Annotated in this window: 217 protein-coding genes, 4 tRNA genes, 1 other RNA gene and 5 pseudogenes (2 of these 227 only partly in view); 102 read left to right on the top strand and 125 right to left on the bottom strand. The window is 58.2% G+C overall.

Going from position 1 to position 224,072, the window contains the following annotated elements:
* Together ACTG2J_RS19695 and ACTG2J_RS19690 are read right to left on the bottom strand one after the other, a co-directional pair.
* Positions 1-267, bottom strand: the 5' portion of a protein-coding gene (locus ACTG2J_RS19695; RefSeq protein ID WP_439997816.1) for a phage major capsid protein, P2 family. The gene continues 759 nt to the left of window position 1, outside the view; 267 of the gene's 1,026 nt are visible here — the first part of the coding sequence; it begins with the start codon at positions 265-267; its stop codon lies beyond the left edge, outside the window.
* A 12-nt stretch (positions 268-279) separates the two neighbouring features.
* On the bottom strand, positions 280-1,122 hold the full coding sequence (locus ACTG2J_RS19690) for a GPO family capsid scaffolding protein (protein ID WP_439997815.1): 843 nt from the start codon (positions 1,120-1,122) through the stop codon (positions 280-282).
* Between the two features lie 147 nt (positions 1,123-1,269).
* Between ACTG2J_RS19690 and ACTG2J_RS19685 the strand changes: the two genes are divergently transcribed.
* Together ACTG2J_RS19685 and ACTG2J_RS19680 are read left to right on the top strand one after the other, a co-directional pair.
* A complete protein-coding gene (locus ACTG2J_RS19685; RefSeq protein ID WP_439997814.1) occupies positions 1,270-3,033 on the top strand; it encodes a terminase ATPase subunit family protein in 1,764 nt (587 codons plus the stop codon).
* Positions 3,033-4,094, top strand: a complete 1,062-nt coding sequence (locus ACTG2J_RS19680) for a phage portal protein (RefSeq protein WP_330124715.1) — start codon at positions 3,033-3,035, stop codon at positions 4,092-4,094. The genes ACTG2J_RS19685 and ACTG2J_RS19680 overlap by 1 nt, the downstream gene beginning before the upstream one ends.
* Before the next feature lie 448 nt (positions 4,095-4,542).
* Here ACTG2J_RS19680 and ACTG2J_RS19675 read toward each other — a convergent pair whose 3' ends face one another.
* The 18 genes from ACTG2J_RS19675 to ACTG2J_RS19590 all read right to left on the bottom strand — a co-directional run bounded on the left by ACTG2J_RS19675 (position 4,543) and on the right by ACTG2J_RS19590 (position 13,456).
* On the bottom strand, positions 4,543-4,875 hold the full coding sequence (locus ACTG2J_RS19675) for a hypothetical protein (RefSeq protein WP_439997813.1): 333 nt from the start codon (positions 4,873-4,875) through the stop codon (positions 4,543-4,545).
* Between the two features lie 117 nt (positions 4,876-4,992).
* Positions 4,993-5,211, bottom strand: a complete 219-nt coding sequence (locus ACTG2J_RS19670; RefSeq protein ID WP_439997812.1) for a hypothetical protein — start codon at positions 5,209-5,211, stop codon at positions 4,993-4,995.
* On the bottom strand, positions 5,208-5,819 hold the full coding sequence (locus tag ACTG2J_RS19665) for a 3'-5' exonuclease (RefSeq protein WP_439997811.1): 612 nt from the start codon (positions 5,817-5,819) through the stop codon (positions 5,208-5,210). Before ACTG2J_RS19665 ends, ACTG2J_RS19670 begins: the two co-directional genes overlap by 4 nt.
* 11 nt (positions 5,820-5,830) lie before the next feature.
* Positions 5,831-8,281, bottom strand: coding sequence for a replication endonuclease (locus ACTG2J_RS19660; RefSeq protein WP_439997810.1), 2,451 nt, complete (start codon positions 8,279-8,281; stop codon positions 5,831-5,833).
* Complete coding sequence (locus ACTG2J_RS19655; RefSeq protein WP_439997809.1) at positions 8,281-8,889, bottom strand: hypothetical protein; 609 nt, start codon at positions 8,887-8,889, stop codon at positions 8,281-8,283. Before ACTG2J_RS19655 ends, ACTG2J_RS19660 begins: the two co-directional genes overlap by 1 nt.
* Positions 8,889-9,110, bottom strand: coding sequence for a hypothetical protein (locus ACTG2J_RS19650; protein ID WP_439997808.1), 222 nt, complete (start codon positions 9,108-9,110; stop codon positions 8,889-8,891). The genes ACTG2J_RS19655 and ACTG2J_RS19650 overlap by 1 nt, the downstream gene beginning before the upstream one ends.
* Complete coding sequence (locus ACTG2J_RS19645; protein WP_167573866.1) at positions 9,107-9,442, bottom strand: hypothetical protein; 336 nt, start codon at positions 9,440-9,442, stop codon at positions 9,107-9,109. The genes ACTG2J_RS19650 and ACTG2J_RS19645 overlap by 4 nt, the downstream gene beginning before the upstream one ends.
* Positions 9,439-9,975, bottom strand: a complete 537-nt coding sequence (locus ACTG2J_RS19640; protein ID WP_439997807.1) for a DNA methyltransferase — start codon at positions 9,973-9,975, stop codon at positions 9,439-9,441. Before ACTG2J_RS19640 ends, ACTG2J_RS19645 begins: the two co-directional genes overlap by 4 nt.
* The gene (locus tag ACTG2J_RS19635; protein ID WP_164536553.1) at positions 9,972-10,148 is read right to left on the bottom strand and encodes a hypothetical protein; all 177 of its coding nucleotides are present in this window, start codon (positions 10,146-10,148) and stop codon (positions 9,972-9,974) included. The genes ACTG2J_RS19640 and ACTG2J_RS19635 overlap by 4 nt, the downstream gene beginning before the upstream one ends.
* Entirely contained in the window at positions 10,145-10,651 is a 507-nt protein-coding gene (locus ACTG2J_RS19630; RefSeq protein WP_439997806.1) for a hypothetical protein, read from the bottom strand. The genes ACTG2J_RS19635 and ACTG2J_RS19630 overlap by 4 nt, the downstream gene beginning before the upstream one ends.
* Positions 10,652-10,792: 141 nt before the next feature.
* On the bottom strand, positions 10,793-10,954 hold the full coding sequence (locus ACTG2J_RS19625) for a DUF3927 family protein (protein WP_139731330.1): 162 nt from the start codon (positions 10,952-10,954) through the stop codon (positions 10,793-10,795).
* Positions 10,947-11,381 carry a tellurite resistance TerB family protein gene (locus tag ACTG2J_RS19620; RefSeq protein WP_164536556.1) on the bottom strand — a complete coding sequence of 145 codons (435 nt, stop codon included), beginning with the start codon at positions 11,379-11,381 and terminating at the stop codon, positions 10,947-10,949. Before ACTG2J_RS19620 ends, ACTG2J_RS19625 begins: the two co-directional genes overlap by 8 nt.
* A gap of 36 nt (positions 11,382-11,417) precedes the next feature.
* The gene (locus tag ACTG2J_RS19615) at positions 11,418-11,864 is read right to left on the bottom strand and encodes a hypothetical protein (protein WP_439997805.1); all 447 of its coding nucleotides are present in this window, start codon (positions 11,862-11,864) and stop codon (positions 11,418-11,420) included.
* Positions 11,865-11,879: 15 nt separating this feature from the next.
* Positions 11,880-12,107: a hypothetical protein gene (locus ACTG2J_RS19610; RefSeq protein WP_201931966.1), complete on the bottom strand. Its 228-nt coding sequence runs from the start codon at positions 12,105-12,107 to the stop codon at positions 11,880-11,882.
* Complete coding sequence (locus tag ACTG2J_RS19605) at positions 12,104-12,328, bottom strand: ogr/Delta-like zinc finger family protein (protein ID WP_201931965.1); 225 nt, start codon at positions 12,326-12,328, stop codon at positions 12,104-12,106. The genes ACTG2J_RS19610 and ACTG2J_RS19605 overlap by 4 nt, the downstream gene beginning before the upstream one ends.
* A gap of 9 nt (positions 12,329-12,337) precedes the next feature.
* On the bottom strand, positions 12,338-12,856 hold the full coding sequence (locus tag ACTG2J_RS19600; protein ID WP_338710898.1) for a phage regulatory CII family protein: 519 nt from the start codon (positions 12,854-12,856) through the stop codon (positions 12,338-12,340).
* A 28-nt stretch (positions 12,857-12,884) separates the two neighbouring features.
* The gene (locus ACTG2J_RS19595) at positions 12,885-13,172 is read right to left on the bottom strand and encodes a hypothetical protein (RefSeq protein WP_194495631.1); all 288 of its coding nucleotides are present in this window, start codon (positions 13,170-13,172) and stop codon (positions 12,885-12,887) included.
* 11 nt (positions 13,173-13,183) lie between these two features.
* The gene (locus tag ACTG2J_RS19590) at positions 13,184-13,456 is read right to left on the bottom strand and encodes a Cro/CI family transcriptional regulator (protein ID WP_439997804.1); all 273 of its coding nucleotides are present in this window, start codon (positions 13,454-13,456) and stop codon (positions 13,184-13,186) included.
* Positions 13,457-13,555: 99 nt separating this feature from the next.
* On the opposite strand from ACTG2J_RS19590, the gene ACTG2J_RS19585 reads away from it, so the two are divergent.
* Both ACTG2J_RS19585 and ACTG2J_RS19580 read left to right on the top strand, forming a co-directional pair.
* The gene (locus ACTG2J_RS19585) at positions 13,556-14,233 is read left to right on the top strand and encodes a LexA family protein (RefSeq protein ID WP_439997803.1); all 678 of its coding nucleotides are present in this window, start codon (positions 13,556-13,558) and stop codon (positions 14,231-14,233) included.
* Positions 14,234-14,307: 74 nt separating this feature from the next.
* The gene (locus ACTG2J_RS19580) at positions 14,308-14,928 is read left to right on the top strand and encodes a BRCT domain-containing protein (protein ID WP_439997802.1); all 621 of its coding nucleotides are present in this window, start codon (positions 14,308-14,310) and stop codon (positions 14,926-14,928) included.
* Positions 14,929-14,933: 5 nt separating this feature from the next.
* Here the strand turns inward: ACTG2J_RS19580 and ACTG2J_RS19575 are convergent, their stop codons facing one another.
* Positions 14,934-15,152, bottom strand: a complete 219-nt coding sequence (locus ACTG2J_RS19575) for a hypothetical protein (RefSeq protein WP_159144480.1) — start codon at positions 15,150-15,152, stop codon at positions 14,934-14,936.
* Between the two features lie 24 nt (positions 15,153-15,176).
* On the opposite strand from ACTG2J_RS19575, the gene ACTG2J_RS19570 reads away from it, so the two are divergent.
* From ACTG2J_RS19570 to ACTG2J_RS19540, 7 genes are all read left to right on the top strand, one after another.
* On the top strand, positions 15,177-15,617 hold the full coding sequence (locus ACTG2J_RS19570) for a hypothetical protein (RefSeq protein WP_159144479.1): 441 nt from the start codon (positions 15,177-15,179) through the stop codon (positions 15,615-15,617).
* Entirely contained in the window at positions 15,614-16,666 is a 1,053-nt protein-coding gene (locus ACTG2J_RS19565) for a site-specific integrase (RefSeq protein ID WP_439997801.1), read from the top strand. Before ACTG2J_RS19570 ends, ACTG2J_RS19565 begins: the two co-directional genes overlap by 4 nt.
* A gap of 387 nt (positions 16,667-17,053) precedes the next feature.
* A complete protein-coding gene (locus ACTG2J_RS19560) occupies positions 17,054-18,268 on the top strand; it encodes a tyrosine-type recombinase/integrase (RefSeq protein WP_439997800.1) in 1,215 nt (404 codons plus the stop codon).
* 20 nt (positions 18,269-18,288) lie between these two features.
* Positions 18,289-19,173 (top strand): hypothetical protein, encoded by an 885-nt coding sequence (locus ACTG2J_RS19555; protein ID WP_439989200.1) that lies wholly within the window; start codon positions 18,289-18,291, stop codon positions 19,171-19,173.
* A gap of 251 nt (positions 19,174-19,424) precedes the next feature.
* On the top strand, positions 19,425-19,649 hold the full coding sequence (locus ACTG2J_RS19550; RefSeq protein ID WP_174531735.1) for a helix-turn-helix transcriptional regulator: 225 nt from the start codon (positions 19,425-19,427) through the stop codon (positions 19,647-19,649).
* A 121-nt stretch (positions 19,650-19,770) separates the two neighbouring features.
* Positions 19,771-19,971 carry a helix-turn-helix transcriptional regulator gene (locus ACTG2J_RS19545; RefSeq protein ID WP_082182200.1) on the top strand — a complete coding sequence of 67 codons (201 nt, stop codon included), beginning with the start codon at positions 19,771-19,773 and terminating at the stop codon, positions 19,969-19,971.
* A gap of 202 nt (positions 19,972-20,173) precedes the next feature.
* On the top strand, positions 20,174-20,701 hold the full coding sequence (locus tag ACTG2J_RS19540; protein WP_439989201.1) for a hypothetical protein: 528 nt from the start codon (positions 20,174-20,176) through the stop codon (positions 20,699-20,701).
* A gap of 212 nt (positions 20,702-20,913) precedes the next feature.
* Here ACTG2J_RS19540 and ACTG2J_RS19535 read toward each other — a convergent pair whose 3' ends face one another.
* The 9 genes from ACTG2J_RS19535 to ACTG2J_RS19495 form a co-directional block, all read right to left on the bottom strand.
* Complete coding sequence (locus ACTG2J_RS19535; protein WP_439997799.1) at positions 20,914-22,269, bottom strand: competence protein CoiA family protein; 1,356 nt, start codon at positions 22,267-22,269, stop codon at positions 20,914-20,916.
* 469 nt (positions 22,270-22,738) lie between these two features.
* The gene (locus ACTG2J_RS19530; protein ID WP_439989605.1) at positions 22,739-23,404 is read right to left on the bottom strand and encodes a PepSY-associated TM helix domain-containing protein; all 666 of its coding nucleotides are present in this window, start codon (positions 23,402-23,404) and stop codon (positions 22,739-22,741) included.
* Between the two features lie 21 nt (positions 23,405-23,425).
* Positions 23,426-25,468 (bottom strand): TonB-dependent receptor, encoded by a 2,043-nt coding sequence (locus ACTG2J_RS19525; RefSeq protein WP_111899793.1) that lies wholly within the window; start codon positions 25,466-25,468, stop codon positions 23,426-23,428.
* A gap of 291 nt (positions 25,469-25,759) precedes the next feature.
* Complete coding sequence (locus ACTG2J_RS19520; RefSeq protein ID WP_439997798.1) at positions 25,760-26,797, bottom strand: acyltransferase; 1,038 nt, start codon at positions 26,795-26,797, stop codon at positions 25,760-25,762.
* A 223-nt stretch (positions 26,798-27,020) separates the two neighbouring features.
* Positions 27,021-27,932 (bottom strand): D-alanyl-D-alanine endopeptidase, encoded by a 912-nt coding sequence (gene pbpG, locus ACTG2J_RS19515; protein ID WP_005336410.1) that lies wholly within the window; start codon positions 27,930-27,932, stop codon positions 27,021-27,023.
* A gap of 259 nt (positions 27,933-28,191) precedes the next feature.
* Positions 28,192-29,658: a glutamate/gamma-aminobutyrate family transporter YjeM gene (gene yjeM / locus ACTG2J_RS19510; protein ID WP_439989206.1), complete on the bottom strand. Its 1,467-nt coding sequence runs from the start codon at positions 29,656-29,658 to the stop codon at positions 28,192-28,194.
* A 435-nt stretch (positions 29,659-30,093) separates the two neighbouring features.
* Entirely contained in the window at positions 30,094-30,972 is an 879-nt protein-coding gene (locus tag ACTG2J_RS19505; RefSeq protein WP_439989207.1) for an EamA family transporter, read from the bottom strand.
* Between the two features lie 33 nt (positions 30,973-31,005).
* The gene (locus ACTG2J_RS19500) at positions 31,006-31,926 is read right to left on the bottom strand and encodes an ABC transporter substrate-binding protein (RefSeq protein WP_201990623.1); all 921 of its coding nucleotides are present in this window, start codon (positions 31,924-31,926) and stop codon (positions 31,006-31,008) included.
* A 120-nt stretch (positions 31,927-32,046) separates the two neighbouring features.
* Positions 32,047-33,135 carry a porin gene (locus tag ACTG2J_RS19495; protein ID WP_113740242.1) on the bottom strand — a complete coding sequence of 363 codons (1,089 nt, stop codon included), beginning with the start codon at positions 33,133-33,135 and terminating at the stop codon, positions 32,047-32,049.
* Between the two features lie 221 nt (positions 33,136-33,356).
* On the opposite strand from ACTG2J_RS19495, the gene glpX reads away from it, so the two are divergent.
* A complete protein-coding gene (gene glpX / locus ACTG2J_RS19490) occupies positions 33,357-34,367 on the top strand; it encodes a class II fructose-bisphosphatase (protein ID WP_005336386.1) in 1,011 nt (336 codons plus the stop codon).
* A 134-nt stretch (positions 34,368-34,501) separates the two neighbouring features.
* Complete coding sequence (locus ACTG2J_RS19485; RefSeq protein WP_182938413.1) at positions 34,502-34,753, top strand: YkgJ family cysteine cluster protein; 252 nt, start codon at positions 34,502-34,504, stop codon at positions 34,751-34,753.
* 70 nt (positions 34,754-34,823) lie between these two features.
* Here the strand turns inward: ACTG2J_RS19485 and ACTG2J_RS19480 are convergent, their stop codons facing one another.
* The 4 genes from ACTG2J_RS19480 to hemC are packed head-to-tail and all read right to left on the bottom strand — an operon-like array spanning position 34,824 to position 38,704.
* Positions 34,824-35,987: a heme biosynthesis HemY N-terminal domain-containing protein gene (locus ACTG2J_RS19480; protein ID WP_113740243.1), complete on the bottom strand. Its 1,164-nt coding sequence runs from the start codon at positions 35,985-35,987 to the stop codon at positions 34,824-34,826.
* 10 nt (positions 35,988-35,997) lie between these two features.
* Positions 35,998-37,047 carry a uroporphyrinogen-III C-methyltransferase gene (locus ACTG2J_RS19475; protein WP_439997797.1) on the bottom strand — a complete coding sequence of 350 codons (1,050 nt, stop codon included), beginning with the start codon at positions 37,045-37,047 and terminating at the stop codon, positions 35,998-36,000.
* Complete coding sequence (locus ACTG2J_RS19470; RefSeq protein WP_439997796.1) at positions 37,044-37,778, bottom strand: uroporphyrinogen-III synthase; 735 nt, start codon at positions 37,776-37,778, stop codon at positions 37,044-37,046. The genes ACTG2J_RS19475 and ACTG2J_RS19470 overlap by 4 nt, the downstream gene beginning before the upstream one ends.
* The gene (gene hemC / locus ACTG2J_RS19465; RefSeq protein ID WP_139740585.1) at positions 37,775-38,704 is read right to left on the bottom strand and encodes a hydroxymethylbilane synthase; all 930 of its coding nucleotides are present in this window, start codon (positions 38,702-38,704) and stop codon (positions 37,775-37,777) included. Before hemC ends, ACTG2J_RS19470 begins: the two co-directional genes overlap by 4 nt.
* 323 nt (positions 38,705-39,027) lie before the next feature.
* Here hemC and ACTG2J_RS19460 point away from each other — a divergent pair, with 323 nt between their 5' ends.
* Positions 39,028-41,547 carry a class I adenylate cyclase gene (locus ACTG2J_RS19460; RefSeq protein WP_439997795.1) on the top strand — a complete coding sequence of 840 codons (2,520 nt, stop codon included), beginning with the start codon at positions 39,028-39,030 and terminating at the stop codon, positions 41,545-41,547.
* 64 nt (positions 41,548-41,611) lie between these two features.
* Here ACTG2J_RS19460 and ACTG2J_RS19455 read toward each other — a convergent pair whose 3' ends face one another.
* Positions 41,612-42,265: an alpha/beta hydrolase gene (locus ACTG2J_RS19455; RefSeq protein ID WP_439989209.1), complete on the bottom strand. Its 654-nt coding sequence runs from the start codon at positions 42,263-42,265 to the stop codon at positions 41,612-41,614.
* Positions 42,262-42,576, bottom strand: coding sequence for an iron donor protein CyaY (gene cyaY / locus ACTG2J_RS19450; RefSeq protein ID WP_069554181.1), 315 nt, complete (start codon positions 42,574-42,576; stop codon positions 42,262-42,264). Before cyaY ends, ACTG2J_RS19455 begins: the two co-directional genes overlap by 4 nt.
* Positions 42,577-42,649: 73 nt before the next feature.
* On the opposite strand from cyaY, the gene lptM reads away from it, so the two are divergent.
* From lptM to ACTG2J_RS19420, 6 genes are all read left to right on the top strand, one after another.
* Entirely contained in the window at positions 42,650-42,826 is a 177-nt protein-coding gene (gene lptM, locus ACTG2J_RS19445) for an LPS translocon maturation chaperone LptM (protein WP_019444858.1), read from the top strand.
* Positions 42,827-42,858: 32 nt separating this feature from the next.
* The gene (gene lysA / locus ACTG2J_RS19440; protein ID WP_064335261.1) at positions 42,859-44,109 is read left to right on the top strand and encodes a diaminopimelate decarboxylase; all 1,251 of its coding nucleotides are present in this window, start codon (positions 42,859-42,861) and stop codon (positions 44,107-44,109) included.
* A 262-nt stretch (positions 44,110-44,371) separates the two neighbouring features.
* A complete protein-coding gene (gene dapF / locus ACTG2J_RS19435; protein ID WP_005336371.1) occupies positions 44,372-45,202 on the top strand; it encodes a diaminopimelate epimerase in 831 nt (276 codons plus the stop codon).
* A gap of 91 nt (positions 45,203-45,293) precedes the next feature.
* The gene (locus ACTG2J_RS19430) at positions 45,294-45,974 is read left to right on the top strand and encodes a DUF484 family protein (protein ID WP_005336370.1); all 681 of its coding nucleotides are present in this window, start codon (positions 45,294-45,296) and stop codon (positions 45,972-45,974) included.
* Entirely contained in the window at positions 45,967-46,944 is a 978-nt protein-coding gene (gene xerC, locus ACTG2J_RS19425) for a tyrosine recombinase XerC (protein WP_439997794.1), read from the top strand. The genes ACTG2J_RS19430 and xerC overlap by 8 nt, the downstream gene beginning before the upstream one ends.
* Before the next feature lie 32 nt (positions 46,945-46,976).
* Positions 46,977-47,687 carry an HAD-IA family hydrolase gene (locus ACTG2J_RS19420; RefSeq protein ID WP_439997793.1) on the top strand — a complete coding sequence of 237 codons (711 nt, stop codon included), beginning with the start codon at positions 46,977-46,979 and terminating at the stop codon, positions 47,685-47,687.
* Positions 47,688-47,763: 76 nt separating this feature from the next.
* Here the strand turns inward: ACTG2J_RS19420 and ACTG2J_RS19415 are convergent, their stop codons facing one another.
* The gene (locus tag ACTG2J_RS19415) at positions 47,764-48,162 is read right to left on the bottom strand and encodes an STY0301 family protein (RefSeq protein WP_439997792.1); all 399 of its coding nucleotides are present in this window, start codon (positions 48,160-48,162) and stop codon (positions 47,764-47,766) included.
* A gap of 45 nt (positions 48,163-48,207) precedes the next feature.
* Complete coding sequence (locus ACTG2J_RS19410; RefSeq protein WP_151286515.1) at positions 48,208-49,734, bottom strand: mechanosensitive ion channel domain-containing protein; 1,527 nt, start codon at positions 49,732-49,734, stop codon at positions 48,208-48,210.
* Positions 49,735-49,879: 145 nt separating this feature from the next.
* Here ACTG2J_RS19410 and ACTG2J_RS19405 point away from each other — a divergent pair, with 145 nt between their 5' ends.
* Positions 49,880-50,263: a hypothetical protein gene (locus ACTG2J_RS19405; RefSeq protein WP_088868371.1), complete on the top strand. Its 384-nt coding sequence runs from the start codon at positions 49,880-49,882 to the stop codon at positions 50,261-50,263.
* A gap of 12 nt (positions 50,264-50,275) precedes the next feature.
* Here ACTG2J_RS19405 and ACTG2J_RS19400 read toward each other — a convergent pair whose 3' ends face one another.
* A complete protein-coding gene (locus tag ACTG2J_RS19400) occupies positions 50,276-51,058 on the bottom strand; it encodes a gamma-glutamyl-gamma-aminobutyrate hydrolase family protein (protein ID WP_021231832.1) in 783 nt (260 codons plus the stop codon).
* 396 nt (positions 51,059-51,454) lie between these two features.
* Positions 51,455-51,979, bottom strand: coding sequence for a ribosome biogenesis factor YjgA (yjgA, locus tag ACTG2J_RS19395; protein ID WP_005336359.1), 525 nt, complete (start codon positions 51,977-51,979; stop codon positions 51,455-51,457).
* Positions 51,980-52,093: 114 nt separating this feature from the next.
* Here yjgA and pmbA point away from each other — a divergent pair, with 114 nt between their 5' ends.
* On the top strand, positions 52,094-53,437 hold the full coding sequence (pmbA, locus tag ACTG2J_RS19390; RefSeq protein WP_058057516.1) for a metalloprotease PmbA: 1,344 nt from the start codon (positions 52,094-52,096) through the stop codon (positions 53,435-53,437).
* A gap of 87 nt (positions 53,438-53,524) precedes the next feature.
* Here pmbA and murA read toward each other — a convergent pair whose 3' ends face one another.
* Genes murA through mlaF form a run of 7 tightly spaced genes read right to left on the bottom strand, consistent with a single transcriptional unit; the run spans position 53,525 to position 58,045 of the window.
* Positions 53,525-54,781 (bottom strand): UDP-N-acetylglucosamine 1-carboxyvinyltransferase, encoded by a 1,257-nt coding sequence (gene murA, locus ACTG2J_RS19385; RefSeq protein WP_439997791.1) that lies wholly within the window; start codon positions 54,779-54,781, stop codon positions 53,525-53,527.
* Between the two features lie 18 nt (positions 54,782-54,799).
* Positions 54,800-55,057 carry a BolA family iron metabolism protein IbaG gene (gene ibaG / locus ACTG2J_RS19380; protein WP_005306001.1) on the bottom strand — a complete coding sequence of 86 codons (258 nt, stop codon included), beginning with the start codon at positions 55,055-55,057 and terminating at the stop codon, positions 54,800-54,802.
* Positions 55,057-55,329 carry an STAS domain-containing protein gene (locus tag ACTG2J_RS19375; RefSeq protein ID WP_005336352.1) on the bottom strand — a complete coding sequence of 91 codons (273 nt, stop codon included), beginning with the start codon at positions 55,327-55,329 and terminating at the stop codon, positions 55,057-55,059. The genes ibaG and ACTG2J_RS19375 overlap by 1 nt, the downstream gene beginning before the upstream one ends.
* On the bottom strand, positions 55,326-55,958 hold the full coding sequence (locus ACTG2J_RS19370) for an MlaC/ttg2D family ABC transporter substrate-binding protein (RefSeq protein ID WP_005336350.1): 633 nt from the start codon (positions 55,956-55,958) through the stop codon (positions 55,326-55,328). Before ACTG2J_RS19370 ends, ACTG2J_RS19375 begins: the two co-directional genes overlap by 4 nt.
* 2 nt (positions 55,959-55,960) lie before the next feature.
* Positions 55,961-56,458 (bottom strand): outer membrane lipid asymmetry maintenance protein MlaD, encoded by a 498-nt coding sequence (gene mlaD / locus ACTG2J_RS19365; protein WP_005336348.1) that lies wholly within the window; start codon positions 56,456-56,458, stop codon positions 55,961-55,963.
* Positions 56,459-56,465: 7 nt separating this feature from the next.
* The gene (gene mlaE / locus ACTG2J_RS19360; protein WP_005336345.1) at positions 56,466-57,245 is read right to left on the bottom strand and encodes a lipid asymmetry maintenance ABC transporter permease subunit MlaE; all 780 of its coding nucleotides are present in this window, start codon (positions 57,243-57,245) and stop codon (positions 56,466-56,468) included.
* The gene (gene mlaF / locus ACTG2J_RS19355) at positions 57,245-58,045 is read right to left on the bottom strand and encodes a phospholipid ABC transporter ATP-binding protein MlaF (RefSeq protein WP_005336343.1); all 801 of its coding nucleotides are present in this window, start codon (positions 58,043-58,045) and stop codon (positions 57,245-57,247) included. Before mlaF ends, mlaE begins: the two co-directional genes overlap by 1 nt.
* A 207-nt stretch (positions 58,046-58,252) precedes the next feature.
* On the opposite strand from mlaF, the gene ACTG2J_RS19350 reads away from it, so the two are divergent.
* From ACTG2J_RS19350 to npr, 10 genes and pseudogenes are all read left to right on the top strand, one after another.
* Positions 58,253-59,248 (top strand): KpsF/GutQ family sugar-phosphate isomerase, encoded by a 996-nt coding sequence (locus ACTG2J_RS19350; protein ID WP_113740249.1) that lies wholly within the window; start codon positions 58,253-58,255, stop codon positions 59,246-59,248.
* Positions 59,248-59,802: a 3-deoxy-manno-octulosonate-8-phosphatase KdsC gene (gene kdsC, locus ACTG2J_RS19345; protein ID WP_113740250.1), complete on the top strand. Its 555-nt coding sequence runs from the start codon at positions 59,248-59,250 to the stop codon at positions 59,800-59,802. Before ACTG2J_RS19350 ends, kdsC begins: the two co-directional genes overlap by 1 nt.
* A complete protein-coding gene (gene lptC / locus ACTG2J_RS19340; protein WP_439997790.1) occupies positions 59,799-60,359 on the top strand; it encodes an LPS export ABC transporter periplasmic protein LptC in 561 nt (186 codons plus the stop codon). Before kdsC ends, lptC begins: the two co-directional genes overlap by 4 nt.
* Positions 60,346-60,873, top strand: coding sequence for a lipopolysaccharide transport periplasmic protein LptA (gene lptA, locus ACTG2J_RS19335; RefSeq protein WP_040068817.1), 528 nt, complete (start codon positions 60,346-60,348; stop codon positions 60,871-60,873). The genes lptC and lptA overlap by 14 nt, the downstream gene beginning before the upstream one ends.
* 3 nt (positions 60,874-60,876) lie before the next feature.
* Positions 60,877-61,602 (top strand): LPS export ABC transporter ATP-binding protein, encoded by a 726-nt coding sequence (lptB, locus tag ACTG2J_RS19330; protein WP_005336333.1) that lies wholly within the window; start codon positions 60,877-60,879, stop codon positions 61,600-61,602.
* Between the two features lie 65 nt (positions 61,603-61,667).
* A pseudogene (locus ACTG2J_RS19325) lies at positions 61,668-63,106 on the top strand (RNA polymerase factor sigma-54).
* 21 nt (positions 63,107-63,127) lie between these two features.
* Positions 63,128-63,415 carry a ribosome hibernation promoting factor gene (hpf, locus tag ACTG2J_RS19320; protein WP_042024526.1) on the top strand — a complete coding sequence of 96 codons (288 nt, stop codon included), beginning with the start codon at positions 63,128-63,130 and terminating at the stop codon, positions 63,413-63,415.
* A 2-nt stretch (positions 63,416-63,417) separates the two neighbouring features.
* On the top strand, positions 63,418-63,864 hold the full coding sequence (gene ptsN / locus ACTG2J_RS19315) for a PTS IIA-like nitrogen regulatory protein PtsN (protein ID WP_005336322.1): 447 nt from the start codon (positions 63,418-63,420) through the stop codon (positions 63,862-63,864).
* A 45-nt stretch (positions 63,865-63,909) separates the two neighbouring features.
* Positions 63,910-64,776, top strand: coding sequence for an RNase adapter RapZ (rapZ, locus tag ACTG2J_RS19310; RefSeq protein WP_236768683.1), 867 nt, complete (start codon positions 63,910-63,912; stop codon positions 64,774-64,776).
* Between the two features lie 20 nt (positions 64,777-64,796).
* Positions 64,797-65,069 carry a PTS phosphocarrier protein NPr gene (npr, locus tag ACTG2J_RS19305; RefSeq protein WP_005336318.1) on the top strand — a complete coding sequence of 91 codons (273 nt, stop codon included), beginning with the start codon at positions 64,797-64,799 and terminating at the stop codon, positions 65,067-65,069.
* A 17-nt stretch (positions 65,070-65,086) separates the two neighbouring features.
* On the opposite strand, the gene ACTG2J_RS19300 is transcribed toward npr, so the two are convergent.
* From ACTG2J_RS19300 to ACTG2J_RS19245, 12 genes are all read right to left on the bottom strand, one after another.
* The gene (locus ACTG2J_RS19300; protein ID WP_113740252.1) at positions 65,087-66,991 is read right to left on the bottom strand and encodes a BglG family transcription antiterminator; all 1,905 of its coding nucleotides are present in this window, start codon (positions 66,989-66,991) and stop codon (positions 65,087-65,089) included.
* Between the two features lie 107 nt (positions 66,992-67,098).
* A complete protein-coding gene (gene dagF, locus ACTG2J_RS19295) occupies positions 67,099-67,839 on the bottom strand; it encodes a 2-dehydro-3-deoxy-phosphogluconate aldolase (protein WP_113740253.1) in 741 nt (246 codons plus the stop codon).
* Positions 67,839-68,954, bottom strand: coding sequence for a DgaE family pyridoxal phosphate-dependent ammonia lyase (locus ACTG2J_RS19290; protein ID WP_113740254.1), 1,116 nt, complete (start codon positions 68,952-68,954; stop codon positions 67,839-67,841). The genes dagF and ACTG2J_RS19290 overlap by 1 nt, the downstream gene beginning before the upstream one ends.
* Complete coding sequence (locus ACTG2J_RS19285; RefSeq protein WP_201990601.1) at positions 68,938-70,077, bottom strand: amidohydrolase/deacetylase family metallohydrolase; 1,140 nt, start codon at positions 70,075-70,077, stop codon at positions 68,938-68,940. Before ACTG2J_RS19285 ends, ACTG2J_RS19290 begins: the two co-directional genes overlap by 17 nt.
* Before the next feature lie 42 nt (positions 70,078-70,119).
* Positions 70,120-70,770 carry a DUF4310 family protein gene (locus tag ACTG2J_RS19280; protein ID WP_005355144.1) on the bottom strand — a complete coding sequence of 217 codons (651 nt, stop codon included), beginning with the start codon at positions 70,768-70,770 and terminating at the stop codon, positions 70,120-70,122.
* A gap of 11 nt (positions 70,771-70,781) precedes the next feature.
* Positions 70,782-71,558 carry a DUF4311 domain-containing protein gene (locus ACTG2J_RS19275; RefSeq protein ID WP_005355143.1) on the bottom strand — a complete coding sequence of 259 codons (777 nt, stop codon included), beginning with the start codon at positions 71,556-71,558 and terminating at the stop codon, positions 70,782-70,784.
* A gap of 39 nt (positions 71,559-71,597) precedes the next feature.
* Complete coding sequence (locus tag ACTG2J_RS19270) at positions 71,598-71,894, bottom strand: DUF4312 family protein (RefSeq protein WP_019444839.1); 297 nt, start codon at positions 71,892-71,894, stop codon at positions 71,598-71,600.
* Positions 71,894-72,259, bottom strand: coding sequence for an SFCGS family glycine-rich protein (locus ACTG2J_RS19265; protein ID WP_005355141.1), 366 nt, complete (start codon positions 72,257-72,259; stop codon positions 71,894-71,896). The genes ACTG2J_RS19270 and ACTG2J_RS19265 overlap by 1 nt, the downstream gene beginning before the upstream one ends.
* 17 nt (positions 72,260-72,276) lie before the next feature.
* Positions 72,277-72,636: a transcriptional regulator gene (locus tag ACTG2J_RS19260; RefSeq protein ID WP_005355140.1), complete on the bottom strand. Its 360-nt coding sequence runs from the start codon at positions 72,634-72,636 to the stop codon at positions 72,277-72,279.
* Between the two features lie 316 nt (positions 72,637-72,952).
* Positions 72,953-74,077, bottom strand: coding sequence for an outer membrane-stress sensor serine endopeptidase DegS (gene degS, locus ACTG2J_RS19255; RefSeq protein ID WP_005336297.1), 1,125 nt, complete (start codon positions 74,075-74,077; stop codon positions 72,953-72,955).
* Positions 74,078-74,186: 109 nt separating this feature from the next.
* Positions 74,187-75,548: a Do family serine endopeptidase gene (locus ACTG2J_RS19250; RefSeq protein WP_113740257.1), complete on the bottom strand. Its 1,362-nt coding sequence runs from the start codon at positions 75,546-75,548 to the stop codon at positions 74,187-74,189.
* 81 nt (positions 75,549-75,629) lie between these two features.
* Positions 75,630-76,010: a YhcB family protein gene (locus ACTG2J_RS19245; protein WP_005356646.1), complete on the bottom strand. Its 381-nt coding sequence runs from the start codon at positions 76,008-76,010 to the stop codon at positions 75,630-75,632.
* A gap of 140 nt (positions 76,011-76,150) precedes the next feature.
* On the opposite strand from ACTG2J_RS19245, the gene zapE reads away from it, so the two are divergent.
* The 8 genes and pseudogenes from zapE (at position 76,151) to ACTG2J_RS19205 (ending at position 82,331) form a co-directional block, all read left to right on the top strand.
* A complete protein-coding gene (zapE, locus tag ACTG2J_RS19240) occupies positions 76,151-77,245 on the top strand; it encodes a cell division protein ZapE (RefSeq protein WP_113740258.1) in 1,095 nt (364 codons plus the stop codon).
* Between the two features lie 266 nt (positions 77,246-77,511).
* Positions 77,512-77,940 (top strand): 50S ribosomal protein L13, encoded by a 429-nt coding sequence (gene rplM / locus ACTG2J_RS19235; protein WP_005336289.1) that lies wholly within the window; start codon positions 77,512-77,514, stop codon positions 77,938-77,940.
* Positions 77,941-77,955: 15 nt separating this feature from the next.
* Positions 77,956-78,348 (top strand): 30S ribosomal protein S9, encoded by a 393-nt coding sequence (gene rpsI / locus ACTG2J_RS19230; RefSeq protein WP_005336286.1) that lies wholly within the window; start codon positions 77,956-77,958, stop codon positions 78,346-78,348.
* A gap of 299 nt (positions 78,349-78,647) precedes the next feature.
* Positions 78,648-79,235 (top strand): annotated as a pseudogene (petA, locus tag ACTG2J_RS19225) (ubiquinol-cytochrome c reductase iron-sulfur subunit); the annotation flags it as partial.
* A 2-nt stretch (positions 79,236-79,237) separates the two neighbouring features.
* Entirely contained in the window at positions 79,238-80,455 is a 1,218-nt protein-coding gene (locus ACTG2J_RS19220) for a cytochrome b (RefSeq protein ID WP_040068842.1), read from the top strand.
* Positions 80,452-81,186 (top strand): cytochrome c1, encoded by a 735-nt coding sequence (locus ACTG2J_RS19215; RefSeq protein ID WP_113740260.1) that lies wholly within the window; start codon positions 80,452-80,454, stop codon positions 81,184-81,186. The genes ACTG2J_RS19220 and ACTG2J_RS19215 overlap by 4 nt, the downstream gene beginning before the upstream one ends.
* A gap of 87 nt (positions 81,187-81,273) precedes the next feature.
* Positions 81,274-81,903, top strand: a complete 630-nt coding sequence (gene sspA, locus ACTG2J_RS19210; RefSeq protein ID WP_005336279.1) for a stringent starvation protein SspA — start codon at positions 81,274-81,276, stop codon at positions 81,901-81,903.
* Positions 81,900-82,331, top strand: coding sequence for a ClpXP protease specificity-enhancing factor (locus tag ACTG2J_RS19205; RefSeq protein ID WP_162628448.1), 432 nt, complete (start codon positions 81,900-81,902; stop codon positions 82,329-82,331). Before sspA ends, ACTG2J_RS19205 begins: the two co-directional genes overlap by 4 nt.
* 48 nt (positions 82,332-82,379) lie before the next feature.
* Here the strand turns inward: ACTG2J_RS19205 and dolP are convergent, their stop codons facing one another.
* The 4 genes from dolP to ACTG2J_RS19185 are packed head-to-tail and all read right to left on the bottom strand — an operon-like array spanning position 82,380 to position 85,663.
* Positions 82,380-82,958, bottom strand: a complete 579-nt coding sequence (gene dolP, locus ACTG2J_RS19200; protein WP_005336277.1) for a division/outer membrane stress-associated lipid-binding lipoprotein — start codon at positions 82,956-82,958, stop codon at positions 82,380-82,382.
* Positions 82,959-82,962: 4 nt separating this feature from the next.
* Complete coding sequence (locus tag ACTG2J_RS19195; RefSeq protein ID WP_005336275.1) at positions 82,963-83,553, bottom strand: D-sedoheptulose-7-phosphate isomerase; 591 nt, start codon at positions 83,551-83,553, stop codon at positions 82,963-82,965.
* 9 nt (positions 83,554-83,562) lie between these two features.
* Positions 83,563-83,934: a YraN family protein gene (locus ACTG2J_RS19190; protein WP_005355127.1), complete on the bottom strand. Its 372-nt coding sequence runs from the start codon at positions 83,932-83,934 to the stop codon at positions 83,563-83,565.
* Entirely contained in the window at positions 83,876-85,663 is a 1,788-nt protein-coding gene (locus ACTG2J_RS19185) for a penicillin-binding protein activator (RefSeq protein ID WP_236382346.1), read from the bottom strand. Before ACTG2J_RS19185 ends, ACTG2J_RS19190 begins: the two co-directional genes overlap by 59 nt.
* Before the next feature lie 199 nt (positions 85,664-85,862).
* On the opposite strand from ACTG2J_RS19185, the gene rsmI reads away from it, so the two are divergent.
* The 20 genes from rsmI (at position 85,863) to mutT (ending at position 108,753) form a co-directional block, all read left to right on the top strand.
* Positions 85,863-86,696 carry a 16S rRNA (cytidine(1402)-2'-O)-methyltransferase gene (gene rsmI, locus ACTG2J_RS19180; protein WP_047438714.1) on the top strand — a complete coding sequence of 278 codons (834 nt, stop codon included), beginning with the start codon at positions 85,863-85,865 and terminating at the stop codon, positions 86,694-86,696.
* A gap of 157 nt (positions 86,697-86,853) precedes the next feature.
* Positions 86,854-87,240: RNase P RNA component class A (gene rnpB / locus ACTG2J_RS19175), an RNA gene on the top strand.
* Between the two features lie 441 nt (positions 87,241-87,681).
* Positions 87,682-88,140, top strand: coding sequence for a division/cell wall cluster transcriptional repressor MraZ (mraZ, locus tag ACTG2J_RS19170; RefSeq protein WP_013723406.1), 459 nt, complete (start codon positions 87,682-87,684; stop codon positions 88,138-88,140).
* Positions 88,141-89,079, top strand: a complete 939-nt coding sequence (rsmH, locus tag ACTG2J_RS19165; protein ID WP_005336168.1) for a 16S rRNA (cytosine(1402)-N(4))-methyltransferase RsmH — start codon at positions 88,141-88,143, stop codon at positions 89,077-89,079.
* Between the two features lie 3 nt (positions 89,080-89,082).
* Complete coding sequence (gene ftsL / locus ACTG2J_RS19160; RefSeq protein ID WP_005336166.1) at positions 89,083-89,397, top strand: cell division protein FtsL; 315 nt, start codon at positions 89,083-89,085, stop codon at positions 89,395-89,397.
* The gene (locus ACTG2J_RS19155) at positions 89,394-91,148 is read left to right on the top strand and encodes a peptidoglycan glycosyltransferase FtsI (RefSeq protein ID WP_005336163.1); all 1,755 of its coding nucleotides are present in this window, start codon (positions 89,394-89,396) and stop codon (positions 91,146-91,148) included. Before ftsL ends, ACTG2J_RS19155 begins: the two co-directional genes overlap by 4 nt.
* Positions 91,081-92,613, top strand: coding sequence for a UDP-N-acetylmuramoyl-L-alanyl-D-glutamate--2,6-diaminopimelate ligase (gene murE, locus ACTG2J_RS19150; RefSeq protein WP_439997789.1), 1,533 nt, complete (start codon positions 91,081-91,083; stop codon positions 92,611-92,613). Before ACTG2J_RS19155 ends, murE begins: the two co-directional genes overlap by 68 nt.
* Entirely contained in the window at positions 92,610-93,965 is a 1,356-nt protein-coding gene (locus ACTG2J_RS19145; RefSeq protein ID WP_439997788.1) for a UDP-N-acetylmuramoyl-tripeptide--D-alanyl-D-alanine ligase, read from the top strand. The genes murE and ACTG2J_RS19145 overlap by 4 nt, the downstream gene beginning before the upstream one ends.
* Positions 93,959-95,041: a phospho-N-acetylmuramoyl-pentapeptide-transferase gene (mraY, locus tag ACTG2J_RS19140; RefSeq protein WP_279464199.1), complete on the top strand. Its 1,083-nt coding sequence runs from the start codon at positions 93,959-93,961 to the stop codon at positions 95,039-95,041. Before ACTG2J_RS19145 ends, mraY begins: the two co-directional genes overlap by 7 nt.
* Before the next feature lie 4 nt (positions 95,042-95,045).
* Positions 95,046-96,329 (top strand): UDP-N-acetylmuramoyl-L-alanine--D-glutamate ligase, encoded by a 1,284-nt coding sequence (gene murD / locus ACTG2J_RS19135; RefSeq protein ID WP_227272922.1) that lies wholly within the window; start codon positions 95,046-95,048, stop codon positions 96,327-96,329.
* Positions 96,326-97,507, top strand: coding sequence for a cell division protein FtsW (gene ftsW / locus ACTG2J_RS19130; RefSeq protein WP_439997787.1), 1,182 nt, complete (start codon positions 96,326-96,328; stop codon positions 97,505-97,507). The genes murD and ftsW overlap by 4 nt, the downstream gene beginning before the upstream one ends.
* The gene (murG, locus tag ACTG2J_RS19125; protein WP_439997786.1) at positions 97,507-98,589 is read left to right on the top strand and encodes an undecaprenyldiphospho-muramoylpentapeptide beta-N-acetylglucosaminyltransferase; all 1,083 of its coding nucleotides are present in this window, start codon (positions 97,507-97,509) and stop codon (positions 98,587-98,589) included. Before ftsW ends, murG begins: the two co-directional genes overlap by 1 nt.
* 100 nt (positions 98,590-98,689) lie before the next feature.
* Positions 98,690-100,144 carry a UDP-N-acetylmuramate--L-alanine ligase gene (gene murC, locus ACTG2J_RS19120; protein WP_439989216.1) on the top strand — a complete coding sequence of 485 codons (1,455 nt, stop codon included), beginning with the start codon at positions 98,690-98,692 and terminating at the stop codon, positions 100,142-100,144.
* 97 nt (positions 100,145-100,241) lie between these two features.
* Positions 100,242-100,994, top strand: a complete 753-nt coding sequence (locus tag ACTG2J_RS19115) for a cell division protein FtsQ/DivIB (protein WP_005336149.1) — start codon at positions 100,242-100,244, stop codon at positions 100,992-100,994.
* Complete coding sequence (gene ftsA / locus ACTG2J_RS19110) at positions 100,975-102,234, top strand: cell division protein FtsA (RefSeq protein ID WP_005336148.1); 1,260 nt, start codon at positions 100,975-100,977, stop codon at positions 102,232-102,234. The genes ACTG2J_RS19115 and ftsA overlap by 20 nt, the downstream gene beginning before the upstream one ends.
* 39 nt (positions 102,235-102,273) lie before the next feature.
* Positions 102,274-103,425: a cell division protein FtsZ gene (gene ftsZ / locus ACTG2J_RS19105; RefSeq protein WP_005336147.1), complete on the top strand. Its 1,152-nt coding sequence runs from the start codon at positions 102,274-102,276 to the stop codon at positions 103,423-103,425.
* A 99-nt stretch (positions 103,426-103,524) separates the two neighbouring features.
* Positions 103,525-104,448, top strand: coding sequence for a UDP-3-O-acyl-N-acetylglucosamine deacetylase (gene lpxC, locus ACTG2J_RS19100; protein WP_040096346.1), 924 nt, complete (start codon positions 103,525-103,527; stop codon positions 104,446-104,448).
* A 140-nt stretch (positions 104,449-104,588) separates the two neighbouring features.
* Complete coding sequence (locus ACTG2J_RS19095; RefSeq protein WP_005355107.1) at positions 104,589-105,494, top strand: M23 family metallopeptidase; 906 nt, start codon at positions 104,589-104,591, stop codon at positions 105,492-105,494.
* 59 nt (positions 105,495-105,553) lie between these two features.
* Positions 105,554-108,274 (top strand): preprotein translocase subunit SecA, encoded by a 2,721-nt coding sequence (secA, locus tag ACTG2J_RS19090; RefSeq protein WP_113740269.1) that lies wholly within the window; start codon positions 105,554-105,556, stop codon positions 108,272-108,274.
* A 74-nt stretch (positions 108,275-108,348) separates the two neighbouring features.
* On the top strand, positions 108,349-108,753 hold the full coding sequence (gene mutT, locus ACTG2J_RS19085; protein WP_201990583.1) for an 8-oxo-dGTP diphosphatase MutT: 405 nt from the start codon (positions 108,349-108,351) through the stop codon (positions 108,751-108,753).
* A 77-nt stretch (positions 108,754-108,830) separates the two neighbouring features.
* Here the strand turns inward: mutT and yacG are convergent, their stop codons facing one another.
* From yacG to ACTG2J_RS19040, 9 genes are all read right to left on the bottom strand, one after another.
* Positions 108,831-109,025 carry a DNA gyrase inhibitor YacG gene (gene yacG, locus ACTG2J_RS19080; protein WP_021231282.1) on the bottom strand — a complete coding sequence of 65 codons (195 nt, stop codon included), beginning with the start codon at positions 109,023-109,025 and terminating at the stop codon, positions 108,831-108,833.
* A 9-nt stretch (positions 109,026-109,034) separates the two neighbouring features.
* On the bottom strand, positions 109,035-109,757 hold the full coding sequence (gene zapD / locus ACTG2J_RS19075) for a cell division protein ZapD (protein ID WP_005336141.1): 723 nt from the start codon (positions 109,755-109,757) through the stop codon (positions 109,035-109,037).
* Positions 109,758-109,794: 37 nt separating this feature from the next.
* Positions 109,795-110,409: a dephospho-CoA kinase gene (gene coaE, locus ACTG2J_RS19070; protein ID WP_439997785.1), complete on the bottom strand. Its 615-nt coding sequence runs from the start codon at positions 110,407-110,409 to the stop codon at positions 109,795-109,797.
* A gap of 13 nt (positions 110,410-110,422) precedes the next feature.
* Positions 110,423-111,295 (bottom strand): prepilin peptidase, encoded by an 873-nt coding sequence (locus tag ACTG2J_RS19065; RefSeq protein ID WP_274160613.1) that lies wholly within the window; start codon positions 111,293-111,295, stop codon positions 110,423-110,425.
* 61 nt (positions 111,296-111,356) lie between these two features.
* Positions 111,357-112,598 (bottom strand): type II secretion system F family protein, encoded by a 1,242-nt coding sequence (locus ACTG2J_RS19060; RefSeq protein ID WP_005336136.1) that lies wholly within the window; start codon positions 112,596-112,598, stop codon positions 111,357-111,359.
* A 239-nt stretch (positions 112,599-112,837) separates the two neighbouring features.
* Complete coding sequence (gene tapB, locus ACTG2J_RS19055) at positions 112,838-114,544, bottom strand: PilB family type IVa pilus assembly ATPase TapB (protein WP_005356616.1); 1,707 nt, start codon at positions 114,542-114,544, stop codon at positions 112,838-112,840.
* A gap of 3 nt (positions 114,545-114,547) precedes the next feature.
* Positions 114,548-115,006 (bottom strand): pilin, encoded by a 459-nt coding sequence (locus tag ACTG2J_RS19050; RefSeq protein ID WP_201995335.1) that lies wholly within the window; start codon positions 115,004-115,006, stop codon positions 114,548-114,550.
* Between the two features lie 315 nt (positions 115,007-115,321).
* Entirely contained in the window at positions 115,322-116,197 is an 876-nt protein-coding gene (nadC, locus tag ACTG2J_RS19045; protein WP_439997784.1) for a carboxylating nicotinate-nucleotide diphosphorylase, read from the bottom strand.
* 3 nt (positions 116,198-116,200) lie between these two features.
* Positions 116,201-116,671, bottom strand: coding sequence for a retropepsin-like aspartic protease family protein (locus ACTG2J_RS19040; protein ID WP_040068932.1), 471 nt, complete (start codon positions 116,669-116,671; stop codon positions 116,201-116,203).
* 127 nt (positions 116,672-116,798) lie between these two features.
* Here ACTG2J_RS19040 and ampD point away from each other — a divergent pair, with 127 nt between their 5' ends.
* The 6 genes from ampD to ACTG2J_RS19010 all read left to right on the top strand — a co-directional run bounded on the left by ampD (position 116,799) and on the right by ACTG2J_RS19010 (position 125,829).
* On the top strand, positions 116,799-117,374 hold the full coding sequence (ampD, locus tag ACTG2J_RS19035; RefSeq protein WP_439997783.1) for a 1,6-anhydro-N-acetylmuramyl-L-alanine amidase AmpD: 576 nt from the start codon (positions 116,799-116,801) through the stop codon (positions 117,372-117,374).
* 278 nt (positions 117,375-117,652) lie between these two features.
* Positions 117,653-118,417, top strand: coding sequence for a pyruvate dehydrogenase complex transcriptional repressor PdhR (gene pdhR, locus ACTG2J_RS19030; protein WP_005336127.1), 765 nt, complete (start codon positions 117,653-117,655; stop codon positions 118,415-118,417).
* A 79-nt stretch (positions 118,418-118,496) separates the two neighbouring features.
* Positions 118,497-121,157, top strand: a complete 2,661-nt coding sequence (aceE, locus tag ACTG2J_RS19025; RefSeq protein ID WP_100652552.1) for a pyruvate dehydrogenase (acetyl-transferring), homodimeric type — start codon at positions 118,497-118,499, stop codon at positions 121,155-121,157.
* A gap of 119 nt (positions 121,158-121,276) precedes the next feature.
* A complete protein-coding gene (gene aceF / locus ACTG2J_RS19020) occupies positions 121,277-123,166 on the top strand; it encodes a pyruvate dehydrogenase complex dihydrolipoyllysine-residue acetyltransferase (protein WP_439997782.1) in 1,890 nt (629 codons plus the stop codon).
* Positions 123,167-123,314: 148 nt separating this feature from the next.
* On the top strand, positions 123,315-124,742 hold the full coding sequence (gene lpdA, locus ACTG2J_RS19015) for a dihydrolipoyl dehydrogenase (protein ID WP_005341659.1): 1,428 nt from the start codon (positions 123,315-123,317) through the stop codon (positions 124,740-124,742).
* A 124-nt stretch (positions 124,743-124,866) separates the two neighbouring features.
* The gene (locus ACTG2J_RS19010; protein ID WP_201990567.1) at positions 124,867-125,829 is read left to right on the top strand and encodes a sensor domain-containing diguanylate cyclase; all 963 of its coding nucleotides are present in this window, start codon (positions 124,867-124,869) and stop codon (positions 125,827-125,829) included.
* An 84-nt stretch (positions 125,830-125,913) separates the two neighbouring features.
* Here the strand turns inward: ACTG2J_RS19010 and ACTG2J_RS19005 are convergent, their stop codons facing one another.
* Positions 125,914-127,824: a methyl-accepting chemotaxis protein gene (locus tag ACTG2J_RS19005; protein ID WP_439997781.1), complete on the bottom strand. Its 1,911-nt coding sequence runs from the start codon at positions 127,822-127,824 to the stop codon at positions 125,914-125,916.
* Positions 127,825-128,058: 234 nt separating this feature from the next.
* Between ACTG2J_RS19005 and ACTG2J_RS19000 the strand changes: the two genes are divergently transcribed.
* The 5 genes from ACTG2J_RS19000 to ACTG2J_RS18980 all read left to right on the top strand — a co-directional run bounded on the left by ACTG2J_RS19000 (position 128,059) and on the right by ACTG2J_RS18980 (position 137,707).
* Entirely contained in the window at positions 128,059-130,320 is a 2,262-nt protein-coding gene (locus ACTG2J_RS19000; RefSeq protein ID WP_263718066.1) for a patatin-like phospholipase family protein, read from the top strand.
* A 229-nt stretch (positions 130,321-130,549) separates the two neighbouring features.
* Positions 130,550-133,147: a bifunctional aconitate hydratase 2/2-methylisocitrate dehydratase gene (gene acnB, locus ACTG2J_RS18995; RefSeq protein ID WP_323936091.1), complete on the top strand. Its 2,598-nt coding sequence runs from the start codon at positions 130,550-130,552 to the stop codon at positions 133,145-133,147.
* Between the two features lie 280 nt (positions 133,148-133,427).
* Entirely contained in the window at positions 133,428-135,014 is a 1,587-nt protein-coding gene (locus tag ACTG2J_RS18990) for an EAL domain-containing protein (RefSeq protein WP_439997780.1), read from the top strand.
* 161 nt (positions 135,015-135,175) lie between these two features.
* On the top strand, positions 135,176-136,570 hold the full coding sequence (locus tag ACTG2J_RS18985; protein WP_201990558.1) for a D-arabinono-1,4-lactone oxidase: 1,395 nt from the start codon (positions 135,176-135,178) through the stop codon (positions 136,568-136,570).
* A 9-nt stretch (positions 136,571-136,579) separates the two neighbouring features.
* Positions 136,580-137,707, top strand: a complete 1,128-nt coding sequence (locus ACTG2J_RS18980; protein ID WP_005355076.1) for a CobW family GTP-binding protein — start codon at positions 136,580-136,582, stop codon at positions 137,705-137,707.
* On the opposite strand, the gene ACTG2J_RS18975 is transcribed toward ACTG2J_RS18980, so the two are convergent.
* Together ACTG2J_RS18975 and ACTG2J_RS18970 are read right to left on the bottom strand one after the other, a co-directional pair.
* Complete coding sequence (locus tag ACTG2J_RS18975; protein ID WP_439989227.1) at positions 137,692-140,799, bottom strand: efflux RND transporter permease subunit; 3,108 nt, start codon at positions 140,797-140,799, stop codon at positions 137,692-137,694. The two genes, ACTG2J_RS18980 and ACTG2J_RS18975, sit on opposite strands and share 16 nt — an antisense overlap.
* A complete protein-coding gene (locus ACTG2J_RS18970) occupies positions 140,796-141,896 on the bottom strand; it encodes an efflux RND transporter periplasmic adaptor subunit (protein WP_113740284.1) in 1,101 nt (366 codons plus the stop codon). The genes ACTG2J_RS18975 and ACTG2J_RS18970 overlap by 4 nt, the downstream gene beginning before the upstream one ends.
* 90 nt (positions 141,897-141,986) lie before the next feature.
* Between ACTG2J_RS18970 and ACTG2J_RS18965 the strand changes: the two genes are divergently transcribed.
* Both ACTG2J_RS18965 and mdtD read left to right on the top strand, forming a co-directional pair.
* The gene (locus ACTG2J_RS18965; RefSeq protein WP_005355070.1) at positions 141,987-142,595 is read left to right on the top strand and encodes a TetR/AcrR family transcriptional regulator; all 609 of its coding nucleotides are present in this window, start codon (positions 141,987-141,989) and stop codon (positions 142,593-142,595) included.
* Positions 142,596-142,606: 11 nt separating this feature from the next.
* A complete protein-coding gene (gene mdtD, locus ACTG2J_RS18960) occupies positions 142,607-144,010 on the top strand; it encodes a multidrug transporter subunit MdtD (protein ID WP_113740285.1) in 1,404 nt (467 codons plus the stop codon).
* On the opposite strand, the gene ACTG2J_RS18955 is transcribed toward mdtD, so the two are convergent.
* The 3 genes from ACTG2J_RS18955 to folB all read right to left on the bottom strand — a co-directional run bounded on the left by ACTG2J_RS18955 (position 143,982) and on the right by folB (position 145,477).
* The gene (locus tag ACTG2J_RS18955; protein WP_113740286.1) at positions 143,982-144,470 is read right to left on the bottom strand and encodes a YbaK/EbsC family protein; all 489 of its coding nucleotides are present in this window, start codon (positions 144,468-144,470) and stop codon (positions 143,982-143,984) included. The genes mdtD and ACTG2J_RS18955 overlap by 29 nt on opposite strands.
* 126 nt (positions 144,471-144,596) lie before the next feature.
* On the bottom strand, positions 144,597-145,106 hold the full coding sequence (folK, locus tag ACTG2J_RS18950; protein ID WP_107684303.1) for a 2-amino-4-hydroxy-6-hydroxymethyldihydropteridine diphosphokinase: 510 nt from the start codon (positions 145,104-145,106) through the stop codon (positions 144,597-144,599).
* The gene (gene folB / locus ACTG2J_RS18945) at positions 145,106-145,477 is read right to left on the bottom strand and encodes a dihydroneopterin aldolase (RefSeq protein WP_005355064.1); all 372 of its coding nucleotides are present in this window, start codon (positions 145,475-145,477) and stop codon (positions 145,106-145,108) included. Before folB ends, folK begins: the two co-directional genes overlap by 1 nt.
* A gap of 157 nt (positions 145,478-145,634) precedes the next feature.
* On the opposite strand from folB, the gene plsY reads away from it, so the two are divergent.
* The 6 genes from plsY (at position 145,635) to ACTG2J_RS18915 (ending at position 147,989) form a co-directional block, all read left to right on the top strand.
* Positions 145,635-146,297, top strand: coding sequence for a glycerol-3-phosphate 1-O-acyltransferase PlsY (plsY, locus tag ACTG2J_RS18940; protein WP_031227839.1), 663 nt, complete (start codon positions 145,635-145,637; stop codon positions 146,295-146,297).
* Positions 146,298-146,344: 47 nt separating this feature from the next.
* A tRNA-Phe gene (locus ACTG2J_RS18935) sits at positions 146,345-146,420 on the top strand.
* Between the two features lie 52 nt (positions 146,421-146,472).
* Positions 146,473-146,548: transfer RNA gene (locus tag ACTG2J_RS18930), tRNA-Thr, on the top strand.
* Between the two features lie 3 nt (positions 146,549-146,551).
* A tRNA-Phe gene (locus ACTG2J_RS18925) sits at positions 146,552-146,627 on the top strand.
* An 8-nt stretch (positions 146,628-146,635) separates the two neighbouring features.
* Positions 146,636-146,711, top strand: a tRNA-Asn gene (locus ACTG2J_RS18920).
* 105 nt (positions 146,712-146,816) lie between these two features.
* A complete protein-coding gene (locus tag ACTG2J_RS18915; RefSeq protein ID WP_113740569.1) occupies positions 146,817-147,989 on the top strand; it encodes a CD0519/CD1768 family membrane protein in 1,173 nt (390 codons plus the stop codon).
* Between the two features lie 76 nt (positions 147,990-148,065).
* Here the strand turns inward: ACTG2J_RS18915 and ACTG2J_RS18910 are convergent, their stop codons facing one another.
* Complete coding sequence (locus ACTG2J_RS18910) at positions 148,066-148,758, bottom strand: B3/B4 domain-containing protein (RefSeq protein ID WP_107684302.1); 693 nt, start codon at positions 148,756-148,758, stop codon at positions 148,066-148,068.
* A gap of 445 nt (positions 148,759-149,203) precedes the next feature.
* Here ACTG2J_RS18910 and ACTG2J_RS18905 point away from each other — a divergent pair, with 445 nt between their 5' ends.
* Entirely contained in the window at positions 149,204-149,659 is a 456-nt protein-coding gene (locus ACTG2J_RS18905; protein ID WP_113740570.1) for a hypothetical protein, read from the top strand.
* A gap of 74 nt (positions 149,660-149,733) precedes the next feature.
* Here ACTG2J_RS18905 and argH read toward each other — a convergent pair whose 3' ends face one another.
* The 5 genes from argH to argC form a co-directional block, all read right to left on the bottom strand.
* Positions 149,734-151,119 (bottom strand): argininosuccinate lyase, encoded by a 1,386-nt coding sequence (gene argH / locus ACTG2J_RS18900; protein ID WP_113740571.1) that lies wholly within the window; start codon positions 151,117-151,119, stop codon positions 149,734-149,736.
* Between the two features lie 210 nt (positions 151,120-151,329).
* Positions 151,330-152,565 carry an argininosuccinate synthase gene (locus ACTG2J_RS18895; protein WP_033115910.1) on the bottom strand — a complete coding sequence of 412 codons (1,236 nt, stop codon included), beginning with the start codon at positions 152,563-152,565 and terminating at the stop codon, positions 151,330-151,332.
* 68 nt (positions 152,566-152,633) lie between these two features.
* Complete coding sequence (locus ACTG2J_RS18890; RefSeq protein WP_162628465.1) at positions 152,634-153,545, bottom strand: ornithine carbamoyltransferase; 912 nt, start codon at positions 153,543-153,545, stop codon at positions 152,634-152,636.
* A 25-nt stretch (positions 153,546-153,570) separates the two neighbouring features.
* Entirely contained in the window at positions 153,571-154,350 is a 780-nt protein-coding gene (argB, locus tag ACTG2J_RS18885; RefSeq protein WP_101348150.1) for an acetylglutamate kinase, read from the bottom strand.
* 22 nt (positions 154,351-154,372) lie between these two features.
* Complete coding sequence (argC, locus tag ACTG2J_RS18880; RefSeq protein WP_113740573.1) at positions 154,373-155,380, bottom strand: N-acetyl-gamma-glutamyl-phosphate reductase; 1,008 nt, start codon at positions 155,378-155,380, stop codon at positions 154,373-154,375.
* Between the two features lie 271 nt (positions 155,381-155,651).
* Here argC and argE point away from each other — a divergent pair, with 271 nt between their 5' ends.
* Both argE and ppc read left to right on the top strand, forming a co-directional pair.
* Positions 155,652-156,797 (top strand): acetylornithine deacetylase, encoded by a 1,146-nt coding sequence (gene argE, locus ACTG2J_RS18875; protein ID WP_113740574.1) that lies wholly within the window; start codon positions 155,652-155,654, stop codon positions 156,795-156,797.
* A 230-nt stretch (positions 156,798-157,027) separates the two neighbouring features.
* A complete protein-coding gene (gene ppc, locus ACTG2J_RS18870; protein ID WP_439997779.1) occupies positions 157,028-159,661 on the top strand; it encodes a phosphoenolpyruvate carboxylase in 2,634 nt (877 codons plus the stop codon).
* Positions 159,662-160,032: 371 nt separating this feature from the next.
* Here the strand turns inward: ppc and ACTG2J_RS18865 are convergent, their stop codons facing one another.
* A complete protein-coding gene (locus tag ACTG2J_RS18865) occupies positions 160,033-160,608 on the bottom strand; it encodes a hypothetical protein (RefSeq protein ID WP_113740576.1) in 576 nt (191 codons plus the stop codon).
* A 225-nt stretch (positions 160,609-160,833) separates the two neighbouring features.
* Positions 160,834-161,151 (bottom strand): DUF6968 family protein, encoded by a 318-nt coding sequence (locus tag ACTG2J_RS18860; protein WP_113740577.1) that lies wholly within the window; start codon positions 161,149-161,151, stop codon positions 160,834-160,836.
* Between the two features lie 348 nt (positions 161,152-161,499).
* Here ACTG2J_RS18860 and ACTG2J_RS18855 point away from each other — a divergent pair, with 348 nt between their 5' ends.
* Entirely contained in the window at positions 161,500-162,390 is an 891-nt protein-coding gene (locus tag ACTG2J_RS18855; protein WP_113740578.1) for a sensor domain-containing diguanylate cyclase, read from the top strand.
* 471 nt (positions 162,391-162,861) lie between these two features.
* Positions 162,862-164,136: an amino acid permease gene (locus ACTG2J_RS18850; RefSeq protein WP_113740579.1), complete on the top strand. Its 1,275-nt coding sequence runs from the start codon at positions 162,862-162,864 to the stop codon at positions 164,134-164,136.
* Between the two features lie 66 nt (positions 164,137-164,202).
* On the opposite strand, the gene ACTG2J_RS18845 is transcribed toward ACTG2J_RS18850, so the two are convergent.
* Complete coding sequence (locus tag ACTG2J_RS18845) at positions 164,203-164,841, bottom strand: exopolysaccharide biosynthesis protein (protein WP_058056332.1); 639 nt, start codon at positions 164,839-164,841, stop codon at positions 164,203-164,205.
* Positions 164,842-165,091: 250 nt separating this feature from the next.
* On the opposite strand from ACTG2J_RS18845, the gene ACTG2J_RS18840 reads away from it, so the two are divergent.
* Positions 165,092-165,715 carry an outer membrane beta-barrel protein gene (locus ACTG2J_RS18840; RefSeq protein ID WP_113740596.1) on the top strand — a complete coding sequence of 208 codons (624 nt, stop codon included), beginning with the start codon at positions 165,092-165,094 and terminating at the stop codon, positions 165,713-165,715.
* Positions 165,716-165,805: 90 nt separating this feature from the next.
* On the opposite strand, the gene ACTG2J_RS18835 is transcribed toward ACTG2J_RS18840, so the two are convergent.
* Positions 165,806-166,729, bottom strand: coding sequence for a GGDEF domain-containing protein (locus ACTG2J_RS18835; RefSeq protein ID WP_113740580.1), 924 nt, complete (start codon positions 166,727-166,729; stop codon positions 165,806-165,808).
* Between the two features lie 505 nt (positions 166,730-167,234).
* Here ACTG2J_RS18835 and amt point away from each other — a divergent pair.
* Entirely contained in the window at positions 167,235-168,662 is a 1,428-nt protein-coding gene (amt, locus tag ACTG2J_RS18830) for an ammonium transporter (protein ID WP_113740581.1), read from the top strand.
* An 82-nt stretch (positions 168,663-168,744) separates the two neighbouring features.
* Here the strand turns inward: amt and ACTG2J_RS18825 are convergent, their stop codons facing one another.
* From ACTG2J_RS18825 to ACTG2J_RS18785, 9 genes are all read right to left on the bottom strand, one after another.
* Positions 168,745-169,212, bottom strand: coding sequence for a glycine zipper 2TM domain-containing protein (locus ACTG2J_RS18825; protein ID WP_005340126.1), 468 nt, complete (start codon positions 169,210-169,212; stop codon positions 168,745-168,747).
* A 97-nt stretch (positions 169,213-169,309) separates the two neighbouring features.
* Positions 169,310-169,807, bottom strand: coding sequence for a GNAT family N-acetyltransferase (locus ACTG2J_RS18820; RefSeq protein ID WP_005340127.1), 498 nt, complete (start codon positions 169,805-169,807; stop codon positions 169,310-169,312).
* A gap of 112 nt (positions 169,808-169,919) precedes the next feature.
* Entirely contained in the window at positions 169,920-170,324 is a 405-nt protein-coding gene (locus ACTG2J_RS18815) for a nitrous oxide-stimulated promoter family protein (protein ID WP_005356534.1), read from the bottom strand.
* Positions 170,325-170,411: 87 nt separating this feature from the next.
* Positions 170,412-172,214: an aminopeptidase P family protein gene (locus tag ACTG2J_RS18810; protein WP_100652597.1), complete on the bottom strand. Its 1,803-nt coding sequence runs from the start codon at positions 172,212-172,214 to the stop codon at positions 170,412-170,414.
* Between the two features lie 33 nt (positions 172,215-172,247).
* Positions 172,248-172,913, bottom strand: coding sequence for a GntR family transcriptional regulator (locus tag ACTG2J_RS18805; RefSeq protein ID WP_005340138.1), 666 nt, complete (start codon positions 172,911-172,913; stop codon positions 172,248-172,250).
* Between the two features lie 193 nt (positions 172,914-173,106).
* Entirely contained in the window at positions 173,107-174,732 is a 1,626-nt protein-coding gene (gene pckA / locus ACTG2J_RS18800) for a phosphoenolpyruvate carboxykinase (ATP) (RefSeq protein WP_005340139.1), read from the bottom strand.
* Positions 174,733-174,881: 149 nt separating this feature from the next.
* Positions 174,882-175,766, bottom strand: coding sequence for an Hsp33 family molecular chaperone HslO (gene hslO, locus ACTG2J_RS18795; protein ID WP_005340140.1), 885 nt, complete (start codon positions 175,764-175,766; stop codon positions 174,882-174,884).
* A gap of 77 nt (positions 175,767-175,843) precedes the next feature.
* Positions 175,844-176,242, bottom strand: coding sequence for a ribosome-associated heat shock protein Hsp15 (hslR, locus tag ACTG2J_RS18790; protein WP_005340141.1), 399 nt, complete (start codon positions 176,240-176,242; stop codon positions 175,844-175,846).
* A 256-nt stretch (positions 176,243-176,498) separates the two neighbouring features.
* On the bottom strand, positions 176,499-176,879 hold the full coding sequence (locus ACTG2J_RS18785) for a hypothetical protein (RefSeq protein ID WP_005340143.1): 381 nt from the start codon (positions 176,877-176,879) through the stop codon (positions 176,499-176,501).
* Between the two features lie 185 nt (positions 176,880-177,064).
* On the opposite strand from ACTG2J_RS18785, the gene ACTG2J_RS18780 reads away from it, so the two are divergent.
* Together ACTG2J_RS18780 and ydiK are read left to right on the top strand one after the other, a co-directional pair.
* Positions 177,065-178,453: a phosphatase PAP2 family protein gene (locus ACTG2J_RS18780; protein ID WP_439989230.1), complete on the top strand. Its 1,389-nt coding sequence runs from the start codon at positions 177,065-177,067 to the stop codon at positions 178,451-178,453.
* Positions 178,450-179,535: an AI-2E family transporter YdiK gene (gene ydiK / locus ACTG2J_RS18775; RefSeq protein WP_058059023.1), complete on the top strand. Its 1,086-nt coding sequence runs from the start codon at positions 178,450-178,452 to the stop codon at positions 179,533-179,535. The genes ACTG2J_RS18780 and ydiK overlap by 4 nt, the downstream gene beginning before the upstream one ends.
* 359 nt (positions 179,536-179,894) lie before the next feature.
* On the opposite strand, the gene ACTG2J_RS18770 is transcribed toward ydiK, so the two are convergent.
* The 3 genes from ACTG2J_RS18770 to ACTG2J_RS18760 all read right to left on the bottom strand — a co-directional run bounded on the left by ACTG2J_RS18770 (position 179,895) and on the right by ACTG2J_RS18760 (position 181,659).
* Positions 179,895-180,416: a hypothetical protein gene (locus ACTG2J_RS18770; RefSeq protein ID WP_201931944.1), complete on the bottom strand. Its 522-nt coding sequence runs from the start codon at positions 180,414-180,416 to the stop codon at positions 179,895-179,897.
* Complete coding sequence (locus ACTG2J_RS18765; protein WP_064339296.1) at positions 180,417-180,824, bottom strand: nucleotidyltransferase domain-containing protein; 408 nt, start codon at positions 180,822-180,824, stop codon at positions 180,417-180,419.
* Between the two features lie 151 nt (positions 180,825-180,975).
* Entirely contained in the window at positions 180,976-181,659 is a 684-nt protein-coding gene (locus ACTG2J_RS18760; protein WP_064339297.1) for a hypothetical protein, read from the bottom strand.
* 472 nt (positions 181,660-182,131) lie between these two features.
* On the opposite strand from ACTG2J_RS18760, the gene dhaR reads away from it, so the two are divergent.
* Positions 182,132-184,033, top strand: coding sequence for a dihydroxyacetone kinase operon transcriptional regulator DhaR (gene dhaR, locus ACTG2J_RS18755; protein ID WP_113740597.1), 1,902 nt, complete (start codon positions 182,132-182,134; stop codon positions 184,031-184,033).
* Between the two features lie 90 nt (positions 184,034-184,123).
* Here the strand turns inward: dhaR and ACTG2J_RS18750 are convergent, their stop codons facing one another.
* The 9 genes from ACTG2J_RS18750 to ACTG2J_RS18710 all read right to left on the bottom strand — a co-directional run bounded on the left by ACTG2J_RS18750 (position 184,124) and on the right by ACTG2J_RS18710 (position 193,076).
* Entirely contained in the window at positions 184,124-185,206 is a 1,083-nt protein-coding gene (locus tag ACTG2J_RS18750) for a glycerol dehydrogenase (RefSeq protein ID WP_439989232.1), read from the bottom strand.
* Between the two features lie 156 nt (positions 185,207-185,362).
* Complete coding sequence (gene dhaM, locus ACTG2J_RS18745; protein ID WP_113740585.1) at positions 185,363-186,079, bottom strand: dihydroxyacetone kinase phosphoryl donor subunit DhaM; 717 nt, start codon at positions 186,077-186,079, stop codon at positions 185,363-185,365.
* Between the two features lies 1 nt (position 186,080).
* On the bottom strand, positions 186,081-186,710 hold the full coding sequence (gene dhaL, locus ACTG2J_RS18740) for a dihydroxyacetone kinase subunit DhaL (RefSeq protein WP_005341571.1): 630 nt from the start codon (positions 186,708-186,710) through the stop codon (positions 186,081-186,083).
* A gap of 15 nt (positions 186,711-186,725) precedes the next feature.
* Entirely contained in the window at positions 186,726-187,796 is a 1,071-nt protein-coding gene (gene dhaK / locus ACTG2J_RS18735; RefSeq protein WP_040067692.1) for a dihydroxyacetone kinase subunit DhaK, read from the bottom strand.
* A gap of 238 nt (positions 187,797-188,034) precedes the next feature.
* The gene (locus ACTG2J_RS18730; RefSeq protein ID WP_162628466.1) at positions 188,035-189,393 is read right to left on the bottom strand and encodes an NCS2 family permease; all 1,359 of its coding nucleotides are present in this window, start codon (positions 189,391-189,393) and stop codon (positions 188,035-188,037) included.
* Positions 189,394-189,695: 302 nt separating this feature from the next.
* Positions 189,696-189,908 carry a transcription antiterminator/RNA stability regulator CspE gene (gene cspE / locus ACTG2J_RS18725; RefSeq protein WP_005316548.1) on the bottom strand — a complete coding sequence of 71 codons (213 nt, stop codon included), beginning with the start codon at positions 189,906-189,908 and terminating at the stop codon, positions 189,696-189,698.
* Positions 189,909-190,503: 595 nt separating this feature from the next.
* On the bottom strand, positions 190,504-190,788 hold the full coding sequence (gene yjbD, locus ACTG2J_RS18720) for a DUF3811 domain-containing protein (protein ID WP_005340165.1): 285 nt from the start codon (positions 190,786-190,788) through the stop codon (positions 190,504-190,506).
* A gap of 146 nt (positions 190,789-190,934) precedes the next feature.
* Complete coding sequence (locus ACTG2J_RS18715) at positions 190,935-191,837, bottom strand: cation diffusion facilitator family transporter (protein ID WP_043822581.1); 903 nt, start codon at positions 191,835-191,837, stop codon at positions 190,935-190,937.
* A 207-nt stretch (positions 191,838-192,044) separates the two neighbouring features.
* Positions 192,045-193,076: an IS630 family transposase gene (locus ACTG2J_RS18710; RefSeq protein WP_439997233.1), complete on the bottom strand. Its 1,032-nt coding sequence runs from the start codon at positions 193,074-193,076 to the stop codon at positions 192,045-192,047.
* Between the two features lie 382 nt (positions 193,077-193,458).
* Between ACTG2J_RS18710 and ACTG2J_RS18705 the strand changes: the two genes are divergently transcribed.
* A complete protein-coding gene (locus tag ACTG2J_RS18705) occupies positions 193,459-193,584 on the top strand; it encodes a hypothetical protein (protein WP_019445191.1) in 126 nt (41 codons plus the stop codon).
* A 72-nt stretch (positions 193,585-193,656) separates the two neighbouring features.
* Here the strand turns inward: ACTG2J_RS18705 and ACTG2J_RS18700 are convergent, their stop codons facing one another.
* Entirely contained in the window at positions 193,657-194,400 is a 744-nt protein-coding gene (locus ACTG2J_RS18700; protein ID WP_113740587.1) for a substrate-binding periplasmic protein, read from the bottom strand.
* Between the two features lie 461 nt (positions 194,401-194,861).
* Between ACTG2J_RS18700 and ACTG2J_RS18695 the strand changes: the two are divergent.
* Positions 194,862-194,984 (top strand): annotated as a pseudogene (locus tag ACTG2J_RS18695) (Y-family DNA polymerase); the annotation flags it as partial.
* Between the two features lie 84 nt (positions 194,985-195,068).
* A complete protein-coding gene (locus ACTG2J_RS18690) occupies positions 195,069-195,815 on the top strand; it encodes a DinB/UmuC family translesion DNA polymerase (protein WP_113725460.1) in 747 nt (248 codons plus the stop codon).
* A 108-nt stretch (positions 195,816-195,923) separates the two neighbouring features.
* On the opposite strand, the gene ACTG2J_RS18685 is transcribed toward ACTG2J_RS18690, so the two are convergent.
* Positions 195,924-196,232: a helix-turn-helix domain-containing protein gene (locus ACTG2J_RS18685; protein WP_047440196.1), complete on the bottom strand. Its 309-nt coding sequence runs from the start codon at positions 196,230-196,232 to the stop codon at positions 195,924-195,926.
* Between the two features lie 98 nt (positions 196,233-196,330).
* Between ACTG2J_RS18685 and ACTG2J_RS18680 the strand changes: the two genes are divergently transcribed.
* Together ACTG2J_RS18680 and ACTG2J_RS18675 are read left to right on the top strand one after the other, a co-directional pair.
* On the top strand, positions 196,331-196,801 hold the full coding sequence (locus tag ACTG2J_RS18680; protein WP_017780886.1) for a hypothetical protein: 471 nt from the start codon (positions 196,331-196,333) through the stop codon (positions 196,799-196,801).
* Between the two features lie 209 nt (positions 196,802-197,010).
* Complete coding sequence (locus ACTG2J_RS18675; RefSeq protein WP_017780887.1) at positions 197,011-197,202, top strand: hypothetical protein; 192 nt, start codon at positions 197,011-197,013, stop codon at positions 197,200-197,202.
* 331 nt (positions 197,203-197,533) lie between these two features.
* Here ACTG2J_RS18675 and tetR read toward each other — a convergent pair whose 3' ends face one another.
* Positions 197,534-198,169 carry a tetracycline resistance transcriptional repressor TetR gene (tetR, locus tag ACTG2J_RS18670; RefSeq protein WP_017780888.1) on the bottom strand — a complete coding sequence of 212 codons (636 nt, stop codon included), beginning with the start codon at positions 198,167-198,169 and terminating at the stop codon, positions 197,534-197,536.
* An 80-nt stretch (positions 198,170-198,249) separates the two neighbouring features.
* Between tetR and tet(E) the strand changes: the two genes are divergently transcribed.
* The gene (gene tet(E) / locus ACTG2J_RS18665) at positions 198,250-199,467 is read left to right on the top strand and encodes a tetracycline efflux MFS transporter Tet(E) (protein ID WP_017780889.1); all 1,218 of its coding nucleotides are present in this window, start codon (positions 198,250-198,252) and stop codon (positions 199,465-199,467) included.
* A gap of 87 nt (positions 199,468-199,554) precedes the next feature.
* Here the strand turns inward: tet(E) and ACTG2J_RS18660 are convergent, their stop codons facing one another.
* The 9 genes and pseudogenes from ACTG2J_RS18660 to ACTG2J_RS18620 form a co-directional block, all read right to left on the bottom strand.
* Positions 199,555-200,223, bottom strand: a complete 669-nt coding sequence (locus ACTG2J_RS18660) for a hypothetical protein (RefSeq protein ID WP_017780890.1) — start codon at positions 200,221-200,223, stop codon at positions 199,555-199,557.
* Positions 200,224-200,381: 158 nt separating this feature from the next.
* Positions 200,382-200,543: pseudogene (locus ACTG2J_RS18655) on the bottom strand (IS5/IS1182 family transposase); the annotation flags it as partial.
* Positions 200,544-200,760: 217 nt separating this feature from the next.
* Complete coding sequence (locus tag ACTG2J_RS18650) at positions 200,761-202,923, bottom strand: AAA family ATPase (RefSeq protein ID WP_429044419.1); 2,163 nt, start codon at positions 202,921-202,923, stop codon at positions 200,761-200,763.
* A complete protein-coding gene (locus ACTG2J_RS18645) occupies positions 202,920-203,357 on the bottom strand; it encodes a VPA1267 family protein (RefSeq protein WP_025202555.1) in 438 nt (145 codons plus the stop codon). The genes ACTG2J_RS18650 and ACTG2J_RS18645 overlap by 4 nt, the downstream gene beginning before the upstream one ends.
* The gene (locus ACTG2J_RS18640) at positions 203,357-203,836 is read right to left on the bottom strand and encodes a hypothetical protein (protein WP_049866848.1); all 480 of its coding nucleotides are present in this window, start codon (positions 203,834-203,836) and stop codon (positions 203,357-203,359) included. Before ACTG2J_RS18640 ends, ACTG2J_RS18645 begins: the two co-directional genes overlap by 1 nt.
* Positions 203,824-205,701, bottom strand: a complete 1,878-nt coding sequence (locus ACTG2J_RS18635; RefSeq protein ID WP_041207315.1) for an integrase — start codon at positions 205,699-205,701, stop codon at positions 203,824-203,826. Before ACTG2J_RS18635 ends, ACTG2J_RS18640 begins: the two co-directional genes overlap by 13 nt.
* Before the next feature lie 9 nt (positions 205,702-205,710).
* Positions 205,711-207,279: a site-specific integrase gene (locus ACTG2J_RS18630; protein ID WP_171269322.1), complete on the bottom strand. Its 1,569-nt coding sequence runs from the start codon at positions 207,277-207,279 to the stop codon at positions 205,711-205,713.
* 290 nt (positions 207,280-207,569) lie between these two features.
* Complete coding sequence (locus ACTG2J_RS18625; RefSeq protein ID WP_439997778.1) at positions 207,570-208,598, bottom strand: hypothetical protein; 1,029 nt, start codon at positions 208,596-208,598, stop codon at positions 207,570-207,572.
* Positions 208,599-208,762: 164 nt separating this feature from the next.
* Positions 208,763-209,350, bottom strand: a complete 588-nt coding sequence (locus tag ACTG2J_RS18620) for a single-stranded DNA-binding protein (protein WP_005340181.1) — start codon at positions 209,348-209,350, stop codon at positions 208,763-208,765.
* 359 nt (positions 209,351-209,709) lie between these two features.
* On the opposite strand from ACTG2J_RS18620, the gene uvrA reads away from it, so the two are divergent.
* Positions 209,710-212,538: an excinuclease ABC subunit UvrA gene (uvrA, locus tag ACTG2J_RS18615; RefSeq protein WP_439997777.1), complete on the top strand. Its 2,829-nt coding sequence runs from the start codon at positions 209,710-209,712 to the stop codon at positions 212,536-212,538.
* Positions 212,539-212,662: 124 nt separating this feature from the next.
* On the top strand, positions 212,663-214,336 hold the full coding sequence (locus ACTG2J_RS18610; protein WP_439989241.1) for a sensor domain-containing diguanylate cyclase: 1,674 nt from the start codon (positions 212,663-212,665) through the stop codon (positions 214,334-214,336).
* Here the strand turns inward: ACTG2J_RS18610 and ACTG2J_RS18605 are convergent.
* Positions 214,333-214,464 carry a hypothetical protein gene (locus tag ACTG2J_RS18605; RefSeq protein WP_019445201.1) on the bottom strand — a complete coding sequence of 44 codons (132 nt, stop codon included), beginning with the start codon at positions 214,462-214,464 and terminating at the stop codon, positions 214,333-214,335. The genes ACTG2J_RS18610 and ACTG2J_RS18605 overlap by 4 nt on opposite strands.
* 330 nt (positions 214,465-214,794) lie before the next feature.
* Here ACTG2J_RS18605 and ompW point away from each other — a divergent pair, with 330 nt between their 5' ends.
* From ompW to ACTG2J_RS18590, 3 genes are all read left to right on the top strand, one after another.
* A complete protein-coding gene (gene ompW / locus ACTG2J_RS18600; protein ID WP_005354990.1) occupies positions 214,795-215,409 on the top strand; it encodes an outer membrane protein OmpW in 615 nt (204 codons plus the stop codon).
* A gap of 222 nt (positions 215,410-215,631) precedes the next feature.
* Complete coding sequence (locus ACTG2J_RS18595; RefSeq protein ID WP_439989242.1) at positions 215,632-217,611, top strand: HAMP domain-containing methyl-accepting chemotaxis protein; 1,980 nt, start codon at positions 215,632-215,634, stop codon at positions 217,609-217,611.
* A gap of 8 nt (positions 217,612-217,619) precedes the next feature.
* On the top strand, positions 217,620-219,113 hold the full coding sequence (locus ACTG2J_RS18590; protein WP_439997776.1) for an extracellular solute-binding protein: 1,494 nt from the start codon (positions 217,620-217,622) through the stop codon (positions 219,111-219,113).
* Positions 219,114-219,186: 73 nt separating this feature from the next.
* On the opposite strand, the gene ACTG2J_RS18585 is transcribed toward ACTG2J_RS18590, so the two are convergent.
* Complete coding sequence (locus ACTG2J_RS18585) at positions 219,187-219,987, bottom strand: GNAT family N-acetyltransferase (RefSeq protein WP_047440169.1); 801 nt, start codon at positions 219,985-219,987, stop codon at positions 219,187-219,189.
* 329 nt (positions 219,988-220,316) lie between these two features.
* Here ACTG2J_RS18585 and metF point away from each other — a divergent pair, with 329 nt between their 5' ends.
* Positions 220,317-221,207, top strand: coding sequence for a methylenetetrahydrofolate reductase (gene metF, locus ACTG2J_RS18580; protein WP_047440167.1), 891 nt, complete (start codon positions 220,317-220,319; stop codon positions 221,205-221,207).
* A gap of 69 nt (positions 221,208-221,276) precedes the next feature.
* Here the strand turns inward: metF and ACTG2J_RS18575 are convergent, their stop codons facing one another.
* Entirely contained in the window at positions 221,277-222,341 is a 1,065-nt protein-coding gene (locus tag ACTG2J_RS18575) for a DUF3103 family protein (RefSeq protein ID WP_103251915.1), read from the bottom strand.
* Between the two features lie 122 nt (positions 222,342-222,463).
* Positions 222,464-223,639 (bottom strand): benzoate/H(+) symporter BenE family transporter, encoded by a 1,176-nt coding sequence (locus ACTG2J_RS18570; RefSeq protein WP_113740595.1) that lies wholly within the window; start codon positions 223,637-223,639, stop codon positions 222,464-222,466.
* 119 nt (positions 223,640-223,758) lie between these two features.
* Between ACTG2J_RS18570 and ACTG2J_RS18565 the strand changes: the two are divergent.
* Positions 223,759-224,072, top strand: a pseudogene (locus ACTG2J_RS18565) (helix-turn-helix domain-containing protein) (it continues 255 nt past the right edge of the window).

Below are 224,072 nucleotides of genomic sequence, written 5' to 3'. Positions count from 1 at the left end.
ATCGTTGGGCTGGCGGTCTTTGGTGGTGGTGTCGGTGCGACCGGCGATGGTGCTGCTGATTCCCACGCCCACCTTTTCACCTTTCATGTCGTTGACCGGGATGACGTTAATCATCTGCAGGAATTCGACCGACTCCTGCATTTTGGTTTCCAGCGTCTGCTGGACGCTCGGCTGCACGTTGAATTGCACCATGGCGCTGGTGATGGCGTTGAGCTTGGCCAGCTGACCGGTGTATTCGTTGAACTTCACGCGGGTTTCGTTACGCATTGATGATGCTCCTTAGCAATCGGTGGTTACGGTGGTGGTGCCATCGCCACCGGTGGCGGGATCGCGCTTGTGGCTGAAATCTTCCTGGCGTTCCAGCGAGGCTTTCAGCTCGTTAAAGGCTTTTTCCAGCTCGCTGTTTTTGGCGACGGCGCTTTTCAGCTCGTTGACGGTGTTGGCCAGCTCGTTGAACTTCCCTTTGGTCTTTTCTTCGAGGTTGGTCACTTCGGTGGCCACGGCTTCGACGGCTTGGTGCACGTCAGCGAATTGCTCGCCGCTGGCCTGATCGCGGCGGGTGAACATGCCTTTGACCTTTTCGAGCAGGGACGGGCCTTTGTCGCCCTCTTCGGTGAACTCGATTTCGGCTTCGATGGCGCTGGAAAAGAGGTTTGTTTGCTTCTGCTTGCGGGCAGCCAGCGGGCTGTTGGCGCCAGCGCCTGCGCAGAATTGCAGGTATTCGGTGCCAAGGCTGGCCGGACTGTCGGTGACGGCGAGGCCGACCAGATAGGCTTCGCCAGTTCCGGCAAAGTCGAGGTCCAGCTCGATGGAGGTGTAGACCTTCTGACGGGCCTTGTTCAGTTTGATCAGGTCTTCGGTTGGGTCGATATCTGCGAATAGGGCCATTTTCTTTTCGCCGTCGATATCGACTTCTTCGGCATAGACGGAGAGCACGTCGCCATAGGCGCGAAATGCGCTGTCAGGGTAGAGGCTGCGCAGGTGTTCGAGATTTACGCGGGCTCCGTACTTTTCGCGGTTGTAGTTTTTGGAGGCCTGGGTGAGCCATTCCGGCGCGATGGTGCGGCCGTCGGTGGTCTGGCCCGCTACCGCCACCCGCTTGAATTTCGCTTTCTTTGCCATGAGCTTGGATCCCTTTGTGAATTGGGTTTCTGGTCGGGCTCATGGTCTGTCTGGTGCGCTAGATCCTTCAATCGGTTGCGGGTGTGTGGCGCGCCTACACACCCGCACGGCCATCCTTTCGGCATTGACGGGCGGTAGGCTGTCGCCATGACTACAGCACCCTTACTTTTCCCCCATATCGAACCCAGACGGCAGGCCATGCACCTGTTCTTTCAGGGCTACCCGCTCCGCGCCATTGCTGAATTGCTGCAGACGCCGGAGGGGACTGTTTCGACCTGGAAGAAGCGCGACGGCTGGGATGACATCAAACCGATTGACCGGGTCGATTGCGCGCTGGAGGCGCGGTTGTGCCAGCTGATCGCCAAGGAGCAGAAGAGCGGCGGCGATTTCAAGGAGATTGACTTGCTTGGCCGCCAGTTGGAGCGGGTCGCCCGGGTCAACAGGTATAGCAACGGCGGCAATGAGGCCGATCTCAACCCGAAGGTGGCGAACCGCAATAAGGGGCCGAAGAAGGCACCCGAGCGGAATGTGGTGGAGCCCGAGCAGCAAGAGCGGCTGATCGAGCGGTTCGAGTCGACGATGTTCGATTATCAGCGGGTTTGGTATCAGGCTGGCCTTGAGTACCGGATCCGCGACCTGCTCAAGTCGCGCCAGATCGGGGCAACCTACTTTTTCGCCTTCGAGGCGTTTATCGACGCGCTGGTGACTGGCCGAAATCAGATTTTCTTGTCTGCCAGCAAGGCGCAGGCCCATGTGTTCAAGCAGTACATCATCCAGTTTGCCAAGGAGGAGGGGGTCGAGCTGAAAGGTGACCCCATGGTGCTGCCGAACGGGGCGCACCTGTATTTTCTCGGCACCAACGCCCGCACGGCGCAGAGTTACCATGGAAACATCTACATGGATGAGTATTTTTGGATCCATGGCTTTCTGGAGTTCCGCAAGGTTGCCTCCGGCATGGCGATGCACAAGAAGTGGCGCCAGACCTACATTTCTACCCCTTCCAGCCTGTCACACCCCGCGTATTCGTTCTGGTCTGGTGCCAACTTCAACCGAGGCAAGGCGAAGGCCGATCGGGTCGAGATTGACCTTAGCCACGCCAATCTGGCCAGCGGCAAGCTGTGCCCGGATGGTCAGTGGCGGCAGATTGTGACGGTTGAGGATGCGGTGCGCGGTGGTTGTGACCTGTTCGACCTGGACCAGCTGCGCAGCGAGTATTCCGATGATGAATACCTCAACCTGCTGATGTGCGAGTTTATGGATGACACATCCAGCGTGTTCCCGCTCGCCATGCTGCAACGGTGCATGGTTGACAGCTGGGAGGTGTGGGAGGACTACAAACACTTTGCCATGCGGCCAATGGGTAACCGGCCGGTGTGGATCGGTTATGACCCGGCGAAGGGCGGGCAGGGTGACAGCGCAGGCTGTGCCGTGCTGGCGCCGCCCGCAGTGCCCGGCGGCAAGTTTCGGGTGCTGGAGCGCCACCAGTGGAAAGGGATGGATTTTGCGGCGCAGGCTGAGGCCATCCGCCAGATGACGATTCGCTATAACGTGGCCTATATCGGCATCGACACGACGGGGATCGGTGAGGGGGTCTATCAGAATGTGAAGGTGTTCTATCCGGCGGTTACTGCCATCCAGTACAACCCGAGCTTGAAGATCCGCATGGTCATGAAGGCGCTCGACGTGATGAACAAGGGGCGACTTGAGTTTGATAGCGGGTGGAATGATTTGGCTGCCGCGTTTATGAGCATTCGCCGTGGGGTAACCGCCGGCAAGATGCCGACCTTTGAGTCGAGCCGTTCCGAAGAGGTCAGCCACGGCGATATTGCTTGGGCGACGATGCAAGCCCTGTTACATGAGCCGCTGGCAGGCGCCAACGGTACAAATACCAGCATGATGGAGTTCTACTGATGAAAAAGCGCCGCAATCCGCGCAAGACCCCGCCGGTGACGGCGACCCAAGCGCCCGCCGCTGATGCGATCGAGGCGTTTTCCTTTGGCGAGCCGGTGCCGGTGCTGAGTCAGCGGGAGGTGTTCGATTACCTGGAGGCGATGCACAACGGCCGCTGGTATGAGCCGCCGCTGAGTTTGCAGGGGCTGGCGCGGGTTTATCGTGCCGGGGTGCATCATGCCTCGGCCATTCAGGTGAAGCGCAACATCTTGCGCTCTTGCTTTGTGCCCCATCCCAAACTGAGCCTGACTGCGTTCACCGGGCTGGTGAATGACTATCTGATCTTCGGCAATTGCTACCCCCACGCGGTGCAGAACCGGCTGGGCGGGGTGCTGCGCTATGACCATCTGCGGGCCAAGTACGTGAGGCGCGGGCTGGATCTCGATGCCTATTGGTGGATTGCGCAGCCCGGGAAGGAGCAGCAGATGCCGATCGGGTCGGTTGGTCATGTGATGGAGAGCGACATCAACCAGGAGATTTACGGGATCCCAGACTATGTTGGCGGCCTTAATTCGACGCTGCTGAATGAGTCGGCCACGCTGTTCCGCCGCAAGTATTACGAGAACGGCAGCCATGCCGGGTTCATCATGCATATCACCGACGCGGTGCAGAACGAGGACGACATCAAGAAGCTGAAAGAGGCGTTGCGCCAGAGCAAGGGCCCCGGCAACTTCCGCAACCTGTTGCTCTACACCCCGAACGGCAGCAAGGACGGGGTAAAGCTGATCCCGGTGGCCGAGGTGGCGGCCAAGGATGATTTTCTCTCCATCAAGAACGTGAGCCGCGACGACCAGCTGGCGACCCATCGGGTACCGCCCCAGCTGATGGGGGTGATGCCGAACAATACTGGCGGGTTCGGCGATGTGACCAAGGCCGCCCAGGTGTTCGATGTGAACGAGGTGGACAGCCTCAAGGCCAGCCTGCTGCAGATCAACGACTGGGCTGGGGAGGAGGTGATCCGGTTCAACCCCTACAAGCTGGCGGTCGGTGAGACGGCCAGCCATAGCGACCGGCTGATCTGACCCAGCCCCATAGCAAGCAACCCCGCCAGATGGCGGGGTTTTTCTTTTGCCCGGATACCACGCCACCAGAGCGCCTGTGCGGCCCGCTGTTGAGGCGGCGGCGCTTGGCGTCCGCTTACCCTCGCAGATCCTTTCACGCCCACCCTGAGCGGCTGGCGCAGCCTGCCGCCCCCCGCCAGCACCGCTGGCGCGCAATCGGAACCCCGCCCCGCCTGCCCGCTTTATGTGTCGATTTCCATGCAGGTGAACGACGGGTGTCGGCTATCTGCTCCCCGCGCCAGCACTGGCCGCGCGCAGCTTTCCAGATCCTTTTTGCGATCCTTCACTTCCCGTCAGATCCTTTCACTTTTGCGATCCCCGGACTCTGGGAGCGCAAAACACAGATTTAACCAGTTGTGTCCGGTCACGTTTGCTGTTTCGTGACCGGACACAATTCGCGTTTTGGCTCTTATAGCGCGATCGCTTTGTCGCCCTGGGTGTGCCAGCACTCGGCATCGCCTTTGAATACCCCGCTGCATCCCTGCGGCAAGATGCCCTCGCAGTTCGGGCAGGTCTGCTGTTTTAGCTCGGCCTCTTGCTCAAGCCAGCGTTCCCAGTCACGGCGGATCAGGGTGCTGATGTACTCGTCGGCGGAGTATGGCTCCCCACAGCCCGCACGGGCTAAGCGCAGGTGCTCCAGCTGCTGGCGCTCCCGCTCGGAGAGCGCCACTTCGACACGCTTGATACCGAGAGCCGCCCGTCTGGCCCGCTGGGCCTGCTTGCGCTTGGTGGCATCATTCATCCCTTGCCCCCTTCTGTCTTCCCCATCCGCAACGGCGCCACAAGTCCGGAATGACGAGCAGATAAAACAGCACGTGGCCGATCAGCCATATGATGCCTAGCGGGTCGATATGGTCGCTCATTGCCACACCGCCCTTACCACCATGGCATCCTGCTTGGCCCATGCCCGCCAGCTGGCGATGGTGACCTCTCTCTTTGGCAGGTCAAACTCCGGATGGCGATGCTCCACATGGGTGAGGGTGCCGCGCCTGTTCATCTTGGTGGCTGTCACAAGCCTGGTGACACCGAAGCGGGTGATAATATCACCCGCTACCGGATATTTGCGTGGGTCTCTCATGCCGCACCCCCAACCATGCCGCAGCCGTTGATCGCTGCCTGCAACCGCTGATAGATGGCGCTGACGTAGCGGGCCTGATGCTTGGCATCATCCAGCGCTCGATGGGCTACGCCCTCGAATGGCATGTCTTTTTTCGGGTCAAAGCCCAGCAGGTCACGCCCCATATCAACAACGGTGCGCACGTCCCGATCCTTAAATCCGTTCCAGTAGCCAACAAAGTGCCTTTTGTTCACGGCTGTATAGGCGTTGGCCATGATGGTGCAGTCAAATCCCGCGCCATTACCCCACACATAAGGGCGCTTGTCCCCTTGCCCGTTGGCCAGCAGCCATGCCTGAAACTTTTGCAGCGCCTGAATCAGCGCCATCCGTTTTTCGCCGTCCACGTTATAGGCAATGGCCTTGCGTGCCTCATCACTCTGCCCCAACCACCACAGCACTGTGTCTGGGTCGATCTCCCCGAACTGGGCGCTGTCGCGCAGGTCGATATGCGCCTCGAACTCGGCGCCCAGTTCACCGGTCATCGGGTCAAAGAACACGGCCCCGATGGTGACGATGGCCGCGCGGTGGCCTTTTCCCATGGTTTCCAGATCCAGCATTACGTGTTTCATCTTCATTCTCCTTACTCAACGCCCAGGCGCGCCCGCGCCTTGGCAATCTCTGCGCCGTGGCGCTGGTTGTCGGCTTGCAAGCTCGCGACGCGGGCCTGCTCCTGTTCTGTTGGCTGATAGCGCCCGCGATCCTCTTCGTCATCCACCAAGCGGGTGAGGGTGGCGATCGCCTCATCGGCCTGTTGCAGCGGCAGGCTGGCCAGCCAGTCGGTCACGCTGCCGCCGTTGTGCATCAGCTCGCGGGCCTGCTGTTTCAGCTCGCTGCTGCTGGCGGCGCGGTTGCGGGCCAGCTCGGCCTCGACCTCTGCGGCCAGCTGGTCGGCCACCGCATCGCCTGCCCCTGGCCAGTTGCGAGTCACAATCAGCCGATCGCCGACCAGTCGCACATATTGGCCGTCGGCGTTGATGATGCAGCCCCGCAACAGCAGGTCTTCGTTACTTACATCCAGACCCATGCGAATCAGCTCTTTAGCCAGAGCGGATCCTTTAACCCCTGATTTAGATCCTTCCGTACAGTTATTGACAGAACTCCGAGGGGCGCGGCTGCCGCCGCTTGAGTGCAACTCGCTGCGCTCGCCAAATACAACCCCTGCACCGCTGCTCTGGTTGGCCTTGGTGCCCTTCTTCACAATCTCCCACCCCTCAAAGCGGGTTTGTGCCAGCTTGTTGAGTTGCTGCGACATAACCCCCATCAGGCGCAGGCGGTCTTCCCCGTAGCGGGTGGCCTCACTCTCCAGTCGCTTTGATAGCTGGATCAGGTGTTCAGCGCGCGGCAGCATGATGCCGCCCATAGCCTTGATGAAGTCGCCCCAGCGGCTGCCGTTGACGGCTGCCCTGGCTGTTTCAAGAATCTCGTCCCACTCGACCACCTGATCGCGCAGGCGGCGCAGCTCGCGCCAGACGGTGACAGATGGCCCGCCGACTTGCTGGAACTGGCGGATGCGGTGACGGCTGGCCCATGCGGCCACGCCAGTGGTGGAGGTTTCGACGGCTTCCTCGGCTTCTTCGTCCCAGCCGACCCGGTGACCGTCGATGTTCTTGGCCACATATTTGGCGATGTAGCCAGTGGCCGAGCCCTTGCTCTCGTCGATGATCTCCCAAGCCACCCGCGGCTTGATGGCCTTGATGGTTGCTCTGTCATTGATGTTGATCAGCGCCAGCGCCTTGGCCGCCTTGTTGCGGATGCGGTTATGGTTCAGAAAGTCGAGGGTTTCGGTGTTCGGCATACCCAGCTCATGGCGATCGCGCTGGGTAAAGTAGAAGGTGAGCAGCGTCAGAAAATCCTGCTGTTGCTCTGGCTCAACAAAAAACAGCGCGTGCCAGTGCGGGGTCGCGTCGTGGTGCGGCTCGGCGATGCGGAACCCGTAAGTGCGCAGGCCCCGGCGAGCAATCGCCGCGCGGAACTGGGCCCACTGGGAGCAGAGCATTTTCTGGGTCTGGGTCGGTGTGCTGCCGTTGTATTTGTCGTTCTGGAAGGTTTTGCCGGTCTTCTGGTTCTGCTTCCATGCGTGGTATTGGCTCGGTGCCGTCAGGGTCACAAAGAGGCCGACGTGCCCCTGTTCCTTGGCCAACTCCTCAAAGCCGCGCATCCGCACCATCAGCTCGCAGCGGCGCACCATCGGGTTTGATACCGAGGCCATCATCGCTTCGAGCAGATCGCACTCCTGCCCCAGCTCCTCATTGACCACCTTGCGGCTCTCTGCCCAGTGGTACTGGGCAGTTTTGCGGGCCAGATGCTCACGGCGGGCGTGATGGCTGGCGTAGGGGCTAACCCCCTTGCGTACCTGCCCTGTGAATATTGCGATCAGCTCGCAATAGACATCCCACGCCCTGTTGATGCGGCGGCGCCACCACCCCTCATCGAGCAGGCGAACCATGATGCTGGCAGCGCGTTGCTCAAACAGGTCAACCGCTGGATCAGCAGCAAGGCCATTTGACGCCTCAAACGCACGAGACATTTCTTCCCGCTTCTCTTCTGCAACGCCAGCCAGCAGCGCCTGCTGCCGTTCTTCGACATCTTTTTTAAAGGCTTTCTTGTCGAACTCTTTTGGCAGAGGCGGGCAGAAGTGCCATGCCTTTGCCTGGCCAGCCAACGCCGTCAGCAGTTCGGCAGACGGCACATCACCGTTTGCCGTCATATCGACCAGAATGGCCCGGCAGCGGCCCGCCCATTCGGCGGCAATCATGTCCCGGCGCAGTTCGTTGCGCAGCTCATGCGGCGGCACTGGGAAGCGCGCGGCAGCCTGCTGGCAAGCCGCGCTCATATTGCGCAGCCATATAGCGGCACTACGCGGCTTTTTGGCATAGCGATCCAGATAGGTCTTCGCCAGCGGCTTGGCAACGTGCTGCTCAACGAGGCTCAGGCGGTGATCTGCCCACGCCATATGCTGCTGATGCTCTGCAGCAAGCAAATTTTTCGGCAGGGCGACCCCGCCCAGGTGACGAATCATCGGCGCGGTCATCACCAGCACCCCCCGCAGACACCGCGCTCATATTGGTGCGGGCGCAATCTGTCTTTGCAGAAGATGCAGTGCGGCACGTCGCGCATGGTGCGCAGTGCAGGCGAACTACACATGGCGCAGTAGTTGAGCTTGGTCAGACCGGTGGCCAAGCGCACAGGGCGAACAATGGTGAACTCCCCGCAGCAGTCGCACACGGCGCGGTTATTGGTGGTTTGCTGCGAGCCATTGAAGGCCGCAGGCCAGCATTTCTCTACGCAATACGGATAGGTGCGGATGCCCTGGCGTCCCATCACCGGCAGGCAAACTTCCATCTGGCCGCAATGGGTGCAGGGCTCCAGCGTGACCTGACCTGTGGTGTCGATGCGGAATGCTGGGCGCACGACGCCCAAATCTTTGGCTGGCTCGGCAGGTTTCTGGTTAGCCATTGGAAGGCGCACCTTGACGTCCTGCAGCCGGTTTACCCACTCGTCGGCCATCCATTCCAGTTCCTCAAGGCTCTGCTGGTCCAGATTTGCCAAGTCGTAGGCCTGTTGCGATGAGGCTTTGCTGTGTGCAGGGCGCACGACGCCCAAAGCCGGGGCATGCCCGGCTGTTTTTTGGTGAGTCATTAGATGGCGCCTCCGGTGTGGAGTGAGCGGACTTTGCTGGATGCCGCCTTAACCGAACTGCGCGCCAGACGGCACAGGGTCAGGTGGGTTTTTGCCGGAGTGCGCTGGCCGTGGGGGCCGTCTTTGCGCATGTCTAGCAAGTCACGTTGCAGGTCGCGCAGCTCGTTGCTGGCGTTCAGCATCCGGTTTACCCACACGTCGATCAGCTGTTGATGGCTCATTGGATGATCTCCTCCAGCGTGCGGACTGGGCTGCCAGCTCTAATCCGATATATTTCCTCAATGAGTTTCTCGTCTTGTTCGATTTGATTGATCGCAAAATCAATCCATTGCCGTTCATTACGGCAGGCAAACAGCAGGGCTGATATGGCAAAGCTATTGGTGGTCGGCTTTCGCGACTGGCGCAGGGAGACCAGTTGTTTTTGAAGCTGGTGAATAGCTCCTTGTCTTACCTGGATGATGGCCTTACTTGCATCCATGGACGCGATCAACGCCATTTCACTGGTGCTGCCTTCTTGTTCCAGCTTGCCCATATCGATCATTTGATGGCTCATGCTGCATCCTCCGCAATCAAATGGCTCAGGCCGTTCGGCAGGTTCACACGGCCGCCGTTATCCCAGACAAACCAGCTGTATTCGCAGGAGTCAGACCCGCCATTCACAAAGCGCGGGCGCGGTACCAGGATCGGGGTTTTGTTCGGAAATCCGACCTCTGCCCAGAACGGGACCCGCTTCTTGCTGCCCAGGAAGTTCACCCGCTGCAAATAAATCAGGGTTCCATCAGGCGCGAGTTCAGACAGGCTCTTTCTCAAAAACTCCTCGGTCAGCGAAAACGGCGGGTTGGTGATGATGACGTCGAACTGGCGACCAAAATCCCACGCCAAGTAGTCACGACCATGGCGGATCTCGGCCCACTCTTTCTGTTCGGCAGGTAGCGGCACAGGGTCAAAGATGTTCCCTTCTGCGCGGCACGGCTCCATAAAGTGATCGCCAGCGCGAAAGCTGATGCAGTTCAGCAGCGCAGCAACGGCGCTTGGCGGGGTAGGGTAGAGCTCGCGCTCGATGACATTGCCGGTTGTACTGCTCATGCTGCTACTCCTTCCAGAACCCGAGCGCGGCCAGACGGCAGCAGCTCGATGCGGGCGGCTTGACGCTGGCCACGCAGCCAGCTGTTTTTCACGTTGATGTAGCCGTGGCGCACCAGATAGGCGACGGCAGCGGCCGGTGATGGGGCGGTGTGCTTGGCGGTGATGGCGATCATTGGGCACCGCCTTGCTGTGCATACGCATCAGCCTCTGCCTGTTCTTCTTCCAATAAGTCCATTTTTACCAGCGACATCGTCCCGTATAGGCACAGGATCAGATTTGCGGCACCGGTCAATAAGTCGGCATTTGCGCGCGAGTTTGAGTGCTTACCCCATATTCCCTCGGCCCATGCCTCACTCAGCAATTGCGCTGCCAGTAAGCCGCTGTCACTGAACACATTCAGGCGATTATTTAGGTGCTCAACGGTAAAACCGTCCATTTCATCCAAATCGTCGAGCATCCCTTCTAAATGCGGGGTAACCTCGTAGAGCAAATTTGTCAGCCGTGATGATGCAAAACCATCATTGGCAAACATGAGTTCCTTCAACTGATCAACGATGCCACAGCCATACTCATACAACCCGGTACTAAACAAGCCATTGCGCAACGCCTCTCGTGTGCTGACTTCGATATGGTTGGTTTCTTTGTCGATCTCTTTTTTTCCTGTACTATTGTTCATGAGTTAACCCTCAGTTTTGTTTGTGAAACCCCGCGGTGTTGCAGCACCTTTGCGGGGTTTTTTATTGCCTGCTTTTGGCATCCCTTAACCGCCACGCGTAGCGGCTAAGGGATGGGGCCGATTCCCTTCGGCCCGTTGTCATCAGTCCTTTGCTTTCTTCTGTTTCAGCAGTGGCCATGCGATGGCGATTGCTACCCCTACCAACAGCCCATCCGCAGCCATCGAGAGAATGCGGGAGCTGAAATCGACTCCCACCGACAGCAGCAGGAAGGCGCCTACCAGCAGCCAGCGCGGGTTAGGCATAGTCGGCAATCCGCAGGCCCAGACGGTCGGCGACGGTGGTCAGCTCTTTCTGCTCCGCCTCTTCAATCTCGCCATCGGCCTCGGCGATGGTCAGCATGGTGACCAGCACGTCTTCCGCTTCTTGGCGGTTGCCCTTCACTTCTTCGATTTCCCGCAGGATCTCGACACGGGCCACGCGGTAACCGGCTTTCAGGCGCTCGGTGAAGCGGTTGACGGTGTCGGTCAGCTCATGGCCGAATCCTTCGAGCGCCTTGTTGGTGCGCAGCAGGGACTCGATGGTCTTGAGCTCGGCGTCTTCACACTCGCCATCTGCGAAGGCAACCAGCAGGCAACCGCCGACGGTGGCTTCCATCAGGTCGCGGTTTTCGAACTTCTTGATCTCGGCCTTTGCGGTAGCTGCTTTCTTGCCAAACAGTTTTTTAAACATGGTGATTCCTCAGTTTTGATTGCCCGAAGGCGTTGGTTATTGGCCGTTTCCGGCCACCTTTCTCAATGCCGCCAAGCGGCTTTCCAATGTGCCAGCCTGAGCGTTCAGCTCTGCCCGGCGCTTATTCTCAAGCTCTGCCTGTTCCAGCTCGCTGCGGGTCGGCCCATCAATGTGGCGGGCGGTGCGGTGCCACTCGCGGCGGTGCAGCACCGAGCCATCAAACTCCCGCAGGGTGGCGAGCAGGTCGCTCAGTGCGAGCCGGATTGCTTCTTGTTGGTCAAACTCGAACTGGCCCAGCTCCTGCGCTGCTGCCGACGGCGAGATCCCCGCGGCATAACAGATGACGGCGCGGGCCCGAGTCGGCAGGCGTGACCAGCGGCTGGCCGCCCCATTGCGGCCGAAGCGGGCGCGCATTTCAGCCAGTGCCGCCTCTGCGGCGCTTGGCTGTTGAACGAGCGGAATTACCTTTGCTGTTGCGTTCATGGGGTGGCCCTCCGGTTATGCCTGCAACAGCTGGGTCAGCCAGTGCTGGCGCGGTGTTTTGCCTGGGTGGCGCGGCGCAAAGCGCAGGGTGCCGCGACGGCCTTGATGGTCTTCCAGATAGCTGCCATCAAAGCGGGTGGTGTTGCGCATCACCGGTTCGTCGCTATCGGTGACGACCGTGGCGCGGTTGAACAGCAAGAACGGCAGTGGGATCAGCCCCGGCTGCTCGGCGCGTAGTCTCATTGGGCAGTCTCCTTTGCCTTGCGTTGAAACTGGGGCAGCACCACTGACGGGTTAGGCATGGCGCTGGGTGAAAGGGTCTCGGTGATCTCAAACAACACCTTGAAGGTGTGGCCGCACTCGACATTGCTGCACTGATAGCGGGCCGAGCCGCTCAGTGACCCCATATCCCGGCTGGTACGGATGTTGGCGCGGGCGTTGCAGTGGGGGCATTTCAGTCTCATGATGTTCTCCTATGCTCCCAGGCTGGCGCGCGCGATATCGGCGGCACAGGCGAGGGTGGGGACGGAATTGAATTTCTGTTCGATTTCGGTGGCGAGCAGCACCATGTGCTCGATGCCCGCCATTAATCCGGTCATCACGGCATTGCGATGGTGTTTGGTGACGCGGCCACTGTTCAGCACTTGGGTGGCCTGCGCAGTCACCCCTAGGATGTTGGCGCCAGCGTTGAGCGCCTGCTGGGCGCGGGCCTCTGGCGGGAGCGCCGCATCTGACGCAGGCAAGCGATAGGCGGTGAGGCCGCAATCAAGCAGCAGGCCATCAAACAAAATGTCGTCACCGGTGGCGTGGTAGAGGGCGATCAGATCGAGGGCGGTGATCTTGTGCTTTTCATTGGCCGGGTCGAACTTGTTGTGCAGCACCCCTTTCGACATACCAATCTCTCTAGCCAGCTGGCTGATGTTGTGGCGACCAGTGAAGGCATCGCAGGCCGCTGCGAAGTGGCTGTGTGACAAGCAGGTCTGGTTTGACACTCTGATATCCCTCCGAAGGTCGCTATGGTTAAAGCGCGCGTTTGAACTGGGGAGCCAACACGGAGCCAGCCATCTGTTTGGCGATGAACACATGCACCTTGACCATCACCAGCTCGTTGCCTCTGGTTTTTTCCATCACATCGAGGCGGCCGGCTTTGACCCATGAGCGAGCGGTATCAACAGACACGCCCACCCAATCGGCAAACTTGGCGATGGGCATCAGCGGTGGGGTATCAGGGGAGATCACGATATTGATCGCACTGATAGCCGCAGCAGGGGCAGATGAAGCAGCAGGGTTGATATGGCGAGGTGGCATGGTGGCGCCCCTTATTCTGCGGTGCGGGCCGCTGCCCGCTTGACGCTGGGGATCGAGTCCAGCGGAGTGCCCGGCGCGACGCGCAGCGATGGGCGCGACTGGCCGGACGGGGTGGCGGCGTCGGCTTTCAGCGCACCGCCGGTCAGCTCCTCGATCAGTTGGGCGCTGCTTTTTTGGTTAGGAACGTTTTCGCCCCACTTACTAACGGCAGCTTCAGTAATCCCGAGCTTCCTTGCCAGTTCTGCCGCGCTACCGAAGTACGCTATAGCGTCCGCTTTTTTCACGTCGTCACCTTGCCTTAAGTTGAATCAATAAAACCAACTTAACTTAAGGAAAGGCAAAACTCAACCTTAAGGCAAAATTTTTTTTGTTAACCTAAGTTAATGCTGATTCATGACCGCATTGCCTCTCGCAGAAGAGAGATAGGACTTTCCCAAGTTTCCTTGGCTAAAAAAACCGGGGTAAGCGGTACGTCTGTAAGCAAATGGGAATCAGGATTTAATCAGCCCAAAGGCCGCTATCTCAACGATTTAGCGGCTGCGCTTGGCGTGTCTGTCGATTGGCTGCTGACCGGCAAGGAGGACGGTGCGACTGGTGTCGCGGAGCCTGGCTACCGCAACGTGGAGCCTGCCGATATTCCACAAGGAACTCGGGTCCCGATTCTCAGTTATGTGCAGGCAGGCCAGTGGCGCGAAATGTGCGAACAGGCCACGGCGTTTGATGGCAGCCTGGAGTATGTCGCGGCGGGTGTCAGTGTCGGCAGTTGCGCGTTTGGTCTGTGGGTGCGTGGCAACTCCATGGAGCCGGACTTCAAAGAGGGTGACTTGTTGATCGTTGACCCTGACGAGGCTCCCAAGGCAGGTGACTTTGTCATCGCCAAGAACGGTAGCGAAGAGGCCACCTTCAAAAAATACCGCTCCCGTGGTGAATACGATGACGGCCGCCCCCGCTTCGAGCTGGTACCGCTCAATGATGATCACGAAACCCTGAGCACTGACCAAACCCACATCGCCATCATCGGCGTGGTGGTCGAGCACCGCCGCATCTTCAAGCGGGGATAACGCGAGCGATAAAAGCGGCCATACCACTGGCTCATTGTTCATGTAAAAGATTCTGATATAGCAGGAGGCTAACCGTGTTTGATCTCTATTCTGCCGAGTCAATTATCTATAAAGGCAATGAGCTGCCCGTGTTCAACCTGCTCTACCTGAGCAACAAAGGAGTTGTCTCTGCCAAGCGGATGGCGGCCTATCACTCCGATCCAGATCGCAAGCTGGTCTACGGCCTGCAAATGACGCTCGCAACTGATGATGGTGGCGTTAAGGCATCATATTGCGAGCCGACGTTTGTCTCGTTGCGTACCGACAGGGTGCTCGATGTTTTTGAGACCCAAGAGCAAGCTCTGGTTGCCTATGTGCAGGCAAACAGTCGCTACGCTGACCGCATCCATCAAATCAAGGCTGACCCCGGTTATCACGGTCGCAAGCTGCCCTCGAAAGACTACACCTTCAAGGTCTGTTTCACCGGGTTCACCAAGGCCGACAAAGCCGAGATAACCGAGCTGGCCGAGGCGGCTGGCATGAAGGTCGTTGCCAGCGTATCGGCGTCACTCGATTTCCTCTGCTGCGGTGACAACGCTGGCTGGTCGAAGATGAAAAAGGCCAATGAGCTTGGGGTGTCATTGGTGCGCCACGAGCAAATCCGGCTGCTAGTCGAGACCGGCGAACTGCCCGAGTCGTATGCCGAGACTCAATAACCGCATCAGCGCACGATGGTAGGGGCAACCTTTCTACGCACCTCTTCCAGTGCGCCAGCCAGTGCTTCGGCCAATGCTTCGGCCCCTTCTTTCTCGTTCAGGTTAGGAAGGTGAGTGCGCCAAAAGGCACGGGCACGCACGGCGTCCAAGGATCCGTTGAGCTGCGACACGATATGGCGGCGCATGATGTCAGTCAGTTCATAGCGGCGTTGATGTTCCGACAATGACTCTCCTGATGAAGGCTTCATATGATCTCCAATATTGAACGGTTCGATCGCACGGTGGTGCTGGTATTGGCCGAGCTTTATGCCCGCTTTCCAGTGCGCAAGGCCTTGGATGCCCGGCAGTTCATGCTAACCGATGACGGCCAGATAGCCGAAGCTCTTTCATCACGCGAAGAAGCTGAACTTGACTCTAGCGATCCCCATTTTGAGCGCAAACAGTTTGCGTTTGAGTGTATGCATTGGCTGGTTGAGACAGGATATCTCCATGGTGAACCAAAAGCAGACGACGGCATTGCCGATGCTGTGCTGACGGCCAAGGGGCTGGAGGTGCTTAACGCTACGCCAGACAGCCTGCAAGAAACCTTGGGCGAGCGGATCCAAGCCGTGGCCAAGAGCGGTCTGTGGGAGACCGGCAAGGTTCTGATTGGGCAGGTGGTAGGGCTCGGCGTTGGATTGGTGACATGACCGTCCGCAAACTCGACGACGGCAAGCCCAAGCTCTGGCTTGCCGAAGTCTATCCCCAAGGTCGTGACGGCCCCCGCAAACGCAAGCGCTTCGCCACCAAGGGCGAAGCCTTGGCATGGGAAAAACACATGCTGGCCCAGCCTTGGCAACAGCCAGAGGCGGGGAATGTGGATGAAAGGCGACTGAGTGATTTGGTGGCGCTCTGGTATGGCCGCCACGGCCAAACCCTGACCGACGGTGATCGACGCCGCGACAAGCTGAATTGGCTGGCTGAGGCGTTGGGCAACCCAGTGGCGACCGAGTTCACGGCCCAGCAGTTTGCGGCCTACCGCGAGCGGCGATTGGCTGGCGAGCTTTATGTGCCCGGTCAGCGCAAACAGGTATCCCCGACCACCATCAATCGTGAATTGCTCTACCTGCAGGCCGTGTTCAATGAACTTGGCCGCCTGGGTGAGTGGGCTCATGGCAACCCGCTGGAAGTGCTGCGCCAGTACAAGGTGCAAGAGTCCGAACTGGCGTTCCTGAATCAGGATGAAATCGAGCAGCTGCTGGCTGCCTGTGCGGGGCTGAAAGACCTGTGGCTGATTGTGATGCTGTGCCTGTCGACCGGTGCCCGGTGGTCTGAGATTGAAAAGCTGACCCGCTCACAGGTTGGCATCGGGCGGTTGACCTTCACCCGCACCAAGGGCAAGAAGAACCGCACCGTGCCGGTGGCCGGCTGGCTGTTGGCATTGCTGCCCAAGCGCACCGGCAGGTTGTTCGGCGACTGCTATGCCGAGTTCGAGAAGGCAATACGGCGGGCCGAGATTGAATTGCCTGCCGGACAGAGCACTCACGTACTGCGCCACACCTTCGCCAGCCACTTTATGATGGCGGGTGGCAACATTCTGGTGTTGCAACGGATCCTCGGCCACACCGATATCAAGATGACCATGCGCTATGCCCACTTCGCCCCGGACCACCTTGAAGATGCGGTCAAACTCAACCCGATCACCGCGCTGAAAAATGGCGGCAAAATGGCGGCAGCGCTCACCAGCGATACCCAATAAGCCACACCCATCCCCAAGCAAACCCGCAAAAACACGGCAAGTCATTGATTCAACATGATTTGCGATGGTTTCAAAATCCGCCGGTGAATAACCGTGTCGGTTCGAGTCCGACCCCGGGCACCATATTACAATTTCATGCCGTATCACGGCAGACCTGAAACCCGCATAGCTTAAGGCTCTGCGGGTTTTTTGTTATGTCTTGTCGTATCATTTGGTCTCATAGCATACCCCAAATACTGGGGGCCTTTCTGGGGGCTCAATGTTAAGCCACCAAAATTTAGGCCCCCAACTGTGGGCCAACTGTTAACCTGCAAGGCTGCTAGCTCGATGCTTCCGCCACAATCTGCAGTAACTTAGGCCCCCATCATTTGATATGGAGGCCCCCAGATGCCTTTAGATAACATAACAGTCAAGCAGGCTATATGGAGTGGCAAGCCGAGCGGCGACAAGCTAACGGATGAAAAGGGCATGTTCCTGCTGGTTAACAAGTCCGGCAAGTATTGGAAACTCAAGTATCGTCATGCGGGAAAAGAGAAGAAGCTCGCCCTAGGTGTCTATCCCGATGTGTCCCTGAAAGAAGCGCGAGCTAAGCGGGATGATGCCCGCCGCCTGATCGCCGAAGGGTATGACCCCAGTCTTGTCCGTAAGCAAGAGAAGATCGCCAATAGGCTTGCCAGTGAGAACAGCTTTGAGGCTCTGGCTCGGGAATGGCACCATAGCCAACTTGCCATTTGGAGCTCTGGCCACGCCACCCGAGTAATAGAGTCGTTGGAGGCGGATGCTTTTCCTGAGCTGGGATTAGTCCCTGTCACAGAACTGACGGCCCCTATGATGCTGGATACCTTGCGTAAGGTGGAAAAGAGGGGGGCAACGGAGACAGCAGGAAGGATATTACAGCGGTTTAGTGCCATCATGCGTTATGCCATCCAGACTGGGCGAGCCAAGTACAATCCGGCCCAAGATCTTAAAGGGGCCCTAAAAGCCACCAAGCAGGAGCACAGACCGGCCTTACCCCGAGTGGAGCTGCCTGAGTTTTACCGCCGCCTAGCAGTTGAACCACTGAACCCTGCGACCCGCCTTGCCTTCCATTTGCTGATGCTGACCATGACCCGCCCCGGTGAGGTGCGCTTTGCCCGCTGGGCAGAGTTTGACCTGGATCGGGCGGAGTGGCGGATCCCTGCTGAGCGGATGAAGATGCGAGCCCCCCATATCGTTCCTCTCTCTCGCCAAGCGCTAGCCGTGCTTGATGAGCTGCGCCAACTTACAGGACATTGTGAACTGCTATTCCCGAGCGAGCGCAGCCTGACCAAGCCTATTAGCGAGAACACCCTGAGCTATGCCATGGGGCGTATGGGCTATGCAGGCATTGCTACGCCGCACGGGTTCAGGGCGCTGGCCTCCACCACCTTGAACGAGGAAGGGTTTGATCCTGATGTGATAGAGCGTCAGCTCGCACATGCAGAACGCAATAAGGTGCGGGCGGCCTACCATCGTGCCGAGTACCTGGACGACCGCCGCAAGTTGCTGCAGTGGCTGGCAGATTTTTATGAATCCCAGCAGGGTGGCAACGTGCGCCCAGTGAATCTTACATCAGTGGACTAACAACATTGAAAGGTGGCTCGATGACAACAACTCAGAATAAGCGGAACATTCTGAAACAACTTGAATACTGTAGATTAGATAGGGCTGCAGAGTTGCTAGGTTGCGATGTTTCAGATCTCATCCACTTTGGGGCTACTGAGAGAGTAGCAATATATTTATATTTAAAAGACAACCCTACAGCTTTGGTTTATTTTCCAAAAATAACAGATTCTTTTCCTCAGCATCAAGACTTATGTGAGAAAGGAATATTTACATTTGACCTTAATACATCCATGCGCCCTTTTGGCTTTGGAACAATAGAAAGTGATGATGATGGGAATATTATTTGTTTTGAATCTGAATCTGAGTTCAAAGCCGAGCTTTATGGACTTTGGCAGTTACCACCTTATATAGTGACTGACATTGAAAATGACATGCTTCCGGATATGGAATACCTTCTTATACGAGTGTCGGCTGTAACCAGTGATGGTGATTTTGCATATGCTGACTTGAAAGAGTGGGGGTTCCGCCCCACAGTTCATGACTGTTATCTTAAGAATGTCGATCTAATTCGGATAGATGAATGCTTTACCAATAACGGTAACACTAAACCTTTGCTAAGGATTAGTAAGTCAGCTAGCGAGCAAGAGGCACAATCTAGACCTCCGAAAGAAATTAAACCTAATGGTGTTGCAGAACGCCATGCAGTAAATCGTGAGATTATATTAGCTGCTGCGATCTATGCAAAGAGAACTTGGCCTGACGAATGTGGTACCACAGCGAAAGAGTGGGCGGCCACAATATTAAATCATGAGCATGTATTGTTCAGTGAAACAAATAGTGGTAAAGCCATATTGGCAGACCAGCAGATAGAGCGGATATTAGGCGCTGCTATGAATTCTGGTCGCCCTCACAAGAGCAAATGATTATACGAATTTCATGTTGGCTCGATTATACGTTGTTTAATGTAAGGGGGGTGATGTTTACCTGATGTTAGGTAAGTTGAATGATGTTTACCTAATGTTAGGTCGATTTATTGACACTTACCTTACATCAGGTAGGCCGATTAATGCTTACCTGATGTAAGGTATGGCCAACCTATCATCGATACGACCTCAACTTGTGTTTGAATACCCTTAACACGTTAAAACAATAAGGGAGTATTCAAGATATGTCGATGAACGAAGCCCATGCAACTAACCAGCATATATTACCAATGGGAGGTTATATCAGAGCTAAAGCATTAGCTCCTCTGCTGGGGATCTCCGTTGTGACCCTGTGGCGCTGGTCTGCCTCTGGCAAGATCCCTAAGCCTGTGAAGCTAAGTGAGCGAGTGACCGCATGGTGGATGGAAGATGTGCGCAACTGGATGAATACTCGTAATAATGGACAAGCAACATAGGGGCAGAGACTTTGAGTGTTCAATCTGCCGGGCTGCATGGTCTCTTTTTAATGAGGTGCTGAAAGCAAGGCTATAAGTTGAAACTGTAAAGAAGCCATGGCATTAGAAAAGGAGAAATATCATGGCAATGAAGGTCTATCGAATCAACGATGTTGTAGAAGGATGTGTGTTATCCAAAATAACCATATATCGACTAATGAACAATGGGCTGTTCCCGAAGTCAATCAAGTTGACTGGAAGAAGCTCTGTTGGATGGCGAAGATCAGATGTCGACCATTTGGTATCAACAGTTGGTTCTGAAGCTGAGGCTAGATATGAATAGACTATCTATCCGCAGAGATCTTTGTAATCTCATGGAATCGCCTGATGATACAATAATTGAGACTGAGAAACGGATTACACTTCTTCTTAAAACTGGTAATGAAAAGCATCAACAAATAGCTTGGAAGTTATGGTCTTGCTTAGAAGAGGACGATCATGATTGTAACTCTCTAGCATGCAAGCAGTGCACTAGAACTAAGAGAATGAAAGTCATCGAGTCAGTATTACCTAAGGTTATTGGTAATAACTATCGGTTTGTCACTGTGATCCTTTATCATGATGTATTGGCGAAGAGTGAGTTACATGCGCTAAAACCGCAGAAGTTGAAAGAGCAACTCTATCGGGATCTCAAGAAAGTAGGAATCACAAGTCCAGTATATGGAGCATTGGAAGTCGACTTTAATGAAGGAGAACAAGTATGGCTACCACACTTTCATCTTCTTGTTGAAGCAGATGAGGACAAGATGAAGTCGCTGAAGGCAAAGCTTAAACGTCGGCATAATATTGATTTATGGAATGGTAAGACACCTAGGCCCGTGAAAGAAGACCCCATCCGAGATGCTATCAGGCAGGTAAGTTATGTGTACAAGTTCATGTGGCAATCAACTCCACCCATAAGCGGGGATAAGCGAAGGGGGACGCTTGAAGTCTATTGTGCAGCATTAACTTACCTTGATTCATTGCGTATTGAGACCTTGCTAGTTGAGCATGGTGTCAGAAGGGGAAAGTAAGGAATGGCTATCTGATGTGGTTTAAGCATGTATATTATGTGTATGCACTACTGTCTACTGAGTTAAGGTAATAACACTACAGTGAAGGGTGAGAGGTAAGGGGGGGGGGCGAAAGTAGTGCTTCCTCTTACCTCACTGGTTTGGTTAACTTGCAAAATATTAGATATAGAGGTTATCGTGTGTGAACCAATCATGATTACGTCAAGCACCCTTCAGTCACTAAAATGAAGTGTACTCTGATTTACGTCGAATTTTTCCAGTGCGGGCGGCGTCTCTGGGAATGTCACACGTGAACAGAACTCCCGACGGACTTTCTCTATCTTCTTGATCATTGAATCGTAATAGTTTTCCCAAGCCCGAATCACAGCAATATTTTGCTTCTTGTACATTTCACACTGAGCTCTACCTAGACGTGCCGCTTCACTGTTGACCCGTTTCATAAAGTCAGTTTCGTCTTGTTTTAATTTCTCTTCCTTAGCTCGGAGGTCAGCAGTCTTCAAGAGCAGTAAGGAGTGTGAGCCATTTAACTTCACGTCACGCATTTTAAGTTCATGCTCACGATTATCCAGATCAGCACTTAAACCTTTTAACCGCAACTGTACTTCCTTATCCAACTCTGCCATTCGCTTCTCTACGGCCCTCTCCGCTTTTTTCAAAGCCGCTTCCCGAATGGATAGCTGATCTAGCAGTTGAAGACGGGAGGCATTGAGCGCAAGCAGTTCCTTTTGCGATTGCGTTTCCTTCTCTACCTCAAACAGGCGATCTTCCGCCTCTTCGATACGTCGCTCTAGGCCAGCCATCAGCGTTCTTTTGTTAGCAATCACAGCATCCATCTGCGTGAGCTCTGGCTGATAACCAGCGACCTGAGCTTCGTAGCGCTTAACTTGTTGTACTAGCTCCTGTACTTGATCTTTCAGTTTCCTGCTTTGTTCAATCAAACTGCGGATAGTCCGACGTTCTTGCTGTTGGAAGGCCTCAGCGATTGGCCCTACTGGCGCAGCTGTAAGCAACTTCTTCGGGCAATGGGCAAGGTAGGCACGCACGGAGTCCTTTGAAAGCACCTCGACATCTAACGAAAACTTACTGAAATCAAGCTCAATACAGGTCGCATTGATGCGTCGCAGATACTTCACTTTCGCTTCGTCACAGAAGTGGGTGACCGCGATTTCAATCAGGATTTTTTCACCTTTCACATAGCCGATCACATCGGGGATCCGGCTGCCTTCCGGGAACTCCAACTTCACAGTATCGAACGCCAAAAGCTCCTGCCTTGGGCTGGTGAAGCCGATTGGCAAACTCAACTGCATATCCTCGGCCAAAACTTCCTTCGCCATAATGTGGAGATCCGTCTCAGGCATCCAATGGCATTCCCGGACATTGGCATACGGTACATCCGACAAGGGGGGGGGTTCGTGAGCAAAATGATGCCGATTGACTTCACCTTTCTTTGCAACAAGCGGTTCATTGCAGTCTATGCAAGTACACCCACACGCCTTACCGCTAGGTACATCCTCAATCGACACAATTCCTTTTGAAGCATCAAAAGCGCGGCTCATTTTGACTGGCATTGGCACTGACCTTCTTGTGAAAGATGTCTCAATTATCCCGTGAGTCTTATTGCAGGGCCAGATCCAACTGCAATGTATTCGGGTGTTGGATACGTGGTTTGTGTCATAACGTTTCATCCCAGTACAAGTGATTTGGGGGCCTTTATGGGGGCTCAAACACTATTACATAAACATTAAAGTGATTAAAATCATAATCTTATGCATCAAATTCGAGAGAGACCCCGGCACCATCAAATTCATGACGAAAGGCCATCAGCAATGATGGCCTTTTGTTTTTTTGCGTTTCTGCGCTTTTGGGGCGTTACTGTTGAGCTGGCAGTACTTCCCGTTACCTCTTGGTATCCCTTCTCTTTTCCTGCTCTCCATTATTTCCTTTTCTTGATGTGGCCGCTGACGGCATCACCGCCAGCGGCCTGCTTCTATGGCGTTTTTTTTCCAAACCTTGCTGCATCAGAACATGGTTGCCGTGCTATCCCAGCAGGGCAAACAGCAGGGTCCCGAGGGTACCTGCGAGCGTCAGCACGATGATGGCACTGGGTGTGCCGTGCAGCTTGGTCCACATAAACAGGCTGGTGAGGGCCAGCAGCAGCAGGGCCAGGGCGGCGATATCGCCAAACAGCTGCCAGCCGAGGCCGGTACCCATGCCGCGGTGCAGCCGGTTGAGGCTGGCGGCAAAGTTGGCCAGTTGCAGGTCGGTACGTACCAGCAGGGTACCCTCAACATAGCTGGCGGCCACGCTCTGGCTGAGGGTGACGCCGCGCATCTCCCACTTGGCGGGCAGGGTGAGCGGGCCGTTCGGGGTGGGCAGGGTCTGGGCCGGGGTGATCATGGTTCGTCCGTCGGCAAAGGTATCGGGATAGCGCTGTTGCAGCAGGCTTTTCAGCTGCTCCGGGCTGGCGAGTGGCGCCTTGAGCACTATCTCTTCACTCGATTTGTCAGTGTGGGGGCCGGGAATGGGCAACACGGCACGGTGTTGCAGCCAGAGGCCGGTGATGCCGTACATCAGCATCAGGGCGAGGGTAAAAAAACCGGCCCAGGCATGGAGGCGGCGTACCCATTTGTTGTTGTGAAGGGGAACTCTTCTGCGTTTCATCGTGGTTGCTTCATAAAAAACTGGCCAGCAAGGGCTGGCCAGTCGGGGTGGTTGTCACAGAGATCAGAAACGGTAGGTACCGGTCAGGCTCAGCTGACGGGGCGTACCCGGCATGATCTGGGTGGCACTGGTGGCGCTGACGAAGTACTCGTGGTCGGTCAGGTTTTCGGCGCTCAGCTCGGCTTCCCACTGCTGCCAGCGATAACCGGCGCGCGCATCGAAGCGGGCGTAACCGGGCAGTGTGGTGGTGTTGGCGTTGTCGGCGAAGCGATCGCCCACCGCCGTCACGCCGGTTTCACCGAACCAGCCCTGCTCGCCACTCTTGTAGCCGAGATAGAACTGGCCATTCTGACGGGAGACGTTCATCGGGCGTTTGCCCTGCAGATCCGCATCCGCCTTGACCTGCTCCGCATCCTGAATGGCGAAGCCGCCACGCAGGTAGATCTCGTCGGTCAGCTCGGCGCGGGCGCTTAGCTCGACCCCTTCGGTGCGCTGCAGGCCGGTGAGGATCACCTTGGTGGGATCCAGCGGATCCTTGGTGCGCTTGTTGTACATCTCCAGTCGATAGAGGGAGAGAGTGGTCGCCAGCTTGCCGTTCAGCCAGTCACTCTTCACCCCACCTTCGTAGAGGCGGGTGTGCTGGGGTTCCAGCCCGTTGTTCTTGTCACCCGGGGTGATGCCGATCAGCTCGCCGCCCACCGGAGTGAAGGTCTTGCTGTAGGAGGTGTAGAAGGCGTGATCCTCGAGGGGATTCCACACCAGACCAAGGCGCGGACTCAGGCTGTTGACCGAGACGCTCTCCTCCTTGTTGAGGTCGTAGCGGCGACTGGTGACGGTGAAGTCGTCACGGCGCAGCCCGCCCACCAGATGCCAGTCACCCAGGCTGAGCTGATCCTGCAGATAGAGGCCATTGCCGCGCACCTTGTGTTTGGCGTCGCTGGAGAGCTTCATGGCGCCATTGTAGGTAGGCAGTGAGCCGGGGTCGTAGAGGTTGCCAGACGGGATGGCGGTGGCGTTCTGGTAGAGCTTGGGTGTGCGCTCCTGCCAGTTCTGCTCGAAGCCGACCAGCAGGCGATGTTCCACCGGGCCGGTCTGGAACAGACCTTCGGCCTCGGTGTTGCTGATCAGGTTCTTCGCTTTCAGATCCTGCTGCCAGCGGGAGCGGGTCACCTGATCCCCTTTGACGCTGGTGACATAGGTGTTGTCAAACTGGCTGTCGAGGGTGGAGTACCCGAGCTGCTGGCGCAACTGCCACTGATCGTTGATATCCCAGGAGAGGCGGGAGCGGGTGGATTGCGCCACGTCATCGATGAAGTCGCGGCTGGTATCGCTGTAGACATACTCTCGCGGCACATCGGCCGGACGGCCATTGACCCCGGGAATGCCGCGATCCGGGGTGCGGTCATGTTCGTTGCGCTCGTACTGCACCAACCAGTTTAGGTTGTCGCTGATCTCCCAGTTGGCGGAAGGGGCCAGCAGGGTGCGCTTGCTCTTCACGCCGTTGCGGAAGCTATCTTTGTCCTCTTGCGCCATGTTGAGGCGCAGTTGCACCTGCTCACTCGCCTCGCCATTGAGGTCGGCAGCCAGCCGCTGACTGTCAAAACTGCCGACCCGGGCGGTGACGCTGGACTCCTGCCCTTTCTGTGGCTTCTTGCTGACCCGGTTGACGATGCCCCCCGTGCTGCCGCGGCCGTAGAGCACGGCGGCCGGGCCCTTGAGCACTTCTACCCGCTCGATGTTGCCGAGATCCCGGGTGTACTGCATGTCGTCGCGGAACCCGTCGAGATAGAAGTCGTTGCTGGCGCTGAAGCCGCGGATGTTGACCCCGTCGAAGCGGGTATCACCGCTGGCGTTGACCCCGGGAATGCCGCTCAGGGCTTCACTCAGCGTCGGTTGGCCGAAGGCGGTCAGCTCGCTGACCTTGACGCTGTCGATGGTCTGGGGCACCAGCTTGGCTGGCGTATTGGTACGGGTTGCGGTGGCAACTTCCTGATGCTGGGATCGTTTGCCAACCACTGTCATGGTTTCATCGGCGGCCTGGGCAGTGAAGCCGGTGCCCAGCAGTGCCAGCGAGACCAGCGTTCTGCGAAAGTGAGGGTGCTGCATATTCAATATTGACTCTTTGGATGTCGACCTGACGGCTCGAACATATTGATTTAATTATAATTAGCCTGACCCGCTTAAGCGGGATGCCAATGATATTGATTTTCATTTGTCTGGCAAGGTGAAAATGGAGGGGGCTTTGGGTGCGTGTTGTGTGGTCGGCAGAGCTCGGCTGAAAAGCAGAGCCATTACAGCAAACCGCGAGAACGAAGCGAGGGAAAAGGGCGTAGCGGAAGAAAAAGGTGCGAAATATGAAGCGATATCCGGCCCGATAGGACGGGCCGGATATCGGACTCAGCGAGTGCTCAGCAGTCGGCGGGTGAGGGGGATAGTCGCCAGCAGGCGATAGACCAGCAGAGACGATCCCAGCAGCAGCGGCACCTTGGCGATCTCCCACAGGATGGATGCGGCCTGCGGGCCAAACACGAAGAGCCAGACCACCAGCATCATGTGCAGGCAGTAGATCCCGAGCACTTTGGGGGCCTGACGTTCAAGCCAGCTGCCCTTGCCCCACTCGGGGTTGGCCAGCAGCAGTCCAAACAGGCCGAGAGCCCAGGGAAGGGAGCCGAGCAGGAAGTCGTGGCGGGTGAGCGGCACTGCGGCAAAGTGCTGCAGCGCCCAGGCTTCACAGCCATAGAGCACCACGCCCGCCAGCAGCAATTGCCAGCCGGTGCGGGCATCGGGCTGCCACTGACGCTGGCGCAGCAGGGCCCCGAGCGCCACAAACAGCAGGGAGAAGAAGGGGCCGTTACGGGTGAGCAGTGGCCACTCGGCGCCCAGCAGCGGCTTGGCATAGGAGCCCCCCAGCAGCGCCAGCAGGTAGAGGCCAAGACCCAGCCAGATGGCGAGTGATGGTCTGCCAAGCCGGTAACAGAGTGCCAGCAGGGCCACCGCCATGACCAGGGCTGGCAGGAACCAGAGGTGGATCATGCCGCCCACCAGCCAGCCATTGAGGGGGTCGCCGAGCTGGAATTGCCACTGCCCGCGCAGGGAGGCCAGATAGCCTTGCTGTACAGCATCCAGCGGATTGAACGGCACCAGCAGGTAGACCAGACTCCATACCAGCCAGAGCAGCAGCAAGGGGCGGCAGTAGCGCCAGGCAACGGTCAGCGGCGCTTCGTGGCTCAGTCTCGGTTGCAGAAAGTAACCGGCACAAAGGAAAAACAGCGGCACGGCAAAGCGGCATGACTGGTTGATGGTGCCGCTCAGCCAGAGCCAGGATCCACTTCCCCACAGGGTGGGATTGAAGGGATGGGCGAAGGGGGATACGTTAATGGTCATCACGGCCAGAATGGCCAGTACCCGCCCGCACTCGATACTGGAAATACGCATGGTGGCTCGTCGTTACAGGGGTTGTGATGGCACGCTAAAATTCTTACTGCTAGGTTACAACCAATTGATTCTATTAGTGTGAATCACACTGTTGAGTAGTTACGTTTTGTAACGGGATGGCGGAAGGTGTTACCTGTAGCGGGAACTAGATCCCATTTTTTGGGCGCGCTCATGCAGATAAAAAAAGCGAGGCAGGTGCCTCGCTTGGTTGGGGATCTCGATCTTACTGGTGAGTCAGCATGCTGCTCTGGTTGGCTGCAAGGGTGGTTCTGCCCGAGCTCTCCAGCCAGGTTTTGATCCGCTTGGCATCGGCGACCCGATCGTTGGTGGTCTCGGCATTGAGCAGCACCATGATCACCGGCTCACGATTGACCTTGGTGCCCAGCACCAGACAGCGGCCCGCTTCGCGGATATAGCCGGTCTTGGAGAGGGTGAACTCCCATTGCCCTTCGCGGATCAACCGGTTGGAGTTGAGGTAGTGCAGCTGACGCTTGTTGGTACGCACATAGCTCTGCTCGTCGGTGGAGTACTGGCGGATCAGCGGATAGGAGGCCGCTGCGGCGGCGAGTTTGGCGAGATCCTGCGCGGTGGAGACATTGCGCGGGTTGAGCCCTGTGCTGTCGGCGTAGCGGGTATTCCACATCCCCAGCATGCGGGCCTTGGCATTCATCGCCTCGACGAAGGCACGCTGGCCGCCGGGATAGTGGCGGGCCAGCGCCGAGGCGGCGCGGTTTTCAGAGGACATCAGGGCGATATGGAGCATTTCGGCGCGGCTGAGCCTGGAGCCGATGGCCAGGCGCGAGCCGGTTCCCTTGATGCGGTCGATGTCGGCATTGGTCACGGTGAGCATTTCGTTGAGGCGCAGGTTGGCATCCAGCACCACCAGCGCCGTCATCAGCTTGGTGAGTGAGGCGATGGGCATTACCCGGTTGCCGTTGCGCTCGGAGATCACCTCGCCGGTTCTGTGGTTGGCCACCACGAAAGCGGCCGAACTGAGGTTGGGCACATCCCGTCGCTCGAGAAAGCCGCTGCTGCTCTTGCTGCTGGCGGAAAAGGGGTTGGCATGGGCACTGTCCATAGTGGCCGGCAGCATTACTGCGCCAAGCAACAGGGGAAGGAGGGAACGCATCATCATGATCAGCTCTACCGGACGAAATACAGGGATATCTCGCTAAGTTATATGTCGTGAACTGGCGCTTCACAATCATTCTCACCTTGATATTGATAATTTACGGCGTTGAGCGTGCTTTGACGGCGAGGAGAGCGTAAAAGAGGTCTCCATGGAGTCTTTTTTTACATTGAAACTATGGGCTGGTCGTGATGGCGAGCGGAAGCCTGCGCTAAAAAAATCGGGACCAGAACGGTCCCGATTGGCATGCAGCATTGCTTGCCGTTTAGTGGGTATCTTCCTGCTTGATCTTGAAGCGCATGGCGATCACCACGAACAGCAGCGGGCCAATGATGGTCCAGACGCCGGTGGAGATATCGCCAGAGATAAAGGGGGCGACCACGGTAAAGACGTTGCCGAAGGCGACCAGGATCAGGCTGATGATGGTAGCCAGCAGCACCGAGCCCGAGCTCTTGAAGAAGATCAGGTCCTTGCCCAGCGCCGGGTTGTTGCGATAGCGATACCAGGCGTAGATGAGGAACATGTAGGGCAGGGTCATGCCGACGTTGGTCATGGTGATGATCAGCTCGTAGAGGGCGGCGGCCCCTTCCGGGTTGATCAGGGTAAAGATGGATTTGGCGGCAATGAACAGACAGACCACCCAGGCTTGCACCTTGAGGGCTTCAATGCGCACGCCATTCTCGTTCTCGCGCTGGAAACGCTCCGGCCAGAAGTAGCTCGGGGTGCCGGTGATGAACTGGCGCAGCGGCGCGTAGGAGAGGGCGATAAAGGCACCCAGATAGCTCAGGAACATGCCCAATCCGGCAAAGCGCATGAAGATCTGCCCCAACCACTCGCCACCGAGATGGCGCCCCAGCTCCAGCATGATGATGAAGAGGGCGGAGAGAGAGGTGATCCCCTCGGCCGGGAAGTCGCTCCAGCGCATGATGGAGCCGACCGCCAGAAAGCCGATGATGTAGCAGAGCACGATAAAGGCGCCGGAGAGGAAGATGCCGCGCTTGAGGTCGCGCTCCGGATCTTCCAGCTCGTCAGCCACCCCGGCCATCGCCTCGACCCCGCCGTAGGCGAAGATGGCGAACACCATAAAGCCGAGGAAGGGGATGATGTCGTTGAATGCGGCATTGGGAGAGGCTGCCAGTGATGCCTGGGTGAGGGGCTCCTGCAGTGTCATGCCGCTCACCGCGAAGGTGAAGACGCCACCGACCAGCAGCAACACGTTGAGTGCCACCACGGAGAGACCGCCGATGGCCGCCACTTTGGCGAAGCGGGCGCTACCCAGGGTGATGAGCTTGGTGACGGTGGCAACCAGCGCGATGGCGACCACACCCAGAATAAAGGGGCCAAAGTCGATGCCGGTACCCAGGGTGACCGGGATGACGGTGATGTCGCGGCCAAACAGCATGAAGGAGAGGGGCACCCACATAGAGAGCGCCTTGCCAAACATCCAGATGACGTAGGAGGCGAACCACATGGTCAGCCCGATAAAGGCGAATCGGGTCGAGACCGAGTGGCGCATCCAGGTAAAGATGCCGCCCGCCTCTTTGCGAAAACCGGTGCCGAATTCGATCATCATCAAAATGAACGGGATGAAGAAAAACAGACCGCCGATCACGAACATCGGAATGGCGGCATATCCCATTCGGTAAAAACCGATCCCGATATTAGTGACGCCAAATACCGATGTTAATATCATCAATATAAAGGCGCCCAACTTCAGCTTTTTTGCTGACATATTAAAAACTCCCTGATGGTGCTGGATTTAAAATAATCAAAAATTAAACGGACGAAACCGGACCCATTAATAACGCGGTAGCGCCATGCCATCCTGCTGTGGCGGGCGCGATCAGGTCATCTCTGACCGGGCTGGCTTACCCGTCAGGCGGTTAATGAATGTATGGGCGGAGCGGCATGGTCTGTGCCATGCGCGGTATTGGTCAGCGTTGCCGAAAATTAACTGTGAACGATTTTATCATTAATGCTGCTGGGCAGGTAAGTTTCCCGAATGAAGCTGTGGTTGAAATAAACAGACCTGCCAGTTAATTGATACGTTGCGGATGTAAACATTTACGCCCGGGCCGACACTTATTTTCATTATTGGTATTCGGCATATTTGGCGGAGTGAATTACGCCATCCTGCCTGATAAATACGCACCAATGGCGACAGCGCTTATCCTCCCAGCCGGGTCAGCAGCACGCCGCCGGTAATAATGGCCGCCGCCGTCAGCCGCATGCGCCCGAGCGGCTCTTTCAGCAGCCAGACAGAGAGCAGCATGGCAAACAGCACACTGCTTTCGCGCAGAGCCGCGACCACGCCAATGGGGGCTTGGGTCATGGCCCAGATAACAATCCCGTAAGCGAGCAGTGACATGGCACCTCCTGCAATTCCCGCCATCGCATGGCGACGGATCTGGCGCCATGCGTTGCGTTTCTGGTGGACGAGCAACACCAGCAGCATCGCCAACCCGGTACAGGCAAAGAGCCAGAGGGTGTAGCGTACCGGTTCACCCCCTGCGCGGGCGCCGGCTCCATCCGAGAGGGTATAGGTCGCCGTGAACATGGCCGTGATCAGTGCTGCCCGAACCGCTTTGCTGTCAAGGCGCTGCTGCCCGCCTCGCCAGGCCATCAGCAAGACCCCCATGATCAGCACGCAGGCGCCGATGATGCCGCCGTAACCGGGGTAGTCCCCCAGCAGCAGGGCACTTAACACCATGGCAAGCAGCGGGGCACTGCCACGGGCCAGCGGATAGATCTGGCCAAAATCGCCCTGATTGTAGGCATGGCTGAGAAACAGGCAGTAACCGATATGGAGCAGGACTGAGAGGCCGAGCCAGGGCAGCTCGGCAGCAGAGGGAAGCCCCATGGGCAGCAGCGCCACGGCGGCGATAAGCCCTGAGAAGATCGCCACCAGTGACACGCCCACCAGCCGCTCTTCGCCAATCTTGACCAGCGCATTCCAGCTGGCGTGAAGCAGGGCTGCCAGCAGAACGGCAAAAAAGACGGTGGTACTCATGGGAAAGGGCTCTCGGGCGATGGGGGTCAACAGCATACCCGCCCGGAGCCTGATTGGCCGAGATCTTTATCAAGGCTTCGGCTTTTCGGGGCTCGCCTCCTGCGTGGTGGCGTTACCCAGTTGCCCCAGCACCAGTTTGGGATGGGGGTCGGTCTGCAGCGGAATATCCTGCAACTCTGTTCCCTGCTGATGGCGATGGATGATCCCGGCGGCCATCTTGCCCAGCGCCTCGTAGCTGCTGATGGTGCCAACGCTGCAGCCGTGTTCGACGAACAGCTCGGCACTGCAGATGGTAGGGATGGCAGCTTCGTTGAGCGCATTCAGCAGGCGGGGGGCGATGGAGAGCAGATAGCTGTCTGCGGCCAGAAAGACGATGTCGTTTTTGGCATCCTGTTGCAGCCGCTTCAGTTCGTTGTCCAGCCGCCGTGGGTCAGGGGCCATTCGCCAGGTGACCATCTGCCACTGATAGCGTTTCGCTTCATTGAGCAGCATATCGGCCACCAGCAGGGTGTTCTGCTCACGGGGGTTGAAGGGTAGCAGCAGCCGTTTTCCGGTGGCCAGATGCTCGCTGGCGTTGGCCAGTTGCAGTGCCATCGGCACCATGTTGCTTACCCCGGCCACCATGCTGTTCTGGGCTTTATCTTCCGAGAGGATATCTGCCCCGACCGGATCGGAGACCACATTGAAAATCAGAGGTTTGCGGTTGGCCACCAGACTCTTGGTCATGGTGGTGGCGGTGGTGCCAAAGGTGTAGATGTAGTCGTATTCGGCCAGTTTCGGCAGCATCTGCTGGCGCAGCATGGTTGCCAGCGCCGTACGATCCTGAGCGGCGTTATAGGTGGTGATGGTGGCCTGATAGCCAAGGCGGGTCAGCTCTGCCCGAAAGCCCGCTTCGGCTGAGGTTTCACCGCGCCACAGCACCATGGCGATAGAGAGGGCGTGAGCGGGAAGAGCCAGCAGCAACAGCAGGACGAAAGGCAGCCTGACCATGATCATCTCTCCGGCGATACATCTACTATTGAGCCTAGGCCACTTTCTCCGGTCGTGAGTGACGCCCAGCAAAAAGCGCGATGGCAAGCCATCGCGCTTTGGGGACCCGCAAAACCGTGATTAGAAGTCGTAGCGGGCAGCCAGCTGGAAGTCATCCTTGTTGGCAGTCGCTTTGCCGGCAACGCTGTCCAGATTGTTGATGCGGTACTCGCCAATCACCCGCAGGTTCTTGTTGAATTTGTACTGGGCACCCAGGGTGTAGTAGTCAATGGCATCGGTTTTCTTGCCGCCAGTGACTTCCTGCTCCTGTTTGTTCCACAGGGCCATCAGACCGAAGCCGTTTTCGAAGTTGTAGCCCAGCGCGGCTTCCCAGCCGGTATGGTCGGTGCCACTTTGGACAAAGTCAGAGCCATCGGCATAGCTCAGAGCCGCATAGGCCGCCTTGTTGTCGAACTTGGCAGAGATCAGCCACAGTTTGGCGTCTTCGGTATTCTTTTCCTGACGTTGGCCAACGTTGTAGGCGGTACCCAAAGACAGATTGAACGGGAAAGTGTAAGCCACGGCTGCACCATAGGCTGGGTCAGCTGCGGAGGTCTTGTTGCTGCTTTTGTCTTCTTCTTGGCCACCATCAAATTTGTAGCTGGCATCAAACTGGAAGCCGTTGAACAGGCCGGAATACTTCAACACGGAACCAGCGCGGTTGGTGGCGAAGGTGTCAGTCTTGGCGCCCAGCGCTTCGTTGCCGTAGCCGTCGGAGAGGGAGACATCAGTCCAGTCGGCCAGGAAGCCCGGGGCCCCTTTCTGGCGACCGAAGGTCACGGTGCCCCAGTCAGCGCCGACACCGGCAAAGGCCAGACGGGTGCGCAGGTTGTCTGTGCTTCCATCTTTACCCAAGGTCTTTTCGCTGTCGTTGATATACATCTGCACTTCGTACTGGGCCAGCGCCTTCAGGCCGTTCTGGATCTGGGTCTCGGCCTTGGCGCCGAAGCGGACAAACTGGTTGGCCCCTTGCTTGGCGCTGTAATCCTTGGTGCCATTGATAGTATTCGGGTTTGTTGTATCGACCCCTTCCTTCTTGTCACCGAAGAATTGACCGGCGTAGATACGGCCATAGAGATCCAGCATGGAGGTGTCATTTTTGTACACTTCAACGGCTTGAGCCTGGAAGGCTGCGGTGAGAGCCAGTGCCACTACAGTCAGCTTTTTCATCTTAATCCCTTGTGGTGTTGCAAGCTTTTGTTTTGAAAACGGGGTCATGCTAGGCAGCGGGGATGACAGCGGGGTGACAGTTGGATGAAGAGTCGATGGCAATTGGGTTGCAATTGGATGAATTGGCTACATTCTTGCTCGCAGCGGCTACTTTTGTGCGCAAAGGTTTGCCCTTGTGGTAGAATGCCGCCCGTTTTCGAGCTCCATAGGTTGGATATGCGATGAGACGTGAACTGGCAATCGAGTTTTCCCGAGTGACGGAAGCGGCTGCACTGGCTGGCTACAAGTGGCTCGGACGTGGTGACAAGAATATCGCTGATGGGGCGGCCGTAGCGGCCATGCGCCACATTCTCAACCAGATCGAGATCGATGGTGAGATTGTGATCGGCGAAGGTGAAATTGATGAAGCGCCGATGCTCTATATCGGCGAGAAGGTCGGTACCGGACACGGCGACGCGGTGGATATCGCGGTCGATCCCATCGAGGGTACCCGCATGACCGCCATGGGGCAGGCCAACGCGCTGGCGGTGCTGGCGGTGGGCGACAAGGGTTCTTTCCTGAAAGCGCCTGACATGTACATGGAAAAGCTGATCGTCGGGCCCAAGGCCAAAGGCGCCATCGACCTGGATCAGGCTCTCGAGCTGAACCTGAAGTCCGTGGCCAAGGCGCTGGGCAAGCCGCTCTCCCGTCTGACCGTCATTACCCTGGCCAAGCCGCGTCATGACAAGGCAATCAAGGAGATGCAGGGTTTGGGCGTGCGGGTGTTCGCCATTCCTGATGGTGACGTTGCCGCCTCCATCCTCACCTGTCTGCCGGACAGCGAAGTCGACATGCTGTATGGCATCGGCGGCGCACCGGAAGGGGTGATCTCCGCGGCGGTGATCCGCGCGTTGGATGGCGACATGCAGGCCCGTCTGGTGCCGCGTCACCGCGTCAAAGGCGACAGCCCGGAAGTGCGTGCGCTGGGCGAGCAGGAAATTGCCCGCTGCGAAGCGCTGGGCATCGATGTCAACAAGGTGCTCAAGCTGGAAGACATGGCGAAGAATGACAACGTCATCTTCTCCGCTACCGGCATCACCAAGGGTGATCTGCTGGATGGCATCACCAGCGATGGCGTGATGGCGACCACCGAGACTCTGTTGATCCGTGGTAAATCCCGTACCATTCGTCGTATCAAGTCGATCCATTACCTGGAACGCAAAGACAGCGTGGTACGCGATATCATCCTGTGATGATGGCTCGCTGAACCGGCTGTGTTGTCTGAAGCCCGATCGCCCGTGCGGTCGGGCTTTTTGTTGTGTGCCAGCTACGTTTGTGCCGCCGCTTCGGCTATGGTGGCTCAGACCATCCCAAAGGAGTGGAGTCTATGGAGTGTCGTAGCGGCTGCGCTGCCTGCTGCATCGCCCCCAGTATCAGCAGTGCCATTCCCGGTATGCCAGATGGCAAACCGGCTGGCATCCCCTGTATCCAGCTCGATAGCGCCCTTGGCTGCAAGATCTTCGGTCAACCGGAGCGGCCGGCGGTGTGCGGCGGTTTTCGCCCCATGATGGATGTGTGCGGCAGCCACCGTGCCGAGGCTATCTGGCTGATCGGCGAGCTGGAGCGGCTCACCACCTGACGAGGGCAGGGCGAAGAGATAAAAAAAGAGGCCGCATCATGCGGCCTCTCGCGTTTCTGTTTGCCGGGGATCAGACTCCCGCCAGTTCCAGTGCCTGACGATAGTACTCGTTGGCCTTGTTGGTGAGGCGGCGTTTGTCCATCAGCTGGCCGAGAGCGTGATAGGCGGCGGCGCTCGGCGCCCGCTCCACCTCCTGCTCCAGCAGCTTCTGGGCATCGTCCAGCTGACCGGCCAGCAGATAGAGCTGGGCCAGTGCGGTGTCCACCTCCGGTTGCCCCTGCTGTTTTTGCAGCAGCGTCAGCAGCGGCTGGTAGCTGTCGAGTTTCAGCTTGGGCAGGCGAGCCAGCAGCTGCGGCATCGGCTGTTTGCGCAGCGCTTCCTGCCACAGGGTGGCGGCTTCGCCGTCGGCACCCAGCTGGCGCAGCAGATCGCCGTAGCAGGCCAGTAGTTCTGGCTCGAGGCGCAGCTTGCGCGGCAGATCCTGCCATACCGCCTTGAGGGTCTCGAGGCTGCTGGCAGCCTGTTGCAGACGACCACACCAGGCCTGTTGCAGCAGATCTTCTTCCTGTTTCGGGGTCAGCTTGCCCACCTTGTGCAGGCTGGGGATAAGGTCGCACAGAGCGCTCCAGTCCTGACGGGCCAGATGCACCTGGCGCAGCTGATCCAGCACCATGGGGTGGCGCGGGTTGAGGGCGTAGACTGACTCCAGCATCGCCAGCGCGGTATCGTACTGGCCCTGCTCGATCTGCAGCTGGGTCTGGGTCAGGGTCAGCGCCAGCTCGGCCTTGGGGTTCTCCTCCTGCGCTTTTTGCAGGTATTGATCCCTGCGGGCGTCGTCACCACGGGCCTGTGCCGCCTTGGCGGCGCTCAGGTAGTTGAGCAGCGGGGTGTCGCTGTTGCTGGCCCCCTTGATCATCAGTTTTTCAGCCTGACTGTAGTGCCCTTCGGCCATTGCCAGGGTGGCGGCGACGGTCTGTTGATTGGCCTTGCGGCGGCGGCGCGAGCCGTACCAGCCGAGGGTCTTGCGGCGCAGGCCGAATACCCGACCCAGCAGCCACTCGACGATCAGCAGGGCGCCGTAGAACAGCACGGCCAGGATCACCGCGCTGGTTACGGAAGATTCGATGGTGTAATTGCCAAGGGCAATCAGCACATAGCCCTTGTTACCGGAGGCTTGCGGGCCAAAGATCAGCCCTGCGACCATCACGGCGACCAGAATGATTATACGGATCATGGCGCCCTCCTCAGCTGCTGGCCAGAATGCGTTGCAGGCGTTCGGTCAGCACCTGCTCCAGTATCGCCTGGGTCTTGAACTGGGCCGGATAGTCGATCTGGATCTGCTCACCCTTGAGCTTGTCGATCTCGCCCTGCATGTAGCGGGTGGCGCTGTTGTCGGTGTCGAAATACTGGGTCAGCCAGCGCTGGGCCTTGTCCAGGCTGTCTTCGTAGAGTGCCTGCTGCTCGCGATAGACGGAGAGCTGGGCCTGCAACAGCTTGGTTTTGAGGTTTTCACGCAGGAAGATCTCCTGCTGCGGCGAGAGCAGCGCCTCGACCGCGCCATCGCGGCGACGGATGGTGATGAAGTTCTCGGTGAACTTGACCCAGTTTTTCTTCAGGTTGCTCTCCCACTCGTCGGGATTGGTGCTGACCGCCTGATCCGGCTCGGCCTTGGCTTCCGGCATGCTGACGGTGGAGAGAGGCAGTAGCTCGATCTGGTCGGACAGCGCAGCTAGCTTGAGGGTCAGCCCCTCGCGGTCGATGCGCGGCATCCCCTTGAGCTTGGCGATATCCTCGGCCAGTGCCTTGCGGATCGGCATCAGGCTGGGGTCGTTGAGGGCGGCGATCCGCTCGTCAGCGTTGCCGAGCAGGGTGATGGCGGAGACAAGGTCATGTTCCAGCCACAGTTTGCGGCCCGCCATCCGTACCAGATACTCGGATTCGGCCAACATCCAGTCGTTGGGGCGCTTGTCGTTGAGATCCAGTACCCGGTTCTGCAACCCCTGCATCTCGCCCTGCAGTCGTTGCTGGGTTTGATCCAGCGTGGCCAGCTGCTCGGCATCCTTGCTGCTGGTCTGGTCGATCTTGCTCAGGGCGCTCGCCAGCTGTTGCTTGAGCTGGGCCAGTTCGGCCTGTTGGGCCACGGCGTTCTTGTGACCGTGCAGATAGAGACCGCCGGTCAGGCCAAGGGCCAGCAGGATGGCGACCCCTCCCAGTACGGCACCGGAGCGGCTCTTGCTGCCATTGACCACAGCGGTCGGCTGGGGTTTGACCTGGGATTCTTGTTGTTCTGTCATTCCATCTTCCTCAGTTCCAGTGCGGCCGTCAGGGCCCGGTTGGATGCACCTTGGGCAATCGTGATATGGATAAAGCCCGCTGCGCTGGCCATCTCGGCCACGCGCGGGCTGGGGACCACCAGCAGGCGGTCAAAAAGCCAGGGCCGCTGGTGGTCGGGAACCAGTTCCAGCAGCCGTTGCAGCAGTTCACCACTGGTAATGAGCAGGCTGTCCAGCCCCGCTGCCTGCCAGTGGTGGGTTAATGTGTCCCCGTCCAGCTCGGGGTAGTGGCGTTCATAGGCCGCACAATAGTGCACCAGAGCACCGCGTGAGGCCAGCGTGCTGGCGATGAGATCCCGCCCGCCATTGCCGCGCAGGATCAGCACCCGTTTGCCTGCTACCTGCTGCAGGGCGGGCAGGGCCAGCAGCCCTTCGCTGCGCGGGTCATCCGGGCAGCTTGCCGTGATGCCGATGGCTGCAAACGCATCTGCGCTGGCCTGACCCACCGCAAAGTACTCAATATGTGGCCAGGTCTGACCAGTTTGCAACAGAAAATCGTGTGCAAAATGAACGGCATGGATGCTGACGGCGATAACCACGTCGGCACTGCGCAGCAGGTCGGGCAGGAGAGGGAGTTCGCTGCCCGCCACGGTTTCCAGCAGCGAGCAGCAGAGTGGTGCATGGCCGTGCTGGTGCAGCAACTGCACCAGCTCGGCGGCCTGGGCGGCCGGACGCACCACCAGCGGGGTCATGCGCGGTAGACCTCGGCCAGGATCTCGTCGGCACCGGCGGCCAGCAGGCGCTGGGCCAACTGCTCGCCGAGGGCCTCACCATCGGCCAGCGGACCGCGGATCTCGTCGCGGATCACCTGGCTGCCATCCGGGCTACCCACCAGACCACGCAGCCAGATCTGCTCGCCTTCGACCAGTGCGTAGGCTCCGATAGGCACCTGACATCCCCCTTGCAGGGCGCGATTCATGGCGCGCTCGGTCAGCACCCGGGCGCGGGTCTCGGCGTGCTCCAGCGGCGCCAGCAGGGCGTGTAGCTCAACATCGTCGAGGCGGCATTCGATGCCGACAGCCCCCTGACCGTTGGCCGGCAGGCTCTGCTCCGGCTCGATAAAGGCGGTGATGCGGTGCGCCATCTCCAGTCGTTTCAGACCGGCGGCGGCGAGGATGATGGCGTCGTACTCACCGGCATCCAGCTTGGCGAGGCGGGTGTTGACGTTGCCACGCAGGTCGCGGATCACCAGATCCGGGCGGGCGGCGCGCAGCTGGCACTGGCGGCGCAGGCTGGAGGTGCCGACCACGGCCCCTTGCGGCAGTTCGGCAATGGCCTTGAAACGGTTGGAAACGAAGGCATCGCGGGGATCTTCCCGTTCGCAGATGGTGTGCAGACCGAGCCCCTCGGGGAACTCCACCGGCACGTCTTTCATGGAGTGAACGGCGATATCGGCCCGTCCTTCCAGCATGGCGGTCTCCAGCTCCTTGACGAACAATCCCTTGCCGCCCACTTTGGCCAGCGGGGTATCGAGGATCTTGTCACCCTGAGTGCTCATGGGCACCAGTTCGACCTGCAACTGCGGGTGCAGGGCTTCGAGCCGGTCTTTGACAAAGTTGGCCTGCCACAGGGCCAGCGGGCTCTTGCGAGTGGCAATTTTCAGGGTTCGGGCTGCCATATCAATCAGTTGTTTCATTTTTAGAAGGAAATCGATATTACCACCCTTTGCCCGGGCTTTCATGGCGGAGCCGGCAAAAGCGGGGCCAAGCTCAAAAATGCATGCTGAAAATGATTTTCATTAAGCAAGCGGTGTTGATTAATTCATTGAATGTATTGGAATTTAATGATTTCCCCTGATACTTGATGTGGTCATACCAGAAATAATCTGACGTTTAGCTGAAGGCTTGTTTACCACCGCTGTTTGCATTGTTAACATGATCACACTTTTTTGACGTATCCCCCTTTTGGTGCGTCATTTTCACTTAGGTGATAGGCAGGGCATTGCAGGAACACATCGATACGCTGGTTGCGCGTTATGACGACATTACCCGTCTCAAGACGCAACGGGCGTTAGGCCTCATGAGTCGCTATGGGCAGCAGGTATTCCAACTGCTGCCTGTCATGCTGCACTTTAATCATCCCCTGCTGCCCGGTTATGTCTCCGGTGATGTCCCTCATGGCATCTGGAGCTTCAGCGCCACCGCCGAGCAGCAAGCCTTTATCGATGACCTCTGCCGCAATGCCAACTGCCAGAGTGGTCTGGCCACCCATGATCGGGCCATTCAGGGGCTCTACTCCATGGGCAGCACCTCCTCCATCGGTCAATGCTGTCACTCCGATCTCGATATCTGGGTCTGCCACGTGGCCGGTTTGTCGCAGGAGCGGCTCGATCTGCTGGAGCTGAAATGCCAGCAACTCTCCAAGTGGGCCGAACAGCGCGGGGTCGATCTCAACTTCTTCCTGATCCCGGAAGACAAGTTCCGCCAGACCAACGATGCCCAGATGCAGGGGGAGAGCTGCGGCAGTGCCCAGCACCTGCTGCTGCTCGACGAGTTCTACCGCAGTGCCATGCGTATCGCGGGCAAACGCTTGATCTGGTATCTGGTACCCACCGAGTGTGATGATCACTACGATGCGTATGTGAACGAGCTGTTCGAGAGCGGCAAGCTCAAGCAGGACGACTGGCTCGATCTCGGCAGTTTTGACCGTATTCCGGCTGAAGAGTATTTCGGCTCCGCCCTGTGGCAGCTCTACAAGGGGATCGACTCCCCTTACAAGGCGGTGCTCAAGTCGGTGCTGATGGAAGCCTACTCCCACGAGTATCCCAACACCCGCCTGCTGTCGATGATTGGTCGCGACTGGTTCCAGCACAATGAGGGGATGCACTACCGGCTCGACAACTACTGTCTGATGCTGGACAAGGTGACCAACTACCTGAAGTCCATCGGCGACATGGCGCGGCTCGATCTGGTGCGCCGCTGCTTCTACCTCAAGGTGTGCGACGGTCTCAGCCATCCCAAGGATGATCACTCCCCCGAGTGGCGTCGCGAGCAGATCAGCCAGCTGGTCTCCTACTGGGGCTGGAGTCAGGACAAGCTCTATCAGCTCGATCATCGCCACGAGTGGAAGATCGAAGAGGTGAAGATCGCTCACGCCGAGCTGCTGGAAGCCCTGATGCAGAGCTACCGCAACCTGATCCAGTTCGCTCGCCGCAACAACATCAGCGAGTCGATCAACCCGGAAGATATCGGCATTCTGTCGCGCAAACTCTACGCCGCGTTCGAGAGCCTGCCGGGCAAGGTGCAGCGCATCAACCTCAAGATCGCGCCGGATCTCAGCGAGCCGGATCTCAGCTTCGTGCAGGTGCCCCACGGTCGCCTCAATCGCGCCGGCTGGTATCTCTACAAACATTCGCTGGAGCCGGTGGATATCATTGGCCGCGCGCCGCTGGAGTTCAACGGTTACATCAGCAAGCTGGTCTCCTGGGCCTACTTCAACGATCTGTTGACGCCCCAGTCGCGGGTGCACCTGTTTAATCAGGGCTCGGATCTGCACATCGACAATCTGCACCAGTTCTGCCGCGATCTCTCCGGCTGCTTCCCCGAGAAGTACCCGCTGGCCACCAACCTGGCCCTCAGTCGGCCGTGCGAGATCCGTCAGCTCTCCATCTTCCTCAATCTGGAGATGGACCCGACCAGTCACTGGGTCGGTCAGGTGATCGAATTTGACGCCAATACCGTGGATGTCTTCTCGTTCGGCCGCAATCAGGAGTGTCTGGTCGGTTCGGTGGATCTGGTCTATCGCAACTCCTGGAGCGAGATCCGCACTCTGCACTTCCAGGGGGATGAAGCCGTGGTTGATGCCCTCACCACCATCCTCGGCAAGATGCATCAGGATGCTGCCGCCCCCGAGATGATCGAGGTGTTCTGCTACAGCCAGCACTTCCGCTCTCTGGTGCGCTCCCGCTTCCAGACCCTGGTGGCGGAGTGTATCGACCTGCGCCTTGCCCGCGACAAGCAGCAGCTGGTCAAGACCATGGCCCTTGGCCGCGAGAAGTACGGCATCTTCTTCGAGCGGCGCGGGGTGTCGGTGAAGAAGCTGGAAAACGCCATCGATTTTTACCGCCACATCTCCCACAACAAGCTGGATCACCTGCCGCTGCGGCTCGACAAGACCCACAGCCAGCATCTGCCGAGCATCGTCGATGCCTACGCCAGCGAAGGATTGGTGCAGTTCTTCTTCGATACCCGGGATGCGGGCACCAACATCTATATCCTCGATGAGGCGAACCGGGTGGAGATCTACCAGCACTTTGCCGGCAACAAGGATGAGCTGGTGGCGGGGGTCAACCGCTTCTACACCTCCAATCACGAACGGTTCAGCGATGATGGGCAGTTTATCAACTTCAACCTGCCCCAGTACTACGAGATAGTACAAGTGAATGGCGAGCTGGATGTGATCCCCTATCGCAGTCAGGGCACTCTGCGCGAACAGGTGCCGCCCGCTCGGGAAGTGGGCTGACCCGCCAGTTGGAATCGTCATAAAAAACGGCCTGCAGATGCAGGCCGTTTGCTTTTGCGGTTGCTCAGGCGCCGAGGCGGGCCAGCAGCCAGTTGCGAATGTCGCCGAGCTGAGGACGGCAGATCTCGTGACGCATCGGGTACTCGTGCCACTCGGGGGCGAGTCCGGCGCTTTCCAGCAGGTTCTTGGCATCCCAACCGAGCGACAGGCTCACCACATCGTCATAGATGCCGTGCATGTAGCAGATGGGCAGGGTGCGAGCGGCCTCGCTCATCTCGCCGAGCAATTTGTCGGGGGCGGCCAGATAGGTGGACATGCAGAGCAGGCCCGCCAGCTGTGCCTGATAGCGCAGCGCGGTGAAGGAGGCAATCACCCCGCCCTGAGAGAAGCCTGCCAGCACGATATGCTCGGGGGCAAACCCGTCGGCCACCAGCTGATCGAGCAATGCGGCAATCTGGTCGGCCGATTCCCGCACATGGGACTCCACGGCACGCTCGGCGGGATCCTCGAAGCTCTTTATGTCGTACCAGCCGCGCATCTTGTAGCCCATGTTGATGGTGATGGGGCGCTCGGGGGCATCCGGTAGCAGGTGACGCACCGGTAGCTCGGCGGGCAGGTCCAGCGCGTCCACCAGCGGGGCGAGACCAGCGCCGGAATCACCCAGCCCGTGTAGCCAGATCACCGCATGACGGGCGCCCTGCGGGTGCTGGTCAATCATGGGAACACCACCTCTTCACCCGCCTGGGCGGTGCAGGATTGGCTCAGCAGCGCCTTGAGCTCGTGGCCGAAGCGGTTGTCGATCCAGGTGTCACCCTGCAGTTCGAAGTGGAAGCCGTTCTCGCGGGTGGCGACCCAAATCTGGTGCAGCGGCTCCTGCTTGTTGATGATGACCTTGGTCTTGTTCTCGAAAGAGAGGGTCAATACGCCGCCGTTGCGTTCGCAGTCGATATCCGGATACCCCTCGTCGAGAGTGTCTTCCACATATTGGAAAAAGGCGTCGGTCAGGGCGTGATACTCGTGATCCTTCATCGGTTTATCCTGTTGCTTTTAACAATGTGAGTGCGATTATAGAGGGCCAAAAATTTTTTCGCAGCGAACCATTATGATCACCCAGTTCACCAAGTGTCTGCTTGCCACTCTTCTGTCCCTCGGGTTGGCCGCGTGCGGTCTGAAGGGGCCGCTCTATATGCCGCCCCCCGAGCAGCCACAGAGCCAGAGTACACCGCAAGCAGCACCGCCTGCGACCACTGAGGCTGCCACCGAGGCCGCGCCGCACTAATGCCGCACCCATTCTAGGAAGGAACCGCCCCCTTGGATCACTTTAACTACGACGCCGACGGCCAGCTTCAGGCCGAGCAAACCTCGCTGCAACAGCTTGCCGAGCAGTACGGTACCCCGCTTTACGTCTACTCCCGTGCGACCCTAGAGCGCCACTGGCACGCCTTCGACAAGGCCGCTGGCGATATTCCCCATCTAATCTGCTATGCGGTGAAGGCCAACTCCAACCTGGCGTTGCTCAACCTGCTGGCCCGACTGGGCTCGGGGTTTGACATCGTCTCCGGTGGCGAGCTGTCGCGGGTACTGGCGGCGGGCGGTGATCCGGCCAAGGTGGTCTTCTCCGGCGTGGCCAAGAGCGAAGCGGAGATGCGCCTTGCGCTGGATAAAGAGATCCTCTGTTTCAATCTGGAGTCGGAAGCAGAGCTGGAGCGTCTCAATCGGGTGGCGGGCAGCATGGGCAAAAAGGCTCGCGTCTCGGTGCGGGTCAATCCGGATATCGATGCCGGTACCCACCCCTATATCTCCACCGGCCTCAAGCAGAACAAGTTCGGCATTCCCATCGAGCTGGCGCCAGCCATCTATCGCAAGGCGGCCGCGATGGCGAACATCGAGATCGTCGGGGTGGATTGCCATATCGGCTCGCAACTCACTGAATTGAATCCCTTTATGGAGGCGGCTGACAAGCTGCTGCGGCTGATCGACGGTCTGGCGGCGGAAGGCATTCATATCCATCATCTGGACGTGGGGGGTGGCCTTGGGGTCAACTATGGTTCCGAGCAGCCACCCCATCCGACCGAGTATGCCGAAGCGCTCAAGCAGAAGCTGGCGGGCCGGGATCTGACCCTGCTGTTCGAGCCGGGCCGCGCCATCGTCGCCAATGCCGGCGTGCTGCTGACCCGGGTTGAGTATCTGAAACCGGGCGAGACCCGCAACTTCGCGCTGATCGATGCCGGCATGAACGACATGCTGCGTCCTTCGCTCTACGGCGCCTGGATGAACATCATCGAGGTGGATAGCCGTGCCGGTCATGCTCCCGCGCTCTATGACGTGGTGGGCCCGGTGTGCGAGACCGGCGACTTCCTCGGCAAGGAGCGCACCCTGGCCATTGCCGAGGGCTCCCTGCTGGCGGTGCGTTCGGCCGGAGCCTACGGCTTTACCATGTCATCCAACTACAACACCCGTCCCCGTGCCGCCGAAGTGCTGGTGGATGGTGCCGAGGCGCACCTGATCCGCGAGCGTGAGCAGTTGGCCGATCTCTGGCGCGGTGAGCACCTGCTGCCCTGATGCAGTAGATAGAGATGACAGAATTTTACAGCCCTGACAGCACAGGAGTGCGCGATGTGTACAGATTGTTCCAGGATGCTTGGGGCTGTGGCCAATGACTTCATAGTGGTTGATGGTGAGTATTTACAGCCCTAACAGCACAGGAATGCACGATGTTGACAGATTGTTCCAAGATGCATGGGGCTTTGGACAACGACTTCATGGTGTTTAGCGACCCTTGGTTCGGTGAATTTTTACAGCCCTAACAGCACAGGAATGCACGATGTTGATAGATTTTTCCAAGATGCATGGCTTGGGCAACGACTTCATGGTGGTGGATGGCGTCACCCAGAAGGTATTTTTCAGCAATGACGTCATCAAGAAGCTGGCAGATCGCCACTTCGGGATCGGCTTTGACCAGCTGCTGCTGGTGGAGCCGCCCTATGACCCTGAACTCGACTTTCACTATCGCATTTTCAATGCCGATGGCAGCGAGGTGGAGCAGTGCGGCAACGGTGCCCGCTGTTTTGCCCGTTTCGTGCGTCTCAAGGGGCTGATCAATCGGGATCGCATCGCGGTCAGTACCGCCCGGGGTCGCATCGTGTTGCAGCTGGAGGGGGAGAATCAGGTCACGGTCAACATGGGTGTTCCCCAGTTTGAGCCGGGCAAGATCCCGTTCCGGGCCCAGAAGGCAGAGAAAACCTATCTGTTGCGGGCGCAGGAGCATACCGTGATGTGTGGCGTGGTCTCCATGGGCAATCCCCACTGCGTCATCGAAGTGCCTTCGGTCGCCGATGCGCCGGTCGAGACGCTCGGTGCCATCATGGAGCGCCACGAGCGTTTTCCCGAGCGGGTCAACGTCGGCTTCATGGAGATGGTCAATGCTACCGAGATCAAACTGCGTGTATTCGAGCGGGGCTGTGGCGAGACCCTGGCCTGCGGCACCGGTGCCTGTGCGGCGGCGGTGATTGGCATCAGTCAGGGCAAGCTCAAGGAGCGGGTCACCGTCAGCCTGCCGGGCGGCAAGCTGACCATCGCCTGGAAGGGGCCGGGCCAGCCGGTCTATATGACAGGCCCCGCCGAGCATGTGTTTGACGGCCAGATAGAGGTTTAGCCGATAAAGGTTCAGGTACGGGGGGCGTTGGCCCCCTTTGCCCATGATGTCGGGGCAGCGAGCCCCATTTCTCTGATGGATCAACCAATTTATGAGCGAACTCAAACGGCAGGAGCAATCGGTGGATGAAGCCACTGTGCTGGAGTACCTGGCCCGTTATCCCGAGTTTTTCCAACGCCATGCCGCCGTGCTGGACCGGATCCGCATTCCCCATGAACGCAAAGGGTCGGTCTCGCTGGTCGAGCGCCAGCTGGAGCGTCAGCGCGAGCGGATCGAACAGCTGGAGCAGGAGATCACCGAATTGATGGGGATCGCCAGCGAGAACGAACGGATCTTCCGGGTCTATGCCGATCTCTACGGCGAGCTGTACGGTTGCCAGACCCTGTTCGAAGTGAGTGCCGTGATGGGCAAGGCCTTTGTCCAGCGGCTGCGCCTGACCGGGTTGCGGCTCTGGCTCAACCCCAAGAAGTTTGCCCTGAGCGGGCCCGAGCAGCGCTTTCTGGCACAGGGCAAGCAGCTCGAATCCCTGCTGGGTCAGCGTCTGCCGGGGCAGGATTACTACTTTGGCCGCCTGAGCCAGAGCGAGAAGCAGGCGCTGTTTGGCCACGATGTGCTGGTCAACTCGGTGGCCCTGATGCGGCTCGGCGATCTCGGTGTGCTGGCCTTCGCCAGCTCGGATCCCGGCCACTTTACTCCCCACAACGATACCCTGCTGCTGGGCCAACTGGGGCGCCTGCTGCAACTGCGTCTGCCCGAGTTGACTCATGGCTAGAACACCGGCCAGGGCGCCCGCCAAAGCTCCCGTCGTCACACCGCCACTGCCCGCGGCACTGGCGGACGAGCTGGCAGCCTTTATCGAATACCTGAGGGTCGAGCGTCAGCTCAGCCCTCATACCCGCAATAACTATCAAGCCCATCTGGAGGCGATGACCGCCGAGCTGGTAGCCCTCGGGCTCACTGACTGGGGTCGGCTCGAGGCAAGCCAGGTGCGCACTCTGGTGACCCGGATGCACAAGGCGGGCCTTGCTCCACGTTCCCTGTCCACCAAGGTCTCTGCCCTGCGCAGCTTTTGCGACTGGCAGGTGCGGCAGGGGCGGCTGACCGCCAATCCGGCCCGTGGCATCGTCACCCCCAAACAGGGGCGACCGCTGCCGAAAAACCTCGATGTGGACGAGATGCACCAACTGCTCAACATCACCGACGAGCAGGATCCGCTGGCGGTGCGGGATCGCGCCATTATGGAGCTGATGTACTCTTCAGGGCTGCGTCTGGCTGAGCTGGTGGGGATCAATCTGGTGGATCTGAAGCTCGACGACCGTCAGCTCAAGGTGACTGGCAAGGGCGCGCGGGAGCGGGTGCTGCCCATCGGCCGGATGGCGGTCGAGTGGCTGCAGAAGTGGCTCAAGGTGCGCCCGCTGCTGGCCGGGGACGAGAGCGAGGCGCTGTTTGTCTCCAGCCGCAAGCAGCGGCTGTCGGCCCGCTCGGTGCAGGCCCGCCTCGATGGCTGGGGCAATAAGCAGGCGCTCAACGCCCACGTCCATCCCCACAAGCTGCGCCACAGCTTCGCCACCCATATGCTGGAGTCCTCCGGCGATCTGCGGGCGGTGCAGGAGCTGCTGGGACATGCCGACCTCTCTACCACCCAGATCTATACCCACCTCGACTTCCAGCATCTGGCCAAGGTTTACGACAGCGCCCACCCCAGGGCCAAGCGTGACCCGGATGCGCAGGACGATGAATAACGGGCCCTGAGCCCCGTTGCAGAGGAGAGTCCATGCACTTCTATCGCCGCTGGCAGCCGGTTGCTGCCATCTCGTTTGACCTCGATGACACCCTCTATGACAACGGCCCCGCCATCGTGCGCGCCGAGCAGTGGATGCTGAGCCATCTGCGCAGCGAATATCTGGCTACCGCCATGCTCGACAAGCCGCGCTGGCTGGAGTTAAAACGCACCGTGTTGCTGGCCAGGCCCGAGCTGCGCCACGATGTCAGTCTGGCGCGCCAGCAGACCATCCGCGCCGCTATGGTGGCGGGGGGCATGGCTGACCAGCAGGCCAGTCGCGAGGCGGAGCAGGTGTTTGCTGCGTTTCTGGCAGAGCGCTCGAAGATCGAGGTGAGCGAGCCCACTCATCAGCTGCTGGCCAGACTGGCCGAACGCTATCCGCTGGTGGTGATCACCAACGGTAATCTGGATCTGGTTCAGGCCGGGCTGGATCGCTACTTCACGCTGGTCTGCAAGGCGGGGGCGGGCGCCAGAATGAAACCGGCGCCGGATATGTTTGAGCAGACCCGCAGCGCCCTCAAGCTGCCAGCGGAGCGGATCCTCCATGTGGGGGATCATCCCGAGACCGATGTGCTGGGGGCCCGTTTGCACGGCTTTCGCGCCGCCTGGCTCAACGAACGGCAGCAACCGTGGCAACAGCTGCAACTGTTGCCGGACGTGGAGCTGACGGCTCTGGAGGATCTGGCCGAGCTGCTGCTCTGATGGCGCTGGCGGGTGGCCCGGCTAAGGCGGTAATGGCTGTCATCGAATAGCGATATATGGCAAGGGGTTACGCCCGCTATTTGCGACAAACCAGCCCGAGCAGGGTGTTGCGATCGCGCTGGTTGACGCGGCAGTAGCTGATGCCGACGGGCAGCGCCTGCTGCAGGGTGATGGCGCTGTTCTGATAGCGGCAGACCAGATAGAGCGGGCGCAGGCTGCTATCGAGCTGGCTCCAGTAGTGGATCTCGTCGCTGTCGCCATTATCCGGTTTGAGTTGGGCCAGTTCGGCAGGATCTCCGTCGAACAGGGCCAGATTATCGAGCCGGTGACTGAGGGTTTCGTCCGGTTTGCCATCGTCATTGCGGGTGAACGCCTGCCAGCCCTGCTGCGGGGTCAGCAGCTGCTGGCGAGTCTCGATGGTGGCGGGACAATCAAATTGCAGGCTGGCGGCAAGGGCCAGGGTTGTCAGTAACATGGCTGCGGTTCTCTCTTCACGTCCTCAATACGATGCCATGCTACGTCATCTTCCGCCGAACAGCTTCATCAGCTTATCAAGCAGATCAAGCTGTTGTGGTGGCTGTTTCATGGCTTCCGCTTCCCGCTCCAGCAGCGCCTGCTGCTCCTGCTGGCGGTCGCTCAGCACCCGGTAGAGGGGCTCGACCAGCGCCTCGCGCTGCATCACCAGCTCCTGAAACATCCCCTGATTGATGCGATAGGTTTCGACGGTGGCCACCGCCCGTACCGTGAAGGAGCTGGGCTCGCCGGTGAGCAGGCTCAGTTCGCCAAAAAAGTCTCCCGCGTTGAGCGTACCAAGCTTCAGCTCTCGTCCCTCGACATTGACCACCATCTCGGCTTCCCCTTTGACCAGCACGAACAGCCAGCTGGAGACATCTCCCTGCTCCAGCATGATGTCGCCGCTGACGAAGGGGGCGAACTTCACCTGATCGGCCAGCTGGAGCAGCTCGTTCTCCTGCAACATGGCAAACAGCGGCAGCTTGCGCAGGGTATCGGTTCGTTCGGCAGTGTGGCGCTTGTGGCGAGCATCCAGATGCTGCTTCTCCTTGGCCATAAAGACGTTGAAGATCGGCGGGGTGAGGCGGCGATCGTTGCGGCGCAGGGCGGCATCGATCAGGCTGCGCACCATGGAGTCGGTCGGATCGTCGCGAGCCAGATCGGTCAGCCAGTAGCGCACCGCATAGCGGGCAATCCCTCCTTCGACGTTCATCAACAGGCAGTCCGGTTGCGGGTGCTTGGCAACACAGGGGAGCTTGGTCTCCCGCAGGGATTTCTCGATCAGCGCGATGATCTGGGTCGGCAGGGTATCCAGGGTCAGATCGAACCAGACCCAGCGCCGCCACTGCAAGGGTTCGCCACGGCGGCGCCCGAGCACGGTGAAGCGCTGTTTGAGCAGATGGCTGTTGGGGATGACGACTGTCTCCCAGTTGCGGGTTTCGATGGTGGTGGCACGCCAGTTGATCTCCACCACCCGGCCCTGGGTGGTGTCGACTTGCAGCCAGTCACCGATGGCGATGGAGTTGTCGAGCTGAATAGAGACCCCGGCCAGCAGGTTGCCCAGGGTGTCCTGCATGGCGAAGGCGATGACCGCGGTGATGACCGCCGAGGTGGTGACTATCTCTCCGAGCGCCATGCCGGAGGCGTAGAGGCGAAACAGACCCCAGCCGATATAGCCGATGGTGATGACGATATCGGCGATGATCCGCGGGATCCGCACATGGCAGAGGGGGAGCAGAAACTCGAACAGCAGGATCCCCCATATCTTGACCAGTATCAGGCCGGCCAGCAGGGTGGAGATCTCGATCAGCAATTGATGGGGCAGCGGCAGTTTGAACCAGCCCCCTTCCAGCTGGATCAGCAGGATCACCACCGCGCTTATCATCACGAAACTGAGCTCGGAGAGCAGCTCCCGTCGCTGTCCCGGACGTCGCCAGAAGTGGATCAGCATCAGGGAGAGGGTGAGCAGGGTCCAGAACGGGTGTTCGCCAATCCAGATCAGCGTCGGTAGCGCGGTGAGGTTTTCGCCAGCCATAGCAGCACCTTATTGTGGTTTTATTTCCAGCATAGCTGCTACGGCGCGGGGAAATGGTGCGTTGGGGCGGCAATTTATTTATCCTGTGCAGAACCGGGCAAAGGAGTGCGATTGAGTGAAATTTTCAAAGAAAATCATCTGTTTGATGGCCCTGTTTCCATTGGCTGGCTGCGACCTGCTGGCCGAGAAGTATCGGGTCGAATTCCGGGATGGCTCCTGGCGTGAAATAGCCATTACCCCCTTCTCCAGCGAGGCGCGCTGGCGCGAGGGGTGTGCCACCGGCGAGGTGCTGAGCGATATGAAGGTGCCCATCAAGCGGGGCGACACGGTCAATGGCCGCGAGCAGCTGCTGATCGGCGGCGAGAAGTTCGAGCTGGACGACAACAACCTCTACCGCAGCAACGGCATGGTGTTTGGCCATTCGCCTGACCATATCCAGCGCGGGCTCAAGGGGATGGATATCTGCCGCACCCTGCGCCCCGAGCGGGGCGGACTGCCCAAGCTCAAGGCGCGCGGGTTTGGCGACTGAATCGATGAGGGGTTAACTCGCTGCCATCAATGCACTGCGTTGGCGGCAGGCATCGCCAAAGGCTTGAAAGATCTTGATGGAGTGGGGGTTTTCATTGGCTTTCCACTCCGGATGCCACTGTACTGCCAGCAAAAAGGGTGACAGTGCGGGAGCATGAAGTGCCTCGATCAGCCCATCTTCTGCGTGGGCCAACGGCTCCAGACCCTTCCCCAACCGGTTGATGCCCTGCCCATGCAGGGAGTTGACCGGAATCTGTTCTTCCCCCATCAGTTCGGCAAACCAGCTGCCCGGCAGCAGTTTGATCTGATGGCTCGGCCCATACTGCTCGTCGACCGGATCGTCGGCATCCTCCCGGTGATCGTCATAACCCGGCTCGTTATAGACCTTCTGATGAATGTCTCCCCCCAGCGCCACGTTGATCTCCTGCATTCCGCGGCAGATACCGAGGATCGGCAAGCCACGGGCGAGCGCTCCCTTGATGAGGGGCAGATCGAACAGGTCGCGATCCCTGTCCTGCTGTTTTTCCGGCGTGAGGTTCTCCTGACCGTAGAGGGCCGGATCGATATTGGAACCGGCGCCGCTCAGATAGATGCCGTCAGCCAGATCCAGATACTGCTCCAGATCGGTGGTGCCGCAGCAGGTGGGCACCAGCAGCGGGACGCAGCCGCTTATCTCCACCAGCGGCATGATGTATTTGTGGGTCATCACCTGATAGGCGTGGCCGTTGCGGGGCTGGGCACCCATGGTCATCAGCACGACAGGTTTACGGGTGGCGGGAGGCTGGGGATTTGGCATAGGGCACCTTGATTATCCTTGGCGTTGAAGTCTCATCCTGCGCCTTGGGCAGGCCCTTGCAAACCGCTAGGGCAAGGGCATGCCTCAAGGCATGGTCATGGGATCCCGCGTCGGGCCGGGTGGCAGAATCGTTGGTCAGCCTGGGCAGCGACAGCCTGGATCCTCTCTTCAGTCTGCCAAGGACGTTCAATATGTCAAACAAAATGATGCGAAATTGTTAACGGTTTTATTTTGAACTGCTCTGAAGGGGCGATTTAACGGGGCTGTTGAGATGGGCCGTTATGGCTGGGGTAGCAAAGTGGTGGATATATTAAACGCGCAGGGATGGCGGGGGATGTGGAGAGGAAAAGGCATCAAGATAAACACGCCTCCGCGAGGGGAGGCGTGTTTCGGGGATCACAGCAGGTCTTCGATCTCGCCGCGCAGATACTGGTACATCTCGCGGTAGGCGACCGGCGGCTTGTTTAGCTCCCGCTCCTTGTTGGCGGAACGGATCAGCTGGCGCAGCTTCTGGCGATCCAGCTCGTGGAACTGGGACATCAGCTCGTTGAGGGCGCTGTCACCTTCGGTGATCAGGCGCTCGCGCCACTGCTCCAGCCGATGCAGGCGGGCATTCACGGTGGAGTGACGGTTCTTGATGATGGAGAGCGCTTCGGCAATCGGCTCGATATCGCGGCTGCGCATCAGGCGGCCGATGAACTGCAGATGGCGACGGAAGGACTCATCCTTCTTCGGCTTGAGTTTGCGACCCAGCTCGACAGCTTCTGCAAGCTCTTCATCCAACGGGATTTTTTCCAGCTCGCTGTGGCTGAGGGAGACGATCTCTTCCCCCATTTTCTGCAATGCTTCGGCATCGCGCTTGAGCTGGCTCTTGCTGGGGCCCCAGTCTTCGAACTCGTTGTCGTCTTGATATTGACTCATCGGTCTCTTGATTCCTGTCATTCACGTTTGGCAGATATGTTACCAGCTTCTCCCGCTGGGCGCAGGGGTCTGATATGCTTACCCCCCTTTCCTTCTTTCATACAGATGTGAGTTATGGATCAGCAAGACCAAATCCGCCAGGATCAAGCCCATCTCGAGGCCGTGGTTGCCGAAGCCCTGGAGATAGCCAAAGGACTGGGCGCCTCGCTGGCCGAAGTCTCCATCAGCAAGCAGACCGGGTTGTCGGTGAACACCCGGGGTTGTGAACTGGAAAGCATTGAATTCAATAAGGATGGCGCCCTCGGCATCGCTGTCTATCGCGATGGTTGCAAGGGATCTTCCTCGACCACCGATCTGAGCAAACCCGCCATTCGTGCCGCCGTTGAAGCGGCCATCGAGATTGCCCGCCACACCTCGGCCGATGATTGCGCCGGTCTGGCGGACGCCGAGCTGCTGGCTTGGGATGCCCCCGACCTGCAACTGTGCCACCAAATCGAACTGGATCCCCAGCGCGGGATCGAGCTGGCTATCGAGTGCGAACGGCTGGCGCTTGGTCGCGATGCCCGCATCAAGCACTCCGACGGCGCCGGTTTCTCCAGCCATCTAGGCATCAAGGTCTATGGCAACAGCCACGGCTTCGTCAAAGGTTATGCGGCGTCGCGCAACTCCCTGAGCTGTGTGCTGATCGGCGAGCAGGATGGCGACATGCAACGGGATTACGGCTACTCCTCCAGCCGTACCCTCGACGGGCTCTGGAGCCCGCAGCGCATTGCCGACGAGGCTGTGGAGCGTACCGTCTCCCGCCTCGGTGCCCGCAAGATCTCTACCCGTCACGCGCCTGTGCTGTTCCACCCTGACACAGCCTCCGGTCTGTGGGGCCATCTGGTGATGGCCATCAGCGGTGGCAACCTCTATCGCAAGTCGAGCTTCCTGCTCGACAAATTGGGCAAGCAGATCCTGCCCGAGTGGCTCACCATTCAGGAGTTCCCCCACCTGCTGGGCGGGCTTGCCAGTACCCCGTTCGATGGGGAAGGGGTGCGCACGCGAGATATGGACATAGTGCGCAATGGCGAGCTGATGAGCTGGCTGCTTACCTCCTACTCCGCTCGCAAGCTGGGGTTGACCACCACGGGTCACGCCGGTGGCATCCACAACTGGCAGGTTTCCAATACCGGCCAGGATTTTCAGGGCATGCTGAAAGAGATGGGCACCGGTCTGCTGGTGACCGAGTTGATGGGGCAGGGGGTCAATATCGTCAATGGTGACTACTCCCGCGGTGCTGCCGGTTTCTGGGTCGAGAATGGCGAGATAGCCTATCCGGTCGAGGAGATCACCATCGCCGGCAATCTGGCCGAGATGTTCAGCCATATCGTGGCGGTAGGTCGTGACGAGGATGAGCGATCCAGTCTCAAGACCGGCTCGGTGCTGGTAGAGAATATGAAGCTGGCGGGTCACTGATCCCGGTTTCAACAGAACCGAAACCATGAAAAAGGCCCCCTCGCCAACGCGAGGGGGCCTTTTTATCGGCCAGCGATCAGGGGGCTATCAGCCCTTGATGCGCTCGATGCGGCCACCTAGACCCTGCAGCTTCTGCTCGATGTCTTCGTAGCCACGGTCGATGTGATAGATACGGTCGACGATGGTGGAACCTTCGGCCACGAAGCCGGCCAGTACCAGACTGGCGGAGGCGCGCAGATCGGTCGCCATCACCTGGGCACCCTTGAGTTGCTCGGTGTCACGGCAGATGGCCACATTGCCCTGCAGTTCGATGTCTGCGCCCATCCGTACCAGTTCGGGAACGTGCATGAAGCGGTTCTCGAAGATGGTCTCGGTGACCATGCCGGTGCCTTTGGCGACGGCGTTCAGCACAGTGAACTGTGCCTGCATGTCGGTCGGGAATGCAGGGTAGGGGGCAGTCTTGATGGTAACCGGCTTGAGCGTGCGGCCAGTCATGTCGAGGGTTATCCAGTCTTCACCCTTCTCAATCAGGGCGCCAGCCTCTTCCAGCTTGACCAGTACCGCTTCCAGCAGAGTCGGGTCGGTCTTGCGGCAGGTGATCTTGCCGCCGGTGACCGCTGCACCCACCAGGAAGGTACCGGTTTCGATGCGATCAGGCTGCACGCTGTAGTTGCCGCCGTGCAGACGCTCGACACCGTCGATGGTCAGGGTGTCGGTGCCCGCCCCCTGGATCTTGGCACCCAGGGTATTGAGGAAGTTGGCCAGATCGACCACTTCCGGCTCGCGCGCGGCGTTTTCGATCACAGTGCGGCCATCAGCCAGGGTGGCGGCCATCATCAGGTTTTCGGTACCGGTCACGGAGACCATATCCATCAGGATGTGAGCGCCTTTCAGGCGACCATCGACACGGGCCTTGATGTAACCATCTTCGATGGTGATCTTGGCGCCCATCAGCTCCAGGCCGTGGACGTGCAGGTTGACCGGACGGGCTCCGATGGCGCAACCGCCTGGCAGGGAGACATCAGCGGCGCCGAAACGGGCGGCCAGCGGGCCCAGCGCCAGAATGGAGGCGCGCATGGTCTTCACCAGCTCGTAGGGAGCGACGTGGTTGTTCACCGCACCGGTCAGCACGGTGACGTTGCCGTTGACCTTGGTGGTCGCGCCCAGCATCTCCAGCAGCTTGATGGTGGTGCCCACATCTTTCAGGCGCGGCACGTTGGAGAGGTGTACCTCTTCATCACAGAGCAGGGTCGCGAACAGGATCGGCAGCGCGGCGTTTTTGGCGCCGGAGATGGTCGCTTCGCCGTTGAGAGTACAACGACCATCGATTTTGAATTTGTCCATTTTTACTTCGTTACCAAATCAGGAGGGCAATAGGAATTTACGTTCGCGTTTCCACTCGGCGTCGGTGAACGCCTTGATGGAGAGGGCGTGAATGGCGTTGCTGGCGATCTTGTCCATCAGCGGGGCATAGATGGCCTGCTGCTTCTTGACCCGGCTCATGCCGTCAAACATGTCACCGACGGCGATCACTTGGTAGTGACTACCGTCCCCTTTGACATGGACTTCGGACAATGGCAGAGCCTCAAGGAGTATCGCTTCAATTTCAGAGACTTGCATTATGCGTCCTCAGTTGTGAGCGGGGTTGACTGAAACAGCCCGGCCACCCCGTAGAGGTTGGCCAGGGTATAGAAATCACTGGAGGCGCCCACCAGTTGCGGTGTGGCGCCTCGCGCTAATACGGCTTTGGCCCATTTGACCAGCAGGGCCAGTCCGGCAGAGTCGAGGGTGGTGACGCCGCCGAGCTCAAGCTGGTCGTCCTGCCACCATTCGGCGCGGCGTTGCCACAGGTCATTGACCTGTGGCGCCTGCAGCTCACCGCTGAGAGTCATGGTTTCAACACCAGCGGCTTGGCGTTGTGTTCGCGCAACTGGGCGATCACCGCATCGATGCCGTTCTGGCGGATCAAACCGCCGAGCTCGCTCTGTTTGGCGGAGAGCAGGCTGATCCCCTCGGCTACCATGTCAAAGGCTTTCCACTCGCCGGTCTTGTTGTTCTTGCGCAGCTTGAACTCGAGGAAGATGTCCGGCTTGCCGGCCTCTTTCACGCTGACGTTGACGGCGGTGATGTTGCCGCTGGGAGCTTTGCCCGGCTCGACCTTGACGGTCTGCTTGTCAAAATGGGCCAGCGCATCGGCGTAGGAGCTCACCATGTACTCGGTGAACACCTCGACGAAGGCATTGCGCTGCGCTTCGGTAGTCTCTTTAATCTGGTTGCCAAGCACCTTGTAGGCGGCGAAGCGGTTGTCCACATAGGGCAGCAGCTCTTCGCGGATGATCACCCGCAGGTGATCCGGATTGCTCTTCACCTGGGCCTGATCGGCTTTCAGGCGGGCAAAGGTCTGCTTGGCAGCCTGATCCACCAGCGCGTTGGGGTCGGTGGCATCGACTGCGGCCTGGGCAGACAGGGAAAAGAGCATGCTGGTCATCAGGCCCAGCAGCAGGGCGATTTTCTTGAACATGGTTACTCCTTCTTGCTGTCTGACTTGCTGTCGGAGGATTGGCTGTAAAGGAACTTGCCAATCAGATCTTCCAGCACGATGGCGGATTTGGTGTCTTCAATCAGGTCGCCATCCTTGAGCATCTCGGTGCCCATCTCCTCATCGCTGAAGCCGGGGGCCAGACCGATGTACTGCTCGCCGAGCAGACCGGAGGTGAGGATGGAGAGGGAACTGGTATCGGCGAACTCGCCAGCGCTCTTTTGCATCATCAGGGTGACTTCGGGCACCTGGGTTTTCGGGTCCAGTACGATGTCGCTGACCCGACCGACCACCACGCCGCCGACCTTGACCGGCGACCGGACTTTCAGGCCGCCGATATTATCGAAATGCGCGCGCAGGGTATAGGTTTCTCCTTCCGGTTTGAAGCTCAAACCGGCCACTTGCAGGGCCAGTGCCAGAATGGCACCGATGCCAGCCAGCATGAAGGTGCCGACCAGGAATTCTACTTTGCTGAACTTCATCTTTACCTTATCCAAACATGACTGCAGTGAGTATAAAATCCAGGCCGAGCACGGCGAGGGATGAGTGGACCACGGTTCGGGTCGTGGCCTGACTGATCCCGGCCGAGGTCGGCTTGGCATCATAGCCGTTAAAGAGCGCAATCCAGGTGACCACCAGGGCGAAAATCAGGCTCTTGATGGCGCCCTGCATGATGTCTTCATGCCAGTCGACGGAGGCCTGCATGGCAGACCAGAAGCCCCCTTCGTCCACGCCGAGCCAGTCCACACCAACCAGCTTGCCGCCGAAGATGCCGATCAGGCTGAACATAAAGGCCAGCAGCGGCATGCTGATGACGCCAGCCCAGAAGCGGGGGGCAACCACCCGGCGCAGTGGGTCGACCGCCATCATCTCTAGGCTTGAAAGTTGCTCGGTGGCCTTCATCAGGCCGATTTCAGCGGTCAGGGCCGAACCGGCACGGCCGGCAAACAGCAGCGCCGTGACCACAGGACCCAGCTCCCGCAGCAGGGAGAGGGAGACCAGCGGCCCCAGGCTCTGCTCGGCGCCGAAATCCTTCAATACGTTGTAACCCTGCAGCGAGAGCACCATGCCGATGAACAGGCCGGAGACCAGAATGATGGCCACCGACTGTACGCCCACCACATACAACTGCTGGACAAGCAGCGGGAAGTGCTTGCGCGGTTCGGGTTTGCCCGCCAGCGCATGGAACAACATGATAGTGGCGCGACCGACGGAGCTGATAAACCGCACTCCGACCCGCCCCAGCTTGCTTATTTGACTTATCAACATCAGAGATCCTGTAGCAGATCGCCTGCCGGAAAATGAAACGGAACAGGACCATCGGGCAATCCTTTGAGGAACTGCTCGACTTCGGGATTGTGCTCCTCGCGCAGCTGATCCGGCGTGCCGTGCGCCACCACCTTGCGATTGGCAATGATGTAGGCGTAATCGGCGATGCTCAGCACCTCTTTCACATCGTGGGTGACGATGACTGAGGTGATACCGAGGGCATCGTTCAGCTCCTTGATCAGCTTGACCAGCACCGCCATGGTGATGGGATCCTGCCCGACAAACGGCTCGTCATACATGATGAGGTCAGGATCGAGCGCAATTGCCCGTGCCAGCGCCGCCCGGCGCGCCATGCCGCCGGAGAGCTCGGAGGGCATCAGTTTCGCTGCGCCGCGCAAGCCCACCGCCTGCAGCTTCATCATGACGATGGTGTGGATCAGCTCCTCCGGCAGGCCGGAGTGCTCCCGTAGCGGGAAGGCCACGTTGTCGTAGACCGTCATGCCGGTAAACAGGGCGCCGCTCTGGAACAGCATGCTCATCCGCTTGCGCACTTCATAGAGGCGCGAACGGGAGAGGGTGGGGATATCTTCCCCGTCAAACAGAATGTGACCGGACTCCGGCTTGAGCTGGCCACCGATCAGCCGCAGCAGGGTGGTTTTACCGATGCCGCTCGGGCCCATGACGGCGGTTACCTTGCCACGAGGAATGGTCAGGTTGATCCCGTCATACAACAGCCGATCTCCGTGACTGAAGGTCAGATCGGAGATGGTGATCAGGTCATTGTTCAAACAATTGTCCATCCGGTGTAAATGAGGTGCGAATTTTATGGGGTAGTCTAGGTCTAAGCAACAGCAAGGAACAACTATTGAACAGGCTGCAAGCCCATTTGCACGACAGTTTTCTGTAACAAAGTGCGTCATCGAGAGCGGGACTTGCCATCCGATTCGCTTATCCGGGCAGACTTTTTTATAATCCCGCAGCTAATTTCGGCCCGGAGCTGTGTCTTTATGTCTGTAAAGCCTGAGAAAGTGTCTGAACTGTTCGATTTTCGTCGCAGTGCCCGCGCGGTGCTGGACACAGAAAAGCAAGCCATTGATGGACTCTATCAGTATCTGAACGACGCCTTCGACAAGGCGTGCGAGATGGTGCTGCGCTGCGGTGGCAAGATAGTGGTCACCGGCATGGGCAAATCGGGCCATATCGGCAGCAAGATCGCCGCCACCCTCGCCAGCACCGGCACCCCGGCCTTCTTCCTTCACCCGGGAGAAGCGAGTCACGGCGATCTGGGGATGATCTCCAGTGGCGACCTTATTATCGCCATCTCCAACTCCGGCGAGAGTGACGAAATCCTGGCACTGCTGCCGGTACTCAAGCGCCGCGGCATTCCGCTCATCTGCATGACTGGCAATCCCGCCTCCACCATGGCCAAAGAGGCCAACGTGCATCTGTGCATCAAGGTGGAGAAAGAGGCCTGCCCGCTGGGTCTGGCACCCACTTCCAGCACCACGGCAACCTTAGTCATGGGCGATGCCCTGGCGGTCGCCCTGCTGGAAGCACGCGGTTTTACCGCCGATGACTTCGCCCTCTCTCACCCGGGCGGTTCCCTTGGCAAGCGTCTGTTGCTGCGGGTCGGCGACCTGATGCACTGCGGTGAGCTGTTGCCCCGGGTGGGGATAGATGCCACCATCAGCCAGGCGCTGCTGGAAGTGAGCCGCAAAGGGCTTGGTATGACGGCTGTGGTCGATGGCAATGGCCTGCTGGCTGGGCTCTTTACCGATGGCGACCTGCGCCGCATTCTCGACCAGCAGATCGATATCCATCACACCCCCATCAGCCGTGTGATGACGGCCAACTGTGTTACCGTAGGCCCAGAGATGATGGCTGCAGAAGCCGTCAAGCTGATGGAAACGAGAAAAATCAACGGATTACTGGTGGTGGATGGTGACAAGCGCCCGCTCGGCGCCTTCAACATGCACGACCTGCTGAAAGCCGGAGTAATTTGATGCAAAACGTACCGACCCTCTATGGTCCGGTGACGCGCAGCCAGTTTGAGAAGGCGGCGCAAATCCGCCTGCTGGTGTGCGATGTGGACGGGGTGCTCTCCAACGGCCTCATCTACATGGGAAACAACGGCGAAGAGCTGAAAACCTTCTGCACCCGCGATGGTGCGGGCATGCGAGCGCTGCTCAATGCCGGGATCGAGATCGCCATCATCACTGGGCGCAACTCCCGTATCGTCAGCGATCGGATGAAAAGCCTGGGTGTGGCTCATGTGGTGCAGGGGGCTGATAAAAAGCTGCCTCACTTCGAAGCGCTGCTGGCCAAGCTGGGGCTGACTGCTGAGCAGGCCGCCTATATGGGCGATGACACCATCGATCTGCCGGTGATGGACGCTTGCGGCCTGGGTATCGCGGTGGCCGATGCCCATCCGCTGGTGCTGAGCCGTGCCGATATGGTGACCCGGCTTGGCGGTGGCATGGGGGCGGTGCGCGAGGTGTGTGACCTCATTTTGCAGGCGCAGGGCCATGACGATTATCAGCCCGAGGCCTCGGTATGAGCAGACAGACCCTGTTGTTTGCCCTGCTGTTTCTGGTCGCGCTGGTTGCCTGGCAGTTGGGCAAGGTTGAGCTGGTGCCGGAAAGTGCCGTCATAATCGAAAACTATCAGCCGGATTTTGTCGCCAAAGATCTGGTGACCACCCGTTTTGATATCAATGGCAAGCGCACCGAGCGGCTGGAGTCGACCTACGCCGAGTATTATCAAATCCTCGAGCAGGCCACCTTCGACAAGCCGGTGGTCTACATGTATGACGATCAGGGTGCCGCCGAGTGGAAGGTGACCGCCGAAACCGGCGTGCTCAACACCGGCGACAACGTCATCCTGCGGGACAAGGTGCATCTGGATGGTCTGCTACCTACCTCTTTCATCTCCACACTGGATACATCCTATCTGGAGCTGGATCTGGTGACACAGGATGTGCGCAGCAACCGGGAAGTGAACATTCTGGGTCGGGATTTCCAGACCCAAGGGGTTGGCCTCAAGGGCCATCTGGACCGCAAATATTTTGAGTTACTGGATCAAGGCCATGCCATCTATTTCAATGAAAAACGCTAATCTGGCCCTCGCAGCCCTATTGTTGTGTGGTGCGGTGACCGCCAAAGAGTCCGACTTTGCCGAGAAGGTCTACGTCGATGCCGTCAAACAGGTGGCCGAGATGCAGGACAACCGCATCACCTTCGAAGAGGATGTGACCATCAATCAGGGCACCATCCGAATCAAGGCTGACAAGGTGGTAGTGACCCGTTCCGGCGAGAAAGGGGCCGAGGTGATGACTGCCTACGGTAAGCCCGCCACCTTCTTCCAGATCCTGGATAACGGCAAGCCGGTCAATGCCCACGGCAATACCATCCGCTACGAGCTGAAGAACCGGCTGGTGACCATCACCGGCAACGGTCAGCTCAAGCAGGAAGATAGCCAGGTCAATGGCGATCTGATCCGCTACGACATCGTCAAACAGAAGATGATTGCCGAGAGCAAGAGCCCGAGCCAGCGGGTCAAAACCGTGTTCCTGCCGGATCAGGTAGAGAATTTCGACAAGCCCGCCGACCAGAAGAAGCAGGGAAAATAAGCCATGGCAGTGTTAAAAGCAGTGGGCCTGCAGAAGAGCTACAAGCGCCGCATGGTGGTGAGTGACGTCAGCCTTGAAGTGGGCACCGGCCAGATTGTCGGCCTGCTCGGCCCTAACGGGGCGGGCAAGACCACCTCCTTCTACATGATCGTGGGGCTGGTACAGCGCGATGCCGGTCTCATCACCATCGACGATCAGGACATCAGCCTGCAGCCCATGCATGTGCGGGCGCGTAACGGCATCGGTTACCTGCCGCAGGAGGCCTCCATCTTCCGTCGCCTGTCGGTGTTCGACAACCTGATGGGAGTGATGCAGACCCGCAAGGGGTTGAGTCGCGAGGAGCGTGAGGACAAGGTTCAGCAACTGCTGGAAGAGTTCAACATCACCCACATTCGTGACAACCTGGGCCAGAGCCTCTCCGGCGGTGAGCGCCGCCGGGTCGAGATCGCCCGCGCACTGGCGGCCGAGCCGCGTTTTATTCTGCTGGATGAACCCTTTGCCGGGGTTGACCCGATTTCTGTGATAGACATCAAGAAGATCATTCAGCATCTGAAAGATAGAGGCCTTGGCGTCTTGATTACCGACCACAACGTCAGAGAGACTCTGGACGTATGTGAGAAGGCCTATATCGTCAGCCACGGCAAGATGATTGCCGAAGGTGCACCGGCGGACATCCTCGCCGATGAACAGGTCAAGCGCGTCTATTTGGGCGATCAATTCAGTCTATAGTAAGGGGGCATGCCTTCATTCTCTTTGACGAATGCCTCGCTGAACATAAGGATATCCCGACGTAGATGAAGCCGACATTACAGTTGCGTCTCGGTCAATCCCTGACCATGACGCCGCAATTACAACAAGCTATTCGTCTGCTCCAGCTCTCCACTTTGGAACTTCAGCAGGAAATTCAGCAAGCGCTCGAGAATAACCCCCTGCTGGAGCAGGAAGAGAGTGAAGTACAAGAGACCAGCCCGGAAGAGCCTGTTGATGCCAGCCAGCTGGATTCCAGCGATGCCATGGCGCAGGAGCGGATGCCGGACGAGTTGCCGGTAGATACCACTTGGGATGAAGTCTACTCTGCCGGGACCGCCCAGAGCGCTGGCCCTATCCACGATGGGGAAGATAGCGTTTATCAGGGCGAGACCACCGAAAACCTGCAAGATTATCTGTTGTGGCAGATGCGGCTGACCCCGTTCAGCGATGTGGATGCCGCCATCGCCCTCGCTATCATCGATGCTATCGACGAGTCCGGCTATTTGACCGTTGAGCTGGAGGATATCCTGCAAGCGGTCAGTAGCGATGCGCTGGAGGTCGAACTTGATGAGGTCGAAGCTGTGCTCAAGCGGGTGCAGCATTTCGATCCAGTCGGCATCGCTGCCCGTTCGGTGCAGGAGTGTTTGTTGATCCAGCTGGGGCAGTATGACCCGCAGACTCCCTGGCTCAACGAGGCCAAGGAGGTGATCCTCGAACATATGGATCTGCTCGGTAATCGTGACTACCGAACCCTGGCGCGCAAGACCAAACTCAAAGAGAGCGACCTCAAGTCGGTGCTGGATCTGATCCAGCTGCTGGAGCCGCGCCCCGGCAATGGCATCATCCAGAGTGACTCCCAGTATGTGATCCCCGATGTCTCTGTGGTCAAGAAGGGTAGCAAGTGGGTCGTTGAGCTAAACCTGATTCTTCCCCGCGCATCCGGGTCAACGAGACCTATGCTGCCATGGCCCGCAATGCGCGCAGTGGCACGGATACCCAATTTATTCGCTCCCATCTGCAGGAAGCCAAATGGTTCATCAAGAGCCTCGAGAGTCGCAATGATACCCTGCTGAAAGTAGCCTGTTGTATTGTCGAGCAACAACAGGGCTTTTTCGAGTATGGTGAAGAGGCGATGAAGCCGATGGTGCTCAACGACATCGCCGAAGCGGTGGAGATGCATGAATCGACCATTTCCCGGGTGACAACCCAGAAATACATGCATACCCCAAGGGGCATATTTGAACTGAAGTTTTTTTTCTCCAGCCATGTGAACACCGAAGGAGGAGGAGAGTGCTCATCGACCGCAATTCGCGCGCTCATCAAGAAGCTGGTCACGGCAGAGAATCCTGCCAAGCCGTTAAGTGATAGCAAGATCGCGGATTTGCTGGCCGAACAGGGTATTATGGTGGCGAGACGCACGATCGCTAAGTATCGCGAATCCTTGTTTATCGCACCTTCCAATCAGCGTAAACGCCTGGTTTAGGCAAAACAAAAGGATGATGTTATGCAAATTAACCTGACCGGACACCATGTCGAGATCACCGAAGCTCTGCGTGAATACGTGAGTAACAAATTTGCCAAACTCGAGCGTCACTTTGACCACATTAATAATGTTCATGTGGTGCTTAGTGTGGAAAAACTGAACCAGATAGCGGAAGCTAAATTGCATGTCAGTGGCGGCGAAGTGTTTGCTACCTCTGAGCATGCTGATATGTATGCTGCGATAGACACCTTGCTCGACAAGCTGGACAGGCAGATCATCAAGCACAAAGATAAGTTAAATAAAAAATAACTATGCAACTTGAACATATATTGAGTCGGGACTGCACCAAAAGTGCAGTCCCTTGTACCAGCAAGAAACGCGCCCTCGAAATCATCAGCGAGTTGGCCGCCGAACGCCTTGGCACCTCCCGTCAGGCGCTGTTCGAATGCTTGTTGGCCCGCGAAAAAATGGGTAGTACCGGGATCGGTGCCGGTATTGCGATACCCCACGGTCGTATTGACGATGAGTTCCCGCCAACCGCGATCCTGATGACCTTTGCCGACCCTATTCCTTTCGACTCCATCGACAATCAACCGGTTGACCTGCTGTTTGCCTTGCTGGTGCCGGAAAGCGAGTGCAAGCAGCATCTCAAGACCCTTTCTCTGATGGCTTCCAAGCTGGGTGACAAGGCGGTTTGCCGCCAGTTGCGTCAGGCAACCAGCGACGAAGAGCTCTATCAGATCATGACCTCGGCCTGACAGCAGGCCAAGGATGAGACACCCGTTTTGGCGTGAGGGAACAAGATGCAGTTAATCGTGGTAAGTGGACGTTCGGGCTCCGGTAAAACGGTAGCCCTGCGAGTGCTGGAAGATCTGGGTTACTACTGTGTGGACAACCTGCCGGTCAATCTGCTGCCCCAGCTGATTGTCTCGGTGGAGAGCCAGTACGACAAGCTGGCGGTCAGTATCGATGTGCGCAACCTGCCGAGCGATCCGGAGAAACTGGAAAATCTGCTGGCTCAGGTGCGCAATGAGGGGCGGGTAGAGTTCTCCAGCTTCTTCTTCGACGCCGACAACGGCACTCTGCTCAAGCGCTATGGCGAGAGCCGTCGCTTGCACCCCCTCTCGCGCAACAAGCTGTCGCTGGATGAGGCGATTCGGGAGGAGACCCACCTGCTGGCGCCTATCTCCTCGACCGCTGACCTGCGCATCGACACCACCACCCTCAGCATTCACGACCTGAGCGAGCTCATCAAGACCCGGGTACTCGGCAAGAAAGAGAACGAGCTGGTGCTGGTGTTCGAGTCGTTCGGCTTCAAGTACGGCATTCCCAAGGATGCCGACTTCGTGTTCGATGCCCGCTTCCTGCCCAACCCGCACTGGATCCCCGAGCTCAAACCGTTTACCGGCAAGGATAAGCCGGTCGCCAACTACCTCTCGGCGCAGGCCGATGTGATGCTGTTTACTCAGCAGATCGAAAACATGCTGGCGACCTGGTTGCCCCATCTGGAGCGCAACAATCGCAGCTACCTCACGGTCGGCATCGGTTGCACCGGTGGTCAGCACCGCTCGGTCTTTATTGCAGAGCGGCTGGCCAGTGCATTCCGTTTGCTTGGCAAGAACGTGCAGATCCGCCACCGCACTCTCGACAAGAGTGCCCCCCAATCTTGACGGACCAATAGGACAACCCGATGACTGTTTCCGCCTCGGTTGAAGTGAAAAACAAGCTGGGTATTCATGCCAGACCAGCCATGATGCTGTTCGAGCTGGTGCAGGGTTTCGATGCTCATGTGCTGCTGCGCAATGAAGATGGTGTGGAGGCCGATGCTGACAGTATCATCGGCCTGCTGATGCTGGATTCCGCGCAAGGGCGGCAGGTGGAAGTACAGGTTGAGGGCCCCGAAGAGGTCGAGGCCCTGGCCGCCGTGGTGGAGCTGTTCACTTCCGGCTTCAACGAGGAGTAGTCACTCCTTGTTTTATGTTATGAACCGGTACGCGCCAGCGCTTTGAAGCTGGCAAAATCGCGACAAGCCAGCAGATTCCTGCTGGCTTTTTCGTTCATCAGTGCCAGAAACAGGTCGTAGAGACCCATCGCCTCCTCGTAATCGGCTTTGCTGATGGCCAGCACGAAGATGAGCGTCGCGATTTCCCCGTTGCCCCAGTCGATCCCCTGCGGTGCCAGTACGGTGTACACCAGAGTGCGGCGCGCCAGCAGACCGAGAGAGTGGGGCAGGGCGATCCCTTCTCCCAGCATGGTGGAGACGATCCGCTCCCGCTCCTGCAGTGAGGCTCTGAAGCCGCTCTCCACCAGATCTTCCGCCTCCAGCTGATCACAGATACGGGCAAACAGTTCGGCCTGGGTAAGGGGTTCTTTGACCACCATGAAGTGGTCGGCATCGAAATATTTGTCGAGCATGTAGGGTCGGGTGCGGTCGATCAGCACCAGCTTGCCAAGCTGCTCCAGCTGGTATTGGGTCGGGAAGGGGGCAACGAGTACCACGGGGGCGTTTTTTTCGTTCACCTTGACGGTACTGATGACAAAGTCCTGCGCGATCTGCGCCAGACCTTCGTAATCCCGCACCGATTCAAGTGTGGTCAGCTGCAACTGGGGATACTCCCGCTTGATACGTGCTTCCAGCACCCGGAAGGTGGCGTTGCCCGCATCGCAAAGCAATAGCGCCTGCGGGCGGCGGGTATAGCCGATATCGTAATGGCGCTCCAGCCCGACCCCGATATGGATCACCAGATAGCCGATCTCGTGGTGGGTCAATCGGTAGGGGGTCTGCTTGATCCACTCCGAAATGGCCGCCAGCGTAATGTCGTAGGCGAGGGGGTAGTACTGCTTGATGTGATCGGCCAGCGGGTTGTGGTTGCCTATCTGGTATTTGACCCGTAGCAGCATGGTGCTGATATGGGTTTGCAGGTCGGCCCGCAGCTGTTGGTCGCCTTGCAGGTCGTAAGGGTAGTGTTGATGAATGTAGGTCAGCAGATGCTCCACCAGCTGTTCGCTCTCGGCGGCCATTGCAGGGCTGAGCTGGGGAGTATCGGCAATCAGGCGCGCCTGGATCTGGATGGCGAGCCCGGAGATCTCGTCCTCTACGGGGGGCGTCAGGGTTGGCAATACCGCATAAATATCGCGAGATACTGCCAGCAGCGGCAGAGTCAGATCTTCGCTGGCGAAGTGGCGCAACTCGTGACCGGATGCCTGACGCAGCAGGGCAACGGCGCAGTAGATGGAGAGCTGCTGCAAGCTCTCGTCAGCGAGACGCAGCTGATGTCGGGCAAGCTGGGCATGGATATGATTACCCACTACCTCCATCGTTTTGCTGGGGCAGAGGTTGGGCAACAGGGTTTGCAACTGGTTGTTGTGCAGCAACTCCTGATAGAGCAGCTGGGTCAGACAGGCCCGGATCGCCGTCTCCTCCCCCTGAATGCGCATCCCCAGGCGGGGTTTGCTCTCAACGCTGAGCCTGAAGTGGCTGAGTTGCTCACGGACTTCCGCCATATCCCCCTGCAGTGCCGCCCGGCTCAGATACCAGGTATCAGCCAGCTCATCGAGCTTGATCCCCTGCTCTGCTGTCAATAGCAGGATCTGCAGGTGCAGCACCCGCTCCCGGCTGGTGCGTGGCAGGCCGCTATCCTGACCCTGGGCCGCCAGCAGAGCGTCGAACAGTCCCTGATTGTAGATTTTCAGCTGGTAGCCGCTGCCACGTTGGTGGATCAGGTGAGCGCCGTGCGTGGCAATCAGTTCGTTGAGGGTCGCCACATCGGTGCGCACCGTGCGGGTGGAGACATTGAGGCGGCGAGCCAGCTCCTCCTGCGGCAGTGGTTCGGCATGGAGCTGGATCAGCAGTTGATGGAGCCTGGGGTGTGGCAGCTTGATCATAGGGGGTATGCAAGACTCCTGTTGCGAGATAAAGGGTCGATGTTAACAAGTGGGTCATCAACAAGCCAGGCACCGGTCAGTGATTGAACCGGCGCCCGTGACTGCCATCAGGCCAACAGTCGTTTCACTATGGCCAGCAGAGTCCGGACATCCTCGGGGCGAGTGTGCCCGCTCGCGCTGTCGATGATGGAGCTGTAGACGTGCGGGATCACCTTCTCGACTCCGGCATCCAGCGCAATCCGCACTATCTCCTCGAAGTTCTCCAGATCGATGCCGCCGGTGGGCTCCAGCCAGAAGCCGTGGTGGGCACAAGCCTCGGCCACTGCCTGATACTCGTCGCGGCAGGCCAGCCCACCCATGGGGAAGAACTTGACCGAGCTGCCGCCCATGTCCTTGAGCAGGGCGATGGCGGTATCGATGGGCACTATGCCATCCGGCTGCCCGGCGCTGAGTGGACCGGTGGAGATCTTCACCATGCCCGGCATGCCGGTAGGGGAGATCAGCCCATTCACCAACGTTTGTGACTGGCCGAGCAGCGCCCGGCTGGCGCCGACACCAGTGAACACCTGGTTGACGTGCTGGGGCTGCAGCTGGCAGGCCAGTTCGGCCACCATGGCGGATTGGCGCGGATCGCCGGCGCCCAGCCCGATGGAGAGGGCGTTGTCGATAAGCTTGGCGTACTCCTTCATATCGGCAACTGCGGAGGGAATATCCGGGTAGTTCTTGGAAAGCACACCGACCAGCACGTGGCCTTCGGCTGCGTCGTACACCTCGACGGCATTCTCCTTGGCTCCAGCCAGCACGTTGAGACAGACCCGATCACGGTAGTAGTTGGGGGTAAGGGACATCAGCGATTCTCCTGAACGAGGTTGGCAATGGCGGAGTGGATTTGGTCGAGCTGGGGCACGGAGACGCTGCGTACATCGATCTCGATATGCCCCTCGTTGGCCTTGTAGCCGCGGCAGTAGATGGCAGGCGTGCCCTGTTGCAGACGGGTGACGACCTGCACTGTGGTCATGCCGAGCTGCTGGTGGTCGAAGGCGATATCGGTGCGGGCGATGTCGCGCCCTGCGCTGTCCCATACCACCTTGGCGGTGACGCCGGGCAGCTGGTTTAGGCGCTCGATGAAGGGGCCCATCTTGGCGACCATGGCGGCGCCGCTCTCTTTCTCTTTGGCCAGATAGCGCTCGATGGCGTGGGTCAGGCCGAGGATCCCCTCCTTGCCCACCTTCATGGCGCGACCGATGCCATTGGCCTGCTGTTTGACCCACTCCACGTACTGACGCTTGCCGAGCACCAGCCCGCTGGTGGGCCCTTCAATGGCCTTGGCGCCGCTGTAGATGACCAGATCCGCCCCCTGGTTGTAATAGAGCCGCAGATCCTCTTCGGCGGCCGCATCAACGATCAGCGGCAACTGATGAGCCTTGGCCACCTCGGCGGCCTCGGCCACCGACAGAATGCTCTTCTGCACGCAGTGGTGGGACTTGATGTAGAGGATGGCCGCAGTATTGGTATTGATGGCGGCGGCCAGTTGGGCGGTGGAGCACTCGTTGGCATAACCCGCTTCCACCACCTTGCCGCCACCCAGATTGACCATGGTGCCGACGGGGGCGCCAAAGTTGACGTTGTGCCCCTTGGGCAGCACGATTTCGCTCGGCACGTCATGGGGGTGGCCATGCAGTTGCTCCAGCCGGTAGGGGTCGCCACGCACTATCATGGCGGCGACTGACTGGGCGATGCCGGCGCTGGCACAGGAGACCACCACAGCATCTTCCACATCCAGTAAACCAGCCAGATAGGCGCCGGTCTTGTTGACCAGATCCTTGACCTCGAAGTAGTGGCCCAGGCCAAAATTGACTGCATCGACCACCTCCTGCTCGGGGGTGGAGACGCCGAGAATGGTCATGCGCCCTGAGGCGTTGATCACCGGTTTGAGCTGATATTTCTCATAAACAGAAAGCATGGTGTGATTTCCCATAGTGAGTCAGAACCAGTTCGCCACCGACCAGGGCGGCGAGAGGCTGCAGTTGTTGGTCACCGCTGCGGGACTGGGCTTCGGTATCCATAAACAGGGTCGGGCCGCTGGCGACCTCGAACAGGGTCAGATCGGCATCGGCGCCCACCTCGAGCCGCCCCTTGCCGGAAAGGCGTAGGGCATCGGCCGCTTGATGGGTGACGCAGGCGAGCACCTGCTCCAGCGTCATGCCGATGGCGAGAAACTTCGACATCACGTGAGCCAGACTGTAGACCGGCCCGTTGATGCGGTTCTTGCAGTAGATGTCGGAGCTGATGGTGCGAGGCAGGATCCCCTGTCGGATAGCCAGCTCCGCCACCTCGAAGCTGAAGCTGGCGCCGCCGTGGCCGATGTCGAGCAACAGGCCCCGTCTCATCGCCTCGCGCACCGCGACCCGCAGCTCGCCAGCCGGAGTCAGGATGCGGTTCGGTTTGCCGTTGAAGCAGTGGGTCAGCAGATCGCCATCCCCCAGCAGGGCGACGATCTCGTCCAGATCCGGCGGTGTGTTACCCACGTGCACCATCAGCGGTAGCTGGCCGTGGGTCTGTTGCAGCGCCTTGGCCATGCGCAGCGGTTGCAGACCGTTTTCTCCGACCACGCTGCCGCTCATCCGCGCCTTGATGCCGACAATAAAGTCGGGGTGGCGGCGAATGGCTGCCGAGGCGAGATCCATATCGAGATCCCGTCTATCAGCCAGTTCGTTCTGGCGCAGCAGGCCGATACGGGAGAGATTGAGCAGGGCATGCACCCGGGTCTTGCAGCCCGCAGCGATCTGCTGGAAGTGATCCACATCGTCGGCCCCGGTGCTGCCGGCGTCGATGACGGTGGTGACGCCGGACTCTACGCCCACCTTGTCCGGCTCATCGTGATAGATGGGGGAGGCGGGGTAGCAGTGGGTGTGGCCATCGATCCAGCCAGCGCTCACATGTACCCGGCCGCCGAGATCCAGGATCTGCCGCGCCGTTGCCATCTCCGGCAGGGAGCCGATGGCGGCGATTTTGCCCTCCTTGATGGCAATATCGACGAGCTGGCCATCTCCCTGGCGCCCGGCTCTGATGATCATGTCGTACATGCTGATAACCTCTGGCGAGCCGCCCCGCAGGGCGGCTGGTACTTACACAAGGGCGACCGGGAAGAAGGTACCCAGCAGCATGGCTCCCAGGATGGCACCGCCGGTGATGGGTTTGCCCCACACGTAGAACAGCAGCGCACCCAGCAGGGAACCGATACCGATGGGGATGGAGGCCCCCATGGCGGAGAGGATGATGAGGGGGCCGAGGAAGCGGCCAGAGCTGTTGCCTGCGCCCATCATCACGTCAGCACCGTAGGTGGAGTTGCTCTGGTTGATGGTGAACTTGCGCGCCAGAATGATGACGTAGCCGATGGCCAGACCAATCCCCATGCCGGTTGCCAGCGAGGCGCCGAAGTTCTCCACCGGATAGACGATGCCGGCCCCCAGCAGCAGGGCTGGCACTCCGAGACCGACCCCGGTCTGGATGGCACCGCCGATATCCAGGATCCCCACCAGGGATCCCTCGATGATGCGGGCGAACAGGAAGCTGGCACCGAACGCGGCTACCGCGCCGTAGGCACCCGTGTCCATTCCGGCTTTCAGCATGGCGACGAAGGCTACCTCGTTGAAGGCACCAACCCCGTACAGATAGAACATGTGGGTACCGGCAAAGACCCCGGCCGAGAGCAGGCCGACGAAGATGGGAAATGACCAGTCGGCATACCAGAAGTTGTTTTTCAGTTTCTCATCCATGGTGTGACCCCTTATTTGCCGCTCAGCAGGTTATGGACACTTTCCAGCCACAGGGGGACACCCATATGGAAGGATTCAATCAGTTTCATGTCGAAGCCGCGGAAGAAGCCGCTCAGCACGAACAGCAGGACGATGGCCGCCATCATCACCTTGGTGACGTGGTTCCAGCCGCTCTCTTCCACGCCCTTGCCGATCAGGATACCGAGCACCAGACCCGGTACCGCGTTGCCCATGATGAGCTGGGCCAGACCGCCGAAGATGGTTGCCCAGAAACCGGATTTCTTGCCCGCCTCGATGGCTGCGAGCCAGAAGATCACCGGCATGACGGTATTGACCAGCAGGTTGGCGGCCGGTACCAGCACCTTGACAGCAGTGACCTGCAGGGCGGCCGGGACGGCAGCTGCCGTGCTGTTGAGGAAGGCAACCACGATGGCACCTATGATGCCGCCGGCGATGGCCATCTTTTTCGGGTCGTGCAGAGTGGTGGCGAGATCCCGATTTTTGAACAGCAGTGCCGCCGTGGCCCAGTGCGGGATGATGCGGTGATCCACATCCTGGGTGAAGGCGCCGGCCGCCACGGTGGAGGCCCAGGCGTTAAAGAAAAAGCCCAGACCAAACGAGAAGTGAGAAGCGGGATCCCCCTCGCAGGAGTTAAGTTCGCCCAGGGTGCGGAAGGCACCCATGCCCTGTACGGTCGGGGCGTGGAACATCCGCGCCGCGCCGGCCCCCACCCCGACGCCAACCAGGCCGCCAATGATGAGTGACTTGATAAAAATGATTAGAAACATCCAACGTATCCTTCTTGTGGGGTTGTGCCTGCGCAGGCATCACACCTGGGTGAATGTCACCTTGGCGACATCCAGACTGGTGACCTGAACCTTGATCTCCAGCTGGACGCGGTATTCGCGGCGCTGGCGCGGCAGGAAGAAGAACAGGAACTTCTCCACCCGGACCGACTCCTCGGCTTTGAGCACCTGTACATCGACCGGCTCAATGCGCAGCAGTACCTGCTGGTTGTCCTTGAGCAGTGTGGGTTGCACCTGGCTGAGGGCGGAGGCAAACGCCTGCTGGCGTGTCGTCCCCTTGCCGTTGACGATGACCTGGGTGGTGAAGTTCTCTTTCATCAGGCGCGTCCGTGCTTCTTGGCGAAGGCTTCGACCAGCTTCTGGCCCAGCTCTTCCTTGTCCATGAAACCGAAGCCCAGCACCACGCACCCTTCGTTGATGGCGGTGACGCCCTCTTCAACAGAGCGCATGCCGTAGCGGCACTTGTAGCCGTATTTGGTCTGGGCGGTGATCGCCCCGGCGCCGCCGCTGCCGCAGAAGGAGATGCCGAGATCCGCCTGTTCCTTGTTCATCACATCGCCGAGCTTCATGTCAGCGGCCATGCCTGGGATGATGGTCACGTTGGCCCCGGCAGCTTCCGCGCCTGCGCCCACTTTCTGACCCTTGCCGAGACGGTCTCCAATAACGAGTTTGATGGCTGTCATATCGATTTCTCCTTGAGTTACGGGTTCTGCACCGAGCTGAGTTCGTTTTCTTTGGCGACTTCAAAATGGACGGACAAGAGGTGCGCCTCCTCATAAGCAAGCTGATCCAGCCAGCTGACGACCTGTTCGGCGAGACGCAGTGAGAGGGGGGAGATCTCTTCAAACAGGCTGAGGTCAACCTCCGGCAGGGGCTCGCCACTGTGGGAGCGCCACACCATGGCTTTGACATGGGAAGCCAGCATCTGCCGTTGCACCTCGTTGGGGATGATGCCCTGTTCGGCCAGCAGGGGATAAATGCGCGCGAGGATATGATCGGTCTGGCGCAGCAACTCCGGGCTGTTCGGGGTCAGGGTCTGGTCGTGAGTCTCTGTTTGCAATGTCTGCTCTCCAAGGCTGGCAGAAGGTATGGCGTTACCCTAAGCCTGCGCGTCGATGTGGAGGAGGCAGTGTTTTTCCGATTCGAAGCGGAAATTCCTGAGGAAATGGCCCCGAAGTGATCGTTTGGATACTGAAAAGGTAAAAAGAGTGCTTATTGAAGCTGGTTTTGTGTGATCGGTAGCGCACAAATCGGGGGGGGCGGGGGCAGGGGAAGCGTTGCGGGAAACTGTGAGTCATCTCACGGTAAGAGACGTTACCGAGAGGGCAGATATGGAAAAGGGCGGTTTCCCGCCCTTCTCATTAAAAGAAGTGACGCTAGCTGGCCGATGCTGCGCTCGAGCTGGCCGTTCTCTGCTGATAGCGCAGGTCTTCCTCTATAGTGACCACCACTTCCAGCGGCTTGCCGGAGCGGAATACCGAGATGGTCAGCTTGGTGCCGGGGCGGCTCTCGACAATCTTGTCCATGGCGCTGCGTACGCCACTGATGGCCTCTCCGTTGATCTTGAGCAGCACATCCCCTCGCTGCAGGCCGCCTTTGGCCGCCGGGCCGTTGGGATCCAGACTCTCCACCACCAAGCCACGCAGGTCGCCGAGGTTCATCATCCGCGCGACTATGGGGTTGATCTCGACGCTGGAGATCCCGAGGTAGCCGCGGATCACCCGGCCGTTGGCGATCAGCTCATCCATGATCCGTTTTGCCAGCCGGTAGGGGATGGCGAAGCTGATGCCGTAGCTCTCCTGATTGCCGTTGAGGTGATAGGTGGCGGTGTTGATCCCCACCAGATCGCCACGGCCGTTGACCAGCGCCCCGCCCGAGTTGCCCTCGTTGATGGCGGCATCGGTCTGCAGCAGATCCTGACGGCCATTGCTGTCGGGCCCCATGCTGGATAGGCCGGTACGGCCGGTCGCGCTGATAATGCCCTGGGTGATGGTCTGGCCGACGTTGTAGGGGTTGCCGATGGCGAGCACCACATCTCCCACTTCTGGCAGTCGCTCGGGATCCTGCGGGATCACCGGCAGGTTGTCTGACTCGATATAGAGCACGGCGAGGTCGGTGAGCTGATCGGTTCCGACCAGCTCGGCACTGAAGACCCGACCATCCTGCAACGCGACGATGATCTGGTCGGCATCGGCGATGACGTGGTAGTTGGTCAGTACATAGCCGCGCTGATTCATGATGACGCCAGAACCCAGCCCTTGTGGGCGCAGTTCCCCCTGATTGCCCTGATTGGGGGCAAAGCTGCGGGTATAGATGTTGACGACGGCAGGGCCTGCCCGATGGGCGGCATAGGAGAAACTCAGTTCACGGGCATTGGTGATGATGCCGGGCAGTTGGGCACCACCGCGAAAATGGGGAAACAGCAGCAACAGCAGCGCTGCGACGGTCAATCCAAAACCGACAGACTTGCCCAAGTAACTGACTAAAGGGGGGATTTTCATGTCATTCTCATCCGTACAGGCTGCGCGCAGAGAATAACACTATCGATGGATAAAAATCACCCGCGGTGAAGGCCGCGGGTGATAGAGGGGTTGGCGAACAACTTGAGCGTTAGCGGATCACCAGATAGAGCGAGGAGTCGCCGCGCTGGATGTTGAGTGCCAGCACGTCAGGCTTGTTCTTGAGCGCCTTGGTCAGCTCGCCCAGGGTGTTGATGCGCAGGCGGTTGACCCCGATGATGATGTCACCCTTCTGCAGGCCGGAAGCAGCTGCCGGAGAGCGAGGATCAATGTCGGCCACCGCAACACCGGAGACCGGGTCGGTAGTGGTGCTCAGCTTGGCCCCTTCCAGTGCCGGATGCAGCGCGCTGGCGCGTACTTCGCTGTCATCGGCCTGCTTCAGGGTCACTTTGGCAGTTTGCGGCTTGCCATCGCGGATCAGCCCCAGCTCGACCTGCTTGCCAGCGCCCATGGTGGCGATCTTGGCACGCAGCTCGCCGAAGGAGCGAACCGGTTTGCCATCGATGCTGACAATGATATCGCCAGCCTTGATGCCCGCCTTGTCGGCCGCCGAATCAGGCATGACCTGATTGACGAAGGCGCCATCCTTCTTGTTGTAACCGAAGGTTTTGGCGATGTCGGAGGTGAGCTCGGTGCCGGTAATGCCCAGCTGGCCGCGACGCACTTCACCGTACTTGACGATCTGCTCGGTCAGATCCCGCACCATGTTGGAGGGGATAGCAAAGCCGATGCCGATGTTGCCGCCGTTCGGGCCCAGAATCGCGGTGTTGATACCGATCAGCTCGCCACGCAGGTTGAGCAGAGCGCCGCCGGAGTTACCGGAGTTGATGGCCGCATCGGTCTGGATGAAGTTCTCCAGATTCTCGATGTTGAGGCCGCTGCGACCCAGCGCACTGACGATACCGGAGGTGACGGTTTGGCCCAGACCAAACGGGTTGCCGATGGCCAGCGCATAGTCACCTACCCGCAGCTCATCGGAGTCGGCGAACTTGATCTGCACCAGATCCTCGGCCTTGATTTGCAGCAGGGCGATGTCGGACTGCTTGTCTTCACCGATCTTCTTGGCCGCATACTCACGACCATCCTTCAGGTTGACCTTGATCTCGTCCGCCTCGTGCACCACGTGGGCGTTGGTGATCACGTAACCCTTCTTGGCATCGACGATAACACCGGAGCCGAGCGCCTGGAACGGCTGCTCGCTCACCTGTTCATCGGGCATGTTGGGGCCGAAGAAGAACTTGAACTGTTCCGGCAGACGCTGACGGGTAATTTTTTTGCCAGAAACCGAGATATTGACCACCGCCGGGGTGACCTGTTCGAGAACAGGCGCCAGGCTTGGCATCTCCTGATTTGAACCTAACAGGGAAGGCAGTGCAGCCTGAGCAGGGGCCGCAGACATGGCGATACCGACACTGAGGGCTAGCACACTGAGCATGGAAAGAGGTTTACGCATATGAAAAACAGCTCCCAGAAAAAGTTGCATTGCAATCGTCAAGGTCAGACCACGGGACTGGCCAATTAGTTCCGCGAGGAACTAGTTTGGTTGCTTGAGCAGTCCGGAAGAGGCGCCAGCATAGTCGCGAGGCGGAACGCCCGGCTCTTCTGCCACATTGGCAGGGGCTTCTTCTACCAATGACTCGCGGAACAGCGGTTCCTGCGCCTTGGCCAGGAATTTGCTCTGCTCGGCCATGTGGCGATAGAGGGTCTGATACTGCTCGGCCAGTTGCTCCATCAGGGCGGCGCTGTCGGCGAAGTGGGTGTTGATCTGGCCCTGATAACTCTCGAGCTCCTTGTGGGCCTTCTTCAGTTCCTGTTCGAGACGGCCAGCATCGCGGCTACGTACCGAAAAACGGCCGAGAACGATACCGATAATCAAGGCCGCGACAGCCAGCAGGATCCCAGTTAACAGACTCATAGATGCTCCTTGTTACAGCTAAAACAGAGTGGGTTTATGCGGTCGTCATAACCGCCATGCCTTGATGGCACTATACCGTGCGTCCTGAGGCCGTGATACCATTTTGTCCTCGATTCAGGGACTTGGAGAGGCGCTCAAGGATGACACCGCAGCAAAAATACCAGCAGGATCTGCTGCGCCCCGGCTTTGTGGCCGACCCCGCGCAGGGGATGGCCATTAGCAGGCTGGAGCGACTGTATCAGGATTTGCTACGGCGCCCGACTCCGACCAGATCTCGAGGGCTGCTGGGTTGGCTGCAAAAGCCCAAGCCGCCGGAGCCCGTCCTCGGTATCTATATGTGGGGCGGAGTGGGCCGAGGCAAGACCTGGCTGATGGATACTTTTTTCGACAGCCTGCCGGGGACGCGCAAGATGCGCAGCCATTTCCACCGCTTCATGCACCGCATTCACGATGAACTGCAGGGGTTGAGCGGGCAGTCCGATCCCCTCAAGCTGGTGGCCAGCAAGCTTGCCAGTGAAATAGACATCATCTGTTTCGACGAATTTTTTGTCTCCGACATCACCGACGCCATGTTGCTGGGTACGCTGTTCCAGGAGCTGTTTGGTCACGGTGTCGTGCTGGTTGCCACTTCAAATATTCCGCCGCAGGATCTTTATCGCAACGGGCTGCAGCGAGCCCGTTTTCTGCCAGCTATCGAGCTTATCGAGCGTCATTGCGAGGTACTTAACGTGGATGGCGGTATCGACTATCGCCTGCGTACGCTGGAACAAGCCGAGATTTATCACTGCCCGCTGGACTTGCAGGCAAAAGCCAATCTTGACCACTATTTTCAGCAATTAACCGGTGGGCACACGGCTTGCGAGGGGACGTTCGAGGTCAATCATCGTCAGCTGACGTTGCTCGGAATGGGGGAAGGGGTGCTCTATATGGAATTTGAGCAACTTTGCTGTACTCCCCGCTCCCAGAACGACTATATCGAGCTGGCCAGGCTGTTCCATACCATTCTGCTGGCCAATGTGCAACCAATGGGCACAGGCACGGATGACGCGGCTCGCCGCTTCATTGCCATGGTCGATGAGTTCTACGAACGGCACGTCAAGCTCATCATGTCAGCGGCGGTTCCCATGACAGAACTCTACGGCGAAGGGCTGCTGAATTTCGAATTCAAACGCTGTCTTTCGCGGCTTCAGGAAATGCAATCGCACGAATACCTTGCCAGAGTGCACCTTCCTTAGTCACAATACCGCGCCTGCCAGTCGGATGGGCATCTGCGGCAGGTAGGGCCGGGCGACATTTGCTGGTTTCATGGCAGTGAAATTAGCAGGTGATATTTAAGGCAACTTCACTTATAATCGCCCGGCCCACGTTACAGCTGTCGATAAGACAGCAACACTTTAAGCTTTACTTGTATTCGAAGGGGTACAGGTAGGCCATCGTTTGTTGTTTGTGGGAGAGCCCCCATAAGCAATTGGGTCTGTAACAGGTAATTGGGTTTAACTTAATGAAAACTTTCGTTGCCAAGCCAGAAACCGTAAAACGTGACTGGTACATTGTGGACGCAGAAGGTAAAACTCTGGGTCGTATCGCAACCGAGATCGCTGCTCGTCTGCGTGGTAAGCACAAAGCTGAGTACACTCCGCACGTTGACACCGGTGATTACATCATCGTTGTAAACGCTGAGAAGGTACACGTAACCGGTAAGAAATTTACCGACAAAATGTACCACGCTCACTCCGGTTTCCCGGGTGGTATCAAGTCAATCAGCTTCGACAAGCTGATTCAGCGTAAACCGGAAATGGTAATCGAAGCAGCCGTCAAAGGCATGCTGCCGAAAGGTCCTCTGGGCCGTGCCATGTTCCGTAAACTGAAAGTTTACGCAGGCGCCGAGCATGCTCATGCTGCTCAGCAACCTCAAGTACTGGATATCTAATCGGGAACTGGCAACATGGCAGAAAATCAATACTACGGTACCGGCCGTCGCAAAAGCTCCACTGCTCGCGTATTTATCAAAGCGGGTAGCGGCAAGATCGTAATCAACCAGCGCTCCCTGGAGCAGTACTTCGGCCGTCCGACTGCCCGCATGGTAGTTCGTCAGCCGCTGGAACTGGTTGAGATGACCGAGAAACTGGACCTGTACATCACCGTTAACGGTGGTGGCATCTCCGGTCAAGCTGGTGCGATCCGCCACGGTATCACTCGTGCTCTGATGCAGTACGACGAAACCCTGCGTTCCGAACTGCGTAAAGCTGGCTTTGTTACTCGTGATGCCCGTAAGGTTGAGCGTAAGAAAGTTGGTCTGCACAAAGCTCGTAAGCGTCCGCAGTACTCCAAGCGTTAATTCGCTTTTGGTACTCACTCTTTCGAGTGTCAAAAAAGCCTGGCGGTTGCCAGGCTTTTTTTATTGGTAATATTACCGACATCAATGCTAACCACGCGTCACAAAAGACAAAAAATTGTTTCTTTATTGTTTTCATTGCTCACCGCTCTTTCTTGTCAAGTTGTTATCTTTTCTTTAAAATTTCCCCTGTTTTCTGTGGCAATTGTAAATCCAGCTTCCGCCGCTGTTGTCACGGGAAAAATGGGGAACAGGGACACTATAAGAATGTGCGGAGTCCACATGGGAGAGTTTTTGGATAGAGCAATGCGCCAGTTGATACCGGTCGCCGCAGATTTCTTACCTGGTCAACGGTTGCCGTTGGTGGGGTAGGAGCTGCGTTTACCGCAGTGCCGTTTATAAAGTCATGGAATCCGAGCGCCAAGGCCAAAGCAGCCGGTGCGCCGGTTGAAGTCGATATCAGCAAGTTGGAACCGGGTCAGCTCATCCGTGTCGAGTGGCGAGGCAAGCCTGTCTGGGTGGTGAAACGCACCAAACAGACGCTGGATGCCTTGGCCGCGCATGATGACAAGCTGCGGGATCCCTCATCTGAAGAGCCGCAGCAGCCTGACTATGCCCATAACGGGTACAGATCGATCAAGCCCGAAATTTTTGTCGCGGTCGGTATTTGCACCCACTTGGGGTGTTCACCTTCCTATCTGCCTGACAGCTTTGGCGAGCAGGTGCAGGGCGTTACGTCCGGCTTCTTCTGCCCGTGCCATGGCTCCAAGTTCGACATGGCCGGCCGTGTGTTCCAGGGGGTGCCTGCACCGCTGAACCTGGTCATTCCGCCCTATCAATTCATTAATGACACCACCATCCTGGTCGGTGCCGATGGCAAGGAGGCCTGACCATGTTGAGTAAACTGATGGGCTGGATCGATTATCGATTCCCGCTCACGGCCATGTACAACGACCACATGGCCAAGTATCCGGCACCGAAGAACCTGAACTTCTGGTACTTCTTCGGCTCGCTGGCCATGCTGGTGCTGGTTAACCAGATCATCACCGGTATCTGGTTGACCATGAACTACAACCCCTCTGCGGAAGGTGCGTTTGCCTCCGTGGAGTACATCATGCGCGATGTGGAGTACGGCTGGCTGCTGCGTTACATGCACTCAACCGGTGCGTCTGCATTCTTCATCGTGGTCTATATGCATATGTTCCGCGGCATGATCTATGGCTCTTATCAGAAGCCTCGTGAGCTGCTGTGGATCTTCGGCATGCTGATCTTCCTGGTGCTGATGGCGGAAGCCTTTATGGGCTACTTACTGCCCTGGGGTCAGATGTCATTCTGGGGTGCCCAGGTCATCATCTCGCTGTTTGGCGCCATTCCGGTCATCGGTGACGATCTGACCCTGTGGATCCGCGGTGACTACGTGATCTCCGGTGCGACCCTTAACCGCTTCTTCGCGCTGCACGTCATCGCGTTGCCGCTGGTGCTGGTGATGCTAGTTGCCATGCACATTCTGGCGCTGCACGAAGTGGGCTCCAACAACCCGGACGGTATCGACATCAAGAAGCACAAGGACGAGAACGGCTGGCCGCTGGATGCGGTGGCGTTCCACCCTTATTTCACCGTCAAGGACATGATCGGTGTGGCGGGCTTCCTGTTCTTCTTCTGCGCCATCATTTTCTTCAAGCCGGATATGTGGGGTTACTTCCTCGAGAAGCCGAACTTTGAAGTGGCCAACGGCCTGAAGACTCCTGCTCACATCGCGCCTGTGTGGTACTTCACCCCCTTCTACGCGATTCTGCGTGCGGTACCTGACAAGCTGCTTGGCGTCATCATGATGGGCCTCTCTATTGTGGTGTTGTTCCTGCTGCCTTGGCTGGATCGCTGCAAGGTGCGTTCTGTTCGCTATCGCAGCAAGCTACACAAGCTTAACATCGCCCAGTTCGTGGTCTGCTTTATCATCCTGGGGGTGCTGGGTGTACTGCCGTCGACGCCGACCCTGACGCTGGTTGCCCAGATTTGTACCTTGGGTTATTTCGGTTTCTTCGTGCTGTTGTTCTTCTACAGCAAAAACGAACGCACCAAGCCGCTGCCGGAGAGGGTTACATTTAAATGAAAAAAATAATATTTGCAGTGCTGACCCTGCTGCCATCACTGGTGTTTGCCAATGCTGGGGCCGTGCATCTGGACAAAGCCAATTATGATCTGAGCGACAAGGCATCCCTGCAACGTGGAGCTGCCACCTTCATGAACTATTGTGCAGGCTGCCACTCTACCCAGTATCAACGCTACAACCGGGTTGCTGCCGATCTGGAGATCCCCGAGGAGCTGATGAAGGAGAACCTCATCTTCACTGGCGCCAAAGTGGGTGATCTGATGAAGATCGCCATGTCCGAGAAGGATGCCGCCAAGTGGTTTGGTGCTCCCCCTCCGGATCTGACTCTGGTTGCCCGGGTACGTGGTGCGGACTGGATTTACACCTATCTGCGTTCTTTTTACGTGGATCCGACTCGTCCGTTTGGGGTGAATAATGTGGTGTTCCCGTCTGTGGGCATGCCTCATGTGTTGGAACCGTTGCAGGGAACCCCCCGTGCAGAGTTCGCTACTCACACGGTCGACGGAGTGGAAACCCAGCAGGTTGTCAGCATCAAATCTGACGGTAATGGTGAAATGGATGACGAAGAGTATGATCAGACGGTACTGGATCTGGTAAACTTCTTGGTCTACTCGGCTGAACCGGTACAACAGGAGCGTGAACGCATGGGCTTCTGGGTGCTTGGTTTCATCGTGATCTTCTTCATCTTCACTGTGCTGTTGAAGAAGGAATTCTGGCGCGACGTTCACTAAGCGACCAGATACGGGTAATATAATGCACGGCAATGAAGACCAAGATGCTTCATTGCCGTTTCTGCTTTTTAATGACGGGAGGGTTCAATGGCTGTAGCTGCCAATAAGCGTTCGGTAATGACGCTGTTTTCCGGTGCCAACGATATGTTCAGCCATCAGGTGCGTATTGTCCTGGCGGAGAAGGGTGTTAGCGTGGATATCTGCCAGGTTGATCCAGCCAATCTGCCGGATGAGCTGGCCGAGCTGAACCCGTACAACTCTGTACCGACCCTGGTTGATCGTGAGCTGGCACTCTACACCTCGCGCATCATCATGGAGTATCTGGACGAGCGCTTCCCGCATCCGCCCCTGATGCCTGTTTACCCGGTTGCCCGCGGTAACAGCCGTCTGATGATGCACCGCATCGAGCTGGACTGGTACTCCCTGGCCGACAAGATCATGGCCGGTACCGATGCTGAAGCGGCACGCAACGAACTGCGTGACAACCTGCTGGCCATCGCGCCGATCTTCGGTGAAATGCCCTATTTCATGAGCGAAGAGTTCGGTCTGGTGGATTGCTACATGGCACCGCTGCTGTGGCGTCTGCCGAGCCTTGGCATCGACCTGACCGGTCGTGGCGCCAAAGAGCTGAAGGCCTACATGGTTCGTCTGTTCGAGCGTGAGTCCTTCCAGGCTTCCCTGACCGAAGCCGAACGCGAGATCCGTGCTGGCGTATGAGCATGGAACCGACAATGACACCGAGCCGCCCGTACTTGTTACGGGCGTTCTTTGACTGGTTGCTGGACAACGATCTGACCCCTCATCTGGTGGTCAACGTCAACATTCCCCATGTGATGGTGCCGATGCAGTTTGCTCAGGACGGGCAAATTGTACTGAATATCGCGCCCCGAGCCGTGATGCAATTTCACATGGATAACGAGGCTATCAGCTTCAGTGCCCGCTTTGGCGGGGTCTCCCAGCAGGTTTACATCCCGATGGCGGCAGTGTTGGCTATTCATGCACGGGAGAACGGCGTGGGCACCATGTTCCCGCCGGAGCCCGGTTACGATATCTGGCTGGAGCAAGCTGAAGCGCCCGTGGAGCCTGAGCCTGAGCCGGAGCCGCCGCGCCCCAGCGGCCGTCCGACCCTGAAAGTCATTAAATAAAAAACGCAGCCAGTTGGCTGCGTTTATGTATGCGGGTCAGTCGTGAGGCTAGTTTTGGGCGAATTCGAAGGCCTTGATCACGCGCTTCACGCCGGTGACATGGCGGGCGATGTTGACTGCCTGCTCTCCCTCCTGGCGAGTCACCAGACCAATCAGGAACACCTCGCCGTTCTCGGTGACCACCTTGACCTTGGTGCTGTCGAAGTTCTTGGTGCCGAACATGTCGGCTTTCACCTTGGAGGTGATCCAGGAGTCATTGCTGCGGGTGGTGAAACTGGCAGGTTGGCCGATGCGCAATTCGTTGTAGACGTGGCGCACCCCTTCGATGCGACTGACAATTTTGCCTGCCTCAATCTTGTAAACGTCAGAAGGTGTCTGGCCGACCAGCAGAACGCGGCCATTGTTGCTGTAGACGCTGATCTTGCTGGCTGCACTGAGGGGTTTGTTGTCGGCCAGCAGATTGGCCGCTTTCAGCTCTATGGTCTGGTCATCCCACTGCGCGCCCAGCGTTCGGCGATCGCCAGAGGCCTTGGCAGTCCCTGCTGCGCCGCCAACAACCAGGGCTGCGCAGCCTTGCAGCAGCAGTGTGCTAACCAGCAGACCGAGCAGGATAGTGTGCTTTTTCATGGTTTCAATCTTCCTGTTGCGGGAAAAGTGTCTGGTCGATGAGATCACACAGGCAGTGCAGGGTCAACAGATTCACTTCCAGAATGCGAGGGCGACGGGCGGAGGGAACACGGATCTCCACATCGTTCGGGCCGAGCAGACCTGCCATTTCGCCACCGTCACCCCCGCTCAGCACCACTATGGTCATGTCACGGGAGAGGGCAGCCTCGGCGGCCTTGATCAGGCTGCGGCTGTGGCCGGAGGTGGTGATGACCACCAGAATGTCGCCAGGCTGGCCCAGCGCGCGGATCTGCTTGGCGTAGACCTCTTCAAAACCGTGATCGGTGGCGATGGCGCTGATGGTCGCCATGTCCGGGGTCAGTGCCATGCCGGGCAGGGAGGGGCGCTGGGTCTCGTAGCAGTTGACCAGCTCGGAGATGAACAGTTGCGCGAGTGCGGCAGAAGGACCGTTACCGCATGCCAGCACCTTGTGGCCATTGAGCAGGCAGATGGTGATCATCTGGGCTGCAGTATGGATGGCATCCGGCAGCGCCTCGGCGGCGGCTATCTTGGTCTGGATGCTTTCGGTGTAGTTCTCTTTGATGCGGTCAGTCATAGGGTCCTCTTAAAATGCGTTCTGGATCCAGGCTGGCTGGTCGCCCTCGAACGCAATCACATCGAATCGGCAGGCCTGATTGGCCTCGTTGATGGCATGTTGCTTCAAATAGTGGCGCGCTGCCAGCATGATCTTGTGCTGTTTGCTGCGGGTGACCGAGCTGGCGGCCCCGCCATGGCTGCCGGTGGCCCGGTAGCGCACCTCAACAAACACCAGGGTCTGGCCCTGGTGCATGATGAGATCTATTTCACCGCCACGACAGCGGTAGTTGCGAGCTACCGGTTGCAGGCCCCGGGCCTGCAACCAGCGTTCAGCGACTTGTTCAAAGTGCTGTCCCTTGCTCGTTGGTGAGGGGAACAGGCTCGGCAACTGCTGGCGCATCCGTTTCCATAGTTCCTTCATTGGAGGGCTCCTCCAGTTGCTGAACGGCGTTCTCGTCGACCAGTTTGCCGTTCTGGTAAGTACCCCAGCTCAGCATACGTACGATATTGCCCTGGGCGTCCACGCTCAGCTGACCGCTCATGCCGGCCTGCTGCATGCCGCCCACCTTGCGCATCTGCTGCAGGTTCTCAGCCAGACTGACGGCATCGTAGCCCATGGCAAACAGGCGCAGCAGGTCACCCTGGGTCTGCGGCCAGAGCAGGGCGATCTGCTCGCGCTGTTTCTCGTAGCCGCCCAGCAGCAGCGGCATATCGGCGATATGCATGCCGTTGAGCTCGGAGGCGACCTCGGTGGCTGCGCTGTCGTAGCCGCGGGAGCTGGTGTAGATGGGCAGGCTGCCCATCGGATTGACCGAGACATCCACGTAGGGCTTGATCATCCGCGTTTCCAGGCTGTTGGCCACCACATAAACGGCATCGATGCTGCGCGGTGCGGCATCAGAGAGTTGCACCACTTCACCAGCACGGGCGGTAGAGCGGCCGCTCAGGGCATTCTTGACCATCCCCTGTACTTCGTTGCGGGCACCGAAGGTGGCAACCACCGGCTTATCCTGGCTCAGGGTGGCCCAGCTCTGCTCGAAAGCCTTGATACTGCTGTAACCGATCCGACCCTGGGCGGCGATCAGCAGCGGTTTACGGTAGCCCTGGGTGTAAAGGTACTGGGCTGCCTGGGCGGCATCTGCGGCGGCAGAGAGGGAGAAGTAGTAGGTGGTGTCGTTGACGACCGGCTTGTCCAGCTCGTTGAGCGCCAGTACCGGCACGGTCGGATTGGCCTTGAGCAGCTCCTCGACCCGATCTTTCAGCAGCGGGCCGATGATCATGTCTGCCCCTTCCTGAATCGCCTGCTTATAAAGATCGCCGGTTGACTTGCTCTGGGTGTCGTAGAAGTTCAGGGTGAATTGCCCCTGATTTTCCTTATAAGACATCAGCATACCGTTACGGATGGCGGCGCCCTGCGGCTCCAGATTGCCGGAGAGGGGCAGCAGCACGGCGATCTGTTGCACCGAGGTGCTGGCAGTGGCCGCCAGATCGCCCAATCCTGCCGGCATATCCTTCTGGGCTGGATGGTTGGGGAAGTCGCGCTTCCAGCCTGCCAGCTGGCGGGCCAGCAAGTTCGGCTGGGCGCCAAACTCGTTGACCAGTGCCGCCAGTCGCAACCAGCCGGTGGTCACATCAGGGGCCGGAGCCTCTTCCAGCGCTTGCAGGGTGGAGGGGGTCATGCTTTTCAGCAACGACCAGATCTGCTGATGGTTGGTCGCCTGCTCGCTCTGATTGAGGTAGGGCTCCAGTGCAATCAACGACTTGGCGGCACCAAACTTGTTATTGATGTCGAGCTGCAGCACCACGCGCTGGCGATACCAATCCTTCTGGGTATCGGCATCCAGCGCCACCTCGGGTTTGCCTTCCAGCAGGATCAGCGCCTGATTGGCGTGGCCTTGCGCCAGCAACAGATGGGCTTGCAGCAGTTGCAACTGCGCCTTCTGAACGGGATCCTTGGCCTGCTTCTGCAATTGCTGGAACAGTGCCGAGGCCGGTTTGGCCTGGCCCAGCGCCAGATAGCTGCGTGCCGCCAGCATCTGCCAGGTAAAGGCCTCGGCCGGCTTGGCGGGATCCACCTGCTCAAGATACCACTGGGCATTCTTGGTCAGATTGGAAAACGCAGAGGGCATGCCTGACTGCCCTGACGGTTGATTGGGCTCCGACGCACAGGCGGCGAGCAGTACTGCCGCGAGTATGATGCCGAAGAGTCGTGATACACTTAGCTGCTTTGTAACCCGGTTCAAGTTCATTCCCCGACCAGTGTTGAAGTTCCCCATAGTGTAAACGGGCCAATATGGCGACACAATTGTCGGGGCACTCGGAGATCCCATGAGTGACATCCCAACCCTGTATATAGTCCCCACTCCGATCGGCAATCTGGCGGACATCACCCAGCGTGCATTGGATATTTTACGCAGTGTCGATCTGGTGGCAGCCGAAGATACCCGTCATACCGGTATCCTGCTCAGCCACTACCAAATATCGGTACCGACCTTCGCCCTGCACGATCACAACGAGCAGCAGAAAGCCGATGTGCTGATCGGCAGGATCAAAGAGGGCAAGAGTGTTGCGCTGGTCTCCGATGCCGGCACTCCGCTCATCAGCGACCCCGGTTATCACTTGGTCACCCGCTGTCGTGAAGCTGGGGTCAAGGTGGTGCCGCTGCCCGGCCCCTGTGCCGCCATCACCGCCCTGAGCGCGGCCGGTCTGCCCACCGATCGCTTTGCCTTTGAAGGCTTCCTGCCCGCCAAGAGCAAGGGGCGTGACGATCGTCTGCAAGCCGTTATTGAAGACACCCGTTCGCTGGTGTTTTACGAATCCCCGCGCCGTGTGCAGGATACAGTGGAAGCGATTGCTCGCATTCTTGGCGAGCGTCAGGTGGTGGTGTGCCGTGAGCTGACCAAGACCTTTGAGTCGATCCACGGTCTGCCAGCCTCTGAAATGCTGACCTGGCTTGGCGAGGATGACAACCGCTGCCGCGGCGAGATCGTGCTGGTCGTGGCTGGCGCCTCCAAAGAGGAAGAGGATCTGCCAGCCGAGGCGATCCGTACCCTTGGGTTGCTAGTGACCGAGTTGCCACTGAAAAAAGCGGCCGCCCTGACCGCCGAGATCCACGGTGTGAAGAAGAATGCCCTCTATAAATACGGTCTCGAGCACTATTGAGCCGATGAAATAGGCCAGTAGACTTTTTTCTGACCTGTGCAATCCTTTGTATCGACAATCAGTCAGCCTGTAAACGGGGGCCAAAGCGCGATAAATGGCTGTAAACGGGAATTGCCGGTTTACCCCGTGCGTATCGCAAGGCTATAATCCGCGCCTCGGAGTTGGCTGGGCAATCGCTGCTTCGTCGTTGTGTCCCTCGGGACAGACGGGCGGAGGGGAGGAAAGTCCGGGCTTCACAGGGCAGGGTGCCAGGTAACGCCTGGGGGGCGTGAGCCTACGACCAGTGCAACAGAGAGCAGACCGCCGATGGCCCGCAAGGGATCAGGTAAGGGTGAAAGGGTGCGGTAAGAGCGCACCGCGCGACTGGCAACAGTTCGTGGCACGGTAAACTCCACCCGAAGCAAGACCAAATAGGCCCCTATTGGCGCGGCCCGCGTTGGGGGCGGGTAGGTTGCTTGAGCCAGCGAGCGATTGCTGGCCTAGAGGAATGATTGCTACCCGGGGCAACCCGGTACAGAACCCGGCTTACAGGCCGACTCCGACCTCATTCCGAAGAGCCCTGCGATTTATCGCGGGGCTCTTTTTTATGCATGGGAAATATGGCTTCGTTGACGGGATATTTTTGTTCTCGTCATTTTGAATGAAATTATATGTTTTAAATCAATCGAATAGTTTCGTATTTGGCACGATGGCAGCGATAGATGGTGATAGAACCGAGGATGGTTGTTCGCACCCGCATATTGTGTGTGTTCTCAGTTCATTCACTTATTTCAATTAATCGCCAGAGCCTAACGCCAAATAACTTGTGGAAAATCAACCCACTCAATCCGCGGTATGCAATTGCTGCGTCAATATGTTCCCTCTGTCCCATCTCCTTGCTTGAAAAGCCCCCTGCTCGTCCTTAAACTTCAAGGTGGGGAAAAGTGGATCAAAGTGGTTTTTAGAGGGGCAATCTGCCTGCTCACTCACCTTCAGGGACTGCAATTTGTTGCGTGGCGCTCATGCCATCAGCCTGGACAGTAAAGGGCGGCTGGCAATTCCGACCAAATTTCGTGATTGGCTGCGCGATGAAAGCGACGGCCAGCTGGTCTGCACCATCGATATTGCCCATCCCTGTCTGCTGCTTTATCCCCTGAATGAATGGGAAGAGGTCGAGCGCAAGCTCAAGACTCTCTCCAGCATGAATCCGCAAGAGCGCCGTTTGCAGCGACTGCTGCTGGGACATGCAACCGAATGCGAGCTGGATGGCAATGGCCGTCTGCTGCTCAGTCAGCCACTGCGCAACCATGCGGGGCTGGACAAGAAAATCATGCTGGTGGGCCAGCTCAACAAGTTTGAGTTGTGGGATGAAGCCCGCTGGCAACAACAGGTCAATGACGACATCTTGGGTCTGCCCGGGGACGATTGGGCAAGCTCACCACGACTACAGGATTTCTCTTTATAAATGACCCAAGCCGCTGAACACATCACAGTGCTGCTGCACGAAGCCGTTGAAGGTCTGGCCATCAAGCCGGACGGTGTCTACGTCGACGGTACTTTTGGCCGTGGTGGTCATTCTCGTCTGATCCTGCAGCACCTTGGCCCCAATGGCCGCCTGATCGCCATCGACCGCGATCCCCAGGCGATCGCCGAGGCCGCCAAGATCCAGGATCCCCGTTTCGAAATCGTGCACGGCCCCTTCTCTGGCATCGCCTCCTATCTGGATGAGCGCGGTTTGCTGGGCAAGGTGGATGGCTTCCTGCTGGATCTGGGGGTCTCTTCACCCCAGCTGGATGATGCCGAGCGTGGCTTCAGCTTTATGAAAGATGGTCCGCTCGATATGCGGATGGACCCCACCTCCGGTCAGAGCGCCGCCGAGTGGCTGGCCAAGGCCGATGTGGATGACATCGCCTGGGTGTTGAAGACCTTCGGTGAGGAGCGTTTTGCCAAGAAGATCGCCCGCGCCATCGTGCACGACCGCGTGACCGAGCCTTATGTGCGTACCCGTCAACTGGCGGAGATGATTGCCCGGGTCAATCCGAGCAAGGAGAAGGGCAAGCATGCGGCAACCCGCAGCTTCCAGGCCATTCGCATATATATCAACAGCGAGCTGGACGAGATCGAAACCGCGCTCAACGGTGCACTGGAAGTGCTGGCACCACATGGCCGTCTGTCGGTGATCAGCTTCCATTCACTGGAAGACCGCTTGGTGAAGCACTTTATTCGCAAACACGAGAAGGGGCCGGAAGTGCCTTACGGCATTCCGTTGACCGAGGCCCAGCTGGCTGGCGGTCGCAAATTGAAGTCGGTCGGCAAGGCACTCAAGCCTTCTGATCATGAAGTATCTGAAAACAGCCGGTCACGCAGCTCGGTGCTGCGGGTTGCCGAACGGCTGGCGGAGTAAGCGATGAGCGAAGTGCGTGTTCATCTGGCCAAGGAGATCGTTGCCGATCTCTGGCGGCACAAGCTGCAGATTTTTCTGTCGGTCGCCGTGCTGGTGACTGCGTTTGCCGTGATCCTGGTGACCAACATGACCCGTGGTCTGACGGCCAAGCAGAACGATCTGATGGCAGAAGAGGATCGCCTCAATATCGAATGGCGCCACCTGCTGCTGGAGCAGGGCACCCTGGCTGAACACTCCCGGGTGGCGAGTCTGGCGATGGACAAGTTGCAGATGGGTCGTCCGCTGGTGACCACCGAGAAGGTAATTACCCAACCATGAAACGCAAGGCTACAGCCAAAGCTGCCAAAGCGAATGTCAAAGCGCCATCGATCTATCCGTGGCGCTTTCGCACGCTTGCGGTGTTTATCGGCATCGCGTTTGTGGGTCTGATCCTGCGTCTGGCCTGGATCCAGGTGATCAATCCGGATCGTCTGCGTCAGGAGGGTGACATGCGCTCCCTGCGTACCACCTCTACCCAGGCGGTGCGCGGCATGATCACCGATCGCAACGGTGAGCAGCTGGCGGTTTCTGTACCGGTCGAGGCGGTCTGGGCCGATCCCAAGACGGTACATGAATCCGGTGCCATCAATAACGAGCGAGCCTGGCTGGCGCTATCCGCCGTACTCAAGCTCGACATCAACACCCTTAAACACCGCATCGCCAACCCCAGCAAGCGCTTCGTCTATCTGCAGCGTCAGGTTACTCCTGCGGTGGCGGAGTACATCAAGGGGCTCAAGCTGGGCGGCGTCTACCTGCGCCCCGAAGCACGCCGCTTCTACCCGACCGGCGAGATCAGCGCCCATCTGGTGGGGGTGACCAACATCGATGGCAGCGGTATTGAAGGGATTGAGCGCAGCTACAACGAGTGGCTGACGGCGACACCCGGCGAAATGCGGGTGCGCAAGGATCGTCAGGGCCGGGTCATCGAGCGGCTTGGCATCGTCAAAGAGGGCAAGAATGCCAACGATCTGCAGCTCAGTATCGATCAGCGGGTGCAGGCATTGGCCTACCGTGCCCTCAAGCGGGCAACCGACGAGAACAAGGCGACCTCCGGCTCCATGGTGATGCTGGATATCAAGACCGGTGAAGTACTCGCCATGGTCAACACCCCCTCCTATAACCCGAACAACCGCGGCCAGTATCAGAGCTTCCGGGTACGCAACCGGGTGGTGACCGATACCTACGAGCCGGGTTCGACCGTCAAGCCATTGATTTTGCTCAGTGCCTTGCAGGCAGGTGTCACCAGCTGGAAAGATTTCATTCCCGGTGGTCCGCTCTTTATCGGTGCCAAGCAGATCAAGGACGTCAGTATCCACAAGGCGACCAACCTCTACGACATCCTGCGCTACTCCTCCAACATCGGTATGTCGCGTATCGCGCTGCGGATGCCGGCGCAGGAGATGATCAATACCCTCAGCATGTTCGGTTTCGGCATGGATACCGGTAGCGGGCTGATGGGCGAGAGCAGCGGCATGCTGCCCCAGCGTCGTCGCTGGTCCGATATCGAGCGAGCGACCCTCTCGTTCGGTTATGGTCTGCGGGTCACCCCGTTGCAACTGGCTTCCGCCTACGCCACCCTGGCTAACAAGGGTAAGCGGGTGCCGCTCTCCATCGTCAAGGTGACTACGCCGCCCAAGGGTGAGCAGGTTATCGATCACAACAACGCCGCTGCCATGTTGCAGGCGCTGGAGTATGTGGTCGACAACGCCATTCCAAAAGCCAAGATCCCGGGCTATCGGGTCGGTGGCAAGAGTGGTACCGCCAAGGTCGCCGTCGCCGGTGGCTATGGCAAGGATTACATGGCCTGGTTTGCCGGTTTCGCACCCGCCAGTGATCCCCGTTTCGTCATGGTGGTGGTGATCAACGAGCCAAAAGGCAGCGCCTATTATGGCGGCGCCGTGGCGACCCCACCGTTTGCAGAGGCCATGGGCGGGGTGCTGCAGCTCTTCAATATTCGTCCCGATGCGGTGCCGCCAGCGGTGCCCACCAAACTTGCCCGTACGGAGGCTTCTCTTGTCCCGCGCACTTGATGCATTACTGCGCCCCTTCGGTATCCAGGCGCCGGCGCTCACCCTGACCGATATCCAGCTGGATAGCCGGCGGGTTGGCCCCGGCTCGCTCTTCGTGGCCATTCGCGGTCATCAAGTGGATGGCAGACGGTTTATCGAACAGGCGGTGGCTCAGGGAGCGACCGCTGTTGTGTTTGAGGAGGATGGTGAATTTATCCCACCATCGACTCCGGTTCCCTGTATCGGGATGCGGGAGCTGCCCGCTCACCTCTCTGCTCTTGCAGGTTATTTCTACGATCAGCCAGCCCAAAAATTGGATCTGGTCGGGATCACCGGTACCAACGGCAAGAGCACTACGGCACTGCTGGTCGCCAACTGGCGCACCCTGCTGGGTGGCAACGCGGGTGTGATGGGCACCATCGGCAACGGCCTGTTCGGCAACCTGATCGAAGCGGAAAACACCACCGGCAGCGCCGTGCAGGTGCAAGCCAATCTGGCTGCGCTGCAAGAACAGGGCGCGGATCTGGTGGCGATGGAGGTCTCCAGCCACGGTCTGGTACAGCACCGTGTGGCAGCTTTGCCCTTTGCCGCCGCGGTTTTCACCAATCTGAGCCGGGATCACCTCGACTACCACGGCACCATGGAAGCCTATGGCGCGGCCAAAGAGCAGTTGCTGCAGCTGGTTGATGAGTCGAATGCGGTGATCAACCGCGATGACGAATTGGGTGCCAAATGGCTCGAAAAATACCCGGCAGCGGTGGCGTTCAGCGTTAATGGCCCGATTGAACACCATTTGGGCCGTCAATTAACGGCGCAGCAGCTCGATTTTCACCAGCAAGGTTTTCGCGCGCAGATTAACTCCAGCTGGGGGAATGGTGTATTATCCGCCCCCTTGCTCGGGCGCTTCAACGTCAGCAATGTGCTGGCCGCGATGGGCGTGATGCTGGTGCTTGGTTACGACTTCAACGAGCTGCTGGCAACTGCCCCGAAATTGCAGCCAGTGATAGGTCGCATGGAGTGCTTTGGCGGTGGTGATACGCCGCTGGCGGTGGTCGATTACGCCCACACCCCGGATGCGCTGGAGAAGGCATTGCAGGCCCTGCGGGTGCACTGTACAGGCCAGCTCTGGTGTCTGGTCGGTTGTGGTGGCGACCGCGATCGCGGCAAGCGCCCCATGATGGCCGCCATGGCCGAGCAGTATGCGGATCGCGTGATCCTGACCGACGACAATCCCCGTACCGAGGAGCCGGCCCGGATCATGGCCGACATGGTGGCGGGTCTTCGCGATCCTGCTGCGGTGCAGGTGGAGCACGACCGGGTCAAGGCGATTGCGCTGGCCATCGGTCAGGCGAGCAAACAGGACATCATCCTGGTGGCCGGTAAGGGTCACGAGGATTATCAGATCATTGGAACCGACAAGCGGCACTACAGCGACCGAGAAACCGTTGCGGCCGCCTTGCACACATTATTGGAGTCATTCAAATGATGACCCTCAGGCTTGCCGAGCTGGCTCAGGTACTCGATGCCCGTCTGATTGGTGACGACGGCGAGATCACCGTCGTCAGTACCGACACCCGCACTCTGGGCGCGGGTGCCCTGTTCGTTGCCCTGCGCGGCGAGCGCTTCGATGCCCACGATTTTTGCGAGCAGGCCGTTCAGGCAGGGGCCTCTGCCCTGCTGGTCGAGCGTGAGCTGCCGCTGGCCATCCCCCAGCTGGTGGTGACCGACAGTCTGAAAGGACTGGGCCGACTCGGCAAGCTGGTACGCGAGCGCATCAACCCGAAAGTGCTGGCCATTACCGGCAGCTGCGGCAAGACCACGGTGAAGGAGATGGCAACCGCCATCTTGCGCAACGAAGGGGAAGTGCTGGCCACCGCTGGCAACTTCAACAACGAGGTGGGCGTGCCGCTCACCCTGCTGCGCCTCGAGCCGCAACACCGGTTTGCGGTGATGGAGCTGGGTGCCAACCATCCGGGCGAGATCGCCTGGACTACCTCGCTGGCCAAACCCGATGCCGCCATCATCAACAACGTGGCGGCGGCCCATCTGGAGGGCTTCGGCTCGCTGGAAGGGGTGTTCCACGCCAAGAGCGAAATCTTTGAGGGGCTGAGCGAAGGCGGCACCGCCATCGTCAATGCCGACAACGAATTCTGGCCGAAGTGGCGGGAACGCGGCATTCAGTGCGCCTTCTCCATCGACGATCAGAGCCAGCCGTTCCACGCGCGCAACCTTGTGCTCAACGAACAAGGCTGCGCCGAGTTCGTGATGGTGACCCCGCAGGGCGAGCTGAGCCTGACTCTGGCGATCCCGGGTCGCCACAACGTGGCCAATGCGTTGGCTGCCGCCGCGGGCTGTCTGGCCCTCGGCGCATCCCTCGGCTCCGTCAAGGCGGGGCTGGAGCAGATGGCGCCGGTCAAGGGGCGCTTCTGCGTGCAGCGCTGGGGCGGTCTGACCCTGGTGGATGATACCTACAATGCCAGCGTGGAGTCCGTGCTGGCGGGCATCGATGCCCTGACCGCCATGGGCGGCTTCAAGGTGCTGGTGTTTGGTGATATGCGGGAACTGGGTGAGGAGTCTGCCGAGCAACACGCCCGGGTTGGCCGTCATGCCCGCGAGCGCGGTCTGGATGCCGTGCTGACAGTGGGGGAAGAGAGTCGCCACACCGCAGATGCCGCGGTGGGCCGACATTTCGATAACAAGGCGTCGTTGTTTGAAGTGCTTGCGCAAATGATAAATACACATCAGGAAATTTCGATTCTGGTCAAGGGGGCCCGTGGCTCCCGCATGGAAGATATCGTCGAGATGGTCAAAGGCCATCAGGAGTCAGCCACATGCTAGTCTGGCTGGCCGAACTGCTCACCCCGCACTTCACCTTCTTCAACGTCTTCTCCTACCTGACGTTTCGCGCCATCCTGTCGATCATCACCGGACTGGGGGTTGCCCTCTGGATGGGGCCACGCCTGATCCGTCGCCTGCAGATCCTGAAATTCGGTCAGGTGATTCGCAACGATGGTCCCGAGTCCCACCTCAGCAAGCGGGGCACCCCGACTATGGGTGGCCTGATGATCATTGCTGCGATTTTCACGTCTGTGCTGCTCTGGTGCCGCCTCGACAACCCTTATGTCTGGCTGGTGCTGTTTGTGCTGGGTGCCTATGGCGCCATCGGCTTTGCCGACGACTACCTCAAGGTGGTGCGCAAGAATACCGACGGCCTGATCGCTCGCTGGAAGTATTTCTGGCAATCCGCGGTAGCGCTGGCGGTGGCGGTGTTCCTCTATGCGACAGCAACCCATGAGGGGCAGACCCAGCTGGTGGTGCCTTTCCTCAAGGATGTGATGCCGCAGCTTGGCCTGATGTTTATCCTGCTGACCTACTTTGTCATCGTCGGTACCTCCAACGCGGTCAACCTGACCGACGGTCTCGACGGTCTGGCCATCATGCCGACCGTGATGGTGGCGGGGGGCTTTGCCCTGATCGCCTGGGCTACCGGTAACGTCAACTTTGCCAGCTACCTGCACATTCCCTACGTGCCCTATACCTCCGAGCTGGTGATCGTCTGTACCGCCATCGTCGGGGCGGGTCTGGGTTTCCTCTGGTTCAACACCTATCCGGCGCAGGTCTTCATGGGCGACGTTGGTTCCCTAGCCCTCGGTGGCGCGCTCGGTACCATCGCCGTGTTGGTCCGTCAGGAGTTCCTGCTGGTGATCATGGGCGGCGTCTTCGTGATGGAGACCGTCTCGGTGATCCTGCAGGTGGGTTCATACAAACTGCGCGGCGTGCGGATCTTCCGCATGGCGCCGATCCATCACCACTACGAGAAGAAGGGTTGGCCGGAGCCGCGCGTCATCGTGCGCTTCTGGATTATCACCCTCGTGCTGGTGCTGCTGGGTCTTGCCACCCTGAAGGTGAGGTAAGGCCATGGTCATCATCATCGGATTGGGCAAAACCGGGCTCTCCTGTGTCGATTACTTCCTTGGCCGTGGCGTGACGCCACTGGTGATGGATACCCGTGCCAACCCGCCCGGCAAGGATCAACTGCCGTCTGAGGTTGAGCTCATTCACGGTCTCGACGAGGCGCTGCTCAAGCAGGCGCACATGATTGTCGCGAGCCCGGGTATCGCGCTGGCGACCCCCGAACTGAAAGCGGCTGCCGAGTGTGGCGTGCAGATCGTCGGCGACATCGAACTGTTTGTTCGCGAGACCCAGACGCCGGTCATCGCCATTACCGGCTCCAACGGCAAGAGCACCGTCACTACCTTGGTGGGTGAGATGATTGCCGAAGCCGGTCTCAATGTCGGCGTGGGCGGCAATATCGGCACGCCTGCGCTGGAGCTGCTCAAGCAGCCGATGGATCTCTGTGTGCTGGAGCTCTCCAGCTTCCAGCTGGAAACTACTCACAGTTTGCGTGCTGCCGCCTCCGTGGTGCTGAACCTCTCCGAAGATCACATGGATCGTTATCAGGGCATGGCCGACTATCGCGCCGCCAAGATGGAGATCCATCAGCACTCCAAACACATTCTGGTCAATCGTGACGATGCCCAGACCCTGCCGGATGTGGGTCAGGTGTGGCAGAGCTTTGGTCTCGACTGCAATGGTTATGGCCGCTGCCTGCTGGATGGCCGCTACTGGTTGACGTTGCACGGCGAACCGCTGCTGGCGGTAGACGAGATGAAGATCGTCGGTGCACACAATCAGGCCAACGCGCTGGCCGCCATGGCGCTGTGCGATGCGGTCGGCATTCCCCGAGCGGCTCAGCTTACCGTGCTGCGTCGTTTCGAGGGCTTGCCGCACCGTGCTCGCTTCGTGCGCGAGGTGAACGGGGTGCGCTGGATCAACGACTCCAAGGCCACCAACGTGGGAGCCACGCTGGCTGCCGTTGCCGGTGTGCGCGAGTCGGTCAAGGGGCGCCTGCTGCTGCTGGCCGGTGGTCAGGGCAAGGGGCAGGATTTTGGCCCGATCCAGGCGCTGCTGGGCAACCAGATCGATCACATGTACTGCTTCGGTCAGGATGCAGAGGTGCTGCTGGCGCTGGGCGAGCAGACCGAACGGGTGGCCGACCTGGCCGCTGCGGTTGCCAAAGCAGCGGCCGATGCGAAGCCCGGTGACTGGGTGCTGCTGGCGCCGGCCTGTGCCAGCCTCGATCAGTTCAAGTCGTTCGAGGTGCGCGGCGATCGTTTCACCGAGATGGTGCTGGCACTATGAACGCCCTTCGCGCAGCAGCAGGTCTGTTCCAGCGCTGGTTGTTACCGGCGCGTCCTGCCGGTCTCTACGATCGGCAGCTGGTACTGCTGGCGCTCTCCCTGATGGCGGTCGGGGTGGTCATCGTGGCCTCGGCGTCGATCCCCGAAGGGATTGCGCTGGGGGATGACCCCTTCATGTTTGTGAAGCGTCACGCCCTGTTTCTGGTGATGGCGCTCGGTATCTCCTGGTTTGTGTTGCAGGTGCCGATGGCGCGCTGGCAACAGCACAACGGCCCCATGCTGCTGCTGGCGATCTTGATGCTGGTGCTGGTGCTGCTGGTGGGCCGAAACGTTAACGGTGCGGTGCGCTGGTTGCCGCTCGGCCCCTTCAACCTGCAGCCTGCCGAGTTTGGCAAGCTGGCGCTGTTTGTCTATCTGGCCGGCTATCTGGTGCGGCGTCAGAACGAGGTGCGCGAAGCCTGGCTTGGCTTCCTGAAACCGCTGGCGGTGTTCGGGGTACTGGCGATCCTGTTGCTGCTGCAGCCGGATTTGGGGTCGACCGTGGTGATGTTCGTTACCTCGTTCGGCATGCTGTTTCTGGCTGGCGCCAAACTGTGGCAGTTCATGATCCTCATCGGTGGCGGTCTGGGCGGGGTGATCATGCTGATCATCGTCGAGCCCTACCGGATGCGGCGGGTGACCTCTTTTATGGATCCTTGGGCCGATCCGTTCGGCAGTGGCTACCAACTGACCCAGTCGCTGATGGCGTTTGGTCGTGGCAGCTGGTTTGGCGAAGGGCTTGGCAACTCCATCCAGAAGATGGAGTACCTGCCGGAAGCGCACACCGACTTCGTGTTTGCGATCCTCGGTGAAGAGCTGGGTTACGTCGGGGTGCTGGGCGCCCTGTTCCTGATTTTTGCGCTGGCGGTCAAGGCGCTCAAGCTGGGGCATCGCGCGCTGGTGGCAGAGCGGCTCTATGACGGTTATCTGGCGATCGGCATCGGCATCTGGTTCAGCTTCCAGACCTTCGTCAACGTTGGTGCAGCCAGTGGCATGATGCCGACCAAGGGCTTGACCCTGCCGCTGGTCAGTTACGGTGGTTCCAGTCTCATCATTATGACGGTGGCGGTGAGTATGTTGGTTCGAATCGATTTTGAGTTGCGTCAGGCGACTGCCCAGGCGCGGGTGCGGGAGGTTTAGTGAGCAAGACGTTGTTGGTGATGGCAGGTGGTACCGGGGGGCATGTATTCCCCGGTCTGGCCGTGGCCGATCGATTGAAGGAGCAGGGCTGGCATGTCCACTGGCTGGGGACGGCAGACCGGATGGAGGCTGAGCTGGTGCCCGCCCACGGTTATCCCATCTCCTTCATCGATATTCAGGGAGTACGTGGCAACGGCATCAAACGACTGCTGGTGGCGCCCTATCGCATCGTCAAATCGATCCTGCAGGCGCGTCAGGTACTCAAGACCGTTCGTCCTGATGTGGTGCTCGGCATGGGCGGTTTTGCTTCCGGCCCGGGTGGCGTGGCGGCCTGGTTCTCCGGCATCCCGCTGCTGCTCCATGAGCAGAATGCTGCTGCCGGCATGACCAACAAGTTGCTGGCCCGTATCGCCAGGCGGGTGTTGATGGCATTTCCGGGCGCCTTCGCGCCGAGCCGTCGCACCGCCGTGGTCGGTAATCCGGTGCGTCCCGAAGTGGTCGCCCTGCCGGATCCGCAACTGCGCAGCGGGGATGAGCCACTGCATCTGCTGATCGTGGGTGGCAGCCTGGGGGCGCGGGTGCTCAACGAGCAGGTACCTGCTGCGGTGGCGGCATCCGGCGTGCACATTGAAGTGCGTCACCAGTGTGGCAAGGGCAATGCCGAGGCCGTCTCTGCTGCCTATGCCCAGCACGACATCAATGCCGAGGTGAGCGAATTTATCAAGGATATGGCCAGCGCCTACGCCTGGGCCGACCTGGTGGTCTGCCGTGCCGGTGCCCTGACTGTTTCCGAAGTGGCTGCCGCCGGTGTGGCTGCCATTTTCGTGCCGCTGCCCCATGCGGTGGATGATCACCAGACCCGTAACGCCTTGACTCTGGTCGACGGCGGAGCGGCCGAGTTTCTACCCCAGTCCGAGCTGAACACCGCCTCACTGGCGGCGCGCCTGACCTGGCTGGCTGGTCGCCGGGAGACCCTGTTTAACATGGCGAAAGCGGCTCGCCGCGTCGCCATCACCGATGCGGCCGAGCGGGTTGCAGATGAGTGCAAACAGCTCGCAACCGGGCTGCGTGGTAAAGATTGATGAGCAAGGTTGCAGCGGCGACACCGTGCAGCCTTGTACCTGACTATATTGATGCCGCCGTGTGACAGCACACGGCCAGCGGCAGACTAAAGAGACGATTATGACCAAGGTTGAACTGGCAAAACTGCGTACTGTGATCCCCGAAATGCGCCGCGTGCGTCGCATCCACTTTATCGGCATCGGTGGTGCCGGTATGGGCGGGATCGCCGAAGTGCTTGCCAACGAAGGGTATCAGGTAACGGGTTCTGATCTGGCTCGCAACGCTGTGACCGAGCGGTTGGCCGGACTGGGCGCGCACATCTTCGTCGGCCACAGTGCCGAACACGTTGAGGGTGCCAGCGTGGTGGTGGTCTCTACTGCCATCAAGCAGGACAACCCGGAGCTGCTGGCTGCCCGCGAACTGCGGATCCCGGTGGTGCGCCGTGCCGAGATGCTGGCCGAGCTGATGCGTTTCCGCCACGGTATCGCCATCGCCGGTACCCACGGCAAGACCACCACCACCAGTCTGGTGGCGAGCATCTATGCCGAAGCCGACCGCGATCCGACCTTCGTCATCGGTGGTCTGCTCAACAGTGCCGGTACCAATGCCCGACTGGGCAGCAGCCGCTACCTGATCGCTGAGGCGGACGAGAGCGACGCCTCTTTCCTGCATCTGCAGCCGATGGTCTCTATCGTGACCAACATCGAAGCGGATCACATGGATACCTACGGCGGTGATTTCTCCAAGCTGAAGGCCACCTTCATCGAGTTTCTGCACAATCTGCCCTTCTACGGACTGGCGGTGGTCTGCATCGATGATCCGGTGATCCGTGGCATGTTGCCCGAGATTGCCCGCCCGACTCTGACCTACGGCCTCTCTGATGATGCCGACGTGCAGGTGCTGGATTTTGTCCAGACCACCAACCACAGCTGCTTCCGTGTTCGCCGCAAAGAGGCGGGTGAGCTGCAGGTGACCCTCAATTTGCCGGGTATTCACAACGCATTGAACGCCGCAGCGGCGATAGCTGTCGCGACAGAGGACGGTGTCAGCGATGAGGCCATCATCTCTGCACTGGCCAAGTTTGAAGGTGTTGGCCGTCGCTTCCAGCAGTATGGCAAGTTTGAAACCGGTCGCGGCAAGGCGATGCTGGTGGACGATTACGGTCACCACCCGAGCGAAGTGAAGGTCACGATCAATGCTGCCCGTGCCGGTTGGCCCGAGAAGCGTCTGGTGATGGTGTTCCAGCCGCACCGTTATACCCGCACCCGCGACCTCTACGAGGACTTTGCCGATGTGCTCTCGAAGGTAGACGTGCTGGTGATGCTGGAGGTTTATGCTGCCGGTGAGGAGCCGATCCCGGGCGCTGATGGACGGGCACTGTGCCGCTCCATTCGCTCGCGCGGCAACCTGGAACCCATCTTCGTCGCTACACCGGATGACGTGCCAGCCGTGCTGGCCGACCTGATCGGCGAGGGGGATTTGGTGCTGACTCAAGGCGCCGGGAACGTCGGGGCACTGGCCCGTCGTCTCGGAGAGATGAAATTGAGCATAGATAGCATGAAATCTGGCGCCTGAGGGCCCAATGAGTATTTTGACCGCCAAGCCGGGGCCTATATAATGGCGAACCGGTCTGTCAAAGGCCGGTTTAGCGCGTTACACGGGGATCGATCGGGTGGAGGCAAGGGCACAGGGGCGCACCAAGGGTGGCTTCATCGCAGGGGTAGCATTTTTCCTGCTGGTGATATGGGGCTGCTACCGGACGGCGCTGGATGTTAAAGGTTGGCTGACAGATGCCAACCGGTTGCCCATGAGCGAGCTGTTGCTGCAGGGGCAACACCAGTATTTGCAAACCGAAGAGCTGCGGATGGCCGTGCTGGATGGTGCCGAGCTGCGCAACTTCTTCGAATTGGATGTTAACGAATTGCAGGCAAGGCTCAATGCCTTGCCATGGGTGGCCTCGGTCTCGGTACGAAAGAAGTGGCCGAACAAGATCAAGATCTACCTCACGGAACAAGATGTGGCGGCGCGCTGGAATGGCAACCGCTTCGTCAACACCAAGGGCAAGGTATTCAGTGCCCCGGATCGGGTCAAGACGCCGCTGTTGCAGCTGTCAGGGCCGGATGACCAGGCCGCCCGGGTGTTGAAAGAGAGTCGGCAGTACGAGTCGCAACTGGCTGCCAAGGGATACAAGTTGCTGGGGGTGAATCTGACCCCCCGCCATGCCTGGGAACTGACCCTGGATGGCAATATCAAGCTGTTCCTGGGACGCAATGACATTGCGCTCCGGCTGCAGCGGTTTATCGATGCCTTCCCGGTTATCGAACCCCGTGCGCAAGTCGCTTACGTGGATCTTCGATACGACACCGGAATGGCAGTTGGCTGGAAGAAGAGCGAAGAGAAAGTGCATGACCAACACCGCAGATAGGAATTTGATTGTCGGACTGGATATCGGCACAACCAAGGTGGCGGTTCTGGTCGGGGAAGTATTGCCGGACGGTGAACTGAACGTCATCGGTATGGGCAGTCACGCTTCTCGCGGAATGGAGAAGGGCGGGGTCAATGACCTCGACTCCGTGGTCAAGTCACTGCGCCGCGCGGTGGAAGAGGCCGAGATGATGGCAGATTGCCAGATCAGCTCGGTCTATCTGGGGTTGTCCGGCAAGCATATCGACTGCCGCAACGAGACCGGTATGGTGCCCATCTCCGATGAAGAGGTGACCCAGGAGGATGTGGACAACGTGATCCACACCGCCAAGTCGGTTCGCCTCTCCGACGAGCTGCGGGTGCTGCATGTGCTGCCTCAGGAGTTTGCCATCGATTATCAGGAAGGGATCAAGAATCCGGTCGGCCTCTCCGGTGTACGGATGGCTGCCAAGGTTCACCTGATCACCTGCCACAACGACATGGCTCGCAACATCGAGAAGTGTGTCGAGAAAGTGGGTCTGCGAGTCGATCAACTGATCTTCTCCGCGCTGGCCTCCAGCTATGCGGTGTTGACCGAAGACGAGAAAGAGCTGGGGGTCTGCGTGGTGGACATCGGTGGCGGTACCATGGATATGTCGCTGTTTACCGGCGGTGCCCTGCGCCACACCAAGGTGATCCCGTATGCTGGCAGCACTGTGACCAGCGACATCGCCTACGCCTTCGGCACGCCGCCGCTCGACGCGGAAGCGATCAAGGTGCGCTACGGTTGCGCCCTCGGTCGTCTGGTCAGCAAGGAAGACAATATTGAAGTACCCAGTGTCGGCGGTCGCCCGGCGCGCAGCCTGCAACGGCAGACACTGGCTGAAGTGATTGAGCCCCGTTACACCGAGTTGCTCTCCATGGTGAATGATGAGCTGGTGCGGGTACAAAGCGAGTTGAAAGCGCAGGGGGTCAAGCATCAGCTGGCAGCCGGTGTGGTCTTGACCGGCGGCGCTGCCCAGATTGAAGGCATTGTGGAGTGTGCAGAGCAGATCTTCCAGAGCCAGGTCCGGGTGGGAGAGCCCATGAACATACGTGGTTTGAGTGATTACGTGCAGGCACCGGTGTACTCGACTGCGGTCGGGTTGCTGCAATATGGCCGCACCCATCAAGCCACAGGTAGCAACAAAGAATATGCCGCCAAGGCAAGCGTCGGTGGCCTGGTCAAACGGGTTAGCAACTGGCTGCGTGGCGAGTTCTAAGAATTTTGCTGAGTCAGGCAAATAAAGCGGAGAGACAACATGTTTGAATTTATGGATAGCCACACTGACGAAGCCGTCATTAAAGTGATCGGTGTAGGTGGCGGCGGCGGTAACGCTGTCGAGCACATGGTTCGTCAAAATATTGAGGGTGTTGAGTTTATTACCGTCAACACCGACGCCCAGGCACTGCGTAACTCCAGCGCCAACACTACCCTGCAGATCGGCGGTGGCATCACCAAGGGTCTGGGTGCCGGCGCCAATCCGGAAGTGGGTCGTGATGCGGCCATGGAAGATCGCGAAGCGCTGCGTGAGCTGCTGACCGGTTCCGACATGGTGTTCATCGCTGCCGGTATGGGCGGTGGTACCGGTACCGGTGCTGCGCCGATCGTGGCCGAAGTGGCACGCGAGATGGGCATCCTGACCGTTGCTGTGGTGACCAAGCCGTTCTCCTTCGAAGGGAAGAAGCGGATGGGCTTCGCCGCGCACGGTATCGAAGAGCTCTCCAAGAATGTCGACTCCCTGATCACCATCCCCAACGACAAGTTGCTGAAGGTGCTGGGTCGCGGTATCTCCCTGCTGGATGCCTTCAAGGCGGCCAACGATGTACTGCTTGGCGCGGTACAGGGCATTGCCGAGCTGATCACCCGTCCGGGCTTGATCAACGTCGACTTTGCGGACGTGCGTACCGTGATGCGTGAAATGGGTACCGCCATGATGGGTACCGGCTCCGCCTCCGGTGATGACCGTGCTGAAGAAGCGGCCGAGAAAGCCATCTCCAGCCCGCTGCTGGAAGATGTGGATCTGGCCGGTGCCCGTGGCATCCTGGTCAACATCACCGCCGGTATGGACATGACCATCGAAGAGTTCGAAACCGTGGGTAACGCGGTCAAGGCCTTCGCTTCCGAGAACGCCACTGTAGTTGTGGGTACCGTAATCGATCCGGAAATGCACGACGAACTGCGTGTGACCGTGGTTGCTACCGGTATCGGTGCCGAGCGCAAGCCGGACATCACGCTAGTCAAGAGCAGCCAGGTGCAAGAGCGCCCGGTGCGTCAGCCGCTGGTTAGCGACATGATGCAAGGCCGCGTGATGGACGAAGCCCCGGCCAAGGTGGTCAACGCCGAGCCGCAAGCTCGTCGTGAACCGGATTACCTGGATATTCCGGCGTTCCTGCGCAAGCAAGCTGACTAAGCCTCTTATGGCTCTCGTTTGTTTGTTGTTCAAGGAATGTGCTAAGATGGCCTGCCAACGACCATCTGGTCCGGATTTTAAGCTGTTTAGGGTACACCCATGATTAGACAAAGAACCTTGAAAACGAGTGTACAGGCGACTGGTGTCGGCCTGCATTCGGGTCGGAAAGTCACTATGACGTTCCGTCCGGCACCTGTGAACACAGGGATCGTTTACTTGCGTACCGACCTGAATCCTGTGGTGGAGCTGCCAGCCAATGCCGATCAGGTGCGCGATACCGTGCTCTGTACCGCGCTGGTCAACGAAGCCGGTGTCCGGGTCTCTACCATTGAGCACCTCTCTGCCGCGCTGGCCGGGATGGGGATCGACAACCTCTACGTTGAGGTTGACGCGCCCGAGATCCCGGTGATGGATGGTAGTGCGCATCCCTTTATCTACCTGCTGCAGGAAGTCGGGATCCGTGAACAAAATGCGGCCAAGCAGTTTGTGCGGATCAAGAAGAGCATCCGGGTTGAAGACGGCGACAAGTGGGCGGAATTCCACCCCTATCGCAACGGCTTCAAAATGGATCTCGAGATCGATTTCCAGCATCCGGTCTTTGCAGGGCGCAACCAGCGTTGCGTACTAGATTTCTCCGGTGCCTCCTTCGTGAAAGAGATCAGCCGTGCCCGTACCTTCGGGTTCATGCGCGATATCGAGTACCTGCGTTCCCAGAACCTGGCGCTGGGCGGAAGCCTGGAAAACGCCGTGGTACTGGACGACTATCGGGTGCTGAACGAAGACGGTTTGCGTTATGAGGACGAGTTCGTCAAGCACAAGATGCTGGACGCGATCGGTGACCTCTATATGTGTAACCGCAGCATCATCGGTGAGTTCCGTGCCTACAAGACCGGACATGCCCTGAACAACAAGCTGCTGCGTGCTTTGCTGGCCGAGCAAGAGGCTTGGGAACTGGTGACCTTCGAGGGTGAGGGCGACAAAGCGCCTATCGCTTACTACGATAACGGTCTGGTTCTGGCCTGATAGCTGTGCAACGGAACGTCGGTCCTCTCTCCGCACCGACGTTCCGTCATTTGTTTACTCCATCCTTTAATACCGATTATCTCCCGGTTTTATTTCCCGTGCAGGCTCCTGGCCGCACCTGACCGAGCAGACTGATTTCTATGAGCATTACCCTGATCCTCCACGGCAAGCAGCGACGCAAGTTGCACCTGCCCAAACAACGTCTGGCCTGGGTCGGCGGTATTCTCTTCTCCCTGTTGGCCCTTGGTGGTGGTTGGCTCTGGCAGAGCTGGCACCAGAAAATGGAGGCGCTGGAAGTGGCGCTTGCCGTTGCCGAGCAACAGTCCGTCGACCAGAGTGGCGACGAAGCCCGTGAACAGTTGGCAATGCTGGCTGCTCAGGTGGGCACCATGCAGGGCCAGCTTGGCCGTCTCAATGCCCTCGGCGAACGATTGACCGAGCAAGCCGATCTCGATCCCGACGAGTTCAATTTCAAAGAGCTGCCCCCCATGGGCGGCCCTTCTTATGATGAAGAGCTGGAAGTGAGCCTCAACGAGCTGCAAGCCTCGATGAAGCACCTCAGCCAGCAGCTCAGCAGCCGTGAAGAGCAGCTGTCGGTACTTGAATCTTTCATCATGAATCACCATATCACCGATGCCGGTTTTATTTCCGGCACGCCAGTCAAACAGGAGCGAGTTTGGGTCTCGTCCGGGTTTGGTGGACGGGTCGATCCGTTCAACGGGCGTGCCAAGATGCACAAAGGGGTCGATTTCCGTGGCAAACCCGGAACCCCGATTCTGGCCACCGGGCCCGGCATTGTCAGCTGGGCGGGCCGTCATCCGGAATTTGGCAATATGGTGGAGATTAATCACGGCAATGGCTTGGTCACCCGCTATGCCCACAACTCCAAGTTGCTGGTCGAGGTGGGCACCCTGGTTGATCAGGGTCAGAAGATTGCCTTGATGGGACGCACCGGTCGCGCGACCGGGGTCCATCTGCATTACGAAGTGTTGAAAGATGGTCGTCAGGTCAACCCCGCACGCTTTCTCAGTGCCAGACGGGGTTAGGTTTTTTTCTTCAGGTTCCAGTGACGGAACGCTTTTATAACCAGAAATAGTTGGTACCCATGATTAGCACACTGCTTACCAAGATTATCGGCAGCCGGAACGACAGAACGCTCAAGGCTTTGCGCAAAATTGTAAAACAGATCAATGCCATGGAGCCGCAGTTCGAGGCTCTCTCCGATGCCGAGTTGCAGGCCAAAACGGCTGAATATCGTCAGCGTATCGAGCAGGGTGAGACCCTGGAGCAGTTGCTGCCGGAAGCGTTCGCGACCGTGCGTGAAGCCTCCAAGCGGGTGTTTGGCATGCGCCACTTCGACGTGCAGCTGATTGGCGGCATGGTGCTGAACTCCAACCGCATCGCGGAAATGAAAACCGGTGAAGGTAAGACTCTTACGGCGACTTTGCCAGCTTACCTGAACGCCCTGAGCGGCCGTGGTGTGCACGTGGTGACGGTGAACGACTATTTGGCCAAGCGTGATGCGGAGGCGAACCGCCCGCTGTTTGCCTTCCTCGGCATGACCGTCGATTGCAACGTGCCCGGTATGGATGCGTCCCAGAAGCGTGACGCCTACGCCGCCGACATCACCTACGGTACCAACAACGAATTCGGTTTCGACTACCTGCGCGACAACATGGCGTTCTCGCCGGAGCAGCGGGTACAGCGCCCGCTCAACTACGCGCTGGTGGATGAGGTGGACTCGGTGCTTATCGATGAAGCCCGGACTCCGCTCATCATCTCCGGCCCGGCTGAAGACAGCTCAGAGCTCTATATTCGCGTCAACAAGCTGATCCCGCTGCTGGTCAAGCAGGACAAGGAAGACACCGAAGAGTACACCGGCGACGGTCACTACACGGTGGACGAGAAGAACCGTCAGGCCCTGCTGACCGAAAACGGTCAGATCTTCGTGGAAGAGCTGCTCAAGAAAGAGGGGCTGCTGGACGAGAACGACTCCCTGTTCTCCGCCTCCAACATCAGCCTGTTGCACCACGTCAATGCGGGTTTGCGTGCTCACACCCTGTTCGAGCGCAACGTGGACTACATCGTCCAGAAAGACGAAATCGTCATCGTTGACGAACATACTGGCCGTACCATGCCGGGTCGTCGCTGGTCCGATGGCCTGCATCAGGCCGTTGAAGCGAAGGAAGGGGTGAAGATCCAGAACGAGAACCAGACGCTGGCCTCCATCACCTTCCAGAACTACTTCCGTCTCTACAACAAGCTGGCGGGGATGACAGGTACTGCGGATACAGAAGCCTTTGAATTCCAGCAGATTTATGGCCTGGATACCGTGGTTATCCCGACCAACAAGCCGATGGTGCGCAAGGACATGGGCGATCTGGTCTACCTGACCGCCAACGAGAAGTATGCCGCCATCATCGAAGATATCCGTCAGTGCGTGGCCAAGGGCCAGCCTGTACTGGTTGGTACTGTCTCTATCGAGAACTCCGAGCTGCTCTCCGGCATCCTGACCAAGGAGAAGATCCCGCACAAGGTGCTGAACGCCAAGTTCCACGCCATGGAAGCGGAGATCGTCGCCCAGGCTGGTCAGACAGGTGCGGTCACCATCGCCACCAACATGGCCGGTCGTGGTACCGACATCGTGTTGGGTGGCAACTGGCAGGCAGAGATTGCCAAGCTGGAGAACCCGACCAGCGAGCAGATTGCCGAGCTGAAAGCCGCTTGGCAGGTGCGTCACGATGCGGTGCTGGCCGCCGGTGGTCTGCACATTATCGGCACCGAGCGTCACGAATCCCGTCGTATCGATAACCAGCTGCGCGGCCGTTCCGGTCGTCAGGGTGACCCGGGTTCCTCCCGTTTCTACCTCTCCATGGAAGATACCCTGATGCGGATCTTCGCCTCCGATCGCGTGACCGGCATGATGAAGAAGTTGGGCATGGAAGAGGGCGAAGCCATCGAGCACCCGTGGGTCACCAAGGCGATCGAAAATGCTCAGCGCAAGGTGGAAGGTCGTAACTTCGACATCCGCAAGAGCTTGCTGGAGTTTGATGATGTTGCCAACGACCAGCGCAAGGTGGTCTACGAGCAGCGCAATGAGCTGCTGGATACCAACGACATCTCCGAGACCATCCACGTTATCCGTGATGATGTGTACGGCGCCGTGATCGACGAGTACATCCCGCCCCAGTCTCTGGAAGAGATGTGGGATGTGCCGGGTCTGGAAGCACGCCTGAAGGCCGACTTCGCGCTGGATCTGCCGCTGCAGCAGTGGCTGGCGGAAGACGACAAGCTGTACGAAGAGAAGCTGCGCGAGCGCATTCTGGACGAAGCCACCAAGCTCTATGCCCACAAGGAGGAGCTGGTCGGCAAAGAGGTGCTGCGCAACTTCGAGAAAGCGGTGATGCTGCAAACCCTAGATGGTCTGTGGAAAGAGCATCTGGCGGCCATGGATCACCTGCGTCAGGGCATCCATCTGCGCGGTTACGCCCAGAAGAACCCCAAGCAGGAGTACAAGCGCGAATCCTTTGATCTGTTCACCCAGATGCTGGAAACCCTCAAGCGCGACGTGGTCAGCATCCTGAGCCGTGTTCAGGTGCAGGAGCGCGATGTGGAAGCGATGGAAGAGCAGCAGCGCCAGCAGGCGGAAGCCGCTCCCCGCACCTATACCCACGCCGCTGCCGAGAGCCAGCTGGCCGATGAACAGGCCGCAGCCGAAGATGGCCACACCACCTTCGTGCGCGACGAGCAGAAGGTTGGTCGCAACGATCCCTGCCCGTGCGGCTCCGGCAAGAAGTACAAGCACTGCCACGGTCAGTTGACCTGATCGACGCTATGCCATAACAGGCGGGCCAAGTGCCCGCCTTGTTATTGGTGGCAACAAGCGAACAGAGGTAATTGATGGAACAGAAGAAACGGATCTGGGTGGCGGTTGGCGTCATCAAGAATGAACGGGGCGATATCTTCATCGCCCGACGCTCCTCCGATCGCCATCAGGGGGATCGCTGGGAGTTTCCCGGTGGCAAGGTGGAGTCGGGTGAGGATCTGCTCACCGCGCTGGATCGGGAGCTGTGGGAAGAGATCGGTATCCGGGTATTGGATTGCGCTCCCTTTATGGAACTGCAGCACGACTACCCGGAGAAGCAGGTGTTGCTGGATATCTGGAAGGTGACCCGTTTCAGCGGCGAGCCGTTCGGAAAAGAGGGGCAGGAGTGCCTGTGGGTGCCGGTGGCCGAGCTGCACAACTATCACTTCCCCGATGCCAATGGCCCGATTGTAGCGCGCCTACAGGGCCTGCTGGCGTGAGCCGGTAGTAATCAACAACCATCAAAAAAGGGCCAATCGGCCCTTTTTTGATATTGCAGAGGTGCGTGACCAGGGGCTTATAGCCACTGATCGCCCTCTTCCTGCTCCGGCAGCAGATCCGGGTTGATCTCCCCCGGGATCCGCTTCTCTTCATCGGCCCATTCGCCGAGATCGATCAGTTGGCAGCGCTTGCTGCAGAAGGGGCGGAACGGACTCTGCGGGCCCCACTCCACTTCGCTCTGACAGGTCGGACACTTTACCTTGGTGACCATAAGCCCTCCTTAGCAGCAGGCGAGCTGGAACGGCACATCGCCAATCGGCTGTTCTGCGGTGGGCAGAAAACGCAGGGCGAAGCGGTTCTTGTGGCCGCTCAGGGTCGGGTAGCAGAACAGATTGCCCGGCAGCTTGATGCGGATCAGCTCGGCGCTCTCGGCGGTGTCCTGGAAGAAACCGTTGCTGGCAACCTGCTCACTGAAGCTGCCTGATTCACGCCACAGGCGCAGCAGCAGGGTGATGGCATTCATCAGCAGGTTGATATCGCTCAGCCAGCCCTGCATCTGCTGGTGACGGGTGATGGCCGGGGTGCCGAGCCAGTGGTGCAGCTGTGGCACATCGAAGGCACACAGACCACCCGGGATGGAGAAGCGCTGGCGGATGGAGCCGAGCAGACGATCCTCTTTCAGGCGGGCACCCGGGCGTGGCGAGTTGAGCAGGTTGCGAGAGAGCTGGCTGCTCTCTTGCTGCATCAGTTTGATCTGCTCCAGATCGACATCGGGCAGGCTGGCCCAGTGGCTCAGACGCTGGCCGAGACGCTCCAGATCCTTGATGAGGTCGGCGCGCAGGTCACCACGCTCCAGCAACTCCTGCAGATCGAACAGCCCCTTGAAGAAGGCGATATGTGCCCAGGATTGTTCACTCTCCAGATTGTCGCGGATCTGGGAAAACAGGGACTCCAGACGAAGATAGGTCCGGCTTTTTTCATTGAGGGGGAAATCGTAAATCATGCCTAATCCTGGCCAGCCATAAACCGGCCTAGTGTACTCACACTTGGCGGCCTTGTTGAGAGGCAATTGCCAGATATGTCTCGTGCAGCGCCAAAATCCGCGTTTTAATCGCCATTTCGCTGCCATTGTGGTTTTCGATGACATCATCCGCCGCAGCGAGGCGTTCCACCCGACTCGCTTGGGCGGCGATGATGGCCCGGGCCTGCTCGGCCGATACCCCATCACGGCGACAGGTGCGCTCAATCTGGGTCGCTTCGTCAACATCGATCACCAGCACCCGGTTGGCGAGGCCGGTGAGTTTGTTCTCCACCAGCAGTGGCACCACCAGCAGGCAGTAAGGTGAACTGGCTGCGGCACATTGGCGCTGCATTTCACTGCGAATCAGCGGGTGGAGCAAAGCATTCAGCCACTCCTTGGCCTGTGGGTCGCTGAAGACCCGCTCGCGCAGGGCGCGACGGTCGAGTTGACCGCTCGGATCAATCACATTCGGGCCAAAATGGTCGGTGATGGCGGCAAGGGCCGGGGTACCCGGCTCGACCACTTCGCGGGCGATCACATCGGCATCCACCACCTCGATACCCAGCGCGGCAAACTGATTGGCGATAGTGGTCTTGCCGCTGCCGATACCACCTGTGATAGCAACTACATACATGGGGGCCTCTTGCTCAAAGCATGGTAGAGAGATACCAGCGGGTGATGGTATCGCCCCACAGCAGGGCGATCCAGCCCGCGATGGCGAGGTAGGGGCCGAAGGGGATTGGCTTGCCCTGATGGTGTTTGTGCAAGGCGATCAGACTGATGCCGATCACGGCGCCGACCAGGGATGAGAGCAGCAGAATTATGGGCAGCGCCTGCCAGCCGAGCCAGGCGCCCAGCGCCGCCAGCAGCTTGAAGTCGCCATAGCCCATCCCCTCCTTGCCTGTTAGCAGCTTGAAAGCCCAGTAGAGGCTCCAGAGCACCAGATAGCCCGCCATGGCGCCGCTCACTGCATCAGCCAAGGGGACGAAGCCACTTGCCAGATTGAACAGCAGCCCGCCCCACAGCAGTGGCAGGGTGAGCTGGTCGGGCAGCAACATCTTGTCGAGATCGATGAAGGTAAGGGCGACCAGCACCCAGGTCAGCAATAGGGCGGCCAGTGTGCCCCAGCCCGGTGTTATGACCATGGCTACGGCCACCGAGAGCAGGGCGGTCAGTAGCTCTACCAGCGGATAGCGGGCCGAGATGGGGGCCTGACAGTCGCGGCAACGCCCTTTGAGCCAGAGCCAGCTCAACAGCGGGATGTTCTCCAGCGCAGTGATGGCGTGGCCACAGTGAGGGCATGCGGAGCGCGGCACCATCAGGTTGTAGCGCTCTGGCGCAGTGGCCTCCTCATCAGAGGCGAAGTAGCTGCGATACTCGGCCTGCCACTCCCGCTCCAGCATGATGGGCAAGCGGTGGATGACCACGTTAAGGAAGCTGCCGATCATCAGGGAGAAGAGAAAAACCAGCGAGAAGTAGAGCCAGGGCAAGCTGTGAGCCAGCTCGAGAAGAAGTGTCATAACCAACCGTCAGTTATTGAATGAGGGAGAGGGCATGGCTGTGGTGCCATGCCCTGATAAATCAGCCTACCACGTCGCCAAGCTTGAAGATGGGCAGGTACATGGCAATAACCATACCGCCGACCAGCACCCCGAGCACCACCATGATGAGGGGTTCCAGCAGGCTGGTGAGGCCATCGACCAGATCATCCACCTCCTGTTCGAAGATGGTGGCGACCTTGGAGAGCATATCATCGATGGCACCGGACTCCTCACCGATCATCACCATCTGGATCACCATGTCGGGGAAGAGATCGACGGTGCGCATTGCAACGTTGATCTGCATACCGGCCACCACCTCGTTGCGGATGGCCATGACCGCGGTGCGATAGACATAGTTGCCCGAGGCCCCAGCCGCCGAAATCAGCGCATCCACCAGCGGAATACCGGCGGAGAAGGTGGTAGACAGGGTGCGGGCAAAGCGGGCCATCGCCGCCTTGTGCAGGATCATCCCGACTACCGGAATGGTGAGGACGAACTTGTCGGTGTTGTCTTTTACCTTCTGGGAGGCCCGCCAGGCCCGCACGTAAAGGAAGATGCCAAGGGCCGTGCCACCAAAGAAGACATACCACCAGTTCTGCATAAAGCGGGAGATGCCGATAACAAACTGGGTGAACACCGGCAGCTCGGCACCAAAGCTCTTGAAGATATCCTCGAACTGCGGAATGACGAACAGCAGCAGGATGGAGGTGACCACGATGGCGACCAGAATGACCATGGTGGGGTAGAACATCGCCTTCTTGATCTTCGACTTGAGCGCTTCCGACTTTTCCCGGTAAGTGGCAATACGGTCGTAGATGGTCTCCAGTGCACCGGATTGCTCACCGGCTTCCACCAGATCGCAATAGAGATCATCGAAATAGAGAGGATGGCGACGCAGCGCCTCCGACATGGGGGTACCGGTCTCCACATCGGCGGCAATCTGCCCCATCAGCTCGCGCATCGAGGCTTTCTCGTGACTGCGGGCGATGATCTGCAGGCTCTGCACCAGTGGTACGCCGGCGGAGAGCATGGTGGTGATCTGGCGTGAGACGATGGCGATATCCATCGGCTTGATCTTGGCGCCGCCCTTGGAGAAGAGCCCCTGGGATTTCTTGGCTACCTTGGTGACGTTGACCCCCTGCTTGCGCAGTTCGGTCTTGACGGTGTTGATGCTGTCGGCCTGCAGCTCGCCGGAGACCTTCTGCCCCTTGCGATTAACCCCGTGCCAGCGGAAGGCGAAGACTTTCTTGGGGGCATTGTTCTTTTTCGTTAGGGTTGCCATCTTTGCATCCTGCAATGGGGTTGGTTGTCAGAGCCTGGCTCTGCACGTCACCAACCTGGTCAAGGTGCCCGACTGGCTTGATGCCTGCGGGGTACTGATAGGGTGGGCGGTACCTTCTTGGCGACAGCCCAGTCACTTGAATATCTGATTACTCTGTTGGCCGGACTATAATCCGTTCCGTATTCGTGAACGGCTGATAGACTCTGCCAACCAAACCGGCGGGTCGTTCCGCACACGGATCAGTTGGTGGTGACCCGATTGACCTCGGCCAGACTGGTGACCCCGAGCCGAGCCTTCTCCAGTCCCGAGGTACGTAAGGTACGCATCCCCTCTTTCTGCGCGATAGCAGCGATTTGCAGGGAGTTGGCCCCCTGCATGATTAATTTGGCGATGTTCTCCGACATCAGCATGATTTCGTATATGCCGACCCGCCCCTTGTAGCCGCCGGAACACTCCTTGCAGCCGACCGGTTTGAACAGTCGCAGTCCGGCTGCCAGCTGCTGCGGCGTAAAGCCCAGCTCCAGCAGTTCGGCTTCCGGCACCACTTCCGGCGCTTTGCAGTGGTCGCACAGTTTACGGGCCAACCGCTGGGCCATGATCAGGGTCACCGAGGAGGCGATGTTGAAGGCCGGAACCCCCATGTTCATCATCCGGGTCAGGGTCTCGGCGGCGGAGTTGGTATGCAGGGTGGAGAGCACCAGGTGGCCGGTCTGTGCCGCCTTGATGGCGATCTCGGCGGTTTCCAGATCCCGTATTTCCCCCACCATCACCACATCCGGGTCTTGCCGCAAAAAGGAGCGCAGGGCACTGGCGAAGGTGAGCCCCGCCTTGGGGTTGACCTGCACCTGGTTGACGCCGGGCAGGTTGATCTCCACCGGATCTTCGGCAGTGGAGATGTTTACCTCGGTGGTGTTGAGAATATTGAGGCCGGTATAGAGCGAGACCGTCTTGCCCGAGCCGGTGGGGCCGGTCACCAGGATCATCCCCTGTGGTTTGGAGAGGGCGCGCAGGTACTGCGCCTTCTGTCGGTCATCAAAGCCGAGTTGCTCGATATTGAGGCGTGCCGCCGAGGAGTCGAGCAGACGGATAACGATCTTCTCCCCCCACATGGTGGGCAGGGTATTAACCCGCATATCCATCGACTTGTTGCGCGACAGCTTCAACTTGATGCGGCCATCCTGCGGCAGCCGCCGCTCGGCGATATCGAGTCGTGCCATCACCTTGAGGCGAGCGGAGAAGCGGTTGGAGAGATTAACCGGCGGTGTGGCAATTTCATGCAGAATGCCATCGATGCGAAAGCGAACCCGATACTTGAACTCATAAGGCTCGAAGTGCAGGTCGGAGGCGCCGCGCTTGATGGCATCCATCAGGATTTTGTTGATGTACTTGACGATAGGGGCATCGTCATCGGTGGTATTGACGCTCTCGTCCAGCCGGCTGTTTTCGTCGGAGACCTCGAGATCCGAAATCTCGGATTCGTCGATATCCTCCATGCCGAGGGCGTCGTTTTCGCTCTCCAGCAGCTTGCCGATGGCGGCGGTGAGCTTGTTTTCCTCTACCAGCAGCGCTTCGGTATGAAGGCCGAAGCTGAAGCCAAAGTCCTCCAACGCCGAGACATTGGTCGGATCCGACATGGCGATGTAGAGGGTGTGGCCCTGGGTGTAGATGGGCAGGACGTGGTGTTTCTCAATCAGCTTCTGATTGAGGTACTTCTGCGGGATCTCGGCCAAGTCGAAGGCGGCAAGATCCAGCAGAGGTACCCCATACTCCAGCTCGCAAAAATCGGCGAGCGCCTTGCTGTCGAGGATCTCGTTCTCTATCAGAAATGTGACAAAGGGTTTGCGCTGGGCCTTGGCCTGGCTCAGATAGCGCTGGGAGTCCTCTTCACTGATCAGTGAAGAGGCGGCCAGGCTTAACGCCAGGCCGCTATTAGGGCTAGAGGTCATGCGTTAGCAGAGGCCAGCTGCTTGGCAAGATCCTGATTGTACCCAATTAATTTGGGTTCCCGGGACAGTGTTTGTGGACAATGCTGGGCTTGCAGTTAAGGTATAGGTGTATTCTGTGGCGTTAAATGTGGATGATGTTCTAACTGTTATTGCGCCAGCAGTGGTTACATCAGTAGACACTGGAGCTTTAACATATTGTTGGTTGTCGATTGCACTTGAGAGGGCATTAAATGCTCTTACACCACAGCCTGTCGTAGTGTTTACAATATCAGCCCCGGTTGCTGCGGTTTGAACGCAAATTTCAATTGCTGTCTTAGCTGGGCTGATAGCTGCGATTACTTCACTGAACTTTGCTCTTTGGGTGTAGTTCTGATACGCCGGCAGCGCTACCGCTGCCAGAATAGCCACGATCGCGACTACGATCATCAGTTCAATAAGGGTAAAACCCGATTGTTTCTTCATTTGAAATATCCTTTTATCCTTGGTTCCTGGGAAGTGTCGGTGGAAAATCATCCGCACGTCAGTATCTTATCCGAGCTGTCAGGGGTGGCAACAGAGATTGCTGCCTTTGTTAACTACTTTCATGTCATTTACCAAAAACTTGATGCGAGTCATAAAATAAGTGGCTTCTTATGACTCTTTGTTACGGGTGAAAGCGGGTCCGTCATCACACTCCTTTGCTGAGGGATCCTGCATAAAGAAAAGGCGCCCATGGCGCCTTTTGCAAGTTGTTTATCCGGTTAGGTCGAGTATTTGCTCAGGCCTGCGGGGTGAATCTCACTGCTGGATAAAGCGCATGGAGAGATCGAGCGCCCGTACATGCTTGGTCAGCGCCCCGACCGAGATAAAATCGACGCCGGTGGCGGCAAACTCTGCCAGGGTGTCCAGCGTCACATTGCCGGAGACCTCCAGCTTGGCGCGACCCTGATTGATGGCGACCGCTTCTCGCATCATGGCCACATCGAAGTTGTCCAGCATCACGATATCGGCCTTTGCCGCCAGTGCCTGTTCCAGCTCGGCCAGCGATTCCACCTCCACCTCCACCGGTTTGCCCGGATTGAGATGGCGAGCCTCGCTAATTGCCTCGGCAATGCCGCCACAGGCGAGGATATGGTTCTCCTTGATGAGGTAAGCGTCGTAGAGGCCGATGCGGTGATTCTTGCCGCCGCCACAGGTGACTGCGTACTTCTGGGCGGTGCGCAGCCCAGGGATGGTTTTGCGGGTGTCGAGCAGGCGGCAGTCAGTGCCCTCCAGCTCTGCCACATAGCGCGCGGTGAGGGTGGCAACGCCGGAGAGGGTCTGGACAAAGTTCAGCGCATTGCGCTCGCCGGTCAGCAGCAGGCGGGCAGGGCCGTGGAGGCGGAACAGCTCCTGATTGGGGGAGAGCACTTCCCCATCCTGCACCTTCCACTCCACCTTCACCTCGCCGCCGAGCTGGGTCTTCAGTTGCAAGAAGACTTCGTCCACCCAAGGCTGGCCGCAGAATACACCCGCTTCACGGGTGATAACCCGGGCGCTTGAGATCCTGTCGGCCGGGATCAGCTGGGCGGTGATATCGGCGCTGGCGTCCGGTTGGTCCAGCGTGGTGAGGGCATCGCCCAGATCTTCGAGTAGTGCGGCGCGCACGGCGCGGCTGACATCCTGTTGAAACATGCCTTATTCCTGCAAGGGTCTGAGCAGCAACTGCCGCTCCTTTTGAACCAGCTCCAGCCGACCGAGGGCGTTCATGCCAACCAGCACTTCGTCACCGTCTGCCGCCGGATTGATAAAGATGGCCAGATCGTACAAGGTCAATGGCCCCATCGCCAGCGTTTCGATGGTGCCGTTGCCGACCCGGATCTGCCCCGCGGCGGTATTGACCTGGCTGCTGCCATGAGCGGTCAGGCCGAGGCGCTCGGCAACCTGCTGCGGGATGGTGATGCGGGTGGCGCCGGTATCGAGCAGCAGTTGCACCGGCTGGCCGTTGATGGCACCCTCCAGACGATAGTGGCCGCTCTGGTCGGCCCGCAGTAGCAGCTCGCCGCTGGCGGTGACGCTTGGTTGGTTGCGGGAGTGAAAATAGAGGGTCAGCAGGCCCATCAAAGAGAGCCAGGCCAGTAACCACATCCAGCGTGCCGTGTGCTGCATACCCCATCCATATCGAGCGGAAGATGACTCAGCCTAACATACCATTTCCCGTTGATTCAGTGAGTTGGTGCTGGCTTGTCCATCACATCTCATCTTTTCGCCATTAATCAGCCAACTCGAGTAGCCGATGACTCAACTCGCTTCGCAACCTTGTTTTTCTATCGATGCCGCTGGCTGGTGCCAGCAGGCGCGTCGGGTGCCTTCTCCCCATCACAACGAACGGGCCACGCCCGACGATATCTCCCTACTGGTGGTGCATGGTATCAGCCTGCCGCCGGGGGAGTTTAGTGGCCCCTTTATCGACGATCTCTTTATGGGGCGGCTCGACCCCGAGGCTCACCCCTATTTTGCCGGTATCCATCAGCTGCGGGTCTCGGCCCACTGCCTGATCCGCCGTGATGGCGAGCTGGTGCAGTATGTACCGTTTGGCGCGCGCGCCTGGCATGCAGGTGTCTCGAGCTGGCAGGGGAGGGAGGCATGCAATGACTTCTCCATCGGCATCGAGCTGGAAGGGACTGACGAAACCCCCTATACCGAGGCTCAGTACCGGGCGCTGGCGGGGCTCACCCGAGCCATCTCGGAGCGCTATCCGGCCATCACCCACGAAAAAATTGTCGGCCATTGCGATATCGCACCAGGGCGCAAGACGGATCCCGGAGCCAGTTTCCAGTGGGATTACTACCGTCAGTTACTAAACAGCTAAAGTAAATATTCAAATTTAGTTTGGATTTTAAAATCAATGGCTTGCCTATCTGGCAGGCCATTTTTGTCTCTGGTTGCGCAAATGTTATTTGTGAGCGAGGTCAAGAATATTGGTCAGACCATTTTCTATGAGCTAAATCATGTTTCCCCTGCTTTACCTCTTAAGTGGTGGGGCTGATTCTTGACTCAGATCATCTTTTGAGTGGACTTTTCAAAAGGCCTCTGCTAATTTTCGCCCCATCCATAAAATTGGTAATACCAATTTAACAAAGTAGCCTCATGCCCTATCGCAAGATTACGCAACCCAAGTTGGCCGACTCCATTGTCGCCGAGCTGGAACAGATGATTCTGGAAGGCAGCCTGCAGCCGGGGCAGAAATTGCCTCCCGAGCGGGAACTCGCCATCCAGTTTCAGGTATCGCGCCCCTCCTTGCGCGAAGCCATCCAGCGACTGGAAGCGCGCGGATTGCTTTATCGCCGTCAGGGCGGCGGCACTTATGTGCAGAATGCCCTGAGCAAGGGGATCGCCGATCCTCTGTTCGAACTGCTCAGTACCCACCCGGAAGCCCAGTATGACCTGCTGGAGTTTCGCCACGCGCTGGAAGGCATCTGTGCCTACTACGCGGCTTTGCGGGGAACCGGGTCTGATTTCGAGCGCATTCGTCAGGTGCAAACCACCATCGAAGAGGCGGGCCAGCTGGGCTCGCTGGTGGCCGAATCGGCAGCCGTGACCCAGTTCTATCTGGCGGTGGCCGAGGCGTCCCACAACGTGGTGCTGCTGCACCTGCTGCGGGCCATGAGCCCGATGCTCGAACAGAACATTCTGCAGAATAACGAGATTTTGAATCGCCGCCCGGGAGTGGTAGCCAAGATACGTCGCCATCGCGCGAATCTGATCGAGGCTATTCTTTCGGGGGCTCCGGAGCGGGCCAGAACAGCTTGTCATGAGCATCTGGCCTTTATCGAGGACACCTTGTTGGATATGCAGAGGGAAGACAGCCGGATCCAGCGATCCATGCGTCGGATCCGTCAGCAGGAAAACTAATCCCACAAGGCTCTATTGTCGAATGCTTGCGCCCTTCGCCGTGCAATGCCGTGCAATCACAACAACATAGGAACCAGCCATGTCTGATATCCTGAAGAACGATGTGGACCCGATAGAAACGCTGGAGTGGCTTGCCTCTCTGGAATCCCTGCTGCGTGAAGAGGGTCCGCAACGCGCTCAGTTCATCCTTGAACAGTTGGCCGAGAAAGCCCGCGTAAGCGGTGTGGACGTGGCTGCCAAGGCAAATCGCGATTACATCAACACCATCCCGTCCAGCGACGAGCCGGACTACCCGGGTGACCTGGAGATGGAACGCCGCATTCGCGCCATCATCCGCTGGAACGCCATGATGATCGTGCTGCGCGCGTCCAAGAAAGACCTGGACCTGGGTGGTCACATGTCTTCCTTCGCTTCTTCTGCGACCATCTATGATGTCTGCTTCAACCACTTCTTCCGTGCTCGCAACGAGAAGGATGGTGGCGATCTGGTTTACTTCCAGGGTCATATCTCCCCGGGCATCTATGCTCGCGCCTTTGCTGAAGGTCGTCTGACCGAAGAGCAGCTGGACAACTTCCGTCAGGAAGTGGACGGCAAGGGTATCCCTTCCTATCCGCACCCGAAACTGATGCCGGACTTCTGGCAGTTCCCGACCGTCTCCATGGGTCTGGGCCCCATCGCCGCCATCTATCAGGCTCGCTTCCTGAAGTACCTGACCGACCGTGGTATCAAGGATTGCTCCGAGCAGACCGTTTACGCCTTCCTGGGTGATGGCGAGATGGACGAGCCGGAAGCCAAGGGTGCCCTGACCGTTGCCGTGCGTGAAAAGCTCGACAACCTGGTATTCGTGGTCAACTGCAACCTGCAGCGTCTGGATGGTCCGGTTGTCGGTAACGGCAAGGTCATCAACGAGCTGGAAGGCCTGTTTGCTGGCGCCGGTTGGGATGTGACCAAGGTGATCTGGGGTCGCAAGTGGGATGAGCTGCTGAAGAAAGACACTTCCGGCAAGCTGATCCAGCTGATGAACGAGACCGTGGACGGTGACTACCAGACCATGAAGTCCCGCGACGGTGGCTACATCCGCGAGCACTTCTTCAACCGTTATCCGGAAACTGCCGCGCTGGTCAAAGACATGACCGACGAGGAGATCTTCGCCCTGAACCGCGGTGGTCACGATCCTCGCAAACTGTTCGCCGCGTTCAACAAGGCGACCCAGACCAAGGGCAAGCCGACCGTTATTCTGGCCAAGACCATCAAGGGTTACGGCATGGGTGAAGCGGCCGAAGGCAAGAACATCGCTCACCAGGTCAAGAAGATGGAGCTGGACTCCGTGCGTCACCTGCGTGACCGCTTCAACCTGCCGGTGGCCGACGAGCAGCTGGCCGATCTGCCTTACCTGAAGATCGAAGCCGGTTCTGCCGAGCACAAATACCTGCACGACCGTCGCACTGCCCTGAAAGGCTATGTGCCGACCCGTCTGCGCGAAAGCACCACCAAGCTGGAAATCCCGGCACTGGATGCCTTCGGCCCGCTGCTGGGTGAGCAGGCGCGCGAAATCTCCACCACCATGGCGTTCGTGCGTTCCCTGAACGTGATGCTGAAAGACAAGTCCATCGGCAAGCGCATCGTTCCGATCCTGGCTGACGAAGCCCGTACCTTCGGTATGGAAGGTCTGTTCCGCCAGATCGGTATCTACAGCCCGCACGGTCAGCAGTACACCCCGCAAGACCGCGACATCGTCTCCTACTACAAGGAAGACAAGCAGGGTCAGGTTCTGCAAGACGGTATCAACGAGCTGGGCGCGATGTCCTCCTGGCTGGCTGCTGCGACCTCTTACAGCACCAACGATTGCCCGATGATCCCGTTCTACATCTACTACTCCATGTTCGGCTTCCAGCGGATCGGCGACATGGCGTGGGCAGCCGGTGACCAGCAAGCCCGTGGCTTCCTGCTGGGTGCAACCTCCGGTCGCACTACCCTGAACGGCGAAGGTCTGCAGCACGAAGATGGTCACAGCCACATCCTGGCGAACACCATCCCGAACTGCATCTCCTACGACCCGTCCTACGCCTATGAAGTGGCGGTGATCGTACAGGACGGCCTGCGCCGCATGTACGGTGAGAACCCAGAGAACGTGTTCTACTACATCACCACCCTGAACGAGAACTACGCCATGCCGGCCATGCCGGAAGGCGCCGAGGAAGGCATCCGCAAGGGTATCTACAAGCTGGAATCCGTAGCCGGTGCCAAGGCGAAAGTTCAGCTGCTGGGTTGTGGTTCCATCCTGGGTCACGTGCGCAAGGCTGCCCAGATCCTGGCCAGCGAGTACGGCATCGGTTCCGATGTGTTCAGCGTCACCTCCTTCAACGAGCTGGCCCGTGACGGTCAGGACGCGGATCGCTGGAACATGCTGCACCCGACTAGCGATGCTCGCGTACCGTACATCGCTCAGGTACTGGGTTCCGAAGCCACCATCGCTGCGACCGACTACATGAAGTCCTTCGCCGATCAGGTTCGCGCCTTCGTGCCGACCGAGAACTACCGCGTGCTGGGTACCGACGGTTACGGCCGTTCCGACAGCCGTGCCAACCTGCGTCGTCACTTCGAAGTGAACGAGTTCTACGTGGTGGTTGCTGCTCTGACCGAACTGGCCAAGCGCGGCGAGGTAGACAAGCAGGTTGTGGCCGACGCCATCGCCAAGTACGGCATCGATGCCGACAAGGTCAACCCGCTGTACGCGTAAGTGGATCAAGGGGCGCGCCGTATGACGGCGCGACCCTGCCAGGATTTAAAACGGTTAACGCGAGATGTGCGTGGCGGCATCAGCCAGTCACGCGGATCGACGCAAGAGGATAAAGCACAATGTCCAAACAGATTATGGTGCCGGATATCGGCGCCGATGAAGTTGAAGTCACCGAGATCATGGTGGCCGTGGGTGACAAGGTCGAGCTTGACCAGTCCATCATCGCGGTAGAAGGCGACAAGGCCTCCATGGAAGTACCGGCCCCGTCTGCCGGTATCGTTAAAGAGATCCTAATCAAGGTAGGCGACAAGGTTGCCACCGGTTCCCAGATCATGATCTTCGAAGCCGAAGGCGCTGCTGCTCCTGCAGAAGTGGCCGCTCCTGTTGCAGCTGCTCCGGCCGCCGCACCTGCCGCAGCCGTGCGCAAAGATGTGCACGTACCGGACATCGGTGACGACGAAGTGGACGTGATTGAAATCATGGTTGCCGTGGGCGACATGGTAGAAGCTGACCAGTCCATCATTGCCGTGGAAGGTGACAAGGCCTCCATGGAAGTACCGGCACCGTTCGCAGGCCGCGTAGTCGAGATCAAGGTTGCCGCTGGCGCCAAGGTCTCTACCGGCTCTCTGGTGATGGTATTTGAAGTGGCTGGCGCTGCGCCTGCTGCCGTTGCTGCTCCGGCCCAAGCTGCCGCGCCGGTGGCTGCTGCCCCGGTTGCCGCTGCGGCCAAAGAGGTCAACGTACCGGATATCGGTGGCGACGAAGTGGAAGTCACCGAGATCATGGTTGCTGTGGGTGACAAGGTTGAAGCTGACCAGTCCCTGATCGCCGTGGAAGGTGACAAGGCCTCCATGGAAGTGCCTGCGCCGTTCGCCGGTGTGGTCAAAGAGATCAAGGTGAAGGCGGGTGACAAGGTCTCCACCGGTTCCCTGATCATGGTCTTCGAAGTGGCTGGCGCTGCTCCTGCTGCCGCGCCGGTTGCTCAAGCTGCCGCTCCGGTCGCTGCAGCCCCTGTTGCCGCAGCTCCGGCACCGGTTGCCCAGGCTGCTGCCGCTGCGACCGATTTCGTTGCCAACGACGCTTATGTACACGCCTCTCCGGCAGTACGCCGTCTGGCGCGCGAGTTTGGCGTCAACCTGGCCAAGGTGAAAGCCTCCGGTCGCAAGGGCCGCATCGTCAAAGAAGACGTACAAGCCTACGTGAAGGATGCCATCAAGCGTGCCGAGTCCGCTCCTGCCTCTACCGGCGTAGCCGGTGGCAACGGTCTGGGCGTACTGCCGTGGCCGAAGGTAGACTTCAGCAAGTTTGGTGATGTGGAAGAGGTCGAGCTGACCCGCATCCAGAAGATCTCCGGTCCGAACCTGCACCGCAACTGGGTCATGATCCCTCATGTCACCCAGTTCGACGAAGCCGATACCACCGAGCTGGAAGCGTTCCGCAAAGAGCAGAACGCGATGCTCGAGAAGCAGACGGCAGACGTGAAGATCACCCCGCTGGTGTTCATCCTGAAAGCCGCCGCCAAGGCGCTGGAAGCTCACCCGCGCTTCTGCAGCTCCCTGTCCGAAGATGGCAGCAAGCTGATCATGAAGAAGTACATCCACATCGGTGTGGCGGTAGATACCCCCAACGGTCTGGTTGTGCCCGTGGTGCGCGATGTGAACAAGAAGGGCATCATGGAGCTGTCTCGCGACCTGGCCGAGATCTCCAAGAAGGCCCGTGCCGGCAAGCTGACCGCTGCCGACATGCAGGGCGGTTGCTTCACCATCTCCAGCCTGGGTGGCATCGGCGGTACCAGCTTTACCCCGATCGTCAACGCGCCGGAAGTGGCCATCCTCGGTGTTTCCAAGTCCGAGATGAAGCCGAAGTGGAACGGTAAAGAGTTCGCGCCGCGCCTGATGCTGCCGCTGGCTCTGAGCTACGACCACCGCGTGATCGATGGTGCTGATGGGGCTCGCTTCATCACCACCATGAACGGCGTGCTGTCCGACATTCGTCGACTGGTCCTGTAAGTGAGAGGGCGGGCCCAGAGCCTGCCCTTTTTACTTCTCATTTCATTAACATGATCGTAAACTTGCCCCGTTTTTTTCACGGCTGCAGCCACCCGTTTCGGTATAAGACTGCGCTGTCCGGGGATATAAGAACGACAAAGAGGTCATGATGAGTAAAGAAATCAAAACCCAGGTCGTAGTACTGGGTGCTGGCCCTGCCGGTTATTCCGCTGCTTTCCGTGCAGCCGATCTGGGTCTGGATACTATTATCGTCGAGCGTTACTCCACCCTGGGTGGCGTCTGCCTGAACGTGGGCTGCATCCCCTCCAAGGCGCTGCTGCACGTTGCCAAAGTGATTGAAGAAGCCAAGGCGCTGGCCGAGCACGGCATCGTCTTCGGTGCACCGCAGACCGACATCGACAAGATCCGTCTGTGGAAAGAGAAGGTTATCAACCAGCTGACCGGCGGTCTGGCTGGCATGGCCAAGATGCGTAAAGTTCAGGTTGTTAACGGCTTGGGTAAATTTACCGGCCCGAACACGCTCGAAGTGACCGGGGAAGACGGCAAGACTACCGTGACCTTCGACAACGCCATCATCGCGGCCGGTTCCCGTCCGGTGAAACTGCCGTTCATCCCGCACGATGATCCCCGCGTATGGGACTCTACCGATGCGCTGGAGCTGAAAACCGTTCCCGGTAAACTGCTGGTTATCGGTGGCGGCATCATCGGTCTGGAGATGGGTACCGTTTACTCCTCTCTGGGTTCCGAGATCGATGTGGTGGAATTTGCCGACCAGCTGGTTCCGGCTGCCGACAAAGACATCGTCAAGATCTATACCAAGCGCGTCGCCAAGAAATTCAACATCATGCTGGAGACCAAGGTCACCGCAGTTGAAGCTCGCGAAGACGGCCTGTACGTCTCCTATGAAGGCAAGCACGCTCCGGCCGAGCCGGTTCGTTACGACAACGTGCTGGTTGCCGTAGGCCGTGTGCCGAACGGCAAGATGCTGGATGCCGAGAAGGCAGGCGTTGCTGTGACCGAGCGTGGTTTCATCGAGGTGGACAAGCAGCTGCGTACCAACGTGGCTCACATCCACGCCATCGGTGACATCGTTGGCCAGCCGATGCTGGCACACAAAGGTGTTCACGAAGGTCACGTTGCCGCCGAAGTGATCGCCGGCAAGAAGCACTACTTCGACCCGAAAGTGATCCCGTCCATCGCCTACACCGAGCCAGAGATGGCATGGGTTGGTCTGACCGAGAAGGAAGCCAAGCAACAGGGCCTGAACTTCGAAGTCGCTACCTTCCCGTGGGCTGCTTCCGGTCGCGCCATCGCGTCCGACTGTTCCGACGGTATGACCAAGCTGATCTTCGACAAGGAGAGCGGCCGCGTCATCGGTGGTGCCATCGTGGGTACCAACGGTGGTGAGTTGCTGGGTGAAATCGGTTTGGCCATCGAGATGGGGGCGGACGCCGAAGATATCGCGCTGACCATCCATGCTCACCCGACTCTGCACGAGTCCGTGGGGCTGGCTGCCGAAGTGTTCGAAGGCTCCATCACCGACCTGCCGAACGCCAAGGCCAAGAAGAAAAAGTAATTTTCTTCCCCGCTTGTCTAAAAAGCCGCTCGAATGAGCGGCTTTTTGTTTTCTCCTTGCTGCCCCGACTTCAGCAAAGCCCAATATGCTAAAGATAGGTTTTGGCACTGATGAGAGAGGCACGATGCTAGAAGCACCCATTCCACCCGATGAGGCATTGCGGCTGGAGACCCTGCGGCGGCTCTCTTTGCTGGATTCCGAGGCCGAGGAGCGGTTTGACCGGCTGACCCGCATGGCCCGACGGGTGTTCAATGTCCCCATCGCGCTGGTGAGTCTGGTGGATGAAGATCGCCAGTGGTTCAAATCCTGTATCGGACTGGAGGTCCGTGAGACTGCTCGGGACATTTCGTTCTGTGGCCACGCCATCATGGGCAATGAGACCTTTATCGTGCCGGATGCTTCGCAGGATCCCCGCTTTGCCGACAATCCGCTGGTGGTGGGTGGGCCCGGCATCCGCTTCTATGCCGGACAGCCACTGCGGATCGCCAACGGCTGCAAACTGGGGACGCTCTGCATCATCGATACGGTGCCGCGGGAATTGAGCGATGAGGATGTGGGGTTGCTCAAGGATCTGGCGGCGATGGTGGTGCGGGAGCTCGAAGCAGTGCAGCTGGCCACCATTGATGAGTTGACCCTGATCTCCAATCGGCGCGGGTTCGTGATGCTGGCGGAGAAGAGCCTCTCGCTGGCCAGTCGCTTGCAGATGCCGCTGGCGCTGCTCTATCTGGATCTCAATGGCTTCAAGGTGATCAATGATCGGTGGGGGCATGCAGAAGGGGATCGGGCCCTGATCGCCTTTGCCACTCTGCTAAAGCAGGCTTTTCGTGGCGCCGACGTGTTTGCCCGCATGGGCGGCGATGAGTTCGCCGTCCTGTTGCCCAATGTGATGGAGGCGCAGGCGCAACTGGCCTATGAGCGTTTCAATGCCATGTTGGCCGAGCACAATCAACACAGTGGTTGCGGTTATGCGCTGACCTGCAGCACCGGAATTGTCTGCTATGACGGGCGCGGTTGTGCCTCTCTGGCCGAGCTGCTCACCCGCGCGGATGAGCTGATGTATCAGCGCAAACGGGATGGCAAGGGCTGACAGCTATGCCGGATTAGCCGCCACCAAAACAACAGAGAGCGCCACGGCGCTCTCTGTTGTTGATGGCTCAGGTCAAGGTCGGGGTCAGAGCCTGAAGTTGCCGACCAGCTTGTCCAGCTGACCGGAGAGCTGCTGCAGGCTGCGGCTCGATTCGGTCAGCTGGTGGGCGATGTCGGCGGTCTCCATGGTGAGCTGGTTGATATCCTCCACGTTGCGGTTGATCTCGCCGACCACGCTGGACTGCTCCTCGGTGGCGGTGGCGACCTGGATGTTCATGTCGTTGATCTGGGTGATGTGGGCGGTGATCTGGCCGAGGGCGGCGTTGGCCTCATCGGCCTGGCTCACCACCTCCAGACTCTGGTTACGCCCCTGCGCCATGGCGCTGACGGCGCGGGCACTCTGCTCCTGCAAGCGGTTGATCATTCCCTGGATCTCGGCGGTCGAGGCGGCGGAGCGGTTGGCCAGATTGCGCACTTCATCTGCCACCACGGCGAAACCGCGACCCTGTTCACCGGCGCGAGCGGCCTCGATGGCGGCGTTCAATGCCAGCAGGTTGGTCTGCTCCGAGATGCTGCGGATGGTTTCGAGGATGCTGCCGATGGAGTCGGTCTGGCTCGCCAGCGACTCGATAACCCCTGCCACCTGCTCAATCTCGCCGGAGAGGTCGACGATGCCGTGGCGCGCCTGCGCCACCACTACTGCCCCTGCATCGGCCTGATCGTTGGCCTGTCTGGCTACTTCGGCTGCCAGCGAAGCGTTACCGGCGATCTCGCTCACCGTGGCCCCCATTTCGTGGATAGCGGTGGCCACCTGCACGGTGCGGTCACGCTGGGCAGTACAGTTATGCTGGGTCAGCTGCGCCTTGCTGGCCACCTCGTTGGCGGTGGCCGCGAGCTGGCGGGAGTTCTCCGCCACCTGCTCGATGGAGCCGTGGATCTTGGCGACGAAGTTGTTGAAACCGGTGGCGACCTGACTCAGCTCGTCACGTCCTTCCACTTTCAGGCGCTGGGTAAGATCCCCATCGCCGCTGCCCAGCTCCTTGAACAGGCGGGCCAGCTCGTTGAGCGGGCGGCTGACCGAGCCTGCCAGCAGCATCCCTATCAGCCCCATGGCGAGCGCAATCACCAGCGAGATCATCAGGATCTCGTTGCGGGTCTGATCCAGCTCGGCATAGATCTCGGCTTCTGGCGCCTGGGCCACCAGATACCAGTCGAGCAGCGGGATATAGCTGCTGGCCAGTACCATGGGCTCGCCGTTTACCTCGGCGTTGATGACGGCAAAGGGGCGTTTGGCCAGCAGGCTGCCGGTATCACCACTGGCAATGTTGCCAAGCGTGTCACGCTCGATGCGGTTGGCCTCGGGGTGCAGCTTCACCTTGCCGCTGCCATCGACCATAAAGACGATGCCGCTCTCTTCCAGCCGGAAGTTGGAGACCATGGTCACCATGGTGTCGAGGGATTTGGCAAAGCCCGCCAGCCCACGCCCGTTGAGCTGCTGGAAGTTGACGAACAGCTTCACCTCGCCGTTGCTCTCGCGGAAGATGCTGAGGGTCATCTCCTTCTGGCTCTTGGTGTAGTCATAGAACCAAGCATCTTGCGTGGGGGTCAGGTTGCGCAGAAAGCCATCCTGGTTGTAGTAGGCTGCGGTCTGGCGATCGGCGAAGGAGGCGGTCACCAGACCATACTGGTTGGCCACATCCTTGAGCTGGTTGATGGGTATTGGCTCCTGCTCTTTGGGCATGCCCCGATCCACCCAGTCGAGGATGAAGCGGTCGGTGGCCAGTTGGCGGGCGGCCTGGGCGATGCCGTGGAGATCCTGTTCAATCTCCTTGCTGATCCGCTGGGTCAGGTTGGGGAGCTCCTGCTCGAACATCCGGTTTTCGATCAGTTGCTGGGCCGAGCGTTGACTGAAGTAGCCTACCAGCAGGCAGGAGACGACCACGGCCAGGGTGACCGTGGCCAGTATTTTCTGTTTAAGAGTGAGGGTTGCCAGCATAAAGGTGCTCAAAAGGTTGAGATTGACGACGCTCATATTAGCGGCAGCGCGGCGCTACCCATGAGGCTTGCAGCCCTTTATTTGCGGATTACGTTTGCGCTCACAGGGGTGGCGGCTTGCCCCGTCGGCATGCTGCACAGGCGGGATGCGGATTGACGGTTGCGCTAACTGCCGGGCCCCTTATAGTAGAGGCCATCCTTGGTGACTGACCCTCTGAATAATATGGAAAATATGATGCGCAGCTTAGGTGCGGGATGGACCCGTCTGCTTTTGGTGATGCTGGCGGCCTGCCCGCTGCTGGCTGTGGCGGCACAGGGGGAGCGCCCGAAGATTGCGGTGGTGCTCAGTGGCGGCGGCGCCAAGGGATCGGCCCATATCGGCATCCTCAAGGTGCTGGAGCAGAAACGGATTCCGGTCGACATCATAGTCGGTACCAGTATGGGCTCTTATGTGGCGGGGATGTATGCCATGGGGCTCAGTGCCGAGGAGGTGGAGCGCACCACTTTGGCCATCGACTGGAACAAGGGGTATCAGGACAAGGTGGGCCGTGACGAGCTGTCGCTGCGCAAAAAGCAGCAGAACGAGCAGTATCAACTGCGCACCGACATCGGGGTGAATGGCGACACCACCCAGTTGCCGGACGGTTTCTTCCAGGGCCAATCCATGGCCAGCCTGCTGCGGGGTGCCACCTCCAACCTGCCGGTGCAGGAGAGCTTCGATGATCTCCCCATTCCCTACCGCGCCATGGCGACCGACATGGAGACGGTCACCCCCTTTGTGCTGGATCACGGCAGCCTGGCCAAGGCGATGCAGGCCTCCATGTCCATTCCCGGTGCCCTCAAGCCGGTGGAGTGGGAGGGGCACATCCTGGCGGACGGCGGCAGCGTCAACAACATGCCGGTGGATGTCGCCAAGGCGATGGGGGCCGACGTGGTGATCGCGGTGGATATCGGTGCCAAGCTGCGTACCCGGGAGTCCCTCAAGTCAGGGTTGGCGATGATCGACCAGCTCACCACCTACATGACCCAGGTGGGCACCGACAAGCAGAAGGCGCTGATGGGACCGAAGGATATTTTGATCGCCCCCGAGTTTGGCGATATGGGGATCGCCGACTTTGCCCGGATGCCGGAGGGGATCAAGATCGGTGAGACGGCCGCTGACAAGGTGTCGCTGCAACTCGATAAGCTGTCGCTCACCAAGGCGCAGTACAACGCCTATCGCAACCAGAAGCTGAGCCGCCGTGCCGAGCGTAGCGGTCAGCCTGCCTACTTCATCGATAAGGTGGAGATCATCAACAAGTCGCGCCTCTCCGACGAGACGGTGCGCGCCATGCTGAAAGTGCGGCCGGACAAGGTACAGACCAACGAGAGTCTGGAAGCGGGCATTCGCCGCCTCTACGCGCTGGAGTCGTTCGATCGCATCACCTACGAGGTGGAGGAGCGTGACGGGGAGAACGTGCTGCTGGTGGATGCCAGCGAGAAGAACTGGGGGCCGGGCTACCTCAACTTCCAGTTCGGTTTCACCGATGACTTCGAGAACACCTCCAACTACAACGTCGGCATGTCCTATACCCTCACCAATGTCAACGAGTGGGGTGCCGAGTGGCTGACCGAGGCGTCGCTGGGCACGGCCAAACATATCAAGACCGACTTCTATACCCCGCTCGAACCCTCCCAGACCTTCTATGGTGAGGCGAGCCTGGCCTATGACCAGACCCTGCGCCGCCTGTTTTTCCCCAATCCGGATCCCGAGGCGGTTTCGATAAGCTATCTCGACTCCGAATACTCCTTCTTTAGCGGCGATCTGGCGGTGGGCTGGAACCGCCAGCCCTGGAGCCGGTTGTCGATGGGGCTGGAGGGACAACTGGGTACGATTGATGTGAAGAACTTCAAGGGGCTGGAGATGGATGCCACGGCGTGGGGCCCCTATGTCCGCTTTGAACACGACAATCTGGATAGCCGCTATTTCCCCTATCAGGGGATGAAATGGGACATGAAACTGGGCCATTCCCACGTCAGTGTGGATGGGCTCGAGTCGGCAGATGGCCGCAGTGAAGGCTGGAATTATCAGCTCTCGATGATCAAGCCCTGGTCATGGGACAGGCACAGCCTCAACCTGATCCTCGAAGGGGGCGGCTCGGGCAGTGAAGAGGTGGTGCCGCTGCATATTCAGGATCTGGGCGGGCTGTTCCGCCTCTCCGGTTTCCAGCGCTACCAGCTGAGCGGTCGCTATAGCCTGTTTGGTGGCCTGCGCTACATCTATCGGGTGGCAGACAATGACTTCGGTGCCCTCAAGATGCCGCTCTATCTGGGTGGATCTCTGGAGCAGGGCGGGGTCTGGAACAAGGGGGAGGATATCAGTCTGGAGAGCTCCTTCACCGCCGGTTCGCTTTATGTCGGGGTGGAGAGCTTCCTCGGCCCTGTGTTCCTCGGCTACGGCATGGCGGAGGGGGGCAATGACGTCTTCTATCTGCAATTGGGCAGTACGTTCGAATAATGCCGAAATGATGCCAATTTGTTAACTCTGGTTGAGGGCGTTCAATTAATTTTCAAAAAACACCAGCCTGTTTAATTGGTTACGATTTTATGGTGAATAAGTAAACAGGGTTTGGATTTTAATTAGTCGTTAAAACTTATATAGTGGGGAGCACCCTACGGGGTGTCCCGCAAGGACGATCGCCGCGAGCGTGGGCGAACCCCAAAAAAAGACCAAAGAGGAATTAGTCGTGCTTGAAACATACCGTAAACACGTCGCAGAACGTGCCGCCGAGGGCGTGGTTGCCAAACCTCTGGATGCAGAGCAGGTCGCCGCCCTGGTTGAGCTGCTCAAGAACCCGCCCGCTGGCGAAGAAGACTTTCTGAAAGAGCTGTTGTCCTCCCGTATTCCCCCCGGTGTTGATGAAGCGGCCTATGTCAAAGCCGGTTTCCTCACCGCCGTCGCCAAGGGCGAAGCCCACTCTCCCATCCTGACTGCCGCCGAAGCCGTTGAGCTGCTGGGTACCATGCAGGGTGGTTACAACATTCAGCCGCTGATCGACCTGTTGGAACACGCCACTCTGGCGCCGCTTGCCGCCAAGGGGCTCTCCCACACCCTGCTGATGTTTGACTCCTTCCACGACGTGGAAGAGAAGGCCAAGGCGGGCAATGTCCACGCCAAACAGGTGATGCAGTCCTGGGCTGATGCCGAGTGGTTCCTCTCCCGCCCGGAGCTGGCCGAGAAGATCACTGTAACCGTGTTCAAGGTGACCGGCGAAACCAACACCGACGACCTCTCGCCGGCACCGGACGCCTGGTCCCGCCCGGACATTCCGCTGCACGCGCTGGCGATGCTGAAAAACGCCCGTCCCGGCATTACTCCGGACAAGGATGGCGCCGTCGGCCCCATCAAGACCATCGATGCCCTGAAAGAGAAAGGCTTCCCGCTGGCCTATGTGGGTGACGTGGTCGGTACCGGCTCTTCCCGTAAATCCGCCACCAACTCGGTGCTCTGGTTTATGGGCGACGACATTCCGTTCGTGCCGAACAAGCGCGCTGGCGGTGTCTGTCTGGGTGGCAAGATTGCCCCGATCTTCTTCAACACCATGGAAGATGCCGGCGCTCTGCCTATCGAGGTGGATGTCTCCAAGCTGGAAATGGGCGATGTGATCGACATCTACCCCTATGCCGGCAAGATCTGCAAACACGGCACCGAACAGGTGCTGGCGCAGTTTGAACTGAAAACCGACGTGCTGATCGACGAAGTGCGCGCCGGTGGCCGTATTCCGCTGATCATCGGTCGCGGTCTGACTGACAAGGCCCGCGAAGCGCTGGGTCTGCCGTTCTCCACCGTGTTCCGTCGCCCGCAGCCGGTGGCCGATACCGGTAAAGGCTTCACCCTGGCCCAGAAGATGGTGGGCAAGGCGTGCGGCGTGAAGGGCATTCGCCCGGGTACCTACTGCGAGCCCAAGATGACCACGGTCGGCTCCCAGGATACCACGGGCCCGATGACCCGCGACGAGCTCAAAGATCTGGCCTGCCTCGGCTTCTCCGCCGATCTGACCATGCAGTCCTTCTGCCATACCGCGGCCTATCCCAAGCCCATCGACGTACAGACCCACCACACTCTGCCGGACTTCATCATGAACCGCGGCGGTGTCTCTTTGCGTCCAGGTGACGGCGTCATCCACTCCTGGCTGAACCGCATGCTGCTGCCGGATACCGTGGGTACCGGTGGTGACTCCCACACCCGTTTCCCCATCGGCATCTCCTTCCCGGCGGGCTCAGGTCTGGTGGCCTTCGCCGCCGCCACTGGTGTGATGCCGCTGGACATGCCGGAGTCCGTGCTGGTGCGCTTCAAGGGCGAGCTGCAACCGGGCATCACCCTGCGTGATCTGGTTCATGCCATCCCCTATGCCGCTATCCAGAAAGGGCTGCTGACCGTCGAGAAAGCGGGCAAGAAGAACATCTTCTCCGGCCGCATCCTCGAAATCGAAGGTCTGCCGACCCTGAAGGTGGAGCAGGCGTTCGAACTGGCGGACGCCAGTGCCGAGCGCTCCGCTGCCGGTTGCACCATCAAGCTGGATAAAGAGCCGATCATCGAGTACCTGAAGTCCAACATCGTGATGCTGAAATGGATGCTATCCGAAGGCTACGGCGACGTGCGCACCATCACCCGTCGCATCAAGGGGATGGAAGAGTGGCTGGCCAATCCGACCCTGATGGAAGCGGACAAGGATGCCGAGTACGCCGAAATCATCGAGATCGATCTGGCCACCATCAAGGAGCCGATCCTCTGTGCGCCGAACGACCCGGACGATGCCCGTCTGCTGAGCGACGTGGCTGGCGACAAGATCGACGAAGTGTTCATCGGTTCCTGCATGACCAACATCGGTCACTTCCGTGCCGCCGGCAAACTGCTCGAGAAGTATCAGGGCGAGCTGCCGACCCGCATGTGGATCGCGCCGCCCACCAAGATGGATAAGGATCAGCTGACCGAAGAGGGCTACTACGGCATCTTTGGTCGCGTCGGTGCCCGCATCGAGATCCCGGGCTGTTCCCTCTGCATGGGTAACCAGGCGCGAGTAGCGGAAGGAGCCTCCGTGGTCTCCACCTCCACCCGTAACTTCCCGAACCGTTTGGGTAAAGGTGCCAACGTCTATCTGGCCTCAGCAGAGCTGGCAGCCGTTGCCGCCATTCTCGGCAAGATCCCGACCGTGGCGGAGTACCTGCAATACGCCAAGGCGCTCGATGCCACTGCGGCAGATACTTACCGCTACCTCAACTTCAACGAGATTGCCTCCTACACCAAGAAGGCCGATGCGGTGATCCTGCAGCAAGCCGTTTAACGGAGTTCTTGCGCGATTTGCGCGATAAGAAGCCAATAATGCCGCGTATTTACGCGGCATTATTTATTTGTGTGTTATTCACCGTCTTTTTTGAAGATTGTTTGCACGATCCTTGCTAGAGAGATCCAACCACCTGTTTGGTGGTTCGTTTTATAAACGCTTTGGGTTATGTTGTTCGGTTATGTGCGGTAATGATGAGGCATCGTTATCGAGGGAAAGTGGATATCTGTTCACTGGGTGCTTGCGTTGGCAGGCCTGACGAATTGCGGCGTGGTTCTTTATGTTTCTGTTCAGGATCGATCTCTCCCGAACCGGGTTACGCTTCGGCGGTGCCTTGCTGGTCTTTACCTTGCCGCTGCTGGTGGGAGCTTGGCTGATCCACAGCAATTATGTGCAGGAGCTGAAAGCGGAATCCAGCGCCTCGGCCCACAAGGCCAGAACCCTGATGGAGTCGATGCTGGATCATGCGGAGCAGGCCAATCGGGAGGTGTTGCCGCTGGTCAATGCCCCGTGCGCAGAGAACAAGTTAATCCTGCGTACCAAGGTTGCGCTGGAGCCTTTTTTGCGTTCAGTCAATCTGGTGCGAAACGGCATCATCAATTGCACTTCGCTGTTTGGTGAGGCCAATGATGCCGATGACGGCTCCATCTACACCGGCCGCAAGCTGCTGCTGATGAGTGGCAACCGGGTGCGGCAAAATCACCCGCTGCTGGTGGTGCGCACCGAGCAGGGAAAGGATGCCGCCTTGAGCGCCATCGACAGTACCCAGCTCAGCTTCATGCTCTCCATGAGCGGAAAGTCCAGTGCGCTCTATTTGCAGGTGGGGTCTGCCTGGCTCAATGAGTCTGGCCGCTATCTGAGCGAGGCGCCCACCCTCCATCGCGGGATCAGCCAGGCCCTCACCTCATCCCATTATCCTTTCACCATCCATGCCGGTTATGTCATGCCGGTCTACTGGAAGTCGCTGTGGGCCGCGCGGCATGTGGCGCTGTCGTGGCTGGCGGTTTCCTCGCTTTTGCTGGCCTGGCTGGTGTGGTGGGTGCTGGGGCGTCCCGGCTCGCCAACAGATGAGTTGCGACGCGCCCTGCGGGCCAGGGAGTTTGTTCCCTATCTGCAGCCGCTGATTGCCAGCCACGATGGCAAGATGATGGGCGCCGAGGTGCTGATGCGCTGGGAGCATGTCAATGAAGGGGTGATCCGGCCCGATCTCTTTATCCCGCAAGCGGAGGAGTCGGGACTGATCGTCCCCATGACCACCCATATCATGAAGCAGGTGGCGACAAGGTTGAACCGCTCTCAGGAGCAGTTGCCCGATGGGTTTCATATCAGCTTCAACATCAGCGCCGCTCATTGCCACGATTTTGCCCTGCTGGCCGAGTGCCGCGCCTTTCTCGGCCACTTCGTCCCCGGCAAGGTGGTACTGGTGCTGGAGCTGACCGAGCGGGAGTTGCTGATGTCAGATCCCCAGACCCTCTCCCTGTTCCGCCAGCTGGACGAGATGGGGGTCAAACTCGCTATCGACGACTTTGGTACCGGCCACTCCAGCCTGGCTTACCTGCAGCAGTTTCATGTGGATTACCTCAAGATCGACAAATCCTTTATCGCCCGCATCGGTACCGAGTCGCTCTCGGAACATATCGTGGACAACGTGATCGATCTGGCGACCCGGCTCGGTCTGGCGCTGGTGGCAGAAGGGGTGGAGAGCGAGCGTCAGGCTGACTACCTCAGGGCCAAAGGGGTCGACTATCTGCAGGGATACCTGTTTGCCCGCCCCATGCCGCTGCGCCAGTTCTGCGAGGAGCTGCTGCCAGAAGAGGCTCAGACCCGCCATCCAGATGGGGTGCGAGGCATCCCGAACGCCACTTGATCTATCGGTGACAGACGGGCGGCCACGTCCCCTCTGGCAGGGTAGGGAAGTGCTCTCTCCCTATCCCCCCTCGAGTGCAGGGGCTTGTTTTCCATGCCTTGTGGCTCGCTTTTCGGTAGAATCGGCGCTCATTTTGACGTCAGTAAAAGATGAGGCGCGGTATGACGGTTCAGTTCCAGGCATTTCACAGCATCAAGGCGATCGGTAATCGGGAGGTGCTGTTCAACTGGTCGAGAACCAATCCCCTCGGGGCGCTGGATCAGGTGTGGCGCCCGAAAACCCGCGACGAGTTGCAAATGCTGCTGCGGGAACACCCCGAGCGCAAGCTGCGCCTTATCGGCTCCGGCCTCTCTTTCGAACCCATCCACAGCGTCTATGCCGAGGGCAGTCAGGCGCTGCTGGTGGACTTGCACCACCTGCGCGGCCAGTTGGCTAAAACTGCCGATACCGTGACCTATCAGGCGGGGACGCTGCTCGATACCGTTTATGCCGAGCTGATCGCCATGGAACGGATGCTGCCCGCATCCCCCGGGGTTATCGGCATCCAGACCCTGGGCGGCGCCCTCAGCACCGGTACCCACGGTCAGGGGCTGCACCAGTCCGCCCTCTGCGATGCGGTGGAGGCGATGACGGTGATGCTGGCCAGTGGCGACATTATCCGGGTGGATCGCACCGACCCGCGCTTCGGCGCCTTCGTGATGGGGATGGGGATGCTCGGCATCCTGCTCGACGTCACACTGCGCACCGTGCCAAATCGCATTATGCGCTGCACCAAGTTCACCACCGATTACCCCTTCCTCTTGGAGCACAACGAACGGCTCAACCGCGAGCACGGCTTTGTGAAGAGCTGGTGGTTTGCCTGGACCGGTGAGAGCCACATCTGGCTGGTGGATCCCGCTTCTGATGAGGAGGTGGCCCGCTATCGTGCCGGTGGCAGCGAGCCGCTGCTGCTGGATGGCGATATCGACGCCCGCATGAATGCCACCATTGATGCCACTTTGCAGAAGATGGCGAAGGACACCAAGGATGAGGCGCTGGCTGGCGAGCACTTCGAGACGGTGCGTCGTTTCAAGGATGCCTCCGATCTGGTGGGCAACGTCTACCAGATCCTCTGCAAGGGGATCCCGGCACCCCAGATCAACTGCGAGGTGGCGGTGCCGCTGCATCGGATGAACGAGGCGCTGGAGACCCTGCAAGCGTGGCAGCAGGCCAACCCGGGCGTGCTGCACTACCCCTTTATCCTGCGCTGCACCGGCCCCTCCGAGGCCTGGCTCAGCGCCGCCTATGGCCAGTCGGTCTGCTGGATCGGTTTTCTGGTCTATCTGGCGGCGGACGGCACCTTCGTCAACGGTTCCATGGAGCAGATGCGCGAGCTGCAGCAACTGCTGGTGCCGCTCGGCGGCATTCCCCATTTCGGCAAACATCTGGCGATGGATCTCTACGACTTCCCGGCCCTGCTGCCGCGCTGGAACGACTTCGTAGCGTTGAAAGCCGAGCTCGACCCCCACGGCCGCTTTGAAAACCGCTGGCTCAGCGACCTGTTTGCCAACCGGTAAGGATCTGACATGACCGATATGCAAGATACCCGTATCCCTGTGACCCTGCTGACCGGCTTTCTCGGCAGCGGCAAGACCACCTTGCTCAACCACTGGGTCAAGCAGCCGGAGCTTGGCGAGTGCGCCGTGCTGATCAACGAGTTCGGCTCGGTGGGGCTGGATCACCATCTGGTGCAACAGGTGGATGAGCAGGTGATGCTGCTCGACTCCGGCTGCATCTGCTGCTCGGTGCAGGGCTCCTTGGTGGAGGCGCTGCAGGGGCTCTTTATGAAGGCCATCCAGCGCAAAATCAAACCGTTCAAGCGACTGATTATCGAGACCACTGGTCTGGCCGATCCGGCCCCCGTGCTATTTACCCTGCGCGAAGAGGGCTTTATCGCCCAGCGCTACCGCTTCGATGGCACTGTCACCGTGGTGGATGCCGGTCATATCGAGCAGCAGTTGGCGGCCCAGTATGAGGCGGTGAAACAGGTGGCGCTGGCGGATCTGCTGGTGGTGAGCAAAGGCGATCTGGTGGATGGCGAGCAGTTGGCACGGGTCGAAGCCCAGTTGGCGGCACTCAACCCGGCGGCCCCCATCCAGCAGGTGACCAATGGCGAACTGTCGCCAGCGGTGCTGGAGAAGCTCGGTGCCTACAACGAAGCGGCGGGGCGCGATGTGCGTCAGCTGCTGGCCTGGCTGCGCACCGAATCCCCCAAGCAGGGGCTGGCATCACCCATGCAGCCGAAGATGCAACCGTTCGCCGCCAAGGTAGGCACAGCTGCGCCTACCCACTTCGAGCACGGCAACATCGAGAGTTTCTCTTTGCGTATTGGCGAGCCGCTCAAGCCCTCTCGTCTGCTGGCCGCCATCGATGCGGTGCAGGCGCAGTATGGCGATGCCCTGCTGCGGCTCAAGGGGATCTTGCAGCTGGAAGGGGAGAGCCAGCCGGTGGTGATCCACGGCGTCCACGGCCAGCTCTATCCGCTGCAGGCGCTGGGCGACTGGCCGGAGGGCAAGGCCCAGTCCCGACTGGTGTTTATCGTGAAAAGTCAGGACAAGGCCGGTATCGAGCAGCTCTTTATGGCGACCCTCAAGGCCCCCGAGCCCACTCTGGAAGAGCGGCTCAAAGCCATGCTGGGTCAGCCCGACAACTGATCTTGCGCGTTGCGGCTCTCCTGCATCGGGTCAGGACGGCGACGGTTGAACAGCACAAACGCCACCGGCACAAAGTAGAACGAGAGCAGGGTCGCCAGCGCTGTGCCACCGGCGATGGCGATGGCAAAGGGGGGCCAGAAGCCGCCGCCCCCCAGCAATAGCGGGATGAAGCCGCCCACCGTGGTGATGGTGGTCGAGACGATGTGGCGGCTGCAACCGGCCACCAGGTCACGGATCTGCGGCAGATTGCCCTGTTGTGCCAGCGGGTCTGCCTTCAGCTCGGCCAGAATGACGATGGCGGCGTTGATGGCCAGCCCCATCAGTCCCAGCAGGGCGATGATCACCGTAAAACCGAAAGGGTACCCCAGCAGCCAGACCCACAGCAGGCCGAGCCCCGCCGACTGGATCGCCACCAGGGTGACGATGCCTGCCAGCCGGAACGAGTTGAAGCTGAGCACCAGCACGGCCACCAGCAGCACGGCGACCAGGCTGACGTGAGCCATCAGATTGCCCACCGATTCATCCCGCTTGGCGGCTTCTCCGCCAAACTCCAGTCGATAGCCCGGCGGCAACGCCAGCGCCTTGGCGGCCAGCCTCTCTTTGACCTGCTCCAGCACGGTTTGCGGCAGTACACCGACCGCCAGATAGGCCTCCAGCACATTGACCCGCTCACCATCCCGACGGCTGATCTCCCCCCAGCTTGGCAGCAACTCGGGAGTGGCCAGTGCCCGCAAGGTGAGATTGGCTGCCCCTTGCTGGCCGGTGCCGGTGAGCGATAGCGGCACATTGAGCAGCGCATCCGGATCCTGACGCAAGGGCTCGGCCAGTCGCACCCGAACCGGGATTGACTCGGTGCCTTCCAGCACAGTGCCGCCCAACCTGCCATCCAGTGCGCCCGCCAGCCGGGAGGCCACATCGGTCAGGCTCATGCCTGCCAGTCGGGCGGCCTCCTCATCGACTTGCAACCAGAGTTTGGGGGCCCCTGCCTGCAAGGTGGCGCGGGTCTGCACCACTGCCGGGGTATTGGCGAGCAGACTGCGCAGCTCCTCTCCCAGACGGTGTAGTTGTTCAAGGTCGGGGCCAAACAGCCGCAGCTCGACCGGGGCATTGAAAGGTGGCCCCTGTTCCAGCTTGCGCACCAGGATCTGCGCTTCGGGAAATTTTGCATCGAGCCGCTGCTGCAGTTGTGGAATGAGCCGCTCGGCAGCATCGGCATCCTGCAGAGTGATCATCCCCTGGGCGTAATCGGCCCGCCCCTGTTTTCTGGGCACCAGGTTGTAGTAGAAGCTGGGGGCGTTGTCGCCCACCACCCAATCCTGACGAACCCGCTCGGGGAGACTGGCCAGCTCGGCGGAGATCCCCAGAGCCAGCTCGCGGGTGCGCGCCAGGCTCGCCTGTGGGGAGAGGCTGGCCTCGATGTGGATCATGTCCCGGTCGGCAGGGGGAAAGAACTGTTCGGTGAGGCGGCCCGCCACCCAGAAACCGAGCAGGGGCAGCAGACTGACCAACAGCAGGGTTCGCCAGGGGTGAGCCAGCGCCATGGCGATGCTCTGCTGGAAACGGGCGCTCACCCGGGGCAGGTGCAAGCCATCCTGATACCAGCGTCCCCCCTGGTCACTGCCAATCCAGCGGGCTGCGAGGCCAGCCACCAGGGTGTGGGCGATGAGGTAGGATCCCAGCAGCGAGCAGATCACCGCCCAGGCGATGCCGCCGACAAACTCGCCCGCCGGGCCCGGCATCAGAATGATCGGCATAAAGGCGAGCATGGTGGTGAGGGTGGAGCCCAGCAGTGGCAGCCAGAGGTGGCCGATGGCTTCCAGTGCGGCGGCACTCATGGCCATGCCGTGGCGGCGCTGATACTGCACCCGATCCGCCATGACGATGGCGTTGTCCACCATGATCCCGAGCGCCACCACCAGACCGGTGACCGACATCTGGTGAATGGGCAAATTGATCAGGTTCATGCAGGCGAAAGAGAACGCCACGGTAAGCGGCAGCGACAGGGCCACGATAATGGCGGCCTTGACTCCCAAGGTCACCAGCAGCACCGCCACTATGATGAGGAAGCCCTGCACAATGTTGATGAGCAGGGTGTCGAGCCGCTGATCGGTATAACGCTGCTGATCGAAGCTGGTGACGAGGCCGATATTATCCGGCAAGTCCTGTTGCAGCTGGGCCAGCATGGTATCGACCCGTGCCGACCAGAGGTCGATGCGGTGATCCTGTGCCATGCGCAGGCCGACCACCACGGCCCGTTCACCATTGGCAAAGGCCAGCTGGCTCTCCGGCTGGTGCAGGGTACGTCTTACCTCAGCCAGATCGCCAAGGCGCAGGGTCTGGCCCTGCTCGCCGGTGCGCAGCGGGATCTGGCGGATCCGCTCCAGGGTATCGAGGGCGCCGCGGATCTCCACCTGAAAGCGATTGTGGCTGCCCTGCAACTCCCCGGCGGCTACTTTTGCATCGGCACCACTCAGCGCCTGGGCAAGCTGTTCGCCACTCATGCCGCTGGCACTGAGGGCGAGGGGATCGAACCGCACCTCGATCTCCTCCTGTGGGGCCCCGACCCGCTCGACGTATTCGGTGCCCGGCAGCTGGCGAGCCCGGCGTTCCAGCTCGGCGCTGTAGCGGGCGAGGCGATCCAGCTGCGGCTGGCCCGGCCCGCGCCAGACCACATTGACCAGCCGGGTGAAGGGGTAGCCCTTCTCGTCATCCAGCTTGGGGGCACTGGCGCCGGCTGGCAGTCCGGCGGCAAGATCTGCCAGCCGGTCACGGACTCTGGACCAGACGGGCTCGACATCGCTGACCTCATCCTTGAGCTCCAGATTGATGATGGAGAGACCGGGGCGAGAGCTCGACTCGATCAGCTTGATCTCGCTCTGGGCCCGCAGCCGGTTCTCGATGGGCTCGCTCACCAGCGCCTCCACCCGCTCGGCGCTGGCCCCGGGTAAGTGGGTAACCACGCTGGCAAAACGGCTGGTGAGCTGGGGATCTTCGGTTCTGGGCAGGGTCTGCAATGCCGCAAGGGCGGCCGTCAGCAGCAGCGCGACCGTCAATAGCAGCAGGCGGCCATTCTCGATAAACGGGCGGATCATGACTGTGGCTCCGGATGCGCCGCCTGATGATCCACGCTGGTTGTCAGGGTGACCTGCTGGCCCGGCACCAGTTTATGCAGGCCATCGGTCACCAGCTGTTCTTGTCCGTTCAGGGCACCACTGATCCAGGCCCGCTCGCCATCTTGCTGCAGCAGAGTGACGTCCCGACTGACCACCCGGGGTGGCGTTTCGTCGTTGAGCAGATAGAGGGTCCAGCTGCCGCGCAATCCCTGGGTCAGCGCGGTGAGCGGTACCTCGTAGGCACGGGTAGGCTCGCGGGTCTGATGCAACAGGGTGATCAGTTGCCCCTCTGCCAGTTGTTCGCCGCCCCGGGTCAGCTGGAAGCGGGCGGTGCGGGTGTGGGTCTGCCCGTCCACTTGTACCCCCAGATTAAGCAGGCGCCCCTCCAGTGATTGCTCCCCGCTTTGCAGGGGGTAGTGTTGGCCGACGATCAGGGACTCGGCCTGTTTCACCGGCACGCCGATATCGGCCTCCCACTGGCCGCTGCGGGTCAGGGAGAAGAGAGGCTGGCCTGCGGCCACCACGGCCCCCAATGCCTGCTCGCGGCTGACTACGATCCCGTTGAAAGGGGCGCGCAGCTGTGATTTCTCCTGTTTGACCCGGTTGGCTTCGAGGGCGGCGGCCAGCTGGTTGGCGCTTGCCTCCAGCATGCGGACTTTGCCTTGCTGTTCATCCAGCGCCTGACGGGAGCTGAACTGCTGCTGGCGCAGGGCGGTGAGTCGTTCGAGCGTCTGCCGGGCAAGGGTCAGCTCGGCCTCGTTCTGGGCAGCCCGGGCGGCCAGCTCTTTGGCTTCCACTTCCAGCAGCCGGGTATCCAGTGTGGCGAGCAGCTCGCCGGCCGCGACCGGCTCTCCGCGTCCCTTGTGCAGAGTGGCGATCCGCCCTGCCAGCTCGAAACCTATCTGGCTGTGCTCGGGGGCGATCACCCGGCCATTGAAGCGGTGCAGCACCGGGTAGTGATCGCTGGCTTGCAGCGGCTGGGCGATCACCCGGGTCAGGGTGGGTGTTTCTTCTGACTCTGTGACCGGGCTGCAGCCACTCAGTAACAGCGCCAGCAGGATTAAGCAAAGTGTCATGACATCATCCTCTGGTTGACATAACATCAAATCACACCGGTGAGTCTAGTTTTTCGAAACTAGACTGTCCAGTTTGATTGTGGAGGAAAAATGAACATTTCACCCCGTAGTCAGCAGAAGCGGGCTGCGATCCTCGATGCTGCTGGGCGGCTCTTCTGTCAGCACGGTCTGCATCTGGTCAGCATGGACATGGTGGCCAGTGAAGCGGGCGTCTCCAAGCAGACGGTCTACAGCCATTTTGCCAACAAGGAGTCGCTGTTTGCCGAAGCGGTGGGCAGCAAGTGCGTCAGCAGTGAGCTGATGCCGGAGGTATTGTTGCGTGGCAACAATGTGCGGGAGAGTCTGATTGCCTTTGGTCGCAGCTTTCGCAAGTTGATCCTGAGCGATGATGCCATCAATATCTTTCGCACCTGCATCAGCTGCAACGATGCCCAGCTGGCCACCCTTTTTTTCGAGGCGGGCCCGCTCTATGTGACCGAGATGCTGTCCAACTGGCTGGAGCAGCAAAAGCAGCAAGGCCTGCTGTGCCATCAAGACAGCGAACAGGCCGCCTTGCAGCTGTTGCTGATGTGGCAGGGCAAGGAGCGAATGCTCCGTGAGCTGGGTCTGCCGTTGACCCAGAGCGCTGCCGAGCAGGATGCCTGGACCCTGAGTTGTGTCGATCTCTTCCTGACCGCCGCCGCTCCCCCGCAAAAATAATGGAGGTGGCAATGAGCCACACAGTGACAGATGCCCAGCGCAAGTGGCTGCCCCTGCTGGCGGCGGTCGGTTTCTTTATGCAGGCGCTGGATGGCACCATTCTCAACACTGCCCTGCCCAGCATGGCCGAGACCTTGGGAGAGAGCCCGCTGCAGATGCAGTCGGTGATCATCGCCTACATGCTGACGGTGGCGTTACTGATCCCGGCCTCCGGCTGGTTGGCTGACAGATTCGGCACCCGCCGCATCTATCTGGCTGCCATCTCGCTCTTTACCCTCGGCTCGCTCGCCTGCGCCGCCTCCAATTCGCTCTCCATGCTGGTGGCCGCCCGGGTACTTCAGGGGATTGGCGGTGCGCTGCTGATGCCGGTGGGACGGTTGGCGGTGCTGCGGGTCTATGACAAGCACGAGCTGCTGCGGGTGATGTCGTTTGTCACCATCCCGGGGCTGCTCGGCCCGCTGATGGGGCCGGCGCTCGGTGGCTGGCTGGTGGAAGTGGCGAGCTGGCACTGGGTGTTTCTCATCAATCTGCCGGTGGGGTTGCTCGGCTTTATCGCCAGCTGGCACTTTATGCCGGAGCTGCGGCAGCAGACCGCCCGGTTCGACTGGCAGGGCTTTGTGATGTTCAGCGTCGGCATGGTGCTGGTGTCGGTCGGCTTGCAGGGTCTGGGGGAGCACAGCATCTCCACCGGTTGGGCGCTGTTTGCACTGATCTTCGGCTTGGCTGCGATGGCGAGCTACTGGCTCTATGCCGCCAATGCACAACAGCCGCTCTTTAGCCTGAGCCTGTTCAAGACCGCCACCTTTGCCATCGGCATCTGGGGCAACCTGTTTGCCCGCCTCGGCAGCGGCGCCATGCCCTTCCTCACCCCGCTGTTTCTGCAGCTGGGGCTCGGTTTCTCGCCAAGCAAGGCGGGGATGACCATGATCCCCACAGTGATTGGCGCCATGCTGACCAAGACGCTGGTGAACAAGCTTATTCCGAAGGTGGGCTATCGCCGCATCCTGATCGGCAACACCCTGCTACTAGGGGCGATGATCGCCAGCTTCTATTTCATCGACAACCAGCTCCCCTACGGGGTCTTGCTGGGCTGGCTGGCGATCTTCGGCGCCATCAACTCGCTGCAGTTCTCCGCCATGAACACTCTCACGCTGCAAGATCTCAGCCCGACCCTGGCCAGCAGTGGCAACGGTCTGCTCTCGGTGGTGATGCAGCTCTCCATGAGCTTGGGGGTGGCGATTGCCGCCAGCCTGCTCGGGCTCTTCTCGGCGGGTACCTCAGCGGCCAACGGCCAGTGGCTGGCCGGGTTCCATCTTACCTACCTCTGTGTCGGGCTGCTGTCCATGCTGGCGGCGCTGATCTTCGCCCAGCTGGCGCGCGATGGTGCTACGCCGTCGGCGCGGGCAGATAGCTGACCTCGCAGGGGAGCTGCGCCAGCACCTCGGCCAGATGGGTGGTCGCCAGCAGAAAGGTCTGCTCCGGGTGGCCCGGAGTCCAGGTGAAGGCGGTGTGGTTGAGCAGTTGCTGATCCACCAGTAGCGGAATATCGGCGCGGGGCAGGAAGGGGCAGACCGCCCCCGGCAGGCAGCCGATCTCCGCCTGCATCTCTTCGGCGGTGCAGATGGAGGGCTTGGCACCGAGTGCGGCCTTGACCGCCTTGTTGTCGAGCCTGCCGTCCCTGTGGGTCAGCAGCAGGGCGAAGCGGCCATCCTTGAACTTGAGAAACAGGGTCTTGCTGAACTCCGCCTGCCAGCCGAGGCGGGCTTTGACCTTTTCGTCGGTGGCGTAGTCGAGGATGGGTTCATGCTCATAGCGCTGGTGGGGCAGTTCGGCCAGCAGCTGGCAGTTGAAGTGGTGAATGGTATTGAGTGGCATGGGGTTCTCCTGTAGTGGGCGCTATCCTGCCAGCCTCGCAGGGTCAGGCCCAATGACACTTTCTTATCCGTGATAAGCAACCCTGTCCGTGAAAACAACAAGGGCGCCGTGAGGCGCCCTTGCGGATCAGTGATGCTGCAATTCGCACGCTTCCCAGTGAAAGGGAATGGGGCACAGTTGCTGGGAGGCCTTGTCATAGGCTTGCCACAGCTCGCCCATGGTGCGGCCATCGACGGGGTGGCGCAGTTTGGGTGCCAGCTCGGCCAGTGGCCACAGCACGAAGGCGTTGGTGAGCACTTCACCGCGCGGCAGCACCAGCGGGGTGTCGCAGACCAGATCGCCATAGAGCAGCAGGTCGAGATCCAGGGTACGCGGGGCGAACTTCTTGGCATCCGGCTCGCGGCCGTGGGCGAACTCCATGGCCCGCAGTCGCTGGCAGACGGTGGTCAGCGGCAGGTCGGTCTCGGCAGCCGCTACCAGGTTGTAGAAGGGGCGGCCGTTGAAGCCGACCGCCTCGCTCTCGAATACCCGGGAGACCCGCAGCTCGCCAAATTCGGCGTGCAGGGCATCGAGCCCGGCGCGAATATGGCGCTCCCGCTCGATGTTGGAGCCGAGGCTAATATAGATGGTGGTCATCAGTTGCTGCTCGCGGCCGGGGTGCGATGGCGCAGGATCTCGACGCCGACCCCGGCGGCATTGGGCACGGCGCCCGGCTTGGTGAGGGTCACCTTGACCCACTGTACCCGCTCGTCGGCGAGCACCAGCATGGCAACCTGCTCGGCCATGGTTTCGACCAGCTCGACCACCTTGCCGCTGACATGCTCGCAAATCTTGTTGGAGAGGTCGGCATAATCCAGTGCCAGATTGATGTCGTCGGTTGCTGCCGCGGGGCGGTTGTCGAACCCCATCTCGAGGTCAAAACGGAGCTTTTGGCGAATGCCCTTCTCCCACTCATATACACCTATGGTGGTCAAAACTTCGAGTCCGCGAATAAACACCTTGTCCATGACTGTACTTCTTCTTTACTCTTGATGGGCTGTGATGACAGCGCAGGGATGCTGGCCGGGCAACAGGCTTGCCGAGGCGCTCTGGGTGGGCATGGGCCCATGCCAGCGTATGTGGCCCGCATCATACCCCATTCATATCGTGGTAAAAACGACCAAGATGACGGCCCTGACGATTTTGATGATTATTCTGGCCTACCTGGGTGGTTCACTATCCAGTGCTGTGCTGGTCTCCCGCTGTACCGGTCTGCCCGACCCGCGGGATCATGGCTCCCACAATCCGGGGGCAACCAATGTTCTGCGCCTCGGTGGCCGGATGGCGGCGCTGGTGGTGCTGTTGCTCGATGTGCTCAAGGGCACTGTGCCCGTCTATCTCGCCTGGTATCTGCAGATCAAACCCGTCTACCTCGGCTTTATCGGGGTCGCCGCCTGCCTCGGCCATATGTACCCCATCTTCTTTCATTTTCGTGGTGGCAAAGGGGTGGCGACGGCGCTGGGGACCATGATGCCCATCGGCTTTACCATGGGGGGCGCCGTGATTGGCACCTGGCTGCTGGTGCTGCTGGTGAGCGGCTACTCCTCGCTGGCCTCCATCATTACCGTGCTGCTGACGCCGCTCTTCACCTATCTGCTCAAACCCGAATATACCCTGCCAGTCTCCCTGCTCTCCTGCCTCATTCTGATCCGCCATCACGAGAACATCTCCCGCCTGCTCAAGGGGGAGGAACCCAGAGTCTGGGGGCGAAAACGCGCGGCCTGTGCCGAAGAAGTGGCAGAAATGGACGATGTTGCGCAAAAAAGAGACGAACGAGACAAAAAGTGAAATTTCCCGTTGACCATCCGCCTTAAAATCCGTTTAATAGCGCCCACGCCCAGATAGCTCAGTCGGTAGAGCAGGGGATTGAAAATCCCCGTGTCGGCGGTTCGATTCCGTCTCTGGGCACCAATTTTGGTGCCATGAAATAAAAAATTTGTTCATGCACAATGGTTTAAAGTGTGCCGGCTTAGCTCAGTAGGTAGAGCAACTGACTTGTAATCAGTAGGTCACCAGTTCGATTCCGGTAGCCGGCACCATTTGCCCAGATAGCTCAGTCGGTAGAGCAGGGGATTGAAAATCCCCGTGTCGGCGGTTCGATTCCGTCTCTGGGCACCAATTACAATTCCTCCTTAGTTCAGTCGGTAGAACGGCGGACTGTTAATCCGTATGTCACTGGTTCAAGTCCAGTAGGAGGAGCCAATTCAAAAAGCCCTTGTCGCAAGACAAGGGCTTTTTTCTATTTGGCGCAGCCATTTTTTAACCATAAAAACAACCACACACGCACAGATGAACCGCAGGATAGATATGGAAAATCATGTAGTTATAGAGTCAAAGGGGCGACTTGCCGCCATTAGGAACTGGATGGAACCCGTGCTGGTACTGCTTATTCTTGGCAGCCTGTTCGGTTACCTCGGCAGCCAGATGGGCCTCTCGGCCATGGTCAACACCCTGTTCAATACCGCCCACCAGCTGCTGCTCAATACCGTGCTCTTTATCATGGGGATCACGGTGCTCTCCGGTGCCCTGAGCCAGCTCTTGAGCGAGTTCGGGGTGATCCGCCTGCTGGAAGTACTGCTGGCCCCGCTGATGAAGCCGGTGTTTCGTCTGCCCGGTCGCACCGCGCTGGCGGCGCTGATGACCTTCTTCTCCGACAACCCGGCGGTGATCAGCCTCGCCAAGGACAGCCGCTTTCGCAAAGGCTTCACTCCCTGGCAGCTGGTGTCGCTCACCAACTTCGGTACCGCCTTTGGCATGGGGCTGATCGTGGTGACCTTTATGGCCACCTTGCAGCTGCCGAGCGGTGAATCCACTGCCAGCGCGGCGCTGATCGGGCTGCTCGGCGCTCTGGTGGGCTCGGTGGTCTCTACCCGACTGATGCAGCGGATGATCCGCCCCTTGGTGGGGGAAGTGCTGAACGATGACGCTGTACCGTCCGACGGCCGCAAGGTAGGGGTGACCAAAGAGGCGGCTCCCGGCTGGCTGCGTATCCTCAACTCTCTGCTCGATGGTGGCAAATCTGGCGTGGAGCTGGGGATGGCGGTGATCCCCGGGGTGCTGATCATCAGTACCTTCGTGATGCTGCTCACCTTCGGCCCGGGCGACAAGGGCTATACCGGCGAAGCGTTTCAGGGGGTAGCCCTGCTGCCGGTGCTGGCCGCCAAGGTGAGCTGGCTGTTTGACCTGCTGTTCGGCTTCCAGCAGCCGGAGCTGGTTGCCTTCCCGGCTACCTCGCTTGGTGCGGTCGGTGCCGCCATGTCACTGGTGCCCCCCTTTATCGCCAAGGGGTGGATCACCGGTAACGAGGTCGCGGTGTTTACCGCCATGGGGATGTGCTGGAGTGGCTTTCTGAGCACCCACACCGCCATGCTCGATGCCCTCGGCTATCGCCACCTCACCTCCCGCGCCATTGTCGCCCACACGGTCGGCGGCTTGTGCGCCGGGGTGGCGGCTCACCAGCTCTATCTACTGCTGGGCTGAGCAGGGTGAAAAGAGAGAGGGGCGCTGTGGCGCCCCTCTCTGTATCTATCGGTGACGAGTTGGCTCGTCCTTCTATTTACTCAACATCGCCGAACAGGCTCTGTGTGATCACCGCTTCCGGCATCATCTCCCGCAGTCCGGCGACCAGTTTTTCCCCCGCCTCATGCAGCGCAGCCAGCGGCATCTCGGGCAGGCTCTCCAGAATAAACCACATCTGGCCCGAATCGACACTGAGTCGGGTACGCACACCCTGCCGCCAGTTCCAGCGCCGACAGGTGACCCCCTTGTCATCCCGCCAGACCACCTCGCCGGGTTCCGGAGATTCGTGTGCGGGCTCGCCCCCCTTCATGGTATCGAACTGCTCGCTGCCATCGGCTACCACCAGTCGCGGTAGTCCCTCATAAGCAAGCAGGTTTTCGCCCCCCACCGGAATGGCGTAGCGGATACTGATGGCGTTGTAGAGATCGACCACGGGATCGATGGCGGGCAGGTTGCCGTCGCGGGCGACCCGCTTTCTCAGAGCCTCGGCGGAACAGGGAGTCCGCTGCGGCTTGGCGCCAAATTTTCTGAACAGCTCGCCCCAGGCGGCGAGATGCGCCTCTGCCCACGGCACATCGGCGGTCAGCATGGCGGTGCAGGCTTCATCAAGGGCGCGCGCCCCCACGTTCGGGTCGACCACGGCGGCGGCCTGCACCGTGATGCTCAAAGCGCGAAAGCCGGGAGCCAGCTGGCTGACTTCGGGGGAGATATAGGGGGTGATCAGGGACATAGCGACTCCATAAACGAAAGAGGCAGGGAGAAGGCGGCTGCCGGCCAGCATTGCGGTGACGGCAAATCCGGTTTGAGAGCCATCTTGCGCGAACATATTAGATAAGAAAATTCACATGATCTTAATAGCCATAAGTTTCATGAATGAAAAATGACGTAATCGAGGGGATGGCGGGCATGTACCGGCATATAGCGAAGAGGAGCCCTGCCGCCTCCGGTTTGCTGCGGCAATGCCCCTTTGCCGCTTCGATCTGCAGCGGCAGCCGCTGGCCGCTCGGCTCTCTTGTGATGACCTCAGCCGCAATGCCCACTAACACAAGGCGGCGATTCAAATCACTCGGTGGCTCAATGGGTTGGTTTCGCCCTGTGCTGTTCACTAAATTTTGGCCCCGCTTATGCACTCCTCTTGGCAACACAATCAAGGGTCGTTGTCGCGGAGAGATATCATGATCAGCAGCCTGTTTCCCCTTGCCTCGATCGCCCTCAAGCTGGGTAGCCAGCTGCTTGGCAGCAGTAGCAAACCCCAGCCCGTGCAGCCTGCCGTACAGGAGGAGCACCTCGCCCCGACCGTCCAGAGCCTGTTCCAGCGGCTCGGTATCAAGGAGGCCGATAGCGAACAGAACCGCTCGGCCATCAACCACTTTATGGGGGAGCTGATGCAGACCTTGGGGCAGGAGAATGGTGGCCAATCCCTCCCGGCTGCCATCGACAGCGCCCTCAACCAGCTGGCGAGCGGCACCCAGAGCACCCGCCTCGATGCCCTGCAAAGTGAGCTCGATACCCTCAAGGATTCCCTCGGTGCCAGCCATCTCAACCTCGATCAGCTGCTCGCAGCCTTTAAACAGACCCTGCCCAATGGCAAGGGCGATGGGGTTGGCAAACTGCTTAATGCCAGCGCCTGAACCGCGGTGAGCAATAAAAAACGGCAACCGAGGTTGCCGTTTTGCTTTCAACTTTGGATGACAAGCCGGTTGGCTTAACCCACCCGCTTGGCCAGCCACTGTTCGGCGGCGGTAAGGGCTGTCTCTACCTGCTCGCGGGCGACGCCGCCTTTGGCGACCCGCTTGGCCAGGGTCGCTTCCAGTTCCAAATTGGGGTATACGTCGAACTCGATCACCGGGCTGAAGCGCTGGAACTCGCCGATGGAGAGCTCCTCCAGCGGGCGGCCCACACTGATGGCAAAGACCACGGTTTCGCCGACGATATGGTGCGCTTCACGGAATGGAATCCCCTTGGCCACCAGATAGTCCGCCAGCTCGGTGGCGTTGGCGTAACCCCCCTGCGCCGCCGCCATGGTGCGCTCGCCATTCACCTTCAGATCGATCAGCACCAGCGCCGCCATGTCGAGGCAGTCGTGCCAGGTGTCGAGGGCATCGAACAGTCCCTCCTTGTCTTCCTGCATGTCCTTGTTGTAGGCCAGCGGCAGCGCCTTGAGGCTCATCAGCATGCCCATCTGGGCGCCGACCACCCGGCCGGTCTTGCCGCGGATCAGCTCCAGCGCATCCGGGTTCTTCTTCTGCGGCATCAGCGACGAGCCGGAAGTGACCGCATCGGAGAGCTCGACAAAGCCCGCCTCGCCGGTGTTGTAGAAGATAAGGTCTTCGGCAAAGCGCGACAGGTGGGTCATGGAGAGGGACGCTACGTGCATCAGCTCCACCACGTGATCCCGGTCTGAGACCGAATCCAAGCTGTTGCGGGTGGCAGCGGCAAAGCCCATGTCGAGCGCCAAGGCTTCGCGGTCGATGGCATAGGCAGTGCCCGCCAGCGCGCCGCAGCCGAGCGGGCTGGTGTCGAGACGTTTGAGGGCATCCTGCAGCCGTGAGTAATCCCGCTCCAGCATCTCCACATAGGCCAGCGCCCAGTGGGCGTAGGTGACCGGCTGGGCCCGCTGCAGGTGGGTGTAACCGGGCAGCACCGCAGCCTGATTGACGCGGGCGGAGGCGACCAGCCCCTGCTGCAGGGCGGTGATGGAGCCGAGCAGCAGCTCGCCCTGCGCCTTGCACCAGAGTTTCAGGTCGGTGGCGACCTGATCGTTGCGCGAGCGGCCGGTGTGCAGCTTCTTGCCAAGATCGCCGACGGCGGCGATTAGCTGGCTCTCGACCCAGGAGTGGATATCTTCGGCGTCCGAACTCAGGATCTGTTGGGGATCCTGCTGCACCGAGGCGAGCAGCACCTCCATCGCCTGTTGCAGTTTGCCCTGCTCATCGGCGGTCAATACGCCCACCTTCACCAGCGCTTTGGCCCAGGCCATGGAGCCCTGAATATCCTGCTCCGCCAGCCGGTAATCGAACCGCAGCGAATCGTTGAACTGCTTGAACCGGCTATCGGCTCCCTGACTGAAGCGTCCACCCCAAAGTGCCATACTGCTCTCCTTGAATGCGTTGTCGGCGGCGCCCTGGCCACCGAGCTTGAAATCGTGCCCTGTTTTTCTGCGAGCCTGTTATCTCACAGAAGCGGCCGGGGCGCTGCCGCTTTTGTCACACCCGCCGATGATGGGTCAGGGGCTATGCCCTCTGCCTGTAGAAGAGGGGGCCATGCCCCCTCAACGGAATCAACGGGTTATCGCGCTTGCTTAGCCGTGGGTATGGTCGCCACCGATGGCTTGATGTTGCTCCTTCATGGCGCGGATCCGGCTGGCCAGGGTGTAGAGACGGATAAAGCCTTCGGCATGGCTCTGGTCATACACTTCGTCGGCGCCGAAGGTAGCGAAATCTTCGGAGTAGAGGCTGTTCGGCGACTTCTTCTGCACCGCAGTGACCTGCCCCTTGTACATCTTCAGCACCACTTCACCGTCGAGATCTTCGGCGATGGCGTTGGCAGAGGCGAGGATCGCCTTGCACAGCGGAGTGAACCAGCGACCGTCATAGACCAGGTGGGAGAACTCGGCACCCAGCTTCTCCCGCCAGGCGCGGGTTGGGCGATCCAAGACCAGCTCTTCCACGGCGCGCAGCGCGGCGACCATCACGGTACCGCCCGGGGTTTCATAGCAGCCGCGGGACTTCATCCCCACCATCCGGTTTTCGGTGATGTCGATGCGGCCCACGCCGTGCTTGCCGGCCCGCTCGTTCAGGGTCATCAGGATCTGGTGCGGGCTCAGCGGCTGGTCATCCACGGCCACCACTTCACCCTGCGCCACGGTCAGCTTGACGTACTCCGGCTGATCCGGTGCCTGTTCGGCCGGTACGGTCCACTGCCAGACCGCTTCGGACGGCTCGTTCCAGGTGCTCTCCAGCTCGCCACCCTCGGTGGAGATGTGCCAGGCGTTGGCATCGCGGCTGTAGATCTTCTTCAGGGTCGCCTTGCAGGGAATGTTGCGGGTCTCCAGATAGGAGAGCAGATCTTCCCGGGAGCGCATGTCCCAGATCCGCCACGGGGCAATCACTTTCAGCTGGGGCGCCAGCGCGGCGACCGCGCCTTCGAAACGCACCTGATCGTTACCCTTGCCGGTGCAACCGTGGGAGATGGCATCGGCCCCTTCCGCCAGCGCGGCCTCGACCATCGCCTTGGCGATCACCGGACGGGCCATGGAGGTGCCCAGCAGATAGGTGCCTTCATAGACGGCGCCGGTCTTCAGGGTCGGATAGACGTACTCTTTGACGAACTCTTCCCGCAGATCCTTGATGATGCACTTGGTGGCGCCGGAGGCGATGGCCTTCTGCTCGATCCCTTCCAGATCGTCGCGCTCCTGACCGACGTCGGCCACGAAGGCAATGATTTCGGCATCATAGTGCTCTTTCAGCCAGGGAATGATGGCCGAGGTATCCAGTCCACCCGAGTAAGCCAGTACGATCTTGTTGATTCCGCTCATGTTACTTCTCTCCGTGATGATTCGATGATGATTCAATAAAAGGGTCGTGATTCAGGTTGATTGCCGCGTTACTTGTTGCCGAGAAGGGTCAGCAACACGGCGTTCTGGATATGCATCCGGTTTTCGGCCTCGTCCATGATGAGGGAGGCGGGGCCATCCATCACCTGCGAGGTGATCTCCAGCTCCCGGTGGGCCGGCTGGCAGTGCAGCACATGTGCAATGCCGGTGCGGTCGAGCAGAGCCTGGTTGATCTGGTAAGGCATAAAGAGGTCTTTGACCTGCTCCATCGGGGTGTTGTCACCCATGGAGACCCAGGTGTCGGTGTAGGCCACGTCGAACCCTTCGATATCCGCCACGTCATCGCTGATGTGGATGGTCGCTCCCGACTTGGCCGCCAGTGCCTGCGCCTGCAGGAAGATCTGGGTATCCGGGCCGTGGCCTTTCGGGCAGATCAGGGTGACGTCGGTGCCCAGGGTCGCCCCCAGCAGCAGCAGAGAGTGGCTGACGTTGTTGCCATCACCGAGGTAGGCAAGCTTCACCTTCGACAGGTCGTCGTAGTGCTCGGCAATGGTCATAAAGTCGGCCAGCCCCTGACAGGGGTGGTAGAGGTTGCACAGGCTGTTCACCACCGGCACTGTGCCGTGCGCTGCCAGCTCGACCAGGGTCTGGTGATCGAACACCCGGGCGACGATGGCATCACACCAGCGCGACAGGTTGGCGGCGAAATCTTTCACCGACTCCCGCTTGCCCAGCGCGCCGTTCTGCTGATCCAGATAGACGCTGTGGCCGCCCAGTTTGGCGATGCCGATGTCGAAGGTGACCCGGGTACGCAGGGAGGGTTTCTCGAACAGGGTGACCACGCTCTTGCCGGCCAGCGCCTGACTGTACTTCTTCGGGTCGGCCTTGACCGCTTTACCCAGCGCAATCAGCGCTTCAATCTGGGCTTTGTTCAGATCACTGTCTTTCAGAAGATGTTGCATCGGATGTTCCTTGTTCCGGTGGAGATCAAATGGCCACTTGGGTGCCGACCGCGCCGCCAGCCAGCAGCTTGAGCAGCTGATCCGGGTAGCGCCAGCTGGCGACACAGACCGGTTTGCCGAGAGTCTCGGCGGCGTGCAGGGCCGCTTCTACCTTGACCGCCATGCCGTCGCGGATCACCCCTTTCTCCATCAGATCCAGTGCGGTCAGCTTGTCGAGCTGGGGCACCAGCTTGCCCTTGCCATCCAGGATGCCGCTCACGTCGGAGAGCATCACCAGATCGGCACCGAGCGCCTCGGCAATGGCAGTGGCAGCCTGATCCGCGTTGACGTTCATCAGTTGCCCGTCGGCTGTGATGCCGATGGAGCTCACCACCGGCAGGAAGCCCTGACCGAGGATGCCCGCCACCAGTGCCGGGTTGCCCGGCTTGCACTCGCCGACTGCGCCGAGATCCGGGTCGAGCTGGGTCACCTGACACAGGCCGCCATCTGCCAGACAGAGCCCCACCGCCGGAATGCCGGTGGCGATTGCCTTGGCCATCATCTGCTTGTTGGCGGTCCCTGCCAGCGCACCGGCAATAAAGGGGATCTGCTCGAACGGGGTCACCCGCAGGCCGTTCTTCTTGGTAGAGGTGAGACCCAGCCCCTTGAGCAGGTCATCCACCAGACAGCCACCGCCGTGCACCAGCACCAGCGGACGGTGCTGATCGTCGAGAAAGGTTTTGAGGGTAGCGAACAGGGCGGTCAGCGCCTCGTCGTTCTCGATAAGGGCGCCGCCCAGCTTGATTACCAACGTCTGTTTGTCCATGTTCGAGATCCTTCCTAAGTCCTTAAATCAGGCCGGTGGCCGGTTCAAATCCGAATTTGATATTTATGCACTGAATGGCTTGCGAGGCTGCGCCCTTGAGCAGGTTGTCGATGGCAGAGACCACCACCAGCATGTTGCCCTGCTGTTGCCAGGCGATATCGCAGTAAGGGGTGTTTGCCACACCGCGAATAGAGGGCATCTGGCCGGTGAGGCGCACCAGCGGCTTGCCTTCATAAGCCTTGAGGAAGGCCTGATCCACCTGGGTGGGGGTGACGCCGTCCGCCAGCTGCACATAGATGGTGGCCAGAATGCCGCGCACATAGTTGCCAAGGTGGGGCTGGAACAGCACCTCCTTGCCGAGGTGATGGCTGATCTCCGGCTGGTGTCTGTGATTGAAGGTGCCGTAGGGATTGAGGCTCACTTCGCAGAAGCTGGTGTTGATGGCTGCCTTGCGCCCGGCGCCGGAAACCCCGGAGACGGCGTTGATGATGGGCTGCCAACCCTTGGCAATCAGGCCATCCTGCTGCAGCGGCTTGAGCGCGCAGAGGGAGGCGGTCGGGTAGCAACCCGGCACCGCAATCAGCTGGGCAGTGGCGATGGCATCGGCATTCCACTCGGCCAGACCGTAGGCGGCCTGATCCAGCCACTGTTCGCTGTCGTGGGTGAAGCCGTAGAAGCTGTCGTAAAAGCCCTGATCCTTGACCCGGAAGGCGCCGGAGAGATCGAACACCGGCAGCCCCTTGGCGAGAAACTTGGGTGCCAGCTCGGCGCTCACCTCGTGGGCGGTAGCTAGCAGCACCAGATCGGCCTGGGTCAGGATCCGGGTCATGCCATCCTCGTCCAGCGGCAACAGCGGCTGATCGAGGGCACCGACCCACTGGGGATGCAGGGAAGAGAAGCGCTTGTGGGCATCCTGACTGCCGGCGGAGACATAGAGGCCGAACAGCTTGAGTTGTGGATGGTTCTGTACCAGTGCGGCCAGTTCGGCTCCCGCGTAGCCACTGGCACCGACGATAACGGTGTTAAGCATGTTGAATATTCCAAGTCAGAGTTCGAGATTCACAGCATGACGCTGCAGTGCGCAAGGGTGTTCGATCGCCCCTTTGCACAAGTGCGGAGGGGCAATTCAGGCGGGTGTGTGTCGTCGGTTATAGATCAGGTGACAGAACATTAACTTTCCCTTACAACTAGAAGCCTTTGTTGATGAGCCAGATATTCAGGTAAAATTGCAGAATATTCATGCACTCACTTTGCATTTGTATTTTCTAACAGAAACATTCCGGGGACGCAAGGAGGAGCTGATGGCCAATCTGGATTTTTTTTCACTTTATAAGAATATTATTGCGATTCCCTCTATCAGCAGCACGGATCCCAAATGGGATCAGAGCAACGAGGCGGTGATCCGGCTGCTGGCCGACTGGTTCGGTCAGCTCGGTTTTCAGTGCGAGGTAACGGCGCTCCCCGACCTGCCGGGCAAGTTCAATCTGGTGGCGACGATTGGTCAGGGGGAGGGCGGTCTGCTGCTGGCGGGCCACACCGATACGGTGCCGTTTGATGAAGGAGGGTGGAGCAAGGATCCCTTCAAGGTGACCGAAGAGGGCAGCCGTCTCTATGGCCTCGGCACCATCGACATGAAGGGCTTCTTCGCCTTTATCGTCGAGGCGCTCAAAGATATTGACCTCACCAAGCTGACCAAGCCGCTGCGCATTCTCGCCACTGCCGACGAAGAGACCACCATGGCGGGGGCCCGTGCCATCGCCGCCGCAGCCGATCTCAAACCCGACTACGCCGTGATTGGCGAGCCGACCGGACTGGTGCCGGTGGTGGCCCACAAGGGACACATGTCGGAGGCGATCCGCATTACCGGCAAGAGTGGTCACAGCTCGGATCCCGCCAACGGCGTCAACGCCATGGAGATCATGCACAAGGCGATGGGGCAGGTGCTGCGCTTGCAGCAGGATCTGAAAGATCGCTACGCCGACCACCGCTTTGCCGTGCCGCAGCCGACCCTGAACCTGGGTTACATTCAGGGCGGTGACAGCCCGAACCGCATCTGCGGCTGCTGCGAGCTGCATATCGACCTGCGGCCCACTCCGCAGGTGGGGCCTGACGAGCTGATGGGAATGCTCAAAGAGGCGCTGTCACCCATCGAGATCCACCAGCCGGGCTGCTTGCATCTGCAACATCTGCACGAGCCCATTCCCGCCTACGCCTGCGCCGACGACTCTGTGCTGGTGCGCGAAGCTGAGAAGGCGAGCGGTCGCGCCGCCGAGTCGGTCAACTACTGCACCGAGGCGCCGTTTATCCAGCAGCTTGGCTGCGAGACCATCGTCATGGGCCCCGGCCATATCACCCAGGCGCACCAGCCGGATGAGTATCTCGACCTCTCCTTCGTCAAGCCCACCACTTCAGTGTTGCAGCACCTGATCAGACGTTTTTGCCTGTAGCGGCGGCAGTGAAAGGAGCGTAAAACTGTAAGAAAGTTACATAACAAGCCGGTTGTGGAGTGGTGACGGAAATACATGTTCTGAATCGGCCTGTTATTTGACCTTGCGCAGACAATCTGGGTAGATTGTCACCCTAAGATGACGGAGCATATGTTGTAATCGCACAACAATAAGTGAGGCTGTCATGCACCCCGGATGGGTGTCAGGCACCAACAAGATAAGGATGTGGAATGAACGAAAAGTACGCCGCACTACGCGCCAACGTAGGCATGCTGGGTCAGCTGCTGGGTAAATCCATCAAGGATCATCAGGGTCAGGCCTTTCTCGACAAGATCGAAACCATTCGCCAATTGGCCAAGTCCTCCCGCAAGGGCAATGAATCAGACCGGGAGCGTCTGCTCGATACCCTGCGCACCCTGAGCGATGATGAACTGCTGCCGGTGGCTCGCGCCTTCAGCCAGTTCCTCAATCTCGCCAACGTGGCGGAACAGTTCCACACCATCTCCCGTCGCTGCGAAGAGCAGGTCTGCACCCCGGATCCGCTGGAGCAGATGTTCGACAAACTGAAAGCCTCCAACCTGTCCCAAGAGGCGATCATTCAAGCCGTGCGCGAGCTGGATATCGATCTGGTGCTGACCGCTCACCCGACCGAGGTGACTCGTCGCACTCTGATCCACAAGCATGTGCAGCTCAACGACTGCCTCGAGGCGCTGGAGCTCTCCGACCTGCTGCCCCGCGAGCGGGACAAGATCCTCAATCGCATCGAACAGCTGATCAATCAGGCATGGCACACCAACGAGATCCGTGAACAGCGCCCGACTCCGGTCGACGAGGCCAAGTGGGGCTTTGCGGTGGTTGAAAACAGCCTGTGGCCAGCCATTCCCGAATTCATGCGCAATCTGGACGAGCGGCTGCAACACCATCTGGGTGTGCGACTGCCGCTGGATGCCGCGCCGGTCAAGTTCACCTCCTGGATGGGCGGTGACCGCGACGGCAACCCCTTCGTCACCGCCAAGGTGACGGCCGAAGTGCTCGAGCTGAGCCGCTGGATGGCGGTGAGCCTGTTCTACAAAGACATCAAGGAGCTCACCTCCGAGCTCTCCATGTCCGACTGTACCGACGCCGTGCGCGCCCGGGTTGGCGATCACCCCGAGCCCTACCGTGCGCTGGTGCGCGAGCTGCGTGAAGCGCTGCGCGAAACCAAGGAGCACCTCACCGCCAAGGTGCAGGGTCAGGTGAGCGAGAGCCGGGATCTGGTCAAGACCACCGCCCAACTGCGTGAACCGCTGGAGCTCTGCTACCACTCCCTGCACGCCTGCGGCATGGGCAACATCGCCGACGGCATGCTGCTGGACGTGCTGCGCAAGGTCGCCTGCTTCGGTATCCATCTGGTCAAGCTGGATATCCGTCAGGATGGCGAGCGCCACGGGCTGGTCTTCTCCGAACTGACCCGTTACCTCGGCATGGGTGACTACGCCGAGTGGAGTGAAGATGACAAGCAGGCCTTCCTGCTCAATGAACTGAACTCCCGTCGCCCGCTCATTCCCCACGACTGGGAGCCGAGCGCCGAGGTGCGCGAGACGCTGGATACCTGTCAGGTCATCGCCGAGCACGACCCCGATGCGTTCGGTATCTACATCATCTCCATGGCCGGTGCGCCGTCTGACGTGCTGTCGGTGCAACTGCTGCTCAAGGAGGCGGGCTGCAAGTTCCGCATGCCGGTCGCCCCGCTGTTCGAGACTCAGGATGACCTGATGGCAGGCACCGCCGTGATGGATCGTCTGCTGTCGGTTGACTGGTATCGCGGCTACATTCAGGGCCGCCAGTACGTGATGATCGGTTACTCCGACTCCGCCAAGGATGCGGGCATGATGGCCGCCGGCTGGGCCCAGTACGCCGCCATGGAGTCGCTGGTGGGGCTGGCCGAAGCCAACAACATCCGCCTCACCCTGTTCCATGGCCGTGGCGGTACCGTCGGTCGTGGCGGTGCGCCGGCCCATCAGGCAATCCTCTCCCAGCCGCCGGGATCCCTGCGCGGCGGTCTGCGTACCACCGAACAGGGGGAGATGATCCGCTTCAAGTTCGGCCTGCCGAAAGTGGCGATCCAGAGCCTCAACCTTTACACCAGCGCCGTGCTGGAAGGGAACCTGCTGCCGCCGCCCAAGCCGAAAGAGTGCTGGCGCGAGGTGATGGAGCAGCTGGCCGCCGACTCCTGCGATCACTACCGCAGTATCGTGCGCGGTCATCCGGACTTCGTCCCTTACTTCCGTGCCGCCACCCCGGAGATGGAGCTCGGCAAGCTGCCGCTCGGCTCCCGTCCCTCCAAGCGCAAGCCCAACGGCGGCGTCGAGAGCCTGCGCGCCATTCCGTGGATCTTCGCCTGGACTCAGAACCGGCTGATGCTGCCGGCCTGGCTCGGTGCCCACAAGGCGCTGCAGCAGGCGATCGACGGCGGCAAGCTGGCGGTGCTGGAAGAGATGAGCGCCCAGTGGCCCTTCTTCCGCACTCGCCTCGAGATGCTGGAGATGGTGTTCCTCAAAGCTGATGTCTGGCTGGCCGAATACTACGACACCCGTCTGGTGCCGCAGGAGTTGTGGGGCCTTGGTAAACAGCTGCGTCAGGAGCTCGCCGAATCCATCGAGGTGGTGCTGAAACTGAGCCCGCGCGGGGATCTGCTGGAGGATCAGCCGTGGATCAAGGAGTCCATCAAGCTGCGCAACCCCTACACCGACCCGCTCAACGTGCTGCAGGCCGAGCTGCTCAACCGCTCCCGCAACCACCCGGAGACCCTGCATCCCGAGCTGGACAAGGCGCTGATGGTCACCATCGCCGGTATTGCCGCAGGGATGCGTAATACGGGTTGATAAATATTACCAAACAGGCCTTAAATAAAAAGAGCGCATAATATGCGCTCTTTTTATGGCTAGTTTATTTTGTCAGCTTCATTTAAATAGAGAGTTTTAAATCATCCTGAAAACTAATGGCTGGATGTAGAAAATTATATAGCAACCTAGTATTGCATCATCACAACGCACCAGAGTAGAACGATAGTTAGCCTTTAAAATAACTGTAAATACAATAAAGGTTAAATATATCCAGGCTGAGAAAGTGCCCGAGAAATAATTAAATAGTATTGAACCGCTTGAAATTAGTAGCAATGCAATTCGATGGGCAAGGTTGTTGCTTAAAAGAAAGGGTGCTACAACGGCCGCTATCAATGTGACGATCATCATCACTAGTGACATGAGGCACAGCCACCGCTTGCTGCCAGGCCAGCACTGCCTGAAGCCATCATGCCTGCGACACCACTTCCCATGATGGGGCTTAACCTACCGGTAACGGCACCACCAAATGCACCTGCAGCAATCTCTCTCATGCTGGCATCAGGATTGTTGGCAATGACGCCCATCGCCCCCATAACGGCCCCGCCGCCTGCCCATACCAATGCGGGTGCCGCTCTCTTGTTACGCTTGCTTTCATTTATATCTCTTATCACGATAAAGCTATCGTGCTCTATGCTGATAACTACCTTGGTTGAATTTGCGATTGTTGATATGGTATCGACATCAACAAATTCACCAGGGTATATAACAGTTGGATTTGAATTTTTGTCTTCTATTTCAATGTATCGACTCGAAAGGTTTACCACCGTGATGTTTTCTTTGTTGAAATTGATGCAATACTTTCCATCGGCATTAATAGAGTAATGTTCACCAGCGTGTAGTGTGTTGCAGTTACTCAATGGGCAAGTATTGGCATTGGCACTTGAAATACTGCACAGCAATAATGCTGTGGCTAAACAGAGCTTCATCCACTATCTCTAGAGTGGTTCATTTGGAAATCAACTATTGATTAAATGAGAATTGTTGTCAATTGTTTTTTGGGTGCATGCTATTGATTTAATTGTCAAATTTTCTAACAGTACCCTTGGCATTGCGGGTTGTGGGGCAGCACTTGCCTATGATGAGCTCGTTGTAGATGAAAGGGATATTGTGGGAGCTGGGCTGCACCTCATGCTCCCTGAGTTGACCTTGGGCTAGAGCGCCGGGAAGTAGCAGGCGCTCATGTCGATGGGGTGATCGGGGCAGCCGGGCAGATAGAACTGCCAGCCCGCATCGGAGAAAGCTCGCAGCTCGGTTTCGACAAACTTGATGGCGAGGCTCAGGGCCTGCAGGCTGTCGATGCCGTAGATAAAGGTCTTGTCGCTCAGCCCCGCCAACTTCACCTTGCAGCGCCAGTCACCGCTGGCGGACTTGGGATCCGGCTCGGGGGCCTTGATGGCGATTTTGAGGACGAGCTGTTCCCCTTCGGTGCTGATGGCGTCGAAGCGGGCGTTAACGATGGCGTTTTTCATCTGGCGATTCCTTTTCCGTGGTACAGCCCCTGCGGTTGCGGGTGGCTGGCTCCCTGATGGCTGATGAGGTGAAAACTGGACTCAGGACGGCCAGCGTAAATGAACTTGTGAGTTGAAACAATGGGATATGCGCGACCGGGGGAGGGGGCTTTCGCCGCCGTGAGCGAGCGCAGTGGCGGGAGTTGCAACGCGCTGGCCACCTGTGGTGGCCGAGAGGCTGGCAGGCTGCTAGATGTAAAGGATTGTTGGCTGTGGCCGCAGATTTTTCTGCGCTGCCGATGAGGGCGCGTGAGTCCTCTTGAGGCAGAATATCTCCCCCCTGTTTGACGCTGAAGTACAGGAGTCTCAGTGGCGCTTTCGGTAACCCAGCTTTATGAAGTGATGGCCCAGCTGCCAGATCCCGTCTTTATCCTCAGTGAAGATGGCTATTACGTGGAATATATCGGCGGCATGGAGCAGCAATCCTATCACGACGGTAATCCGCTGGCGGGCAAGCAGTTGGCAGATGTGCTGCCACCCGAGATGGCCATGTGGGTCAAGGCGCAGGTAGCCGAATCGCTGGCGAGCGGTCAGGTGCGAGTGGTGGAGTATGAGCTCTCAGCAGCCGAGGTGGGGGGGATCAATGCCGCCGCCGGGCCGCAAGGGATACAGCGTTTTGAGGGCAAGATTGCGCCGCTGCCCTCCCTCTATGACGGCAAGCGGGCGGTGGCCTGGGTGACCCGCAATATCACCCGCCAGTACGAGTTGCAGCAGCGACTGCTGCGCCAGAGTGAAACCGACCAGCTGACCGGCCTCTACAACCGCCGTTTCTTCTTCGAGCACTGCCAGCAGGTGAGGGGCAGCGAGGCCCCCTGCGGCTTGCTTATGCTCGATATCGATCACTTCAAGCAGCTCAACGATCACTACGGCCATCAGCAGGGAGATCGGGCCTTGCAGCGCTTTAGTTGTTGTATCGATGCCCTGTTGCGGGCGGATGACCTCTTTGTGCGCAGCGGTGGCGAGGAGTTTCTGATCTTGCTGCCGCGGATCGATGAAGCCGGTTTGCTGCAGATGGCGGAGCAGATCCGTGCCGCCGTCGAAGCGCTGCCTGCCGATCCGGTCGCCATCACGGTCAGTCTGGGCACAACTCTGGTGCAGCCGGAGGAGGAGATCAATCAGGCGCTGGCTCGGGCCGACGAGTGGCTCTATCGGGCCAAGCGGGCAGGCCGCAACCGGGTGGCGCACTGCCCGGCAGGTTGAAAGTGCCGCCCCGGCCGCTGTCGGAAATAGCCTGCGCTTTTACCCTGAATAAATTGGCTGACATCACTGTCAATTAGTAGAAAAGTTGGCCGTATTATTTAACTCATATTCCACAGCTTAAGGTGTTAATATTATCGGCCTGATCGCTGGTCTTATTTATGTTGTTGGGCAACAGCATGAGGTTTTATCGGTATGTTATCAAACAGGTTTGAATCGGGTTTTGGGTGACGAATGTGATACATCCTGTTGTCTTTTGAAACATTCCGATTCAAACAGTCATGAATTATTAACCTTGACCCGGATTGCGATTTCAACGATGGTAGCGTGGCAGTTCCGTTTCTCTCCGGTGGCCCTGTTGGCCGCTGGCGGCGTTGTTTTTTCATGTGCATGGCGATATGCAACGACATATCTCCAGCCTGTTATTCGGGCCAATAAAAATAATGATGACAGATTAATAAGGTATATATTGCAATGAGTGTTTCTATTGCTGAAAAGAGTAACCCTGTTTCAAAATTGAAATGGGAGAAAAGCGATTCGGTATGGACCATGGGCCTATATGCCACTGCTGTCGGTGCCGGTACGTTATTTCTCCCTATTACGGTTGGCAGTAATTCCCCGGTTATTTTGCTGTTTATTTTATTGCTGGCTTTTCCGCTCTCTTATTATTCCCACCGGGCATTGAGCCGCTTTGTGCTCTCCAGCTCCCATCGGGAAGGGGATATCACCCATGTGGTGGAGGAGCACTTCGGTGCCAAGGCGGGCAAACTGCTGATGCTGGTCTATCTGATGGCCTTCTACCCCATCATTCTGGTCTACAGCATCTCCATCACCAACGCGATCCAGAGCTTCGTTGTTCACCAGCTGGGGGATGCCGAGCTTCCGCGCGGCTTGCTGGTGCTGGGGGTGATGCTGGGCCTGCATCTGGTGCTGCTGGCTGGCAAACAGATCGTGGTATCGGCAATCAGCGTGCTGGCACTGCCGATGGTTGCCTTTCTGATTGGCCTCTCCATCTATCTGCTGCCCCAGTGGAGCCTCTCCTATTTCAGCGAGAGCCAGGCGGTGGATTGGCGGGATCCGGCGTTCTGGAAATCACTCTGGCTGATCGTGCCGGTGATGGTGTTCTCCTTCAGCCATGCGCCCATTATCTCCTCCTTCAGCGCGGCGCAGAAAAAGCGCTGTCAGGAGAGTGCCGACCTGCGTGCCAAGCGGATCATCAAGTGCAGCAGCATGCTGATTTGCGGCAGCGTGCTCTTTTTCGTGGTGAGCTGCGTGATGAGTCTGAGTCAGGCCGAGATGGCGCTGGCCCGCACCGACAATATCTCCGTGCTGTCGGCGCTGGCGAACAAGTTCTCCAATCCGCTGATCGCCTATGTGGGGCCACTCATCGCCATTCTGGCCATGTCCAAATCTTTCCTAGGCACCTCCATGGGGGTGAGCGAGGGGACGGTGAGCATGGTGAGCGGTGCCTGTCAGGGGCTGGGGCTCTCCCTCAAGGAGTCAACCATCGCCCGGGTGTCATCGGTGATCCTGTTTATGGTGACCGCCGTCATCACCTATCTGAATCCCAATGTGCTCGACATCATCGAGCGCGTCAGTGGCCCGCTGATCGCGGTGATCCTGTTTCTGCTGCCGGCCTGCTCCATCTATCGCTTGCCCGCACTCAAGCGTTATCGCGGGCCGAGTACCCTTTTTGTGTTGGTGATGGGGCTGCTTGCCATCTCGGCCCTTATCTACGATCTGCTTTGACCGGGCGGTATCCCGCACAAATCAAAAAGGGCGACCATCTGGTCGCCCTTTTTCTGTGCATCGGGGTTAGCCGAGCAGGCCGCTGGCACTCTGGCCCGCCATCAGCAAGCCGATGGCCAGCACGCTGAACCAGACCAGGGTTGCGCTTACCAACAGATAGCCGCTGGCGACGAACAGACCGTCCCGCTGCAACATGCCGGTGGCCAGCAGCAGGATGGCCCAGGCAGGCATGGCGTTGGTGAAGGGGATGGCGCCCAAGGGCAGCATCAGCAGCAGGGCGGCCAGCATGATCAGCAGGCCGTTGCAGCGGTTGACCGTGTTGCTGCCGGTCAGCACCAGCAGGCGCGGGCGGATAACGCGATCGACCCGGGCCAGCAGATCTGCCCCCTTGTGCAGGGTCGGCTTGAGCTGGTCGGCGGCGAAGCGACGCTCCATCAGCATGGCGGGCAGCCAGGGCACCCGATTGAGGGTGATGCCGATGCCGATAAAGAGGATCAGCAGGCCAAACGGGGTGCTGACCCCGGGAATGGAGACCGGCAGCAGGAAGGGGACGGTGAGCAGCACGCAAAACAGCAGCATGCCCTGCTCGCCCACCAGCGCGAGCATCTGGCGCAGGCTGATGTGGCTCTCGTCGATGGCATGCGCGGTGGCCCGCAGGGTATCCGCGAGGGTAGTTTTGGGGTCGTTGAGTTGCGCGGCAACCATTCCCTGATGTCCTTTTGAGTAGTGATAACGGGCCCCGATGACCCGATTTGGCGCCAGCATACGTGGCAGAGGTTAACCGTCGATGAATGGTGGCGGGGCGCGTAACTGCGCCAGTGGTGCGGTTCGGCAGGGGTTCAGGCGAGGGGGAAATCCCGCGATGAAAGTGATCCGGTACAGCCGCCGTTTAGGATGGGCCTAGGATGCCTCTGGTAGGCTTTCTGCACAATCATACAGGGAGCAGGGGATGATGATGAAGAGAGCCGGGATAGTGATGATGGGGCTGTTGCTGCCACTGGGGCCGGTCTGGAGTGCCGAGGGCGCGACCACATCCGGTTGGCAGGTGACGCCGTTTTTTGGCTACAGCTCAGCCATCGACTTCGAGAAGAGTGACGATGTGGTGCAGCCGGTGCCGCTTTCTGCATCGTTTGATTCACTGCAGGGACAGGGCTCCGGCAGCTGGGGCCTCTTTATCAGCAAGGAGGTGGATGATCCCGGCATGATCGAGCTGCTCTACAGCCACCAGTCCACCACCCTCTCTCCCGACCAGCCGGATCGCCTGACGGTGGACACCCTGCACTTTGCCGGTGCGCTTACTCTCTCTGACAACCTGATGGCGCCCTATATCGGCGCCGGGATCGGGGTGACCCGCTTTGCCGCCTACGACAGCGAGGTGACTCCTTCCATGTCGCTGGCGCTTGGGGTGCAACCGCGCCTCGCCGAGCATCTGGCCCTGCGGGCCGAGGTGCGCGGCTATGGTTCGCTGGTTAACGACAACAACCAGTTTCTCTGCAACCCGGAGCAGTGCGTGTTCAAGGTGCGCGGGGAGCTGGTAACCCAGTGGCAGGCCAATATCGGTCTTACCTTCCGCTTTTAGGCGGGGGGATTTTCCCTATGAAACAGGGACCCTTTGGCCCCTGTTTCAGCAGCAATGTTTCGCTGTGATCGGCAATCAATCGGTAGCTCTTCACGTCTCTTTGTTAGTCGGCGTCGCCCATACCGCGCAGTTTCTGCCCGCCTCCTTGGCGCCATAAAGCGCCTGATCCACCCGTTTGAACAGCGAGACGGCCGGTTCCCCGGGCTCGCGGATCCCCACTCCCAGGCTGACCGTCATGGTATGGGCCGGGTCGGGGGCTATGGTGCGGGTCGCAGTGAGCAGGGTGTTGGCCAGTTGCTGCAGCTCGGCTTCGTGGGCGACGGGCAGCAGCATGGCAAACTCTTCACCCCCGACACGGGCCGCCAGCGCACCGGGCGGGCAGTGCTGTTGCAACAGCTCGCCAAACTGCTGCAACACCCGATCCCCGATATCGTGGCCGTAGTTGTCATTGATCACCTTGAAGTGATCCAGATCCAGCAGGATGAGGGCGTGGCAAATCCCCTGCTCCAGAAACAGCTGCTGATGAAAGTAGCGCCGGTTTGGCAGCCGGGTCAGATCGTCGAACAGTGCCTGTTGTCTGAGCTGGGTATTGATGTGGAAGAGGTGGTGCATGGTGCTCAGGATGCCGATGCTGCTGAGCAGGATGCCGCTGGAGCGCAGCAGATCCTCGGCATAGATGGCGAGCCAGAGTGGCTGCGCCACCAGTTCATCCATGATGTCGGCGGTGGCCCCCATGATCCACAACATCAGACCGCAGGAGAGCATGCGGTAGGTATGGGTGGGCAGGTGGGCGCACTGCACCACCCAGAACAGGAACAGCATGGTGAGCCAGTTGATCACCTCGAAGCCAAAGCTGACGGCGTAAAAGCGTTCGTAGGGGAAGTGGGGCAGCAGCAACAGATGAAGGGCCATGATGGCCAGCATCACTATCCCCAGCAGCGCGATGTGGGCGCGATGCTCCCGGTCGAGATGACGGTAGTGGGAGAGGCTGATGTCGAGACGATCGAACTGCATGGTGTTCCTCGGATTGGGCCTGCCATCAGGTTGCAAACAAGAGGCTGCGTAATGGCATGCCGTGGTCGGATAACAGGAAACGGCTGGTCTGTCAGTGTAAACGAGCGGGCCCGCAGCGCGCGATATCGATGACGTCAGCTTGTGGACTGGCTCAGGGTTTGCGCACTTCTGGTGCGTGACGTATCGCCTGCCCTGCGACAGGGCGACCCTGGGCAGGTTAGCGCAGCTCATGCGCCAAATTGGTGCATTGATGATGCGCGCCCCTATTAATGCATTGATTTTAAAGGATTTAAATTTGTGGCCCGCTTTATGCTTTTTACATGTCAGACGGTCTCTTGCGGTCATCGACGGCAGATGCAGTGATGAGGAAGTGGCAAGAGGCATCCCCGTGCCGGGCGCGGGTGTGATTCTGGCGGGTTGCAGCAACACCTTGCGGTTCGCCACAGATTCAATCAGGGAAACGGAGCCGGTCTTGTACCGGTACGACAGGGAAGGAGAGTGCTCTATGGTCAAAAAATGGATGATGGCGGGTCTGACGATGTTGCCTGCCTTGCTGGTTACCCCAAGTTGGGCCGAAGAGGTCGCTCAGGTACAGGCGGCGGTGGCACCGGTTGCCGCCATGACAATCAACAAGGGTGACAACACCTGGATGCTGCTCTCGGCGGCGCTGGTGATCCTGATGTCGATCCCCGGTCTGGCCCTCTTCTACGGTGGTCTGGTACGGGCCAAAAACATGCTGAGCGTGCTGATGCAGGTCTTTACCCTGTTCTGCCTCATCTGCGTGCTCTGGGTGATCTACGGCTATTCGCTGGCCTTTACCGAGGGGGGCAATTTCTATGGCTCCTTCAGCAAGGTGCTGCTCAAGGGGGTGACCCCTGACTCCATCGCTGCCACCTTCAGCAAGGGGGTCGGGATCAGCGAGCTAATCTATGTGGTGTTCCAGGGAGCCTTTGCCGCCATTACCTGTGGCCTTATCGTGGGGGCGTTTGCCGAGCGCATCAAGTTCGCCGCCGTGCTGCTCTTCTCGGTGATCTGGTTCACCTTCGCCTATATCCCGCTGGCTCATATGGTGTGGTACTGGGCGGGTCCGGATGCCTATATCAGCGCCGAGGCTGCGGCCACGGCGACTGCAACTGCCGGTTATCTGTTCCAGCACGGTGCGCTGGACTTTGCTGGCGGCACAGTGGTGCACATCAACGCCGCCGTGGCGGGTCTGGTGGGTGCCTATCTGGTGGGCAAGCGTCTGGGCTACGGTCGTGATCCCATGACCCCCCACAGTCTGACCATGACCATGATCGGCGCCTCCCTGCTCTGGTTCGGCTGGTTCGGTTTCAACGCGGGCTCCGCGCTGGAAGCCAACGGTATCGCCGCACTCGCCTTTATCAACACCTGGGTGGCGCCGGCTGCGGCAGCTCTCTCATGGACGCTGGCCGAGTGGGTGATGAAGGGACGTCCCTCCCTGCTGGGGGCCGCCTCTGGTGCTGTGTCCGGTCTGGTGGTGATCACCCCGGCAGCCGGTTTCGTCGGTGTGGGCGGTGGTCTGGTGATGGGCCTTATCAGTGGCGTGGCGGGTCTGTGGGGTGTCCACGGTCTCAAGCGCCTGCTGGGTGCCGATGACAGTCTGGACGTGTTTGGCGTACACGGGGTGTGCGGTATTCTCGGCGCCCTGCTGACCGGCGTTTTTGCCAGCCCGGATCTGGGCGGTACCGGGGTATGGGACTATGTCACCAATCAGGTTGCCGAGGGCTACTCCATCCTGACTCAGGTGAAGATCCAGGCTATCGGGGTCGGTGTCACTCTGCTCTGGTCCGGTGCCGTGGCGGCGATTGCCTTCAAGGCGGTCGACATGCTGGTGGGTCTGCGGGTGAACGGCGATGCCGAGCGGGAAGGACTGGATGTGACCACGCACGGCGAGAAGGCCTACAGCATGTAATCCCGAATGCCAGACAACAAAAAACCGCCGGTTCCGGCGGTTTTTTTATGACTCTAAAGCTGCAAAGCCTGAGTTCACACGCTTAGTTCACGACGGCCACGTTGATGCTGCCATTGCCCTGGGTCATGCGCACACGGGCGCCCGGGGTGAAGGTGGGGCTGGCTTTCTGCACGACCACGATGGCTTCGCCGTTCTCTTTCTTGATCTCCAGCTCGACGCCGTCGACCTGATTCATCTTGTTGCCGATGGCGTTACCTGCCGCTGCACCGGCGATGGCGCCGCCTGCGGCTGCGATGTCGCGTCCGGTACCGCCACCGACTGTGCTGCCCAGCAGGCCACCGACTACTGCGCCGCCAATGGTGCCAATCAGGGAGTTCTCATCGGCCTGGATCTTCACCGGGCGGGTGGAGATGATGGTGCCGTAGCTGACGGTCTGCACCTGTTTGGCGCGGTCCTTGGTGTAGACATCGCCAGAGTAAACGTCACTGTTGGCGCATCCGGTGATGGTGGTTGCTGCCAGCAGGGCAATAAGGGTCATACGCTTCAACATGGTGGGCCTCCTGGGCTGCACGTAATTTGAACAATCCGGTTGATGAGTGAACTTTACTCCAACCCCGTCACACATGAAATCGGCAAAATGTAACCAATTATGCGTTCTGTAACCGGTTTTGTCCTTGAATCGCAGCTGTACCGGAGAGGGTTTTAACCAGCAGCAGACGGTCTTCTCCGGGGCCGAAATAGTCGGCTACTTCCGCCTGCAATGTGTAACCGAGCCGGTAGTAGAGGCGCTGGGCCGGATTGGCCGGATCGACCGTGAGCCGCAGTTCGCTGATCTGCAGCGCCTGCTGGTTGGCCTCCATCTGGCGCATCATTCGCTCGGCCAGACCAAAACCGCGTGCCTCGGGCAGTACCGCCAGCGAGAGCACCCAGCCTTGCGACCGCTCCTGACCAAATCCCCCCAGCACATAACCCACCAGCTGCCCCTCGTATTCGGCCACCAGCAACAACTCGGGCCACAAATCCATCGCCTGACGGAAGAAGAAGGCGGGATAGACATCTTCGCCAAACACCTTGGCATCGATCTGCCAGATGGCGTGCATGTCATTGTGGGTAGCGGTGCGTAGCAGGGGCGGGTTGTGGTGCATCAGGACTCCATTGGCAGCAAACGGATCGGCAACGCCGCTGACCTTGGGGTCAACGGCAGAAAAGGAGTCATAGGGTAGTGGTCATCCCCTGCCGGATGCAAGGGATTGGCGGTTATGGCGGCAGGGGGCGGCTCTGGGGCAGTTTGGGGGCCTTGCGCAAGCCGTCGAGCAGGTGGCGGAGGGTGAGCCAGGGGTGGCGCAGCAACATGCGCGGGCCGCTCCACTTCATCACCTGCTGGATCTGTTTGCGCATCGCCGGTGCGTAGCAGTGGATATTGCAGTTGGCACAGGTGGGTTTGTGGCCGTGGCCATAACGGCAGCGACGAAGGCGCTGATGGGCGAAATCCCGCAACTGGCGACAGTGGCGGCAATGGGGATCCTGATGATGGTGCTGGCAGTAGAGGCGGATCATGGCGCTGACCGTCTGCTGCTCGCGCATGAGTCTGGGATGGTCACTCGCCTTTTTGCTGGCTGCGGCGTGTGAGCCCCGGGCTGGGCTGGCATGATGACTTTTCATGGCCGCCATTCTCCTGACCTGCTCGCTTGGGGTGTTGATACAGGTCAAAAGGGGGGATAAAAAACAGGGCCCGCAGGCCCTGTGTCATCAGATGAGGCTGGTTGCCTGCTCCAGCCAGGCGAGATCCTCGCCTTCTAGCAGCGGGCTCAGGCGGCGGAACACCTCGACATGGTATTCGTTGATCCAGCGGAATTCGGCCGGACTCAGCAGGCTGCGGTCGATCAGGCGGGTATCGAACGGCACGTAGGTCAGACGCTCGAAGCCCAGCATCGGCAGCTCGCCAACCTGTTCCAGCTCGGTCACGACTACCAGGTTCTCGCAGCGGATGCCGAAGCCATCTTCACGGTAGTAGCCCGGCTCGTTGGAGAGCACCATGCCCGGTTGCAGGGCAACCATGCTCCCTTTCGGCGCGATGCGCTGGGGCCCTTCGTGGACACTCAGGAAGTGGCCGACGCCGTGGCCGGTGCCGTGGTCATAATTGTAACCGGCCTGCCACAGCGGCATGCGGGCCAGCACGTCGAGCTGGATACCGGCGGTGCCGCGGGGGAAGCGGGCCTGATCCAGCGCGATATGGCCCTGCAGTACCCGGGTAAACATCGCCTTCTGCTCGTCGCTCACCTCACCCACCTTGATGGTGCGGGTGATGTCGGTGGTGCCATCCATATACTGGGCGCCGGAGTCCAGCAGATAAAGGTTGTCCTGACCGAACGCGCGCGGGGTGCCATTGGTGTGGTGGTAGTGGCACATGGCGGCGTTGGGGCCGAGCGCGGAGATGGTATCGAAGCTCGGCTCGACGTAGTGCTCCTGCTCGCGGCGGAACGCTTCCACCTGATCGGCCAGGGTGCCTTCATCCACCCCCTCGAACTCGCCGGAGGCGACCAGCCGATCCAGCCAGGCGAGGAAGCGGGTCATGGCCACACCATCACGCAGGTGAGCGGCACGCATACCGGTCAGCTCGATTTCGTTCTTGCACGCTTTCGGCAGCATGGTGGGGTCTTGGCCAGCCACCAGAATGGCACCCGCCTCTTCCATGACGAGCTGGGTCCAGGCGTTGGCGCTGTCCGGATCGGCCAGCACCTTCTGCTGATCTTCACCGATGCGCTGCAGCACGTCGCCCAGCTTGTCGATGGGGTAGACGGAGACATCCTGCCCAACGTGTTGGGTAAAGGCGAAGCAGTCAATTTTGTCGGTATCGACGAAGAAATCCATGCTGGTGTTGGCGTAGAGCACCGCAAAGCCCAGCACCACCGGCAGCCGGTCGATGTCGCGGCCACGCAGGTTGAGCAGCCAGTTGATGGGCTCGGCCTGGGTCAGCAGCACCGCATCCAGCCCGCGCTTGCGCAGGTCGGCCGCCAGCTGTTCACGTTTGGACTGGCTGGACTGGCCTGCCAGCTCCTCGCTGTAGAGGATGACCGGGCTCTTGGTCGGCTCCGGGCGATCGCTCCAGTTCAGGTCGATGGGGTTCTGCTCGACGCGGATCAGCTCGATACCGCGGTCGGCCAGCACGGCCTTGGCATTCTTGTACCAGGTCAGGCTGTGCAGGCGGGCATCAAAGCCAACCCGGGAGCCTGATGGCAGCTGTTCGGCCAGCCACTGCACATGAGGATTTTCAATAAGGTGGAGGAATTCGAACAGTTCGGCGGGGGTTTGCATCCGCGCCTGCACCGTATAGCGACCATCGACAAAGAGGGCTGCTCGCTGGGCCATGATGATGGCGACGCCGGCAGAGCCGTTGAAACCGGTGATCCAGTCAAGCCGCTCGGCATAGGCGGGGATGTACTCGCCGAGGTGCTCATCATCGTGGGGGACGATAAAGGCGTCCAACTCCTGCATGGCCAGCTCGGCCCTGACTTGGGCGACGCGGGTTTCAATTATCTCGAAATTATTCATGTCGTTAGTGCCAGATGGTTGCTATATGAGTGTTCAGTTTTTATGGCCGCTGGCCAGGATCCGCTTGATCGACTGACCTGCCGCTTCGATATGCTGCCTGAGCAGCACCACCGCCTCGTGCTTGCGCCGGGCGCGGCACAGTTCCAGCAATTGGGCGTGTTCACGCTCCGCCTTGTCCACCCCGTCGCTGGCAAAGAGCAGCTCGAAGCGGACATAGCGGTCACAGCTCAGATTGATCTGGGCGATCAGTTCAAGTGCCTGGGGGCGACCGGCTGCCTGATAGAGGGTGGCGTGAAAGCTGTGGTTCAACTCGGCCCAATGTTCGATCTGGGTGCCTGACTCCAGGGCGTGATCAAACTGGGCGAGGATCGCCTCCGCTTGTGCGAAGGTGGCTTCCGTCATCTTGTCGACGGCGTGAAACAGGGTATCGGCTTCCAGCAGCGCTCGCAAATAAAAGAGCTCTTCAATGGCCGAGGCGTCCAGCATGGTGACCACGGCGCCGCGATGGGCTTCGAACTTGACCAGCCCCTGCGCTTCCAATTGCATCAGGGCTTCGCGCACCGGAATGCGGCTCACGGCCAGTTCTTTGGCAATGGCATCCTGACGCAAGGGGGCGCCAGCGGGGAACTCCCCACGGAGGATCCGGCCACGGAGGTTTTCCATCACCATCTGGGTTCGGGTCTTGTAGGGTGGGGTCATGGTCGGGTCACGATTGCGCGTTACAGAATTGTATATTGTATAAAGTTTGGCTGAATCTAACCTGTCACAATGGGCAAAGGCAAGGTTTTGGCCCCTTTAACGGGAGCGATGGCAGCGTTCGGGGCTCCACAAAAACAAAAATGCCGGTCAGCGTGGCTGACCGGCATGATGTCACTGATACGCAGCGAGCCTGTTACAGCTGCGGGCCTGCCGCAACCAGACGTTTGCCTTCATCGTTATCGGTGAAGCGCTCGAAGTTCTTGATGAAGCGCCCTGCCAGATCGACGGCCTTGGCATCCCACTCGGCCTTGTCGGCGTAAGTGTCGCGCGGGTCGAGGATCGCCGGGTTCACATCGTGCAGCGCGGTCGGGATCTCCAGATTGAAGATCGGCAGCACCTTGGTCTCGGCCTTCTCGATGGAGCCATCCAGGATGGCGTCGATGATAGCGCGGGTATCCTTGATGGAGATGCGCTTGCCGGTGCCGTTCCAGCCGGTGTTGACCAGATAGGCCTCTGCCCCTGCCGCTTCCATCCGTTTTACCAGCTCCTGACCGTACTTGGTCGGGTGCAGGGAGAGGAAGGCTGCGCCGAAGCAGGAGGAGAAGGTCGGAGTCGGCTCTGTGATGCCGCGCTCGGTACCGGCCAGTTTGGCGGTGAAGCCAGACAGGAAGTGGTACTTGGTCTGCTCCTTGGTCAGCTTGGAGACCGGGGGCAGCACGCCGAAGGCGTCGGCAGTCAGGAAGATCACCTTGGTGGCGTGACCTGCCTTGGAGACCGGCTTGACGATGTTGTCGATGTGATAGATAGGGTAGGAGACGCGGGTGTTCTCGGTCTTGGAGCCATCATCGAAGTCGATGGTGCCATCGGCAGCAACGGTCACGTTCTCCAGCAGCGCATCGCGACGGATGGCGTGGTAGATGTCCGGCTCGGCCTCTTCGGAGAGCTTGATGGTCTTGGCGTAGCAGCCCCCTTCGAAGTTGAACACGCCGTGGTCATCCCAGCCGTGCTCGTCATCGCCGATCAGCTGACGCTTGGGATCGGTGGATAGGGTGGTCTTGCCGGTGCCGGAGAGGCCGAAGAAGATGGCGACGTCGCCGTCCTGACCCACGTTGGCGGAGCAGTGCATGGAGGCAATGCCGCGCAGGGGCAGGAAGTAGTTCATCATGGAGAACATGCCCTTCTTCATCTCGCCACCGTACCAGGTGCCACCGATGAGCTGCATCTTCTCGGTCATGTTGAAGGCAACGAAGTTCTCGGAGTTGAGACCCTGCTCTTTCCAGTTCGGGTTGGTGCACTTGGCACCGTTCATCACCACGAAGTCAGGCTTGAAGGTTTTCAGCTCTTCATCGCTCGGGCGGATGAACATGTTTTTCACGAAGTGTGCCTGCCAGGCCACCTCGGTGATGATGCGCACGGCCAGGCGGGTATCCGGGTTGGCACCGCAGAAACCGTCGACCACAAACAGGCGCTTGCCGGAGAGCTGTTTGGTGACCAGCCCTTTCAGATGTGACCACACTTCCGGGGTAATCGCTTTGTTATCGTTTTTACCCTGGTCAGACCACCACACAGTATCCTGGGTAGTGGCATCTTTGACGATATATTTATCTTTTGGGGAGCGACCGGTGAAGATACCGGTGTTTACGTTGACGGCGCCCAGCTCGGTCACCACACCGCGCTCGAACCCTTCCAGGTCAGGGCGTGTCTCTTCCGCGAAAAGCTGCTCGTAAGAGGGGTTGCGAACGATTTCTTGGCTGTTTTTGATGCCGTACTGGTCCAGTCCTAATTGTTGGGCCAGGGTGGGTTCTGCCACGATTGTCATTGTATTCTCCTGGGTTCAGAGGTTGGTAGGGTTCTATCTGACGGTCATCCTATCACTTAGGTGGTAGAGTTTAGCGATCGCCATCAAACTTTATAAAATAGGGTATTTTTTTGTTATTAAAGTTAAAGGCGGGTTTTGCCCGCCTTTAATTAGTGTAACTGGTTTGCATCATTGCCGGGAGCCCTGCTGAACAGGGTTTCGACATCGATCCCATTAAATTGGTACTGGGCGCCGCAATAATCACAGTGCATGTCGATCTTGCCGAGCTCCTGCACCATCTCCATGACCTCTTCCTTTTCTATCTGCAACAGGGCCCCTTCGCAGCGCTCGCGGGAGCAGGTGCAGCGGAACTCGACCGCCTGCGGATCGAACACCCGCACCTTGTCCTGATGGTAGAGACGGTAGAGGATCTCTTCTGCCTGCAGGCCGAACAGCTCTTCATCCTTGATGGTGCTGGTGAGCTGGGTCAGGTGATCGAAGTCGTTGCTGTGATCCTCGCTCTGGGCGGGCAGCTCCTGCAGCATGATGCCGGCAGCGCGCGGCGCACCTTCGTGGTAGCCGGTGCGGATCCACAGCTTGGTGGCCAGCTGTTCGGAGCGGGCGAAGTAGTGCTCCAGGCAGCCCGCCAGGGTGTCGGCGTCCAGCGCGATGATGCCCTGATAGCGCTCTCCCTGCTCCGGGGTGATGGTGATGATCAGCTGGCCGTTGCCAATCAGGCTCTGCAGCTTGCCATCGCTCGGCAGCTCGCCTTCATAGCGGGCCACGCCGCGCAGCTGCTGGTTGTTGTCACCGTTGATCACGGCCAGACGCACCGGGCCATCGCCCTGCAGTTGCACTGTGATGGAGCCTTCAAACTTGAGGGTGGCGGTCAGCAGGCTGGTGGCGACCAGCAGCTCGCCCAGCAGTTTTTGCACCTGCACCGGGTAGTTCTGGGCTTCCACTACGTGGCGGTAGGTGTGATCCAGCTGGACCAGCTCGCCACGCACTTCGTACTCTTCAAACAGATAGCGATACAGCAGATCTTGGTTGCTCATCATGTATTCCTGGCTTTTCGGTGAGGTAAATCGGGCGGGCTGGGGTTGCTGCCAGCCCGGTATCAAATCGGTGTCGGTCAGTACTGTTTGACCTTGAGCAACTGGCGTCGCTCCTGCTTGTCGGGGCGGCGCTCGGGGCTGGGGGCAAACTGGCTGTTGAAGCGGCGCGCCTCGCTGTTCTCGGCCCGTTTTTTCAGGCTCTCGGCGGTCTCTTCATAGAGCTGCTGGGCCAGCGGGGCCGATTTGCGCTGCTCGCTCAAGGCCAGCACCCGCACTTCGCGTTCGTCCTGCCCCTGCCAGAAGCGGATCAGTGCACCCACTTCCACCTGTTTGCCCGGTTTGCTGCGCTGACCATTGTAGTGCACCTTGCCCCCGTCGATCTGATCCCGCGCAATGGAGCGGGTCTTGTAGAAACGGGCCGCCCACAACCACTTGTCGAGACGAACCTCGAGGGCACTTTCTGCATGATTGGGCATGAACAGGCTCCATAACGGGGAAAAGAGGTGGTCGATTATACCAGAGCACGGGGTCGGGATAGAAACCGGGCCGCCGCCGCGCGGGGCGCAAACCATGTCAAGGTGATGCAACATATGGGCAGTTTGCTGATTCACAAGGGAAAGCCGCTGCTTTATAGGGTATCCATGGGGGCTGGGAAGGGCCTTCATACCGCGCATATAAAGCTGCCGCCCCGGTTGGGGGCGGCAGCGTTCACATCCGTTGACCATGTCAGAGTCAGAAGTGATCGTGCTGATCCGGCTTCTTCTGGTCGTGGGGACCTTCGCTGTGGGCGATGGCGGTGCGGATCAGATCAACCCCGGCGCGGATAATCAGCACCCCCATGTTGACCAGCTTGACGCAGACCCACATGAAGGTGATGAGCAGGATCAGCTTGAGCACGGTCTGGAACGCTTCCAGGAAGTTCTGCTCCAGCTGGGCGGTCAGGCCGTTGGCGCTGGTCATCAGCCAGGTGTAGACCTCGCGCACGAACGGGATGCGGCTTGGCATCTCCAGTACATCCAGTGCGGCAGGGAGCGCCTGGAAGATGACGATGCTGCCGAACAGGATCAAAATGACACCGATGGCGATGCCGAGGAAAAAGCCGAACTGTCTCATGGAGGGCTCCAGCGTTTACTGCATGAAATTGAAGATAGCCGCCAATAGTAGGGAGTGCCCTCGTTCATCGCAATCTTCCCGGTGCGGCCATCATGGCCGGATCAGCGCTGAACAGGCTGCCAGCATTGCCCAACTATCTGATTTCTGGGAGGCTTGTCGCCATTGTGCATAGGGAAAGCAAATTGATGTCGAGAACCCTCTTTTTACTGTTGCTGGCGCTGTTTACCGCTCTGCCAGCTCTGAGCGCCGAACCGGTAGCACCGACGGCGGCAGTCTGCGCCATCCGCCATCAGGATCAACTGCTGCTGGTGCAGGATCGCATCTCCTCCCGCTACAGCCTGAGCGGCGGCTACATAGATGGCGACGAGCGCCCCGAGCAGGCGGCGCTGCGCGAGCTGTATGAAGAGACCGGCCTGCGCGGCGAAGTCGTCGCGGATCTTGGCCGCTGGCAGAAAGCGCAGGTCTTTGCCTGCCGCACTCTGGAGCCTGTCGTCGCCCAGCAAGATTCCGATTTTGTCTCGCTGCTGCAGGTTCCCAATCTGGGCGGGGAGATCCTCAACGCCCGTTTGATCGCGGTGGACAAGCTGCCCCGTGCGCAACGCCGCTTCCCGGAGCAGCTCGACTGGCTGCAAGCCCGGCTTGGCGAGCTGCCCGAGAGCGAGGTGCGCTGGCAGGCCGATTTCGTGGCGCAGGGCAATGCGCTGCATCGGGCCGAGATCCCGCTGATGATGCGTCTGCAACAGTGGCTGGGGGCCGATGTCTGGTGGCTGTCGGTCAGCAATCTGTTTGGTTCAGGCGGCTTTCAGCTTGCCCTGATACCTTTGCTGCTCCCGCTGTTGGGGTGGTCGCGGTTGCGTCAGCTGCTGTTCGCCATGCTCTGGCTCGGGCTGCTGGTGCAGGCGAGCAAGGAGGGGATCGGCTGGCCGCGCCCCTTCCATCTGCAACCTGAACTGGCGACTCACAGCGCCCAAGGCTTTGGCATGCCGAGCGGTCACACTGCCTCGGCCCTGCTGTTCTGGGGCGCGCTGCTTGGCTGGCTCTGGCCTGCCCGGCGCGGACTGGCCTATTCGCTGGCGCTGCTGCTGGCGCTGACCACAGGTCTGGCGCGGGTCTGGCTCGGGGTGCACTTTATCTCCGACGTGGCGGTGGGCCTGCTGATTGGCGCCTTGCTGCTGGCGGTTCGTCCCTGCTGGCGTGCCGACAGGCAGTCGGCGGCTTGGCTGCTGCTGATTGCATCTGCGCTGGCGCTCGGGGGGCTGACCCAGTCGGCCCATCTGACCGGGATAGGCATGGCGGCCTTCGGGCTCTGGGTTGGCGGTTTGCTTACCCTGACCCGCGGCGGTTATCCCCCCATTGTGACCGGCGCGGTCACCCTGGCGGGGGGCGCGGTGATAGGGGCGGGGCTCTGGGCGCTGCCGCTGCTGACCAGCAGTTCGCTGGCTATCCTGCTTGGTCAGTTTGTGCTCTTTTTCGGGCTGGGGCTCTGGTTGAGCGCTGGCCTCTGGTGGATACTCTCTTTCTTGAAATGCGACACACGACCCAAGGGCAACGGCTCTGACAAGGGAACTCTATGAATGTGAAAAAAGTGGATTTGGCCAAGATAACCCTGGGGGTGCTGTTTCTCAGCATCCTGATTATCTCTTGTTTCTTGGTGTTGCAGCCCTTCCTGCCTGCGCTGGTGTGGGCCACCATGATCACCATCGCCACCTGGCCGCTGATGTTGATGGTGCAGCGCCTGTTGTGGGGCAAGCGCACCCTGGCGGCCCTCTTTATGACGCTGGTGCTGCTGCTGATGTTTGTCATCCCGCTCTTTATGACGCTGGCCAATGTGGCGGAGAAGGCACCCATGCTGATCGAGCTGGGTACCCATATCAGCCAGTCACCGCCGCCCGAGCTGCTCTGGCTGCAACAGATCCCGCTGGTGGGCGACAAGCTCTATGACTTCTGGCAGCAAATTCTGGCGAGTGGTGGTCAGGTGCTGTTTGCCAAGCTGGCTCCCTATTTCGGCCAGACCGCCCGCTGGCTCGCCTCTCAGGCCGGTAATCTTGGCTTGCTGTTCGTTCACTTCCTGCTGACGGTTGGTATCTGCGGTGTGCTCTATCACTCGGGTGAAGTGGTGGCGACCGGCATTCGCCGCTTTGCCCACCGGCTGGCGGGTCAGCGTGGCGACAATGCCACCGTGCTCGCTTCACAGGCGATCCGTGCCGTGGCGATGGGGGTGGTGGTGACTGCGCTGGTGCAATCCTCGGTAGCCGGTGTCGGCCTGCTGATTGCCGGTATCCCTTACGCCATGGTGCTGGTGGTGGTGATGTTCCTGTTGATCGTCGCCCAGATCGGCCCCTTCCCGGTGCTGCTGGCCTGTATCGGCTACCTCTACTGGAGCGGCGACACCACCTGGGGCACCTTCCTGCTGGTGTGGTCACTGATTGCGGGCACCATGGACAACTTCCTGCGCCCCTTCCTGATCAAGCGGGGCGCCGACCTGCCGCTGATCCTCATTCTGGTGGGGGTAATCGGTGGCTTGCTGACCATGGGGATTATCGGTCTCTTTATCGGCCCGGTCGTGTTGGCGGTGGGCTACACCCTGCTGGATGCCTGGATCAAGGAAGATGACCAACCGGCGACCGCCGCGGTGGAAGCGCCCAAGGCCGAGTGACGACAAGACGATTCAGCCATCCATCGCTGATGCCAGGAGCCGCCCATAAGGGCGGCTCTTTGCTTTATTACCGTGCCATGTAGGTTCGATTAGCGAAGCGTAATCGGACGATCGAGATGCCGTTGTTCCGGTATTTCCATGAATCAGCGGCATCTGGCAGAGGAGAAATATGGATGGCCGTTATAGCGGGGGGAATTGCTTTACGCGAACGTCCGATTACGCCTTGCGGCTAATCGAACCTACGGGCTCTTAAACAGTTTGTTATGCGCCTTGAGCCCCTAGTATTTCTTTCCCTTTACCACAGTTTACAGCAGCGATTTTCAGCGCCGCAGGCGCGAAGTTGATTGACTTGTTAAATGCTATTCACACCATACATCACAAGTTTCATCGCGTTCTAGGTTCAGCAATTCTGCGCTTGTGCAAATCCCATTGGGGCTACCATCAAGGAATTTAACTCTATCACCTTCATCCCAGCCTAGGCAGTATGTTTTGGCTTCGAATTTCTCCCCATTAATGATGAATAGTTCATCGTTATGTGCTACTTCTATTTCGTAGTATTCGCCAGAAGAGCTTCCACTGCTTCCAGCTTCAACTTGCATGATAATGTCGCAGCCATAATCTTTCCATGTTTTGGAGTTCATTAATTTCGTTGAACGTTGACTCATAAGATCGGCATCATTTTGCAAGCACTGCATATTTAAATCGCAATTCATATTCATTTTTGAGGTGACTTCTTTAGAATATAAGTTCAAGCAATGCGTCTTATTGCTTTGGTAATGCTTCCAATCAGTAAACCCGAGTTGCTTGGCAGCTAAATCTAATTGGGGGTCAGCATGTGCAGTGCCCATAAAACATACAAAGAGGAGAAATGTTTTTTTCATTTAGTATACCCTTACGGCTTTTATTTTTTGCTCAAAAAATTGCCCCATATTTGGCATGCTGTCCATTTCAGCTTCGAGATCTGGGATCCACTTTACGCCTTTGTAGGTTGCTTCACTTTCAGAATTGACATTCCATTCCCATTTTTTCAGCGACCCAGTTTTTGGATTTCCGTAAGGCTTTGAAAATTCATCGTCGATGACAATCAATAAATCAACTTCGTCTAAGTGAAGGGAGTCATCATTTTCTACATTTTTATAGGTGTCAGCGTTGCCGAAAACGAGCAAATCCCAATCAGAATCATGTTTGGCATTCCCATTTGCTCTTGAGCCAATTAGCCATATAGCTGTGATTTCAGGTGACTTTTCTGTTAGCCGATTGATATAGGTTTGAATTTTTGGAGCAAGCATGAAGTTCCTTGATGGCATTTAACGCCCGCCTAAGGGGCTGGCAACGCATTAACACTAAACTCAAACACAACAACCGAAACCACCGCGGCTCAATGGGACTGGAAACGCTACGCGTTGAAAGTCCCTCTTGAGGCGTTTGTTAGTTTTGTGTTTATTCAGCAAAGAATTTTTTCAGTGTATTAGTCAAAGTAGCAATTTCACTTGCCCCGCCAGTAACAAAAGCAGCCCCAAGATCGACAACTTTCTCACCAGACTTGGTCGCTATACCAGAGAGGAAGTCTTTAAGTAAAGCTTTAAATTCAATAGCATTTTTATCAGGAACAGATTTGTTCACCTCTGCGATTAACTCTTTACGCTCTTCATTAGTAAAAAATGCTTCGAGTAAATCAATGAATGATGTTTGAGAAATTTTAACTATTTCACTGTTAAATGAATTATCAGCAAAGTGCCCCAAAGCTTTGAGCTTACCTTGAACCCCCTGTTTAACAAATGAATCCTCAATAACCATGATTATTTTCCCGGGTTCGCCTTGCTTGTTTTCACCTTGAAGTTTTGAGCGATGTAACAAAGCAAAAAATTCGCCCTTTATATAATCGTCCGCATCTTCCTCTAGGAATTGTAGATTTGCTTTATGCTTTATTGACTTAATACGAGCTTCTGTAATTTGTAAATCTAAACTTAGTTCATAGTTAGTTTTATTTTTTAAATCACTATGTTGCATTAATAAATGCATAACCAAAATATCAATTTCACTTTTACTAAGGCTTCCAAAGCCTCGCTCCATGTAATGTTCAAGAAATGTATCCACAAATTTATCTTTATTTTCAATATTCATAAAAACAACCTTCTTATTGTTAATGGATAAAAACTAACAGTGATTAGATGGAAGGCGGTACTAATCCGTTAATAGAGTCTTTCATATAACTCCGGTTCGCCATGATTGATTCCACGAGAAAATCATTTTAAAGCAAAATGTTACCGTCACACCTATAGTGCTGAACGTACTCGGGCGACATCCTCTTTTGGCTCTACTTTTGCCGCTTGGCAAAAAATACACTTTTGGGGCGGCAATGGAAAGCGCCATCTGGCCTCATTTTAATAAACCAGTCAGTAGTGTGATCGGGGGCTATATATCAAAAAATCGAAGGAGTGCCGCGCCTTCTTCCACTGGCTCGGCCAGCAATTTGCCGACGGTGAACCCGACCAGGATGGGGGCGGGCTTGCCACCCTCTGAGGCAGGTCACTGAATCGGGGGCGCTGGCGTGGTTAAATGGTCGGCTCACATCTTGCCGGATATTGCTGTGACCATGCCATCTGACCTTCAGCCGCTGCTCGCTTGGCCTGACTATCTGCAGGCATCCTGGCTGCGCTGCGCCCACCAGACCAGTGCCACCCTCTGGCATCCGCCCCACTGCGCCAAGGGGCAGACCTTGCAGAGCCTGCGCCAGCGCAAGCGGGACCTGCTCACCACCGGCGAGATGGCCCTCGAGGATCTCTACGAATTTATGGAGGGGCGCCCTTGCGCCCTGCTACTCACCGACGAGAGCGGCTGCCTGCTGGCCCAGACCGGTCATCCCGACACCCTGCGCGAGCTGGCGGTGTTGGGGTTTGGCCCCGGCGCCTTTTTCAGCGAGGGGCGCATCGGCACCAATGCCATCAATCTGGCGGCGCTGGAGGGAGTGCCGCTCTGCGTCAGCGGCCCCCAGCACTTCAACCAGACCCTCCACCCGTGGCACAGCTGCGCCAGCCCGGTCTACAACAGCAATGGCCGTCAGGTCGCCATCATCGCTCTGATCTGCAAGGTGGAGGAGGCGAGCGCCGGCGATCTGGCGCTCACAGTCAGCGCCGGGCGCGAATTGGCCCACCTGCTGCAGATGGAGACCCTGATGCAGGAGTCCCAGCACCACCTGAGCGAACTTTACGCCCTGCTCGATGGCATGGATGACGGTGTGCTGGCCTGGGATCCGCAAGGGCGGCTGCGCTATCTCAACGCGCTGGCGGCCCACCGGCTGCGGCTCGATCCGGCGCTCTGTCTCGGCCAGCCGCTGGAGCAGCACCTGTTGTTGCCCCAGCGGTTGCAGTTGGCCATCAAGGGGCAGACGCCACTCAGCCATGTGGAGGTGACGCTGGAGCTGCTTGGCGCTCAGGAGGGGGAGTTTATCAATGCGCTGGTAAGCCTCAAGCCGCTGCCGGGGCCGGAGGGGGTCAGCTTTATCGCCCTGCTGCACCCGGTCGATCGGCTGCGGGCCATTCACCAGCTGCGCCAGACGGTGCCCGAGTTGTCGGCGCTGGTGGGGGAGTCGAGCGCCATGCGCAAGCTGCTGCGCTATGCCCGGCAGGCGGCCCAGAGTCAGGGGCCGATCCTGCTGCGCGGCGAGGAGGAGGTGGGCAAGGCCCAGCTTGCGGAGGCGATCCACTTTGGCAGCGAACGGGCCGCCGGGCCGCTTATTACCCTCAACTGCAAGGCGCTGCCGAGCGAGCGGATGGCGCTGGAGCTGATGGGTTCCGACGAGGCGGGGCAGGAGCGAGCGGGCAAGTTCGAGCTGGCCCACGGTGGCACGCTAGTGCTGGAGCAGGTGGAGTGTCTCTCTGCCCCCATGCAGGCGGCACTGCTGCAACTGCTCAAGACCGGCCGCATCCAGCGCTTCGATTCGGCCCGCATTCTGCCACTCAAGGTGCGGATCATCGCCACCAGCAGTGCCCCGCTGGAGCAGCTGGTGCAGGAGGGGCTGTTTGGCCGCCAGCTGCTCTATGCCTTGCAGGCGTGCGAGCTGTGGCTGCCGGGGCTGCGGGATCGCGCGGCGGATCTGCCGGGCCTTATCAGCCAGCAGCTAGGGGCGCAGGGGCGCGAGCCGGTACGCCAGTTCAGTCCGGCGGCCCTCGACTGTCTGCTCGCCTATCCCTGGCCTGGCAATCTGGGGGAGCTGCGCAGCGCCGTCGAGCATGCGCTGCTCCACGCCGGTCAGGGGTTGATCCCGCCCGAGGCGCTGCCCGCCGCCATTCGGCACGGCTATCAGCAGGTGGCAGACGAGGTGGTGGGGCAACCGCTGCTCACGCTGGCGGAGCTTGAGCGGCAAGCCATCCTGCGCTGCGCTCACGCCTGCAAGGGGCAGGTGAGCCAGATGGCCCAGCATCTGGGCATCAGCCGCACCACCCTCTGGCGGCGACTCAAGCTGCTCGAGATCGATCCCGCTGACTATCACGGCTGACGGTGAGCCGTCGCCAACTGGCCCGCAGAAAACGAAACGGCCCCGCAGTTGCGGGGCCGTTTTTATATGGCAAGGTCAGCGGTGGCGTGGTTACAGCCCCAGCTGGTGGGCGGTGACGATGGCCGCCAGCACATCCTCGGCGGTGACCTTGAACGGCATATTGTGGATGGTCTCGCCCTCGGCGGTGGAGGCTTTGGCCACCTCCATCAGGCGTGCCATATCCAGCTCCTTGACCCCCATCATATGCAGGTTGGTCGGCAGGCCCACCGAGCGGCAGAAACCCAGCACAGTCTCGATCTCCGCCATCGGTGCGTTCTCCAGCACCAGCTGCACCAGGGTACCGAATGCCACTTTTTCACCGTGATAGAGGTGGTGACACTCGGCGAGCTGGGTCAGGCCGTTGTGGATGGCGTGGGCGGCGGCCAGCCCGCTGCTCTCGAAGCCGATACCGCTCAGGTAGGTGTTGGCCTCGATGATGTACTCCACCGCCTTGGTGCAGAGTCCCTGTTCCACCGCCAGCTTGGCCTTGTAGCCATCGGCCAGCAGGGTCTTGTAGCAGAGCTCGGCAATGGCCTGCGCCGCCAGCGTAGAGGCACCACCGGCCATGGTCTGGCAACCGGAAACCTTGTTGGCGCGCGCCTCGAAGTAGGTGGAGAGCGCATCCCCCATGCCGGAGACCAGCAGCCGTACCGGGGCGCGGGAGACCACGCCGGTATCCATGATGACCATGTTGGGGTTGGTCGGGATCATCAGGTATTCGCTGAACTGCCCTTCCGGGGTGTAGATGACCGCCAGCGCACTGGTGGGGGCATCGGTAGAGGCGATGGTGGGCACTATGACCACCGGCACCTTCTGGTAGAAGGCGACCGACTTGGCGGTATCCAGCGTTTTGCCGCCGCCGATGCCGATGATGACGTCAAACGGGGTCTGCTTGCAGCGGGCCAGCAGGCGGTCGATCTCGGGGCGGGAGCACTCGCCGTTGAAGCAGTCGAACTCTGGCTTGATCCCTGCCCCGTGGAAGCTGGTGGCCACGGTATCGCCAACCAGCTTGGTGACGAAGGCGTCGGCCAGAACAAGTGGCTTGCTGCCGAGCGCTTTGACGTAGTTGCCGATATTGGCGAGGGCCCCGTTGCCTTGCACGTATTTGCTGGGGCTGATGATAATGCGGTCCATATTTTATCCCTCTCTCTAGTTCATAAGACTTCTTTTGAAACTAACAGGGGCGAAGGGGCGGCAGTGCCGGGGACGCCTTCGTCTTTTGCTTGCACAACAGGGACGCTGCACAGGCTCAGCGAGCGAGAGCAGCCCTTGAAACAGTGGTGTGCGGCGTCAGTCGCCAAAGCGCTCGTCGGCCAGCTGCTGGAAGCAGGCCAAGGCGGCATTGGCATCCTCGCCGCGTGCCAGCAGGGTGAGTTGGTCGCCCTGACGCACGTTGAGCATGGCGAGCCGGGTCAGGCTGCGGGGATTGGTCTCTTTATCCCCCTTTTGCAGCTTGAGTTCAGCGGCAAAGGGCTTGAGGGCTGCCACCAGTCGGGCGGCGGGGCGCACATGCAGGCCGTGGGGGTTATCCACCACCACTTCGCAGCGCAGCCAGCCGTCGTCGGCAACGGGGGCGGTCTCGGTGGCGGCCTGCGCCGCACTGGCAGGCAGCATCGCCTGTTTCGGGCCCAGCGCGCCGAGCGCCTCGGCGGCCACCTCATCCAGCGTCATGCCGGAACCGGCCGCCACCACGGCGGCCAGGGTGCCCTCGACCAGCGGGGCGGGGCAGAGCCGCACCCGGGCGCTCAGCTCCGGGGGCAGCAGTTCGAGGGCGGTCTCAGCGCTCAGGAGGGCGCTGCCCAAGTCCATCAGCACCAGCACGCCACTGCCGTCATCAGCCTCTTCAATCGCACTCATCACCGCGATGGCATCGGTGCCGATGGGGTGGGCGGGGTCATCGACCCCGGCCGCCAGCAGCAATCGGGCCGGGCTACCGAGCTGGTCGGCCAGCGCTTTCAAGCCGGCCGCCAGCATGGCGCTGTGAGAGACAACTACGATTCCGATCATGTCACAACCTCGCTCTGTCACGCAGGGCGGTCAGCAGCAGCAGGGTCGAGGTGGCCCCGGCATCCTGATGGCCGATACTGCGCTCGCCAAGATAGCTGGCGCGCCCCTTGCGGGCCTGCATCTGGATGGTCGCCTCGGTACCGGCTGCGGCGGCTGCAACCGCCTTGTCCAGTGCTTCATTGAGGGGCAGCTCTTGCTGCTGCGCCTGTTGCAGGGCCGCCAGTGCCGGCCACCAAGCATCGCACATGGTCTTGTCGCCCGGCTCGGCGCGGCCGCGGGAGACGATCCCCTCCACCCCGTCGCTCAGCATTTTGCACAGCTGGCTGAGGCTAAGGCTCTGGCAGGCGTCACTGCTGGCTGCCGCCCGGATAAAGAAGGTGCCGTAGAGCGGGCCGCTGGCGCCGCCGACCGAGGAGAGCAATGTCATGCCGGTGGTTTTCAGCACCTGCCCGATATCCTTGTCCGCCACCGCGGGCAGCTTCTCGGCCACCTTGGCGAAGCCGCGCTGCATGTTGAGGCCGTGGTCGCCGTCGCCGATGTCGGTATCCAGCGCGGTGAGGTAGTCACGCTGCTCGGTAAAGATATGTTCGCAGTCGAGCAGCCAGTTGACGATTTGGTGTTTGCTTAGCATGGCTATCGGCACTCCTTAGCAGCCGCGACGCAGGGCGGGGGTGTGAACGGGGGCATCCCACAGGGTCATCAGCTCATCATCCACCTTGAGCAGGGTGATGGAGATGCCGGTCATGTCGAGGGAGGTGCAGTAGGGGCCAATGAGGTTGCGCACCAGATGGATGCCCGCCTCCTCGCACAGGGTGGCGAGGCGACCATAGACGCCATAGAGCTCTGAAATCGGGGTGCCGCCGAGACTGTTGACCAGCGCGATAACCCGATCACCCGCATTCAGCGGCTCGATGAAGGTGTGCTCTTCCTGCCAGCTGCCGCTGGTGCGATCCCAGTGGCGCAGGGTGCGGCCGTAGGGGGTGTTGTCAGCAAGCTCGCTGAACATGTCGTCCACCAGGGTATTGAGGTCGGTGAAGGGGCGACGCTCGATGCCCGGTTCGCCGTGGATACCGACGCCGAACTCCAGCTCGTTGTCCGCCAGAGTGAAGGAGGGCTTGCCAGCGGCAGGCACGGTGCAGGCATGCATGGCCACGCCTATGGTACGGCTCTGGTTGTTGATGCGACGGGCCAGCGCCTCGCAGCGCGCCAGATCGTAGCCCGCCTCGGCGGCGGCACCGACCAGCTTCTCGCACAGCACGGTCGTGGCAACCCCACGGCGACCGGCGGTGTAGAGGCTGTCTTTGACCGCCACATCGTCATCGATCAAGGCGAAGCCCACCTTGACCCCATCGCCGTGCAGCAGCTCGACCGCTGTCTCGAAGTTGAGCACGTCGCCGGTGTAGTTCTTCACCAGAAATAGTACGCCCGCGCCGCCATCAACGGCCTGACCGCACTCGTACATCTGGTCCGGCGTCGGGGAGGTAAAGATCTCGCCGGGGCAGGCACCATCCAGCATCCCTTTGCCCACCAGCCCGCCGTGCATCGGCTCGTGGCCGCTGCCACCGCCGGAGACCAGCGCCACCTTGCCCATCACGGGGGAGTCGGCGCGGGTGATGTAGTGGGGTTCGATACGTACCTTGAGCTCGGGGTGGGCGGCTGCCATCCCCATCAGTTGTTCACGGACCACAGCATCGACGGCATTGATCAGTTTCTTCATGGCTCACTCCTTGGCTTGCCACCGCACGGGTGGGCAAATGGTTGATGGAGCCAGTCTAACGACAGAAAAAGGGATAAAAATGACGGGCGATTTGGTTCGGATTTGAAACAGCAGGAGGGGATTCGGTGTTTCAATCTGAAACGGCACAGGGCAAACAGGCGGGAAACTGTTAGCTGACTCACAGCTATGAAAAAGGGCCCCGCAGGGCCCTTCGCTATAACCGGAATATGCGGACGGGTTAGATGGCCCAGCCACCGGCGTAGAAGATCACCAGCGCCACGGCGATGATGACGGTGCCGACGTTCAGCTTTTTCCACTCGGCAGCGAAGATGCGGCCAACGACCAGCGCTACGAAGCCCAGCATGATGCCGGTCACGATGTTGCAGGTGAGCACGATGAAGACGGCGCACAGCATGCCGGAGAGCGCATCGACCGAGTCGCTGAAGTCCAGCTTGGTGACGTTGCCCAGCATCAGCAGACCGACGTACATCAGGGCCGGTGCGGTGGCGTAAGCCGGTACCAGATAGCTCAGCGGGGAGAGGAAGATCATCAGCAGGAACAGCACGCCGACCAGCGCGGCGGTCAGACCGGTCTTGCCACCTGCTGCGGTGCCTGCGGCAGATTCGATGTAGACGGCCGCCGGAGCACCACCGACAGCGCCCGCCACCATGCTGCTGACGGAGTCGGCAGTCAAGGCCTTGCCGCCGCTGATGATGTGGCCACGTTCGTTGATAAGGCCCGCCTGACCGGCCACGGCACGGATGGTACCGGTAGCGTCAAACACGGCGGTCATCACCAGCGCCAGTACGGTCGGAATGACTACCGGATTGAGGGCGCCCAGCAGATCCATGCTGCCTACCAGCGAGCCTTTCTCGCCAGTCAGGCTCGGCATGGCGAAGAAGCCCTGCCAGGTCACTTTCGGGTCGAAGATAAGGCCGAGGATGGAGATGGCGATGATCACCATCAGGATGCCGCCCGGCACCTTGCGACGTTCCAGACCGAAGATGGCAGCCAGACCCAGCACCGTCATGATGACCGGGAAGGCGGTCACTTCACCCAGCTGAACCGGCAGACCGGCCCCTTCGTTCTTGATCACCATGCCAACACCGTTGGTGGCAATCAGCAGCAGGAACAGACCGATACCGATGCCGGTGCCGTGAGCGATGCCGGAGGGGAGGTTATCCAGGATCCACTGGCGCACGCCGGTGACACTGATCAGGGTAAACAGCACACCCATCAGGAAGATGGCGCCCAGCGCGACCGGAATGCTCAGCCCCTGACCCAGCACCAGACTGAAGGCGGTAAAGGCGGTGAGGGAGATGGCGCAACCGATAGCCATCGGCAGCTTGGCCCACAGGCCCATCAGCAGGGAGCCGAAGGCGGCGATCAAACAGGTGGCCACAAACACCGGGCCCTGCTCAAAGCCGGCGGCACCCAGCATGTTCGGCACCACTATGATGCTGTAGACCATCGCCAGGAAGGTGGTCAGCCCCGCGACCAGCTCCTGACGCACGCTGCTGCCGCGCGCAGAAATGGAAAAATAAGAGTCCAGAAAGCCGCCTGTCCCTGTTTGGGCAGCCATATCTTGCTTTGCCATAACTAATCCTGAAAGTGTGAAGGAAATCGTTTGCGTTGGTGGCGCGCAAAATAGCAAGAATTCGCGGCAAATACAGCGGATAACCTGACTTTTTCGTCACTATTTTACATTTTGAGTCCATTCGGAGCTCATTCTAAGACTCAAGCGGTGAGAGCGTGTAAGGGAGGGATCAAGCGGTCGGGGAGGGGAGAGCATGAGGAAAAAGCGGGGAGCAACAAAAAACCCGCCGAAGCGGGTTTTTTAAATTCTTGCAGAGCTGTCAGCAGTTGGCATGAGCCATCAGCAGCATGCTCCGGCTTGAATTACAGACCAACTACGTTGGCAGCAGCCGGGCCTTTCTGGCCTTGCTCGATGGTGAACTCAACGCGCTGACCTTCGTCCAGGGTTTTGAAGCTGGTGGACTGGATAGCAGAGAAGTGTACGAACACGTCTTTGCTGCCGTCAGCCGGGGAGATGAAACCAAAACCTTTCTCAGCGTTGAAGAACTTAACGGTACCAGTCATTTTGTTAGACATAATAATTTCCTTAAATAGTGTTGAATGCCACCTAAATGGCAATTTTTGATTTTTCGTCAGCAATACGTATGGGGAGCACTAAAGAAGGAGAATTATTTGATAAGAATTATCCAAGGATAACGCTTATGCTAATCACTGCTTTACTAAAATGACTGCCTAACATAATCAGGTCTGAACTGCCGAACCATCGAGAAAGATTAAAACACGCTCTCATTTTTAAAGCAAACTTTATCTCTATATTAATGTTTTGTAACAGCCAAAAATATCGTTTTTTATAGTAAACATGATGTATTTCAACGGCATAGAAAAATCAGTGCGGACTCATATCACCCTGTGACAAGTCAGATTCGGCTTTTTTGTCCTGACTATGTAGCCAGTTCTGGCAAAAAATATGAGAAAAAATGAAAAGGTGGCGAGAGACGTGGATTGTCAGTTGGCGTTTTCTCTAACTCACAATGTAAATCACTTCTTTGCTGCTGCGATTAGCTTCTGGGCTGCAAATCAATGGCGGCGCCAAATTTGGCTAATCGAGCATTGCCCAGACATGCAAACGCCCGCTGGCACCAAGTGCCAGCGGGCGTTTTGCAAGAAGGGATCAGCGCTTGCTGCGAAACTTGTTGCTGACCGAATCAATCCAGCTGAAGGTTTCCGGCAGTACCTGGTTCTTGGCGCGCTCTTTGGCTTTCTCGCGAGCCAGCTTGGAGGCTGCCTTGGCCGCTTCGGCGCGGTCGGCCACAATTTTCAGGCGACCCTCTTCACGGATCTTGTTCCGCTCTCCGTTGGTCAGCTGGTGGTCTGCATTGGCTTGTGCCTTTTGCAATAACAAGGCTATCTCGGCTTTTTCGGCCTCGGTCAGATCTTTCATTTCCAGCTTTTTCACGGCGCGCTCCTGCGGCAGGGTGGTTAGACACCCTAACACAGTTGTGCCGATCACTTCTTATGCAATCGGCTTTCCGGCAGTAAAAATGCGGGTTTGTGCCAACTTTCCGTTATTTCGCTGCCACTTTCCCGCCTGTTTGCCACATTTCAATTTATGGCGAGCGGCGAGGGCAGCTCTTGCTCCTCCGGCTCGACGTGGATCAGTACGATGGCGTGGGGCAGTTGCGCCATGATGGCGTGTTCGATGCGATCACAGATATCGTGGGCTTCGCCGATGCTCATCTCCGGGGGCAGTGTGAGATGGAAGTCGATATGGCGGCGACGACCGGCACGACGGCTGCGCAGATCGTGGAAACCGCTGGCGGCAGGGCAGCATTCGGTGATGATGCGGCTGGTCATCGCCAGCTCTTCCGGGCTCATGCTCTGGTCGATCAGTGGCTGGAAGGCCTCGTTGAGCATGCTGATCGCCTCTCTGACAATAAAGATGGCGACCGCAATGGCGACCAGCGGGTCGAGGATGGCGAGTGAATGGCCGAACAGACCGGCCAGCCAGATCCCGCCAAGACCGACGGCGACGCCGGCTGAAGTGAGCACATCCGCCTTGAGATGGAGCGCATCGGCAGCCAATGCGACCGACTCCTCCTCTCGGGCCACCTTGTAGAGGTAGGCCGAGACACCGCTGTTGACCAGCGCCGAGATCACCATCACCAGCACGCCCCAGCCAATGCTTTCAATCGGGCTGGGGGTGATCAGCTTGTCGACGGCTTCGAAGATGATCCAGCCCGCGGCCAGCAAGATAAGCAGTGCTTCGATGACGCCGGAGACATTTTCAATCTTGTCGTGACCATAGGGGTGGCGTTCATCGGGCGGGAGATCGGACTTTTTCACCGCGAACAGGGCGATCAGGGCCGCCACCAGATCCATGGCGGAGTGGATCGCCTCCGAGATGATACTGACCGAGCCGCTGGCGAAACCGGCCACCATTTTCATGATGATCAGACTGATATTGGAGCAGACCGACACCATGGCGGCTCTGGTTTTTCTGTTCATGTCACAGCTTCCTGAATAAAAACGGATATTTCGGTGCGGCGCGCATTATATCCGGCTGACCGGAAATAACCTATTCGGTGTTGTAACCTGATGTTTCCGATGATATTGCGAATGCTTATTAAAATGGTGACCTCTTGTGCGGCAATAAATAATGAGAGGGATTTATATTTATCCGTGAAAGTATCTAAATAACTGATCCCAATAGTGCTACACCTTCGCTGTGCCATAGCTATTCCCGGGGAAAGGAGACACGGTATCCATGAAGTGTTTCACTCGAGCCAGCAGGTTGGCCATTCCTCTGCATTGATGATTGCGTGTGATGGTTTCATGTAACTTGTGCCACAGCCGTTCGATGTGATTAACCCAAGGACTGTAAACTGGCTGGAATACCAGGCAGAACTTGGGATTCTTCTTCAACCATCGCTCGGTCTGTTTGCTTTTGTGAATGATGTAGTTATCGAGGATCAACGTGATGGTTTTGGCTCGTCGGTAGTGGCGACGCAGCTTTTCCAGCATGGCGATAAACAGGGATGAGTTTTTCTTTATCCCGCTGACGTAAAGCACTCTTCCGTTGCCTGCATGGAGAACACCTGCCAGGTAATGTTTCGCGTTCTGTCCCGGTGTGACAACCCGCTTTTGCTGCGCTCTGAACATCCAGTCGGCCCCTAATTTGGGATTGAGGTCTATATCAACTTCATCCTCATAAAACACCGGATGATCGGCATCACAGCGGGCCAGCGCCGCGTCGATATCCGCCATTTTCTCCTGATAGGCTGGGTCTTTTATCCGCAAGGTCGGCACGGGTCTTCGCCAGACAATACCCATACGAGGTAACCATCGGCGGAGTGTGGAGGCTGCCATATTGAGGCCTGTTAACCGATTGATTTTGATAGCCAATAGTTCGGTACACCAGCGGCTGCGCTGATAACCAAAATCTTGCGGAGAAAACTGCATGAGCAGCACCAGTAAGGTGACAATCTTGGCGACAGGTAAGACCGGGGCACGGCCAGCCGGTAAGGCTTCTAGCGCCCCCACACCTTCATCCCGATACCACCGAAGCCAACGGCCGATGGTCGAACGAGCAGCGCCGGTAAGGTGATGAACATCAGTGATCGTGCGGCCTTCATGTAACAGCAAGATGGCCATCAAGCGACGAGCATGCCCTTTATCACGCGTGGCATGGATGATTTTGTGAATGCGGCGCCGTTGTGGTCGTGGCAGGGGTGGTAGGATAGGCATCAACTCAGTCCTTTGGGTGTGGCTTGTTTTGTTTGGCGACTAATGAGATCGCACAAACTGGACTGAGTTCCCTTCCTCCAGAGATCTACTATTCGGAACAGCTATTTAGGTAACGATGGCTTAATATAAGCGTGACAACATTTAATAATGCGAATTACTCTTTTTTGGTCTTTCCTGTCGAGGTTGTTTGGCCTCCCCTCTCAAGGGGCTGCGCGCGACATCTTTTGGACGAGAATGAGGCTGGATCCGGATGCCGCTGGAGGGTATGCTGGGTCTGGTGATGGTCTTGCACCATCCCACCAAGCGTACTGAAGTTGATGATTCGGATGGCATGCTGGCTCCCATGAGGAACCAACTGTCTGGGTAACATTTTTGGAGTTTGATGATGAGTAACAAAGAACATCACAACGGCAAAGATGCCAAGAAAAAACCGCAGATGTCACTGAAAGAGAAACGCGAAGCCAAACGTCAGAAAGCAGAACTGAAAAACGGCAGCGCAATGAAGTAACGCTCCCCTACTGCTGTTCCTTCGGAGCCAGTACAAAGCCAGCCCTTACCGGCTGGCTTTTATGTTTGTGGCTCACGGTGTGGCGCCGTAAGCCGCGAAAATCCGGTGATAACGACCATCCTGACGCATCGCCTCAAGGCGCTTATCAAACAGATTGCGGGCATCGGCCGTTCGGAAGGCAAAGTGATAGACGGTGGGCGGGAAGAGGTCTGCTTGCCTGACCTGATTGCGCTCGTAGTGCTCGCCTGCCTGGGCGGTGGCGATCAGCTGGTCGAGGTAGTAGTAGAACACCCGCTCTTCCAGTACCACTGCATCGACCCTGCCGCGCATCAGCTGATGTACCTGCACCTGCTGCTTGGCTACCTCCTCATAGTGGGGATTCTGGTTGGCCATGGTGGCGAAGGCGCCCCCCAGAATGATCCTTGCCCGTTGAAAGGCGGTGACCCGTTTTGAATGCAGATCGTCCAGAGTACTGATGTGGGTGCTGCGCAGGGTGAAGATCCGGTTATGGAAGGTGATAACGGGCTGGGTCAGAACGTGAGGATCAACCATACCGGGTCTGACGTTGATGATGGCATCCAGCTTTCCTGACTCGAACAGGCGGAAGGTACGCTCCAGCGGCAGAAATTCAAAGCTGGGCTCATAGCCGCTGCCAGCGAACGCCTCTTTCAGCAGATCCAGCTCGATGCCACTCTGATTACTTTCGATCACATATGGAGGGATGGCAAAGCTGACCCCGACCTTGAGTGGCTTTGCCTGCAACTGGCAGGAGAGCAAGCTGGTCAGCATTAGCAATAAAGGGGTGAGCAGTTTCATTGCACTTTTCACAAAGCGCTCCTGTGGAGAATATCCATCACTGTAGGGGAGGCAACCATAAAACGTCTTATCCCTTTCGGGGCTGAGTGCATAAAAAAAGACCCTGAGTTATCAGGGCCTTTTCAATATTCTGTTCTTAAAAGGGTAATACATGTAAAAAATCGCTGCTGAGTGAGTGACTGAGTGAGTGGCAATGAATTTTTTACTATATATTTCAATGCATAACACCTTTTCTTACACTTCTGGTTGCTCACCTTAAAATGACACTTTTTAAAGATATGTAAGAAAAGGTATGAAAATGCGTGTTCATACCTGTTTATTCTTACACTTTTTGGTTGTCCTCACCAGAACCCTCACCACATGAGCCTTACCAGCTCAAAAGAGAGAACCACGCACCGAGTTGCTGAGTGACCTTCTCGCAAAGCTGTTCGCACCCGTCCCGGTAAACAGACGAAGCTTTTGCTGAGCTGAGTGAGAGTTGGGCGGGTGACCTAGTGGCATATGGACGCCAGATCCGGGAGCGGGTACAGCAGTGGACAGGGCTGACGGTCGGTGTTGGTATCGGCCCCACTAAAACCCTAGCCAAACTCGCCAACTATGCCGCAAAAAAATGGCCCGCCACCGGAGGGGTGGTCGATCTGCGCGATGAAACACGCCGCGCCAAACTGATGGCGATCACCCCGGTAGACGAGGTCTGGGGAATTGGTCGCAAACTCACCACCAAGCTGTCAGCTCAGGGCATCAACACCGTGGCTGATCTGGTAGCGGCTGATGCTAAGAGTCTTCGGCACCGTTACGGGGTCGTTGTCGAGCGCACGGTGCAGGAGCTGTGCGGGATCCCCTGCGCCGAGCTGGAGCAACTGGCACAGGCCAAGCAACAGATAATTTGCAGCCGATCCTTTGGGGAGCGCATCACCGCCTTCGGCCCCATGCGGGAGGCTCTCGCTGGCTACATGGAGCGGGCAGCTGAGAAACTCAGGACAGAGGGCATGTGCTGCCGCCATGTCACAGTATTCATTCGTTCGAGCCCGTTTGCGGAGCGGGAAACACATTATGCCAACCAGATCTCCATGCTGTTGCCGATACCCACAGCCGACACCCGTGAGTTGCTAGCCCAGATCGAGCCGCTGCTGAGCAGGATCTGGTTGGATGATGTTCGCTATATGAAGGGCGGCGTCATGCTGGCGGACTTCTCCCCGAAAGGCATGCAGCAAGGGGGTCTATTCGGCAGCGAACAGCAGGATCCCCGTAGCGATGCACTCATGCAGGTGATCGATAGGATTAACCAGGGGCGGTTGGGAAAGGTCTACTTTGCATCCCGAGGCCGAGATACCAGCGAATGGATGATGAAACGCGAACAACTCAGCCCCCGCTATACCACCAGTATCAAAGGGATCCCGGTGGTGAAGGCATGAGCACAACCATGAAAGTTAACCTCCTCTCCTAGCTACAAACCACTATCAATGCGTTGCAAACTTCTGGTGGTCAATCCGCAACATGAGCAGGTATCTTACTTAGCGGTATCACCGTTTATTTTCACGTAGCTTAAAGAGAAGATCTAACTTTTCATCCTCATCAAGTTGCTCAAATAGACAAACCAATTCCGCACTAAGATCATCTTCGCAAAAAAAATAACTCAGCGGCTTTCCCAGTACATTGGCAAGTTTTCGCATTGTATCAATGTCTGGAACGTGGCGACCTCTCTCATAGTGATTCATGCGACCACTAGCAGAACTATCATCCATACCGGCCCTTACCCCAAGCTCCTTTTGGGATATACCTGCTTTTTTACGCGCCTGCTTGAGTCTCTCTGGGAATGGGTTTTTGTACAATGTTTGTTCATCACAAAGTTCTCATATGTATAGATTGTCTAAGTTTCACCTGTCTCTGTATACTTAGCAATCCTAAGTGTTGTGGTTGTGGAAATTTTATGCAGAATAAAAATGTTTACAAAATCAGTAACAAGTTTTATCAAGTTTTACTCAAAATGACTGGTCTAAAAATAAGCAGGAAAGAGCTGATACGATTGGCTATGGAGGTCAATGACTTGGCTGTGTATCAGGCATCAGGCTTGGTTGACCGCCATGTATATAGCTTGAAAAAACAGGATGCAGTGAAAGCTAATGGGCCAAAAAATAATCGGCATTATATTTTTTCAGATGATCTTCTGGGCAGTTTACAAGCATCAATCAAAGGCGATAATTATGATCTAGCAAGTGAGTTGAGGTCTCTGGAAGAAGAGCTTCTGTTGACTCGTTATGAGTTACAAGCCTACCGCGAGATACTTGAAAAACTACCTCAAGAGAAGCAAAAAATTACTTGTTTGCATAAAAATGCATCAGAAAAAATCTACCGGTTGAATGGGAAAATTAGAGCGGTAAGTCAATTGGTGATGATGTAATTAAAAGGTATAAATGAAAGAGGCGTTTTATCGAAAAGAAGCATACCTGAGTCGGCCATAGCGCAAGAAGCGATGCCGCCAACGGAAGGCGGTGGCCAATAGATACTGTGTTCCTAGGCGGCTTATTGATTTGAACAAATTATGTGCATTTTGTGCTGAGCTACTAATGAAAATACCTGCTGTTACGGCTCAACGATAAGGATGACCCGATGCAGAATCTTGTATTGAGGAAAGCAACGCATGAAGATATGGACGACATACTGCGTTTGCAAATTCCCGTGTTCAAGGGAGAGCAGGGGATCCCTGACGAATTGATCCCTATTCCAGCTGAAAAATCGCCACAATGGTGGTGTGCAATTATGAACTCCACAATTGTTGGTGCCGTTGCAGCCTGGAAATAATGCGATGAAACTCATTGGGGGCGATTTGCAACAATGCAAAATTTCAGAGGGTATCAAATAGGTTCTAGCTTGGCTCGGTTTTCACTGCACGAACTTTTCGCACAATCTGTAGATGAAATCCATATGGATGCAAGAGATATCATCGTTAAGACCTTAAACCGAATGGGTGGCTTAGTTGTGGGAGACTCAATGCCATTTTATCGAGGGACGGTGACACCCATGATATTAACCAGAAGTGGTTTAATATTTAATAGATAAAATACTGACGATACATGTATATATTTGAAAACACTATCCATAACTATAAATTAGAGTTGACACATAGATAGCATCATTTATTACCATCCTCAATGGGTGTATGCTTTTTTTCATCTAACTGTGCAGAAAATCCAAATATTAATGATTTCAGCCCGAAATGGAAGGCCATTTCAGCAGAGGTTCTCGCCTGAATATTAAATGCCTCTTGTAATAATGGTGGTGCAGCGTCTATCACATGATTATTTTCTATCTGGTTTGTTGCTTGCTCCTCTAATACTGCACCCAACGTAAAATGGCTGATAGATTGCAGAATGAAAAGAGCCTCCTCGACCGAAAACCCTGCATCGCATAGACAGCGTAGTTGCGCCTCTGCTTGTTCAAACTGGGGGGGCGTAGGAGAGGTCCCTATATGCAATCGGGCTCCATCACGATGGACCAGTAATGCTTTACGGAAACTCAGAGCATTTTCCTGGAGAAACTGCTGCCAACTCTCAGTCGGTAACGGTGCTGAACGGGTGTGATGCTTCGCCAGTATTGCCTCTGAAAGCATGTTCATAAGAGTCTGCTTGTTGCGCACGTGCCAATACAGAGTCGGTTGCTCAATTTTTAGGGACTGCGCCAGCTTACGCGTAGTCAAGCCCTCTAGCCCTTCGCTGTCCAGCAGGGTGAGCGCCATTGAAATTACGTCGTCCAAGCTTAGTCGTGCCATCACTATCTCCTTTTGCTGTTGACAATCTATCACTGATAGAGTTATTTTTCAAACCCTATCATCGATAGAGAACGTTAACTATGAACCGCACTGTGATGATGGCACTGGTCATCATTTTTTTAGATGCTATGGGGATTGGCATAATTATGCCTGTCTTGCCGGCGTTATTACGGGAGTTTGTTGGAAAGGCTAATGTTGCAGAGAACTACGGTGTTTTATTGGCGCTGTATGCAATGATGCAAGTGATTTTTGCCCCTCTTCTCGGCCGCTGGTCAGATCGCATAGGTCGTCGCCCTGTATTGTTACTTTCACTTTTAGGTGCAACACTGGACTACGCATTAATGGCAACAGCCAGCGTAGTGTGGGTGTTGTATTTGGGACGCTTAATTGCTGGTATTACCGGTGCGACTGGAGCTGTTGCAGCCTCAACAATTGCCGATGTCACACCTGAGGAATCCAGGACACATTGGTTTGGTATGATGGGTGCCTGTTTTGGTGGCGGTATGATTGCTGGACCAGTCATTGGTGGTTTTGCCGGTCAACTTTCGGTACAGGCACCGTTTATGTTCGCTGCTGCTATTAACGGGCTGGCATTTCTGGTCTCCCTATTCATTTTACATGAGACCCATAATGCTAATCAGGTTAGTGACGAGTTAAAGAATGAAACAATCAATGAAACCACATCCTCCATACGCGAGATGATCTCCCCATTATCGGGATTGTTAGTTGTCTTTTTCATCATTCAATTGATTGGCCAAATCCCCGCAACATTATGGGTTTTATTCGGAGAAGAGCGCTTCGCATGGGATGGCGTAATGGTCGGTGTTTCATTGGCTGTGTTCGGGCTGACACACGCACTGTTTCAAGGACTTGCTGCTGGTTTTATCGCTAAACATTTGGGAGAACGGAAAGCTATAGCGGTTGGCATTTTGGCTGACGGTTGTGGCCTATTTTTATTGGCGGTCATTACACAAAGCTGGATGGTTTGGCCGGTTTTGCTGTTACTAGCTTGTGGTGGCATCACACTTCCCGCCTTGCAGGGAATTATATCTGTTCGTGTCGGTCAGGTAGCACAGGGACAATTACAAGGGGTGCTGACCAGTTTGACCCACCTGACAGGTGTAATCGGTCCACTTGTTTTTGCATTTTTGTATAGTGCAACCCGCGAAACGTGGAATGGATGGGTATGGATAATTGGCTGCGGATTATATGTAGTTGCATTGATTATACTGAGGTTTTTCCATCCAGGTAGGGTAATCCACCCGATAAATAAGAGCGATGTACAGCAGAGAATTTGAGCAACAATGCTGTACAGCACCGTAAATTCTGGCGCCCTACTCGGTGGATAGAGGTGAGCTGGTAGGTGGGTCTGGGATTGCGATCCATTAATCATCCTTTGGCAGCAACCGAGATAGGCCCACTTGAGCCGGTAGTTCCCCGATGACCTCAATCTTCCAACCCGTCATATTGGCCCGACACATGTGATAATGGTGCGCGATGTTGGCCTGCGCTTGCAAGGCGTGACGGGCTTTATCTAGTGCCTCAGTTGCATTGATGCCAATGCGGTTTAGCAGGAGTTCAACGCGGGTCTCCAGTTGCCTGCGTTCATGGGGGGAGAGTACCCCGGCCATTACCTTTGGCGCTACGTAAAGGCGGGCGTCGTCTTGCGAAATAGTCTTCAAGACACCGCGAGCGTACTCATTGGCGAGAGTGACCTCCTGGGCCATGTATTTGTGCATGAGGTGACCCTCTTCGAGGCGCATGATCACCTCGTTGACGTTGTAGTGACTGTGTTCCTCCAGATAGTCACGGACAAGGAGCTTATGGGCCAGCGCGATGACATCAGCCCGCTCGATATCGTTAGTGAGCCGAAGGCGTAATTCGGTTGCGCTGGCTAATTTGCCCATCGCGGCAGAAAGCAGACGACCACGTTGCGCCTGACCGGGGGACTCATCGCGACCGATAACTCCGGTTGGCAGGAATTTATCGGCTATCTCGCGGCTGACGGTGACGCGAATGCGGCTATTTTCCACGGTGAGGGTTTGATGCTTCATGTTACTGCTCCTGAGTCTGTCCGATGCCCGCGCCCACGGGGCCATGCCTATCATAATTGCGAGAGGCCTTTCGTGGGTAATTACACTGACTTGACCACTTACTTTGCACCCAGCCTTTTTAGAGAAGGTTCTTATGGCTGGATTTGCATCAGTGGTTAGGGGTGACGGCCATTGCCGACCTTGGGATAGATGGGCGTAATGATGACCAGCATCCAGGGCCAGGGAAGCAGTTACTCTATTCAAGAGAGGAAAACTTCTTTACGGGTCTGGCGGCGTTTGCTGTTGAACTCGTAATCAGCGAAGGTCAATTGATGACTCACGTTGGAGTTCGTTCTTGGTACAAAAGAGACTCTGGTGGTACTATGTCAAGGCCTTGTAAGGTATTGATTTTTAAGGTTCTAGCCCTTCCGATCGCTCAGCTACGGGCACATCTTGCTACGCAAGAGCACGGAATAAGCCGTGGACAACGCTGCGCGTTGACGCACCGCTTATCTCCGCTTGTACCCGTAGTCGCTCCCCAAGGGAATCAATCTCCTCTCATTTCTTCAACAGATCACGCAGATAGCTGTTCCGGTTATGGGCATTGCTGGGCGCTTTGGTGATGGCTGCAAACTCAGCTGTGCTGCCCACGATATGGACCTCATGCTCGGCCCTGGTTATTGCGGTATAGAGCCAGGCCCTGTCAACGATCCTCCCCTTTTGCAGCGCGATGATGATGCGTGGGAACTGCGAACCCTGAGCTTTATGGAGTGTGATGCAGTAGCCCAGCCTCATACAGTCCAGCAGGGATTGGGTGACATACACGCTCTCGCCTGTGTCCAGTTCAACCACTCCGTAGTCATCTCCAGCCCCGACAGCGCGAGTTAGCGTTCCGAGCGAGCCATTTTGAATGCCTTTCTCGTAATTGTTCTGAGTGAAGAGGATCACATCCCCTTGGCGCAGATCGTTGCGGCAGTAGGTTTCGCCATACATCTCAAATGCCATCCGAGCACCATCAGGGTTGACGGCCTCCTGAATAAGATTATTGATGTCCGCCACCATGGCTGTGGTCGCTCCTACCACTCGGCTGTTCTCGGGTGATTGCTGGTACAACTCGGCACAGACCTGGGCGATCTTGTCCTTGGATGTTTCATGGAAATGGATGTTACCCATGCTCAAGTTCTCGGGTATGAGGCCTTGATTTATCTGCATCGAGTATTCGGGAATGCCTGTGGTTCCCTTCTGGCGTTTAACGATGTCCAGGGTCACATTCGAGATAGCTTGTGATGCAACGATATCGGCCAGCACTTTGCCACAACCGATAGGGGGCAGCTGGTTTGGGTCACCTGTCAGTATGATCCGTACGGAGGGATGAAGATGGTTAGTGAGCCGGTACATGGTGGGTAGGTCGATCATGGATGCCTCATCGATCACCAACAGATGATTGGGAGACCCATCAGATGGCTCTATGGGCTCGTGCCGCAACAAGGCGGCAATGGTCATTGTCTTGAAACCTATCGACTCATGTAGGCGCATTGCAGCGCGTCCAGACAGCGCGACAGCATGAACCTCAAAGCCTATTTTACGATAGGCTTGCAGTGCGGTTCTTAGCACTGTGGTTTTCCCAGTTCCTGCACCCCCCGTGATGCAACTCACCGCATTGTCTAACGCGGTGAGCACCGCCTCATTTTGCATCGCGGTCAATTCATATGGCAGCTCGTTAACCGCCGCGATAAATGCAGTATTGGTGGACTCCTCGTAACAATTTTGCTGCTTGGCAAGCTTCAACAAGCGTTTGGCAACAACAGTCTCCATCAACATCTGCGCGGTAGGGTGATAGGTGCCTGCTTCATGGTTCAGCACATACTGGGCTTGGTGGTAACCAGCCTTGAATGCTTGTGCTGCCAACTCGCCGTCACCAAGCAATTTGGTCAGCAGGGGGCGAAGCCTGGCCAGCGTGGTGTAGGTGTGGCCTTTTTCCACTTCCGCGTGGATGGTGAACTCCAGGGCGGCACTCAGCCTCGTCGGATCTTTTAGTTCTACCTCAAACTTCGTTTGAGAAAGCGCATCCACTTCTTCAAATGCCATCCCGAAGCCGACCAGCAGGTAGGGATTAGCTTTGATTGCTTCAACGGAGCTTTCGCCATGGAATTTCAAGAGCCGCTGCTGAATGGGCGAGGGGATCCGGCACTCTGCCATCCAATTGCAGTGGCTCAGGTTTTTGTATTTTGCGTAGCCGTTGAACAGGGCATCAATAGATACATCACTCAGAATACTCTTGAGGCGCTCTCTGGACTCTGGTGTGTCGGTGCGCAGGGTGGCGTGAAATTGCTCACCGAGTAGTTGCCATAACGCCCTGGCTTTACCGAGGCCAATTCCCTTGAAATCAGGCTCCTTGGCAATGAACTGGATCAGCTGCTCACCTGTCTCCGGCAGGGTGCATATCACGTGCTCAGGTGATTCATAGGTATGTTGCTGCATCACAACATCACCAATCTCGACCCTCTCAATGAGAGGTTTGCCATGGACTGTCCATTGCTGGCCCTGTGACGGTTGTGCCGGAAGAGTGTCAGGCCGCGCTTTAATGGTCACATAGTATTTGCCATCCTTGATCTGGCTGGTCTCGTCATTAAGTGGTATTCCAGAGAAAATCACGTAGCTGGATGAGCTATATGGGATACTGGTAACACGAAATAGTTCGGAATGGAGAGATTGGTTCATCGTGGCAAGATCCCCATTTCGGCCAATGTCTCAGATAGCTCACCGAAGCGCTCCAGTCTGGCTTTTAGTTCCCTTAGCTGCGCTTTCAGTTCAATATTCTCCTGCTCCAATATTGATACACGTTTGGTATCAAGTAGGCGTCGATGAGTCGTAGGGTCGTATACCTTTGGATGAGCTACACTCGCTATGGCCTGAGCGGTGAGTGGCGGAAGCACCCCGTGTTCCCTAAGCTGGTCTTCCAATTTCTGCAATTGCCTACGAAGCTCAGGGTTCTGCACTAAGGCAGAGCGGCCACAGCCAATAGCTTTCGTGATTTCACTGCGGCTGAGGCTGCCCCTGTAACTTAATTGTCGATACGTCTCATCAGTCTGGGTTGCCATCCATAGTTCAAACGCCTGGACGGTTGCTTTGGCTTTTTCTGTACCACTCGCCATTATTGACCTCCTGTGCGGCGTTTAACTTCTATAAGCGGCTTTCCAAGCATATCCTGTAATTTTTTTAGCTCGGCACTATCTGTTGGAAAATTATCAATTGATGTCATTCTGACACCATGCATGTAAGCATTATATTGCCATACTATGAAACGCTGTTTGTATGCATCATTCAAACTATTTAATCTGGCTAATTCATTCTCTAAAAGAGCAACCTTTTTTATAAGATACTCAAGCGTTACATCACGCTCTTTGGTAGGCTCAGGTTGAGAAAAACGTTCTTTTAAAAATGTCTTTCTTCGCGAGTATGCATCTTGAATATCTTTGTAAGAGGATAATGATTGACGTTGGACGCCACCTTTAACATCAATCATTATGGCAACTTTTTGACAGAGCAAGTCCCAAGTTAACTTTCCTTCCCAAGTATTAATTAGACCTAGTATATTAGGCAGGTTTTTTTCTGTGATAACTATTTTAGGCATAACAAATCACCCATAATATTAAACGCTTTAGAATCGATAGAGTCAGGCGATTGAACTTCAATATTAAGCCCCTTCTCTAAAAGAACAACCTTGGCTGGCGAGGGATCATATACATCAGGAATACGAATGGGGGTGCCATCAAGAACATTTTCATCCTCTAATAGCCGGATCTTTGTTCTAATATGAGCAAGTCGCCAACCGTGTGAGCTAACCCAGCGGTCAGCACCAAAGGCCCCCATTTTATGGCTTTGCTGTGCTTTTTCGAGTTGAGCTGCCACTTGAACTTCTCGTACTTTCAACAGCTCCAATGAGCTACTGAAGCCTTTGATACAGACCAATTCTTTGCAGGTTTCACAGTCACCGTTTCGCTGACATGGAATCATGGCAAAATCATGTTCACACACGCCTAGCTCTGTTACTATCGCTGCACCAGTAAGGTTCTTTCCGATTTCCTCGAAACTAATTGGAAGGTTACATTTTATTTTTTCCAACGTGTTTGCATTTTCAGGGATAGTAATAACTGCAATTGCATTGGACTTTTCTTCTTCTGTGCGATGATCATAGCTGGCATTATCAGCAACTCTTGCTCTCCCTGCCCAGTTTGCAAGCGTCAACTCATCCATCCCACCCCGTTCAGCTTTGGTACTGAGCCAATGCCTAGCTTGATGGGATGTTATATCGGGTTGTGAGCCATCCTCTCGTAATATGTTATGTTTCTTCCAAAGGTGGACTCCTTTTCTGGCCTCAGACCTAGAAATCCTTGCATTAATTATGTTCACCGTAGGTAAAACAAACGAGTGTTGAATAACATCATGTTCCGCATGTAACTCACGGTCTCTATATAGTAACAAAGCCTCTGAGGCCTTAACTTTTTTTGCGTTATCAACAAAAGGCCAGTTAACCAATTTACTGATATACACCATACTCCCATTGTTATCTGGATGCGTTTCTGCATACATCGCAGCCTCCCGTGCAGGCATGCTAATTTTTTTCAATCGTTCGATAGCTTCCAAAGCTACATCTTGCATGACAGTAGGAACCCATTTAATCCCTTCGTTGCCATTTTTGGCAGGCACCCAACGTATTCCAAGTTTAAGTTCTCCGCTGCGATTCTCCTCCCATACAGTACAATCTATAGGCAATGAGAATAACTCAGAGCATCGGGATGGTGCTTGCATGAGCAATGCTATTGCAGAAGTAAAATATTCTGCTTCAATACCTAATGAAGGTGCGTCATGAAATAACTTAGCAAATAACATCATATCCTCTTCTGAGGGCAATTTATTTTTACGATGTTCTTTTCCATTCTCGTCAAGTTGAATAGTTAAATCTTTTACTTTTTGATATGGATTTGACCACCCAGGAAGACTCGGTGTTATAAAGTTGTCACGGCAGAAATTAAGAAGAAGCTCCATTTGATAGCCCGCTTTATTTCGACCTGCCAGATTTGATATGCGTCTATTAAAAATATCGCCTAGCCTTTCTAAAACTAGGCCATCGAGCATCAGAATATCTGCTTTATGTTTTGATAGAATCAATGCTTCTTCAAGTATTCGAATAGCTTCGAAATGTCTGTGAAGAGTTGTTATGGGTTTTAATGCGTAAATGTAGCGAATGTATGCTTTTGCAAAATCAATAAATGGTGCACCTAGGGGAGAGAAACTATAGGAAGTTGATGGCTCTAAATTTGTGGAGAAACGGGCAACAACACGGCGAGTATTGTGAAAAGTGTGCCATAAATTATGATCCCAGCAATCTTCACCGAAAACAGTTAATTTGTTTTTGCTACTTTGAATGAATTTTTCTAGATTTGCTTCTGAATTCAGTTCTATCGCAGGCTTAAAATGGAAAATGTTACTGTCCACTGACTATCCTCATGCTCGTTGTTGTTTCAGTTCAAAGCATTTCTGCACAACCCATTCAACTGCTAAAATTAGCCTATCTTTTGTTGCCGCGTACTCTTCACTTTTTGTCGTTTTCAACCTTACCTCTTTCTCTGCATATAGATGGGATAAGAATTTCTCGTGAGGAGCATCTAATAATGGTCTAAATTTTTCACAAGTGTAACAACTTTCATACCCCTTAACGCAAAAGTCATTGGTGCCGCATGCTCCTACGATATCGTTATCCTTGTTTGGTATGCGAGCAGCAAGGTCATGTCCTCGCTCACCCTGCTCTAAGTCAACGATAATGCGACCTAGGAATGCATTAGCAAAGGGGGCCAGTTGTTTGCCAATGGCCTTGTCAATATAGGTCACGGTATCTGCGGTATTTTCCGTATAGACCTTAACGTTTTGTGTATCGTTGTGATCCAATGCCTCCGCTATGATCAACGGCCCCAAACCTTTTCGACCAAGGTTTGTTCCTCTTGTATGACGAAACCGCCTAGCCGTTATATGAATATAGTCCCCAGTTCTTTCAGAAATAGCTTTTTGTTTTCTTTGGAAATTTTTTAGCAGGTGTTCTCTTAGATCTGTTGATGACATATTTAAAATGTCAGTATCTAATAAATCATCAGTCAAAGATGTTTTTTTAACCGCTAACTCAAAAACCATTGCCCAATCAATAAATAATGGGATTTTTGTTGCTTGAGAAGCAGTCAGTTTTATTGAGAGTTTTGATTCAAACTTCTCTGTTTCATCTCTAATTAAATTACGCAACGTTAGATAGAGCTCTTCCGTAATGGGGAATTTTTTAAAAGAGAAACGAAACCCACCACCACGCTGCTTTGCTCTAGGTATATTGAGGTAAAAATTTGTCACATTCTTACTATGATCATGTTCTTTAAATAAATCAGCAGCCTTTATTTGTCGTAACTGTGTGGGGCGTCTAGCAGTAGCCTGCAATAAACTCACATATGCATAGCATTGAAATGAGATATAGTTATTCCTGAATAAGCGAATAAGTTCATGATTTAATGCAAGTACCTCATTGCTAGTAAAGGCACCTGTTTCAGGGCAACGATTAGCGACAGACACTCCTTTCTTGTTTCCTGATAGAGTTAGTATTTCGAGTGTTTTCACCATCTCTGTTGTTACACCATAATATCCATATTCATTCCAGCTAATAAGAAAACCACGGAGTGCACCTAAGTACCATTCATTGTTTTTATCAAGCATCGCTCGCCAATTGAGCAATACATCCTCATCTAGATTTTTGAATTTAGTGTCTCGCAATAGTCGTTGAAAGCGTAGATACATATTTGATGTATGGTGTGCTGATTGTTCTTCAGCATAGGTTGCTAGTGTTTTTTTAAATCCATCCAGCAGTTTTGGTTCCATAGATAAAACATCCGGCATGAATGCAATGCTGACATCTTTATTCAACATCCAGTATTCTGAGTGAAAGTCAAAGCTGTATCCATCTTTTGATACTAATTTTTTTGAGCTGAATGTTGATGGGAGATCGTCATTTTCTTCCTCAATGTAATCATATTTATTCATTCATATCCTCTATTTTTTTGAGATTCAATAATTAGTCTCTGTAATTCTTCTTGCTCTTCAAGCACTAGCTTGTTTGTCTTATTGCGAATATGGCGTTCAACATATGGTTTGGCAGAGCTCTCTGATGTGTGCCCCATTTGATACATTCGGCTTTTTGCTTCTTCACTAGATGAAATAAAATTACGGTTACTGTTTGGGTCTTTAGATAGATCATTGTTTTTGTCAATTATTTCGGAGAACCACTGGTTCCAGTTATGCCTAAAATAATGTGGGTGGATCGATTTGAACCGCTAATCCACAGATTTCATTGTTGGCACGATGATACTGTCAAATGTGCTGGTCGATATTGGCTGTCCTTGAGTTTTCCCCTTCCTATGTGTAACAAACAAGTATGGATGCTTGTTCGCGTTCGGAGTCTTTGCCCGTATGTTTATGATGTAGTCATCAATGAGTGCCGCAGTTTCATCTCTAATTCGCAACATTCTTTCTTTCGTCTTTGCTACAGGCTGATTTTTGCGAGGATCATATATGTCATCATGGTGGCGTTTTACCCATATGAATTTTTGGGGGCCGTGAAGCATTAGAAAGTTCGATTCAATAGATAGTGAGAGTAACTCACCTCTTCGTATGCCTAGTTCTTTTAAAAGTAAAAACATAAGATGATTTCGCTTTTTTGTCGAAGCGTGTTTGAACGGATTTTTTGGGTGGTCAAATTGTGCCACAGCCATAAATTCCTCAATTAATCCATCTGGCAAGTCTTTACCATCTAGTTTATCTAAAACATTCTTACCTTTGCCTTTAGGGCGAACAGCAAGTATGCGCTTATTCATACTGTTAATTTCTGTGAGCAGTTTAGTGCTATTACAGTTCTGTACAGCTACTCTAGCAATGAAATCTAAATAACTTGCAATAGCTGTCACACGATTGTAAATGTTATTACGTCCCACTGTGGGGGTGACACTGATTAGTCTTGGGGTGTTAAATAAATCAATGACCTTATCTCTGGTTTTTTTGCTTTTAGCTAAGCCTTTGAAATGAGAAATATCATGACTGAGATGTTCTCTGATGTTGTCAATGTCAGTGTCGCTAAGAAACTTACCTTTCTGAAACTCAGAGAACAGGTCTCTGTGTTTATTTTCTTCCCATTGAAGAAACCACTTTAATGCACCTAGGCGATTTGAAATGGTATTCACCGACAAGCTGCTACGAAGTTTTGTTGTCACCCAGAGGGTTGCAAGAAAATGAGGCATACCATCATTGCCCATTAAGACTGGATAACGTTCACCATTTGCAAAAATCAATCTATCTAGCTTGTACACTGTGCATCCTAATCTTACATTTTCCTCATACATAAAGTTATAGTGCTGAAAATCGCGATGGCAAGTGAAATGCAAAAATAAAAAAACCCAGCATTTCTGCTGGGTTGCTTTGCACTCAAGATGGTGAAAGTGATTTATTCTTACACTTTCATCTTTTACAAGATCTAGAACGGGATATCGTCGTCGAAATCCATCGGCGGCTCGTTATATACCGGCGGCGCAGATTGCGGCTGCTGGGCAGGACGGCCATAACCGCCTTGCGGCTGCATGTTCTGCTGCGGAGCCGGTGCCGGGCGCTGCTGATTCATCGGCTGCTGGGCAGGCATGCTCTGCTGCGGCTGACCCCAGTTACCCTGGGATTGGCCACCCATGTTCTGGCCCATGCCCTGACCGCCTTGCGGACGGCCACCCAGCATCTGCATCACGCCAGTGAAGCTGTCGACCAGCACTTCAGTGGTGTAGCGCTCCTGGCCGCTCTGATCCTGCCATTTGCGGGTCTGCAGTTTGCCTTCCACATAGACCTGGGAGCCCTTCTTCAGGTACTCGCCAGCCACTTCGGCCAGCTTGCCCATGAAGACAACGCGGTGCCATTCGGTACGCTCTTTCTGCTCACCGGTCTGCTTGTCGCGCCAGGTTTCGGAGGTAGCCAGAGTAATGTTGGTCACAGCACCGCCACTCGGCATGTAGCGTACTTCCGGGTCTTGCCCGAGGTTACCGATCAGAATGACTTTATTGATGCCTCGACTGGCCATAATCTCTCTTCCACCTTTATATTCCGGTCAGGCAAGGCCTGGACCCACTAAATAAGTTACCGCGCTTTTTTCATGACCATGTCGTTATCATATTGAACAGCATGGTTTTTCTATAACTGTTACAGCAATCAGATTGTTATCTGATCCAAGTTTAGCTGCCAATAGTAACAGCTGATCACTCTGCGGGCGAGCGCTTGCTGGTGTGGAGTGGGGGCAAACGCATCGTCTTGGTCAGGGTGTGGCGAAGGGGCTATCCATCGTAAAAAAGGATAACTGCGATAGATAATGCCTGTCTATTCATCCAGTAGTCTCTATGCCATACTGACTCGCTCAGGTTTCTGTATCGAGCGTGCAACAAGATGGAAAAGATCGTGGTCCGGGGTGCTCGCACCCACAACCTCAAGAACATCAATCTGACCCTGCCCCGCGACAAGCTGATCGTGGTCACCGGCCTCTCCGGTTCGGGCAAATCCTCTCTGGCGTTCGATACCCTCTATGCCGAGGGGCAGCGCCGCTATGTGGAGTCCCTCTCCGCCTATGCCCGCCAGTTCCTCTCCCTGATGGAGAAGCCGGACGTCGACCATATCGAGGGGCTCTCGCCCGCCATCTCCATCGAACAGAAGTCCACCTCCCACAACCCGCGCTCGACCGTCGGTACCATCACCGAGATCTACGACTACCTGCGTCTGCTGTTTGCCCGGGTCGGTGAGCCGCGCTGCCCGACTCACGCCATTCCGCTCGCCGCCCAGACCATCAGCCAGATGGTGGATCAGGTGCTGGCTCAACCGGAGGGGAGCAAGCTGATGCTGCTGGCCCCGGTGGTGCGCGATCGCAAGGGGGAGCACACCAAGCTGCTGGAGAACCTGGCGGCCCAGGGCTACATCCGTGCCCGTATCGACGGCGAGGTGTGCGATCTCTCCGATCCTCCTACTCTGGAACTGCACAAGAAGCACACCATCGAGGTGGTGGTGGATCGCTTCAAGGTGCGCGAGGACCTTGCTTTGCGTTTGGCCGAGTCATTCGAGACGGCGCTGACCCTCTCTGGCGGCATCGTACTGGTGGTGCCGATGGACGGGGAGGAGGGGGTCGCCCCCATGACCTTCTCCGCCAACTTCGCCTGCCCGGAGTGCGGCTACTCCATGTCGGAGCTGGAACCGCGCATCTTCTCTTTCAACAACCCGGCCGGAGCCTGCCCGACTTGTGACGGACTTGGGGTGCAGCAGTACTTCGACCCGGCCAAGGTGATCAGCGATCCGGCCATCAGTCTGGCCAACGGCGCCATCCGAGGTTGGGACAAGCGCAGCTTCTACTACTTCCAGATGCTCAAATCCCTCTCCGAGCACTACAAGTTCGATCTGGAGACGCCGTGGGAGGATCTGCCGGTCAAGACCCAGGAGGTGATCCTGCGTGGCTCCGGTCGCACCGAGATCGAGTTCCGTTACATGAACGATCGCGGCGATGTGGTAGTGCGCAAGCACCCGTTCGAGGGGATCCTGCACAACATGGAGCGACGCTACCGGGAAACCGAGTCCAACTCGGTGCGCGAAGAGCTCTCCAAGTACATCGCCAACAAATCCTGTACCAGCTGCGGTGGCAGCCGACTGCGGGAGGAGGCGCGCCACGTGTTCGTCGACAACCGCAATCTGCCGGCCATTGCCGAGCAGTCCATCGGCGATGCACTGGCCTTCTTCGAGGGGCTTAACCTCACCGGCCAGCGCGCCCAGATTGCCGAGAAGATATTGAAAGAGATCGTCGAGCGGCTCGGCTTCCTGGTGAACGTCGGTCTCAACTACCTGAGCCTGTCGCGCAGCGCCGAGACCCTCTCAGGCGGCGAAGCGCAGCGCATCCGACTGGCCAGCCAGATCGGGGCCGGGCTGGTGGGCGTCATGTACGTACTGGACGAGCCCTCCATCGGTCTGCATCAGCGCGACAACGAGCGGTTGCTCAAGACCCTCACCCATCTGCGCGATCTCGGCAACACGGTGATCGTGGTGGAGCACGACGAGGATGCCATTCGCCTCGCCGACCATGTGCTGGATATCGGCCCGGGGGCGGGTGTACACGGTGGCGAGATTGTTGCGCAGGGCACCCCCCAGCAGATTATCGACAATCCGGAGTCGCTGACCGGTGACTACCTCTCCGGTCGCAAGCAGATCGCCATTCCGGCCGAGCGCACGCCGCTCACCGGCAAGTGGTTGAAACTCAAGGGGGCAAGCGGCAACAACTTGCGCAACGTCAATCTTGATCTGCCCATCGGGGTGATGACCTGCGTCACTGGCGTCTCCGGCTCCGGCAAGTCGACCCTGATCAACGACACCCTGTTCCGCATCGCTCATCGCGAGCTCAACAAGGCCACCGAGTCCACCCCGGCACCCTATCGCAGCGTCGAGGGGCTGGAGCATCTGGACAAGGTAGTGGACATCGACCAGAGCCCCATCGGCCGCACCCCGCGCTCCAACCCGGCGACTTACACCGGCCTGTTCACCCCGATCCGCGAGCTGCTCTCCGGCACTCAGGAGGCGCGCTCGCGCGGCTACCAGCCGGGCCGCTTCTCCTTCAACGTGAAGGGAGGGCGCTGCGAGGCGTGCCAGGGGGATGGGGTCATCAAGGTGGAGATGCACTTCCTGCCGGATGTCTACGTGCCGTGTGACGTCTGCAAGGGCAAGCGCTACAACCGCGAGACCCTGGAGGTGAAATACAAGGGCAAGAACATCCACGAGATCCTCGAGATGACGGTGGAGGACGCCCGCGAGTTCTTCGATCCGGTGCCGGCGGTGGCGCGCAAGCTGCAAACTCTGATGGATGTGGGCCTCTCCTATATCCGGCTTGGCCAGTCGGCCACTACCCTCTCGGGCGGCGAGGCGCAGCGGGTCAAGCTGGCGCGCGAGCTCTCCAAGCGGGATACCGGTCAGACCCTCTACATACTGGACGAGCCGACCACCGGGTTGCACTTCCACGATATCCAGCAATTGCTCAAGGTGCTGCACCAGCTGCGGGATCGCGGCAACACCATCGTCATCATCGAGCACAATCTGGATGTGGTAAAAACTGCCGACTGGATCGTCGATCTGGGGCCGGAGGGGGGGGCCGGTGGTGGCCGTATTCTGGTGACGGGGACGCCGGAGGAGATTTGCAATAATGGCGAGTCTCACACGGCGCGTTTTTTGCGCCCGCTATTGACGCGATAAGTCGTTATAATCGAAGGGGCCTTTGGCCCCTTTTTTACTATGAATATCGGACATATGAAGGGGCAGCTCGTGTGAGGTGGGTTGGCTGGGTATCACGACATCATGGTAATGGATATATCAGGTTATGGCTCAGGCTCCGCGTACGATTGATCATCAGTTGGCTTACTCCATGCTCCCTATCTGGTTGGGCGCTATTTTGCTGTTATTGATCCTGTTAGCGTGGGCCCAGATCCCTGCTGCCACCCGGATTGAAGAGCAGCGCATGAAGGAGCACTTGCTGCGAATGAGCAGTGCGGTGCAGTCCGATGTGGCAGCACTGGATGCTTTCAGTCGGGATTGGGGCATTTGGGATGACAGCCATCGTTTTATGATCGGCAGAAGCCGGGAATATATTGATTCCAACCTGCTCAATGATATGCCGATGCGGGACTTTCGCCTCAATCTGATGAGTTTCATGGATCTCACCGGCTACGAGATCTGGACCCGGACCCTGCTACCCGATGCGCCCGGCATCAATCATGATCAGTTTCCCTATTTCCTTGATGATCTGAAAAAGCAGTTGAGAGCGCAATCTGTGGCGCAAGGAGGTATCAACTTGCACGGCATTAGCGCCTCCCAATGGGGACCGCTGATGTACTCGTGGCAGCCGATCAGAGACAGTGACAACTCCGCCCCCTTCAACGGCTTCTTGCTGGTGGTGCGCTGGCTTGATGAAGAGTATCTCCAGCAGCTCTCTGAGCGTACCGCGTTGCCACTGGCGATCTCAGACACCAATCTGAATATCGCAGCCACATTCAAACCGCTGAAACCGCAAGTGACCTACCGCCTGATTGACCTGGGGCTGGATCGGCTGAGGGGGGAGGTACGTCTGCTTAACAGTGATAACCAGCCGGTGCTGACTCTGGTGATTGAGGAGGAGAGAAAGATCTTGAGTGGCGTCATGGAGGGGGCGCTCTGGACCTTTATCGGCATGCTGTTTATCAGTTTTATCTGCGTCATGATCGCCATGTATCGGCTCAATAGCATTGTGCTTACCCCGTTGCAGCAGCTGGTGTCGGCGCTGCAACGCTTTGGCGATCGGCCAGATGCCACCTTGATCCCCTATATCGACAGCAGCGCCGAGATGGCGACCCTGAGCGGCAAGTTCAAGGAGATGGCCAGCAAGGTCAGTCAGCAACACGATGATTTGTTGGAAAAATCCAGCCAGATGGAGATGGCTGCATTCACCGACCCCTTGACCCGTTGTTTCAATCGTCGCTATCTCGATGGCTGGTTGCAGGCCAACCGGGCCAAACCTTGTCTGTTATTGCTGCTGGATCTGGATCATTTCAAGCGGATCAATGACCGCCTTGGCCATGACATCGGGGATCTGGTGCTGAAACAGTTGGCGGATCTGCTGCGCAAGGTGGTGACAGGAGAGCGCGAGCCTATCATCCGGCTGGGCGGGGAGGAGTTCTTGTTGCTGCTACAAGTGGATGACGAGCAAGAGTTGGCGCTGCGGGTCGAATATCTGCGCCAGCGTGTCGCTCAGCACCGCTTTGGCAAAGAGGATGCGCCACTCTGGTTGACGGTGTCGCTGGGGTTCTGCCGCTATCCGTTGCACCCGGAGTACCCAGATTCATTCTGGAGTCATAGCTTCAAACTGGCGGACATGGCGCTGTATCAGGCCAAAGTCGGTGGGCGAAATCGGTGGTTTGGCTACGCTGGTAGCCTCTCTGCGGAGGGAATGGGCCAGACTCCGGAACAGCTTGCCGAAGGGGGGCATATCACCCTGCTGCACTCTGTCAATCCGGATTAACCCTGCCGTACCAATACCAGATAGGCCAGGGCGACAATAAAACCGAGCAGGATAAAGAGAAAGGATCCGATTCCCCACACGGCCGCGAGAAAGGCCCCCACCTTTTGCCATTTCGACTCATTTTTCATAAATAAACCATTACTTCCCAGTAACTTGCATGGCGCAAAAAATACGCTGATTTGCCCATATTAACAACAATTAATAGCCGCGCTGCCGCGCAATAAGATGTGGTTTGCTTGATCCTTTTGGCGCTGGATGCGGGTAGTTACAACCTGTCGAAACAGGCATTTCAGCTTGTTGTCTGGGGGCTCAACGAGATTGGGATGGCGCGCAAAGATGTCACACCAATCGATTTATTTCTGTGCAACCTTTGCTCCAAGTCAATAACTTTGCATTTACAAGGGCATATAGTCAGCGGGCTTACAGCATCAAATGAAAACAAAAAAAGGGATTACGTGATGAAAAAATTACTTCCTCTGATGATTGCCGCTGCAGTGACCTCTCCTTTCGCCATGGCCCATCAGGCTGGCGATATTCTGGTTCGTGGCGGTTTGGCCATCGTTTCTCCTCAGGAGAGCAGTGACAACGTATTGGGTACCGGTGAATTTGAGATTAACAGTAATCAACAGCTTGGCCTGACCCTCGGTTATATGATCACCGACAACTGGGGTGTTGAGTTGCTGGCTGCAACCCCATTCTCCCATAGAGTGAGTACTCGCGATCTTGGTGAGATTGCCAAGGTTAAACATCTGCCTCCAACATTGATGGCCCAGTACTATTTTGGCGATGCCCAGAGCAAGGTTCGCCCGTATGTTGGTGTGGGTGTGAACTACACCACCTTCTTTGATGAGAAGGGGGTGGGAGCACTTGATGGTGCCAATATCAGCCTTGACGACTCTTGGGGTCTGGCAGGTCAGGTCGGTATCGATATGGCGGTTACAGATCGCTGGTTTGTAAACGGTTCAGCCTGGATCATGGATATCGATACAGATGTTAAAGTTGATGGTGTTGGCACCTTCAAAACGCATATCGACCCGATGGCCTTTATGGTGGGTGTTGGCTACCGCTTCTAATGATTCTGACTGCGGTTCTGAACGGACCGCGGAAGATAGCAAAGTACGTCTCTTTCAGCCCGGCTTGTGCCGGGCTTTTTTCGTATGGCTGATTTTGTCTGGACTGTGATCCAACCCGATACAAATCAATTAAATACCTGCCGCTTTATTTCAGTTATTCGCCACCCCTGCCGATAGTGACTATGTTCACTTTACCTTCCCCCAATGAGTGAGGATGTCTCCATGGGCTTATCTATCGTGCAGCGGATCATCGCCGGATTTGTGTTGATGCTGCTGTTGCTGATCCTGCTTGGCGTGATCAGTACCTTTAAAATCAAGGGTATAAATGACGGCCTCTCTGCCGTATCTGACCGGGCAACCCCGCTGGTGGTGGCTGTCGCAGGTCTCAAGGGGGCACTGCAGGATAGTAACCGCTGGGTGCTTGTCTACCGCACCAGTGAAGATGCCGCCCAGTTGCCGCAGCTGGCCAATCAGTTCAAGGAGCAGCAGAACCGCTTCGTCCAGCTGAGTCAGGAGATGGGTAAATTTACCGATGTAGCGGATGCTCGTGCCCGCTTCCAGCAGGTCGAGAGTGCTACCACTCAATTTTATGGCTTGGCGGATCAGGTGTTGGCCCAGCATCGGCAGTGGGTCAGTGCACTGGAGCAGCGCCACAAGCTGGAGATGGAATTTATCCGCCTTGAGGATACCTACCAGTGGGCGGCGGATCTGCTGCTGCAACAGACCGCCAGCAAGCGCTCCATGCGCAACAAGGCGGAACTTATTACCTCAGGTATCGCCCGCGATCTGAAGAATATCCGCCGTGCCGATGCCAAAACCGACCTGAACGAGCTGGAAAAGGTACTCAGCAAGGACATCGAGATGGCCCGCAAGCGTCTGGAGCGGGTGCTGGTGCCCGATGATGTGAAAGCGCGGTTTGTCTCCAATCTGGATCGGATGCAGGAGCTGGCACTTGGCGCTCAGGGCTTGCTGGCAACCATGCGTCAGGCTCAGCAACTGGCGCTGTCGCTGGCCACGCAAAATCAGCAGCTGGATGCCAGTCTGGTCAACAGCCTCAATTTGCTCGATGAGATGGGCAAGTCCGCCGGGGCCATTGCCAGCGACAGCCGGAGCAACGCCGATGCGGCGGTCAGCAGTGCCAGCTTCTGGATTCTGGTGGTTGCCGCGATGTCGGCCGCAGCCGCGCTGGTGATCGGCTATACCACTGCGCGCAGCATTCAGCGCCCGTTGCAGATGATCAACAAGGAGCTCGATTACATGGCGGCCGGTGACATGACCCGCCGCATCAACTACCGCAGCAGTTGCGAATTTGGCAGCCTCTCTCGCTCCATCGATACGCTGGCGGGCAAGACCGGTGAACTACTCTCTCAAATCAATGCGGGCTCTCGCCATCTGGTGGATGAGGCGAGCCGCGCCGCCGAGATCAGCGAACGGGCCATGTCCCGGGTACAGGAGCAGAAGAGCCAGACCGATCAGGTGGCCGCCGCCATTACCGAGCTGGAAGTGAGCGCCACCGAGGTGGCCCGCTCTACCGATGGCACCAAGCGCGAAGTGGATCTGGCCGATGAAGAGGCTCGTAGTGGTCGCCAGAAAGTGGCCACCACTCGCCTGATCACCGAGCAGCTGGCTAGCGCCATGGAGGAGGCGGTCGGCATCACCTACAAGCTGGGCGAATTCAGCAACAACATCGGCAGCATTCTCGATGTGATCCGCAGCATCGCCGAGCAGACCAACCTGCTGGCCTTGAACGCCGCCATCGAAGCGGCCCGTGCTGGCGATGCAGGTCGCGGTTTTGCGGTGGTGGCCGATGAGGTGCGGGCACTGGCCAATCGCACCCAGACTTCGACCGAAGAGATCCAGGGGATGATTGAGAACCTGCAAAGCTCCAGCAAGCATGTGGTTGAAGTGATGGGGCGTAGCCAGGAGCAGACCCAGAGCTGTGTCGAGCAGACTCGCGAGATGGATGTGGCGCTGCAATCCATTGCCGATCGGATGGGGGCCATCAAATCGATGGCTGATCAGGTGGCCCATGCCGCTCAGGAGCAGATCTCCGTCAGTCAGGGGGTCGCTCGTCATATCGCCGGTATTGCCGATGTGGCATACGAGACAGAGCGGGAGGCGCGGGAATCCGCCAGCAGCAGCGAAGTGCTGGCCGACCTGGTCGCCAAACAGCAGCAATTGATCGCACATTTCAAGGTCTAGGAGGGCTTATGTCTAAAAAGTGGATTGGAGCCCTGAGTCTCCTGTTGTGTGGCCAGCTGATGGCCAGCGAGCTGGTGATTGAAAGCTGGCGAACCGATGACAAGGCGTTGTGGGAGCAGAAAATCATCCCGGCGTTTGAAGCGGCGCATCCCGGCATCAAGGTGAGTTTTCATCCGGTGCAGAACGTCAACTACATGCCCACTCTGTGGGAGAGCCTGAAAGGCGGTAAGGCGGGGGATCTCATTACCTGTCGCCCGTTTGATGACTCGCTCGCCCTGTTCAAGGCGGGCCATCTGGCCGAGCTGACCGAAATGGCAGGGATGGAGAACTTCCCGAGTTTTGCCCAGTCACCTTGGCAGACGGACTCCGGTGCCCAGACTTTCTGCGTGCCCATGGCCTCGGTGATCCATGGCTTCTTCTATAACAAGAAGATTTTCAGTGAGTTGGGGCTCACCTTACCGCAAACCCGCGATCAGTTCTTTGCCGTGCTGGACAAGATCAAGGCCGACGCGCGCTATGTGCCGCTGGCCATGAGCGGTTCCGAGAGCTGGGTTGCCTCCGAACTGGGGTTCCAGAATATTGGTCCCAATTACTGGAAAGGGGAAGATGGTCGTCTGGCGTTGATTGGCGGGCAGGAGCGGTTGGACAACCCCCAATATGTGAAGGTGTTCGACGAGCTGGCCCGCTGGCGTTCCTACCTCGGTGAGGGTGGCGAGAGCCGTGATTATGCGACCAGCAACGAGCTGTTCACTTCGGGCAAGGCCGCCTTCTACGTGGCGGGCTCCTGGGAGATTGCTCCCTTCACCGGCAAGGTCGATTTTGGCGTCATGCGCCCGCCGGTGGCCAAACAGGATGATGGCTGTTTCTTTACCGATCACACCGATATCGGTATGGGGATGAACCCGGCCAGCAAGAATAAAGAGGGGGCAATGGCTTTTCTGCAGTGGCTGACGACGCCGCAATTTGCCGAGCTCTATACCAACTCGCTGCCGGGATTCTTCTCCCTCTCCAACCACTTCTTCGATGTCACCAATCCGGCGGCCAAAGAGATGATGGAGTGGCGCGATCAGTGTGACTCGACCATTCGGGTGGCGACACAGATCCTCTCCCGTGGTACGCCCAAGTTGGGGGATGAACTGGCAGAGGTGAGTCAGGCTGTGCTGCTTGGCAAGATGGAGCCCAAAGCTGCCGCTGATCGACTGGAAAGTGGCTTGAAGGGCTGGTATGCCCCTCATCAGGGCAACAAGGCCAAGAGCGCGGATTGTCAGTGTGATGCTGTTGCCCCTGCTCCTGCTCCTGCTCCTGCTCCTGCTTCGGCTTCAGCGCCAGCGACTGAGGTGTCCGCAGCCCCCGCGACCAGTGAAACATCGGCCGTGGTGGCACCAGCTGTGACTTCCGCAGAACCCGCATCAGCGGTTGCGGCCCCATTACCGGCGCAATCGGATGAGGTAGAGCAGGCGCTCTCCAACGAGTTGGAAGCGCCACAGCAGCCACAGCAATAGGTCATCGGCATCAATAAGAGCGGGAGGCATCAGCCTCCCGTTTTTTTATGGCTCGCGGCCAGCATGTATCGCTTTATTGTGCTTCGTGGGGCCAGCGGCAGAGGCTGCCGATCCGGGCTACCGGGGCAAACCCCAGAGAGCGGTAAATGCGCTGGGCATGGTAGTGCTCGTCGGCCACTATGATCAGCTGTTTGGCACGGGACAATCCTGCGCGAGCCACTTGACTCAGCAGCTGGCGGCATAACCCCTGGTTGCGCCACACATGGTGCGTGCGTACCAACTGGAAGCGCCCAAGTGTGCCGCAAAAGAAGAGGCCGCAGCTGGCGACCAGCTGCCCCTCTTGCCAGATCCCCCACCAGTCCCCGAGACCATCGGCAATCATGGCCTGATAGAGCGCCTGGCGGGATCGCAGATAGGGAAGATAGCTCTGTTCCGAGTGTCCCTCATCCCGTTCATGGAGTTCGAAGTCGAGCCACTCAGGCCAATCAGCAGTGGTGAAGGTACGTGCCTCAACCTTGTTCATGTCGCCGTGCGGGGGTGGGCAACTCTGTTCATCCAGCGCCAGCACCACGCACTCCATATATTGGTATCCCGTTGCGACAAAACCGGCGATCCGGCTGTTTTGTCCGGCGGCCAGTGGCCATTGGAAGGTGCGGTGGCGCACTCGAGGATCTTGACCGATCAACTGATCGAATGCGGCTTCCAGCCAGCCTTTGTCGCGGTCGCTGGGCGGGGTGGGGAGCAGCAGGTAGTTGCCGAAGTAATAGTCGGGAGCATCCGGCGTGCGAACCGCCCAGAACTGATCGTGCTGAATAACCTCGCCCTGATAGCGATCGAACAGCAAGTCGGTGGCAAAGCCGGGGTGGGTATCCATGATGGTGCTCCTGCAAAGACTCATTCTGTTATCGGCAGGAGTGGGAAATAGATGAAAAGGGGCCGGAGAAACCTCCGGCCAAACAATCACACGCAGATTCAGAACGTCCAGGACGATCTGCCCCCATCATAACTCGACTGGGGCGATTTTGGGATGGGCACTTTTCGGTTACGTACCGTTAATTTTGTAAATATGAAGTTCGTCAGATCGGATGTGAGGTAAATCCCTGTTGACTTTGTGTCGTTTTGCTCATAAATATAAAGACGTTTAGACGTCCAAACATCCGTTTTGACGTAGGCAGATGGATTGCAGGACAGGGAGAAGAGCAGATGGGATTTCACAGTGCACGTCAGGTTGAGGCGCTCAACCAGAGCTTGGCAGATTTGAATGGCGATATATCGGTCAGTTTCGAGTTTTTTCCGCCCAACAGTGAAGGGATGGAGAATACCCTCTGGCAGTCCATCGAACGGCTGAAAGTGCTGGAACCCAAGTTCGTCTCCGTCACCTATGGCGCCAACTCCGGCACCCGTGATCGCACCCACAAGGTGATCAAGGACATCAAGGAGCGGACCGGCCTGATTGCGGCGCCTCACCTGACCTGTATCGATGCCAGCCGCGACGAATTGCGCACCATCGCCCGCGATTACTGGAACAGCGGCATTCGCCATATTGTGGCTTTGCGCGGTGATTTACCGCAGGGGTTGGAGAAGCCGGATATGTATGCCACCGATCTGGTTGCTCTGCTCAAGTCAGAGGCGGACTTCGATATCTCGGTTGCCGCCTATCCGGAAGGGCACCCGGAGGCCAAGAGTGCGCAATCCGACCTGCTCAACCTCAAGCGTAAGATTGATGCCGGTGCCAACCGCGCCATCACTCAGTTCTTCTTCGATGTGGAAACGTATTTGCGCTTTCGGGATCGCTGCGCCGCTATCGGTATCGATGCTGAAATCGTGCCGGGGATCCTGCCGGTCTCCAACTATCAGACCCTGGCCAAGTTTGCCGGTTTTACCAACGTGAAGATCCCGCGCTGGATGCATCAGCGTTTCGAGGGGCTGGATAACGATCAGATGACCCGCAATCTGGTGGGGGCGAGCATCGCCATCGATCAGGTGCGCGTGCTGAGTCAGGAAGGGGTGAAGGATTTCCACTTCTATACCCTGAACCGCTCCGAGCTGACTTATGCCATCTGCCATACTCTGGGGGTTCGTCCCAAGTGTTGACCGGTGGTCACCGCGATAAAAGCAAAAAGCCAATGAGTTGCTCATTGGCTTTTTCGTTATGGCCGATTATCAAGGTCTGGTCGGGGCGATCTCTTTTGGCTCAAGATCGATGACCGCATTACCGGCAGCCCCCGGATACTGGCGATAGACCTGATCCTGCTCCAGTGTGTAGAAGGTATCCAGATAGTCGTCGTTGTTGGTCATCCAGGAGTCGGGCAGCGCCTTGACGATGCGACCGCCGAGATCGAGGAAGGGCAGTGCTTCCGGCACGCCACCCGCGGTAAAGCCGAGTTTGAGGGCTTCAATCAGCAGGGCGCTCAGCTCCTTGTAGTTGACGTTGTCATCCTGCTCCATCATCACCACATCGACGGCACCCCAGCGATAGCGATCCCAGTAAACCAGGATCTGGTTGGGGGTGTAGTCTGTGTTGTCATAGTCGAGGTAGGGCATGTCGACAATATCGACTACTGGCTCATCCCGACTGGGATTAACCCCTGCGACCACCGCATACACTTCGGCCGCGCCGAGCAGCCAGGGCTCCTGATCATCCTTCAGTCTGATCTTTTTCAGGATACTGGTCTTGAGCGGCGCCGTGCTGGCCGCCACTCGCGGAGCGCTTTGCAGATCAGCATCGGCCAGCGCTTTGCGCATTACCTTCAAGCCTGCGTTTTTGGCTTTGACGGGATCGGCTTCGACTACCAGAACCGGCCGGGCCGGTGCCTTGTCCACATCCAGATAGACGGGATTGCCAGCGCTGTCGAACGCTTCAATGGCGCTCCAGCTCTTCTCATCCCCACTAGGAACATAGGCGACCAGCGGTTCGACCCCCTGTTGCAGTGCGGCGGCCTGATCGGTGTTGGCCAGTCGCAATTGCATCAGTTGCTTGACCTCGCCATCCAGTCCTTGCCGGCTGATGGCCGCCTGGTTGGCATCGCTCGCCTGCCGTTTAAGCCGTGGGCTGGCCTTCTGCAGCAGGTTGGGAAGCGGGCTCTGGTATTGCTGGTTGCTCAGCAGGGGCAGCAGGTTTTTCTGCTGAAGTGCGAGCTGGCGAGCCAGCTCTCGATCCGTATCGGCAGCCTGGACGCTCGCAGCACCCAGTATGGCCAGTAGTAACAAGACAGCCTGATTTTTCATTTTTATACTCCGTTGCATGGAACCTGACAGGGCACCATGTCCGGGAAGATTGGTGCCCTGGCACCACTAGAAGGAAATTAGTTTCACTTGTGAATCATTTTATCTGGATAGTGTGCAGAGGTTCACGGTTTGAGGTTCAATTGATTCCTTTGTCGATATAATTGGAACTGATAGATAGCCAGACCAATCAGCAGACCCCAGCAGGCTGCCGCGATGCCGAGCAGGCTGATCCCGGACGCGGTAATGATAAAGGTGAGCAGCGCAGCTTCTCGCGCTTCATCCTCTTGCAAGGCCGAGTGCAGGCTGCTGCCGATGGTGCCTAACAGGGCCAAACCAGCGACGCAGGTGACAAGGGTTGCCGGAAAGGCGCTAAACAGGGCCGCGACGGTTGCGCCGAAGCAGCCGGTCACAAGATAAAAGCAACCCGCCCAAACCGCAGCAGGCCAGCGGCGCTTGGTATCCGGGTCGACCTCTTTGCCCATGCAAATGGCGGCAGTGATGGCGGCCAGATTGAAGGCATAACCGCCAACAGGGGCGAGCAGCAGGCCAGTCAGGCCAGTCCAGTTGATCAGCGAGGAGGTAGAAGGCTGATAGCCGTGGGCCCGCAAGATGGCAATTCCCGGCATGTTTTGCGATGTCATGGTGACAATGAACAGCGGCAGCGCGATACCAAACAGAGCATCAAGGGAGAAGGCTGGCCATGTCCAGACCGGGCTGGCGAGTTGCCAGTGAAGGGTGCCCATTTGCAAATCCCCCCGCACGCTGCAGATCAGCATCCCCACTCCCAGTACTAGCACCATGGTATAGCGGGGCCAGAGATGACGACCCAGCAGGAAGGCCAGTAGCAGGGTGCCAAGCAGCAATGGATCTTGCGGGGCGACCTTGAACAGATCCAGCCCGAATTTGAGCAGCACGCCAGCCAGCATGGCGGCGGCCAGCGGAGCCGGGATATGTTTCATCAAACGGTCGAACCAGCCGCTGATGCCACACAGAGTGATCAGCAGGGAGGAGATCACAAAGGCGCCGATCGCTTCCGCCAGAGTGAAGTTGCCCAGCGTGGTGATCAGCAGTGCCGCGCCCGGTGTGGACCAGGCGGTTAGTATGGGTATGCGGTAATAGAGAGAGAGGCCGATGCAGCTCACCCCCATGCCGATCCCCAGCGTCCAGAGCCAGGAGGCAACTTGAGCTGTATCTGCACCTGCCGCTGTGGCGGCCTGGATGATCAGGATGACGGAGCTGGTGTAGCCGACCATCACGGCGATAAAGCCTGCGACCAGATGGGGGATGGCGAAGGGCATGACTCTTCCTCTTGGCGTTGTGACGCGCTGTGCGTTATTACGTACAATACAGCTTTGACTATATCGCTGTGCGTTATAGCGCACAAGACGCATCGTGCAAGAGTAATAAAGAGGCAGTTATGCAAGAGATGAGTCAGCATCTGGCTGCTCGACTGAAGGGGCTGCGCAGCGAGCGCGGCTGGAGCCTGGATGCCGCCGCGCGCGAAACGGGTGTCAGCAAGGCGATGCTGGGGCAGATTGAGCGGGGAGAGTCCAGCCCGACAGTGGCGACGCTGTGGAAGATCGCCACCGGTTTTCGAGTCTCATTTTCCAGTTTCATTGAGCCCACACCCGCCGCGCAGGCAGAGGTGCTCTATCGCACCGCCGATGCCATTCGCCAGCAGCCAGCGGGAGAGGGCATGCAAGGGCACCGCTCTTCCCTTATGAAAACCGG

It is taken from the genome of Aeromonas sp. 6P, from assembly GCF_051919525.1.
Taxonomy (GTDB): Bacteria; Pseudomonadota; Gammaproteobacteria; order Enterobacterales; family Aeromonadaceae; genus Aeromonas; species Aeromonas veronii.
Note: the sequence above shows the minus strand (reverse complement) of the source record. Positions and strands in the feature narration are given on the sequence as shown.

Excerpts from the sequence above, each read along its gene's own strand:
- ACTG2J_RS19690 (WP_439997815.1), bottom strand. The coding sequence starts at position 1,122 with ATGGCAAAGAAAGCGAAATTCAAGCGGGTGGCGGTAGCGGGCCAGACC.
- ACTG2J_RS19685 (WP_439997814.1), top strand. The coding sequence starts at position 1,270 with ATGACTACAGCACCCTTACTTTTCCCCCATATCGAACCCAGACGGCAG.
- ACTG2J_RS19680 (WP_330124715.1), top strand. The coding sequence starts at position 3,033 with ATGAAAAAGCGCCGCAATCCGCGCAAGACCCCGCCGGTGACGGCGACC.
- ACTG2J_RS19675 (WP_439997813.1), bottom strand. The coding sequence starts at position 4,875 with ATGAATGATGCCACCAAGCGCAAGCAGGCCCAGCGGGCCAGACGGGCG.
- ACTG2J_RS19670 (WP_439997812.1), bottom strand. The coding sequence starts at position 5,211 with ATGAGAGACCCACGCAAATATCCGGTAGCGGGTGATATTATCACCCGC.
- ACTG2J_RS19665 (WP_439997811.1), bottom strand. The coding sequence starts at position 5,819 with ATGAAACACGTAATGCTGGATCTGGAAACCATGGGAAAAGGCCACCGC.
- ACTG2J_RS19660 (WP_439997810.1), bottom strand. The coding sequence starts at position 8,281 with ATGACCGCGCCGATGATTCGTCACCTGGGCGGGGTCGCCCTGCCGAAA.
- ACTG2J_RS19655 (WP_439997809.1), bottom strand. The coding sequence starts at position 8,889 with ATGACTCACCAAAAAACAGCCGGGCATGCCCCGGCTTTGGGCGTCGTG.
- ACTG2J_RS19650 (WP_439997808.1), bottom strand. The coding sequence starts at position 9,110 with ATGAGCCATCAACAGCTGATCGACGTGTGGGTAAACCGGATGCTGAAC.
- ACTG2J_RS19645 (WP_167573866.1), bottom strand. The coding sequence starts at position 9,442 with ATGAGCCATCAAATGATCGATATGGGCAAGCTGGAACAAGAAGGCAGC.
- ACTG2J_RS19640 (WP_439997807.1), bottom strand. The coding sequence starts at position 9,975 with ATGAGCAGTACAACCGGCAATGTCATCGAGCGCGAGCTCTACCCTACC.
- ACTG2J_RS19635 (WP_164536553.1), bottom strand. The coding sequence starts at position 10,148 with ATGATCGCCATCACCGCCAAGCACACCGCCCCATCACCGGCCGCTGCC.
- ACTG2J_RS19630 (WP_439997806.1), bottom strand. The coding sequence starts at position 10,651 with ATGAACAATAGTACAGGAAAAAAAGAGATCGACAAAGAAACCAACCAT.
- ACTG2J_RS19625 (WP_139731330.1), bottom strand. The coding sequence starts at position 10,954 with ATGCCTAACCCGCGCTGGCTGCTGGTAGGCGCCTTCCTGCTGCTGTCG.
- ACTG2J_RS19620 (WP_164536556.1), bottom strand. The coding sequence starts at position 11,381 with ATGTTTAAAAAACTGTTTGGCAAGAAAGCAGCTACCGCAAAGGCCGAG.
- ACTG2J_RS19615 (WP_439997805.1), bottom strand. The coding sequence starts at position 11,864 with ATGAACGCAACAGCAAAGGTAATTCCGCTCGTTCAACAGCCAAGCGCC.
- ACTG2J_RS19610 (WP_201931966.1), bottom strand. The coding sequence starts at position 12,107 with ATGAGACTACGCGCCGAGCAGCCGGGGCTGATCCCACTGCCGTTCTTG.
- ACTG2J_RS19605 (WP_201931965.1), bottom strand. The coding sequence starts at position 12,328 with ATGAGACTGAAATGCCCCCACTGCAACGCCCGCGCCAACATCCGTACC.
- ACTG2J_RS19595 (WP_194495631.1), bottom strand. The coding sequence starts at position 13,172 with ATGCCACCTCGCCATATCAACCCTGCTGCTTCATCTGCCCCTGCTGCG.
- ACTG2J_RS19585 (WP_439997803.1), top strand. The coding sequence starts at position 13,556 with ATGCTGATTCATGACCGCATTGCCTCTCGCAGAAGAGAGATAGGACTT.
- ACTG2J_RS19570 (WP_159144479.1), top strand. The coding sequence starts at position 15,177 with ATGATCTCCAATATTGAACGGTTCGATCGCACGGTGGTGCTGGTATTG.
- ACTG2J_RS19565 (WP_439997801.1), top strand. The coding sequence starts at position 15,614 with ATGACCGTCCGCAAACTCGACGACGGCAAGCCCAAGCTCTGGCTTGCC.
- ACTG2J_RS19560 (WP_439997800.1), top strand. The coding sequence starts at position 17,054 with ATGCCTTTAGATAACATAACAGTCAAGCAGGCTATATGGAGTGGCAAG.
- ACTG2J_RS19555 (WP_439989200.1), top strand. The coding sequence starts at position 18,289 with ATGACAACAACTCAGAATAAGCGGAACATTCTGAAACAACTTGAATAC.
- ACTG2J_RS19550 (WP_174531735.1), top strand. The coding sequence starts at position 19,425 with ATGAACGAAGCCCATGCAACTAACCAGCATATATTACCAATGGGAGGT.
- ACTG2J_RS19545 (WP_082182200.1), top strand. The coding sequence starts at position 19,771 with ATGGCAATGAAGGTCTATCGAATCAACGATGTTGTAGAAGGATGTGTG.
- ACTG2J_RS19540 (WP_439989201.1), top strand. The coding sequence starts at position 20,174 with ATGAAAGTCATCGAGTCAGTATTACCTAAGGTTATTGGTAATAACTAT.
- ACTG2J_RS19535 (WP_439997799.1), bottom strand. The coding sequence starts at position 22,269 with ATGCCAGTCAAAATGAGCCGCGCTTTTGATGCTTCAAAAGGAATTGTG.
- ACTG2J_RS19525 (WP_111899793.1), bottom strand. The coding sequence starts at position 25,468 with ATGCAGCACCCTCACTTTCGCAGAACGCTGGTCTCGCTGGCACTGCTG.
- ACTG2J_RS19520 (WP_439997798.1), bottom strand. The coding sequence starts at position 26,797 with ATGCGTATTTCCAGTATCGAGTGCGGGCGGGTACTGGCCATTCTGGCC.
- pbpG (WP_005336410.1), bottom strand. The coding sequence starts at position 27,932 with ATGATGATGCGTTCCCTCCTTCCCCTGTTGCTTGGCGCAGTAATGCTG.
- yjeM (WP_439989206.1), bottom strand. The coding sequence starts at position 29,658 with ATGTCAGCAAAAAAGCTGAAGTTGGGCGCCTTTATATTGATGATATTA.
- ACTG2J_RS19505 (WP_439989207.1), bottom strand. The coding sequence starts at position 30,972 with ATGCTGTTGACCCCCATCGCCCGAGAGCCCTTTCCCATGAGTACCACC.
- ACTG2J_RS19500 (WP_201990623.1), bottom strand. The coding sequence starts at position 31,926 with ATGGTCAGGCTGCCTTTCGTCCTGCTGTTGCTGCTGGCTCTTCCCGCT.
- ACTG2J_RS19495 (WP_113740242.1), bottom strand. The coding sequence starts at position 33,135 with ATGAAAAAGCTGACTGTAGTGGCACTGGCTCTCACCGCAGCCTTCCAG.
- glpX (WP_005336386.1), top strand. The coding sequence starts at position 33,357 with ATGAGACGTGAACTGGCAATCGAGTTTTCCCGAGTGACGGAAGCGGCT.
- ACTG2J_RS19485 (WP_182938413.1), top strand. The coding sequence starts at position 34,502 with ATGGAGTGTCGTAGCGGCTGCGCTGCCTGCTGCATCGCCCCCAGTATC.
- ACTG2J_RS19480 (WP_113740243.1), bottom strand. The coding sequence starts at position 35,987 with ATGATCCGTATAATCATTCTGGTCGCCGTGATGGTCGCAGGGCTGATC.
- ACTG2J_RS19475 (WP_439997797.1), bottom strand. The coding sequence starts at position 37,047 with ATGACAGAACAACAAGAATCCCAGGTCAAACCCCAGCCGACCGCTGTG.
- ACTG2J_RS19470 (WP_439997796.1), bottom strand. The coding sequence starts at position 37,778 with ATGACCCCGCTGGTGGTGCGTCCGGCCGCCCAGGCCGCCGAGCTGGTG.
- hemC (WP_139740585.1), bottom strand. The coding sequence starts at position 38,704 with ATGGCAGCCCGAACCCTGAAAATTGCCACTCGCAAGAGCCCGCTGGCC.
- ACTG2J_RS19455 (WP_439989209.1), bottom strand. The coding sequence starts at position 42,265 with ATGATTGACCAGCACCCGCAGGGCGCCCGTCATGCGGTGATCTGGCTA.
- cyaY (WP_069554181.1), bottom strand. The coding sequence starts at position 42,576 with ATGAAGGATCACGAGTATCACGCCCTGACCGACGCCTTTTTCCAATAT.
- lptM (WP_019444858.1), top strand. The coding sequence starts at position 42,650 with ATGATCACCCAGTTCACCAAGTGTCTGCTTGCCACTCTTCTGTCCCTC.
- dapF (WP_005336371.1), top strand. The coding sequence starts at position 44,372 with ATGTTGATAGATTTTTCCAAGATGCATGGCTTGGGCAACGACTTCATG.
- ACTG2J_RS19430 (WP_005336370.1), top strand. The coding sequence starts at position 45,294 with ATGAGCGAACTCAAACGGCAGGAGCAATCGGTGGATGAAGCCACTGTG.
- xerC (WP_439997794.1), top strand. The coding sequence starts at position 45,967 with ATGGCTAGAACACCGGCCAGGGCGCCCGCCAAAGCTCCCGTCGTCACA.
- ACTG2J_RS19420 (WP_439997793.1), top strand. The coding sequence starts at position 46,977 with ATGCACTTCTATCGCCGCTGGCAGCCGGTTGCTGCCATCTCGTTTGAC.
- ACTG2J_RS19415 (WP_439997792.1), bottom strand. The coding sequence starts at position 48,162 with ATGTTACTGACAACCCTGGCCCTTGCCGCCAGCCTGCAATTTGATTGT.
- ACTG2J_RS19410 (WP_151286515.1), bottom strand. The coding sequence starts at position 49,734 with ATGGCTGGCGAAAACCTCACCGCGCTACCGACGCTGATCTGGATTGGC.
- ACTG2J_RS19405 (WP_088868371.1), top strand. The coding sequence starts at position 49,880 with ATGGCCCTGTTTCCATTGGCTGGCTGCGACCTGCTGGCCGAGAAGTAT.
- ACTG2J_RS19400 (WP_021231832.1), bottom strand. The coding sequence starts at position 51,058 with ATGCCAAATCCCCAGCCTCCCGCCACCCGTAAACCTGTCGTGCTGATG.
- yjgA (WP_005336359.1), bottom strand. The coding sequence starts at position 51,979 with ATGAGTCAATATCAAGACGACAACGAGTTCGAAGACTGGGGCCCCAGC.
- pmbA (WP_058057516.1), top strand. The coding sequence starts at position 52,094 with ATGGATCAGCAAGACCAAATCCGCCAGGATCAAGCCCATCTCGAGGCC.
- murA (WP_439997791.1), bottom strand. The coding sequence starts at position 54,781 with ATGGACAAATTCAAAATCGATGGTCGTTGTACTCTCAACGGCGAAGCG.
- ibaG (WP_005306001.1), bottom strand. The coding sequence starts at position 55,057 with ATGCAAGTCTCTGAAATTGAAGCGATACTCCTTGAGGCTCTGCCATTG.
- ACTG2J_RS19375 (WP_005336352.1), bottom strand. The coding sequence starts at position 55,329 with ATGACTCTCAGCGGTGAGCTGCAGGCGCCACAGGTCAATGACCTGTGG.
- ACTG2J_RS19370 (WP_005336350.1), bottom strand. The coding sequence starts at position 55,958 with ATGTTCAAGAAAATCGCCCTGCTGCTGGGCCTGATGACCAGCATGCTC.
- mlaD (WP_005336348.1), bottom strand. The coding sequence starts at position 56,458 with ATGAAGTTCAGCAAAGTAGAATTCCTGGTCGGCACCTTCATGCTGGCT.
- mlaE (WP_005336345.1), bottom strand. The coding sequence starts at position 57,245 with ATGTTGATAAGTCAAATAAGCAAGCTGGGGCGGGTCGGAGTGCGGTTT.
- mlaF (WP_005336343.1), bottom strand. The coding sequence starts at position 58,045 with ATGGACAATTGTTTGAACAATGACCTGATCACCATCTCCGATCTGACC.
- ACTG2J_RS19350 (WP_113740249.1), top strand. The coding sequence starts at position 58,253 with ATGTCTGTAAAGCCTGAGAAAGTGTCTGAACTGTTCGATTTTCGTCGC.
- kdsC (WP_113740250.1), top strand. The coding sequence starts at position 59,248 with ATGCAAAACGTACCGACCCTCTATGGTCCGGTGACGCGCAGCCAGTTT.
- lptC (WP_439997790.1), top strand. The coding sequence starts at position 59,799 with ATGAGCAGACAGACCCTGTTGTTTGCCCTGCTGTTTCTGGTCGCGCTG.
- lptA (WP_040068817.1), top strand. The coding sequence starts at position 60,346 with ATGAAAAACGCTAATCTGGCCCTCGCAGCCCTATTGTTGTGTGGTGCG.
- lptB (WP_005336333.1), top strand. The coding sequence starts at position 60,877 with ATGGCAGTGTTAAAAGCAGTGGGCCTGCAGAAGAGCTACAAGCGCCGC.
- hpf (WP_042024526.1), top strand. The coding sequence starts at position 63,128 with ATGCAAATTAACCTGACCGGACACCATGTCGAGATCACCGAAGCTCTG.
- ptsN (WP_005336322.1), top strand. The coding sequence starts at position 63,418 with ATGCAACTTGAACATATATTGAGTCGGGACTGCACCAAAAGTGCAGTC.
- rapZ (WP_236768683.1), top strand. The coding sequence starts at position 63,910 with ATGCAGTTAATCGTGGTAAGTGGACGTTCGGGCTCCGGTAAAACGGTA.
- npr (WP_005336318.1), top strand. The coding sequence starts at position 64,797 with ATGACTGTTTCCGCCTCGGTTGAAGTGAAAAACAAGCTGGGTATTCAT.
- ACTG2J_RS19300 (WP_113740252.1), bottom strand. The coding sequence starts at position 66,991 with ATGATCAAGCTGCCACACCCCAGGCTCCATCAACTGCTGATCCAGCTC.
- dagF (WP_113740253.1), bottom strand. The coding sequence starts at position 67,839 with ATGTCCCTTACCCCCAACTACTACCGTGATCGGGTCTGTCTCAACGTG.
- ACTG2J_RS19290 (WP_113740254.1), bottom strand. The coding sequence starts at position 68,954 with ATGCTTTCTGTTTATGAGAAATATCAGCTCAAACCGGTGATCAACGCC.
- ACTG2J_RS19285 (WP_201990601.1), bottom strand. The coding sequence starts at position 70,077 with ATGTACGACATGATCATCAGAGCCGGGCGCCAGGGAGATGGCCAGCTC.
- ACTG2J_RS19280 (WP_005355144.1), bottom strand. The coding sequence starts at position 70,770 with ATGGATGAGAAACTGAAAAACAACTTCTGGTATGCCGACTGGTCATTT.
- ACTG2J_RS19275 (WP_005355143.1), bottom strand. The coding sequence starts at position 71,558 with ATGTTTCTAATCATTTTTATCAAGTCACTCATCATTGGCGGCCTGGTT.
- ACTG2J_RS19270 (WP_019444839.1), bottom strand. The coding sequence starts at position 71,894 with ATGAAAGAGAACTTCACCACCCAGGTCATCGTCAACGGCAAGGGGACG.
- ACTG2J_RS19265 (WP_005355141.1), bottom strand. The coding sequence starts at position 72,259 with ATGACAGCCATCAAACTCGTTATTGGAGACCGTCTCGGCAAGGGTCAG.
- degS (WP_005336297.1), bottom strand. The coding sequence starts at position 74,077 with ATGAAAATCCCCCCTTTAGTCAGTTACTTGGGCAAGTCTGTCGGTTTT.
- ACTG2J_RS19250 (WP_113740257.1), bottom strand. The coding sequence starts at position 75,548 with ATGCGTAAACCTCTTTCCATGCTCAGTGTGCTAGCCCTCAGTGTCGGT.
- ACTG2J_RS19245 (WP_005356646.1), bottom strand. The coding sequence starts at position 76,010 with ATGAGTCTGTTAACTGGGATCCTGCTGGCTGTCGCGGCCTTGATTATC.
- zapE (WP_113740258.1), top strand. The coding sequence starts at position 76,151 with ATGACACCGCAGCAAAAATACCAGCAGGATCTGCTGCGCCCCGGCTTT.
- rplM (WP_005336289.1), top strand. The coding sequence starts at position 77,512 with ATGAAAACTTTCGTTGCCAAGCCAGAAACCGTAAAACGTGACTGGTAC.
- rpsI (WP_005336286.1), top strand. The coding sequence starts at position 77,956 with ATGGCAGAAAATCAATACTACGGTACCGGCCGTCGCAAAAGCTCCACT.
- ACTG2J_RS19220 (WP_040068842.1), top strand. The coding sequence starts at position 79,238 with ATGTTGAGTAAACTGATGGGCTGGATCGATTATCGATTCCCGCTCACG.
- ACTG2J_RS19215 (WP_113740260.1), top strand. The coding sequence starts at position 80,452 with ATGAAAAAAATAATATTTGCAGTGCTGACCCTGCTGCCATCACTGGTG.
- sspA (WP_005336279.1), top strand. The coding sequence starts at position 81,274 with ATGGCTGTAGCTGCCAATAAGCGTTCGGTAATGACGCTGTTTTCCGGT.
- ACTG2J_RS19205 (WP_162628448.1), top strand. The coding sequence starts at position 81,900 with ATGAGCATGGAACCGACAATGACACCGAGCCGCCCGTACTTGTTACGG.
- dolP (WP_005336277.1), bottom strand. The coding sequence starts at position 82,958 with ATGAAAAAGCACACTATCCTGCTCGGTCTGCTGGTTAGCACACTGCTG.
- ACTG2J_RS19195 (WP_005336275.1), bottom strand. The coding sequence starts at position 83,553 with ATGACTGACCGCATCAAAGAGAACTACACCGAAAGCATCCAGACCAAG.
- ACTG2J_RS19190 (WP_005355127.1), bottom strand. The coding sequence starts at position 83,934 with ATGCGCCAGCAGTTGCCGAGCCTGTTCCCCTCACCAACGAGCAAGGGA.
- ACTG2J_RS19185 (WP_236382346.1), bottom strand. The coding sequence starts at position 85,663 with ATGCCCTCTGCGTTTTCCAATCTGACCAAGAATGCCCAGTGGTATCTT.
- rsmI (WP_047438714.1), top strand. The coding sequence starts at position 85,863 with ATGAGTGACATCCCAACCCTGTATATAGTCCCCACTCCGATCGGCAAT.
- rsmH (WP_005336168.1), top strand. The coding sequence starts at position 88,141 with ATGACCCAAGCCGCTGAACACATCACAGTGCTGCTGCACGAAGCCGTT.
- ftsL (WP_005336166.1), top strand. The coding sequence starts at position 89,083 with ATGAGCGAAGTGCGTGTTCATCTGGCCAAGGAGATCGTTGCCGATCTC.
- ACTG2J_RS19155 (WP_005336163.1), top strand. The coding sequence starts at position 89,394 with ATGAAACGCAAGGCTACAGCCAAAGCTGCCAAAGCGAATGTCAAAGCG.
- murE (WP_439997789.1), top strand. The coding sequence starts at position 91,081 with ATGCGGTGCCGCCAGCGGTGCCCACCAAACTTGCCCGTACGGAGGCTT.
- ACTG2J_RS19145 (WP_439997788.1), top strand. The coding sequence starts at position 92,610 with ATGATGACCCTCAGGCTTGCCGAGCTGGCTCAGGTACTCGATGCCCGT.
- mraY (WP_279464199.1), top strand. The coding sequence starts at position 93,959 with ATGCTAGTCTGGCTGGCCGAACTGCTCACCCCGCACTTCACCTTCTTC.
- murD (WP_227272922.1), top strand. The coding sequence starts at position 95,046 with ATGGTCATCATCATCGGATTGGGCAAAACCGGGCTCTCCTGTGTCGAT.
- ftsW (WP_439997787.1), top strand. The coding sequence starts at position 96,326 with ATGAACGCCCTTCGCGCAGCAGCAGGTCTGTTCCAGCGCTGGTTGTTA.
- murC (WP_439989216.1), top strand. The coding sequence starts at position 98,690 with ATGACCAAGGTTGAACTGGCAAAACTGCGTACTGTGATCCCCGAAATG.
- ftsA (WP_005336148.1), top strand. The coding sequence starts at position 100,975 with ATGACCAACACCGCAGATAGGAATTTGATTGTCGGACTGGATATCGGC.
- ftsZ (WP_005336147.1), top strand. The coding sequence starts at position 102,274 with ATGTTTGAATTTATGGATAGCCACACTGACGAAGCCGTCATTAAAGTG.
- lpxC (WP_040096346.1), top strand. The coding sequence starts at position 103,525 with ATGATTAGACAAAGAACCTTGAAAACGAGTGTACAGGCGACTGGTGTC.
- ACTG2J_RS19095 (WP_005355107.1), top strand. The coding sequence starts at position 104,589 with ATGAGCATTACCCTGATCCTCCACGGCAAGCAGCGACGCAAGTTGCAC.
- secA (WP_113740269.1), top strand. The coding sequence starts at position 105,554 with ATGATTAGCACACTGCTTACCAAGATTATCGGCAGCCGGAACGACAGA.
- mutT (WP_201990583.1), top strand. The coding sequence starts at position 108,349 with ATGGAACAGAAGAAACGGATCTGGGTGGCGGTTGGCGTCATCAAGAAT.
- yacG (WP_021231282.1), bottom strand. The coding sequence starts at position 109,025 with ATGGTCACCAAGGTAAAGTGTCCGACCTGTCAGAGCGAAGTGGAGTGG.
- zapD (WP_005336141.1), bottom strand. The coding sequence starts at position 109,757 with ATGATTTACGATTTCCCCCTCAATGAAAAAAGCCGGACCTATCTTCGT.
- coaE (WP_439997785.1), bottom strand. The coding sequence starts at position 110,409 with ATGTATGTAGTTGCTATCACAGGTGGTATCGGCAGCGGCAAGACCACT.
- ACTG2J_RS19065 (WP_274160613.1), bottom strand. The coding sequence starts at position 111,295 with ATGACACTTCTTCTCGAGCTGGCTCACAGCTTGCCCTGGCTCTACTTC.
- ACTG2J_RS19060 (WP_005336136.1), bottom strand. The coding sequence starts at position 112,598 with ATGGCAACCCTAACGAAAAAGAACAATGCCCCCAAGAAAGTCTTCGCC.
- tapB (WP_005356616.1), bottom strand. The coding sequence starts at position 114,544 with ATGACCTCTAGCCCTAATAGCGGCCTGGCGTTAAGCCTGGCCGCCTCT.
- ACTG2J_RS19050 (WP_201995335.1), bottom strand. The coding sequence starts at position 115,006 with ATGAAGAAACAATCGGGTTTTACCCTTATTGAACTGATGATCGTAGTC.
- nadC (WP_439997784.1), bottom strand. The coding sequence starts at position 116,197 with ATGTTTCAACAGGATGTCAGCCGCGCCGTGCGCGCCGCACTACTCGAA.
- ACTG2J_RS19040 (WP_040068932.1), bottom strand. The coding sequence starts at position 116,671 with ATGCAGCACACGGCACGCTGGATGTGGTTACTGGCCTGGCTCTCTTTG.
- ampD (WP_439997783.1), top strand. The coding sequence starts at position 116,799 with ATGACTCAACTCGCTTCGCAACCTTGTTTTTCTATCGATGCCGCTGGC.
- pdhR (WP_005336127.1), top strand. The coding sequence starts at position 117,653 with ATGCCCTATCGCAAGATTACGCAACCCAAGTTGGCCGACTCCATTGTC.
- aceE (WP_100652552.1), top strand. The coding sequence starts at position 118,497 with ATGTCTGATATCCTGAAGAACGATGTGGACCCGATAGAAACGCTGGAG.
- aceF (WP_439997782.1), top strand. The coding sequence starts at position 121,277 with ATGTCCAAACAGATTATGGTGCCGGATATCGGCGCCGATGAAGTTGAA.
- lpdA (WP_005341659.1), top strand. The coding sequence starts at position 123,315 with ATGAGTAAAGAAATCAAAACCCAGGTCGTAGTACTGGGTGCTGGCCCT.
- ACTG2J_RS19010 (WP_201990567.1), top strand. The coding sequence starts at position 124,867 with ATGCTAGAAGCACCCATTCCACCCGATGAGGCATTGCGGCTGGAGACC.
- ACTG2J_RS19005 (WP_439997781.1), bottom strand. The coding sequence starts at position 127,824 with ATGCTGGCAACCCTCACTCTTAAACAGAAAATACTGGCCACGGTCACC.
- ACTG2J_RS19000 (WP_263718066.1), top strand. The coding sequence starts at position 128,059 with ATGCGCAGCTTAGGTGCGGGATGGACCCGTCTGCTTTTGGTGATGCTG.
- ACTG2J_RS18990 (WP_439997780.1), top strand. The coding sequence starts at position 133,428 with ATGTTTCTGTTCAGGATCGATCTCTCCCGAACCGGGTTACGCTTCGGC.
- ACTG2J_RS18985 (WP_201990558.1), top strand. The coding sequence starts at position 135,176 with ATGACGGTTCAGTTCCAGGCATTTCACAGCATCAAGGCGATCGGTAAT.
- ACTG2J_RS18980 (WP_005355076.1), top strand. The coding sequence starts at position 136,580 with ATGACCGATATGCAAGATACCCGTATCCCTGTGACCCTGCTGACCGGC.
- ACTG2J_RS18975 (WP_439989227.1), bottom strand. The coding sequence starts at position 140,799 with ATGATCCGCCCGTTTATCGAGAATGGCCGCCTGCTGCTATTGACGGTC.
- ACTG2J_RS18970 (WP_113740284.1), bottom strand. The coding sequence starts at position 141,896 with ATGACACTTTGCTTAATCCTGCTGGCGCTGTTACTGAGTGGCTGCAGC.
- ACTG2J_RS18965 (WP_005355070.1), top strand. The coding sequence starts at position 141,987 with ATGAACATTTCACCCCGTAGTCAGCAGAAGCGGGCTGCGATCCTCGAT.
- mdtD (WP_113740285.1), top strand. The coding sequence starts at position 142,607 with ATGAGCCACACAGTGACAGATGCCCAGCGCAAGTGGCTGCCCCTGCTG.
- ACTG2J_RS18955 (WP_113740286.1), bottom strand. The coding sequence starts at position 144,470 with ATGCCACTCAATACCATTCACCACTTCAACTGCCAGCTGCTGGCCGAA.
- folK (WP_107684303.1), bottom strand. The coding sequence starts at position 145,106 with ATGACCACCATCTATATTAGCCTCGGCTCCAACATCGAGCGGGAGCGC.
- folB (WP_005355064.1), bottom strand. The coding sequence starts at position 145,477 with ATGGACAAGGTGTTTATTCGCGGACTCGAAGTTTTGACCACCATAGGT.
- plsY (WP_031227839.1), top strand. The coding sequence starts at position 145,635 with ATGACGGCCCTGACGATTTTGATGATTATTCTGGCCTACCTGGGTGGT.
- ACTG2J_RS18915 (WP_113740569.1), top strand. The coding sequence starts at position 146,817 with ATGGAAAATCATGTAGTTATAGAGTCAAAGGGGCGACTTGCCGCCATT.
- ACTG2J_RS18910 (WP_107684302.1), bottom strand. The coding sequence starts at position 148,758 with ATGTCCCTGATCACCCCCTATATCTCCCCCGAAGTCAGCCAGCTGGCT.
- ACTG2J_RS18905 (WP_113740570.1), top strand. The coding sequence starts at position 149,204 with ATGATCAGCAGCCTGTTTCCCCTTGCCTCGATCGCCCTCAAGCTGGGT.
- argH (WP_113740571.1), bottom strand. The coding sequence starts at position 151,119 with ATGGCACTTTGGGGTGGACGCTTCAGTCAGGGAGCCGATAGCCGGTTC.
- ACTG2J_RS18895 (WP_033115910.1), bottom strand. The coding sequence starts at position 152,565 with ATGAGCGGAATCAACAAGATCGTACTGGCTTACTCGGGTGGACTGGAT.
- ACTG2J_RS18890 (WP_162628465.1), bottom strand. The coding sequence starts at position 153,545 with ATGCAACATCTTCTGAAAGACAGTGATCTGAACAAAGCCCAGATTGAA.
- argB (WP_101348150.1), bottom strand. The coding sequence starts at position 154,350 with ATGGACAAACAGACGTTGGTAATCAAGCTGGGCGGCGCCCTTATCGAG.
- argC (WP_113740573.1), bottom strand. The coding sequence starts at position 155,380 with ATGCTTAACACCGTTATCGTCGGTGCCAGTGGCTACGCGGGAGCCGAA.
- argE (WP_113740574.1), top strand. The coding sequence starts at position 155,652 with ATGGCCAATCTGGATTTTTTTTCACTTTATAAGAATATTATTGCGATT.
- ppc (WP_439997779.1), top strand. The coding sequence starts at position 157,028 with ATGAACGAAAAGTACGCCGCACTACGCGCCAACGTAGGCATGCTGGGT.
- ACTG2J_RS18865 (WP_113740576.1), bottom strand. The coding sequence starts at position 160,608 with ATGAAGCTCTGTTTAGCCACAGCATTATTGCTGTGCAGTATTTCAAGT.
- ACTG2J_RS18860 (WP_113740577.1), bottom strand. The coding sequence starts at position 161,151 with ATGAAAAACGCCATCGTTAACGCCCGCTTCGACGCCATCAGCACCGAA.
- ACTG2J_RS18850 (WP_113740579.1), top strand. The coding sequence starts at position 162,862 with ATGAGTGTTTCTATTGCTGAAAAGAGTAACCCTGTTTCAAAATTGAAA.
- ACTG2J_RS18845 (WP_058056332.1), bottom strand. The coding sequence starts at position 164,841 with ATGGTTGCCGCGCAACTCAACGACCCCAAAACTACCCTCGCGGATACC.
- ACTG2J_RS18840 (WP_113740596.1), top strand. The coding sequence starts at position 165,092 with ATGAAGAGAGCCGGGATAGTGATGATGGGGCTGTTGCTGCCACTGGGG.
- ACTG2J_RS18835 (WP_113740580.1), bottom strand. The coding sequence starts at position 166,729 with ATGCAGTTCGATCGTCTCGACATCAGCCTCTCCCACTACCGTCATCTC.
- amt (WP_113740581.1), top strand. The coding sequence starts at position 167,235 with ATGGTCAAAAAATGGATGATGGCGGGTCTGACGATGTTGCCTGCCTTG.
- ACTG2J_RS18825 (WP_005340126.1), bottom strand. The coding sequence starts at position 169,212 with ATGTTGAAGCGTATGACCCTTATTGCCCTGCTGGCAGCAACCACCATC.
- ACTG2J_RS18820 (WP_005340127.1), bottom strand. The coding sequence starts at position 169,807 with ATGCACCACAACCCGCCCCTGCTACGCACCGCTACCCACAATGACATG.
- ACTG2J_RS18815 (WP_005356534.1), bottom strand. The coding sequence starts at position 170,324 with ATGAAAAGTCATCATGCCAGCCCAGCCCGGGGCTCACACGCCGCAGCC.
- ACTG2J_RS18810 (WP_100652597.1), bottom strand. The coding sequence starts at position 172,214 with ATGAATAATTTCGAGATAATTGAAACCCGCGTCGCCCAAGTCAGGGCC.
- ACTG2J_RS18805 (WP_005340138.1), bottom strand. The coding sequence starts at position 172,913 with ATGACCCCACCCTACAAGACCCGAACCCAGATGGTGATGGAAAACCTC.
- pckA (WP_005340139.1), bottom strand. The coding sequence starts at position 174,732 with ATGACAATCGTGGCAGAACCCACCCTGGCCCAACAATTAGGACTGGAC.
- hslO (WP_005340140.1), bottom strand. The coding sequence starts at position 175,766 with ATGAGCAACCAAGATCTGCTGTATCGCTATCTGTTTGAAGAGTACGAA.
- hslR (WP_005340141.1), bottom strand. The coding sequence starts at position 176,242 with ATGCCCAATCATGCAGAAAGTGCCCTCGAGGTTCGTCTCGACAAGTGG.
- ACTG2J_RS18785 (WP_005340143.1), bottom strand. The coding sequence starts at position 176,879 with ATGAGACAGTTCGGCTTTTTCCTCGGCATCGCCATCGGTGTCATTTTG.
- ACTG2J_RS18780 (WP_439989230.1), top strand. The coding sequence starts at position 177,065 with ATGTCGAGAACCCTCTTTTTACTGTTGCTGGCGCTGTTTACCGCTCTG.
- ydiK (WP_058059023.1), top strand. The coding sequence starts at position 178,450 with ATGAATGTGAAAAAAGTGGATTTGGCCAAGATAACCCTGGGGGTGCTG.
- ACTG2J_RS18770 (WP_201931944.1), bottom strand. The coding sequence starts at position 180,416 with ATGAAAAAAACATTTCTCCTCTTTGTATGTTTTATGGGCACTGCACAT.
- ACTG2J_RS18765 (WP_064339296.1), bottom strand. The coding sequence starts at position 180,824 with ATGCTTGCTCCAAAAATTCAAACCTATATCAATCGGCTAACAGAAAAG.
- ACTG2J_RS18760 (WP_064339297.1), bottom strand. The coding sequence starts at position 181,659 with ATGAATATTGAAAATAAAGATAAATTTGTGGATACATTTCTTGAACAT.
- dhaR (WP_113740597.1), top strand. The coding sequence starts at position 182,132 with ATGCCATCTGACCTTCAGCCGCTGCTCGCTTGGCCTGACTATCTGCAG.
- ACTG2J_RS18750 (WP_439989232.1), bottom strand. The coding sequence starts at position 185,206 with ATGGACCGCATTATCATCAGCCCCAGCAAATACGTGCAAGGCAACGGG.
- dhaM (WP_113740585.1), bottom strand. The coding sequence starts at position 186,079 with ATGATCGGAATCGTAGTTGTCTCTCACAGCGCCATGCTGGCGGCCGGC.
- dhaL (WP_005341571.1), bottom strand. The coding sequence starts at position 186,710 with ATGCTAAGCAAACACCAAATCGTCAACTGGCTGCTCGACTGCGAACAT.
- dhaK (WP_040067692.1), bottom strand. The coding sequence starts at position 187,796 with ATGAAGAAACTGATCAATGCCGTCGATGCTGTGGTCCGTGAACAACTG.
- ACTG2J_RS18730 (WP_162628466.1), bottom strand. The coding sequence starts at position 189,393 with ATGGCAAAGCAAGATATGGCTGCCCAAACAGGGACAGGCGGCTTTCTG.
- cspE (WP_005316548.1), bottom strand. The coding sequence starts at position 189,908 with ATGTCTAACAAAATGACTGGTACCGTTAAGTTCTTCAACGCTGAGAAA.
- ACTG2J_RS18715 (WP_043822581.1), bottom strand. The coding sequence starts at position 191,837 with ATGAACAGAAAAACCAGAGCCGCCATGGTGTCGGTCTGCTCCAATATC.
- ACTG2J_RS18710 (WP_439997233.1), bottom strand. The coding sequence starts at position 193,076 with ATGCCTATCCTACCACCCCTGCCACGACCACAACGGCGCCGCATTCAC.
- ACTG2J_RS18705 (WP_019445191.1), top strand. The coding sequence starts at position 193,459 with ATGATGAGTAACAAAGAACATCACAACGGCAAAGATGCCAAGAAAAAA.
- ACTG2J_RS18700 (WP_113740587.1), bottom strand. The coding sequence starts at position 194,400 with ATGAAACTGCTCACCCCTTTATTGCTAATGCTGACCAGCTTGCTCTCC.
- ACTG2J_RS18690 (WP_113725460.1), top strand. The coding sequence starts at position 195,069 with ATGGCGATCACCCCGGTAGACGAGGTCTGGGGAATTGGTCGCAAACTC.
- ACTG2J_RS18680 (WP_017780886.1), top strand. The coding sequence starts at position 196,331 with ATGCAGAATAAAAATGTTTACAAAATCAGTAACAAGTTTTATCAAGTT.
- ACTG2J_RS18675 (WP_017780887.1), top strand. The coding sequence starts at position 197,011 with ATGCAGAATCTTGTATTGAGGAAAGCAACGCATGAAGATATGGACGAC.
- tetR (WP_017780888.1), bottom strand. The coding sequence starts at position 198,169 with ATGGCACGACTAAGCTTGGACGACGTAATTTCAATGGCGCTCACCCTG.
- ACTG2J_RS18660 (WP_017780890.1), bottom strand. The coding sequence starts at position 200,223 with ATGAAGCATCAAACCCTCACCGTGGAAAATAGCCGCATTCGCGTCACC.
- ACTG2J_RS18650 (WP_429044419.1), bottom strand. The coding sequence starts at position 202,923 with ATGAACCAATCTCTCCATTCCGAACTATTTCGTGTTACCAGTATCCCA.
- ACTG2J_RS18645 (WP_025202555.1), bottom strand. The coding sequence starts at position 203,357 with ATGGCGAGTGGTACAGAAAAAGCCAAAGCAACCGTCCAGGCGTTTGAA.
- ACTG2J_RS18640 (WP_049866848.1), bottom strand. The coding sequence starts at position 203,836 with ATGCCTAAAATAGTTATCACAGAAAAAAACCTGCCTAATATACTAGGT.
- ACTG2J_RS18630 (WP_171269322.1), bottom strand. The coding sequence starts at position 207,279 with ATGAATAAATATGATTACATTGAGGAAGAAAATGACGATCTCCCATCA.
- ACTG2J_RS18620 (WP_005340181.1), bottom strand. The coding sequence starts at position 209,350 with ATGGCCAGTCGAGGCATCAATAAAGTCATTCTGATCGGTAACCTCGGG.
- uvrA (WP_439997777.1), top strand. The coding sequence starts at position 209,710 with ATGGAAAAGATCGTGGTCCGGGGTGCTCGCACCCACAACCTCAAGAAC.
- ACTG2J_RS18610 (WP_439989241.1), top strand. The coding sequence starts at position 212,663 with ATGGCTCAGGCTCCGCGTACGATTGATCATCAGTTGGCTTACTCCATG.
- ACTG2J_RS18605 (WP_019445201.1), bottom strand. The coding sequence starts at position 214,464 with ATGAAAAATGAGTCGAAATGGCAAAAGGTGGGGGCCTTTCTCGCGGCC.
- ompW (WP_005354990.1), top strand. The coding sequence starts at position 214,795 with ATGAAAAAATTACTTCCTCTGATGATTGCCGCTGCAGTGACCTCTCCT.
- ACTG2J_RS18595 (WP_439989242.1), top strand. The coding sequence starts at position 215,632 with ATGGGCTTATCTATCGTGCAGCGGATCATCGCCGGATTTGTGTTGATG.
- ACTG2J_RS18590 (WP_439997776.1), top strand. The coding sequence starts at position 217,620 with ATGTCTAAAAAGTGGATTGGAGCCCTGAGTCTCCTGTTGTGTGGCCAG.
- ACTG2J_RS18585 (WP_047440169.1), bottom strand. The coding sequence starts at position 219,987 with ATGGATACCCACCCCGGCTTTGCCACCGACTTGCTGTTCGATCGCTAT.
- metF (WP_047440167.1), top strand. The coding sequence starts at position 220,317 with ATGGGATTTCACAGTGCACGTCAGGTTGAGGCGCTCAACCAGAGCTTG.
- ACTG2J_RS18575 (WP_103251915.1), bottom strand. The coding sequence starts at position 222,341 with ATGAAAAATCAGGCTGTCTTGTTACTACTGGCCATACTGGGTGCTGCG.
- ACTG2J_RS18570 (WP_113740595.1), bottom strand. The coding sequence starts at position 223,639 with ATGCCCTTCGCCATCCCCCATCTGGTCGCAGGCTTTATCGCCGTGATG.